The following is a 192,804-nucleotide window of genomic DNA, read 5'->3' on the forward strand; positions in this document are numbered from 1 at the left end:
GAGACGGCCGAGCTGGGCGCGCTGACCAAGCAGGCGATGACCGCGCTGCGCACGGCGTCCGGGGCGCACGGCTTCAACATCGGCATGAACCAGGGCTCGGTGGCCGGTGCCGGCATCGCGGCCCACCTCCACCAGCACATCGTCCCGCGCTGGGGCGGCGACACGAACTTCATGCCGGTGGTCGGCCACACCAGGGTGCTGCCGCAGCTCCTGGCGGACACCCGGAAGATGCTGGCGGAGGCCTGGCCGACGACCTGAGTCGCACGTGGGCGCGGCCTGAGCGAGCCCGTGCTTCGCTTCGACGGCCCGAGACGGTTCGGCCTCGCGCCGCCGGCCCGAGACCGCTCGTGCCGCGCGCCGACGGCTGGATCTACGCGTCGTAGGTGTCGGCCTTCTTCGGGGCGACGTCCTGGACGGCTCCGCTGAGGGACGACGCGCGGGAGACGAAGTTGTCGACGTCGACGTCGTGCTCCTTGAGCACCCTGAGCGTGGCCCGGTGCACCGCGCGCAGGATCGGTGCGGCGGCGCGCAGGGCGTCGTCGGCCATGAAGCGGTGCTTCCAGGGCTGGTCCGCCCAGGCGTGCCGCAGGCCGAAGGGCTCGGGCAGGCCTATGGAGCCGCCGAGCCACTTCAGCAGGGGCGGATACCAGCTGACCGTGGCCCGGGCGGCGAGCCGCACCACCTCGTCGGGCGTGATCAGCGGAAGCTTGACCGTCCGGGTCTCCCAGAAGCGGACGGTCTTGGCGACCTGCTTGCTGGGGGCCATCGGCTTGCCGCTGAACAGTTTGTTGACCGGGCCCAGGGCGTGTCCGGTGACCTCGATGCGCAGGGTCTCCTTGAGCACGGTCACGGAGATCATCATGGTGAGGATCAGATCGCCGTTCCACAGGTGGGCCCACTGCACGCCCAGGTAGTGCCGGTCGCCGACGTCGAACTGGTTGTTGTTGCAGATGTCCTCGACGGCCCTCGGCCTGACCCGGTACGCCTCGACGTCGGTCCCCTCGGGCCTGGTCACCGCCTTGGCGTTCTCGTCCACGTGCGTGGCGATCCAGTCCGACACCGTCGGGGCCGGGAAGCCGCCGGTCTTGAGCTGCTGGCGGTCCAGCACGCTCAACTCCTTGTTGATCTCCCGGATGACGGTCCAGCTGCGGAACTCGTGGATGCCCTTGATCGGGTCGGTCGGGATCATCTCCTCGGCGAGGTGCCAGGATCCCCAGCGGGTGCCCATGCCGAGTATGCCCTTGGGGCCGGCGTAGAAGATCGAGTTGGACTGCTGTTCGGCGCTGAGCCGGGCCAGGGACTGGCGCAGCTGTTCGGCCGCGGCCTGGTCGGGGCTGCTCGGGACCGCTTCGGGGACCTTGGCGCCGACGCTGCCGCCGGACAGCAGACCGTTCCAGCGTTCCCGCAGGTCCTGCGCGGTCTTCTCGCTGACCCACCTGGCGAGGAACCAGCCGGCCACCGGAGCCACGATGCAGCCGCGGGCGTACCACCCCGCGAGGCCGGTGAACGGCATCCGGACGAGGAAGATCACGGCGAGGGCGGCGACGCCGACCAGCAGGACGGTGCCGAGCCCGGAGAACCGCTTGTCGCCCGTCCTGCCCACGGTGGCCCGGATCTGGAAGACGAGCAGCCAGACCAGCAGGCCGGGCAGGAAGAGCACCCCGCACAGCAGCATGAGGCCGGTCAGCTTCTTGTCCCGCTCCCGGCGGATGCGGGTGGCCGCCAGGCAGTGCTCGACGACCATCTGCGGCTCGCTGCCGAAGGACTGGATGAGCGGCTTGCGGCCGACGCCCAGCATGCGGTCGATCACCGCGTGGGAGTACGCCTCGCCGAAGTTGGGGCGGAAGATCTTCGCCCAGCTGCGGCCCGCGTTGACCGTCGACTGGTGCCACTCGTTGTCGGCCTTCTTGATCTCCTCCATCGGGGTGTCCCGATAGGCCGCCGAGGCGAGGGCGAACGTGGGGCCCTGCCCCCCGCTGCCGGGCCGCGGCACCTGCGGCCCGAAGAAGTCCTCAAAGGTCATTCCCGCCCCCACTCGCCGCCGGTCTCGCTCCTGCGGCTTTCCCGACTTCCGTGCTCCGCACACCTGTTGATCAGGTCATCAGCGTATCCGCAGGCACCGACATTCGTCGGCGGACGGCCGAAGCCGCCCGCCGACACGGAGGGGAACGTTCCGCAAACGTCACCGGTGTGGCACCCGGGGCCGACCGGGACCAACTACGGGGCGCTGCCCGCCTCTTCGCGGACCCGTTCGGCGATCTGCTGCGGCATCGGCTCGTGTCGCGCGTACGAGCGGCTGAAGCGGGCCGTGCCGTGGGACAGGGAACGCAGATCGACGGCGTACCGTCCGATCTCGATCTCGGGCACCTCCGCCCGCACCAGCGTCCGTCCACCGCTGGTCTGTTCCGTGCCGAGGACCCGGCCGCGCCGCCCGGACAGGTCGCTCATCACCGCGCCCACGTAGTCGTCGCCGACCAGGACGGTCACCTCCGCCACCGGCTCCAGCAGATGGATCGCCGCGTCGGCCGCCGCCTCCCGCAGCGCCAGCGCACCGGCCGTCTGGAACGCGGCGTCGGAGGAGTCCACCGAGTGCGCCTTGCCGTCCAGCAGTGTGATCCGGATGTCGATGAGCTGATGCCCTGCGGCAACTCCCCTGCCGGCCTGGGCCCTTACGCCCTTCTCGACGGACGGGATGAACTGGCGCGGCACCGCCCCGCCGACCACCTTGTCCACGAACTCGATGCCCGAACCGCCGGGCAGCGGTTCCACCTCGATCTCGCAGATCGCGAACTGCCCGTGCCCGCCGGACTGTTTCACATGCCGGCCACGCCCCGCGGACCTGGCCGCGAACGTCTCCCGGAGGGAGACCTTGTGGGCCACCACGTCCACCTGGACGCCGTACCGGGTGCGCAGCCGTTCCAGAGCGACGTCGGCGTGTGCCTCGCCCAGGCACCACAGCACCACCTGGTGGGTGTCCTGGTTCTGCTCCAGGCGCATGGTCGGGTCCTCGGCGACCAGCCTGCCGAGCCCCTGGGAGAGCTTGTCCTCGTCCGCCTTGCTGTGCGCCTGGATGGCCAGCGGCAGCAGCGGGTCGGGCATCTCCCACGCCTCCATCAGCAGCGGGTCGTCCTTGGCCGAGAGGGTGTCCCCGGTCTCCGCGCGGCCGAGCTTCGCCACGCACGCGAGATCCCCGGCGATGCAGTGGGTCAGTGCCCGCTGGTGCTTGCCGAAGGGGGCCGACAGCGCGCCGATCCGCTCGTCGACGTCGTGATCCTCGTGGCCCCGGTCGGCGAGCCCGTGCCCGGAGACGTGCACGGTCTGGTCCGGGCGCAGCGTGCCCGAGAAGACCCGGACCAGCGAGATCCGGCCCACATACGGGTCGGACGACGTCTTCACGACCTCCGCGACCAGCGGCCCGTCCGGATCGCACAGTTTCAGCTCGCGCGGCCTGCCGTCGACCGTGGTGACCCTGGGCGCCGTGCGCTCCAGGGGGGTCGGGAAACCGCGGGTGACCAGTTCCAGGAGCTCGACCGTGCCGAGCCCCTGCCGGGCGCCCTCGGCCGCGGGGGCGGCGGCCAGGACCGGGAAGAACACCCCGCGCGCGACGGCCCGTTCCAGATCCTCGATCAGGGTCGTGACGTCGATCTGTTCGCCGCCGAGGTAGCGGTCCATGAGGGTCTCGTCCTCGCTCTCCGAGATGATCCCCTCGATCAGCCGGTTGCGGGCCTCCTCGATCAGCGGCAGCTGGTCCTCGTCCGGTTCGGACTCCTTGCGCTCCCCGGACGCGTACTCGAACAGCTGCTGCGAGAGCAGCCCGATCAGCCCGGTCACGGGCGCGTGCCCGTCCGGTGCCTGCGGGCCGCGCAGCGGCAGGTACAGGGGCAGTACGGCGTCGGGGTCGTCGCCGCCGAAGGCCTCCGCGCAGATCCGGGTCATCTCCTCGAAGTCCGCCCGCGCGGACTCCAGATGCGTGACGACGATCGCCCTCGGCATACCGACGGCCGCGCACTCCTCCCACACCATGCGCGTCGAGCCGTCCACCCCGTCCGAGGCGGAGACGACGAAGAGGGCCGCGTCCGCCGCGCGCAGACCGGCCCTCAGTTCTCCTACGAAGTCGGCGTATCCGGGGGTGTCGAGAAGGTTGATCCGGTACCCGTCCCAGTCGACCGGTACCAGGGAGAGCTGCACCGAGCGCTGCTGCCGGTGCTCGATCTCGTCGTAGTCGGAGACGGTGCCGCCGTCCTCCACCCGGCCCGCCCGGTTCACGGCCCCCGCGGTCAGCGCGAGGGCCTCCACCAATGTCGTCTTGCCCGATCCGCAGTGGCCGACCAGCACCACATTCCGTACGGACGCGGGTCGGTCGGCCGCTGTCGCCCTGCCGGCGGCTCCGGGGTGTGTGTTCGCCTTGTCGCCCATGGCCTTGCCTCCCGTGCACGGTGAGGTCACTGTGGGCGCGGACATACCGACCCGCGTGCGGTGGCGGCAACGGTGACGCCCGCGGTGTTCTTCGAGCTTTCCACTCCGGTCACGGTGCGTCCATACAGCGGACGCGATCCCGCCGTGACACCGGCCGACGGTGCCCGGCCGTCGCCCGGGCGCGCGCGTGGCTACGATGGGCCAGCCGGTGGCCAGCAGGGGCCGCTCGGCCACACCGACCCTCGGGAAGGCCATGCTGAACAAGTACGCGCGTGCATTCTTCACGCGTGTCCTCACACCGTTCGCCGCGTTTCTCATCCGGCGGGGCGTCAGCCCCGACACGGTGACGCTCATCGGCACCGCCGGTGTGGTCGCGGGCGCGCTGGTCTTCTATCCCATGGGCGAGTTCTTCTGGGGCACGATCGTCATCACGCTCTTCGTGTTCTCCGACCTCGTCGACGGAAACATGGCCCGCCAGCTCGGCCGCTCCAGCCGCTGGGGCGCCTTCCTGGACTCCACGCTCGACCGGGTCGCCGACAGCGCGGTCTTCGGCGGCTTCGCCCTCTGGTACGCGGGTGGCGGCGACGACATCGCCCTGTGCGCGGTCTCGATCTTCTGCCTGGCCAGCGGCCAGGTGGTGTCGTACACCAAGGCGCGAGGCGAGTCGATCGGCCTGCCGGTCGCCGTGAACGGGCTCGTCGAGCGCGCCGAGCGCCTGGTGATCTCGCTGGTCGCGGCCGGTCTCGCGGGGATGCACGCGTTCGGCGTCCCCGGCATCCAGTACCTGCTGCCCGTCGCGCTGTGGATCGTGGCCGTCGGCAGCCTGGTCACGCTGATCCAGCGGGTCGTCACGGTCCGCCGGGAGTCCGCCGAGGCGGAGGCCGCCCAGGAGCAGGAGACCCAGGAGACCCAGGAGACCCGGGGGAGCGAGGCGGCGAAGTGAGCGCCCAGGAGCGGGTCACCGACGCCTTGTACGGGCTCGGCTGGGGCGTGGTGAAGAAGCTGCCCGAGCCCGTCGCCGTCCGCCTCGGGCAGAGCATCGCCGACCTCGCCTGGAAGAAGCGCGGCAAGGGCGTCAGGCGCCTGGAGAGCAACTACGCGCGCGTGGTGCCGGACGCGAGCCCGCAGCGCCTCGCCGAGCTCTCGCGCGCCGGCATGCGCTCGTACCTGCGCTACTGGATGGAGTCCTTCCGGCTCCCCGCCTGGAGCGCGGAGCGGGTGAGGAACGGTTTCGACGCCAAGGACCTCCACCACCTCACCGACGGCCTCGCGGCCGGCAAGGGCGTCATCCTCGCGCTGCCGCACATGGCCAACTGGGACCTCGCCGGCGCCTGGGTCACCACCAAGCTGGAGACACCGTTCACCACGGTCGCCGAACGCCTCAAGCCGGAGACGCTGTACGACCGTTTCGTCGCCTACCGGGAGGGCCTGGGCATGGAGGTCCTCCCGCACAGTGGCGGCACCGCCTTCGGGACGCTCGCCAGGCGGCTGCGCGACGGCGGCCTGGTCTGCCTGGTCGCCGAACGGGACCTGTCGTCCTCGGGCGTCGAGGTCGAGTTCTTCGGCGAGACCACCCGGATCCCGGCCGGTCCGGCCCTGCTCGCACAGCAGACCGGCGCCCTGCTGCTGCCGGTGACGCTCTGGTACGACGACTCGCCCGTGATGCGCGGCCGGGTCCATCCCCCGGTCGAGGTCCCCGAGTCAGGTACCCGGGCCGAGAAGACGTCTGTCATGGCACAGGCGCTGGCCGATGCCTTCGCCACGGGGATCGCCGACCATCCGGAGGACTGGCACATGCTGCAGCGACTGTGGCTCAAGGATCTCGACCCCGCGCGCTCTCCCGACGGGGGGACCGCGTGAGGATCGGCATCGTCTGCCCCTACTCCTGGGACGTCCCGGGCGGGGTCCAGTTCCACATCCGCGATCTCGCCGAGTACTTCATCCGCCTCGGCCACGAGGTGTCCGTCCTCGCCCCGGCCGACGACGACACCCCGCTGCCGCCGTACGTCGTCTCGGCCGGCCGCGCGGTGCCGGTGCCGTACAACGGCTCGGTGGCCCGGCTCAACTTCGGCTTCCTGTCGGCGGCCCGGGTACGGCGCTGGCTGCACGACGGCGCGTTCGACGTCGTGCACATCCACGAACCGTCCTCGCCCTCCCTCGGCCTGCTGGCCTGCTGGGCCGCGCAGGGCCCGATCGTCGCCACCTTCCACACCTCCAACCCGCGCTCCCGGGCCATGATCGCCGCGTACTCGATCCTCCAGGCCGCCCTGGAGAAGATCAGCGCCCGGATCGCCGTGAGCGAGTACGCGCGGCGCACCCTCGTCGAACACCTCGGCGGCGACGCCGTCGTCATCCCGAACGGTGTCGACGTCGACTTCTTCGCCCGGGCCGAGCCCAAGGCCGAGTGGCAGGGCGACACGATCGGCTTCATGGGCCGCATCGACGAGCCCCGCAAGGGCCTGCCCGTACTGATGAAGGCCCTGCCGAAGATCCTCGCCGAGCGCCCGGGGACCCGGCTGCTGGTCGCCGGACGCGGCGACGAGGAGGAGGCGGTCGAGTCGCTGCCCGCCGAACTCCGCCCGCGCGTCGAGTTCCTCGGCATGGTCAGCGACGAGGACAAGGCCCGCTTCCTGCGCAGCGTGGATCTGTACGTCGCCCCCAACACCGGCGGCGAGAGCTTCGGCATCATCCTCGTCGAGGCGATGTCGGCCGGTGCCGCGGTGCTCGCCTCGGACCTGGACGCCTTCGCCCAGGTCCTCGACCAGGGCGCGGCCGGCGCGCTCTTCGCCAACGAGGACGCGGACGCCCTCGCCGAGACGGCCGTACGACTCCTCGGCGACCCGGAGAGACTGGCCGAACTACGCCGCCGCGGCAGCGCGCACGTACGGCGATTCGACTGGTCGACGGTCGGCGCGGACATCCTGTCCGTCTACGAGACGGTCACCTCCGGAACGGAGGCGGTCGCCGCCGCGGACGACGAGCGGACGACGGGGCTGCGGGCGAGACTGGGCCTGGCACGGGACTGAGGACCAAGGCTCGCGGGGACCGAGGGCCAGGGCTCGCAGGAACCGAGGCCAGGGCTCGCAGGGACCGAAGGGTCGGGCTCGCGGGGGACCGAGGTCTGCGGCTCGGGAGAGACCGAGGGCTCGGGTTCGAGGCGGCTGCGAGGACTGGGGCCTGCTGGGAGGCGGGGACTGTTCGGCGCCGGTCCGGACACTCCCAGCCCGTCCGGCGTTTGAGGACGAGGCCCTTTCAGGGCCGAAGCGGGGGTCCGGGGGCGGCAGCCCCCGGCAGCAGCACCCCCACCCACACTCCGCACGACACCCGGCCACCCCCAGCGGAGCGCACCGGTAGCCTTGCCGCCCGTGAGCCCAACCCTGATCTGGATCCTCGTCGCGCTGGTCGCGATCGGCCTCTACCTGAGCTGGACCGCCGGACGGCTCGACCGGCTGCACACCCGCATCGACGCCACCCGGGCCGGCCTCGACGCCCAACTCGTCCGCCGCGCCTCGGTGACCCTGGAACTGGCCACCTCCGGGGTGCTCGACCCGGCCGCCTCGATCGTCCTGTACGAGGCCGCGCACGCCGCCCGGCTGGCCGAGGAGGAGCACCGGGAGGTCGCCGAGAGCGAGCTGAGCCAGGCCCTGCGCGCCGTGTTCGCCGAGCCGCAGCAGGTGGAGGCCGTCCGGGAGGCGCCCGGGGGAGAGGAGGCCACCCGGGAACTGACCGAGGCGGTCCTCAGGGTCCCGATGGCCCGGCGCTTCCACAACGACGCGGTACGGGCGGCCCGCGCCCTGCGCAGGCACCGCAAGGTCCGCTGGTTCCGGCTGGCGGGACACGCGCCGTTCCCCCTCGCCTTCGAGATGGACGACGAGCCGCCGGCGGCACTCTCCGACCGCCAGGGGTAGGGCCGGTCCACCGGATCACGCCCCGTCCCGTTCCCGCTCGCGCGGGCCACTCGCCCGAGAACGATCCACCGCCTGTCCATTGGCCCTTGCAGTGGACTGGTCTCCTCCCGTTTCCTCGGTGCTGTAGAAACCCCTCTTTCACTTCAGCGAGGTCACCCGTGTCCAGCACGCTTTCCGACAACCAGGCTCCCGAGACCGGCACCGCCCGCGTGAAGCGCGGTATGGCGGAGCAGCTCAAGGGCGGCGTGATCATGGACGTCGTCACGCCGGAGCAGGCGAAGATCGCCGAGGACGCGGGCGCCGTCGCCGTCATGGCCCTGGAGCGCGTCCCGGCCGACATCCGCAAGGACGGCGGCGTGGCCCGCATGTCCGACCCGGACATGATCGAGGGGATCATCGAGGCCGTCTCCATCCCGGTCATGGCCAAGTCCCGCATCGGCCACTTCGTCGAGGCCCAGGTCCTGCAGTCCCTCGGCGTGGACTACATCGACGAGTCCGAGGTCCTCACCCCGGCCGACGAGGTCAACCACTCCGACAAGTGGGCGTTCACCACCCCCTTCGTCTGTGGTGCCACCAACCTGGGTGAGGCCCTGCGCCGCATCGCCGAGGGTGCCGCGATGATCCGCTCCAAGGGCGAGGCCGGCACCGGCAACGTCGTGGAGGCCGTCCGCCACCTGCGCCAGATCAAGAACGAGATCGCCCGCCTGCGCGGCTACGACCACAACGAGCTGTACGCCGCCGCCAAGGACCTGCGCGCCCCGTACGAGATCGTCAAGGAGGTCGCCGAACTCGGCAAGCTCCCGGTCGTGCTGTTCTCCGCCGGCGGTGTCGCCACCCCCGCCGACGCCGCGCTGATGCGCCAGCTCGGCGCCGAGGGCGTCTTCGTCGGTTCCGGCATCTTCAAGTCCGGCGACCCGGCCAAGCGCGCCGCCGCCATCGTGAAGGCGACCACTTTCTACGACGACCCGAAGATCATCGCGGACGCGTCCCGCAACCTGGGTGAGGCCATGGTCGGCATCAACTGCGACACCCTCCCCGAGTCCGAGCGCTACGCCAACCGCGGCTGGTAGGGGCACGGTACCGATGAACACCCCCGTCATAGGCGTCCTGGCCCTCCAGGGCGACGTACGGGAGCACCAGATCGCCCTGGCCGCGGCCGACGCCGTGGCCAGGCCGGTCCGGCGCCCCGAAGAGCTCGCCGAGATCGACGGTCTCGTCGTCCCCGGCGGCGAGTCCACCACCATCTCCAAACTGGCCGTCCTGTTCGGCATGATGGAGCCGCTCCGCGCGCGCGTGCGGGACGGCATGCCCGTCTACGGCACCTGCGCCGGCATGATCATGCTCGCCGACAAGATCCTCGACCCGCGCTCGGGCCAGGAGACGATCGGCGGCATCGACATGATCGTGCGCCGCAACGCCTTCGGACGTCAGAACGAGTCCTTCGAGGCGGCGGTCGACGTCCGGGGCATCGCGGGCGATCCTGTGGAGGGCGTGTTCATCCGCGCCCCCTGGGTCGAGTCCGTGGGCGCCGAGACCGAGGTGCTCGCCGAGCACGGCGGTCACATCGTCGCGGTCCGCCAGGGCAACGCGCTCGCCACGTCGTTCCACCCGGAACTGACCGGCGACCACCGCGTGCACTCCCTGTTCGTCGACATGGTGCGCGCCCGGGGGACAGCGGACTCCTTGTAGGATCTCTGGCGTTCGTATCTGGATGGGTTACGCGAAGGAGACAGGCAGATGTCCGGCCACTCTAAATGGGCTACGACGAAGCACAAGAAGGCCGTGATCGACGCCAAGCGCGGCAAGCTCTTCGCGAAGATGATCAAGAACATCGAGGTGGCCGCCCGGACGGGCGGTGCCGACGTGTCCGGGAACCCGACGCTGTTCGACGCCATCCAGAAGGCCAAGAAGAGCTCGGTCCCGAACAAGAACATCGACTCCGCGGTCAAGCGCGGTGCCGGTCTCGAAGCCGGTGGCGCCGACTACGAGACGATCATGTACGAGGGCTACGGCCCCAACGGCGTCGCGGTGCTCATCGAGTGCCTCACCGACAACCGCAACCGCGCCGCCTCCGACGTACGCGTCGCCATGACCCGCAACGGCGGCAACATGGCCGACCCGGGTTCCGTCTCCTACCTCTTCCACCGCAAGGGCGTCGTCATCGTCCCCAAGGGTGAGCTGGGCGAGGACGACGTCCTGGGTGCCGTCCTCGACGCGGGCGCCGAGGAGGTCAACGACCTGGGTGAGTCCTTCGAGGTCATCTCCGAGGCCACCGACCTGGTCGCGGTCCGCACCGCCCTCCAGGACGCCGGCATCGACTACGACTCCGCGGACGCCAACTTCGTCCCGACCATGCAGGTCGAGCTCGACGAGGACGGCGCCAGGAAGATCTTCAAGCTGATCGACGCGCTTGAGGACAGCGACGACGTGCAGAACGTCTTCGCCAACTTCGATGTCAGCGACGAGGTCATGGAGAAGGTCGACGCGTAACGCCGCCGCGGGCCGGGCGGGATTTCGGCGGGCCGATGGGACACGTCCCATCGGCCCGCCGCCGTTGTCGGTGGCAGCGGATAGCCTGGCGGAAGTCAAAGATCACTGATCGCGGACCGCGACCATCGGTCGAGGAACCACGGCGGTGCTCAGCCAGATCCGCGAGGGCGGCGGCGGTTCGGCCGCGAAGAGGGAGGGGCGCGTGCGCGTACTCGGGGTGGACCCCGGACTCACGCGGTGCGGTGTCGGTGTCGTCGAGGGAGTCGCGGGCCGACCGCTCACCATGCTCGGTGTCGGTGTCGTCCGGACGCCCGCGGACGCCGAGTTGGGGCAGCGCCTCGTCGCCGTCGAGCAGGGCATCGAACAGTGGCTGGACGAGCACCGGCCCGAATGCGTCGCCGTGGAGCGGGTGTTCAGCCAGCACAACGTCAGCACGGTGATGGGCACCGCCCAGGCCAGCGCCGTCGCCATGCTGTGCGCCGCCCGCCGCGGCATCCCCGTCGCGCTGCACACCCCGAGCGAGGTCAAGGCCGCGGTCACCGGCAGCGGCCGCGCCGACAAGGCCCAGGTCGGTGCCATGGTCACCCGGCTGCTGCGGCTCGACGCCCCGCCGAAACCCGCCGACGCCGCCGACGCCCTCGCGCTCGCCATCTGCCACATCTGGCGCGCCCCCGCCCAGAACCGACTCCAGCAGGCCGTCGCCCTGCACGCATCGAAAGGGCGTGGCGCATGATCGCCTTCGTCAGCGGCCCCGTCGCCGCCCTGGCCCCCGACTCCGCGGTGGTCGAGGTCGGCGGCATCGGCATCGCCGTCCAGTGCTCGCCGAACACGCTCTCCGGGCTGCGCATGGGTCAGCAGACCAAGCTCGCCACCTCCCTCGTGGTGCGCGAGGACTCCCTGACGCTGTACGGCTTCGCGGACGACGACGAACGCCAGACCTTCGAACTGCTCCAGACGGCCAGCGGAGTCGGTCCGCGGCTGGCCCAGGCCATGCTCGCCGTGCACAGCCCCGACACCCTGCGCCGAGCCGTCTCCACCGGCGACGAGAAGACCCTGATCGCCGTCCCCGGCATCGGCAAGAAGGGCGCCCAGAAGCTGCTGCTCGAACTGAAGGACCGGCTCGGCGAGCCCCTCGGCACCAGTGGCCCGGCGATCGGCAGGGCCGTCACCTCCGGCTGGCGCGACCAGCTGCACGCCGCCCTGATCGGCCTCGGCTACGCGACCCGCGAGGCCGACGAGGCAGTCGCCGCGGTCACCCCCCAGGCCGAGGCCGCCGAGGGCACCCCCCAGGTGGGCGCACTCCTGAAGGCCGCCCTGCAGACCCTGAACCGCGCCCGCTAGGAGAACGTCAGTGAACTGGGACGACACGACCGAAGAGACCGCCGCCGAGCGGCTCGTGGGCTCTGTCGCCGACCGCGAGGACCAGGCCGTCGAGGCCGCCTTGCGCCCCAAGGACCTGGGCGAGTTCATCGGCCAGGAGAAGGTCCGCGAACAGCTCGACCTCGTCCTGCGCGCCGCCCGCGCGCGAGGCGCCACCGCGGACCACGTACTGCTCTCCGGTGCCCCCGGCCTCGGCAAGACCACCCTGTCGATGATCATCGCGGCCGAGATGGAGGCCCCGATCCGCATCACCAGCGGCCCGGCCATCCAGCACGCCGGCGACCTCGCCGCGATCCTCTCCTCCCTCCAGGAGGGAGAGGTCCTCTTCCTCGACGAGATCCACCGCATGTCCCGGCCCGCCGAGGAGATGCTCTACATGGCGATGGAGGACTTCCGCGTCGACGTCATCGTCGGCAAGGGCCCCGGCGCCACCGCCATCCCGCTCGAACTGCCCCCCTTCACCCTGGTCGGCGCCACCACGCGCGCGGGTCTGCTGCCGCCCCCGCTGCGCGACCGCTTCGGCTTCACCGCGCACATGGAGTTCTACGAGCCGGCCGAGCTGGAGCGCGTCATCCACCGCTCGGCGAACCTGCTCGACGTGGAGATCGACACCGACGGCGCCGCCGAGGTCTCCGGCCGCTCCCGCGGCACGCCCCGGATCGCCAACCGCCTGCTGCGCCGCGTCCGCGACTACGCCCAGGTCAAGGCCGACGGCCTGATCACCCGGAGTATCGCCGAGGCCGCCCTCGCCGTGTACGAGGTCGACGCCCGGGGCCTGGACCGGCTCGACCGGGGGGTCCTGGAGGCACTGCTCAAGCTGTTCGGCGGCGGCCCGGTCGGACTGTCGACGCTCGCCGTGGCGGTGGGGGAGGAGCGCGAGACCGTGGAGGAGGTCGCCGAACCCTTCCTCGTCCGGGAGGGACTGCTCGCCCGGACCCCGCGCGGACGGGTCGCCACCCCGGCGGCGTGGGCACACCTCGGCCTCACCCCGCCCCGCTCCACGGGCACAGGAAACGGACAACAGGACCTGTTCGGGACGTGACGGCGTCGTCACGGCGAGCGCACTGGCCGGGTGAGGAACCCAGGTGCCATGCTGAGCGTTGTTCCCTGCGCGCGGACTCGCTTAGACTCCGCCGATGCCGCCTTTGTCGGCGGTGCACACCCCCAACCATCAGGCCGCTCACCATCGCGGTCACGTGAAGGAAGTACCGACCCGTGAGTCTCGTGACCCTCCTCCCGTTCATCGTGCTCATCGGGGCCATGTTCCTGATGACCCGCTCGGCCAAGAAGAAGCAGAACGCGGCCGCGCAGATGCGCAACGAAATGCAGCCCGGCAGTGGCATCCGCACCATCGGGGGCATGTATGCGACGGTCAAGGAGGTCAATGAGGACACGGTCCTCGTCGACGCCGGTCCGGGCATCGACCTGCTCTTCGCGAAGAACGCGATCGGTGCCGTCCTGTCCGACGACGAGTACAACCGCATCGTCCACGGCATCGAGCACGACCTGAAGTCCGACTCCGACGTCGTCCCGGACGACGCCTCCTCCCTCACCGAGACCGACGAGCCCGCTGACGACGCCGCCGCTTCCGACGACAAGTCCGTAGACCTCGGCAAGAAGGACACGGCCGAGGAGGCCGCCGAGCCCACCGCCGAGACCCCGGCCGACACCGAGGCCGCCGAGGCGAAGACGGACGCGGAGCCGAAGAAGACCGACGGCGAGTCCGACGCGAAGTAGTCGCGCTCCCGGGCGCGCGGGCGTGTCCGCGCGCTCCGGAACGTGCGCAGCTCGCACGGGATCCGACACCATGTGATGGCCGCTCGCCCGCAGATCCGGCGCGAGACGGCCCGAGAGGGAGTACGAGAAGGTGGCAGCACCTAAGAAGGGCCGGAGCGCGAGCGCCCAGAGCAGGCCGGGGCGCTCGCTGGTCCTGATCCTGATCGCCATCGTGGCGCTCACCGGGGGAATGTTCCTCTCCGGGCACACCACTCCGCGTCTCGGCATCGACCTTGCCGGTGGTACGAGCATCACGCTCCGGGCGGTTCCGGAGGCGGGCCAGGAATCCGCGATCAACAAGACCAACATGGACACCGCGGTCGACATCATGAACCGCCGTGTCAATGGTCTTGGTGTCTCGGAGGCCGAGGTTCAGACCCAGGGCAAAGCGAACATCATCGTCAACATCCCCAAGGGCACGAACTCCGAGGAGGCCCAGAAGCAGGTCGGCACCACCGCCAAGCTGTACTTCCGGCCGGTGGTCGCCACCGAGGTCTCGGGCGCGGCCGCCACGGCCAGCCCCTCGCCGAGCGCCTCCAGCAGCGCGTCGAGCGGTGACAAGGCCACGGACAAGGCGACCTCGTCGTCGTCTCCCTCCAGCTCCGGCACGCCGTCTGCGACCTCCACCTCGCAGGGCCGCGCGGTCACCGACGCCCTGAAGGCCGACGCCACCCCGTCGGCGAGCGCCTCGGCCTCCGCGAGCAGCAGCGCCTCCCCGTCCGCGAGCCCCTCCGCCGACGCGGCGACCAGCCAGCTTGAGGCCCAGTACACGGCCCTCGACTGCACGAACGCGAAGGCCCGTGCCAAGGCCGGTGACGGTGCCAAGCCCACCGACTCCACCGTGGCCTGCGGCCAGAACTCGCAGGGCCAGTGGCAGAAGTACGTCCTGGGCCCGGCCGAGGTCGACGGCACCGACGTGGACAAGGCGCAGGCCGTCCTCAACACCACGACCGGCGCCGGCTGGACCGTCACCATGGACTTCACCGACGGCGGCGCCAAGAAGTTCGCCGACATCACCGGCAAGCTGGCCCAGAACCAGTCCCCGCAGAACCAGTTCGCCATCGTCCTGGACGGCGACGTCGTCTCCGATCCGTACGTCAGCCAGGCGCTGACCGGCGGCAACGCGGAGATCTCCGGTAACTTCAACCAGGAGTCGGCCCAGAGCCTGTCGAACATGCTGTCGTACGGCGCCCTGCCGCTGACCTTCAAGGAGGACAGCGTCACCACGGTGACCGCCGCGCTCGGTGGCGAGCAGCTCAAGGCCGGTCTGATCGCCGGTGCGATCGGCCTCGCCCTGGTCGTCCTCTACCTGGTGGCCTACTACCGCGGCCTGGCGCTCATCGCCGTGGCCTCGCTGCTGGTCTCCGGCGCCCTCACCTACGTGATCATGGCGCTGCTCGGCCCGGCCATCGGCTTCGCGCTGAACCTCCCGGCGGTCTGTGGTGCCATCGTCGCGATCGGCATCACGGCGGACTCGTTCATCGTGTACTTCGAACGGGTCCGGGACGAGATCCGCGAGGGCCGTACGCTGCGGCCCGCCGTCGAGCGGGCCTGGCCGCGCGCCCGACGCACCATCCTGGTCTCCGACTTCGTGTCGTTCCTCGCCGCGGCGGTGCTGTTCATCGTCACCGTCGGCAAGGTCCAGGGCTTCGCGTTCACCCTCGGCCTGACCACGCTCCTCGACGTGGTGGTCGTCTTCCTGTTCACCAAGCCGCTGCTGACGATCATCGCGCGCAGCAAGTTCTTCTCCAACGGTCACAGCTGGTCCGGCCTCGATCCCAAGCGACTGGGTGCCAAGCCCCCGCTGCGTCGTACCCGCCGTCCCTCCGCCCCCGTCGAGACCAAGGAGGCGTGAGATGTCGAAGCTCGGCAACCTCGGCGCCCGACTGCACCGTGGCGAGGTCGGCTACGACTTCGTCGGCAACCGCAAGATCTGGTACGCCGTCTCGATCCTGATCACCATCACGGCCATCGTCGGCCTGGCGGTGCGCGGCCTCAACATGGGCATCGAGTTCCAGGGCGGCGCCGTCTTCACCACGCCGAAGACCACGAGCGTCTCGGTGTCCCAGGCCGAGACGTACGCGGAGGAGGCCTCCGGCCACGACGCGATCGTCCAGAAGCTCGGCGACGGCAGCCTGCGCATCCAGATCGCGGGCATCGACACCGACAAGTCGAACCAGATCAAGAAGGACCTCGCCCAGAATCTGAAGGTCGACAGCGAGAAGATCAACGCGGACCTGGTGGGCCCCAGTTGGGGTGACCAGGTCGCCGACAAGGCCTGGCAGGGCCTCGCGATCTTCCTGGTCCTGGTCGTGATCTATCTGGCGATCGCCTTCGAGTGGCGGATGGCCGTCGCCGCGTTCGTCGCGCTGATCCACGACATCACCATCACCGTCGGCATCTACGCCCTCGTCGGCTTCGAGGTCACGCCGGGCACGGTGATCGGTCTGCTGACCATTCTCGGTTACTCGCTCTACGACACGGTCGTCGTCTTCGACAGTCTCAAGGAGCAGACCAAGGACATCACCAAGCAGACCCGTTGGACCTACAGCGATGTCGCCAACCGCTCGATCAACAGCACGCTGGTCCGCTCGGTCAACACCACGGTGGTCGCGCTGCTGCCGGTCGGCGGTCTGCTGTTCATCGGTGGCGGTGTCCTCGGCGCCGGCATGCTGAACGACATCTCGCTGTCGCTGTTCGTCGGCCTCGCGGCCGGTGCGTACTCCTCGATCTTCATCGCCACGCCGCTCGTCGCCGACCTCAAGGAACTCGAGCCGCAGATGAAGGCGCTCAGGAAGCGTGTCCTCGCCAAGCGGGCGCAGGCCGCGGCCCAGGGCGAGCCCTCGGAGGCCGAGGTCATCGACGACGACTTCTACGACGGACCCGATGACGAAGGCGACGACGACTCCGCGCACGCGGTCGTCGGCCCGCGTCACCAGCCCGCGTCCCGCAACCGGGGCCGTGGCCGTCCGTCGGGGAAGCGCCGATGACCGAGCCGACCGACATCACGGAGCTGCTGCTCGGCAGGATCCGTGACGTGGCGGACTACCCGGAGCCGGGGGTGATGTTCAAGGACATCACCCCGCTCCTGGCGGACCCGGCGGCGTTCGCCGCGCTGACCGACGCGCTCGCCGGGATCGCCGAGCGCACCGGGGCCACGAAGATCGTCGGACTGGAGGCACGGGGCTTCATCCTCGGAGCCCCGGTCGCCGTCCGGGCCGGCCTCGGCTTCATCCCCGTGCGCAAGGCCGGCAAGCTCCCCGGAGCGACGCTCGGCCAGGCGTACGAGCTGGAGTACGGCTCCGCCGAGATCGAGGTGCACGCGGAGGACCTCTCGGAGGACGACCGCGTGCTGATCGTCGACGACGTGCTGGCCACCGGCGGCACCGCCGAGGCGTCGGTCCAGCTCATCAGGCGGGCGGGTGCCGAGGTCGCGGGCCTCGCCGTCCTGATGGAGCTGGGTTTCCTGGGTGGGCGCGCCCGCGTGGAGCCGGTGCTCGCCGGCGCCCCGCTGGAGTCGCTGCTCAAGGTCTGAGCACCGTACGGAACCCCTGCGCCAGGCGTGTGACGGCCGTACGACAGCCTGATGCCGCCCGCAGGACACCGCAGTGGCGGGCCCGGAGGAATCCGGTGCCCGCCTCTTGTGTTTCACCGGTGGACGGCTCTCACAGCGGCCTGAAGACGATCCCGGGGCGCGGGATCGCTACCATGGGGTCTCCGGAGCCTGAATGGGGGACCCGGATCGCGCACGAGGAGTCCTCTTGGCAGACGAGGCCCAGCACCTGACCGCCGCCAAGCCCGAGTCCGCCTCGGGACCCGCGGCGAAGCCGGCGCCGACCGCCGCGCCCGAGGTGAAGAACGACGCCCGCGGGCCGGTCGAACACACGCAGTCGGCGCCCGTCGACAAGTCGGCCGAGCAGACGCGTCCCAAGCCTGCCCCGGCGACGCGGGCCACGAACCCGCCGGCGGCCCGCCCCACCGCGGGCCAGCCCGCCCGCACCGGCTCCTCCAACCGCGTCCGCGCTCGCCTGGCCCGTCTCGGCGTGCAGCGCTCGAACCCGTACAACCCGGTCCTGGAGCCCTTGCTGCGGATAGTGCGCAGCAACGACCCGAAGATCGAGACCGCGACGCTCCGCCAGATCGAGCAGGCCTACCAGGTCGCCGAGCGCTGGCATCGCGGCCAGAAGCGCAAGAGCGGCGACCCGTACATCACGCACCCGCTCGCGGTGACCACGATCCTCGCCGAGCTGGGTATGGATCCGGCCACCCTGATGGCCGGGCTGCTGCATGACACCGTCGAGGACACCGAGTACGGCCTCGACCAGCTCCGCCGCGACTTCGGCGACTCGGTCGCCCTGCTCGTCGACGGCGTCACCAAGCTGGACAAGGTCAAGTTCGGCGAGGCCGCGCAGGCCGAGACGGTGCGCAAGATGGTCGTCGCCATGGCCAAGGACCCGCGCGTCCTGGTCATCAAGCTCGCCGACCGTCTGCACAACATGCGGACCATGCGCTACCTCAAGCGCGAGAAGCAGGAGAAGAAGGCCCGCGAGACGCTGGAGATCTACGCTCCGCTGGCGCACCGCCTGGGCATGAACACCATCAAGTGGGAACTGGAGGATCTCGCCTTCGCGATCCTCTACCCCAAGATGTACGACGAGATCGTCCGGCTGGTGGCCGAGCGGGCCCCCAAGCGTGACGAGTACCTGGCCATAGTGACCGACGAGGTCCAGGCCGACCTGCGGGCCGCCCGCATCAAGGCGACCGTCACCGGCCGCCCCAAGCACTACTACAGCGTCTACCAGAAGATGATCGTCCGCGGCCGTGACTTCGCGGAGATCTACGACCTGGTGGGCATCCGCGTCCTGGTGGACACCGTCCGCGACTGCTATGCGGCCCTGGGCACCGTCCACGCCCGCTGGAACCCGGTTCCGGGGCGGTTCAAGGACTACATCGCGATGCCCAAGTTCAACATGTACCAGTCGCTGCACACGACGGTCATCGGGCCCAACGGCAAGCCGGTCGAGCTCCAGATCCGTACGTTCGACATGCACCGCCGCGCCGAGTACGGCATCGCCGCGCACTGGAAGTACAAGCAGGAGGCCGTCGCCGGCACCTCCAAGGTCCGGTCGGACCAGCCGAGGACCACCGGCAAGGACGACCACCTCAACGACATGGCGTGGCTGCGCCAGCTCCTCGACTGGCAGAAGGAGACCGAGGACCCCGGCGAGTTCCTGGAGTCCCTGCGCTTCGACCTCTCGCGCAACGAGGTCTTCGTCTTCACGCCGAAGGGCGACGTGATAGCGCTGCCGGCCGGCGCCACGCCCGTGGACTTCTCGTACGCGGTGCACACCGAGGTGGGCCACCGCACGATAGGAGCACGGGTCAACGGACGTCTCGTCCCGCTGGAATCGACCCTGGACAACGGCGACCTGGTGGAGGTCTTCACCTCCAAGGCGGCCGGGGCCGGACCCTCCCGGGACTGGCTGAACTTCGTCAAGTCGCCGCGCGCCCGCAACAAGATCCGGGCCTGGTTCTCCAAGGAGCGGCGCGACGAGGCGATCGAGCAGGGCAAGGACGCCATCGTCCGCGCGATGCGCAAGCAGAACCTGCCGATCCAGCGCATCCTGACCGGCGACTCCCTGGTGACGCTCGCGCACGAGATGCGCTACCCGGACATCTCCGCGCTGTACGCGGCGATCGGCGAGGGGCACGTCTCCGCACAGAACGTCGTGCAGAAGCTCGTCCAGGCGCTCGGCGGCGAGGAGGCGGCCACCGAGGAGATCGACGAGTCGGTTCCGCCGTCCCGTGGCCGTGGCCGCAAGCGGCGCAGCAGCAACGACCCGGGCGTCGTGGTCAAGGGTGTCGACGACGTGTGGGTCAAGCTGGCCCGCTGTTGTACGCCGGTCCCCGGCGACCCGATCATCGGCTTCGTCACGCGTGGTAGTGGTGTATCGGTTCACCGCAACGACTGCGTCAACATCGAGTCACTGTCCCGAGAGCCCGAGCGCATCCTTGAGGTCGAGTGGGCGCCCACCCAGTCCTCGGTCTTCCTGGTCGCCATCCAGGTGGAGGCGCTGGACCGCTCCCGGCTCCTGTCGGACGTCACCCGTGTCCTGTCCGACCAGCACGTCAACATCCTCTCGGCGGCCGTGCAGACCTCCCGCGACCGGGTGGCGACCTCCCGCTTCACCTTCGAGATGGGCGACCCCAAGCACCTGGGACACGTCCTGAAGGCCGTCAGGGGCGTCGAGGGCGTCTACGACGTGTACCGGGTGACGTCGGCGCGCAGCAGGTAGCACCCGCGCACGGACACGAAGGAGGGGCTCCCGTACCGGCAAGGTACGGGAGCCCCTCCTTCGTCTCCGCTGGCGGCCGTCAGCCGCCGAACTCGTGCAGACCCTTCAGCGCCTGCTCCAGCAGGGCCTCACGGCCCTCCAGCTCCCGGGCGAGCTTGTCGGCGCGGGCGTTGTTGCCCTGGCCCCGCGCCTGCTCGATCTGGCCCCTCAGCTTGTCGACCGCCGCCTGGAGCTGACCGGTCAGTCCCTCGGCACGCGCGCGTGCCTCCGGGTTGGTCCGGCGCCACTCGGTCTCCTCGGCCTCCTGGAGGGCCCGCTCGACCGCGTGCATCCGGCCCTCGACCTTCGGCCGCGCGTCGCGCGGCACATGGCCGACGGCCTCCCAGCGCTCGTTGAGCGAACGGAACGCGGCACGCGCGCTCTTGAGGTCGCCGATCGGCAGGAGCTTCTCGGCCTCCTCGGCCAGCTCCTCCTTCAGCTTCAGGTTCTCGGTCTGCTCGGCGTCCCGCTCGGCGAAGACCGAGCTGCGGGCGGCGAAGAAGACGTCCTGGGCACCGCGGAAGCGGTTCCACAGGTCGTCCTCGTGCTCGCGCTGGGCGCGGCCCGCGGCCTTCCACTCGGCCATCAGATCGCGGTAGCGCGCGGCCGTGGGACCCCAGTCCGTGGAACCGGACAGTGCCTCGGCCTCGCCGACCAGGCGCTCCTTGGTGCGACGGGCGTCCTCACGCTGCGCGTCCAGCGACGCGAAGTGCGCCTTGCGACGCTTGGAGAACGCCGAGCGGGCATGCGAGAAGCGGTGCCACAGCTCGTCGTCGGACTTGCGGTCGAGGCGCGGCAGCCCCTTCCAGGTGTCCACCAGGGCCCGCAGCCGCTCACCGGCCGCCCGCCACTGGTCCGACTGCGCCAGCTCCTCCGCCTCGACGACCAGCGCCTCCTTGGAGTGACGGGCCTCGTCGGACTGCTTGGCGCGCTGCTGCTTGCGCTCCTCGCGACGCTTGTCGACGGTCTCCACGAGCTTGTCCAGCCGGACCCGGAGGGCGGCCAGGTCGCCGACCGCGTGGTGGGCGTCGACCTGCTCGCGAATGTGATCGATGGCGACCTGTGCGTCCTTGGCCGACAGGTCGGTCGTCTTCACTCGCTTTTCGAGGAGGCCGATCTCGACCACCAGGCCCTCGTACTTGCGCTCGAAGTAGGCCAGCGCCTCCTCGGGGGAGCCGGCCTGCCAGGAGCCGACGACCTGCTCGCCGTCGGCCGTACGCACGTACACGGTCCCCGTCTCGTCGACGCGGCCCCACGGGTCGCTGCTCACAGCGCCTCCTCCACATGATGCCTGCGAGGGGCGTCAGCGCCCCCGAGCATCGTCCACAGTTTCGTCACGGCCAACATAGGCGACCGGCGGGTTGCCTGTCCGCATCCCGCGCGACCGAAATTTCGCAGTTGGGGGTCAGGATTTGGTGACGGTTGCCTTGTTGATGACGACCGTTGCGTTCGGTGCTCCGTCGCCCGCTCCGGTGCTCTCTCCGGCGGCGGCGATCTTCTTCAGCACCGTCATCCCGGCCTTGGAAACCGTACCGAACGGGGTGTAACTGGGCGGCAGCTGGCTGTCCTGGTAGACGAGGAAGAACTGGCTGCCGCCGGTGTTCGCCTGACCGGTGTTCGCCATGGCGATCGTGCCGGCCGGGTAGATGTTGTTCTTGAGCGTCTTGTCCTTCAGGTTCTCGTCCGGGATCGTGTAGCCGGGGCCACCGCTGCCGGCGCCGGTCGGGTCGCCGCACTGCAGCACGTAGATGCCGTTGGTGGTGAGCCGGTGGCACTTGGTGTGGTCGAAGTAGCCCTTGCCGGCGAGGAAGTCGAACGAGTTCACGGTGTGCGGGGCCGCCGACGCCTTCAGTGCGATGTCTATGTCACCGCAGGTCGTCGCCAGGGTCATCGTGTACTTCGCCGACTTGTCGATGGTGACCGCCGGCTCCTTCTTCCAGGTCGCCGTCTTGATCTTGCCCGCGGCGGGCTTCTCGCACGGGTCCGGCGCCTTGCTGGGCGCCGTCGGGCTCGGGGTCGTCTCGGCGTTCGCGTTGGTCTTGTCGTCGTCCTTGAGGGCGCCGGTCGTGTACAGCGCCACACTGCAGATCACGACCACGCCGAGTACCGACGCGATCACCGAGTTGCGCATGCGCGCCTTGCGTCGCGCGTCCGTACGCCGCTGCTGCTGCCGCAAGAACTTCTCCCGCGCGAGCTGCCGCTTCCGCTGTTCCTGGGTGACCACCGGATTCTCTCCTCATGCGTCTCGTACGCCTGCTGGGACGCATGCGTCTAGTGAGCCGACCGCCTGCGTGTGCCCCGTACCGTATATGGGTTCGCTGAGGAATCGGCAGCGCCGGTAGGCTCTGACCACAGGCGCAGTCGCCGAGCAGTCCACCCGTATCGACACAAACGAAGGACGATCGTGCTCATTGCCGGGTTCCCCGCCGGTGCCTGGGGGACGAACTGTTATCTCGTCGCCCCCGCCGCCGGTGAGGAGTGCGTGATCATCGACCCGGGCCACCAGGCCGCCCAGGGAGTCGAGGAAGCGCTGAGGAAGCATCGGCTCAAGCCCGTCGCGGTCGTCCTCACCCACGGCCACATCGACCATGTGGCCTCGGTCGTCCCGGTGTGCGGCGCACACGACGTACCGGCCTGGATCCACCCCGAGGACCGGTACATGATGAGCGACCCCGAGAAGGCGCTCGGCCGTTCCCTCGGGATGCCGCTGATGGGCGAGCTGACCGTGGGGGAGCCGGACGACGTCAAGGAGCTCACCGACGGCGCGCGGCTCGCCCTCGCGGGACTGGAGTTCTCCGTCGCGCACGCGCCGGGCCATACGAAGGGGTCGGTGACGTTCCGGATGCCCGAGAACACGGAGATCCCCTCCGTGTTCTTCTCCGGGGATCTGCTCTTCGCCGGCTCCATCGGACGCACCGACCTGCCCGGCGGCTCCCACGCCGAGATCCTCGACTCGCTGGCCCGTGTGTGCCTGCCGCTCGACGACTCGACCGTGGTGCTGTCCGGCCACGGCCCCCAGACGACCATCGGCCAGGAGCGCGCCACCAACCCGTATCTGCGGGAGGTGGCCTCCGGCGGCCAGGGAGCCCAGGACGCTCCCCGACGAGGAATGTGACGAGAGACCTTCCGTGAGCACCTTTCAGGCCCCCAAGGGCACGTACGACCTGATCCCGCCGGACAGCGCCAAGTACCTGGCGGTCCGCGAGGCGATCGCCTCGCCCCTGCGCAACTCCGGCTACGGCTACATCGAGACGCCCGGCTTCGAGAACGTCGAACTGTTCGCGCGCGGTGTCGGCGAGTCCACCGACATCGTGACGAAGGAGATGTACGCCTTCGAGACCAAGGGCGGCGACCAGCTCGCCCTGCGCCCCGAGGGCACCGCCTCCGTGCTGCGCGCCGCCCTGGAGGCCAACCTCCACAAGGCGGGCAACCTCCCCGTCAAGCTCTGGTACTCCGGCTCGTACTACCGCTACGAGCGTCCCCAGAAGGGCCGTTACCGGCACTTCTCCCAGGTCGGCGCCGAGGCGATCGGTGCGGAGGACCCGGCGCTGGACGCCGAGTTGATCATCCTCGCCGACCAGGCGTACCGCTCGCTGGGCCTGCGCGACTTCCGGATCCTCCTCAACAGCCTGGGCGACAAGGAGTGCCGTCCGGTGTACCGGGCCGCGCTCCAGGACTTCCTGCACGGCCTGGACCTCGACGCGGAGACGCTGCGCCGCGCGGACATCAACCCGCTGCGCGTCCTCGACGACAAGCGCCCCGACGTCCAGAAGCAGCTGGCCGACGCCCCGTTGCTGCGCGACTACCTCTGCGACGCCTGCAAGGCGTACCACGAGGAGGTCCGTGAGCTGATCACGGCGGCGGGCGTCTCCTTCGAGGACGACCCGAAGCTGGTGCGCGGCCTGGACTACTACACCCGGACCACCTTCGAGTTCGTGCACGACGGTCTGGGCTCCCAGTCCGCGGTGGGCGGCGGCGGCCGTTACGACGGACTGTCCGAGATGATCGGCGGCCCCGCGCTGCCGTCCGTCGGGTGGGCGCTGGGTGTCGACCGCACGGTCCTCGCCCTGGAGGCGGAGGGAGTCGAACTCGAACTCCCCTCCTCCACCAGCGTCTTCGCGGTTCCGCTCGGCGAGGAGGCCCGACGTGTCCTCTTCGCGAAGGTCACCGAGCTGCGCAAGGTGGGGATCGCCGCGGACTTCTCCTACGGTGCCAAGGGGCTCAAGGGCGCCATGAAGAACGCCAACCGCAGCGGGGCCCGGTACACGCTCGTCGCCGGTGAACGTGACCTTGCCGAGGGGGTCGTCCAGCTCAAGGACATGGAGTCCGGTGAGCAGGCCGCGGTCGGGGTCAACGAGATCGTGGCGGAGCTGGAGTCGAGGCTGGGCTGAGAGGGGAGTGGGGTGGGCGTGGGGTGGTCGTCGCCCCCGCCGCCCCTTCCCGTCCCGTTCCTGGGGGCTGCCGCCCCCAGACCCCCGCTTCGGCCCCGAAAGGGCCTCGTCCTCAAACGCCGGACGGGCTGACGGCTGGGCCTCAGTCGAGTAGGCCGTCGGACGGGCTGAAGGTGGGGCCTCAGTCGAGTAGGCCGTGTCGCATCGCGCTCGTCACGGCCGCGGTTCTGTCGTCCACGTCCAACTTGCCGAAGGCTCGCAGGAGATGGGTCTTCACCGTGGACTCGCCGATGAACAACCGGCGTCCGATCTCCGCGTTGGTGCAGCCCTCCGCCACCAGGCGCAGTACCGCGGTCTCGCGCTCCGACAGCCGTGGCCGTTCCGGCTTCGTCCGCAGCCGGTCCACCAGACGGGCGGCCACCGACGGTGCCAACACCGTCTCGCCCCGCGCGGCGGCCCGTACGGCCTCGGCCAGTTCCGCGCGGGGCAGATCCTTCAGCAGATAGCCCGCGGCGCCGGCCTCGACCGCGCGCAGGATGTCACGGTCCGTCTCGTACGTGGTCAGGACGATGACCCGGCACGGCAGTCCGGACTCGCTCATCCGGACGATGGAGTCCACGCCCCCGCCACCGGGCATCCGCAGGTCCATCAGCACGATGTCGGGCCGCAACTGCGCGGTCAGGGCCTCCGCCTGCGGCCCGCTGGACGCGTCGGCGACCACCTCCAGGTCCGGTTCCGCGGACAGCATCGCCCGCAGCCCCTCCCGTACGACGGGATGGTCGTCGGCCAGGATGATCCGGATCACGATGAGCTCCTCGGGGACGGGACGGGCAGGCTGACGGTCACCGTCGTACCGCCGCCGGGGACGCTGCGCACCCGGGCCGTCCCGCCGACTTCCGTGGCCCGGGCCCGCAGCCCCGCCAGACCGTAGCCGCCGGTCGCGGCGCTCACCGCGGAAGGGTCGAAGCCACAGCCGTCGTCGCGGACGGACATGGTGAGGGCGTCCTCGGCGTACGCCACCGTGATGCCGACCACCGCCGAACTCCCCGCGTGCTTGCGGGCGTTGGCCAGCGCCTCCTGGCAGGCCCGCAGGGCGACCACCTCGGGGCCGGCGGGGAGGGCCCGTACGGGGCCGGTCACCTCCAGCGTCGCCTCGTGACGGGCGGCCAGCCTGCGCAGGGCGTCCGGCAGCGAGGCGTCGGCGAGGTCGGCGGGCGCGCCCCCGGCGACCAGGGCACGGGCCTCGGCGAGGTTCAGCCGGGCCGTCTCGTCCATCAGCGCGAGATGGCGGCGGGCCTGGGCCACGTCGTGGTCGAGCTCCGCCTCGACGGCCTGGACCAGCATCAGCAGACTGGTGAAGCCCTGCGCGAGCGTGTCGTGGATCTCCCTGGCCATCCGTTCCCGCTCGGCCAGGGCGCCGTGCGCGGTCGACAGCCGGGAGATCTCGTGGCGGCTCGCGTCCAGCTCGGCGATCAGGTCGGCTCGCTCCTGGCTCTGTTCGATGATCCGGATGATCCAGGTGCCGACGGCCACCGAGAAGACGAGGGTGACCACGGCGAACAGCCCGTTGAAGAAGACGTCCTGGTCGCTCGGCCACCACACCAGGGCCCAGCCGAGGACGGGCGCGAGATTGATGACGGCGATCACCATCAGCGCCCGCCGGATCCGCAACGACATGAAGCACTGCGGGACCAGCGCGAAGGTCATCAGCCGGGTCTCGCCCACCAGGATCGCCGACGGCAGGAACAGTGCCATCGCCGCCACGAGATAGCCCAGGGCCTGCCGTTCCTCGGGCGGATCGCCCCGCAGGATGGGCCGCCCCACCCACACGAAGAGCGGGATCAGGGGGACGAGCAGCGCCGCCGCGGTGACCCGGACCGGCCACCCCGGGTGCTCCGTGCCGAGCACGAACACCAGGGTGGCCAGCCAGATGAGCGCGAAGTACGTGTCCCAGATCCGGAACGACCGCGCCCAGGTGTAGGCGCCCACGACATCGTCCGGGCCGTCGGTCACCCCTCGCGCCGGTTCTTCCACCGGAAGGTCAGCAGACACAGCAGCAATCCTCCGACGCACCACGCCCCCAGCACCAGGGCGATCCGCCCGAACTCCCAGCCGCCGGTCTGCTCCAGCACCTGCGCCGACTCCGGCAGGAACACCCCGCGCAACCCCTGGCACATCCACTTCAGCGGGAACAGCGCGCCGATGTTCAGCATCCAGTCGGGGATGGTGTCGATCGCGATGTACACCCCGGAGATGAACTGCAGCACCAGGAACGGCAGGACGACCACGGAACTCGCGCTCTTGCCGGTCTTGGGGATCGAGCTGACCGCGATGCCGAGCAGCGCGCACGCCGTGAGCCCGAGGACGAAGATCCAGGCGAACGCGAACCACCGGCCCCCGTCCGAGGGCAGGTCGATGTCGTAGAAGGCCGTGCCGACGGCGAGCAGGATCGCCGTCTCCAGCAGACCGCTGACCAGAACCAGCCAGATCTTGCCGAGGAAGTACGACGCCGGAGGCATCGGCGTGCCGCGCAGCCGCCGCAGCACCCTCTCGTCCCGTTCGATCGCGATCGAGATGCCGAGGGACTGGAAACTCGTCGACATGATGCCGGCGGCCATCATCGCCGGGACGTACAGCTGCGAGGCGGTGATGCCGGCGTTCTGCACGTCGTCCCGGAAGATCGACGCGAACAGGAAGAGGAACACCACCGGGAAGGCGAAGGTGAACACCACCTGGTCGCGCTGCCGGAAGAACTGCCGGAGTTCCAGGACACCCCGCCGCAGGCCGAGGCCCCAGACACCGGGCAGCCGATCGGCGAGGGCGTCCGCCCGGGGTCGTACGGCGGTCGTGGTCATCGCGCGTCCTCCTGTCCGGTCAGCCGGAGGTAGATGTCCTCCAACGTGGGGCGGCTCACCCGCAGCCCCGGGATCTCGCCGTCGAAGCGCCGCATCAGCGCGGCGACCGTCCGGGTCGGTGTGTCGGTGCGCTCCGCGCGCGGGGTGCCGTCGGCGTCGGTCCACTCGACGGTGGTGCCGGTGCCGTGCCGCTCGCGCAGACCCGCCGGTTCGCCCTCGGCGACGACCCGTCCCCGGGCGACGATCGCCAGCCGGTCCGCGAGGGCCTCCGCCTCCTCCAGGTAGTGCGTGGTCAGCATGATGGTGGTGCCCTCGGCGGAGAGCTTGCGGATCAGATCCCAGAACTGCCGCCGGGCCGCCGGGTCGAAGCCGGTCGTCGGCTCGTCCAGGAGCAGCAGCTCGGGGCTGCCGATCACCCCGAGCGCCACGTCGAGCCGGCGCCGCTGCCCGCCGGAGAGCGCCTTGATCCGGCTGGCCGCCTTCGCCTCCAGACCGACCAGGCCGATGACCTCCTCCGGGTCCCGCGGCCTCGGGTAGTAGTGGGCGAAATGTCGCACGGTCTCGCGGACCGTCAACTCGGCGGGCGCGGATTCGTCCTGCCAGACGATTCCGACACGTGAGCGCCACGCGCGCGTGCCGTGCGCCGGATCAGCCCCCAGGACGGACACCTCGCCCGCGTCCCGGTTCCGGTTGCCCTGGAGGATCTCCACCGTCGTGCTCTTGCCGGCCCCGTTGGGTCCCAGCAGGCCGAAGACCTCACCCCGGCGGATTCCGAGATCGATCCCGTCGACCGCGGTCACGTCGCCGTACTGCTTGCGCAGCCCCCGTACGTCCACCGCGAGTTCGTTCGCGTGTGTTGTCATGCCGTCGAGCCTCGTCCGGAACCGAACGCTCCGGGACGACCGTGCGTACTTCCTTATGTCCACCGAACGGTGGACAGCGCCATGCGTGCGGCACAATGGCCCCTGCCCGAAGAAGGTCCAACTCTCAAGTGACGGAATCGGCGTGATGAGCAAGACCACAGTGAAGGACGTCTCCACCGACCCCGAGCCGGAGCGCGTCGCCGCCGAGCCGCGCACGGCGGGCGGCAGCCGAGCGTTCGCCCTGCTGCTGATCATCACCGGCGCCGCCGGGCTGCTCGCCGCGTGGGTCATCACGATCGACAAGTTCAAGCTGCTCGAAGCCAAGGTCGCGGGCACCAGCTTCACCCCCGGCTGCAGCCTGAACCCCGTCGTCTCCTGCGGCAGCGTCATGGAGAGCAAGCAGGCCGCGGCCTTCGGGTTCCCCAACCCGATGCTCGGCCTCGTCTGCTACGGCATCGTCATCGGCGTCGGCATGAGCCTGCTCGCCCGCGCCCGCTTCCCGCGCTGGTACTGGCTCACCTTCAACTTCGGCACGCTCTTCGGAGTGGCCTTCTGCACCTGGCTGCAGTTCCAGTCGCTGTACCGGATCAACGCCCTGTGCCTGTGGTGCTCCCTGGCATGGGTCGCCACGATCCTCATGTTCTGGTACGTGACGTCGTTCAACGTCCGCAACGACTTCCTGCCCGCCCCGCGCTGGCTGAAGAGCTTCTTCGGCGAGTTCACCTGGGTCATGCCGGTCCTGCACATCGGCATCATCGGCATGCTGATCCTGACCCGCTGGTGGGACTTCTGGACCAGCTGACCCCCCCGGTGCCGGGCCGCCCCACGGCTCGTCGGGGATTGTCAGTGGTGTGACATAGGGTTTTCGGTGTGGAGCCCGACCTGTTCACCGCCGCAGCCGAAGAACGCCAGGAGAAGGACCCGACCGGGAGCCCCCTGGCGGTCCGGATGCGCCCGCGCACCCTCGACGAGGTGGTGGGCCAGCAACACCTGCTGAAGCCCGGCTCGCCCCTGCGCCGACTGGTCGGCGAGGGCGCCGGCGGCCCCGCCGGACCCTCCTCGGTCATCCTCTGGGGCCCGCCCGGCACCGGCAAGACCACCCTGGCGTACGTCGTCTCCAAGGCCACCAACAAGCGCTTCGTGGAGCTGTCGGCGATCACCGCCGGCGTCAAGGAGGTCCGCGCGGTCATCGAGGGCGCCCGCCGTGCCACCGGGGGCTACGGCAAGGAGACCGTCCTCTTCCTCGACGAGATCCACCGCTTCAGCAAGGCCCAGCAGGACTCCCTGCTCCCGGCCGTCGAGAACCGCTGGGTGACCCTGATCGCGGCGACGACGGAGAACCCGTACTTCTCGGTGATCTCGCCGCTGCTGTCCCGCTCCCTCCTCCTCACCCTCGAACCGCTGACCGACGAGGACCTGCGGGGCCTGCTCCGCCGGGCCCTCACCGACGAGCGCGGCCTCAAGAGCGCCGTCACCCTCCCCGAGGACACCGAGGAACACTTCCTGCGGATCGCCGGCGGCGACGCCCGGCGCGCGCTGACCGCCCTGGAAGCCGCCGCCGGGGCCGCGCTCGACAAGGGCGACCCCGAGATCACCCTCCAGACCCTGGAGGAGACCGTCGACCGAGCCGCGGTGAAGTACGACCGGGACGGCGACCAGCACTACGACGTGGCCAGCGCCCTCATCAAGTCGATCCGCGGCTCCGACGTCGACGCGGCCCTGCACTACCTGGCCCGCATGATCGAGGCCGGCGAGGACCCCCGCTTCATCGCCCGCCGCCTGATGATCTCCGCCAGCGAGGACATCGGCCTCGCCGACCCGAACGCCCTGCCGATCGCGGTCGCCGCCGCCCAGGCCGTCGCCATGATCGGCTTCCCCGAGGCCGCCCTCACCCTCAGCCACGCCACCATCGCCCTGGCCCTGGCCCCGAAGTCGAACTCCGCGACGACCGCGATCGGCGCCGCCATGGAGGACGTACGCAAGGGCCATGCCGGCTCGGTGCCCATGCATCTGCGCGACGGGCACTACAAGGGCGCGGCCAAGCTCGGCCACGCGCAGGGCTACGTGTACCCGCACGACCTGCCCGAGGGCATCGCGGCCCAGCAGTACGCGCCGGAGGAACTGAAGGACCGGGAGTACTACGAGCCGACCCGGCACGGAGCCGAGGCACGCTACGCGGACGCGGTGGAGTGGACGAGGAAACACCTCGGTCGAGGGCGGTCCTGACCACCCTGTAGACTCCTTCAAGCGCTGCGTCCCGTGCCTGTCCCCTCGCAAGAGGTGCCAGGCGCCACCAGAACGGGACATGCAGCCGGAGCCCCCACCTCGCGTGGGGATTCCAGGAGCGTCGCGCACCGTCGAAGGTGTCGCGGGCAGCCCACCACCCTCCCGAATCTCCGGGAACGGTCGGTGGGCCACTCGCGTGCTGCACGTATGTGCCCAGACCAGGGAGCGGCTGCCTCAAAGGTCCGACCGACCGGACCCGCGGGGTTTCCCAGGCTGCGGATGCGACCTCCCTTAACTCTGGTGAGCCGAAATCCAGGAAAGAGAAAAAGACAGTGGCGAATCAGTCCCGCCCCAAGGTCAAGAAGTCGCGTGCCCTCGGCATCGCGCTGACCCCGAAGGCCGTCAAGTACTTCGAGGCCCGTCCCTACCCGCCGGGCGAGCACGGTCGTGGCCGCAAGCAGAACTCGGACTACAAGGTCCGTCTGCTGGAGAAGCAGCGTCTGCGCGCGCAGTACGACGTGTCCGAGCGCCAGCTCGTCCGCGCCTACGAGCGTGCCGCCAAGACGCAGGGCAAGACCGGTGAGGCGCTGGTCATCGAGCTGGAGCGTCGTCTCGACGCGCTGGTCCTGCGTTCGGGCATCGCCCGCACGATCTACCAGGCCCGCCAGATGGTCGTCCACGGTCACATCGAGGTCAACGGCGGCAAGGTCGACAAGCCGTCGTTCCGCGTCAAGCCCGACGACGTCGTGATGGTCCGCGAGCGCAGCCGCAGCAAGACGCTGTTCGAGGTCTCCCGCGCCGGTGGCTTCGCCCCCGACGGCGAGACCCCGCGCTACCTCCAGGTGAACCTCGGCGCCCTGGCGTTCCGCCTGGACCGCGAGCCGAACCGCAAGGAGATCCCGGTGATCTGCGACGAGCAGCTCGTCGTCGAGTACTACGCCCGCTGATCTCCAGCCGGACGCAGCACCACCTCAGCCCGTCGTCTCCCCACCCTGCCGGGTGGGCGAGGCGGCGGGTTCGTGTGTGTCCAGGCGCAGCGTCGCCGTCGCATGCCGCACCGGCCCGCGCGGCGCCGGCACCGCCTCCGGCGGACAGTCCCCGCTAGGCCCCAGCGCCCGCGCCACCGCCATGTCCCGGCCGAGCCCGGCGCCCCGCCGTACGCACTCCTCGTAGCGCTCGTCGCCCAACTGCTCCCGGGCGACGGCCTCGCACCGCTCGTGCGGCCCGTTGTAGTAGGCGGAGCCGAAGAGGGGCAGCCCCACCGACGGCCACATCGACGCGGCGGCACCCTGCAGCAGGGCCGCCTCCGCCGGATCGCCCTCCGTGGCCGTGACCAGCGCCAGCAGCTCGATCGTCAGCACCGAGCCGAGCAGGTCGTGGAAGGCATGGGCACCGGACAGGCACTCCGTCAGCAGATCGCGGGCACCCGCCGGATCGCCCTCGCACCAGGCCGCGTAGGCCAGGACATACAGTGCGTACGCCCGCGCCCAGCGCTCACCGTGGTCCTCGCAGACCTGACGGACGTCCTCGCACAGCCGCACCGCCTCCGCCAGATCGCCCTGGAACGCCCGGGTCATCGCCAGCTCCACCTGACCCATCAGCACATTGCTGTTGAGCTCGCCGATCTCCCGGTAGCGGTCCAGCGCCGAACGCAGCAGGGTCTCCGCGCGGGCCATGTCGTCGGTTACCAGGGCCAGACAGCCGGTGCGGTGCTCGGCGTACGCCACCGCCGTGGGGTTCCCGGTGCGCTCCGCCTCCTGGCGGCACTCGTGGAGCGCCGCCAGCGCGGGCACCCGGTCACCCTGGAGGACGGCCACATAGCCGAGCACCCACAGCGCCTTCAGCCGCGGCTGCTCGTGGTCCGACTCCAGCCCGACACTGCGCTCCAGCCAGTGCCGTCCCTCCGACAGCCGCCCGCAGCCGGCCCAGTGGAACCAGAGCGAGCCCGCCAGGTACTGGCCCAGATGGACCTCGTCCGGCTCGGACAGGCAGTACTCCAGGGCGCGGCGCAGGTTCGGCAGCTCCGCCTCGATCCGCGCGGCCACCTCGTGCTGGCGCGACGAGAACCAGTCCAGCTCGCACCAGGTGGCCAGGCCCAGATACCAGTCGCGGTGCCTGCGCCGCAGCCGCAGCCCGTCTCCCGTCGCCTCCAGCCAGTCGGCGCCGTACGCCCCGACCGTGTCCAGCATCCGATAGCGGACGCCCGTCGCGGTCTCCTCGCGGCCCACCACGGACTGGGCGAGCAACTCCGTCAGGACGTCCAGCACGTCCTCGGCGGCGAGACCGTCCCCGCCGCACACGTACTCGGCGGCCTCCAGGTCGAACCGTCCGGCGAACACCGACAGCCGCGACCACAGCAACCGCTCCTCGGGCGTGCACAGTTCATGGCTCCAGCCGATCGTCGTACGCAGTGCCTGATGCCGGGGGAGCGCGTCCCGCCCGCCGCCCGTCAGCAGCTGGAACCGGTCGTCGAGCCGTTCGAGGAGCTGCCCGGGGGACAGGGCCCGCAGCCGTCCCGCGGCCAGCTCGATCGCCAGCGGGATGCCGTCCAGCCGCCGGCACAGCTCCCGTACGTCAGGATCGTCCCGGAGCGCGAGCCCCAGCCGGTCCGCCCGCTCCAGGAACAGTTCCGCCGCCTCGTCCTCGCTCAGCGGGCCGAGCGTGAACACGCGCTCGCCCGCGACGGCCAGCGGCCTGCGGCCCACGGCGAGGATCCGCAGCCCCGGCACCCGGCGCAGCAGCTCCGCCACCAGCTCGGCGCACGCGTCCACCAGGTGCTCGAACCCGTCGAGGACCAGCAGGAGGCGGCGCCCCGCGAGCTGAGCGAGCAGGATCTCGCGCGGCGGCCGGGCGGTGTGATCCGTCAGACCGAGCGCCTCCACGACGGCGTGCTCGACGAACGCCGGATCGCGCACCGGCGCCAGCTCGACGCGCCACACACCGTCCCCGGCGGCGGACCGGGCGGCCCGCGCCGCCAGACGCGACTTGCCCACCCCGCCCACACCCGTGACGGTCACGAGCCGCGCGGTGTCGAGCGCCCCCGCCAGCGCGGCGAGTTCGGCCGTGCGGCCCACGAACGCGTCGGGCTCCAGGGGCAGATCGCCGTTCACCGGGGTGCCGGCGGGCTGAGGGATGCGCATAGGACACGGAGCGTACTGAACCGTATGCATTCCGTACAATCGCTGTGCGCGACCCGGCTGCGCGCGGGCCGTAATCCGGTTCGGACCCGGACCCCCGGCGCGATAGGCTCGTCGCACGACTTTTTCGATACGCAGGCATGTTTCAGGGAGCGGGTGCACACAGTGTCCGGTGGCGAGGTGGCCGGGATCCTGGTGGCCGTCTTCTGGGCGATCCTGGTGTCCTTCCTCGCCGTCGCACTGGCGAGGCTGGCCCAGACGCTCAGGGCGACCACCAAGCTCGTGGCGGACGTGACCGACCAGGCGGTCCCGCTGCTGGCCGAGGCCTCCACGGCGGTGCGCTCCGCGCAGACCCAGATCGAGCGGGTCGACTCGATCGCCTCGGACGTCCAGGAAGTCACGTCGAACGCGTCCGCGCTGTCGACCACCGTCGCCTCCACCTTCGGCGGCCCCCTGGTGAAGGTCGCCGCCTTCGGCTACGGCGTGCGCCGGGCCCTCGGGGGCGGCCGCAAGGACGACAGGCCCGCCAAGGAGCCCCGGCGTACCGTGATCGTCGGCCGCACGGTGTCTCGGCGGAACAAGCGGAGCACCCAAGGGAAAAGGGACTGAGAGCCAGCGATGTTCCGCCGTACCTTCTGGTTCAGCACGGGCGTCGCCGCCGGTGTCTGGGCCACCACCAAGGTCAACCGCAAGCTGAAGCAGCTGACCCCCGAGAACCTCGCCGCGACCGCGGCGAACAAGGCTCTTGAGGCAGGTCACCGCATCAAGGACCGCGCGGTGGGCTTCGCGCTCGACGTCCGTGAAGGCATGGTCCAGCGCGAGGCCGAGCTGGGGGAGGCGTTGGGGATCAACGAGAACCCCGAACTCCCCGCACCCCGGCGCTTCGCCGCCATCGAGAACCGCAGCAACCCGAAGTCCGTCGACAACGACAGGACGACGTACACGTACAACCGGAATGAGGACCACTGATGGAGTCGGCCGAGATTCGTCGCCGCTGGTTGAGCTTCTTCGAGGAACGCGGGCACACCGTCGTCCCTTCGGCGTCGCTCATCGCGGACGACCCGACTCTGCTCCTGGTCCCGGCCGGCATGGTGCCCTTCAAGCCCTACTTCCTGGGTGAGGTCAAGCCGCCGTTCGCCCGCGCCACCAGCGTGCAGAAGTGCGTGCGTACACCGGACATCGAAGAGGTCGGCAAGACCACCCGGCACGGCACGTTCTTCCAGATGTGCGGCAACTTCTCCTTCGGCGACTACTTCAAGGAAGGCGCCATCAAGTACGCCTGGGAGCTGCTCACCAGCCCCCAGGACAAGGGCGGTTACGGCCTGGAGCCGGAGAAGCTCTGGATCACGGTCTACAAGGACGACGACGAGGCCGAGCGCATCTGGCACGACGTCGTCGGCGTGCCCAAGGAGCGCATCCAGCGCCTCGGCATGAAGGACAACTACTGGTCCATGGGCGTTCCCGGCCCGTGCGGCCCCTGTTCCGAGATCAACTACGACCGCGGCCCCGAGTTCGGCGTCGAGGGCGGCCCCGCCGTCAACGACGAGCGGTACGTGGAGATCTGGAACCTCGTCTTCATGCAGTACGAGCGCGGCGAGGGCATCGGCAAGGACAACTTCGAGATCCTGGGCGACCTGCCGAGCCAGAACATCGACACGGGCCTCGGCATGGAGCGGCTCGCCATGATTCTGCAGGGCGTGCAGAACATGTACGAGATCGACACCTCCATGGCCGTCATCAAGAAGGCCACCGAGCTGACCGGTGTCGAGTACGGCGAAGCCCACGGCTCGGACGTCTCCCTGCGCGTGGTCACCGACCACATGCGCACCTCGGTGATGCTCATCGGCGACGGCGTGACCCCCGGCAACGAGGGCCGCGGCTACGTCCTGCGCCGCATCATGCGCCGCGCCATCCGCAACATGCGGCTGCTCGGGGCCGGCGGCCCGGTCGTCATGGACCTCATCGACACGGTCATCGCGATGATGGGCCAGCAGTACCCGGAGCTGGTCACCGACCGCGAGCGCATCGAGAAGGTCGCCGTCGCCGAGGAGAACGCCTTCCTCAAGACGCTCAAGGCCGGCACCAACATCCTCGACACCGCCGTCCTGGACACCAAGGCCTCCGGCGGCCAGGTCCTCGCCGGCGACAAGGCCTTCCTGCTCCACGACACCTGGGGCTTCCCGATCGACCTCACCCTGGAGATGGCCGCCGAACAGGGCCTCTCCGTGGACGAGGACGGCTTCCGGCGTCTGATGAAGGAGCAGCGGGAGCGCGCCAAGGCTGACGCCCAGGCCAAGAAGACCGGCCACGCCGGCACCGGCGCCTACCGCGAGATCGCCGACAAGGCCGGCGCCACCGACTTCATCGGCTACGCGGACACCGAGAGCGAGTCCACCATCGTCGGCATCCTCGTCGACGGCACCTCCTCCCCGGCCGCCACCGAGGGCGACGAGGTGGAGATCGTCCTCGACCGCACTCCCTTCTACGCCGAGGGCGGCGGCCAGATCGGCGACACCGGCCGCATCAAGGTGGAGTCCGGGGCCGTCATCGAGATCCGCGACTGCCAGAAGCCGGTGCCCGGGGTGTACGTCCACAAGGGCGTCGTCCAGTTCGGCGAGGTCACCGTCGGCGCCAAGGCCCTCGCCTCGATCGACTCCCGCCGTCGCACGGCCATCGCCCGCGCCCACTCGGCCACCCACCTCACCCACCAGGCCCTGCGCGACGCCCTCGGCCCGACGGCCGCCCAGGCCGGTTCGGAGAACCAGCCCGGCCGCTTCCGCTTCGACTTCGGTTCCCCCTCGGCCGTTCCCACGGCCGTGATGACCGACGTCGAGCAGAAGATCAACGAGGTGCTCGCCCGCGACCTGGACGTCCGCGCCGATGTCATGGGCATCGACGAGGCCAGGAAGCAGGGCGCCATCGCCGAGTTCGGCGAGAAGTACGGCGAGCGGGTCCGCGTCGTGACCATCGGCGACTTCTCCAAGGAGCTGTGCGGCGGCACGCACGTCCACAACACCTCCCAGCTCGGCCTGGTGAAGCTGCTCGGCGAGTCGTCGATCGGCTCGGGCGTACGCCGTATCGAGGCCCTCGTCGGCGTCGACGCCTACAACTTCCTCGCCCGGGAGCACACGGTCGTCGCCCAGCTCCAGGAACTGGTCAAGGGCCGGCCGGAGGAACTCCCGGAGAAGATCTCCGCCATGCTCGGCAAGCTGAAGGACGCCGAGAAGGAGATCGAGAAGTTCCGCGCCGAGAAGGTGCTCCAGGCCGCCGCCGGTCTCGTCGAGTCCGCCAAGGACGTCCACGGGATCGCCGTCGTCACCGGACAGGTCCCGGACGGCACGACCCCCGACGACCTGCGCAGGCTGGTCCTCGACGTGCGCGGTCGCATCCAGGGGGGCCGGGCCGCGGTGGTCGCCCTGTTCACGGTCAACAACGGCAAGCCGCTCACGGTCATCGCCACCAACGAGGCCGCCCGCGAGCGCGGCCTCAAGGCCGGCGACCTGGTCCGTACGGCCGCCAAGACCCTCGGTGGCGGCGGTGGCGGCAAGCCGGACGTCGCCCAGGGCGGTGGCCAGCACCCGGCCGCCGTCGGCGAGGCCGTCGAGGCCGTCGAGCGGCTCGTGGCGGACACCGCCAAGTGAGCGACGATGTTCGGGCGGGCGACGAGAGCCGGGGCATGCGCCGCGGCCGTCGCCTCGCCATCGATGTCGGGGACGCCCGGATCGGGGTCGCCTCGTGCGACCCCGACGGGATCCTCGCCACCCCGGTGGAGACGGTTCCCGGCCGGGACGTCCCCGCGGCTCACCGCCGGTTGCGTCAACTGGTCGAGGAGTACGAGCCGATCGAGGTCGTCGTCGGCCTCCCGCGCTCCCTCAAGGGGGGCGAGGGCCCGGCCGCGGTCAAGGTCCGCGGCTTCGCCCAGGAGCTCGCCCGGGGGATCGCACCCGTCCCGGTCCGCCTCCTGGACGAGCGGATGACGACGGTGACGGCCAGTCAGGGACTGCGCGCTTCCGGCGTGAAGTCGAAAAAGGGCAGATCGGTCATCGACCAGGCGGCGGCCGTGATCATTCTCCAGCAGGCGCTGGAATCCGAACGGGTGTCAGGTAAAGCTCCCGGCGAGGGCGTCGAAGTGGTCATCTGATCGCGATACGGTAACGTTCCGCGCGATGCGGAGGTGTTCGAACAGCCTCCGCACAGAGAGAGACGGAAACGGGAGCCGAGCCGAAAGCCACGCGCCCGCCGCCGCCTCGCGGCTCTAGGGGATCGATGACTGAGTATGGCCGGGGCCAAGGCTCCGAACCGTGGCATCCGGAGGACCCGTTGTACGGGGACGACGGATGGGGCGGACAGCAGGCCCCCACGGGCCAGCAGTCCCCCTACGGCGGCCAGCCGCAGCACTATCCGGAGCAGCCGCAGCAGCCGCAGTACGACAACGGCGGCTGGGGCGACGGCCAGCAGGCCGCATACGGTCAGGCGCAGCAGCACTACCAGCAGGAGTACGGCGAGCAGCAGTTCGATCCGCAGTACGGGCAGCAGCAGTACGACCCACAGCAGCAGGCGCAGCAACAGTACGACCAGCAGCAGGCCCTGGCTCAGCAGCAGGCCCAGCAGCAGTACGACCAGCAGCAGTACGACCAGCAGGCCCAGGCCCAGCAGCAGTACGACAACGGCGGCTGGGCCACCGGCACGCACACGCACGTCCAGTACACCGACCCGGCGGACCCGTACGGGCAGCAGGGCATGGCGTACGGCGAGCAGCAGCCCGACTACTACGGCACCCCGGACGCCTATCCGCCGCCGGAGCCACCCACCCGCCGACGCGCCGAACCCGAGCCGAAGCCCGACTGGGATCCCGGCCCCGACCAGGGTGAACACGCCTTCTTCGCGGGCGGCGGCGACGAAGACGAGGCTGACGACGACGAGCCCGGGGGCCGTGGCGGCCGGGGTGACCGCAAAGGCCGTGGGGGCAAGCCAAAGAAACGTCGCAGCGGATGCGCCTGTCTGGTGGTCCTCCTGGTGTTCGGTGGAGGACTCGGCGGCGTCACGTACTTCGGCTACCAGTTCTACAAGGATCGTTTCGGTGCGGCTCCGGACTTCGAGGGCGACGGCACCGGCACGACGGTGACCGTCGAGATCCCCAAGGGCGCGGGCGGCTACGAGATCGGCCGTCGGCTCAAGGAGGGTGGCGTCATCAAGAGCGTCGACGCCTTCGTCTCCGCGCAGGAGCAGAATCCCGACGGGAAGAAGATCCAGGCCGGCGCCTATCTCATGAAGAAGGAGATGTCTGCCGCCAGCGCCGTCGAGTTGATGCTCGACCCCAAGAGCCAGAACAATGTGCTGGTCAAGCCCGGCGAGCGCAATATCAGCGTCTACAAGGCGATCGACAAGCAGCTCGACCTGTCCTCCGGCAGCACCCGGAAGGTCGCCGACAAGAAATTCGCGAGCCTCGGACTGCCCGACTGGGCGAACGACAACGAGGACATCAAGGACCCGCTGGAGGGCTTCCTCTATCCCGGCACCTATGCCGCCGCCAAGGGCATGAAGCCCGAGACGGTTCTCAAGGAAATGGTGTCCCGGGCCACGAAGAAGTACGGCGAGTACGACCTCGACGCCAAGGCCGAGGCGCTGGATCTGGACAGTCCGCTGCAGGTCATCACGGTCGCCAGCCTCGTTCAGGCCGAGGGCAAGACCAGTGACGACTTCCGCAAGATGGCCGAGGTGGTCTACAACCGCCTCAAGTCCACCAACACCGAGACCAACCAGTTGCTGCAGTTCGACTCGACCTTCAACTACCTGCAGAACGAGAGCAACATCGACATCAGCGAGTCGGAGATCAACAGCAACCAGGACCCGTACAACACGTACACCCAGAAGGGTCTGCCGCCCGGTCCCATCGGAAACCCCGGTGACGAGGCGATGAAGGCGGCGCTGAATCCGACCGACGACGGCTGGCTCTACTTCGTGGCCACCGACGGGGTGAACAAGACCGAATTCGCGAAGACCTACGCGGCATTCGAAAAGCTCAAGGACAAGTTCAATGAGAGCTCGGGCAGCTGACGCCCGCCGGGCCGCGGTGCTCGGCAAGCCCATCGCCCACTCCCTCTCGCCGGTGCTGCACCGCGCCGCGTACGAGGAACTGGGCCTCACCGGGTGGTCGTACGACCGGTTCGAGCTCGACGAGGCCGCCCTGCCCGGCTTCTTCGCGGAACTCGGGCCGGAGTGGGCCGGACTGTCGCTGACCATGCCGCTCAAGCGGGCCGTCATCCCGCTGCTCGACGGGATCAGCGAGACGGCGGCCTCGGTCGACGCGGTCAACACGGTCGTGTGCACCGAGGACGGCCGCCGGGTCGGCGACAACACCGACATCCCCGGCATGGTCGCCGCCCTGCGCGAGCACGGCATCGAGCAGGTCGACTCGGCCGCCATCCTCGGCGCCGGTGCCACCGCCTCCTCCGCGCTCGCCGCACTGGCCCGCGTCTGCACCGGCGAGGTCGTCGCCTATGTGCGCAGCGAGGCCCGTGCCGCCGAGATGCGGGAGTGGGGCGAGCGGCTGGACGTCGAGGTCCGGACGGCGGACTGGGCCGACGCCGAACAGGCCCTGCGCGCACCGCTCGTCATCGCCACCACCCCGGCCGGGACGACCGACGTGCTCTCCTCTGCCGTACCGGAACGCCCTGCCACCCTCTTCGACGTGCTCTACGACCCGTGGCCCACCGCGCTCGCCGCCCGCTGGTCCGCGTACGGCGGCGCCGTCGTCAGCGGACTCGACCTGCTGGTGCACCAGGCGGTCCTCCAGGTCGAGCAGATGACGGGATGCTCCCCGGCCCCGCTGGCCGCCATGCGCAAGGCGGGAGAACAGGCGCTCGCGGCTCGCTGAGCCGCCGCTCGGCGGAGGGCGGGACGAGGGTGCGCCGTCCGTCCTGTGGACCGGAGGCCTGGGACGGGGCCCGGACGTGGGAGGATCGGGGGTGGCGGGCCAGGGCCGCGCACCTGGTCGGGCCGTCGCCGTACGCGAGGACGAGCGTACGAAGGGCAGTACCAGGGCGCGAGCACTGAGGAGCACCGTTGAGCAGGTTGCGCTGGCTGACCGCGGGGGAGTCCCACGGTCCCGCACTCGTGGCGACGCTGGAGGGTCTTCCCGCCGGCGTGCCGATCACCACGGAGATGGTGGCGGACCACCTGGCCCGGCGCCGCCTCGGCTATGGACGCGGTGCGCGCATGAAGTTCGAGCGTGACGAGATCACCTTCATCGGTGGTGTGCGGCACGGCCTCACCCTCGGCTCCCCGGTCGCGATCATGGTGGGTAACACCGAGTGGCCGAAGTGGGAACAGGTCATGGCGGCCGACCCGATCGACCCGGAGATCCTCGCGGGGCTGGCCCGTAACGCCCCGCTGACCCGCCCGCGTCCCGGTCACGCGGACCTCGCGGGCATGCAGAAGTACGGCTTCGACGAGGCCCGTCCGATCCTGGAGCGTGCCTCGGCGCGCGAGACGGCGGCCCGGGTGGCGCTGGGTGCGGTGGCCCGGTCGTACCTGAAGGAGACGGCCGGCATCGAGATCGTCTCGCACGTCGTCGAGCTGGCCGCGGCGAAGGCGCCCTACGGCGTCTACCCCCAGCCCTCCGACGTCGAGAAGCTGGACGCGGACCCGGTGCGCTGCCTGGACGCGGACGCGTCGAAGGCGATGGTCGCGGAGATCGACCAGGCCCACAAGGACGGCGACACCCTCGGTGGTGTGGTCGAGGTCCTGGCCTACGGCGTGCCGGTGGGCCTGGGCTCGCATGTGCACTGGGACCGGCGGCTGGACGCCCGGCTGGCCGCCGCGCTGATGGGGATCCAGGCGATCAAGGGGGTCGAGGTCGGTGACGGCTTCGACCTGGCGCGGGTGCCGGGCTCGAAGGCACACGACGAGATCATCGCCACCGACGAGGGCATCAGGCGGGCGACGGGCCGTTCCGGTGGCACCGAGGGCGGGTTGACCACGGGTGAGCTGCTGCGGGTGCGGGCGGCGATGAAGCCGATCGCGACCGTGCCGCGGGCCCTGCAGACGGTGGACGTGGCCACCGGTGAGGCCACGCAGGCCCATCACCAGCGCTCGGACGTGTGCGCGGTGCCGGCCGCCGGGATCGTCGCGGAGGCGATGGTCGCGCTGGTGCTGGCGGACGCGGTGGCGGAGAAGTTCGGCGGCGACAGCGTGGCCGAGACACACCGCAACGTCCTGTCGTACCTCGACAACCTGCCGGTCCGATGAGCGCGGTGCCGCTGGTCGTCCTCGTCGGGCCGATGGGCGTGGGCAAGTCGACGGTGGGCCAACTGCTCGCCGAGCGGCTCGGTGTCGGCTACCGCGACACCGACGACGACATCGTCGCCGAACAGGGCCGCAGCATCGCCGAGATCTTCGTCGACGAGGGCGAGCCGGTCTTCCGGGCGATCGAGAAGGCCGCCGTGCAGCGGGCGCTCGCCGGCCACGACGGAGTCCTCGCACTGGGCGGCGGCTCGATCCTGGACGAGGACACCCGCGCCCTGCTCGCCGAGCAACGCGTCGTCTACCTCTCCATGGACGTCGAGGAAGCGGTCAAGCGCACCGGTCTGAACGCCGCCCGGCCGCTCCTCGCGGTCAACCCGCGCAAGCAGTGGCGCGAGCTGATGGAGGCGCGGCGGCACCTGTACGAGCAGATCGCCACGGCCGTCGTCGCCACGGACGGCCGTACACCCGAAGAGGTCACCCAAGTCGCCCTGGACGCTTTGGAGTTGGCTGCAACCCCCGGGGGGCACCCCCCGGACCCCCGGCCGGAGGACGTAATGGCGAACCAGGTGACGAGGATCCAGGTCGGCGGTACCGCGGGCAGCGAGCCCTACGAGGTCCTGGTGGGCCGGCAACTCCTGGGCGAGCTGCCCGGGTTGATCGGCGACCGGGTCAAGCGGGTCGCGATCGTCCACCCCGAGGCACTGGCCGAGACCGGCGACGCGCTCCGCGCCGACCTCGCCGGACAGGGCTACGAGGTCGTCGCCATCCAGGTGCCGAACGCGGAGGAGGCCAAGACCTACGAGGTCGCCGCCTACTGCTGGAAGGCGCTCGGCCAGTCCGGCTTCACCCGGTCCGACGTCGTCGTCGGTGTCGGCGGCGGCGCCACCACGGACCTCGCCGGGTTCGTGGCCGCGACCTGGCTGCGCGGGGTGCGCTGGATCGCCGTCCCGACCACCGTGCTGGCCATGGTGGACGCGGCCGTCGGCGGCAAGACCGGCATCAACACCGCCGAGGGCAAGAACCTCGTCGGCGCCTTCCACCCGCCGGCCGGCGTCCTGTGCGACCTGGCCGCCCTCGACTCCCTCCCGGTCAACGACTACGTCTCCGGGCTCGCCGAGATCATCAAGGCGGGCTTCATCGCCGACCCGGCGATCCTGGAGCTCGTCGAGTCCGACCCTCAGGCCGCGCGCACCCCGGCCGGCCCGCACACCGCCGAGCTCATCGAGCGGTCCATCCGGGTCAAGGCCGAGGTCGTCTCCTCCGACCTCAAGGAATCGGGTCTCCGGGAGATCCTGAACTACGGCCACACGCTCGCGCACGCCATCGAGAAGAACGAGCGCTACCAGTGGCGGCACGGCGCCGCGGTCTCGGTCGGCATGCACTTCGCCGCCGAACTCGGCCGTCTCGCCGGCCGGTTGGACGACGCCACGGCCGACCGCCATCGCGCGGTCCTGGAATCCGTCGGGCTGCCGCTGCACTACCGCTACGACCAGTGGCCCAAGCTGCTGGAGACCATGAAGGTCGACAAGAAGTCCCGCGGCGACCTGTTGCGCTTCATCGTCCTGGACGGTCTGGCCAAACCCACCGTGCTGGAGGGCCCCGACCCGGCCGTCCTCCTCGCCGCGTACGGCGAAGTGGGCGAGTAAGTCCCCGGGTACGCCTTCCGCCCGATTCGCTTTGCGGGACCGGGCACTTCGCGCTGCTCCCGGCCGTTGCACCAAACGACGGCCGGGGGCGGTACCGTTCGGTAGCGAGGCGGGGTGGTCCCCCGCCGTCAGCGCCCCATCGCCTGTACGAGACGGAGTGGCACCGGATGCAGCACGCAGTGGGTTCTCCGCTGCCGCAGCCCCACCAGCCGGGGCACGGACCGGCCACCGGCTGGTCGCCGGCCGCACACCACCCGGGGTCGCACCACCCGGGCGCACACCAGGGGTCCGCCCCCGTGCCGCCCCCGCCACCCGCCCCCGCTCCGGGCTTCACCGGCGCGCCCCCGGCGCCCGTACCCCCCGCCCCGCAGCACGCCCCGGCTCCGCAGCACGCCGCGGCCCCGTCCGCGCCGGACACCACCGGTCATCTGCCGTTGCCGCCAGGCGCCCCCGTCGCCATGCCGAGCGCGCCGCCCGCGGCTTCCGCCGCCGACTCCGGCGGCACCACCCTGGCGGTCCTGCTCATCGGCCCGGCCGGCGCCGGCAAGACCAGCGTGGCCAAGTACTGGGCGGACCACCGCCGGGTTCCCACCGCCCACATCAGCCTCGACGACGTACGCGAGTGGGTCCGCTCCGGCTTCGCCGACCCGCAGTCCGGGTGGAACGACCACTCCGAGGCGCAGTACCGCCTCGCCCGCCGCACCTGCGGCTTCGCGGCCCGCAACTTCCTCGCCAACGGCATCTCCTGCATCCTCGACGACGCCGTCTTCCCCGACCGCCCGGTCGTCGGCCTCGGCGGCTGGAAGCGCCACGTGGGCCCGGGACTGCTCCCCGTGGTCCTGCTGCCGGGCCTGGAGATCGTCCTGGAGCGCAACGCCGAACGCTCCGGGAACCGCCGCCTCACCGACGAGGAGGTCGCCCGCATCCACGGCCGCATGGCGGGCTGGTACGGCTCCGGCCTCCCCATCATCGACAACTCCCAGCTCGACGTCCCCCAGACGGCCCGGATCCTGGACGACGTACTGGCACGATCCATAGCAAGCCCACCTCAGTGGTGAACGAGCGGGACTGAACCCACCCGACAGGCGTGCGGGGCTGTATCGATGTGCGGCTCCGCCGCGTGCGATCCGCCACGGCCCGGGGGACGGCACACAGGCGTCGCCGCACCCCGTCCCCCGAACGGCACCCTCCCAACCGGCACAATCCGGGCACGGCTCCTACGCTCGTGTCATGTCAGAGGTGTACGCCGCCCGCCGAACCCGCCTGAGGGACCGCTGCCACGCCGGCGGCAGCGCCTCCGCGCTCGTCTCCCGACCCGCCAACGTCCGCTACCTCGCGGGCGCCGCACCGCTCGGCGCCGTGCTGCTGCTCGGCAGCACCGAGGACCTGCTGCTGTGCCCCGGTCCGCCCGACGACCGCCCCGCGGACGGCCGGCCCGACGAGGCGCTGCGGGTACGGCGGCTGCCCGGCCCCGGCGACGCCGCCGTCGCGGCGGCCGGTCTCGCGGCGGCACAGGGCTCGGAGTCCCTCGCCGTCGAGGAACACCACCTCACCGTCGCCCGGCACCGCGCCATCCGCTCGGTGGTGCCCCGGCTGCGCCTGGCCGACCTGGGCGGCGGGGTCGAGCAGCTGCGGGTGGTGAAGGACGAGGAGGAGATCTCCTGCCTCAGGATCGGCGCCGAGATCGCCGACCAGGCCCTCGGGGAGCTGCTGGAGTCCATCCTCGTCGGCCGTACCGAACGCCACCTCGCCCTCGAACTGGAACGCCGGCTCGTCGACCACGGCGCCGACGGCCCGGCCTTCACGACCTCCGTCGGCACCGGCCCGAACTCCGGCAGGGACGGTCACCGGCCCACCGACCGGCGGGTCGAGGAGGGAGACTTCCTCTCTGTCTGCCTCGGCGCGACCTACCGCGGCTACCGGTGCGAGATCGGCCGCACCTTCGTCATCGGCACGTCCCCCGCGGACTGGCAGATCGAGTTGTACGACCTCGTCTTCGCCGCCCAGCGTGCCGGGCGGGAGAGCCTCGCACCCGGCGCCGCCTACCGCGATGTGGACCACGCGGCACGCCAGGTACTGGACTCCGCGGGGTACTCCGAAGGCCTTCCCGCCCTGACCGGGCACGGTGTGGGACTCGAAATCGACGAGGACCCGCAGTTGGCCCCCGCGGCCATGGGTAAACTGGACGCTTGCGTGCCGGTCACCGTCGAACCGGGGGTCCACCTCCCGGGCCGGGGCGGTGTCCGGATCGATGACACGCTCGTCGTCCGCCCCGAGGCGGACGGCGGCCCAGAGCTACTCACCATCACGACCAAGGAGCTGCTCGCCCTGTAGACAGGTGCGTGCGCCGGGGTCGTCCACGTCAGTCCAGGAGATTCCGCAACCGTGGCTTCCACGAACGACCTCAAGAACGGCCTGGTGCTCAAGCTCGACGGAGGCCAGCTGTGGTCCGTCGTCGAGTTCCAGCACGTCAAGCCCGGCAAGGGCCCGGCCTTCGTGCGCACCAAGCTGAAGAACGTGCTTTCCGGCAAGGTCGTCGACAAGACGTTCAACGCCGGCGTCAAGGTCGAGACGGCCACGATTGACAAGCGCGACATGCAGTTCTCGTACATGGACGGCGAGTACTTCGTCTTCATGGACATGCAGACCTACGACCAGCTCATGGTCGACCGCAAGGCCGTCGGCGACGCCGCCAACTTCCTGATCGAGGGCTTCACCGCCACCGTCGCGCAGCACGAGGGCGAGGTGCTCTTCGTCGAGCTGCCCGCCGCCGTCGAGCTCGTCATCCAGGAGACCGAGCCGGGCGTCCAGGGCGACCGGTCCACGGGTGGCACCAAGCCCGCCATCCTGGAGACCGGTCACCAGATCAACGTGCCGCTCTTCATCACCACCGGTGAGAAGATCAAGGTCGACACGCGGACGAGCGACTACCTCGGCCGGGTGAACAGCTAACCGTGGCTGCCCGCAACACGGCCCGCAAGCGCGCCTTCCAGATCCTCTTCGAGGGCGATCAACGCGGCGCGGACGTCCAGACGGTCCTCGCGGACTGGATCCGGCTCTCCCGGGAAGACACCCGGCAGCCGCCGGTGAGCGAGTACACGATGCAGCTGGTCGAGGGGTACGCCGCGCACGCGCGGCGTATCGACGAGCTCATCGCCCAGTACTCGGTCGGCTGGACCCTCGACCGGATGCCCGTCGTCGACCGCAACATCCTGCGCCTCGGCGCGTACGAGCTGATCTGGGCGGACGAGACGCCCGACGCGGTCGTGCTCGACGAGATGGTGCAGATCGCGAAGGAGTTCTCCACGGACGAGTCACCCGCGTTCGTGAACGGCCTGCTCGGCCGGTTCAAGGAGCTCAAGTCCTCGCTGCGCCGCGACGAGGCGTAGGGGACCGCGAGCGACGGTCGTCTGTCCGGCGCGACGAGGTACACGCGACGAGGCACAAGAGGACACCGTGCCAGAGGTACGTATTGCCAGAGGGCCCGCGGCCAAGATGCCGCGGGCCCTCTGGCATGTCCGGCGGGCGCCGGGGCGCTCGCGAGGGCGCGCGGGCGTTCCCGAGGGCGTCCGGGCGTTCCCGTGCCCCGGAACCCCTCCAGGCCCGCAGAAAGCCGCCGGGGTGGGCGGAACCGTGAAGTTCCGGCCACCCCGGCGGCACGTTTCTGCTGAAGCGGGAAGCGGGTCAGCCCTCCTCGTGGGAGGCCACCGCGCGGCGCGCGTCCGCGTCCAGGACGCCCCAGCTGATCAGCTGCTCGGTGAGGACCGAGGGCGACTGGTCGTAGATGACGGCGAGTGTGCGCAGGTCGTCCTGGCGGATCGAGAGCACCTTGCCGTTGTAGTCGCCGCGCTGGGACTGGATCGTGGCCGCGTAGCGCTGGAGGGGGCCTGCCTTCTCGGCGGGCACGTGGGCCAGCCGCTCCAGGTCCAGGACCAGCTTCGGCGGCGGCTCGGCGGCGCCACCGGGAGTGGTGCCCGGAAGCAGCTCCTGCACCGGAACCCCGTAGAAGTCCGCCAGCTCGGCGAGTCGCTGCACGGTCACGGCGCGGTCACCGCGCTCGTAGGACCCGACCACGACCGCCTTCCAGCGTCCCTGTGACTTCTCCTCGACACCGTGGAGGGAAAGGCCCTGCTGGGTGCGGATGGCCCGGAGCTTGGCCCCGAGCTGTTTGGCGTATTCGCTGGACATATGGCTCCCCGGACACTGTGTCGACGCGGCTGGCATGGGTTCCAGACCGCGCGGCTGGTAACTCACTGTGAGGTTACGCAGCGTTACTCTGCTGCGTCAAGCCGAATGGTCCGCACCGATGCTTCCGTGATATCCGTGGCCGGTTGGGCCAAGGGGGTGAACAGGGACGTCCCCGCGGCCTGCTACCGTGGATGGCGCAAATCCGACGTCCTTTAAGATCCGTCCCGTGAGGCGGAGAAGGAGGTCCGTTTCTCATGGACTCCCAAGCGTCCGATGCCAGGCCGGTACTCGAAGGCCCCGACATCGCACGGGTACTGACCCGCATCGCCCACGAGATCGTCGAGCGCGCCAAGGGCGCCGACGACGTGGTGCTGCTCGGCATTCCGACCCGGGGCGTGTTCCTCGCCCAGCGGCTCGCCGCCAAGCTCGAAGAGATCACCGACCTCAAGATCCCGGTCGGCTCGCTCGACATCACCATGTACCGCGACGACCTGCGTATGCACCCGCCGCGTGCGCTGGCCCGTACCGACATCCCCGGTGACGGCATCGACGGCAGACTGGTCGTCCTCGTCGACGACGTGCTCTTCTCCGGCCGCACCATCCGAGCCGCCCTCGACGCCCTGAACGACATCGGGCGCCCCCGCGCGGTCCAGCTCGCGGTCCTCGTCGACCGAGGCCACCGCGAACTGCCCATCCGCGCCGACTACGTCGGCAAGAACCTCCCCACGTCGTTGCGGGAGACGGTCAAGGTCCAGCTCGCCGAGGAGGACGGTCGCGACACGGTGCTGCTCGGTGTCAAGCAGACCGCTCCGGGCGCGCAGTAGCACCCAGTCGTACGCCCCTGGGTGCGCTCCCGCGCGCTCGTATGCCCGTATTCTCCTGAACTGCCTTACGGAGCCTGACAGATGCAGCGTCATCTCATCTCGGCCGCCGACCTCACCCGCGACGACGCCGTCCTGATCCTCGACACCGCCGAGGAGATGGCCCGGGTCGCCGACCGGCCGATCAAGAAACTGCCGACCCTGCGCGGCCGTACCGTCGTCAACCTCTTCTTCGAGGACTCGACCCGGACCCGGATCTCCTTCGAGGCCGCCGAGAAGCGGCTCTCCGCGGACGTCATCAACTTCTCCGCCAAGGGATCCAGCGTCTCCAAGGGGGAGTCCCTCAAGGACACCGCCCAGACGCTCGAAGCCATGGGCGTGGACGCCGTCGTCATCCGGCACGGCGCCTCCGGAGCGCCCTACCGGCTGGCCAACTCGGGCTGGATCGACGCGGCGGTCATCAACGCCGGCGACGGCACCCACCAGCACCCCACCCAGGCCCTGCTGGACGCCTTCACCATGCGCCGCCGGCTCGTCGGCCGGGACGCCGGCATCGGGCAGGACCTGACCGGCAAGCGGATCACGATCGTCGGTGACGTCCTGCACAGCCGGGTCGCCCGCTCCAACGTCGACCTGCTGCACACCCTCGGCGCCGAGGTCACCCTCGTCGCCCCGCCCACGCTGGTGCCGGTCGGCGTCGACAGCTGGCCCTGCGAGGTGTCGTACGACCTGGACAGCACGCTCCCGAAGTCCGACGCGGTGATGATGCTGCGCGTCCAGCGGGAGCGGATGAACGCGGCATTCTTCCCCACGGAGCGCGAGTACGCGCGCCGCTACGGCCTCGACGGCGAGCGGATGGCGCGGATGCCCGAGCACGCCATCGTCATGCACCCCGGTCCGATGGTCCGCGGCATGGAGATCACCGCCGAGGTCGCCGACTCCGAGCGCTGCACCGTCGTCGAGCAGGTCGCCAACGGCGTCTCGACCCGGATGGCCGTCCTGTACCTGCTGCTCGGGGGCAACGAGCCCGCCGTCTCCCCCCTTCGTACCGAGGAGAAGTAAGACAGATGAGCAAGATCCTGATCCGTGGTGCGAAGGTCCTCGGCGGCGAGCCGCAGGACGTGCTGATCGACGGCCGGACGATCGCCGAGGTGGGCGTCGGCCTGAGCGCCGAGGGCGCCGAGGTCGTCGAGGCCGGGGGCAAGGTGCTGCTGCCGGGACTCGTGGACCTGCACACCCATCTGCGCGAGCCCGGCCGCGAGGACTCCGAGACCGTCCTGACGGGCACCCGGGCCGCCGCCTCCGGTGGCTACACCGCCGTGTTCGCCATGGCCAACACCTTCCCCGTCGCCGACACCGCCGGTGTGGTCGAGCAGGTCTACCGGCTCGGCCAGCAGCACGGCTACTGCGACGTCCAGCCCATCGGCGCGGTCACCGTCGGCCTGGAGGGCAAGAAGCTCGCCGAGCTGGGCGCCATGCACGAGTCGGCCGCCGGGGTCACCGTCTTCTCCGACGACGGCAAGTGCGTCGACGACGCCGTGATCATGCGCCGGGCGCTGGAGTACGTGAAGGCCTTCGGCGGGGTCGTCGCCCAGCACGCGCAGGAACCGCGGCTGACCGAGGGCGCCCAGATGAACGAGGGTGTCGTCTCCGCGGAGCTCGGCCTCGGCGGCTGGCCCGCGGTCGCCGAGGAATCGATCATCGCCCGGGACGTCCTGCTCGCCGAGCACGTCGGCTCCCGCGTCCACATCTGCCACCTCTCGACCGCCGGCTCGGTGGAGATCGTGCGCTGGGCCAAGTCCCGGGGCATCGACGTCACCGCCGAGGTCACCCCGCACCACCTCCTCCTCACGGATGAGCTGGCGCGCACCTACAACCCCGTCTACAAGGTCAACCCGCCGCTGCGCACCGAGCGGGACGTGCTCGCCCTGCGCGAGGCGCTCGCCGACGGCACGATCGACATCGTCGCCACCGACCACGCCCCGCACCCGCACGAGGACAAGGACTGCGAGTGGGCGGCGGCCGCCATGGGCATGGTCGGCCTGGAGACCGCGCTGTCGGTGGTCCAGGACACGATGGTCGCCACGGGCCTGCTCGACTGGGCCGGGGTCGCCGACCGGATGTCCTTCAAGCCCGCCGAGATCGGACAGGCCGTCGGCCACGGCCGTCCCGTCTCGGCAGGTGAGCCCGCCAACCTCACCCTGGTCGACACGGAATACCGTGGGTCCGTGGACCCCGCGGGCTTCGCCTCCCGCAGCCGCAACACCCCCTACGAGGGTCGCGAGCTGCCGGGCCGTGTCACGCACACCTGGCTCCGGGGCAAGGCCACGCTCGTCGACGGGAAGCTCACGTGACACCACTGCATCTGACGTACCTGGCCGCCGAAGAGAAGTCGGCGGAGGTCACCGACTGGGCCGCCCGTGTCGGCTGGCTCGTCGGACTCGCCCTGTTCGTCGCGCTCGTCTACTGGCTGATGCGCGAGGGCTGGAAGTGGCGTGGCACGCTCCAGGGCGACCTGCCCGAGCTGCCCCTCGCACCGGACGAGCCGGGTGCGGCCAGACCGGCGGTGCTGTCGATGAGCGGCCGCTACCACGGCTCCACCACCGCCGGGCAGTGGCTCGACCGCATCGTGGCGCACGGCCTGGGCACCCGCAGCCGGGTCGAGCTCACGCTGACGGACGCCGGACTGGACGTCGTACGCCCCGGGGCGAGGGACTTCTTCGTCCCCGTCGAGGCGCTGCGCGAGGCCCGGCTCGACAAGGGCATCGCCGGCAAGGTGCTGACCGAGGGCGGGCTGCTCGTCGTCACCTGGTCGCACGGCGAGCGGCTGCTCGACTCCGGGTTCCGTTCCGACCGTGCGGCCGAACACACCGAGTGGGTCGCCGCCATCAACTCCATGATCGAAACAACCAGCAGGGAAGGCGCCGAACGATGACGACCTCCACCAAGGGAACCGCTTCCGACAAGAAGACGCTTCCCGCCGTACTCGTCCTGGAGGACGGCCGGATCTTCCGCGGCCGTGCCTACGGGGCCGTGGGGGTGACCTTCGGCGAGGCCGTCTTCTCCACCGGCATGACCGGCTACCAGGAGACGCTCACCGACCCGTCGTACCACCGCCAGGTCGTCGTGATGACCGCCCCGCACATCGGCAACACCGGCGTCAACGACGAGGACCCCGAGTCGAAGCGGATCTGGGTCGCCGGGTACGTCGTGCGCGACCCCGCGCGCGTGCCGTCCAACTGGCGCTCCCGCCGCTCGCTCGACGACGAGCTGCGCGAGCAGGGTGTCGTCGGGATCTCCGGCATCGACACCCGGGCCCTGACCCGCCACCTGCGCGAGCGCGGCGCCATGCGCGTCGGGATCTTCTCCGGCAGCGCGCTGCCGGACGACGACACCATGCTCACCGAGGTGCGCCGGGCCCCCGAGATGAAGGGCGCCGACCTCTCCGCGGAGGTCGCCACCAAGGAGACGTACATCGTCCCCGCGATCGGCGAGAAGAAGTTCACCGTCGCCGCCGTCGACCTCGGCATCAAGGGCATGACCCCGCACCGGATGGCCGAGCGCGGCATCGAGGTGCACGTGCTGCCCGCGACGGCGAGCGTCGAGGACGTGTACGCGGTCCGGCCCGACGGCGTGTTCTTCTCCAACGGCCCCGGCGACCCGGCCACCGCCGACCACCCGGTCGCCCTGATGCGGGCGGTCCTGGAGCGCGGCACCCCGCTCTTCGGCATCTGCTTCGGAAACCAGATCCTGGGGCGGGCGCTCGGCTTCGGCACGTACAAGCTGAAGTACGGCCACCGCGGCATCAACCAGCCCGTGCAGGACCGGACGACCGGCAAGGTGGAGATCACCGCGCACAACCACGGCTTCGCCGTCGACGCCCCGCTCGACCAGGTCTCCGAGACCCCCTTCGGCCGCGCCGAGGTCTCCCACGTGTGCCTGAACGACAACGTGGTGGAGGGGCTCCAGCTCCTGGACCGCCCGGCCTTCAGCGTCCAGTACCACCCCGAAGCGGCAGCCGGCCCGCACGACGCCGCCTACCTGTTCGACCGCTTCACGTCTTTGATGAACACCGTCCTGATGGAGGGCCAGCGTGCCTAAGCGCACCGATATCCAGTCCGTCCTGGTCATCGGCTCCGGCCCGATCGTCATCGGCCAGGCCGCCGAGTTCGACTACTCGGGCACCCAGGCGTGCCGCATCCTGCGCGCCGAGGGCATCCGGGTCATCCTCGTCAACTCCAACCCGGCGACGATCATGACCGACCCGGAGATCGCCGACGCCACCTACGTCGAGCCGATCACCCCGGAGTTCGTCGAGAAGATCATCGCCAAGGAGCGGCCGGACGCGCTGCTGCCCACCCTGGGCGGCCAGACGGCCCTGAACACCGCGATCTCCATGCACGAGCAGGGTGTGCTGGAGAAGTACGGTGTCGAGCTGATCGGCGCCAACGTCGAGGCGATCAACAAGGGCGAGGACCGCGACCTCTTCAAGGGCGTCGTCGAGGCCGTCCGCGCGAAGATCGGGCACGGAGAGTCCGCCCGTTCGGTCATCTGCCACTCCATGGACGACGTGATCGCAGGCGTCGAGACGCTCGGCGGATACCCCGTCGTCGTCCGGCCCTCCTTCACCATGGGCGGCGCCGGCTCCGGCTTCGCGCACGACGAGGAGGAGCTGCGCCGCATCGCCGGCCAGGGCCTCACGCTCTCCCCGACCACCGAGGTGCTCCTTGAGGAGTCCATCCTCGGCTGGAAGGAGTACGAGCTGGAGCTGATGCGCGACAAGAACGACAACGTCGTGGTCGTCTGCTCCATCGAGAACTTCGACCCCATGGGGGTGCACACCGGTGACTCGATCACCGTGGCGCCCTCGATGACACTGACCGACCGCGAGTACCAGCGCCTGCGTGACATCGGCATCGCGATCATCCGCGAGGTCGGTGTCGACACCGGCGGCTGCAACATCCAGTTCGCGGTCAACCCGGACGACGGCCGGATCATCGTCATCGAGATGAACCCGCGCGTGTCGCGCTCCTCGGCGCTCGCCTCCAAGGCGACCGGCTTCCCGATCGCCAAGATCGCCGCGAAGCTGGCCGTCGGCTACACGCTCGACGAGATCCCGAACGACATCACCGAGAAGACCCCGGCCTCCTTCGAGCCGACGCTCGACTACGTGGTCGTGAAGGCCCCGCGCTTCGCCTTCGAGAAGTTCCCCTCCGCCGACTCCACCCTCACCACGACCATGAAGTCGGTCGGCGAGGCCATGGCGATCGGCCGCAACTTCACCGAGGCCTTCCAGAAGGCACTGCGCTCGCTGGAGAAGAAGGGCAGCCAGTTCACGTTCGTGGGCGAGCCCGGCGACAAGGCCGAGCTGCTGCGCGAGTCCGTCCGGCCGACCGACGGGCGCATCAACACCGTCATGCAGGCCATCCGCGCGGGTGCCACCCCGGAGGAGGTCTTCGAGTTCACGAAGATCGACCCCTGGTTCGTCGACCAGCTCTTCCTCATCAAGGAGATCGCCGACGAGCTGACCGAGGCGCCGGAGCTGATCCCGGAGCTGCTCGCCGAGGCCAAGCGGCACGGCTTCTCCGACCAGCAGATCGGCGAGATCCGCGGGCTCCGCGAGGACGTCGTGCGCGAGGTACGGCACGCGCTGGGCGTACGCCCGGTGTACAAGACGGTCGACACCTGCGCCGCCGAGTTCGCCGCGAAGACGCCGTACTTCTACTCCTCCTACGACGAGGAGAACGAGGTCGCGCCCCGCGAGAAGCCGGCCGTCATCATCCTGGGCTCCGGCCCGAACCGCATCGGCCAGGGCATCGAGTTCGACTACTCGTGCGTCCACGCCTCCTTCGCGCTGAGCGACGCCGGGTACGAGACCGTGATGGTCAACTGCAACCCGGAGACCGTCTCGACGGACTACGACACCTCCGACCGCCTGTACTTCGAGCCGCTGACGCTGGAGGACGTGCTGGAGATCGTCCACGCCGAGTCGCTCGCCGGCCCGATCGCGGGCGTGATCGTCCAGCTCGGCGGCCAGACCCCGCTGGGCCTGGCGCAGGCGCTGAAGGACAACGGCGTGCCGGTCGTCGGCACACCCCCGGAGGCGATCCACGCCGCCGAGGACCGCGGCGCCTTCGGCCGGGTCCTCGCCGAGGCGGGCCTGCCGGCCCCCAAGCACGGCACCGCCACCACCTTCGCCGAGGCCAAGGCCATCGCCGACGAGATCGGCTACCCGGTCCTGGTACGGCCGTCGTACGTCCTCGGCGGGCGCGGCATGGAGATCGTCTACGACGAGACCCGGCTGTCGTCCTACATCGCCGAGTCGACCGAGATCAGCCCCTCCCGGCCGGTCCTGGTCGACCGCTTCCTCGACGACGCCATCGAGATCGACGTCGACGCGCTCTACGACGGCGAGGAGCTGTACCTCGGCGGCGTCATGGAGCACATCGAGGAGGCCGGCATCCACTCCGGCGACTCGGCGTGCGCGCTGCCCCCGATCACGCTCGGCGGCTTCGACATCAAGCGCCTGCGGGCCTCCACGGAGGCCATCGCCAAGGGCGTCGGCGTCCGCGGCCTGATCAACATCCAGTTCGCGATGGCCGGGGACATCCTCTACGTCCTCGAAGCCAACCCGCGGGCCTCCCGCACCGTCCCCTTCACCTCGAAGGCGACCGCGGTGCCGCTGGCGAAGGCCGCCGCCCGGATCTCCCTGGGCGCGACCGTCGCCGAACTCCGCGCGGAGGGCCTGCTCCCGGCCACCGGCGACGGCGGTGAACTGCCGTTCGACGCGCCGATCTCCGTCAAGGAGGCCGTCATGCCGTGGTCGCGCTTCCGCGACATCCACGGACGCGGCGTCGACACCGTCCTCGGCCCGGAGATGCGCTCCACCGGCGAGGTCATGGGCATCGACTCGGTCTTCGGCACGGCGTACGCCAAGTCGCAGGCCGGCGCCTACGGCCCGCTGCCCACCAAGGGCCGCGCCTTCATCTCGGTCGCCAACCGCGACAAGCGATCGATGATCTTCCCGGCGCGCGAACTGGTCGCCCACGGCTTCGAGTTGCTCGCCACCTCCGGCACGGCCGAGGTCCTCAAGCGCAACGGCATCAACGCCGTCATCGTGCGCAAGCAGTCCGAGGGCACCGGACCGAACGGTGAGAAGACCATCGTCCAGCTCATCCACGACGGCGAGGTCGACCTCATCGTCAACACGCCGTACGGCACCGGTGGCCGCCTCGACGGCTACGAGATCCGTACGGCGGCCGTCGCGCGGTCCGTCCCGTGCCTGACGACCGTCCAGGCGCTCGCCGCGGCCGTCCAGGGCATCGACGCCCTCAACCACGGTGACGTGGGCGTCCGTTCGCTCCAGGAACACGCGGAACACCTGACCGCGGCCCGCGACTAGCAGCCCTGAGGGGGACACCGGAAGGTGTCCCCCTCTTTGGCGAGGCTTTTCGTGAGGCTCTTTGTGAGGACACACAGATGTACAAGCAATTCTTCCGCCTGGTATTCACGCGGATGGACCCGGAGCGCGCCCACCACCTGGCCTTCCGCTGGATCAGGCTCGCCGTCCGCATCCCCGTCCTGCGGACCTTCGTCGCCGCCGCTCTCGCCCCCCGCCACGAGGAACTGCGCACCGAGGCCTTCGGGCTGCGGATGCACGGCCCTTTCGGACTCGCCGCCGGCTTCGACAAGAACGCCGTCGCCATCGACGGCATGTCGATGCTCGGCTTCGACCACGTCGAGATCGGCACGGTCACGGGAGAGGCGCAGCCCGGCAACCCCAGGAAGCGGTTGTTCCGCCTCGTGAAGGACCGCGCGCTGATCAACCGCATGGGCTTCAACAACGAGGGCTCCCTGGTCGTCGCCGCCCGCCTGGCCTCCCGTACGCCCGTCTTCAGGACGACCGTCGGCGTGAACATCGGCAAGACCAAGGTCGTCCCCGAGGAGGAGGCCGTCGGCGACTACGTGAAGTCGACCGAGCGCCTCGCGCCGTACGCCGACTACCTGGTCGTCAACGTGTCGTCGCCGAACACACCGGGGCTGCGCGACCTCCAGGCCACCGAGGCACTGCGCCCCCTGCTCAGCGCCGTCCGCGAGGCCGCCGACCGCACGGTCACCTCGCGCCGCGTCCCGCTCCTGGTGAAGATCGCCCCCGACCTGGCCGACGACGACGTCGACGCGGTCGCCGACCTGGCCGTCGAACTCGGCCTGGACGGGATCATCGCCACCAACACCACCATCGCGCGCGAGGGCCTCGGCCTGACCTCCGAACCCGGCCTGGTGAAGGAGACCGGGGGGCTGTCCGGGGCGCCCCTCAAGGCACGCTCCCTGGAGGTGCTGCGCCGCCTCTACGCGCGCGTGGGCGACCGGATCACCCTCGTGGGCGTCGGCGGCGTCGAGAACGCCGAGGACGCCTGGCAGCGCATCCTCGCGGGCGCCACCCTGGTCCAGGGCTACAGCGCCTTCATCTACGAAGGGCCCTTCTGGGGCCGTGCGATCCACAAGGGACTCGCCGCACGCCTGCGCACGAGCCCCTACGCCACCCTCGCCGACGCGGTCGGCGCCGACGTGAGGAGAACGGCATGACCGAGGCTTTCGGTGTACGCCTGCGCCGCGCCATGGACGAGCGCGGCCCGCTGTGCGTCGGGATCGACCCGCACGCCTCGCTGCTCGCCGAGTGGGGTCTGAACGACGACGTGGCCGGCCTGGAGCGGTTCAGCCGCACCGTCGTCGAGGCGATGGCCGACCGGGTCGCCGTGCTCAAGCCGCAGAGCGCCTTCTTCGAGCGTTTCGGATCGCGGGGTGTGGCCGTCCTGGAGAAGTCGGTCGCCGAGGCGCGGGCGGCCGGCGCGCTGGTCCTGATGGACGCCAAACGCGGCGACATCGGCTCGACCATGGCCGCGTACGCCGAGTCCTTCCTCCACAAGGACGCCCCGCTCTTCTCCGACGCGCTGACCGTCTCGCCCTACCTCGGCTACGGCTCGCTCAAGCCGGCCGTCGACCTGGCCCGGGAGCACGGCACGGGTCTGTTCGTGCTGGCGCTGACCTCCAACCCGGAGGGCGGCGAGGTCCAGCACGCCGTCCGCGAGGACGGCCGTGACGTCGGGGCGACGATGCTGGCCCACCTCGCGGCCGAGAACGCGGGAGAGGGGCCCCTGGGCTCCTTCGGGGCGGTCGTGGGCGCCACGCTGGGCGACCTGTCGTCGTACGACCTCGACATCGGCGGACCGCTCCTGGCGCCCGGGATCGGCGCGCAGGGGGCGACCCCGGCCGATCTGCCGGGAGTCTTCGGCGCGGCCACCCGCAACGTCGTGCCGAACGTCAGCCGGGGTGTGCTGCGGCACGGTCCCGACGTGGTCGCCCTGCGCGACGCCGCGGAACGCTTCGCGGAGGAGATCCGGGCCGCGGTGACGGTCGGCCGAGACCTCGGTGAGGGCCGTCCGCAGCTTTCGTGACCGCCGTGCGAGGCTTTCGTGACGGCGGTCTGAGGCTTTCGTGACGGTCGTCGCGGACGTTCCAGCAGGCCGGTCGTGACCTCCGACGAGTGCTTCGAAGCCGACTTGAGTCTGAATACATTCTCAAATCCAGGGCAATATGTCTGAAATGCCGGACCTGGCGCAGGCTGACCAGGACTTTTCCGCTGTTCTCGCTGACTCCGGCGGTCTTGGCCGCTAGTCTCCGACGAGTGGTGGCGCCTCCCGCGCTGGTAAAGCAGCGAGGGAGAACGGGCAAGCGTGTTGCTCGTAGCCACCCAGGTGTGGGGCGACTAGGTTCCTCACCGGTCCGTATCCGACAGTTCGACATCCGAGGTGACGTAGGCGTGGCTCTTCCGCCCCTTACCCCTGAACAGCGCGCAGCCGCGCTCGAAAAGGCCGCCGCGGCTCGCCGGGAGCGGGCCGAGGTCAAGAATCGACTCAAGCACTCCGGCGCCTCCCTGCATGAGGTCATCAAGCAGGGCCAGGAGAACGACGTCATCGGCAAGATGAAGGTCTCCGCGCTGCTTGAGTCGCTGCCCGGCGTGGGCAAGGTCCGCGCCAAGCAGATCATGGAGCGACTCGGCATCTCCGAGAGCCGCCGTGTGCGCGGCCTCGGTTCCAACCAGATCGCTTCCCTGGAGCGCGAGTTCGGCAGCACCGGCCCCTGAAACCCGGAACTCCGGGTGGAGGGAGTCCCGGGCACTCCGGGATTGCTGGAATAATCGCTGTATGGCTGCAACATTCCGGGGGACGACCCCCGAGCCCCCGGACGTACGTCCGCGGCTGACCGTGCTCTCCGGCCCCTCAGGGGTCGGCAAGAGCACGGTCGTCGCCCATATGCGCAAGGAACACCCCGAGGTCTGGCTCTCGGTGTCGGCGACGACCCGTAAGCCGCGCCCCGGGGAGAAGCACGGCGTCCACTATTTCTTCGTCACCGACGACGAGATGGACAAGCTGATCGCCAACGGTGAACTGCTGGAGTGGGCCGAGTTCGCGGGCAACCGCTACGGCACACCACGGCAGGCCGTGCTGGAGCACCTGGAGACCGGTGTGCCGGTCCTCCTGGAGATCGATCTCCAGGGCGCCCGGCAGGTCCGCGAGACCATGCCGGAGGCCCAGCTGGTGTTCCTGGCTCCTCCCTCCTGGGAGGAGCTCGTGCGCAGGCTCACCGGCCGGGGCACCGAGCCGCCCGAGGTGATCGAGCGCCGTCTTGAGGCGGCGAAGATCGAACTGGCGGCCGAGCCGGAGTTCGATGTGACCCTTGTCAACACCTCCGTCGAGGATGTAGCGCGTGAGCTGCTAGCCTTGATGGAAGTTGTGTGATCATGACTGATCTTTTCCCATCCATCGGAAGGTAGAGCGTGTCCTCTTCCATCTCCGCGCCCGAGGGCATCATCAACCCGCCGATCGACGAGCTCCTCGAGGCCACGGACTCGAAGTACAGCCTCGTCATCTACGCGGCCAAGCGGGCTCGCCAGATCAACGCGTACTACTCGCAGCTCGGCGAAGGCCTTCTCGAGTACGTCGGTCCGCTCGTGGACACCCACGTCCACGAGAAGCCGCTGTCGATCGCCCTGCGCGAGATCAACGCGGGTCTGCTGACGTCCGAGGCCGTCGAAGGCCCCGCGCAGTAGTATTTTCGGCTTTCAGTTGGCTTTTCCACAGGCCCGGCAGCGCGACTGCCGGGCCTGTGGTGTGTGATGGAGTCGTACGCCGGGAGCCGCGGTGTACGTGTTCCGAGGTGCGGGGAGAGACGGTGGACAAGCCGAAGGTCGTCCTGGGGGTCAGCGGTGGCATCGCCGCGTACAAGGCCTGTGAACTGCTGCGCAGACTGACCGAGTCCGGGCACGACGTCCGGGTCGTGCCGACCGCCTCCGCCCTGCACTTCGTCGGTGCCGCCACCTGGTCCGCCCTCTCCGGCCACCCGGTCTCCACCGAGGTCTGGGACGACGTCCACGAGGTGCCGCACGTCCGCATCGGCCAGCACGCCGACCTGGTCGTCGTCGCCCCGGCCACCGCCGACATGCTCGCCAAGGCCGCCCACGGCCTCGCCGACGACCTCCTCACCAACACCCTGCTCACCGCCCGCTGTCCGGTCGTCTTCGCGCCCGCGATGCACACCGAGATGTGGGAACACCCGGCCACCCGGGAGAACGTGGCGACGCTGCGCCGCCGGGGCGCCGTGGTCGTCGAACCGGCCGTGGGCCGCCTCACCGGCGTCGACACGGGCAAGGGCCGACTGCCCGATCCCGCCGAGATTTTCGAGGTCTGCCGCCGCGTCCTGGCCCGAGGTGTCACCGAACCCGACCTCACGGGGCGGCACGTCGTCGTCAGCGCCGGCGGCACCCGCGAGCCCCTCGACCCGGTCCGCTTCCTCGGCAACCGCTCCTCCGGCAAGCAGGGTTACGCCCTTGCCCGCACCGCCGCCGCCCGGGGCGCCCGGGTCACGCTGGTGGCGGCGCACACCGGCATGCCCGACCCGGCCGGCGTGGACGTCGTCCCGATCGGGACCGCCGTGCAGCTGCGCGAAGCGGTCCTGAAGGCCGCCGCGGACGCCGACGCCGTCGTCATGGCCGCCGCGGTGGCCGATTTCCGGCCGAAGGAGTACGCGACCGGGAAGATCAAGAAGAAGGACGGACAGGACCCGGAACCCGTCGTGCTCGTACGGAATCCGGACATCCTCGCGGAGATCTCGGCCGACCGCGCCCGCCCCGGCCAGGTGGTCGTCGGCTTCGCCGCCGAGACGGACGACGTACTCGCCAACGGCCGTACGAAGCTGCGCCGCAAGGGCTGCGACCTCCTCGTGGTGAACGAGGTGGGGGAGCGCAAGACCTTCGGCTCCGAGGAGAACGAGGCCGTGGTGCTGGGCGCCGACGGCAGCGAGACCCCGGTCCCGTACGGCCCGAAGGAAGCCCTGGCCGAAATCGTGTGGGACCTGGTGGCCGACCGCCTGACCTGAGTGTTCTCCTCGCTACAAGGTCGCCGAGACCCCGCAGATTGGGGCGTGGCGCCCCTGGCCAAGCCCGCCCGGGATTGGGCAGAATGCCCGTGCCGCAGGTCACAGCGCTCCCGAGTGGCGAGACAGGGGAGCAGGTGGCCGAGTGCGACCGATAAACTGTTCTCGGACGACGCCGGGCGCAGCCTCCGTCCCGTCCGCCAATGATCAGCCAGCAGCCGCTGCAACCTCAGGGAGCGTTGTGTCCCGTCGCCTGTTCACCTCGGAGTCTGTGACCGAGGGTCACCCCGACAAGATCGCTGACCAGATCAGCGACACCATTCTCGACGCGCTGCTCAAGGAGGACCCGACGTCCCGGGTCGCCGTCGAGACGCTGATCACGACCGGCCTGGTGCATGTGGCCGGTGAGGTCACGACCAAGGCCTACGCGCCGATCGCCCAGCTGGTGCGCGACAAGATCCTGGAGATCGGTTACGACTCCTCGAAGAAGGGCTTCGACGGCGCCTCCTGCGGTGTCTCGGTGTCCATCGGAGCGCAGTCCCCGGACATCGCCCAGGGCGTCGACACCGCCTACGAGTCCCGGGTGGAGGGTGACGAGGACGAGCTGGACCGTCAGGGCGCGGGCGACCAGGGCCTGATGTTCGGTTACGCGACCGACGAGACCCCCACCCTCATGCCGCTGCCGATCTTCCTGGCGCACCGCCTGTCGAGCCGGCTGTCCGAGGTCCGCAAGAACGGCACCATCCCCTACCTGCGGCCCGACGGCAAGACGCAGGTCACCATCGAGTACGACGGCGACAAGGCCGTCCGCCTCGACACCGTCGTGGTCTCCTCGCAGCACGCCAGCGACATCGACCTGGAGTCGCTGCTCGCCCCCGACATCCGCGAGTTCGTGGTGGAGCCGGAGCTGAAGGCGCTGCTCGACGAGGGCATCAAGCTGGACACCGAGAACTACCGTCTCCTGGTGAACCCGACCGGTCGCTTCGAGATCGGCGGCCCGATGGGTGACGCGGGCCTGACCGGCCGCAAGATCATCATCGACACGTACGGCGGCATGGCCCGTCACGGCGGCGGCGCCTTCTCGGGCAAGGACCCGTCCAAGGTGGACCGTTCGGCGGCGTACGCGATGCGCTGGGTCGCCAAGAACGTCGTCGCCGCGGGCCTGGCCACCCGCTGCGAGGTGCAGGTGGCGTACGCGATCGGCAAGGCCGAGCCGGTCGGCCTGTTCGTGGAGACCTTCGGCACCGCCAAGGTCGACACGGACCGCATCGAGAAGGCGATCGACGAGGTCTTCGACCTCCGCCCGGCCGCCATCATCCGCGACCTCGACCTGCTGCGCCCGATCTACGCGCAGACCGCGGCGTACGGTCACTTCGGCCGTGAACTCCCCGAGTTCACCTGGGAGAAGACCGACCGCGTGGACGCGCTGCGGAAGGCCGCGGGCCTGTAGGTACGCAGCCAAGTCCTGACGTTCGAGGCCCGGTCCCAGGTGGGACCGGGCCTCGAAGGTGTTCTGTCCTGGATGGCCATCGCCACCTGGCCGGCGACCGGCACGCAGTCGTCGTCGCCCGGCGCGGAACCCACCTTTCGCATGAACCCGGTGAACGGGTCGACCGGGTCGCGTTCCACCTTCGGTGGCAGGTCCCTTGGGGAGGGTGCCCGGTAGGAGATGCCGGAACGGCTCGGAGACCTGCTGGTGGTTCGCACGTCCAGGGCGTGGTGGACGAGCGGCGGGTCGTCGGCCGTGTTCGCCGTGGTGGGGCACGGCTTGAGGTACGACGGCGGGATCGTGCGGCCGGTGTGGTCCCGGGTGGGGTGGCCGCGTGGTCCGAGGTGGAGTGTGTGTCGTTGGCGTCGAGGGCCTTGGGCGGCGTCGGTTGTCAGTGCGGTTTGGTAAGAATGCAGGCGTGAGCAGCGAGGACGGGTCGGTGGGCGGCGGGGGAGAGGGTGCCCCGCCCGAGCAGCTTGCGCTCATTCGGGAGAGCGTGCGCAAGGCGAAGGAGCCGCGGGCCAAGCCGCGGACCTGGCGGGGGGCCGCGCTCGCCAAAGAACTGCCGGTCGCCCGGGTCCTCGTGGACAAGGGTGTGCTGCATCTCGACCGGTACTTCGACTACGCCGTGCCGGAGGAACTGGACGACGACGCGCAGCCCGGGGTGCGGGTGCGGGTCCGGTTCGGGGCCGGGCGGCATCGGGTGCGGGACGGGCGGCGTGAGGGCGGCGGGCTGATCGGCGGGTTCCTCGTCGAGCGGCTGGCCGAGTCCGACTACTCCGGGCCGCTGGCCGCGCTGGCGCAGGTCGTGTCGCCGGAGCCGGTGCTCGGCGAGGAGTTGCTGGGGCTGGCACGGGCCGTCGCCGACCGGTACGCCGGGAGCCTCGCCGACGTTCTTCAGCTCGCCGTGCCGCCGCGCAGCGCGCGGGCCGAGCAGCGACCGTCCCCGGAGCCGCTGCCACCGCCGAGCGCACCCGAGGCGGGGTCCTGGGGGCGGTACGAGCACGGGGCCGCGTTCGTGGAGGCGCTGGCGTCCGGGGCCGCTCCACGCGCCGTGTGGAACGCGTTGCCGGGGCCGCAGTGGAGCGAGGAACTCGCACGGGCCGTGGCCGCCACGCTGGCCTCCGGCCGCGGGGCACTGGCCGTGCTGCCGGACGGGCGCGCGGTCGCGCGGGTCGACGCCGCGCTGACGGCGTTGCTGGGGAAGGGGCGGCATGCCGTGCTCACCGCCGACGCCGGACCCGAGAAGCGGTACCGGGAGTGGCTGGCGGTGCGACGCGGCTCGGTACGGGCGGTGATCGGGACCAGGGCCGCCATGTTCGCCCCCGTGCAGGATCTCGGACTGGTCGCCATCTGGGAGGACGGCGACGACAGCCACAGCGAGCAGCACGCGCCCCAGCCGCACGCCCGCGAGGTGCTGTTGCTGCGTGCCGCGCAGGACAAGTGCGCTTTCCTGATGGGGAGTTGGAGCTGCACCGTCGAGGCGGCACAGCTCGTGGAGACCGGCTGGGCCCGGCCGCTGGTCGCCGGGCGGGAACAGGTCAGGAGCGCCGCGCCGCTCGTGCGGACCGTCGGTGACGGCGATCTCGCCCGCGACGAGGCCGCCCGCGCCGCCCGTCTGCCCACCCTTGCCTGGCAGACCGTCAGGGAGGGGCTGCGGCACGGACCGGTGCTCGTGCAGGTGCCGCGGCGGGGGTACGTGCCGCGGATGGCCTGCGCCAACTGCCGGGCGCCCGCGCGCTGTCGGCACTGCGCCGGGCCCCTGGAGGCACAGGAGTCCGGGGCCGCGCTGCGCTGCGGATGGTGCGGGCAGGACGAAGGCGCCTGGCACTGTCCGGAGTGCGGTGCGTTCCGGCTGCGGGCGCAGGTGGTCGGGGCGCGACGGACCGCCGAGGAGCTCGGGCGGGCGTTCCCGGCCGTGCCGGTGCGGACGTCCGGGCGCGAGCAGGTACTGGACACCGTGGCGTCGGCACCCGCGCTGGTGGTGAGCACTCCGGGGGCCGAGCCCGTCGCCGAGGGAGGGTACGCGGCCGCGCTCCTGCTGGACGGCTGGGCCATGCTCGGGCGGCCCGATCTGCGGGCCGGCGAGGACGCGTTGCGACGGTGGATCGCGGCGGCGGCGCTGGTACGGCCGCAGGGCGCGGGCGGCACCGTCGTGATCGTCGCCGAGCCCACGCTGCGGCCCGTACAGGCCCTTGTGCGGTGGGACCCGGTCGGCCATGCGGTGCGGGAACTCTCCGAGCGGGCCGAACTGGGCTTTCCGCCGGTGTCGCGGATGGCGGCCGTCTCGGCGCCCGCCCAGGCGCTCGCCGAGTTCCTGGGAGCGGTCGAACTGCCCCCGGAGGCAGAGGTGTTGGGGCCGGTGCCGGTACCCGTCACCGGCGCCGGGCGACCCCGACGGGTCGGCGCACCGCCTCCCGGCGAGCACTGGGAGCGGGCGCTGATCCGGGTGCCGCCGGGGACGGGGGCGGCGCTGGCGAACGCGTTGAAGGCCGCGCAGGCGGCACGGATGGCGCGTGCGGGCGGGGGTGGGGAGGCGGCGGTTCGGGTGCGGGTCGATCCGCCGGACATCGGCTGATCCGTCGCTGCCCCACCGGTGGCTTCCGTGCGCGGTGTTCCGGACGTCCGGGGTGTCCTGGGCACGCGAGGCCGCCCTCTGGGACACCCCTGCCGCACACCCCGTACACGCGGCCGCCCTCCCGGATGCGCCGGGAGGGCAGGGGGAAGTGAGGTGGGGCCGTGGAGCGGTGTCAGCCGTTGCGGGGGGCCGGGAAAACGGTCGGCCTGGCCTCGTCGCGGAGCGACGGGCTGCCTGCGGTCGGCTGGGTCGGCATCGAGCGGGCGGCGGGGACCGTGGGCACGGTGGAGACGCCGCCGCCCACGTTGACCGTGAGGGGGGCCGTGGTCTCCGGGGTCAGCTCGGGCTCGGTGGCCTGCGGGGCGGCGGCGCGGCGGGCGCCGTAGCGGCGGTGTACCGCCTGCTTGGTGACGCCGAGGGCGGAACCCACCGCGTCCCAAGAGAAGCCGAGCGAGCGGTCGAAGTCCACGGCGGCCGTGACCAGTGTCTCGACGCTGTCCCGCAGCTCCTGGGCGAGGCGGACCGTCGGGGCGGGGGCGCGTCCGTAGACGACGAAGCCCGTGGAGGGGCCGGAGCGGCGCGGGCGGTAGACGTTGCCGAGCTGGGCGGTGAGCGTGCGCAGTGCGTCCACCTGCCGGCGGACCCGCTCGATGTCCCGCACCAGCAAGTGCAGGCTGGCCCGAGCCTGGGCGTCGTGGGTTGCGTGGTCGGCCATGAACAAGCCTCTCGAACCGGCGATGAAAAGGAAGGGCCGCGCGATGTGCGGCCCGCTGTGGTCAACTCTTTCTTGACCAACGCGTGTGCGCTCCGCTGGTCACGCAGAGGGGGCGCACCGGCATATGCGTGCGCCTGTGGGTGGGGGTTTGCGCCTCGGCGTTCGGCCTCGGCCGGTCTCCCGCCCGCGCATCACCTGGTTCCCGGCGGCCGAGGGACGGGCCTCTCCCGTGGGGGTCGTCCGCCGTCGGCGGCTGCCTCGTCGCGGGCGGGAGGAACTTACCCCGCCCTCCGCCATAAACTTGTGTGTCGCCCGCACCGAACCCCGTCCGAGAGGCCCGAACCCACCCATGAAGCTCGTCTTCGCCGGTACCCCCGAGGTCGCCGTTCCCGCTCTGGACGCTCTGCTCGCCTCCGGGCGGCACGAGGTGGCCGCCGTCGTCACGCGGCCCGACGCGCCGGCCGGACGTGGGCGCCGGCTGGTCGCCTCTCCCGTCGCCGAGCGCGCCGAGGAGGCCGGGATCGAGGTGCTCAAGCCCGTCAAACCGCGCGACCCCGAGTTCCTGGAGCGGCTGCGCGAGATCGCGCCGGACTGCTGTCCCGTCGTCGCGTACGGCGCCCTGCTGCCCCGCGTCGCCCTCGACATCCCCGCCCACGGCTGGGTCAACCTGCACTTCTCGCTGCTGCCCGCCTGGCGCGGGGCGGCGCCGGTGCAGCACTCCATCATGGCGGGCGACGAGATCACCGGTGCCTCCACCTTCCTGATCGAGGAAGGGCTCGACTCCGGGCCCGTCTACGGCACGGTCACCGAGGAGATCCGGCCCACCGACACCAGCGGCGACCTGCTGACCCGGCTGGCCTTCGCGGGCTCCGGGCTGCTCGCCGCGACCATGGACGGGATCGCGGACGGCACGCTGAAGGCCGTACCGCAGCCCGTCGAGGGCATCACCCTCGCCCCGAAGATCACCGTCGAGGACGCGCGGACGGACTGGGCCACGCCGGCGCTGCGCGTCGACCGGGTGGTGCGCGGGTGCACTCCGGCGCCCGGCGCCTGGACCGTCTTCCGGGGCGAGCGGCTCAAGCTCATCCAGGTGCGGCCCGTGCCCGAGCGCACCGACCTGGCCCCCGGCACGCTCGCCGTCGGCAAGAACGACGTCCATGTGGGCACGGGGTCGTACGCCGTCGAGCTGCTGTGGGTGCAGGCGCAGGGCAAGAAGCCGATGAGGGCCGCCGACTGGGCGCGCGGGGTGCGCATCGCCGACGGCGAGACCCTCGGCACCCTCGACGCGTGAAGCGGGGGCCGCGGACTTACGCTTGGGGGATATCCACCTCTGAACCCGGAGCACCTTTTTCGTGAGCGACCAGCCCCGTCCGCCCCGCCCCAAGGGCAAGCCCTACCGTCGGCCCCAGAAGGACCCGGTCCGCTTTCTCGCCTTCGAGGCGCTGCGCGCCGTGGACGAGCGGGACGCGTACGCCAACCTCGTCCTGCCGCCGCTGCTGCGCAAGGCGCGGGAGAAGGGGGCGAAGGAGGGGCCCGAGAAGTTCGACGGGCGGGACGCGGCGCTGGCGACCGAGCTGGTGTACGGCACGCTGCGGCGGCAGGGAACGTACGACGCCGTCATCGCGGCCTGTGTCGACCGGCCGCTGCGCGAGGTCGACCCGCCGGTGCTCGACGTGCTCAGCCTCGGCGTGCACCAGCTGCTCGGGACGCGGATCCCCACCCACGCGGCCGTCTCCGCGTCCGTCGAACTCGCGCGGGTGGTGCTCGGTGACGGGCGGGCCAAGTTCGTCAACGCCGTGCTGCGCAAGGTCGCGCGGCACGACCTCGACGAGTGGATCGACAAGGTCGCGCCGCCCTACGACGACGACCCCGAGGACCATCTCTCCGTCGTGCACTCGCATCCCCGCTGGGTCGTCTCCGCGCTCTGGGACTCGCTCGGCGGCGGACGTGCCGGCATCGAGGAGCTGCTGGCGGCCGACAACGAGCGGCCCGAGGTGACCCTCGTCGCCCGGCCCGGACGGGTCACCACCGACGAACTGCTCCGGGAGGAGGCCGCGGTGGCGGGACGCTGGTCGCCGTACGCCGTGCGGCTGGCCGAGGGCGGCGAGCCCGGCGCCATCGAGGCCGTACGGGAGGGCCGGGCGGGCGTGCAGGACGAGGGCAGTCAGCTCGTCGCACTGGCCCTGGCCAACGTGCCGCTCGAAGGGCGGGACGAGAAGTGGCTCGACGGGTGTGCCGGGCCCGGCGGCAAGGCCGCGCTGCTCGCCGCCCTCGCCGCCGAACGCGGGGCCTTCCTGCTCGCCTCCGAGAAACTGCCGCACCGGGCCGGGCTCGTCGCCAAGACCCTCGCCGGCAACCCCGGGCCCTACCAGGTCATCGCGGCCGACGGGACCCGGCCGCCGTGGCGGCCCGGCTCCTTCGACCGAGTACTGATGGACGTGCCGTGCACCGGTCTCGGCGCGCTGCGGCGGCGGCCCGAGGCGCGCTGGCGCAGGCGGCCCGAGGACCTCGACGGGTTCGCACCGCTGCAGCGCGGACTCCTGCACTCCGCGCTGGACTCCGTGCGGGTCGGCGGGATCGTCGGCTACGCCACCTGCTCGCCGCACCTCGCCGAGACCCGGGCCGTCGTCGACGACGTGCTCAAGCAGCGCCCCGAGGCCGAACTCGTCGACGCCCGGCCGCTGTTGCCCGGTCTGCCGGACCTCGGCGAAGGGCCCGACGTACAGCTGTGGCCGCATCGGCACGGGACCGACGCCATGTATCTGGCGCTCCTGCGCCGGACCGCCTGACGCGCGGGAACGAGAAGGGGCGGGTCCGGCACCGAGAGTGCCGGACCCGCCCCTTCTGCCGTGCCGAGTCCCGGTCAGTCCGTGCCGAACTCCATTGCCGCGCGGTCCAGCAGCTCGTCGGCGTCGGAGACCTCGCCGCGGGAGGCGATGGCCTCGGCGCCGCCCTGGGGCATCTCCGGCATGCTGCCGATCAGACCGGTCGCGGCGGCCTGCGAGGCGCCGATGACGGGGCTGCCGGTGCCGATCAGGCCGAGGCCGACGTACTGCTCCAGCTTGGCGCGCGAGTCGGCGATGTCGAGGTTGCGCATGGTGAGCTGGCCGATCCGGTCCACCGGGCCGAACGCCGAGTCCTCGGTGCGCTCCATGGACAGCTTGTCCGGGTGGTAGCTGAACGCCGGGCCGGTGGTGTCGAGGAGCGAGTAGTCCTCACCGCGCCGCAGCCGCAGCGTCACCTCGCCGGTGACGGCCGCGCCGACCCAGCGCTGGAGCGACTCGCGGACCATCAGCGCCTGCGGGTCCAGCCAGCGGCCCTCGTACATCAGCCGGCCCAGGCGCCGGCCCTCGTTGTAGTACTGGGCGAGGGTGTCCTCGTTGTGGATCGCGTTGACCAGGCGCTCGTACGCGGCGTGCAGCAGGGCCATGCCGGGCGCCTCGTAGATGCCTCGGCTCTTGGCCTCGATGATCCGGTTCTCGATCTGGTCCGACATGCCCAGGCCGTGACGGCCGCCGATGGCGTTGGCCTCCATCACCAGGTCGACGGGCGAGGCGAACTCCTTGCCGTTGATCGTGACCGGGCGGCCCTGGTCGAAGCCGATCGTCACGTCCTCGGTGGCGATCTCGACCGACGGGTCCCAGAACCGTACGCCCATGATGGGCTCGACGGTCTCGACGCCGGTGTCCAGGTGCTCCAGGGTCTTGGCCTCGTGGGTGGCGCCCCAGATGTTGGCGTCGGTGGAGTACGCCTTCTCCGTGCTGTCCCGGTAGGGCAGGCCGTGGGCGAGCAGCCACTCCGACATTTCCTTGCGGCCGCCGAGCTCGGTCACGAAGTCCGCGTCCAGCCAGGGCTTGTAGATCCGCAGGTGCGGGTTGGCGAGCAGGCCGTAGCGGTAGAACCGCTCGATGTCGTTGCCCTTGAAGGTCGAGCCGTCGCCCCAGATCTGGACGTCGTCCTCCAGCATCGCCCGGACCAGCAGGGTGCCGGTGACGGCGCGGCCGAGGGGGGTCGTGTTGAAGTACGCGCGCCCGCCGGAGCGGATGTGGAACGCCCCGCAGGTGAGCGCGGCCAGGCCCTCCTCGACCAGGGCGGCGCGGCAGTCGACCAGGCGCGCGAGCTCGGCGCCGTAGGCCTGCGCGCGGCCGGGCACCGAGGCGATGTCGGGCTCGTCGTACTGGCCGATGTCGGCGGTGTAGGTGCACGGGACGGCGCCCTTGTCGCGCATCCACGCGACGGCGACCGAGGTGTCGAGCCCGCCGGAGAAGGCGATGCCGACGCGCTCGCCGGCGGGAAGGGAGGTGAGGACCTTGGACATAGGAAGAGTATGCATCATCACGCATGATCATGCAAAAAGCTTTCGGGTCCACCGCCGCCGGCGATGCCTCCCCTACGCCGGCGGCCCCGACCCGCTCACCTTCTCCGCCTCCGTCGAACCGCCCGTGCCGCCGTCCTCCCGGGCCAGCCGGTGCGGCCACCACACCTTCGGGCCCACGTCCAGGAACAGGGACGTCACCAGCACCGAGCGCACGATGAACGTGTCGAGCAGCACGCCGAGGGCGACCGCGAACCCGAGTTCGGCGAAGGCGACCATCGGGAGGGTGCCGAGGGCGGCGAAGGTGCCCGCGAGCACCAGGCCGGCGGAGGTGATGACCGCGCCGGTCGCGGCCAGGCCCGTCAGCGCGCCCTTGCGCGTGCCCTGGTGGCCCGCCTCCTCGCGGATCCGGGTGGTCAGGAAGATGTTGTAGTCGATGCCCAGGGCGACCAGGAAGACGAACACGAACAGGGGGAAGTCGGTGGACTCGCCCGCGTAGTCGAAGAGATACCGGAAGGCGAGCGCGCTGATGCCGAGCGCGGCGGCGAACGACAGGATCACCGTGCCGATGAGCAGCAGTGGGGCGATCAGCGCCCGCAGCAGCGCGCACAGGATCAGCAGCACGACGACCAGCACCAGCGGAATGATCAGGATGTTGTCGTGCGTGGTCGCCTTGTCCATGTCGAGCAGGGAGGCCGTTCCGCCGCCCACCTTGGCGTCGGCGTCCGGCACCGCGTGCACGGCGTCCCGGACCCGCTCCACGGTCCGCTTCGCGGCCTCGCTGTCGGCCGGGTCGGTCATGGTCGCCTCGAAGAGCACCTTGCCCTCGAAGGAGGCTTTGGTGCCCGGTGGCAGACCGAGCGACTCGGGGACGACACCCCGGGTGGCGGCCACCGCCTCGCGGACCTGCCGCGCCTGCGCCTGGTCGCCGACGACGACCAGGGGATCGCCGCTGCCCGCCGGGAAGTAGCGTGCCGAGACCTCCTGGCCGACGATCGAGTCCGGCTTCCCGGTGAACGCGTCCGCGTTGCCGATGCCCTCGGCGCGCAGCTGGATCAGACCCAGCGAACAGATCGCGAGGATCGCCGCGGTGACGCCCCAGACCATGCGGGGGCGGACGGCGATACGGCGGCCCATGCGGGCCCACAGACCCCGGTCGGCCGGGTTCTCGGTGCCCATGTGCGGGATCACCGGCCAGAAGATCCAGCGGCCGAAGATCACCAGCAGGGCGGGGAACAGCGTCATCATCGCCAGCAGGGCGACCGCGACACCGATGGCGGCCACCGGACCGAGACCGCGCGTCGAGTTCATCTCGGCGGCCAGCAGCACCAGCATGCTCAGGACGACGGTCGCGCCGGAGGCGAGGACCGCGGGGCCCGCGCGGTGCAGGGCCAGCGCCATCGCCTCGTGGCGGTCCTCGTGCCGGCGCAGCTCCTCCCGGTAACGGGCGACGAGCAGCAGGGCGTAGTCCGTCCCCGCGCCGAACACCAGGACCGTCAGGATGCCCGCGCTCTGGCCGTTCACCGTCAGGCCCGCGTGCTCCGCCAGCAGATAGATGAAGGCCTGCGAGGTGAACAGGGCGGCGACCACCGAGAGCAGCGGGACCACGATCAGGGTGGGACTGCGGTAGGTGAGGAGGAGCATCACGATGACGACGGCCATCGCCGAGATCAGCAGGGTCGAGTCGATGCCCTCGAAGGCCTCGGAGAAGTCGGCGGACGTACCGCCCGGACCGGTGAGGTGCACGGCGAGCCCGTCGCCGCCCTTGCCCACGATCTCCCGCATGGAGTCGACCGCGGGTCCGATCTCCTCCCAGCCCTTCTCGTCCATCGTGATCGGCACGAGGATCTGGGCGGCGCGCGGGTCGGTCGGCCGGTCGTAGACCGGGCCCCGGGTCTCGGCGCCGCGGACGCCGTGCGCGGTCAGCCGCTTGAGCTCGGCCCTGTCCTCGGCGATCCGCGTCCGGTCCCCGGCGGTGAGGCCGCCCTCGCGGGCGAACACCACGATCGCGGGGATCTGTTCGGGCCGGAAGTCCTCGGAGATCTCCAGGACCTGGGTCGACTCGGCGGAGCCCGGCAGCCAGGAGGCCGCGTCGTTGTCCTGGGCGTCGGCCAGCTTCGAGGCGAAGGGCGCCGTCAGGAACAGCACCACCAGCCACAGCACCAGCACCAGCCACTTGGCACGTCGTCCGCACACCAGATGTGCGATGCCTCGATTCCCGGTCATGGCCACCCCCGCAACCGCATATGGACCTGATCGGCCGCCCAGCATGGCACGCACGGCCCCCGCGCGACATCCGGTGAACGGCTCGGGTCCGGACCGGCGCGAACATTCGTGCCCGGACATGGCAGGCTTGGGTCATGGCCGCGCAGATCAACCCCAGCATCCTGTCCGCCGACTTCGCCCGCCTCGCGGACGAGGCGAAGGCGGTCGAGGGAGCCGACTGGCTTCATGTCGACGTCATGGACAACCATTTCGTCCCCAACCTCACCCTCGGGGTGCCGGTCGTAGAGTCGCTGGCCCGTGCGACGGACACGCCGCTGGACTGCCATCTGATGATCGAGGCCCCCGATCGGTGGGCGCCCCAGTACGTAGAGGCGGGGGCCTCTTCCGTCACCTTCCATGTCGAGGCGGCCGCCGCTCCGGTCCGGCTCGCCCGGGAGATCCGGGCCAAGGGCGCCCGCGCCTCCATGGCGCTGAGGCCCGCCACGCCCATCGAGCCGTACGAGGATCTGCTCCCCGAGCTCGACATGCTGCTGATCATGACGGTCGAGCCGGGCTTCGGCGGGCAGGCGTTTCTCGACATCATGCTCCCCAAGATTCGCCGCACCCGCGAGTTGATCAAGAAGCACGGCCTCGAACTCTGGCTCCAGGTCGACGGCGGAGTATCCGCTTCCACCATCGAGCGCTGCGCGGACGCGGGCGCCGACGTCTTCGTGGCCGGCTCGGCGGTCTACGGGGCATCGGACCCGGCCGAGGCGGTACGTGCACTGCGCACCCAGGCCGAGGGGGCGACCGCCAAGGCCAGCTGGGCGTGCGACCACTGAACCAAGGGAACGTGAACGGCTCTCATCCGGGCTGATCAAGTGCGCCGCATCTGCGAGGATGAACGGCGAATCCAGAATGTGAACAGCAGTGAGGAGAACGCCGTGTCGGGTATGTCGGCGGGCCGGTCAGCCATGCGGATGGGACCCGCAGAGCTGGTGCAGGCGGCGGCCATGGCCCGCCGCTTCTACCTGGAAGGGAAGTCCAAGATCCAGATCGCCGAGGAGTTCGGCGTCAGCCGCTTCAAGGTGGCCCGGGTCCTGGAAACCGCCCTGGAACGGGATCTCGTACGCATCGAGATCCGTGTGCCGGCCGAACTGGACGCCGAGCGCTCCGACGCGCTCCGTGCCCGGTACGGCCTTCGGCACGCCGTCGTGGTCGAGTCGCCGGCGGAGGCCCAGGACTCGCCCGACCCCGAGAACCTGGGCGAAGTGGCCGCCGACCTGCTCGGCGAACTCCTGAACGAAGGTGATGTGCTGGGACTGGCCTGGGGCCGGTCCACCATCCACATGGCGGCGGCCCTGGACCGGCTTCCGCCGTGCACGGTGGTGCAGTTGACGGGTGTGTACGACGCCGGGACCGCCGAGCGCGGCTCGGTGGAGGCGGTACGGCGGGCCGCGCAGGTGTCGGGCGGCGACGCCCACCCCATCTACGCGCCGATGCTGCTGCCGGACGTGGCCACCGCGGCCGCGCTGCGCAACCAGACGGGGATCGCCCGGGCCTTCGAGTACTTCGACAAGGTCACGGTCGCCTGTGTCTCCATCGGCTCCTGGGAGCCGGGCATCTCGACGGTGCACGACATGCTCAGCGACGAGGAGCGGGCGCACTACGCGTCCCTCGGTGTCGCCGCCGAGAGTTCCGCGCACCTCTTCGACGCCGAGGGCCGCCGGGTCGGGCGCGACCTGGGCGAGCGGTGCATCACCATGAAGGCCGATCAGCTCCGCCGGGTTCCCGAGGTCGTCGCCATCGCGGGCGGACAGCGCAAGGCGGCCGCGATCGACGCGGTGCTGCGGTCCGGGCTCGTCACCAGCCTGGTGACGGACACCTCCGCCGCGGACTACCTGATGACGGCGGGCTCGACGCCCAAGCCGGCGCTCAACCGGAGCGACCCCGACGGGATCTGACGCACCGTCCGTGCGGGGCGGTCGTGGTGGCCATACCGCCACGACCGCCCCGCACGTGGTCCACCCCACCGGTGATCGCCACCGGGCGATCACCACAACTCGTGCAGGGCGGTGCTGAGATGACGGAACTCGTGGTCACGCTGGACCTCGACGGGGTCACGGACAAGGCGGACCTGATGGACCGCTGCGCCCGTGCCCTGCAGCTGCCGGACTGGTTCGGGCGCAACTGGGACGCGCTGGCCGACAGCCTGTCCGACCACGCGGTGTGGCCCGAGGGGGCCGCCGAGCGTGGGCTGCTGATCGTCGTCCGGAACTGGCAGGCGTACGCGCAGGCCCGGCCGGGGGAGTGGGACGTGGCGCGGGGCGTGTTCTCGGAGGCGGCCGGACGTGAACCGCGGCTCACCGTGGCCGTGACGCTCGGCTGATCCGTGTCCGCGGTCCGTTCATCCGTACCCGCGGTCCGCTGATGAGCCATCAACTCTCCTCCGCGGATAGGCTCGTGCCGAATCCTGTCGGGTAGCGGGGCGAACGGGGCAGAGCGACGCATGGTGTACCAGATTCCGCCGGAGCCGGCCCACTTCGTGGACCGTGACGAGGTGCAGGAGCGGGTTCTTCGGGCCGTCGAGGAACAGCGCGACCGGCCGTCCGGCGCCCGCCCGCTGTGCTTCGCGCTGAGCGGACACGGCGGCACCGGCAAGACGGAGCTGGCCTTCCGGCTGGCCCGCGCGGTCGGGGAGCGTTACCCGGACGGTGTGCTGTACGTCGATCTCGACGACCTGCGGCGTGAGGACGGCGGCGTGGACGTCGCCGACGTCCTGGGCGACCTGCTGAGGGCCCTGAAGGCGGAGTGGATCGCGCCGGTCCTCAAGGAACGGGCGCGCCAGTACTGGTCGTTGACCCACGACAAGCGGCTCGTCGTCGTCATCGACAACGCCCGCTTCGGCACCGAGGCCGAACCACTCCTGCCCAACTCCGGGGACAGCCTGGTCGTCGTCACCAGCCACGGACCGCTCTACGACCTCCAGGCCGGAGCCGCCGTCGAACTGCCCCTGGATCCGCTGGCGGAGGACCACGCGCTGGACCTGCTGGAGCGGGTGACGCGCGATGCGCGCCTCGCGGCCGAGCCGGAGGAGACCCGCAGGCTGCTGCGGCTGTGCGCGGGGCTGCCCGCCGCGCTGCACGTGGCCGGCCACTGGCTGCGCCGCCATCCGCGGCGCCCGCTGCCTCGTCTGCTCGGCCCGCTCACGGCCGAACTGCACGACAGCGGCATCCCGATGGTGGAACGGGTGTGGGACGCGGCCTACCGCGGCCTGAGCGCCGAGGGTGCCCGGCTCTACCGGCTGCTCGCCGACTTCCCCGGCCCGTCCTTCACCTCGGCCGCCGTGGACGCGCTGCTCGGCCGGGGCGCCGACACCGCCGAGGACGCGCTGGACGAACTGCGCGGCGCCGGGCTGCTGGACGACAGGACCACGGAGGACGGTCGCGCGCGCCTGCCCGCGCTGCTGCGGGCCCACGCCCGGCGACGGGCCCGGGCCGACGGCGACGAGGCCGAACGGGGCGAGGCCCGACGGCGGATCGTCCACTGGTATCTGCGCCAGGCGCAGCGTGCCGACCTGCTCGCCGCGGGCCCCCGGCTCAAACTCGCCGCCGACGTGCCGCAGTTGCCCGGCACGCTCGACGTGCTGTTCGAGCGGGCCGGCGACGCTCCGCAGATCGCCAAGCGGCGGGCCTACCAGTGGCTGGAGGCCGAGCGGCACGCGCTGTTCGCCTGTGTCCGCATCGCCGACACGGCGGGCCTGGAGGGAGAGTGGGGCACCTACGAGGCGTGGGCGCTCTGCGAGCCCCTCTGGACCCACTTCCTGGATCATCCGCACTACGCCGACCACATCGACGCCTTCCGCGCGGGCGTGGCCGCCGGCCTGCGCGCCGGTGACGTCCGGGCCACCGTCCGGCTGCGCTGCCAGCTCGCCCGACCCCTGTGGGAGCAGGGGGAGTTGGAAACGGCGGACCGCGAACTGACCCAGGCGATGCGGACCGTGGAGGCCGCGTTCGGCGACTCCCCACAGGAGCGCAGACTCGCCGCGTCGGCCCGGGAGTTCCGCGGGATGCTCCGCGGGATGCGGGGGGACTGGGCGGGTGCGGCGACCGACTTCTCGGGGGCGCGCGCCGTGCACGAGGCGATCGGAAACGCGTACGGCGTCACGCTCCAGACCTACCGGCTGGGTGAAGCCCTCGCGCATGTGGGGGAGTGGGAGCGGGCGGCCGAGCTGCTGGAGCGGGCGCGGGCGGAGTTCGCGGACGGCGACCGGGTCCGGCTCACCTCGCGTGCGGAGTTCGCGCTGGGCGGGGTCCTGGCGCGGCTCGGCCGGGCGGACGAGGCACGGGCGTCCTACCTGGCCGCCCTGGCCGGAGCGCGCGGGCGGGGCGGCTCAAGGGACGAGACCCGGGTCCTGGACGCGCTCGCCGAGCTGGCCGAGGCGCAGGGCCGCGACACCGAGGCCGAGGAGCACCGGGCGGCCTCCCGGGCGGTCCGGGAGCGTTCCGGCCTGGAGTGACCTCGACACGGCGGCTCAGACGGACAGCGCGGTCTCGTCCGGGCTCGCGGGGGACAGCCGTACGGCGAAGGTGCGGGTGCCGATCGCGCAGGTGAGGGCCGTGGGCGCGGGGTCGAGGTCGGGCTCGGAGTCGGGCCGCTTCGCGACGAGCGCGGCGTGCACGGCGGAGAGCACCGCTGTCGGATCGGCGTACGCGAGCCCGTCCGCCTCCCGGCAGGGGGCGATGCGCACGGACAGCAGCGGACCCGAGCGGGTGCGGACCAGGCAGTGGGTGTCGGACACGACGACCGCGGCGGTTCGGCGTCCTCCGGGGTGGTCCGCGAGGACCCGGGTGGTCCAGTCGGCCGCCGTGCGCACCACCCCGACGCCGTGCGCGCCGGCCGGCCCCGTCCTGCCGTAGAGGAGGGCGGCACCCTGCGTGTGCCGCACGCTCGCGCTGCCCACCTCGGCCGCGAGGTGGTGGACGGGGGCCGTCGGCTCGAAGTGGGCGCAGTGGCGCGCCACTTGGACGAGCCCTCCGGCTCCGTGCCGGACGCGGACCGCGAAGGCGTACGGCGTGACGGGCGCCGGTGCCGGGTCGGGGAGCAGCCGGGGGACGACGGGCGCGGTGGGTGGCTCGACGCCGATGAGTGCGTACAGCTCCGCGCGCAGCCGCTCCAGGGCGTGGCCGCGCTCGGCGAACACGGAGTCGGTGAGGGCGCGTGTGCTGCCGGGGCGGTGTTCGCGTATCGCCGCGGCGATACCACCGGGGTCTTCACGGTCTACGCGGTCGTCGTGCTCGTCGGAGCGTTCGCGGGTGAGGGCGGTGAGTGCGGTGAGGCGCGGGGCGTGGCTCAGCAGGGTGGCCATGGGGCTGTCCGGGAGCAGCTCGGAGCCGCCGTCGTAGGCGGCGAGCACGGGGCGGTCGAGGGCCGCCGCGTAAAGGGCCGCCGAGCCGTGGTCGGTGATCACGGCGTCCGCGGCGATCATGACCGTGGCCCATTCCTCGTACGCCTGTGGGAGGAGGAGACCGGCGTCGCGCGCCGGGGCGAGGTGTTGTTCGAGTTCGAAGTCGCCCAGCCGGACGCGCTCGTTGGGGTGCAGGACCAGGGCGAGCTGGTACTCGTCGTGGGGCAGGGCGGCGGCCAGGTCGGCGGGGAGGGTGGGGCGGCGGCGGAGCAGGGATTCGCGCCCCCAGGTGGAGGCGAGCACGACCAGGGCACGGGTGCCGGTGCGCAGGGCGGTCCGGTAGCCGTCCCGTCGGCCGGCGGAGTCGAGGAGGCGTTCCAGGAGCGGGTCGCCGACGACCGCGGAGCGGGCTGCCGCCCGCGGGCTGACCAAGGACAGGCGGGACACCTGGCTGGGGTGGGCGAGCGCGTACAGGTCGGCGAGGGGGGTGCCGTCGGGCCGGAGCAGGTGGGCCGGGTCGAGTCCGGACGCGGAGTCGTCGGTGCCCTCGTCGGGGAGCGACTTGTTGAATCCGGCGCCGTGCGGGAGCAGGGCGCGGGGGCCGTGCAGGGCCTGGAGGTCGCCCTTGGGGCCGGCGGCGAGGACCAGTGCGAAGCGGCGGGCGGTGGCGTGGGCCCAGGGGAGGGTGTGTGCGCCGGCTCGTTCTATCGCGGTGAAGGCGTCTGCGGAGAAGTCGGAGCCGGGGACGAGGGTGAAGAAGCGGTCGAGACGGTGGTCACCCGCGAAGACCGGGAGTGTGTCGAGCAGCCGGTGCAGCGCGTTCTGCGAGCGGGCCGCGAAGAGAACCGCCCGTCGCCCGTCGCCCGTCGCCCGTCGCCCGTCGCCCGTCGCCCGTCGCCCGTCGCCCGTCGCCCGTCGCCCGTCGCCCGTCGCCCGTCGCCCGTCATGCAAGTGTTCGTCCAGTCTATGTGCCGTGTGCCTGCTGTGTTCGGAGTTTCCGCAGATCGGTGCCGGTGTGCCGGTCCGTCGCGGGCGGCGATGCGATGGTACCCGCGAGGGTGGCCGGTACCGGCGGCCGTCCCTGTCATGGGGCCATGCAGAATGCGCTGCATGAACGAGTGGCTCACTGTGCTGTCCGCGGCTGTCATCGGCGCCGGGTCCGCGCTCGTCGGCAGTCTGATCACGGGGCGTTCGACCCGCGCGGCCGGGGAACGGCAGGCGGCCGCCGCCGAGCACGCCATGCGGCTGACGCTCGACGAGCAGCGTGCGGCCCGGGTGCACGCCCAGCGCCGTACGGCCTACGTCGGGTTCCTGCAGGCGGCGAACGCGGTGATCGTCACCCGGCGGACGGGGGAGGGGCAGCCGGGTGACCGCCCGGACCTGGAGCGGGCCCACGGCGTCGTACTCCTGGAGGGCCCGGCGGGACCCGCCGACGCGGCGCAGGCACTGATGGAGCTGCTGCGCGGTCACCCGTCCCCCGGTGAACTCGACGCCGCCCGGAGGGAGTTCATCGAGGTGGCGCGGGGAACGTTGGAGAGGGGGACGGGAGTCTGGGGCGGTCCCGGGAGGGATGGCCTTGGAGGTTCCTCCTAAGGTGCCCCTGACCTGCCTGGACGATTCGTCCGGGCAGCGCGTTCCGGCCGACATGGGACAATGAGGTACGTGCTCTTCCCCCTGGCTGACCTGTCCGGGGGCCACCTCTGATCGACTGGGATGTGCAGCACGTGCGTTTCCTCAATGACATCCAGCCCCCGTACGACCTGACGTACGACGACGTGTTCATGGTGCCGAGCCGCAGCGCGGTCGGCTCGCGACAGGACGTCGACCTCGGCGCCCCGGACGGCACGGGCACCACCATCCCGCTGGTCGTCGCCAACATGACCGCCATCGCCGGGCGCCGCATGGCCGAGACGATGGCCCGGCGCGGCGGACTGGTCGTCATCCCGCAGGACATCCCGATCGAGGTCGTCACCGACGTCGTCTCCTGGGTGAAGAGCCGCCACCACGTCCTGGACACGCCGATCGTGCTGGCCCCGCACCAGACCGTCGCCGACGCCCTGGCCCTGCTGCCCAAGCGCGCCCACAACGCCGGTGTGGTCGTCGACGAGGAACGGCGGCCCGTCGGGGTCGTCACCGACCGGGACCTCACCGGCGTGGACCGCTTCACCCAGCTCGAAGTGGTCATGTCCAAGGACCTGCTGCTGCTCGACGCGGACATCGACCCGCGCGAGGCCTTCAACCGCCTCGACGCGGCCAACCGCCGCTACGCCCCCGCCGTCGACAAGGACGGCCGTCTCGCCGGCATCCTCACCCGCAAGGGCGCCCTGCGCGCCACGCTGTACACGCCGGCCGTGGACGCGCAGGGCCGGCTGCGGATCGCCGCCGCCGTCGGCATCAACGGCGATGTCGCGGGCAAGGCCAAGCAGCTCCTCGACGCGGGCGTCGACACCCTCGTCATCGACACCGCGCACGGCCACCAGGAGTCGATGATCAGCGCGATCAGGGTGGTGCGCGCCCTCGACCCGCGGGTGCCGATCGTGGCCGGCAACATCGTCGCCGCTCAGGGGGTGCGCGACCTCGTCGAGGCGGGCGCGGACATCATCAAGGTCGGTGTCGGACCCGGCGCGATGTGCACCACCCGCATGATGACCGGCGTCGGCCGGCCGCAGTTCTCCGCCGTCCTGGAGTGCGCCGCCGAGGCGAAGAAGTACGGCAAGCACGTGTGGGCCGACGGCGGTGTCCGCCACCCGCGCGATGTGGCCATGGCGCTCGCGGCCGGTGCGTCCAACGTGATGATCGGCTCCTGGTTCGCCGGTACCTACGAGTCGCCGGGCGACCTCCAGCAGGACGCCGACGGGCGCCTGTACAAGGAGTCGTTCGGCATGGCGTCCGCGCGGGCCGTGGCCAACCGCACGTCCGAGGAGTCGGCCTACGACCGCGCCCGCAAGGCGCTGTTCGAGGAGGGCATCTCCACCTCCCGCATGTACCTCGACCGGGCCCGCCCGGGCGTCGAGGACCTGATCGACGAGATCATCGCGGGCGTCCGCTCCTCCTGCACCTACGCCGGCGCCGGTTCCCTGGAGGAGTTCGCCGAGAAGGCCGTCGTCGGCATCCAGAGCGCGGCCGGCTACGCCGAGGGCAAGCCCCTGCACGCCAGCTGGAGCTGAGCGACTCCGAGCGGGGCGACTCCCTCGCGTACGGCCCCCGTTGGCCCACCCGCCGGGAAATTCGGGGGTCGTACGCAGGTCCGGCCGCGCGGCCGGATGCCCGGAGAGCAACGGACTGGGTGGAGGGTGCCCGAGAGGCTCCGCCGGGCCGACGCCTGCGTGTTCCGGGTCAAAGGCCTGCTCCGAGCCGCACGTACGCAACACCCCTGAGCCCCGCGCAACGAACACCCGCCCACCTCCGATGAACGCAACGAACTTGCGGAGACGCGCAAGGTTGCCGCATTACGACCGCGATGGCCCAGCTCGTAGGGTCATGCGCGGTACATGGCGTGGCGGGGACCCCGCTCGGTGGGTTCCCGCTCGCGCGGGGGTGCCGCCGGTCCCCGCCGCCCTCAAGGCAGCGACGAAGGAGTCAGCGCGTGCTCGACCAAGGCGCATCCCCGCAACAGCGCACCCGGAACGGGTCCTCGTCCCCGGGGCTCGGTGCGCGTCTGATGCGTCGCAAGCCGGTGGAACGCCTGGTCGCGGAGGGCGGCCAGGGCGAGGGCGGCAGTCTGCGCCGCTCCCTCGGCCTGTGGCAGCTGACCATGATCAGCATCGGTGCCACCCTCGGCACCGGCATCTTCGTCGTCCTCGGCGAGGCCGTCCCCAAGGCGGGCCCAGCCGTCACCCTGTCGTTCGTGATCGCCGGCCTCACCGCGCTCTTCTCGGCCCTGTCCTACGCCGAACTCGCGGGCACCATCCCGGTCGCCGGCTCCTCGTACTCGTACGCGTACGCGACCATGGGCGAACTGGTCGCGTGGATCTGCGGCTGGTGTCTGGTCCTGGAGTACGGCGTCTCGGTGGCCGCCGTCGCCGTCGGCTGGGGCGAGTACCTGAACGAACTGCTCGACGGGACCATCGGCGTCACCCTCCCCGCCGCGCTGTCCGCCCCGCCCGGCGACGGCGGTGTCTTCAACCTGCCGGCGCTGATCGTCGTCCTGCTGGCGATGGCGTTCCTGCTGGGCGGCGCGAAGGAGTCCGCGCGCGCCAACACCGTCATGGTCGTCGTGAAGATCGCCGCGCTGGTCCTGTTCTGCGCGATCGGCGTCCAGGGCTTCCGCTCCGGGAACTACGAGAACTTCATGCCGCTCGGCATGGCCGGGGTCAGCGCGGCCGGGGCGACGCTCTTCTTCTCGTACATCGGCTTCGACGCCGCCTCCACCGCCGGCGAGGAGGCGAAGAACGCACAGCGCGACCTGCCCCGCGCGATCATGCTCTCGCTGGTCATCGTGACCGCGCTGTACGTCCTGGTGGCGGCCGTCGCGGTCGGTGCGAAGCCCTGGCAGCGGTTCACCGACTCCGAGGCCGCGCTCGCCCAGATCATGCGCGAGGTCACCGGGCAGACCTTCTGGGGCACGCTGCTGGCCTTCTGCGCGGTCATCGCCATCGCGAGCGTCGTCCTGACCGTCCTCTACGGCCAGACCCGCATCCTCTTCGCGATGTCCCGGGACGGGCTCATGCCCAAGGTGTTCGGCCGTGTCCACCCCAGGACCGGCGCGCCGCGCGCCAACACGGTGATCGTGTCCCTGTTCTGCGGGGTGCTGGCCGCCGCCGTGCCGCTCGGTCAGCTCGCCGACGCCACCAGCATCGGCACCCTCTTCGCCTTCGCGCTGGTCAACATCGCGGTTGTGCTGCTGCGCCGGACCCGTCCGGAGATGCCCCGTACCTTCCGGGTGCCGTTGTCACCGGTCCTGCCCGCCGTGGGCCTCGCCCTGTGCCTCTGGATGATGGGCAGCCTGTCGGCCGTCACCTGGGTGGTCTTCGGGGTCTGGATGGCCGTCGGGCTCGTGTTCTACTTCGTATACGGCCATCGCCGCTCCCGTCTTGCCCCACCTGAAGCGAAGTGAACCACCCGCAGTGCTGAACGAACTCGACGAACGCATCGTGCACGCCCTCGCCGAGGACGCCCGACGTTCCTTCGCGGACATCGGGCAACTGGTCGGCCTGTCCGCGCCCGCCGTGAAGCGGCGCGTGGACCGGCTGCGTGCCACCGGGGCCATCACCGGCTTCACCGTGCGGGTGGACCCGTCGGCCCTCGGCTGGGAGACCGAGGGGTTCGTCGAGATCTACTGCCGGCACAACACCTCGCCGGACACCATCCGACGAGGCCTGGAGCGCTACCAGGAGGTCGTCGCCGCCTCGACCGTCACCGGTGACGCGGACGCCGTCGTCCAGGTCTTCGCCGCCGACATGCGGCACTTCGAACGGGTCCTGGAACGGATCGCCGGGGAGCCCTTCGTGGAGCGGACCAAGTCGGTCCTGGTCCTGTCGCCGCTGCTGCGCCGCTTCTCCTCGGGCTCACCCACCTAGCACCTCACGCCGGCCGCTCGCCTCCGTCCGGTGTCGGACGCCCGCCAGCAGCCGTCGTACGCCGACCGCGTGCCCGCCCGTGCCGATGACGAGCAGCCGGTAGAGGGCGCCGAGCGGGCCGGGGAACCTGGCCCGGGTCTCGGCCCGCAGCCGGGTGCGTCCCGGGCCGGCCCGGTCCAGGCGGAAGACCAGGGCGTACGTCGAGAAGTGATGGCGTCCGGTCAGGACCAGCTCCCGGCCCGGGGCCACGGAGACCACCCGGAAGCCGGGCAGTGTCGAGCCCCCGCCGAGCGGCCGGGGCCCGGCCGCGGTGCGGTCGGCGCAGCCGACCAGGCGCGCGTACCCCGCCGACCGGGCGCTCGCGAACGAGTCGTCCAGCGCCTCGCCCAGTCCGCGCCAGACGGCGTCGGCCTCCGCCCCGATCTCCGTGGTGTGCTCGTCGACGTGGGGCAGGTCGGTGACCTTCATGGAAGGCTCCTTCAGTCGGCCGGTTTACGGGCGAGCGCGTTGTTCCCGATCGAGTTGTGCACGCTGAAGCTGACAGCGTCCGAGCGGTAGCGGTCGTCCGACCACTCCACCGGGCGCCCCTCGCGGGTCGTCGTCACCCGGCGCACCCGCAGCAGCGGGCCGGTCCGGCGGATGCCCAGCAGTTCGGCGTCCCGGGCGCCCGCCGCCACCGCGTCGATGACGTGCTCACCGTAGGCGAAGACCAGGCCGGTGTCGTCGAGGAGGCGCTGGGTGACGGAGGGGCAGTCCGGCTCGATCGGCTCGACGGCCGGGGCGATCCAGCCGGCGTACACGGTCCGCTCCAGGAGGACCGGCTCGCCGTCCAGGCCGCGCACCCGCAGGACGTGCAACACCCTGGCCTTTTCGCGTAGTTGGAGGCGCACCGCGTCCTCGGCGGTCGCCGCCCGGTACTCCTGGGCGACCACCCGGCCCGATGCCTCGCGGCCCATCGCGCGGGCCCACTGGGCGAAGCTGCGCAGTTCCGTGAAGCTCTGGTTGCGGCGGCTGGCCAGGACCATGCGGCGGGCACCCTGGCGGGAGCCGATGAGGCCCTCGGCGGTGAGCGCCGCGACGGCCTGGCGGACGGTGCCGCGCGAGACGCCGTAGTGGGCCGCGAGCTCGGTCTCGGCGGGCAGCAGACTGCCGACGGTGTACTCCTCGCGGGCGATCGCCCGGCGCAGCTCGTCGGCGATCTCCTCGTGTCGCGCCGCCATACGTCCCCTCTGTTCCGGTTGCTGTGCACAGCGTGACCAGCGTAATCGAGTTCCGTCGGCGGTCGGGAGCCGTCGCAGATGTCCAGGAACTGGAGGGCCGGAGTTTCGCCAGTGTTTACGAGCGCGACACCGGGGGAGGGCGTACTGAGGCCAACTTGTTCAGACAAGTTCTCTCCGCCTGAGTGTCTTCGTCTGATCGTCTCCGCCCGATCGTCCCCGTTCGATCGTCGTTCTCTCTGCCTGGCTCCTGCACCCTCGCGCGTCCCCTGGAGAAGTCGTGACCGTGTCCCTGCCGAGAACAGCCGTCCGCGGCGGCGCCCTCGCCGTCGTCGCCGCCCTCGCCCTGAGCGCCTGTGGCGCCGCCCCCGACAATGCGTCGAGCACCACCGACGGCAAGAGCGCCGCCACCGCCACCTCCGCCGCCGACTTCGGCGGTCTCGCCGCCCTGGTGAAGGCGGCGAAGAAGGAGGGCACGCTCAACGCCATCGCGCTGCCCCGCGACTGGGCCAACTACGGTGCCCTCATCGACGGCTTCGAGAAGAAGTACGGCATCAAGATCGAGGTCGAGAACCCGGACGGCTCCAGCCAGGACGAGATCAACGCCGTGACGTCGAGGAAGGGCCAGGGCCGCGCCCCCGACGTCCTCGACCTGGGCAGCTCCTTCGCGCTCAGCGCCGCCCAGCAGGGGCTGCTCGCGCCCTACAAGGTGGCGGCCTTCGCCGACATCCCGCAGGAGCAGAAGGACGCGAAGGGCCTCTGGTACAACGACTACGGCGGCTACATCTCCATCGGCTGCGACGCCAAGCGGGTCACGACCTGTCCCACCACCTTCAAGGACCTGCTCAAGCCCCAGTACAAGGGGCAGGTCGCCCTCAACGGCAACCCCACCAAGTCCGGCTCCGCCTTCGGCGGCGTCTACGCGGCGGCCCTCGCGAGCGGCGGTTCCTTCGACGACATCCAGCCCGGCCTGGACTTCTTCGCCAAGCTCAAGAAGAACGGCAACTACACGCCCGTCGAGTCCACCCCGGCCACCGTCGAGAAGGGCGAGACGCCGATCAGCATCGACTGGGACTACCTCAACGCCGGCTACGCCGACGAGTTCACGTCCAAGGGCGTCGACTGGAAGGTCGCGGTGCCGACCGACGGCCAGTTCTCCCAGTACTACTCCCAGGCCGTCAACAAGGACGCCCCGCACCCGGCGGCGGCCCGCCTGTGGCAGGAGTACCTCTACAGCGCCGAGGGCCAGAACCTGTGGCTCAAGGGGTACGCCCGCCCGGCCCTGATGACCGCCATGGAGAAGGCCGGCACCCTCGACAAGACGGCCGCGGCCAGGCTGCCCGAGGTCTCCGGAACGCCCTCCTTCCCGAGCGAGGAGCAGCAGGCCAAGGCCAAGACGGTCCTCGGGCAGGGCTGGGCCGAGGCCGTCTCCGGATGACGGCCACGCTCACCCACGTCGACACGGCGACCGCCGCTCCGGTGAAGCGGCGGCGCCCTGCCCTCGGCTGGCTCGCGGTGGTTCCGCTCCTCGCCTTCACCGCGGTCTCCTTCGGGCTGCCCGCGCTGGCGATGCTCGACGGCGCGTTCACGGCCAAGGACCCGGCGTCCGGGGCGACTTCGTACACAACCGGGAATCTGACGGCCTCGCTCCAGGGGGCGTATCTGACGGCCCTGGTCGGGAGTGTGAAGCTGTCCGCCGTGACCGCGCTGCTGGGGGCGCTCTTCGGGCTGCCGCTCGCGCAGGCCGTCGTGACCTCCCGCTTCCGCGCGCTGCGCGAGGCCGTGCTCACCGCGTCCGGGGTCCTCGCCAACTTCGGCGGTGTCCCGCTGGCCTTCGCCTTCGTGGCCACGCTCGGCAACGCCGGTGTGCTGACCCGGTACTTCGGCCTCGCCGACAAGGGCTGGGACCTCTACAGCTTCTGGGGCCTGGTGATCGTCTACCTGTACTTCCTCGTCCCGCTGATGGTGCTCACCATCACGCCGGCCCTGGAGGGGCTGCGCACCCAGTGGCGCGAGGCCGCACGCAACAACGGCGCCACCTCCGCCCAGTACTGGCGGCACGTCGCCCTGCCCGTGCTGCTGCCGTCGATCCTCGGCGGGCTGGTCCTCCTCTTCGGCAGCGCCTTCGCCGCGTACGCCACCGCGGCGGCCATGGTGGGCAGTTCGGTGCCGCTGGTCACCCTGCAGATCGCCGACGCCATCTCCGGCAACGTCCTGGTCGGCCAGGAGAACGTGGCGCTCGCCCTGAGCCTCGACATGGTCCTCGTCGCCGGGCTGGTCATGGCGGTGTACCTGCCCCTGCAACGACGGAGCGCGCGATGGCTCGCCTGAACCTGTGGCGGTGGGGCGTCTTCGGCCTCGCCGGTCTGTACTTCCTGGTGCCCCTGGCCGCCTCCGTGATCTTCACGGTCGACGTGCCCGGGGAGGGCGTCACCTTCGACGCCTACACGCAGATCGTCTCCGCCGACGGGTTCGTCTCCAGTCTGCTGCTGTCACTGGAACTCGCCGTCGCGACGATCGCGGTCGTCCTGCTGCTGATGGTGCCCGCGATGGTCGCGCTCAGGCTGGGCGCGCCCCGGCTGCGACCGGTCGTCGAGATCGTCTGCCAACTCCCGCTGGTGGTCCCGCCGATCGCCTTCGTGGCCGGTCTCTCCACGGTCCTGAGGTGGGGGCCCGAGCACCTGTCGCGGACCCCGCTGTTCCAGACGTTCGTGGCCATCCAGAACCCGGACTTCCCGTTCGTGCTCGTCCTCGCGTACGTCGTGATGGCCCTGCCGTTCGTGCACCGGGCGCTGGACGCGGGCCTCCGGGCCGTCGACGTGCCCACCCTCGTCGAGGCCGCCCGCAGCCTCGGCGCGTCCTGGCCGCAGGCGCTCGTCCGGGCCGTGCTGCCCAATCTGCGCGGCGCACTGCTGAACGCCTCCTTCCTCACCCTGGCCCTGGTCCTCGGCGAGTTCACCGTGGCACAGCTGCTCGGCTTCCAGCCGTTCGCCGTGTGGATCTACAGCATCGGCGGATCGCAGGCCCAGCTGTCCGTCGCCGTGTCCGTGCTCAGCCTGTTCGTCACCTGGGCCCTGCTCCTCGCGCTCGCCGGTGTCGGCGGGCGTACCCGTACCGCATCCCGGGGTGAATCATGACCGTCCTCGAAAAGACAGCGACGAAGGCAGCGACCGTCGAGTTCCGGGGCCTGCGACGGGAGTTCGGTACGACCGTCGCCCTGGACGGCCTCGATCTCACGGTCCGGCCGGGTGAACTCCTCGCCCTGCTCGGTCCGTCGGGCTGCGGCAAGACCACCGCGCTGCGCATGCTCGCCGGGTTCGAACACCCCGACTCCGGCGAGGTGCTGGTCGACGGCGAGGACGTCACCCGCGTTCCGGCCCACCGCCGCGACGCCGGGATGGTCTTCCAGTCGTACAGCCTCTTTCCGCATCTGAACGCGCTCGACAACGTGGCCTTCGGGCTGCGGATGCGCAAGGTGCGCACGGCCGAACGGCGGTCGCGGGCCGCCGAGTTGCTGGAGCTGGTCGGCCTCGCCGACAAGGGCGGGCAGTTCCCGCACCAGCTCTCCGGCGGCCAGCAGCAGCGCGTCGCCCTGGCCCGCGCCCTCGCCCTGCGCCCGCGGGTCCTGCTCCTGGACGAACCGCTGTCCGCGCTGGACGCCAAGGTGCGGCTCACGCTCCGCGAGGAGATCCGGCGGCTCCAGCAGGAACTCGGCATCACCACGCTGTTCGTCACCCACGACCAGGAGGAGGCCCTGTCCATGGCGGACCGGGTCGCCGTGATGCATGCCGGCCGGCTCGAACAGTGCGCGGCCCCCGCCGAGTTGTACGGCCGTCCCGCCACCGCCTTCGTCGCCGAGTTCGTGGGCACGATGAGCCGCGTGCCGGGCCGGCTCTCCCAGGGTGTCGTCGAGGTGCTGGGGCAGCGGCTGCCGGTCGACGGACAGGCGCCGCCGGTGGCCGAGGTCGATGTGCTGGTGCGGCCGGAGGCCGTGCGGGTGCGGGCCGACGACGACGGGGACGCGCGGGTGGTCGCCACCGCGTTCCTCGGCGCCGCCACCCGCGTCACCGTACGGCTCCCCGACGGCACGGAGGTGAAGGCCGACCTGCCCACCCACGAGGCCACCACCCTCGGCGCCGGTGCCGCGGTGAGCGTGTCGCTGCCGGAGCGCCCGGTGCTGGTGGCGGAACGCGCCCACTGACACCGGACCTGCCCGCCCCTCTTCCCCCTCCACGACCCCCACACCCCCCCCACGAAAGAGAGAACCGTGTCTCGACCCGCCCTCCAGGCCGTCCTGTTCGACATGGACGGCACGCTCGTCGACACCGAGCGGCTGTGGTGGGAGGCCGTGGAGCGCGTCGCCGGCCGGGCCCTGACCGAGGCGGACCAGCCGGAGGTGCTCGGCCGTCCGGTCGAGCACACCGCCGCCTGGCTGGCCGCGGCCACCGGCACCCCGGTCGCGGGCCTCGCCACCGCCCTCCACCGGGAGTTCGCGGACCGGGTGCGCACCGGCATCGTGCCGCGCCCCGGCGCGCTCGACCTGCTCGACGCCCTGGCCCACGAGGGCGTCCCCACCGCCCTGGTCACCGCGTCCCCCCGGGCGGTCGCCGACACCGTACTGGCGGCGCTCGGCGCGAGCCGCTTCGCGGTCTCCGTCACCGCCGACGACACCGAGCACACCAAGCCCGCCCCCGACCCCTACCTCGCCGCCTGCCGCGCCCTCGGAGTCGACCCGGGCGCCTGCGTGGCCGTCGAGGACACGGAGACCGGCGTCACCTCCGCCGAGGCGGCCGGCTGCGCGGTGCTCGCGGTGCCCTCCCTCGCCCCGATAGAGGCGGCGCCCGGCCGGACCGTCCAGGCCAGCCTGGAGGGCGTCACCGTCCCGCGCCTGCGCTCCCTGCTGCCCCACCGGCTCCGTGTCATGACCTGGAACCTCTGGTACGGCGGCACCAAGGTCCGCGATCACCGGGCGAAGCAGCTCAAGGTCATCACGGAGACCGACGTGGACGTGGTCGGTCTCCAGGAGACGTACGGCACCGCCGCCCAGGAACTCGCCGACGCCCTCGGCTGGCACCACCACCGGGCCGGGGAGAACCTCGGCGTCATCAGCCGCCACCCGATCACGGCCGCCCTCGGCGACCCGGACGTGGGCTTCTACGGCGCTACGGGCGCCCGCATCCGGGTGGGAGACGGCGCCGAGGTCGACGTATGGACGGCCCACCTGGACTACTCGCCGTACGGCCCCTACGAAGCCGCCTTCGACGGACTCCCTGCCGCCGGTCTGGTCGCCCACGAGGAGGTCAGGCTCGCGCAGATCGGGGACGCCCTGGACCGGATCGGCGACGCCGTCCCGGCCGTCCTCGTCGGCGACTTCAACAGCCCCTCCCACCTGGACCGGCCCGAGGTCGCCTGGCCGGTGACGAGGGCGGCCGAAGAGGCGGGCTTCCGCGACTCCTACCGGGAGGCGCACCCCGACCCCGTCCGGGACCCGGGCCACACCTGGTCGCCGGTGCACGCCGAGCACGAGGACGGCAGCGGCCGCCCGGAACCGCAGGACCGGATCGACTTCGTCCTCCACCGGGGCCTCGGCGTGCTCGACTCCCGGACCTACGTCAGCGGCGTCCCCCGGCCCTGGCCGGACGTCGAGGACAACGACTGGCCGTCCGACCACGCGGCCGTGATCACCACATTCTCCCTGGGCCGAGCGCCCGCGGACGACTAACATCGGTCCCATGACCTGGCGACATTGATCCACCAGCCGTGCCTCCCGAGGGCCGCCTCGGACGCCGTACCCCCGGTGTCCGACACATCCCTACGGGAAGGCCCCATGACTCTCTCACCTGCGCGTACGCCCGAGAAGACCGGCGTACGGCGGATCACGAGCACGCTGTACGGCTACGCGTTCCTCGACGAGTTCGTCCTGCTCTACCCGGTGTACGCGCTGCTGTTCAGCGACACCGGTCTGTCCCTCTGGCAGATCTCCTCCCTGTTCGCCCTCTGGTCGATCACCGGCGTGCTCCTGGAGGTCCCCTCCGGCGCCTGGGCCGACGCCGTGTCCCGGCGGACCCTGCTGTGGCTGGCCCCGCTGCTCACCGCGACCGGCTTCGCCCTGTGGGTGACCGTGCCGTCGTACGGCGCCTTCGCGCTCGGCTTCGTCCTGTGGGGCGCCGGGGGAGCGCTCGGCTCCGGCGCGCTGGAGGCGCTGGTCTACGACGAACTGGACCGGCTCGGCGCCGCCGACCGGTACGCGCGGGTCCTGGGCCGGGCCCGGGCGGCGGGCCTGATCGCGGTGATGGCCGCGATGGCCCTCGCCGGACCGGTGTTCGCGCTGGGCGGCTACCCGGCCGTGGGCGCGGCGAGCGTGCTGGCCTGCCTGATGGCCGCGGCGACGGCGACCCGCTTCCCGGAACACCGGATGCCGAAGGCGGCCGGGGACGACGGCTGGGCGGCGTCCCTGCGGGCCGGACTGGCGGCGGCCCGCGAGGACCGTGCGGTGCGTGGGGCCCTGCTGCTGGTGCCGGCCGTCGCCGCGGTGTGGGGCGCGCTCGACGAGTACACCCCGCTCCTGATCCGCGACACCGGTGTGGCGGACCGGACGGTGCCCTGGCTCCTCCTGCTGGTCTGGGCCCTCGTCACGGCCGGCAGCCTGCTCGCCGGACCTGCCGAACGCCTCGGTACGACCGGGCTCGCGGTGTTGCTCGCGGGCGGCGCGCTCGCCCTCGCCGTGGGCGCCTCGGCCCGGACCCCGGCCGGGATCGCCCTGGTGGGCCTCGCCTTCGGCTGCTTCCAGCTCGCGGAGGTACTCGCCGACGTCCGGCTCCAGCACCGCATCGACAGCACCGGCCGGGCCACCCTGACCTCGGTCGCGAGCCTGGGCACCGAGCTGGTCACGGTCGCCGTGTTCGGCACCTACGCGCTGCTCGGCACGGCGGCCGCACACGGCACGGTCTTCGCGGTCCTGGCCGTCCCGTACCTGCTGACGGCACTGGTCCTGGTCGCCGGAAGGAGGGGAGCCGGGGCACCAAGGTGACGTCTCCGGTGCCCTTCGTACAGGCCGGCCCGGCCGACGCAACGAATCGTCGCCGGACGGCTTTGGCACGCAACGAACAGCTCACCGGCGCGCAACACCTCCTCCTTGTCCGCCCGAGCCCGCCGCCCGTACCGTCTACATGGCCCCCACAACCACTCTGCCGCCCCGCTTCAGCCCGGTGAGGAACCCCGCATGCGCACCGCCCTGCTCCAGAGCTCCGGCCGCCCCGGCTCCGCCGTCGAGAACCTCAAGGTCCTCGACGAGGCCGCGGGCCGGGCCGCCGCCGCGGGCGCCGCGCTGCTGGCCGCGCCCGAGATGTTCCTCACCGGATACGCGATCGGCGACGACATCGGCCGCCTCGCCGAGCCCGCCGACGGAGAGGCCGCCGGCGCGGTCGCCGAGATCGCCTCCCGGCACGGCGTCGCGGTCGCCTACGGCTACCCCGAGCGGGGCGGCGACGCGGTGTACAACTCCGCCCAGCTGATCTCCGCCGACGGCACCCGCCTCGCCAACTACCGCAAGACCCACCTCTTCGGCTGCTTCGAGCGCGACCACTTCACGCCGGGCGAGCAGGCGGTCGTCCAGGCCGACCTCGACGGTCTGCGGGTCGGCCTGATGATCTGCTACGACGTCGAGTTCCCGGAGAACGTCCGCGCCCACGCCCTCGCCGGCACCGACCTCCTTCTGGTGCCGACCGCGCAGATGCACCCGTTCCAGTTCGTCGCCGAGTCGGTCGTGCCGGTGCGGGCCTTCGAGAACCAGATGTACGTCGCGTACGTCAACCGGGTCGGCCAGGAGGGCGAGTTCGACTTCGTCGGGCTCTCCGCCCTCGCCGGTCCCGACGGGATCGCCCGCGCCCGCGCCGGACGCGGGGAGGAGCTGGTGTTCGCCGACGCCGACCCCGCCCTGCTCGCCGCCTCCCGCGAGGCGAACCCGTATCTCACGGACCGCCGCCCCGGCCTCTACGGGTCCCTGGTCTGACCCCCTGATCTTCTGTTCTTCCGTGTCGCAAGGAGTCCGTACCCCATGACGTCCACCGTGCCCAACGCCGTCGAGCACGCAGACGAGCAGCAGCCGCCCATCACCATGTTCGGCCCGGACTTCCCCTACGCGTACGACGACTTCCTCGCCCACCCGGCCGGGCTCGGCCAGATCCCCGCGACCGAGCACGGCACCGAGGTCGCGGTGATCGGCGGCGGACTGTCCGGCATCGTGGCCGCGTACGAACTGATGAAGATGGGCCTCAAGCCCGTCGTCTACGAGGCCGACCGGATCGGCGGCCGGCTGCGCACCGTGGGCTTCGACGGATGCGACCCCTCCCTCACCGCCGAGATGGGCGCCATGCGCTTCCCGCCCTCCTCCACGGCCCTCCAGCACTACATCGACCTCGTCGACCTGACGACCCGGCCCTTCCCCAACCCCCTCGCCGACGTGACCCCTTCGACCGTCGTCGACCTCAAGGGCGAGTCCCACTACGCCGAGACCGTCGACGACCTGCCCCAGGTCTACCGGGACGTCGCCGCCGCGTGGAACGCCTGCCTCGAAGAGGGCGCCGACTTCTCCGACATGAACCAGGCGATGCGCGAGCGGGACGTGCCGCGCATCCGGGAGATCTGGGCGAAGCTCGTCGAGAAACTCGACAACCAGACCTTCTACGGCTTCCTCTGCGACTCCGCGTCCTTCCGGTCCTTCAGGCACCGGGAGATCTTCGGCCAGGTCGGCTTCGGCACCGGCGGCTGGGACACCGACTTCCCCAACTCCATCCTGGAGATCCTCCGCGTCGTCTACACCGAGGCCGACGACCACCACCGGGGCATCGTCGGCGGCTCCCAGCAGCTGCCGCTGCGCCTGTGGGAGCGTGAGCCGGCGAAGATCGTCCACTGGGCCCTGGGCACCTCGCTGGCGGCCCTCCACGAGGGCGGCGAACCCCGCCCGGCCGTGACCCGGCTGCACCGCACCGCGGGCAACGGGATCACCGTGACGGACGCGGCCGGCGACATCCGCACCTACCCGGCGGCGATCTTCACCGCCCAGTCCTGGATGCTGCTGTCGAAGATCGACTGCGACGACTCGCTCTTCCCGATCGACCACTGGACGGCGATCGAGCGGACCCACTACATGGAGTCCAGCAAGCTCTTCGTGCCCGTCGACCGGCCGTTCTGGCTCGACAAGGCCGTCGACGACAGGGGAAACCCGACCGGCCGGGACGTCATGTCGATGACCCTCACCGACCGCATGACCCGCGGCACCTACCTCCTCGACGACGGCCCCGACCGGCCCGCCGTCATCTGCCTCTCCTACACCTGGTGCGACGACAGCCTCAAGTGGCTGCCGCTGTCCGCGAACGAGCGGATGGAGGTCATGCTGAAGTCGCTCGGCGAGATCTATCCCCAGGTCGACATCAGGAAGCACGTCATCGGCAACCCGGTGACGGTCTCCTGGGAGAACGAGCCCTACTTCATGGGCGCCTTCAAGGCCAACCTCCCCGGCCACTACCGCTACCAGCGGCGGCTGTTCACCCACTTCATGCAGGACCGGCTGCCCGAGGACAAGCGGGGCGTCTTCCTCGCCGGCGACGACATCTCCTGGACGGCCGGCTGGGCCGAGGGCGCCGTCCAGACCGCGCTGAACGCGGTGTGGGGCGTCATGCACCACTTCGGCGGCACGACCGACACGACGAACCCCGGCCCGGGCGACGTGTACGACGAGATCGCGCCGGTGGAACTCCCGGAGGACTGAACCGGCGCGTACGACCTCGGCCGGCTCCCGGCGTTCCCTGCCGCGATCTCTCTGCGGGAGCAGGTGCTCGACGAGCTGGTCACCACGTGTCGACCTCGATTCTTCTGACGGCTGACGGCCGACGGTGATGTCGCGAGCGGCCGGCCGCTCGATCTGCCGCTGACACCCGAAGGCCCGCAACGGCAAGCCTCCCTGTGTGACGTGGATCACGGCGACGGGAAAACCTGTTGCCCGGGCCGGGCGTCTAGCAGGTGTGAGATCAGTCAGAGCAGCGCTGCACGAGGTGGACGAGGAGCGCCTCGTCCGGCTGGTGGCAAAGGGCGACCGTGCCGCGTTCGAGGAGCTGTACCGGCGTACGTCGCCGTGGATGGCGGTGCGGCTGCGCCGCCGGTGTGTGGACGAGCAGATTGTCGCGGAGGTCATGCAGGAGACCTACCTGGCGGTGTGGCGCGCGGCGGGCGCGTTCGCCGGGAGCGCTGTCGGGGGGACGGCCATCGGTTGGCTGTGGACGATCGCTGCACGCCGTCTGGTCGACGCGTTCCGGCGCAGGGCTCACCACGCGGAGCCGCCGCCGGCCGCCGCCGCCCCCGACGTGGCACCCGCCGCCGAGGAGTTGGCGCTCGCGGAGACCGTCGGCGGTGACGTCGGGGACGCGTTGCGGTGCCTCGCGCCGGAGCTGCGACAGGTACTGCAGTCGATGGTGCTCGACGGGCTGTCGGTCCGGGAGACCGCGGTCCTGCTCGGGCTGCCCGAGGGCACGGTCAAGACCCGGGCCCGCCGGGCCCGTATCGAGATGCGGAGGGCGCTGGCATGAGTATCGAACACGCATCGAAGCGGATCATCGAGGGATATGTGCGCGGCGGCGCGGACCTCTCCGCCGACGAGGTGTGGGCCGTGGAGGCGCACCTGGAGATGTGCCGGCCGTGCCGTGACCGGTTGTCCGCCGCGGTCGGTGCCGGGGTGCCCGCCGTGGCGCGGCTCGTCGACACCGTGTGGTCCGGCCTCGAACCCCAACTCGCGGTCACCGCGACGATGCCGCGCCGACGGCGCTGGTCGGCGCGGCTGTCGAGGTGGATGACCCCCGCGATGGTGCCCTGGCTGGCCATGGCCGTGGGCATGACGCTGCTGGCCCCGCTGCTCGACCTGGCCTACACCGGCTCCGGCGAGGTGTCGTTGGTGCTGCTGCTCGCGCCGGTCCTGCCGGTGCTCGGCGTCGCGGCGTCCTGGTCGCGCGGTCTGGACCCGGCCTACGAGCTGACGGCCTCGGTGCCCAGGAGCGGGCTCCATCTGGTGCTGCGGCGCACCGCGGCCGTGCTCGGTGTGGTGGTCCCCGCGCTGCTGGTCGGCGGCTGGGCGACCGGAGTGATGGTGGTGCAGTGGCTGCTGCCCTGTCTGGCCTTCACCTCGACGACCCTGGCGCTCGGCGGTGTCGTCGGTGTGACCCGCGCCGCCTTCGTGCTGGCCGCCGTGTGGGCCGGTGTCGTCGTGGCGCCGACCCTGGCCACCAGCCGTACGACCTTCGCCCTGCAGACGGGCGGCCTGCCCGCGTGGGGGCTGATCCTCGTGGTCGGCATCGGCGTCGTGATGGCCCGCAGAGGCGCGTACACCGTGCTGGGGGCTCATCGATGACCATCGGAAAGAACATGGGAAAGGAACGCCACATGACGTCCGCCGTGAGCGCGGCCGACATCGCACCGACGGCCTACGCCTGGGAGATCCAGGCCACCGGGCTGAAGGTCAGGGTCGGCAGGAAACGGATGGCCGTCGACGGCCTCGACCTCTCGCTGGGCGTCGGCGTCCACGGACTCCTCGGCCCCAACGGGGCGGGCAAGACCACCCTCATCCGGACGCTGGCCACCGTGCTGCGCCCCACCGGGGGCAGCCTGGAACTGCTCGGCGAGACCGTGGGCGGCATGGGCCAGCACCGTGCGGTGCGCCGCCGAATCGGCTATCTGCCACAGGAGTTCGGCTACTACAAGCGCTTCACGGTGCGCGAGTTCGTCGAGTACATGGCGTGGCTCAAGGAGGTGCCCAAAGCGAGCATCCCCGCGGCGGTGCAACGCGCCGTGGAAAGGGTGGGGTTGGCGGACCGCGCCGACGACAGGATGAAGGCCCTGTCGGGCGGCATGGTGCGCAGGGTCGGTATCGCCCAGGCCATCGTCAACGACCCGACGATCCTGCTCCTCGACGAGCCGACGGTGGGCCTGGATCCGGCGCAGCGGCTGCGCTTCCGAGAGCTGCTGCAGGAGTTGGGTACGGACACCTGCGTGCTCGTCTCGACCCATCTGGTGGAGGACGTCGCCGCCGCCTGCACCGACGTGGTGCTCTTCGCCGAGGGGCGGCTGGTCTTCAAGGGGCCTCCGGACGAGCTGGCCTCGGTGGGCGGCCCGGAGCATGTCGGTGACAGCCCGCTCGAACGCGGCTACTCGGCCCTGCTGCTCAACCCCGATCAGGCAAGGGGGACTTGGTGAACGGCCGTGTTCTGCGTATCGAGTTGAGGCGTTCGGTCGCCCCGTGGGCCGGCGTCGTGGTCCTGGTACCGGCGCTGGCGTTCCTGTACCTGCTGAGTGGCGCCTGGTGGAGTGGCACCACGGCGTGGACGGCCCAGTGGACACCGCTGGCCCTGTGGACCCGCTCCCTGTTGTTCTACCTGTGGCCGCTCGCCGTGGGGCTCGGGGCGCTGCAGGGACTGCGCGATCACCGCTCGAAGATGTCCGAGCTGCTGACGAGCACGTCGCGGCCTGCCCGGCACCGCGCGGCCGTCCTGGCGGGCGCGACGGCGATCACGTTGGCCTCGGCTTTCATGTTCCTCGTCCTCGTGGGTGGGGTCCAGGTACTCGCCCACACGGAGTACACGCACCTCGGGTGGCTGCCGATCTCGCTGGTGGGGGTGCTGTTCCTCGTCGCGGGGGCCGTCCTCGGCATGGGGGCCGCGAGGGCCCTGCCGTCCCCGCTCACCCCGCCCGCGCTGGCCATGGGCGCCATCGTGTTCACAGCCCTCATGCACATGTCGCTGGGCCGGACGCAGACGGACACGGTGGACGGGTTCACGAGCACGGAACCGAACCGGGTCTCGCTGCTGTCACCGACGGTGGAAGACGCACGCGAGGCGTTCGTCACGCTCTCCGCCTCCGTGCACGTCGGGCAGACGATCTGGCTGCTCGGCATGGCCGCGACCGGCTTCGCGCTGCTCGTCGCCGCGACCCCGCGGGCCCGACTGACCGCCCTGACGCCCGTCCTGGCGGGTGCGGCGATCGCCCTGCTCGTCCTCCCCGCCGACGCGCGCCGGATGTACGTCGTCGATGAGGCCGCCGCCGAGCTGGTGTGCGAGGGCCCGGTGTGCGTGACGACGACGCAGCAGGCGCGACTCGCGGACCTGGCGGGTCCCGGCAAGGAGGCGCTGCGGCTGCTGCACGGTGCCCTGGGCGATCAGGCGCCGGCCTCGATCCGGGAGAACACCGCCGTACTGCCGGAGGGCTCCACGCCGCAGTGGTCCCGCAAGACCGTGCTCCTCGACTTCGACGACGACATCGTCGCCGCCGCGAAGGGGCAGGAGCTGACCCGGGCCCTGATCGCCAAAGGCATGGTGCCAGGGTGCACCCCCGTCGGCTGGAGCGGCTTCGGGGGAGACGAATACGCGCAGACCGTCGCGGTGGGCTGGGTCCTCGGGGACCTCAAGCCGCTCCGCGGCACGCCGGCAAGTCTGCGCCCCGAGGTCGAATCCCAGACCCGCCCGGTGTGGAAGAAGCTCAAGGCGCTTCCCCGGTCCGCGCAGCTCTCGCGGATCAAGGCGATGCGCGCCGCCGCGCTCTCCTGCGAGGGCGACCCGTTCGATGTGCTGTCCGGCGGTGCGTCCCGGTGAGATGGGTGGTGTTGTACGCGCGTTCGCGTCAGGTACCCGCGTCGCTCGCCGCGATGCTGATCGGCGCGGTGGCGGTGTGGGCACTCACCCGGGACGGCAGCTCGGGGCCCGGTGATCCGAAGCTGCCCGCGCTCATCCTCACCACGGGAGCGATGGCAGCCTCGGTCGGGCTCGGCGGGCAGGACCTCGCGCTGGACCGGACGGCCGCGATCCGCTGGATGCCCCGCAGAGCGGCGCACGTGCTGCTCGCCGGCGCGGCCGTCGCCGCGGCACTGCTGACCGTGCAGACCATGGGCGCGTCCATGGCCACCACCGCGTTCGTCGTCCGGGACAGCGCGGGCCTGATGGGACTGGTCGCCCTCGGCGCGGCGCTCTCGGGCGGCCAGTACGCCTGGACGCTGCCGTTCGCCTGGCTCTCGTTCGTTTTCTTCGCCCCGCCCCCGACGAATGCGCCGACGCACGTGGCGATGTGGATGCTGCTGCCTCCCGGCACGACAGCGGCCACCTGGACAGCCCTGGTCCTTACGGTCGTCGGCACCACGGCGTACGCCGTCGCGGGTCCGAGGCGGTAGCCGGACCCCGGGACCCCGGACCGGGAGACCGCCGGGCCGCGTCGGCAGGCCGATCGCGGCGATGCCGCGGTCGGTGGCCGCGTACACGCGCCGGCCGTCGGCCACCGGCCGGTGCTCCGGCAGGAGCCACGTCTTGCCGTGTCGCCGTCGGGGGCGTCGGCGCGGATGCGGTGCGGGCGGGTGCCCGGAGCACACCGTGGCCGCACGGGTGGGGGGCACCGTCGAGGAGATCCGGCGTCCGTACAGCCACCTCCTCAAGGACCACGGCGAGACGCACGGGGCCCTCGCCACCGGCCTGACGGCGCGGCCGAAGCCGGCCGTCGCCCGGTGATCAGGACGAGTGCCCACAGCGGCCCGTGGGTGGCCACCTTCGTGGCGACGCTCGTAGCCGCGAGGTCCGGTTCGAACGGGTACGGATCGAGGTTCGGCCAAGCCCCTGATCCGGGAAATGGGCCCCTGAGCAGCATGGTCCCTGGCCAGGGACCATGGGCGGCGGACGAGCCGGGCCGTACGCCGGATTCAGTCCGGCAGGGGCGTGAGCAGCATGCGCCCGGCGAAGCCCACCGCCCCGTCCAGGCGCTCGGTGAACTCCTCGGCTACGTCGGGGAGTCGGCGCAGCACCCACAGGGCCCGCGCGGCGGTCCAGGTGGCGTCCCGGGCCCGGTCCAGACTCCAGGAGCCGAGCAGGTGAGTGAGCGGGTCGGCGATCTGGAGGAGATCGGGGCCCGGCATCAGCTCTTCGCGGATGCGCTCCTCCAGCGAGACGAGGAGATCACCCACGCGGTCGAACTCGTCCTCCACGTCCGCGGGTTCGCAGCCGAGCGTACGACAGGTGTCCACGACGGCGAGCGCCAGGTCGTGCCCGATGTGCGCGTTGATGCCCGCGAGCGCGAACTGCAGCGGTCGTACGCCGGGATGGCGGCGGAACTGGAACAGGGGCCGCCAGCAGGCCGGTGGGCGCCGGTCCTCGGCCCCCGCCTCGACGACGTCCAGATAGCGCTCCGCGAACCGCACGTCCAGCGCGATCGCCGCCCGCGCGTCCCCGAACCGCCCGCTGTCGATACGCCGGTCGACGGCCTCGGTGACGGCGAGGTAGACGCGGTTGAACACCCCGAGTCCGTCGCGCGCCGGGAGGGTCGTATCGAGCGCACGCATACGGGAGATGACTCTGTCCACGGAAGTGGTGACCGGGTCGAGGACAGTGGTGACCCGTTCGGCAGGAGTGGTGGTGACTTGTTCGCATTGCACCATGGGGGCAGAGTCGCAGCTTTAGGCTGACCCGGGTACCGGCGGGCCCGACGCTTCCCCAGAACGGGGGAACGCGCCCGCCGTTGGGGGAGAGCAAGAGTGGCCCTGAGGCAGAGCATGAGGGGGAGCCGCATCGTGTCAGGCCTACGAGCGCAGCGCCTGGCCGGGCGCCGGGCCGAGCGCAGGCGGACCGCGGGGCGGGTCGCGATGGTGGCGGCGGCCTCCGTGGTGGTGGCGATAGGCACCGCGGCCGGGATGCTGTCCGCACTCGACGACCGGCCCGACGCCGACGAGGCGAGGCCCGAGGTGACCAGTTCGCCGTACCTGGCGCCGCTGCCCGCCGTACCGCCGTCGTCCGCCTCGGCCGGCCCGAGCGCGTCTGGCTCGCCGTCGCCCAAGAAGAAGGCGAGCCCGTCGGCCTCGCCGACGAGGACCGGGAAGCGGGCGGGGCGGACGGCCGCCGCGGCGTCCACCCGGCTCTACCGGCACCCCGAGTCGCAGGTCCTCGAATGGGTCCGCGCCCACGACGGCGACCCGTTCCACGAGGTCATCGCGTCCCGCATCGCCGACCGGCCCGCGGCGATCTGGTTCGCCGACTTCACGCCGTCGACCATCACCTCCCGGGTGCGCGCGGTCACTTCGGGCGGCAGCGGGCAGGGCCGGGTGCCCGTCGTCGTGCCGTACGCCATCCCGGGTCGGGACTGCGGCGGCGCCTCACAGGGCGGTGCCCCCGACCTCGACGCGTACGACGCCTGGATCGACGCCTTCGCCGCCGGGCTGGGCTCCGGGGAGGTCATCGTGATCCTGGAGCCGGACTCGGTCGCCCAGACCGAGTGCCTCTCCGCGGGCGACCGCGACCGCCGCTTCGCCTCGTTGGCGCGGGCGGGCCGCGTCCTGAAGGCCGCCAACCCGAGGGCGCGGGTCTACTTCGACGCCGGGCACTCCGGCTGGAACTCCGCCGCCAAGCAGGCCGGCTGGCTGCGGCAGGCCGGCGCGGCCTCGGCCGCCTCCTCGGACGGCGTCTTCAGCAACGTCTCCAACTTCCACCGCACGGCCGACGAGATCGCCTACGACCGACAGGTCCTCGACGCCCTCGGCGGCCCGGCGAGCCTCGGCGCCGTCATCGACACCAGCCGCAACGGCAACGGCGCCCCGACGGACGGCGAGTGGTGCGACCCGTCCGGCCGCAAGCTCGGCCGGGCCCCGACCCTGGCCACCGGGGAGTCCCGGATCGACGGCTATCTGTGGGTGAAACTGCCGGGGGAGTCGGACGGCTGCAAGGGCGCGCCGGGGACGTTCACACCGTCGTACGCCTACGAGTTGGCCCGCTGAGAGACCTCGGGCGGATCATTGTGGCCGGTCACCCGGGCCCTCTGCCTTCTCGTCGTACGACGACGTCCCCTCGTCGAGCAGCGGCTGCTGCGTCCTGAGGTGGGGCGGCGCGAACGCGCGCAGCGCGTGGTAGCCGATGACGACGACGAGGGTGCCGAGGGCGATACCGCTCAGCGAGAAGGTGTCGGTGAACTCCAGGGTGACGTTGCCGACGCCGATGATGATGCCCGCCGCGGCCGGCACCAGGTTGAGCGGATTGCGCAGGTCCACCTCGGCGTTGATCCAGATCTGGGCGCCGAGCAGGCCGATCATGCCGTACAGGATGACGGTGATCCCGCCGAGGACACCGCCGGGGATCGCGGCCACGACCGCGCCGAACTTCGGGCACAGGCCGAAGAGGAGCGCGAAGCCGGCGGCGGCCCAGTACGCGGCCGTGGAGTAGACGCGGGTCGCGGCCATCACGCCGATGTTCTCGGAGTAGGTGGTGTTGGGCGGGCCGCCGACCGCGGTCGACAGCACGGAGCCGATGCCGTCGGCGGAGATCGCCGTACCGAGCCTGTCGTCCAGCGGGTCGCCGGTCATCTCGCCGACCGCCTTGACGTGCCCGGCGTTCTCCGCGACCAGGGCGATGACGACGGGCAGCGCGACCAGGATCGCCGACCACTCGAAGGACGGGCCGTGGAAGCTCGGCAGGCCGACCCAGTCGGCCCGGCCGACGGCCGACAGGTCCAGCCGCCAGTGGTCGGTGAGCCTGCCGCTCGCGTCGACCGAGTGGATCCGCCCGAAGATCCGGTCGAGGGCCCAGGAGAGGCCGTATCCGAAGACCAGACCGAGGAAGATCGCGATCCGGGACCAGAAACCACGCAGGCAGACGACCGCCAACGCGGTGAACGCCATCACCAGCAGTGCCGTCCACTGGTCCTGCGGCCAGTACGTCGAGGCGGTGACGGGCGCGAGGTTGAAGCCGATCAGCATCACCACCGCGCCGGTCACGATGGGCGGCATCGCGGCATGGATGATCCGCGCCCCGAAGCGCTGGACGGCGACCCCGACCAGGAACAGGGCGACGCCGACGACGAGGACCGCGCCGGTGACCGTGGCGCTCGAACCGCCGTCCGCCCGGATGACCGCGGCGACGCCCACGAAGGAGAGCGAACAGCCCAGGTAGCTGGGCACCCGGCCGCGGGTGGCCAGCAGGAAGATCACGGTCGCGACGCCCGACATCATGATCGCGAGGTTCGGGTCCAGGCCCATCAGGACCGGCGCCACGAACGACGCCCCGAACATGGCCACCACGTGCTGGGCGCCGAGCCCGGCGGTGCGGGGCCAGGAGAGCCGTTCGTCGGGGCGGACCACCGCTCCGGGCGCCGGCGTGCGTCCGTCGCCGTGCAGTTTCCAGCGGACGCCAAGATCCATGGTGCGGTTTCGCTTTCGTCGTGCGTGCGGGTGTCCGCATCATTCTCACGCGAAAGCGGAGGGTGATCGACCGCTTGGGGCGTCGGGCGGCGGCGGGTCTCAGGGGCGCGGGTCGGGCACGGACGCGGCCTGCCGGTCGAGCTTCGGCCGGTCGCGGTCGGCCGCGCGCAGCACGCCCGCGAAGACCACGAGCCCGAACGCCAGGATCGTCACCAGCCCGAACGACACCGTCAGACTGGTCGCCTGGGCGATGCCGCCGATCGCGCTCGGCGCGATCAGCCCCGAGGTGTACGTGATGGTCGCGACCCCGGCGATGGCCAGGCTCGGGTTCGACCCGCTGCGGCCCGCCGCGGCGAAGCACAGCGGTACGACCACGGCGATGCCCAGTCCCATCAGGGCGAACCCGCTCATCGCGACGGCCGGACGGTCCGCGACGACGACGAGCAGTCCACCGGCGGCGGCGAGGACCCCGCCCACACGCACCGTGCGCACGGAGCCGTACCGGTCCACCACCTTGTCGCCCACGAGCCGGGCGATGGCCATGGTGAGCGTGAAGCCCGTGGTGCACGCGGCGGCCAGCCCCGCCGAGCTCTCCAGTTGTTCGCGCAGGTACACCGCCGACCAGTCCAGGCTCGCGCCCTCCGCGAACACCGCGCAGAAGCCGACCGCGCCGATGAGGAGCGCCGACCGGGGCGGCAGCGCGAAGCGGGGCGGCGGTTCCTCGTCCTGGGCGGGCTGCAGGTCCAGCACCCAGGTGCACGAGGCGACCCCGACCAGGGTCAGGACCCCGGCCGCCAGCACGTGGTGCAGCCGGGCGTCCGCGCCCAGATGTGCGGCGAGCGTGCCGGCCGCCGAGCCGATCAGGGCACCCGCGCTCCACAGTCCGTGCAGGCCGGACATGATCGACCGGCCCAGCCGGTTCTCGATCTCGACGCCGAGCGCGTTCATCGCCACGTCCGCCATGCCCGCCGTCGCGCCGTAGACGAACAGGGCCAGGCAGAGGGTGAGGAGGTTCGGGGCCAGGGAGGGCAGGACGAGGGACAGGGTCCACAGGGCGATCAGGCCGCGCAGGGCGTTCCGGGCCCCGAAGCGGTGGGTGACGCTGCCCGCCAGCGGCATCGCGAGGGACGCGCCGAGGGCGGGGAAGGCCAGGGCGAGCCCCAACTGCCCCGCACTCACGGCGGCATGGTCCTGGATCCACGGCACCCGGGTCGCGAACGATCCGGTGACGGCCCCGTGCACGGCGAACACGGCGGCCACGGCGTACCGGGCCCGCCGCACCTCGCGTCCGTCGTAGACCACTTCACTCATTCTCGGACCCCTCCCAGGTTTTCGGTCTCCGCTCGCGAGGCCGTAAACTATCAGGGACCCTGCCTGATAGATAGCGGGATATCCGGCCCCGGTGGATCCGTCCGGCCGGTCGGGGCGCAGGGACATGACGGTGCCCGAGCGGCGCCGCCGATCTGGAAGGATCCCGGCATGCCCGCATCCCCGAGCACCGCCCGGGCCATCAACGACCGAGTCGCCCTGCGTCTGCTCCAGCAGGAAGGCCCGTTGACGGCAGGGCGGTTGAAACAGCTCACCGGCCTGTCCCGGCCGACCGTCGCCGACCTCGTCGAACGCCTCGCCGCCTCCGGTCTGATCGCGGTGGTCGGGGAGTCCGGCGAGCAGCGGCGCGGCCCGAACGCCAAGCTGTACGGGATCGTCGCCGACCGCGCCCACCTGGCGGCGCTGGACGTCCGCACCGAGAGCGTCGCCGTCCTCGTCTCCGACCTCCTCGGCCGGGTCCTCGCCGAGGCGTCCGTGCCGATCGGCGACGACACGGGCACCCGGTCCGCGGTCGAGCAGGCCGTCACCCTCGTCGAGCACGTGACGAAGGAGGCCGGCGCCGACCGGCTGCACACCCTCGGCATCGGCGCACCCGGCCTGATCGACCCCGCGGGCGGCGGACTCCGCGACTCCTCGGGCCTGCCCGCATGGCACCGGCAACTGGTGGCCGCGCTCCAGGACCGCTTTCCCCGGGCCCGGGTGAGCGTCGAGAACGAGACCAACCTCGCCGCCCTCGCCGAGCAGCGCGACGGCGCCGCCCGCGACCGGGACACCTTCGCGCTGCTCTGGCTCGGCATGGGTATCGGCGCCGCGCTCGTCCTCGACGGAACACTCCGCCGCGGGGCCTCCGGCGGGGCCGGCGAGATCGGCTTCCTGCCGGTGCCGGGCACGACGGGCCTGCCCTCGGCGACCGACTGCGACGGAGGCTTCCACTCCCTCGCGGGGGCCGCGGCGGTGGCCGCACTCGCGGCGGAGCACGGCGTGACGGCGACACCTGCGGCACATGAGCCGCAGGCCGCGGCGCTGGTGAGGGTGGCGGTGGCGGTGGCGTCGGGTGGGGCGGGGGCGACGAGGGAGGAGGGGGTGACCAGGGAGGAATCCGACGGCAGCCCGGTCACGTCGTCCGACGCCGGCCCTGCCACGTCGTCCGACGCCGGCTCCGCCACGTCCTCCGACGCCGACCCGGTCACGCCCTCCGAGGGTGGCCCCGCCGCATCTCCCCCCAACCCGGCCGCCGCCGCCCGCTTCCTGGACGCCCTCGCCGACCGCGTCGCCCTCGGTGCCGCCGCCGTCATCGCCGTACTGGATCCCGGCTGTGTGGTGCTGGCCGGAGAGATCGGCCGGGCGGGTGGCGACGCCCTGGCCCGCCGTGTCCAGGACCGGCTCGCCCGGCTGTCCCCCCTGCCCACCGAGGTGCGGCCCAGTGCCCTCGGCGGGGGCGCGGTACTGCGCGGGGCGCTGCTCACGGCGCGGGACCAGGCGCAGGACGACCTGTTCGCGCCCCCGGAATCCCGCTGACCACACCCTCGCCCCGGCCCCACAGGAGGAGCCCGATCCGCCTCACCCCCGGCACGAGGAGCCTGAGCCGTTTGCCCCTGCTCCGGACGGGGAGCCGGGTCGTCTGACCCCGCTCTGGACGGGTAGCCCGGACCGTCTGCCCTCTCCGCATGAGGATCCTGAACCGGCTGATCCGGACCCCGCCACAGGAGCCCGGACCGTCTGCCCTCTCCGCATGAGGATCCTGAACAGGCTGATCCGGACCCCGCCACAGGAGCCCGGACCGTCTGCCCCCGCCCCGTCCCCGCACCGGGAGCAGCCCGGACCGGCTAACCCAGCACCCGCCCCCGCCCCCGCCCCAGATACTCCTCGAACGTCCCCTTCCCCACGGCCCGCCCCGGTGTCAGATGTCCGCCCGCCCGGAACTCCCGGTACGCCCGGCCCGCCAGCGGCACGTTCAGCACCGCACGCCTGCGCCCCGTCGCCTTGAGGTAGGTCCGGGCCAGTGAGTCGAACGTCCTGACCTCGGGGCCGCCCATGTCCGCGACCCGCCCCGCGGGTGTGCCCGCCGCCAACTCGGCCAGCCGGTCGGCGACTTCGGCCACCTCGATCGGCTGGTCCGAGACCCCCGCGGGCAGCGGCAGCACCGGCGACCGGGACAGGATCCCGAACAGCCGCGCGAGCAGATCGTGGAACTGGGTGGTGCGCAGCACGGTCCAGCCGAGCCCCGACTCCTCGATCAGCCGCTCCACGGCGAGCTTGGTCCGGTAGTAGCCGAACGGCACCCGGTCCACGCCGACGATCGAGATGTAGACCAGGTGATCCACCCCTGCCCGCCGCGCGGCCTCGATCAGGTGCCCGGCCGCCTTCTCGTCACCGCCGCTCGTCGTGGTCGCGCAGTGCACGATCGTGTCCACGCCCGCCACCGCCGTGTCCAGGCCCGCCCCGCCTTCCCGCAGGTCGACGGCGTACGGCTGCGCGTGCCTGCTCAGCGCCCGCACCTCGTGCCCGTCCGCGCGCAGCCGCTCGGCGACGAGCCGGCCGAGCGTTCCGGTACCGCCGGTCACCAGGATCGTGCTCATGTTCTTCAGCCCCTCGGGACGCCGGGCGCTCCCGGACGGAGCGCCCCTCGTCAGCTGAGACCGGGCGGCCCCACGAAATGTGACAGCCCGCCGCCCCCTGCCTACGGCCGCCCGAGCTGACGGCGTACGAACGCCAGCTTCCGCGGGTTCAGAACGGCCCGCACCCGCGCGATCACCCCGTCCCGTTCCTCGAACACGGCCACCGCGACGAGCGCGTCCCCCGCCCATGCGGTCACCGCGTCCTCGCCGTTGATCTCGGCCGCCGTGAACTCCAGACCCGTTCCGAACCGTTCGAACGCGCCCACCGCGAACCGGACGACCTTCTCCCTGCCCTCGATCGGCCGCCGGGCCGTGCCGACCTCGCCGCCGCCGTCGCTCCACCAGATCGCGTCGGCCGCGAGCAGCTTCTCCAGGCCGGCCAGGTCGCCCTCCCGGGCCGCCGCGACGAAGGACGCGACGAGCTGCTCCCGCCGCTTCGGCTCGGGTGCGAAACGGGACCGCGGCTCGCCCACCCGCCGCGCCGCCCGGCGGTACAGCTGACGGGAGTTGGCCTCGGTGAGGTCGAGGACGTCGGCGATCTCCCGGTGCCCGTACGCGAACGCCTCGCGCAGCACGTACACGGCCCGCTCGACCGGGCTCAGCCGCTCCAGCAGGAGCAGCATCGCCATCGACACCGCGTCCCGCCGCTCGGCCGACTCCAGAGGGTCGAGGGTGCCGTCGGAGGTGAGGACCGGCTCCGGCAGCCATGGCCCGACGTACTGCTCGCGGCGGGCCCGGGCCGAGGTCAGGCGGTTGAGGCAGAGGTTGGTGACGACCTTGGCGAGCCAGGCCGCGGGGTGCTCGATGCCGGCGCGGTCGGTGCCGTCGAAGCGCAGATACGCGTCCTGGACGGTGTCCTCGGCCTCCTCCGCGGAGCCCAGCATGCGGTAGGCGAGGCCGAACAGGCGGGGGCGGTGACGTTCGAACTCGTCGGCGGGCGCGCTCGTCATGCGCCCAGCCTGCCAGAGGGCGGACATGAGAGGCCCGGCGGCGGGCAAGGGCCGTCGTCACCGCCGCCGGACCGGTCTACGGGTCCCGAAAGGACTAGACCAAAGAGTGTCAGCAGGAGGGCCGGGTTGAGAAGTCCACGAACATCACCTGTGAGCCAGCCCACACCGTTCGCCCGTATGGGGGTCGATCAGGCGTGGCACACTGGCTCTGTACCAGAAGCAGCGCACTCCGGGGTCGGTGAAAGTCCGAACCGGCGGTTACAGTCCGCGACCCGGTCACTTCCAGTGGCCGGTTGACCAGGTGAAATTCCTGGACCGACGGTTAAAGTCCGGATGGGAGGCAGTGCGCGGCGGGCGGGCATTCGTGCGCGCCGCCGTACCGGTTCGTCGTCGAGGCGAGCCCTGTCCGGCGTCGCCCCCGGTGTCCCTGCTCGTACGTTTGTCGTCATCGACAGCCCCCGGAGTCCGTGCCCGAAGAGGCAGGGAGGACCCGGGAAGTGTTCACCGGAATCGTCGAAGAGCTGGGCGAGATCACCGCCGTCGAGAACCTCGGCGACGCGTGTCGCTTCCGATTGCGCGGCCCCGTCGTCACCGAAGGCGCGAAGCACGGCGACTCCATCGCGGTCAACGGCGTGTGCCTGACCGTCGTCGACCACGAGGGCGACTGGTTCACGGCCGACGTGATGGCCGAGACCCTGAACCGCTCCAGCCTCGGCGCTCTCGCCGTCGGCTCCCGCGTCAACCTCGAACGCCCCATGGCCCTCGGTGCCCGCCTCGGCGGCCACATCGTGCAGGGCCATGTCGACGGCACCGGCGAGGTGCTGGAGCGCAAGCCGTCCGAGAACTGGGAGATCGTGAAGATCTCCCTCCCCGCGGACCTCACGCGCTATGTCGTCGAGAAGGGCTCCATCACCGTCGACGGCATCAGCCTCACCGTCGTCGACGCGGGCCCGGACCACTTCACCGTGAGCCTCATCCCCACCACGCTCGCCCTGACCACGCTCGGCCACAAGCAGCCCGGCGACCCGGTCAACCTTGAGGTCGACGTCATCGCCAAGTACGTCGAGCGGCTGATGGGCAGTCAGGGGGCCACGCGGTGAACCGGCTGAACTCCGAGGCGTTCGTCCTCCTCGACCAGCACATCCTCTGGTCGGACATGGTCGGCAACATCTTCGGCCTCATCGGCCTCGCTCTCGGCTGGCGCCGGTCCATCTGGAGCTGGCCCGTCCAGTTCGTCTCCGGCCTCATCCTGTTCGGCGCCTTCTTCGGCCACCTCACCGGCAGCGCCGGCAAGCAGGCCGTCGTGATGGTCGTCGCCCTGTACGGCTGGTGGCAGTGGAACCGCGGCAAGGAGGGCTCCGGGGACGGCCACATCACCCCGCGGTTCGCCACCTGGCGCGAGCGCGCGGCGATGGCCGGCGCCGCCGCCGTCGGCACGGTCGCCGTCGCCCTCCTCTTCAAGGCCTACCCGACCCTGTCCTGGGACCCCTGGCCGGACGCGTACATCTTCGTCGGCACCGTCGTCGCCATGTACGCGCAGGCCCGCGGCATGGTCGAGTTCTGGTTCGCCTGGCTCCTGGTCGACCTGGTCGGCGTCCCGCTGAACTTCGCCAACGGCTACGCCTTCTCCGGCTTCGTCTACGTCATCTACGGCGCACTCGTCCTGTGGGGCATGCGCGACTGGTGGCTGCGCTCCCGCGAGGGTGCGCGGCCCGCTCTGGAAGGAGCGCCGGCATGAGCGCTGCACCGATCCTGTACAGCACCGACGGCTTCGAGGACTTCGCTCTCGACCCGATCGAGCAGGCCATCGCGGACATCGCGGCCGGCCGCCCGATCGTGGTCGTCGACGACGAGGACCGGGAGAACGAGGGCGACCTCGTCGTCGCCGCGGAGAAGGCGACCCCCGAGATCGTCGCCTTCATGATGAGCGAGTGCCGCGGCCTGATCTGCGCCCCCATGGAGGGCGACGAACTGGAGCGCCTCAGGCTCCCGCAGATGGTCGACGACAACACCGAGTCGATGAAGACCGCGTTCACCGTCTCCGTGGACGCCTCCGCCGCCCACGGAGTGAGCACCGGCATCTCGGCCTCCGACCGCGCGACCACGCTCCAGCTCCTCGCGAGCGGCGTGGCCGGGGCCGACGACTTCGTCCGCCCCGGCCACGTCTTCCCGCTCCGCGCCCAGCCCGGCGGCGTGCTGGTGCGCAACGGCCACACCGAGGCCGCCGTCGACCTCGCCCGCCTCGCGGGCCTGCGCCCGGCCGGCGCGATCGTCGAGATCGCCGGCGAGGACGGCCGCATGCTGCGGCTGCCCGAGCTGATCCCCTTCGCCCGCAAGCACGGCCTGACGATCATCTCCATCGAGGACCTGATCGCCTACCGCCGCGGCTCGGAGCCCACCGTCCGCCGCGAGGCCGAGACCCGCCTGCCCACCGTGCACGGCACCTTCACCGCGTACGGCTACCGCTCCACCGTCGACGGCGTCGAGCACGTCGCCCTCGTCCACGGCGAGATCGGCGACGGCGAGGACGTCCTGGTCCGCGTCCACTCCGAATGCCTCACCGGCGACGTCTTCGGCTCCGCGCGCTGCGACTGCGGCCCCCAGCTGGACGCCTCCCTCAAGCGCATCCAGGACGAGGGCAGGGGAGTGGTGGTCTACCTGCGCGGCCACGAGGGGCGCGGCATCGGCCTGCTGTCCAAGCTGCGCGCCTACGAGCTCCAGGAACAGGGCCACGACACCCTCGACGCCAACCTGGAACTCGGCCTGCCCGCCGACGCCCGGGACTACGGCGCCGGCGCGCAGATCCTCCAGGACCTCGGCGTGCGCAGCCTGCGCCTGATGACCAACAACCCGGACAAGACCGACGCGCTGGTCCGCCACGGCCTCAAGGTCAACGGCCGCGAGCCGATGCCGATACAGGCGGGCGAGCACAACCTCCGCTACCTGCGCACCAAGCGGGACCGGATGGGCCACGACCTGCCCTGGCTGGACACGGCCCCCGTGTCCACCTGCGGCAACCAGTAAGCCCCGTAAGCACAGACAACGAGGAGACGTAGGAACGTGAGCGGCAAGGGTGCACCCGAACTGTCCGTACGCAACGTCGGAGACCTGCGGGTCGCCGTCATCGCGGCACAGTGGCACGAGAAGGTGATGGACGGCCTGGTGGACGGCGCCCTGCGCGCCCTGCACGACCTCGGGATCGACGAGCCGACCCTCCTGAGGGTCCCCGGCAGCTGGGAGCTCCCGGTCGTCGCCAAGGTCCTCGCGGGCCGCGGCTACGACGCGATCGTCGCCCTCGGTGTCGTCATCCGCGGCGGCACCCCCCACTTCGAGTACGTGTGCCAGGGCGTCACCCAGGGACTCACCCAGGTCTCCGTCGACACCGGTGTCCCCATCGGCATGGGCGTCCTGACCTGCGACACCGAGGAGCAGGCCCTGGACCGGGCCGGCATCGAGGGCTCCAACGAGGACAAGGGCCACGAGGCGGTGACGGCCGCGGTGGCCACCGCGGCCACCCTCCGCTCAGTATCTGAACCCTGGAGGTGAGCCCCGCGCACTTGCGCATAGGCTGAGCACCATCATGTCCAATAAGACGTTCGAGGAGCTCTTCACCGAGCTCCAGCAGAAGGCCGCCACGGGCGACCCCGCCACCTCCCGCACCGCAGAGCTGGTCGGCAAGGGCGTCCATGCCATCGGCAAGAAGGTCGTCGAGGAAGCCGCCGAAGTCTGGATGGCCGCCGAGTACGAGGGCAAGGAAGCGGCTGCCGAGGAGATCTCGCAGCTGCTGTACCACGTCCAGGTGATGATGGTCGCCCGGGGAATCTCCCTGGACGACGTCTACGCCCACCTCTGAGCCGTCCCCGCACCCCAGCACCGTACGCACGAACAAAGGAAGCCGACCTCATGCTGCGCATCGCCGTCCCCAACAAGGGTTCCCTGTCAGGCCCTGCGGCGGAGATGCTGCATGAGGCCGGCTACCAGCAGCGCCGCGAGGCCAAGGAGCTGCGGATCGTCGACCCGACGAACGAGGTCGAGTTCTTCTACCTCCGCCCCCGTGACATCGCGATCTACGTCTCCTCCGGCAAGCTCGACATCGGCATCACCGGCCGCGACCTGCTCATCGACTCAGGCGCCAGCGCGGAGACCATCCTCCCGCTCGGCTTCGCCCGCTCCACCTTCCGCTTCGCCGGCAAGCCCGGCACGGCCACCGGCCTCGCGGACCTCGCCGGCAAGACGGTGGCCACCTCGTACGAGGGCATCGTCGCCAAGCACCTCGCCGACCACGGCATCGACGCCTCCGTCGTCCACCTGGACGGCGCCGTCGAGACCGCCATCGAACTCGGCGTCGCCGAGGTCATCGCCGACGTCGTCGAGACCGGCACCTCGCTGCGCAACGCGGGCCTCGAAGTCTTCGGCGAGCCGATCATGAAGTCCGAGGCCGTCGTCATCCGCCGCGTCGGAGCCGAGTCCACAGGGGACGCCGAGCCCAAGGTGCAGCAGTTCCTGCGCCGCCTCCAGGGCGTCCTGGTGGCCCGGACCTACGTGATGATGGACTACGACTGCCGGGTCGAGCAGCTGGAGAAGGCCGTGGCGCTGACGCCGGGCCTGGAGTCCCCGACCGTCTCCCCGCTGCACAACGAGGGCTGGGTCGCCGTCCGCGCGATGGTCCCCTCCAAGGAAGCCCAGCGGATCATGGACGACCTGTACGAGATCGGCGCGCGGGCCATCCTCACGACGGCCATCCACGCCTGCCGTCTCTGAGGGGCCCAGCCACAGTGTCCGAACTCCCCGCTCTCCCCGTCACGTTCCGGCCCGGACGCACCCGTGCCGTCCTGCTCACCGCCGGTGTCGCGATCTTCGTGGTCATCACGACGGTCGCGATGCTGCTGGAGCAGCTCAGCCCCGGCGAGCGCCTGAGCTTCGTCCTCACCGGCGCGCTCCTGTTCGGCGTGCTGCTCATGCTCGCGAGGCCGAAGGTCGTCGCCGACGAGTCCGGCGTCACCGTGGTCAACATCGCCAGCCGACGCCGACTGGACTGGGCCGAGATCATCCAGGTGAACCTCCGGGCCGGCGACCCGTGGGTGTTCCTCAACCTCAGCGACGGCACCAGCCTGCCCGCGCTCGGCATCCAGCCGGGCATCGCCAAGCAGCAGGCCATCGCCGACGCGCGCACCCTGCGAGCGCTCGCCGAGGCCCGCTCCACGGCCCGCCTCGAGGAAGATCAGGGCTGACTCAGGGCCTTCCACCCTGCCGCACGGGGCCATGTCTTGATTAATCTGTTGGCGGAGGCGTTTATTCGCTGCGCCTCCGCCCCTGCGCGCCACCCGGCGCCCAGGGGTTCCTGCTACGCGAGGAGTGACCCTCTCCGGCGATGGACGGATCGTCCTGTAGTACCTGCGCCGCCCCCTGCCGACATACCGCGGACCCGTTCCGTGCGTACGCGGAGGCGGCGGCATCATGACCACCCCCCTGCTGCTCCTCGGAGCGGCGTTCCTCCTGATTCTCGCCAACGGATTCTTCGTCGCGGCCGAGTTCGGCCTGGTGACGGTCGAGGCGACGGACGCCGAGAAGGCCGCCGCCGAGGGCGACCGACGGGCCCGTACGGTCGTCGAATCCCTCAAGGAGCTGTCCTTCCAGCTCTCCGGCACCCAGCTCGGCATCACCATCACCTCCCTCGTCGTCGGCATGCTCGCCGAACCGGCGCTCGCGGAGCTGCTGAGCGGCCCCGTGACCGCGACCGGCGTCCCCGAGGGAGCCGTCTCCGGAGTCGCCGTGGTCATCGGCATGCTGCTGGCCTCGGCCGTGCAGATGGTGATCGGCGAACTGGTGCCCAAGAACTGGGCGGTCTCCAAGCCGATGCAGGTCGCGCGCTTCGTCGCCGGCCCGCAGCACGCCTTCGCCCGCCTGTTCCACCCGGTGATCGCCGGGCTGAACGCGGTCGCCAACCGTCTCGTCCGCGCGATGGGCATCGAGCCCACCGACGAGCTGGCCTCCGCCCGCACCCCCGGTGAACTCGTCTCCCTGGCCCGGCACTCCGCGCAGGCCGGCGCCCTGGAACAGGACACCGCGGACCTCTTCGTACGGACGCTGTCGCTCGCCGAACTGACCGCGCAGCACGTCATGACCCCGCGCGTGAGGGTCAGCGCCCTGCAGTCGTCCGCGACCGCCGAGGACGTGGTCAACCTGACCCGCGCCACCGGCCTGTCCCGCTTCCCCGTCTACCGCGAGAAGATCGACGAGATCGTCGGCATGGTCCACCTCAAGGACGCCCTGGCCGTACCCGCGGCCGACCGGCTGCGCACCCCGGTGGGGCGCATCGCGCGCCCGGCGCTGCTCGTGCCCGAGACCCTGCCGGTGCAGCCCCTGCTCGCGCAGCTGCGCAACGAACAGCCCATAGCCGTCGTCGTCGACGAGTACGGCGGCACGGCCGGAGTCGTCACGCTGGAGGACATCGTCGAGGAGCTCGTCGGCGAGGTCCGCGACGAGCACGACGGACACGACCTGCCCGAACTCGCCGCCGCCCCCGCGGAGGACGGCAGGCCCGCCTGGGAGGCCGACGGCAGCTGCCGTGTCGACATCCTCCAGCGCATAGGCCTGAACGTGCCCGAGGGGCCGTACGAGACCGTCGCCGGTCTGGTGGCCGACCTTCTCGGCCGTATCCCGGCCGTCGGTGACCGGGCCGAACTGCCCGGCTGGCGGCTGTCGGTGCGTCAGGTCGGGCACTACCGCGCCGAGCGGGTCCGCCTGGTGCGGACGGCGCCCGTCGCGGAGACCGGCCGAGGGGCCGGCGTCGCCGTGGTGGAGGCCGCCCGATGAGCGTGCTCCAACTTCTGTTCGCCGCGCTGCTCGTGCTCGCCAACGGCTTCTTCGTGGGCGCCGAGTTCGCCCTCGTCTCGGTGCGCCGCAGCCAGATCGAACCGCTCGGCACCGCCCGGGCCCGGCAGGTCCTGCACGGCCTGGAGCGGTTGCCGCAGATGATGGCCGCCGCGCAGTTCGGCATCACCGTCTGCTCGCTGACCCTGGGCGCGGTCGCCGAACCGACCGTCGCACAGCTCCTTGAGCCGCTCTTCGAGTGGATCCACCTGCCGCACGGCATGATCCACCCGCTGGAGTACGTCATCGCGCTCGCCGCGGTGATCTTCTTCCACCTCGTCATCGGCGAGATGGTCCCGAAGAACCTCGCGATGGCGGCCCCGGAGAAGGTCGCGCTGTGGCTCAGCCCCGGCCTGGTCGCCTTCGCCCGCGTCTGCAGGCCGATCACCGTCGCCCTCGGCGCCTGCGCCCAGGGCATCCTGCGGCTCTTCCACGTCGAGCCCAAGGACGAGGTCGAGGCCGTCTTCACCAGCGAACAGCTCAACCGTCTGGTGGAGGACTCGGGACAGGCCGGCCTGCTCGGCCCGGAAGAGCAGGAGCGACTGGAGGACGCCCTGGAACTGGGCTCCCGCCCGGTCACGGACGTGCTCCTGACCCGCGAGTCCCTGGTGACGGTCAGCCCCTCGGTCACCCCGGGCCAGATCGTCGAACTCACCGGCCACACCGGCTACTCCCGGTTCCCCGTGGCGGCCGGGAAGGGTGCTTTCATGGGCTACCTGCACGTGAAGGACGTCCTCGACCTGGAGGAGTCCGAGCGTGCGGTGCCGCAACAGGTGTGGCGCCCGATGACGACCCTGCGCTCCGACCTCCCGCTCGACGACGCGCTCACGGTGATGCGCCGTGCCGCCACGCACCTGGCCCAGGTGGCCGACGCGTCCGGCAGGGTCCTGGGCCTCGTCGCGCTGGAGGACGTCCTGGAACTCCTGGTGGGCGAGGTCCGGGACCCGGCCCACCGCGAGGTCCCGGAGGTACGGGTGGCGGAGCCGCGGACCAGCGGAGCGCCGGAGGAGGCACTGGCGAGCTAGGGCGCGCTGCCGCTGCGGTCGACTGCGCCGCAGCGGCAGCCGCCCCGGCCGCGGGCGGTCGTGCAGGTGGGGCGGCCCGGGTGGGCGCGGCGGCACCTCGCGAGAGCGAGTGAGGGTCGACCCACCCGACGTGAGCCCCGGCGGGCCGCGCCTACATCGGCGACGGATCCTGCGGCGCCCGTCCCGACAGCACCTCTCCGTACGCCTGCATCAGATCCGGCAACCGCAGAGTCGACAAGTCGTCCCGTGTCAGCATCCCGGGATATGTGGACAGCCGCAGATCGCGGTACGCGCAGCTCTTCTCGTACAGCGTCCGCACGAACCGCCCGTTCCCCAGCTCGTCGATCCACCCCTGGTCGACCACGTGACCGGCGATGGACCGCAGCTCGTCCAGGGCCTCCTCGTCCCACGCGTCACCGTTCTCGGTGGCCAACACCTCACCGATGGAGGTGAGTTCGAGGGGACGGTAGGACGGGAAGTCGACGCGGGTCGTGAAGCGCGAGGACAGCCCCGGGTTGGCGGAGAGCAGACGGTCCATGCCCTCCGGATAGCCGGCCAGGATCACCACGAGGTGGTCGCGGTTGTCCTCGGCCCGCTTCAGCAGCACCTGGAGCGCCTCGTCGCCGTACGCGTCGCCCTTGCCGTAACCGGAGTTGGACAGCGAGTACGCCTCGTCGACGAAGAGCACACCGCCGAGCGCGGAGTCGATGAGCTCGTTGGCCTTCACGGCGGTCTGGCCGAGGTACTCGCCCACCAGGTCGGCCCGTTGGGCCTCCACGAGATGGTCGCCGCCGAGGAGCCCGAGGGCGTAGAAGACGCGGCCGAGGATGCGGGCCACGGTGGTCTTGCCGGTGCCGGAAGGGCCGGAGAAGACGAAGTGTCGCTTGGGCGGCTGGACCGGAAGGCCCTGCCCGGCCCGCAGCCGGGCCATGTTCAACTGCGCGGACAGCGCCTTGACCTGGCGCTTCACCGGTTCGAGGCCCACCATGCGCTCAAGTTCGGCGAGTGCTTCCTCAAGTAATCCCGGGTCGGTGGGCCCGGCGGGCAGCGAGGGCGCGGGCAGGGACTTCTCGCGCACCGCCGGGTCGGAGGCCGACGGCAGCGGACCGGAGGGTGCCGGGCCGGGCTCGGTGAACTTGAGGTCGCGGCCGTCGCCGCCGAAGAGCGGGTCGAGTCCGTCGGGGCCGTCCACCATGTCCTGCCCGGCCCCGGCGAGCATGATCGCGGCGAGGTCGGCGGAGTCGTCGTACCCGTCGCCCTCGGAGATCGCGGCGAGCCGCGCCGAGGTGTCCATGAAGGCCGGGTCGACGCGGTGCACGGCCCGGTACAGGGGGAGGGCGGCGGCGCTGCGGCCGGTGCCCTCGTGGGCCCGGGCCAGCCAGTAGCGCAGTTCCTTGCGCTGCGGCTGCTCGCTGCGGCAGCGCATCAGGGCCGACGACAGCAGCGGTTCGGCCTGGCCGTACATCTCCAGACGGACCCGGGCCATCCCGCCGAACAGGCCCGCCTCTATGCCCAGCATGGCGTCGTTGATCAGCGGCTCGGTGTGCCGGACGAGTTGTTCCCAGTCCTTGACGAGATAGGCGCGGCAGGCGTGCAGGAAGCGGACCTGGTGGTCGGCGTCCACCGGTGGCAGGCCGGCGAGGGCCCGGTCCAGTTCCGGGACGTGCCGGCCGTCCAGCCAGTGCGAGGCGTGGGCGAGGAGCAGGTCGCGCGGGCTCTCCAGCACGGGCTGCACCCACCAGCCCAGCCAGTACCAGGAGTTGAGGTTGCGCCGGTGCCGGGCGCGCTGTTCGCCGAAGCGGTCGCGGTGCCGGAACATCCTCAGCAGCGCGGTCGTCGTGTCCACGCGCAGCGCGTGCAGTCCGAGCCAGCCGTCGGCCATCCCGGGATCGATCCGCACCGCGGCGCGGAACTCCTCCTCCGCCTGCGGATAGGCGCCCATCGTGTAGGCGTCCACACCTCGCAGCCAGGCGAGGTCGGCCGGGGCCTCGGGGCCCTGCGTGCCGAAGTCCATCACGTCCCCCACAAACCGTGCCCCCGTTTGGATGGCCGGCGGGCCGGTGCCCGTCGACCGCCTTGGTCCAACCGCTGTGCCGCGGACCGGAGTTGTGACGGTGCGCAGACCAGCCGTCCGTAGGTCGCACCGAGGGCATCGTACCTGCGGTGGTGTCGCCCGCCGTAGGGTGCCGCACGGGCCGTTTGACGAGGTGGGAGCACAGGGGCGCACACACGCATGGTGACCGAGGGTGAGCGAATCGTGCCTCGCGACAGCCGAAAAAGGGGGCTGGGGGCAGAACGAAGCCCCCGATCACGGGGGAACAACCGGGGGCTTCGCGACTCTGGGCGGCTACGAATGGCCGCGCATTGAGAACGTAAGTCCTGTACGGCCCCTCGGTCAAGCCGAGTTGGAGCACTCCGGGAAGTTCTCCCGCAAGGGTCTTCACAAGTTCAGCACACTGCGGATGGTCCGTCACCGTGTGTGACATTCTGGTCCGGTCCAAAGGTCCCGGCAGGTCCCTCAAACACCTCGTATCCCTCCCGGCACTGCCGTACCAGGAGGTCGGCGAAGGGCCGGGAGGGGTCGTCGGCGAAGTGCCGTCGCTCCGCCGGGACCCAGCCGTCCCAGAAGTCCCGCTGTTCCGCCCCGTCCCGCGCGCGGCCCCGTGCCCACGCCGCCTCGCTCGGCAGCTCCATCCACAGCAGGTGGGCCAGATGCGGACGCAGTGCCCGGCGGCCCGCCCCGACACCCTCGACGAGGACCACGGGAGCCGGCGGCAGCGCGCGCGGCGGCCCGAAGTCGCGGGAGTGCCAGTCGTAGGGGGTGTAGTGGGCGCTCTCGCCGCGGCCGAGCGGTTCGATCACCTGGGACAGCAGCCGCGCGGACCAGCCGAACAGCTCCTCGTGGCTGGCGATGTCGTCGATCCGCAGTACCGGCGCGCCGCCCAGCTCCCGGGCCAACCGCCCGGCGAACGTGGACTTCCCGGAGCCGGCGTGCCCGTCGACGCCGACGAGGCGGACGGGGCCGCAGGAGGGGGGCAGCCGGCGGAGCCGGGAGGCGAGGTCGCGGATGGCCGTTCCTCGGGGAGCAGGAGCGTGATCAGGGGTTCCGCCGTGCAGTCTAGGTCGGCCGGGTCGCTTCAGTGGACGAGACCAATATTGCCGGGCGTGGCATGGCCCGAAGTGCTGGCAGGAGCATGCCGCCTGTTCCATAGTTGGCGCACAGCCAAGCAGTGGACCTGCGCCGACTCGTACACCTGGGGGTCACTCCGCCCATGAGCAGAGCCGAACAGCCGTCCCGTAGAACCGTCCTGGCCGCCGCGGTCGCCGCCGCCGTGGCGGGTGCCGCGGGCCCGGCGTCCGCCGACACCGCGAGCAGTGCCGTGACCGACGCCGCCGACCCCGCCCGGCGTGCGGCCCGCCCGGTCGACAACCGTTTCTGGACCACGTACGCCGACTGGCGCGGCGGCGCCGCCAAGGGCACCCGGGCCGTCGCCGGTGCCCGACCGGGCCTCGCGATCGGCACCCCGGCCGGCACCGCCGACTACACCGACCCGCACACCGGCACGACGGCCGCCTGGGAGTACGGGACCTGGATGTCTCCCGTCCACCGCCTCGCCGTCCCCGCCACCGAGGTCATCGCCTCCTGGAACGCGCGCACCCCGGCCGGCACCTGGCTCCAGGTCGAGCTGAAGGGCACGTACTCCGACGGCACGAACACGCCCTGGTACGTGATGGGCCGCTGGGCGGCCGGCGACCAGGACATCAAGCGGACCTCGGTCGACGACCAGAGCGACGGCAGGAGCAGCATCTGGACGGACACCTTCGCGATCGACGACCCGGCCACGGGGCTGCGCCTGGTGTCGTACCGCCTCAGGCTCACGCTCTACCGCAAGCCCGGCACGAAGGCCACGCCCACGGTCTGGCGGCTCGGTGCGATGGGCTCCGACGTCCCCGACCGCTTCACCGTCCCGGCCTCCGCCCCCGGCCTCGCCCAGGAGCTGACCGTCCCGCGCTACTCGCAGGAGATCCACGTCGGCCAGTACCCCGAGTACGACAACGGCGGCGAAGCCTGGTGCAGCCCCACCTCCTCGCAGATGATCATCGAGTACTGGGGCGGCCGGCTCACCGCCGACCAACTGGCCTGGGTCGACCCGTCGTACGCCGACCCGCAGGTCTGCCACGCGGCCCGTTACACCTTTGACCACCAGTACGAGGGCTGTGGCAACTGGCCCTTCAACGCCGCCTACGCGGCCACCTTCAAGGGCCTCCAGGGCGTGGTCACCCGGCTCGGCTCGCTGTCCGACCTGGAGACGCTGATCGCGGCCGGCATCCCGGCCATCACGTCCCAGTCGTTCCTCAAGGAGGAGCTGACGGGGGCGGGTTACGGCACCTCCGGGCACCTGATGACCGTGATCGGCTTCACGGCGACCGGTGACGTGATCGCCAACGACCCGGCCTCGCCGAGCAACGACGCCGTGCGGCGCGTCTACCAGCGGCGCGAGTGGGAGAACATCTGGCTCAGGACCAAGCGGTACAACGCGGCCGGCAAGGTCGTCTCCGGCACCGGAGGCGTCTGCTACCTGTACTTCCCGGCGCTGCCGACCCCGCGCCAGCGCAAGGCGCTCGCGGCGGTGGGCGTGCGCTGAACCGGCCTGTGAACGGCCTCCGGCGCGCCGGAGGTCGTTCGCGTGTGACCAAGCTCTCTGCCGCAAAAGCCACCACCGGTGGCAAGGTGGACAGACTGGTGGGGGGAGTCCACCCGTACGTCCGACCTCAGCGAGAAGCCATGACCGCACACTCAGCCATCGCCGCCCGCACCCGCACCGGCGGCCCCCGGGAAGACGGCCCGAAGATCGCCGAACACGTCATGGGCTGGACCCTCGTCGTGGTGATCGCGATGCTCGTCACCCAGCTCGGTCTGCTGTGACCTGACGCATAACCGACCTGACATACTGCGGTGGTCCCGCCGCCCGTCGAGACCAGGGTCGAGATTGAATATCAGTCAGCAGCGTGACGCGGCCCGTCCCCGGGCGCGCGGCACCGAGCGCTCGGTAGCGCGTCGAGCCGAACTCATCGCCATCGGGCGGAAGTTGTTCGCCGACACGTCCTACGACGCGCTCTCGATGGACGACATCGCCCGCCAGGCGCATGTCGCCAAAGGGCTGATCTACTACTACTTCCAGTCCAAGCGCGGCTACTACCTGGCGATCATCCAGGACTCCGTCGCCGACCTGGTCACCTACGCGGCGAGCGGCCTCGAACTGGAACCGGTGGACCGGGTCCACCGCACCGTCGACAGCTATCTGCGCTACGCCGAGCACAACCAGGCCGCGTACCGCACGATCGTCAGCGGCGGCGTCGGCTTCGACGCCGAGGTGCACGCCATCCGGGACGGGGTGCGCGAGGCCATCGTCGCCACCATCGCCGAAGGGGCCTACGGCCGTACCGACATCGCCCCGCTGGCCCGGATGGCCCTGCTCGCCTGGCTGTGCAGCGTCGAGGGTGCCGCCCTCGACTGGATCGACCGCCCCCACCTGTCCCGCGAGACGATGCGCGAACTCCTGGTGAAGACCCTCGGCGGCTCGATGCGCGCCATCGAGGAGATGGACCCCGCGTACCGCACCCCGGCGCCGGCCCGCCGAGACGACGGCTGACAACGGCGGGCAACAGCCGACGACTTGGGGCGGAGGCTCGTGGTTCCCCGCCCCAAGTCCGCTGAACGACCGGCTAGTTGATCGCCCTGATCAGCTCACCGCCCGAGGTGTCCCCGCTCAGCTCCCAGAAGAACGTGCCGCCCAGCCCCTGCTGGTTCTTGTACGCCATCTTCGTCCCGATGGTCGCGGGGGTGTCGTAACTCCACCAGTCGCTCCCGCACTTGGCGTATGCCGTACCGGCGACGGTCCCCGTCGCCGGGCACTTCGTCCGCAGCACCTTGTAGTCCTCGATGCCCTGCTCGTACGTCCCGGCGGCCGGGCCCGTCGCGGTGCCGCCCGGCGCCGACTGGGTGACGCCGGTCCAGCCGCGGCCGTAGAAACCGATGCCCAGCAGGAGCTTGGCCGCGGGGATGCCGAGGCCCTTGAGCTTCGCGATGGTCGCCGAGGTGTGGTACCCCGCCTGCGGGATGCCGGAGTACGAGTTCAGCGGCGAGTGCGGGGCCGTCGGGCCGGTCGCGGCCCAGGCGCCGAAGTAGTCGTACGTCATCGGGTTGTACCAGTCGACGTACTGCGCCGCGCCCGCGTAGTCGGCGGCGTCGATCTTGCCGCCGGGGGTGGCGTCGGCGGTGATCGCCGCGGTGACCAGGTTGCCGGTGCCGAACGTGGCCCGCAGCGCCGACATCAGGTTCCTGAACGCGGGTTTCCCGCTGGTGTCACAGGTGGCGCCGCAGGCGTTCGGGTACTCCCAGTCGATGTCGATGCCGTCGAAGACGTCGGCCCACCGGGAGTTCTCGACCAGGTCGTAGCAGGACCGGGCGAACGCGGCCGGGTTCTTCGCGGCCTCGCCGAAGCCGCTCGACCAGGTCCAACCGCCGAAGGACCACAGGACCTTGAGGCCCGGGTGCTTCTTCTTCAGCTCGCGCAGCTGGTTGAAGTTGCCGCGCAGCGGCTGGTCCCAGGTGTCGGCGACGCCGTCCACGGACTCGGCGGCGGTGTAGGTGCGTTCGGTCGCCGCGTAGGCGTCGCCCATCGCGCACTTGCCGCCGGTGACGTTGCCGAAGGCGTAGTTGATGTGGGTGAGCTTCGCCGCCGAGCCGGAGGTCTCGATGTTCTTGACGAAGTACTTGCGGTCATAGGTGCCCCACTCGGTGAAGTAGCCGAGCACCTTGGAGCCGGCGGCCTTCGGGGCGGAGGGGGCCGCGGTGGCGGTCGCGGTGCCCGCGCCGGCGAGCAGTCCGGCGCCGAGCACGACGGCGCACGCGGCGGAGACCAGTGCTCGGAAACGCGAACGGGGACGGTGGGGTATGTGCATCGGTGTCTCCTCGTGGGGGGAGGGGTGCCGACGCCTATTGGCATGAACGCGGTAAGGCGTCGCGGCCGAAACAGTAGGAGGACTAGACCAGTACGTCAATGGTTCGGACCAATTTCGAGGTGGCGGATCCCGCGGCCCTGACCTTCCTGGAGCGGCGGCCCGGAACTTCCCGAAGTGAGCGGTCGTTAACTGGTGACTGGATGCCGCCGATCGGGCATACTCACAGCGCAGAGCCGCTGGTCAGCAGCTTCCGTGACCCGGGAGTGCGAGCATCGGCCGCACTCAGTGAGACCCGGCGGAGCCGCCCCCACCACGGGCGCCTTTGCCCGTGCCCGACCAGGGAGGAGAGCGTCGCCATGCCCGACCGCGCCCCGCAGCCGGTGGACCGGCAACTGCCCACGGACGAGGCCCGGGATCTGATCTCGCTCGTCCGCGACATCGCGCAGCACGAGATCGCCCCGAAGGCGGCCGAGGAGGAGGACGCCGGCCGCTTCCCGCGCGAGATCTTCACCCTGCTCTCCGCGTCCGGACTGCTCGGCCTGCCGTACGACTCCGAGTACGGCGGCGGCGACCAGCCCTACGAGGTCTACCTCCAGGTCCTCGAAGAACTCGCCGCGGCCCGCCTCACCGTCGGCCTCGGCGTCAGCGTGCACACCCTGGCCTCCTACGCGCTCGCCGCCTACGGCACCAAGGAGCAGCAGGTCGAGCACCTGCCCGCGATGCTCGGCGGCGGCCTGCTCGGCGCGTACTGCCTCTCGGAACCGTCCTCCGGCTCGGACGCGGCCTCACTGCGCACGAAGGCGGTGCGCGACGGCGAGGACTGGGTGATCACCGGAACCAAGGCGTGGATCACGCACGGCGGCATCGCCGACTTCTGCACGGTCATGGCCCGTACCGGCGAGGAGGGCCCGCGCGGGATCACGGCCTTCCTGGTGCCCGGTGACGCGGCGGGCCTCAGCGGCGCGGCGCCGGAGAAGAAGATGGGCATGAAGGGATCGCCGACCGCGCAGGTCCACTTCGACGGCGTGCGGGTCGGTGCCGGCCGGCGCATCGGCGAGGAGGGACAGGGCTTCGCCATCGCGCTGGCCGCGCTGGACTCGGGCCGGCTCGGCATCGCGGCCTGCGCCGTCGGCCTGGCCCAGGCGGCGCTGGACGAGGCGGTGGCGTACGCGACCGGGCGGCGGCAGTTCGGGCGGCCCATCACCGACTTCCAGGGGCTGCGCTTCATGCTCGCCGACATGGCGACCCAGATCGAGGCCGGCCGGGCGCTGTACCTGGCGGCGGCACGGCTGCGCGACGCGGGCCGGCCGTTCGCCAAACAGGCGGCCATGGCCAAACTGCACTGCACCGACACGGCGATGAAGGTGACCGTCGACGCCGTCCAGATCCTCGGCGGATACGGCTACACCGCCGACTTCCCGGCCGAGCGGTACATGCGCGAGGCCAAGGTGCTGCAGATCGTCGAGGGCACCAACCAGATCCAGCGGATGGTCATCGCCCGTCACCTAGCGGGTCCCGAGACCCGCTGAACTGACCCGACGTCACCTGGGGCGCCGCCAGCCGGACCCACTCCGGGTCGTGGCGCCCCGGCAGAGTGCGGCCCCGGGCAGCCCAAGTGCGCATCAGATCACGGTAGATGGGCGGGTCCGGCACCTGGGGCGGCGCGAGCGGAACCGATTCTGTGGAGCCGAGAACGGGAGCGGGAACGTACACCCGTCGCTGACGCCCGGTCGTGGAAGTGGTGGGGGTCATGCCGGGGCAACGCGGAGGGCGTCGCACGGTCACCGGTCCCGGGAATCGTGCGTGAGTTCACGGACGTCGGGGAGCGAGGACCGCCTCGGCCGAAGCCGCTCGCAGCCGCCTGACCCGACGTCACCCCGCAGCGGCACACACCGAGCCGCGCCACGGCATCCTGGAGCCGTGGCGCGGCTCGGTCACGGGGTGGGTGCGAGGCCGCTCAGGCGGCCTGGCGGCGCAGGACGGGCACCCGGATGGGGCGCGAGCTCGGCCCGCCGACGTGCGAGAAAGGCTGTGTCCTCCAGTCGAGCCCCTGAGGGAGAGTCAACAGGAGGGCGGTGTCCTGCTCCTGAGGCTCGGCCGACTCGTCGGCCGACCGCGCGTCGGAGGCCTCGCGGCCGGTGCCGGCGCAGACGGTGAGCCCGAACGGATTCCAGGGCGAGGCGCACAGCGCGTGCTCCGGCAGCACCTCCTCGTCCGCCAGCAGGGCGATGGGCTGAGCGCAGTCCGGGCAGATCACCCGGTACATCTCGAAGCTGTCGTAGGCGTCGAGATCGTCGTCGAGTTCGTCGGGTTCGACGCCCTCCGGCTCGGGCTCGACAACCAGCTGCGGCCGCTTGGGTGCGGTACGACCAGGGCGCTGAAGACTCTGCATATCGGGTTCTCCCCCTCGGGCTGGGCCGTGAAGGCACTGCGGCCTCGACCACAGCAAGCACTTCCCGCCCCGTCTCGGCGGTAATCACGGGAGCATCACGGAGCCTGTCCGGGAGGTGTGGTGTTCGTCACATGCCATCCGCAGATGCCCACGGCGGCCGATTTGTCCCCCCGGCAGGGTCGCGGGCCGCCTCCCGCCACATCACGAACCGGGCATGACCTGCGCCGCTCAGGTATCGGAGGAGATCAGCCGCACGGTAGGTTCTTGCGCCATGGAGGAGCTCGACCGACAAATCGTGCAGCTGCTCGTCAAGGACGGGCGGATGAGCTACACAGACCTGGGCAAGGCCACCGGCCTGTCCACGTCGGCCGTGCACCAGCGGGTGCGCCGGCTGGAACAGCGGGGCGTCATCCGCGGCTATGCCGCGGTGGTCGACCCGGAGGCCGTCGGGCTGCCCCTGACCGCGTTCATCTCGGTGAAGCCGTTCGACCCCAGCGCCCCCGACGACATCGCGGAGCGCCTCTCCGGCGTGCCCGAGATCGAGGCCTGCCACAGCGTCGCCGGCGACGAGAACTACATCCTCAAGGTGCGCGTCTCGACCCCGCACGAGCTGGAAGAGCTGCTGGCCCGGCTCAGGACGCTGGCGGGGGTCTCGACCCGGACCACGGTGGTGCTCTCCACGCCCTACGAGGCACGCCCACCGCGGATCTGACCGACCTGGGTGCCGGACGGTTCGCGGCAGGCGCGAAACTGTCCCTCATGAGTGAACGCACCGCCGAACCGACCACCGTCCTCCTGCGCCGCGGAGAGGTCCACAGCCCCGCCGACCCGTTCGCGACGGCGATGGTCGTGGAGCGCGGCCATGTCGCCTGGGTCGGCTCCGAAGGAGCGGCCGACGCGTTCGCGGACGGCGTCGACGACGTGATCGACCTGGACGGCGCCCTGGTCACCCCCGCCTTCACCGACGCGCACGTGCACACCACGTCCACCGGCCTGGCCCTCACGGGCCTCGACCTGTCCGACGCGCCCTCCCTGGACGCCGCCCTCGCCCGCGTACGGGACTTCGCCGCCGCCCGCCCGGACGACCGCGTCCTCCTCGGCCACGGCTGGGATGCCGCCCGCTGGCCCGGGGGGCGCCCGCCGACCCGCGCCGAACTCGACGCCGCGACCGGCGGACGCCCGCTGTACCTCAGCCGGATCGACGTCCACTCGGCGGTCGTCACGACGGCCCTGCTGGCCCTCACACCCGGCCTCGACGCCCCCGACGCGCCCCTGACGGCCGACGCCCACCACGCCGTGCGCGCCGCCGCCCTGGGCGCCGTGACGCCGGCCCAGCGCGCCGAGGCCCAGCGCACCGCCCTCGCCCACGCCGCCTCCCTGGGCATCGGCACCGTCCACGAGTGCGCCGGCCCCGAGATCTCCTCCGAGGACGACTTCATCGGCCTGCTCCGGCTCGCGGCCGAGGCGACCGGCCCGCGCGTGGTGGGCTACTGGGCGGACCAGGACGTCGACAAGGCGCGCGCGCTGGGCGCGGTCGGCGCGGCCGGCGACCTGTTCGTCGACGGCGCCCTCGGCTCGCACACCGCCTGTCTGCACCAGCCGTACACCGACGCCGGCCACACCGGCACCTCCTACCTGGACGCGGCGGCTGTCGCCGCGCACGTCACGGCGTGCACCGAAGCGGGCCTCCAGGCGGGCTTCCACGCCATCGGGGACGCCGCCGTGACCGCCGTCGTCGAGGGCGTGCGCGCCGCCGCCGAGAAGCTCGGCCTCGCCCGGGTACGGGCCGCCCGGCATCGCGTCGAGCACGCCGAGATGCTCACCCCGGAGACGATCGCGGCCTTCGCCGAGTTCGCCCTGACGGCGTCCGTCCAGCCCGCCTTCGACGCGCTGTGGGGCGGCGAGGACGGCATGTACGCCCAGCGCCTCGGCGCGGAGCGGGCGCGCACCCTGAACCCCTTCGCGGCCCTGCTGAGGGCCGGCGTCCCGCTCGCCTTCGGCTCCGACAGCCCGGTCACCCCCCTCGACCCGTGGGGCACGGTCCGCGCGGCGGCCTTCCACCGCACCCCCGAGCACCGCGTCTCGGTGCGCGCCGCGTTCACCGCGCACACGCGGGGCGGCTGGCGGGCGGTCGGACGCGACGACGCGGGCGTCCTGGTGCCGGGCGCACCCGCGGACTACGCCGTGTGGCGCACCGACGCCCTCGTCGTCCAGGCGCCTGACGACCGGGTCGCCCGCTGGTCGACCGACCCCCGCTCCGGCACCCCCGGTCTGCCCGACCTGACCCCGGGCCACGACCTGCCCGTCTGCCTGCGCACCGTGGTGGGCGGACGAACGGTGTTCGTACGGCCGGGCGAGTGATCTACCGGGGTGGCGCACGGCCGATCGGTCGTCACCACGCCGTCGCGCGACCTGCGCATCCTCCCCGCTGACCAGGGCTTTGACGGAATACGCGCAGCTCAAGCGGCTGTTGACAGCCGACGGCAGCGTGCCGGTAGGTTCGGCCGAGTCCACCACCGGACGCCCGACCGGGGAATGTCCGCGCACTCGCCGCCGCGCCGCTGGGTCAGGGACGGTGTGCCGCACCGGGGCACCGCCACTGGGAGCCAGGCTCAGCGCCCGCGCCACGGCGAGGGAACGTTCCGGCCGGTCGGGGAGGTGTGACCCGGGTGGGGCCCGGACGTTCAGTAGACAACGGCTTTCGGTCGACCCGCAGCCAGCGGGCCCCAGGTCGGCCCGAAGGGCGCCGGGCCCCCATCCGCAGCACGCACAGCCCTTGACACGGTACGCACGGTTTCCGAGGAGCGCGCTCTTACCCCGCTTTTGTGTAAACGACACCACCATACTTACGTCCTGTCACGTCATCGCAGGCGGCGGCCACTATGGTGGACCTCTGCGTACGGACTTGAAGGGGCAGTAGTGAACGACGGCGACGGGACCCTCGCGGCACAGGACCGGGGGAGGCGGTTCGGCCCGCTCGGTACCGCACTGGTGATCATTCCGACCTACAACGAGGCGGAGAACATCAAGGCGATCGTCGGTCGCGTGCGCAAGGCCGTTCCCGACGCGCACGTCCTGGTGGCCGACGACAACAGCCCGGACGGCACCGGCAAGCTCGCCGACGAACTGACGGTCGACGACGACCACGTCCAGGTACTGCACCGCAAGGGCAAGGAAGGCCTCGGCGCCGCCTACCTCGCGGGCTTCCGCTGGGGCCTGGAGAACGGCTACGGCGTCCTCATCGAGATGGACGCCGACGGCTCCCACCAGCCCGAGGAACTGCCCCGTCTGCTGACCGCCCTCAAGGGCGCCGACCTGGTCCTCGGCTCCCGCTGGGTCCCCGGCGGCCGGGTCGTGAACTGGCCCAGATCCCGGGAGTACATCTCCCGAGGCGGCAGCCTCTACTCCCGCGTCGCCCTGGACCTGCCGCTGCGCGACATCACCGGCGGCTACCGCGCCTTCCGCCGCGAGACCCTCGAAGGCCTCGGCCTCGAAGAGGTCTCCTCCCAGGGCTACTGCTTCCAGGTCGACCTGGCCCGCAGAGCGGTCAAGGCCGGCTATCACGTCGTCGAGGTGCCCATCACCTTCGTCGAGCGCGAGCACGGCGACTCCAAGATGAGCCGCGACATCCTCGTGGAGGCCCTGTGGCGGGTCACGACGTGGGGCGTGGGCGAGCGGGTCGGCAGGATCGTGGGCCGGGACAAGCCCTCACGGCCGTAGTCGGGACCGGCCCTCACAGCCGCGGTACGGGGATCTCACAGCCTCCGGTGATCGTTCCCTTATCCCGTGCTGAGCCGGGTCCAGGCACACTGGACGTATGACGACTGGCGCTCCGACTCCCACACACCCCGTCCGGCCCCGGCGCTCCCGGCTGCGTACGTTTCTGCCGCTGGGTGTCGCCGCCTGGCTGGTGCTGGAGATCTGGCTGCTGACCGTGGTCGCCGGCGCGACCAGCGTGATCGTGGTCTTCCTGCTGCTGGTGGCCGGCCTGCTGTTCGGCTCGGTGGTCATCAAGCGGGCGGGCCGACGAGCCTTCCAGAACCTGAACGAGGCCTTGCAGCGGGGCGGAGCCCCCTCCGCCTCGTCGAGCGGTGGCGGCAACGGCCTGATGATGCTGGGCGGCCTGCTCCTGATGCTCCCCGGCCTGATCTCCGACGCGGTCGGCCTGCTCCTGCTGATCCCGCCGGTCCAGAAGGCCCTCGGCCGGTACGCGGAGCGCACGGTCGACCGCAAGCTCCGCGAGGCCGCCCAGGGCGGCCTGGGCGGCGCCTTCCAGCAGGCCCGTATACACCGCCCGGACGGCAAGGTCGTCCCGGGCGAGGTCATCAGGGACGAGCCGGGGAACCCCGGCCCGCAGGACCGGCGGCCGCCGCTGACGCACTGAGCCGTTCGGCCCTGCCGGGTGCCCCGCCGGACCTTCGGCGGGGCACCCGGCTTTTCGTGCCCCGACCGGTCCCTTGCCCCGACGGGCCCCGCGACCCCGCCCGTCCCCGTGACCGGGCGGGCGGTTCGGCCGCGTGGGTGACAAAAAACCGCGGGCGCCGCACGTGAGATCACGTACGGCGCCCGCGGTTTTTTGTGTGTGTTGTTTGTCCGCCCAGACCCCGGAGGGGCTACGCCGACTTCCGGCTGTCTCGCGGATGGACCGCGATGTTCATTGCGCCGGAGCGCAGAACAGCCAGGCGCTCTTCGAGGACCTCTTCGAGTTCCTCGCGAGTGCGCCGTTCCATCAGCATGTCCCAATGCGTACGCGCGGGCTTGGCCTTCTTTTCCTCAGGGCCGTCGCCGTCAACGAGGAGTGCTTGGGCCCCGCAGACCTTGCACTCCCACTCCGGCGGGATCTCCGCCTCGACCGAGAAGGGCATCTCGAATCGATGCCCCTTCTCGCATGCGTACTCCACGGCCTGGCGCGGGGCCAGGTCGATGCCGCGGTCCGTCTCGTAGCTGGTCACCACGAGGCGCGTGCCGCGAAGAGCTCGCTCACTCATGAATCGTGCCTCCCGGGCTTGTCGCCCACAGGACAGGTGTCGCTGTCGTCGTCATCCGGTCAACGTCCGGTCGGCGGTAAAGATTCCCGTTCCGGGTTCCGTTCCGGGTCATGCGTCGCCGTCGTAGCTGCCCCTTGTTGTACCCACCAGTGCCCGGTTTGTCACATCTGCTGGCAGATGTGACACAGCGTTTCGGCATCTTTGACGCGCAGTAACGGTACGCCTGGCAGGCCAAACGCGTACACTACAGCGCTTTCGCCTTGAACGCTAAATCCTCTCGGGAACGGGATTGCCCGCGTCGGAGATCGCCCGGCGCACCGGAACCCGTGCCAGCAGCAGGAACCCGACGACGAAGAAGATCACCAGCGAGATGATCGCGTCCCGATAGCTTCCGGTCACCTGGTAGGTGATCCCGAACAGCAGCGGGCCCAGCCAGCTCATGCCCCGGTCGCTCATCTCGTACGCCGAGAAGTACTCGGCCTCCTTGCCGGGCGGCACGAGGTGCGAGAACAGCGAGCGGGACAGGGCCTGACTGCCGCCGAGGACCAGTCCGATGCCGGCGGCCAGCACGAAGAACCACACGGGTGCCCCCGCGGGCAGGAAGTAGCCGGCGCCCAGGGTCACCGTCCAGGCGACCAGCGAGCCCAGGATGGTGCGTTTGGCGCCGTAGACCCGGGCCAGTCGGCCCATACCCAGCGCTCCCGCCACCGCCAGCACCTGGACCAGCAGCACGGCCCCGATGAGGGTCGACTGCCCGAGGCCGAGTTCCTCGGAGCCGTAGACCGACGCCTGGGAGATCACGGTCTGGATGCCGTCGTTGTAGACGAGATAGGCCAGCAGGAAGGCGAGGGTCAGCGGGTGGCGGCGCATGTCGCGGACGGTCGCGGCGAGCTGGCGGAAGCCGGGGGCCGTGCTCTCCCCGACGGCCTTCGCCCCGGGACGGCGATCACGCAGGCGGCGGAGTGGAATGAGGGCGAAGGCGCCCCACCACAGGCCCGCGGACGCCAGACAGATACGGACCGCGGCGCTCTCCGAGAGACCGAAGGACTCGTGACCGGTGTAGAGGACGAGATTCGCCACCAGGACCAGGGCGCCCGCCGCGTATCCGAAGGCCCAGCCCCGGGAGGAGACGGCGTCGCGCTCCTCGGGCGGGGCGATCTGGGGCAGGTAGGAGTTGTAGAGCATCATCGCGACGGACTGTGCCGCGTTGGCGACGATCAGCAGCGCGCCGCCGAGCAGATAGCGGTCGCCGTCGAGGAGGAACATGGCCGTCGTCGCCGCGGCCCCGGTGTAGGCGGCGGTGGCGAGGAGCGGCTTCTTGCGGCCGGTGCGGTCGGCGGCGGCGCCGACCAGGGGCATCACCAGGACCGCCACGATCACCGACAGGGACACCGAGTAGGCGAAGAACGACCCGGCGCGCACCGGGATGCCCAGGGGGTGCACGAAACCGTCCGCGTCCGCCGCCGACTTGGCGACCGACGTCAGATAGGGGCCGAGGAAGACGGTGAGCACGCTCGTCGAGTAGACGGAACAGGCCCAGTCGTAGAAGTACCAGCCACGCTGTTCGCGCCGCCGTTCGGCGGCCTCGTCCGCCGAGCCCGCCCGCACGGTGTCGGTGCCCACCCGTGCCCTCGCTTCCCCGTGAAGGTGCGCGGGCCGGGAGAGGGGAGGGTCAGACCCAGATGCCCCGCTCCTCCATGACCTTGCGCAGTGTGTCGATGTGATCGGTCATGATGCCATCGACTCCCAGGTCCAGGAGGCGGTGCATGCGGTCCGGTTCGTTCACCGTCCACACGTGCACCTGGAGCCCGAACGCGTGGGCGGTGCGCAGGAAGCGCCGGTCGACCACCTGGATGCCCGACTGGACCTCGGGCACCTGTGCGGCGACCGCGGAGCGGCGTACGGCCGCGGGCAGGCCCCAGGAGCGCAGCCTGAGGTTGAGGACGCCCCGGGTGCCGTACGACGTCGCCAGGCGCGGCCCGGCCAGTCGCTGGGCGCGGACCACCCGCGCCTCGGCGAACGAGCCGACGCAGATCCGGTCCCAGGAGCCGGTGCGCTCGATCAGCTCCAGCAGGGGCAGCAGCGCGGGCTCTGTCTTGACGTCGACGTTCCAGCGCACCTCGGGGAAGGTCTCCAGCAACTCCTCGAAGAGGGGCACCGGCTCCTTGCCCCCCACGCGCGCGTGCCGTACGTCCTTCCACGGCAGGTCCGCTATCCGGCCCGCCCCGTCGGTGACCCGGTCCAGGGTGTTGTCGTGGAAGGCGACGAGCCGGCCGTCCGAGGTGGCGTGGACGTCGGTCTCCAGATAGCGGTAGCCCGCCTCGGTCGCGCGCCGGAACTGCAGCGTGGTGTTCTCCAGGCCGTCCGCCGCCCCGCCGCGGTGGGCGAAGGCGATCGGGCCGGGATGGTCGAGGTAGGGGTGGCGTATCCGCGGGGTCACGGACGCAGTATCGCCTGCTGAGGTCGCCCGCCGGCAACGACCGGGCTGCCGCCGGACACCGACGGGACGGCGAACACCCGCAGGAAGAACTGGGTGAGCGGGCCGATCGTCACCGTGTAGAGCAGGGTGCCGACGCCGATGGTGCCGCCCAGGGCGAACCCGGTGACGACGACCGCGACCTCGACCGCCGTCCGCATCAGGCGGATCGAGCGGCCGGTGCGCCGGTGCAGACCGGTCATCAGGCCGTCGCGCGGACCGGGCCCGAAGCGGGCGGCGATGTAGAGACCGGTGGCCGCGCCGTTCAGCACGATCCCGGCCAGCAGCAGCGGAACGCGTACGGCGAGGCCGTGCGCCTCGGGGGCCACGGCGAGCGTGGCGTCCATGGCGAGGCCGACCACGAAGACGTTGGAGACCGTGCCCAGCCCGGGGCGCTGGCGCAGCGGGATCCACAGCAGCAGCACGGCCGCGCCCACGATGATCGACACGACGCCGATCGTCAGGCCGGTGAGTTCGGCGAGCCCCTGATGGAGGACGTTCCACGGCTCCAGACCCAGGCCCGCCTCGACGAGGAGCGCCGAACTCGCCCCGTACAGCGCGAGACCGACGTACAGCTGGATCAACCGGCGCCCGGGACGGCTCGGGCTTTTCGTGGGCAAGGGGTCCTCCTGTGTGGTGGTAGTGGCCTGACGCATGACACCCTGTGGCTCGGGTGGAGACCTCATCCATGGCCAATTCGGGGAAGGTGGACTGATTTCCATGGCGACGTGGACCTCGGCGATGGGGGCCGCGCAGCTAGCGCGGCTGCTCAACTCCCAGCAGGACCGCCCGGCCGGGCCGGGGACGCGGCGTCCGCCCGCCTACCGCGCGCTGGCCGACGGCATCCGGTTGCTGGTCCTGGAGGGCAGGGTGCCGGTCGCCGCCCGGCTGCCCGCCGAGCGCGAGCTCGCCCTGTCCCTGTCCGTCAGCCGCACCACGGTCGCGGCGGCGTACGAGGCCCTGCGCGCGGAGGGGTTCCTGGAGTCCCGGCGCGGCGCCGGCAGCTGGACGGCGGTGCCGGCCGGTAACCCGCTGCCCGCGCGCGGGCTCGAACCCCTGCCCCCCGAGGCGCTCGGTTCGGTGATCGACCTCGGCTGCGCGGCGCTGCCCGCGCCCGAGCCGTGGCTCACCCGGGCCGTGCAGGGCGCGCTGGAGGAGCTGCCGCCGTACGCCCACACACACGGCGACTACCCGGCCGGGCTGCCCGCCCTGCGCGCGATGATCGCCGAGCGCTACACCGCGCGCGGGATCCCGACGATGCCCGAGCAGATCATGGTGACGACCGGTGCGATGGGCGCGATCGACGCCATCTGCCATCTGTTCGCCGGGCGCGGCGAGCGGATCGCCGTGGAGTCGCCCTCGTACGCCAACATCCTGCAGTTGATGCGGGAGGCGGGCGCCCGGCTGGTGCCCGTCGCCATGGCGGAGGGGCTGACCGGCTGGGACATGGACCGCTGGCGGCAGGTCCTGCGGGACGCCGCGCCCCGGATCGCCTACGTCGTCGCCGACTTCCACAACCCGACCGGCGCGCTCGCCGACGAGGACCAGCGGCGGCGGCTCGTGGAGGCGGCCCGGTCGGCGGGGACCGTGCTGGTCGCCGACGAGACGATGAGCGAACTGTGGCTGGACCCGGACGTCGAGATGCCGCGGCCCGTGTGCGCCTTCGACCCGGCCGGATCGACGGTCGTCACCGTCGGGTCGGCCAGCAAGGCGTTCTGGGCGGGCATGCGCATCGGGTGGGTGCGGGCGGCACCGGACGTCATCCGCAGCCTGGTCGCCGCGCGGGCCTACGCCGACCTCGGCACACCGGTGCTGGAACAGCTGGCGGTGAACTGGCTGTTCAGCACGGGCGGCTGGGCCAAGGCCGTGGACGTACGCCGTGACCAGGCGCGCGGCAACCGGGACGCGCTGGTGGCCGCCGTACGCAGGGAACTGCCGGACTGGGAGTTCGAGGTGCCCCGGGGCGGGCTCACGCTGTGGGTGCGCACGGGCGGGCTGTCCGGGTCGCGGCTCGCGGAGATGGGGGAGCGGGTGGGCGTACGGGTCCCGTCCGGTCCGCGGTTCGGGGTCGACGGGGCCTTCGAGGGGTATGTGCGGCTGCCGTTCACCGTGGGCGGCGCGGTGGCGGAGGAGGCGGCGGCGCGGCTGGCCGCGGCGGCGCGGCTCGTGGAGAGCGGCGGGGCCGGGGGCGGTGAGGCGCCTCGCACCTTCGTGGCGTGAGGGTGCGTCCGGGGCGCGAGCCGCCTCGTCCGTCGTCGGTGTGATCCGTCGCGCGGCTGCTACGAGGTCTCCGCCACCACGGCGTCCGTCGGCGCCGCCGCCGTTGCGGTCCCCGCCGCGGTCGGTGCGGCGACCGGCACCGCGTCCGGCAGCCGCGTCCCGTCCGCCGGTGTGGTGCGCGGCGGCAGCAGTGCGAGGACCGCCTGGCGGTCGGTGTCGCTGGTCGCGTCGTCGTAGGGGTCCGGCGTGGACGGGACCTGGAGCCGGTGGACCGGGCCCGTGCCCAGGCGGGCGTAGCCGCGGCCGGGCGGCACCTGGGCGACCGGTGTCGTGTGCGGGTGGGCGCCGAGGATTGCCTCCAGCTGGTCGGCCGTGGCCGGGCCCAGCACGACCCGCGCGCGGGTGTGCTGGCGTACGGCGTCGCTCAGGGCGTCCGCGCTGTCGAACTGGTCGGCCACCACCACCGTCACGTGGGCCGCGCGGCCGTGCCGGAGCGGAACCTGGAGCAGGGTCTGCGGGTCCGGGCGGCCGTCCGCCGCGGCCACGTGGGCGAAGGCGCTCGGGCGGTCCAGGAGGATCCACAGGGGGCGTTTGGTGTCGTCCGGCGGGGGGTGCCCCGCTTGGCGGGCACGGTTGAGGGCGATCAGTCTGCGCTCGGTCTCCGCGGTCGCCCACTCCAGGCTCGCCAGGGCCCCGGCCAGCCCGCACTCGACCGCGAGGACGCCGTCCCGGCCGGTCAGGCACGCGTACTCACCGGTGCCGCCGCCCTCGACGATCACGAGGTCGGCGTACTGGAGGGCCTGCAGTGCGATGGAGCGCAGCAGGGTGGAGGTGCCGCTGCCCGGCTGGCCCATGACCAGGAGGTGCGGCTCCGTGGAGCGGATGCCCGTGCGCCAGACGACCGGCGGGACGTCGCGCTGTTCCGCGCCGTGGGTGAGGGGGAGGGTGCGCCTGACCTGGGTCGGGTCCGTGAAGCCGAGCACCGTTTCGCCGGGGGACGTGACGAAACGCTGTGCGGCGATGTCGGTGGACAGAGGGGCCAGGACCGTGACCGTGAGCTGGTTGCCCTCCTCGTCCCAGGCGAAGTGGTATTCGCGACCGCGGCCCGACTTGGCGTGCAGCAACTGCTCGATCCGGCCGCGGGACGCGGCCTCGCCGTCGGTGAAGTACGCCGGGTAGCGGATCAGTAGGTGCGTGATCCGGCCGGTGCCGTCGAAGTCGTACGCGGGGAAGGCCTTCTCCCACTCGCCGCCGTGCGCGTACAGCGGGGCCGGGTCCTCGGCGGCCGAGAAGTACGGCACCAGCGCCTCGTACAGCGACTGGAGGCGCTCCGTCTGCGACTCGTCCGGACCGTCGGGTTCCGGCTCCCTGCGGTCCCGGCCCTGCCAGGCTGCCGCCGTCATCAGGGTGATGACGGCGAGCAGCGGGCCGTACGGCACGAGCGCCACGACCAGGACCACCGACGCCACCAGGAAGAGCAGCGGCCCGCGCCTGTCCTTGGGGGTGTCGGCCCACTTGCGCCGCCCGGCCGAGGCCAGCCGGCGCAGACCGCGGGTGATCGTGATCAGTGGGTGGAGAACGTCGGTGGCGCTGTCGGCCGCCGTCCGGGCCAGATCCCGGCTCCGGGCGATCTGTGCGCTGCCTGTGCTCAGAATGCGGGGGAGGGGGCGCCGAGCCACTGCTGTCTCCTGAAGGTGCGTACGGACAGGGGCGTCAGAACTTGATTCCGCCGAGGAGGCTCGCCAGGCTCTCGCCGCCGGCCTTGATGCTCGGGGCGATGGCCGTGCTGGCCATGTAGAAGCCGAAGAGCGCGGCCACCAGGGCGTGGGAGGCCTTGAGGCCGTCCTTCTTGAAGAAGAGGAAGACGATGATGCCGAGAAGGACGACGCCTGAGATGGACAGGATCATTGGGGGTCTCCTGGTTCGTGGGGACAGTCACCATGAGTACTTCCAGGATCACAGGATGTATCCATACGATAAAAGGTGCAACAGGGTGAATTTCCCTTGATTTCGCCCGGGTGGGGGAGTGCTCTTGGTCCGGTTGAGCTGGGCTCTTGCGTCCGACCGGGTCTGCGGTGATCTTTACCTCCGGCACTTCGGGTCATGTGCCGCGCGAGCCAGTACCCTGGCGATTCACCTGAACGGTTGTACTGAGAGGCGGACCCGCCGATGACTGAAGCCCCCGACCCCGAGGTCGTGGAGCTGGCGACCAAGATCTTCGATCTGGCCCGGCAGGGGCAGACCGAGGCGCTCGTGGCGTATGTCGACGCGGGTGTTCCGGCCAACCTCACCAATGACCGCGGCGACTCCCTGGTGATGCTCGCCGCCTACCACGGCCATGCCGACGCCGTCCGTGCCCTGCTCGCCCGGGGGGCCGAGGGCGACCGGATCAACGACCGCGGTCAGACCCCGCTCGCCGGAGCCGTCTTCAAGGGTGAGGAAGACGTCATCAAGGCACTGCTGGAGGGCGGGGCCGACCCCGCGGCGGGGACGCCGTCGGCCGTCGACACCGCCCGGATGTTCGGCAAGACCCATCTGCTCGAACTGTTCGGCGCACACTGACACGCCCGCCCTGACCAGGGCGGACACGAAAAACGGGGGAGGCGGTAACAGGCCGCCGGAATTTCGGTCGCGGCAGATGGAACTGCCGAGTCATCATGACGTCGTGATTCACGGACGCGATGGCTGGGCAGGTGATGCCGCACCGCGCGGACCGTGATGCGGTCCGCATGGGCCACCGACGAGAGGCAGAGGAAGATGGCTTACAGCAAGCAGGAAACGGCGGGCGCCCCGACGTGTTGTCACGCGGCCAGGTAATGCAGGATCCCGGTTGCGTCGACGCTTGATGTGAGGCTGTTTCCCATGTTCGATCCGGTCATAGCGCCCAGCGGCACGCTGCTCGGCCTGCTTCAGCGGGGCCGCGGCGACGGCACACTGCACGCGCTCACCGCACCACGGCCCGAAGCGCTCGCGGCACTGAACCACTGTGTGCTGCGCGATCCCCGCCACGACTGGCAGGTGGAGAACCGCTCCCTCTACTACGCCCGCCTCTACCTCGACCTGAACGGCGAGCTGGACGAGATCGAGGCGCACCTCTTCGACGTCGAGGACGTCTTCGACACCGAGGAGTCCCGCACCGGGCTCACCCTCGCCGTCCTCGGCCACCTCGCCTCCTACGGCAGGCGGGACGCGCTCGAACTGCTGCGCAGGTACGCCGCCTCGGGCACCAACTGGGCCTGGGCCCTGGACGAACTCGCGCTGCGCGACGACGACGCCGGACTGCGCGCCCTCGCGGCGCCCGTCCTGGCGCGCTTCGCGACCGACACCGAGGGCGAGTCCGAACTGGCCGCCGCCGTACGCGACGCCTTCGAGCCCCGCCCCTGGCGGCTGTGGGCCGACGATCCGCGCGAATCCATCGCCACGCGGGTGCGTGCCGCCCACGAGGCCGGTTGCTTCGACCGCTGGCAGCGCCAGATGCGCCCCACCGGACCCCGTCCGGGGTGGAGCGTGCAGGCCGTCTTCGAATGGGCGCAGCAAGGTGTCGAACGCGGCGCCGCGCTCCATGTGCCCGCCGCCCGCTGCCTCACGGCCGTCGCCGGCCCCGAGGACCGGCCGGAGATCCTCCGGGCCGCCAAGGACGGCACGGAGGGCGCCCGGTGCACCGCCCTGCGCTATCTCGCCGACAGCAATGACCGGGACGCCCTCGAACTGATCGAGGTGGCCGTGGTCACCGGCCCGGTGGCCGTGGTGGAGGCCGCCGTGGACGCTTTCGAACGTATGCAGAGTGTCGCCGCCGTCGACCGGGCGCGCGGCTGGGCCCGACGGCCCGATCCGCTCGGCGCGGCCGCCGGACGCATGCTCGCCTGCCGGGGCGGCGCCAAGGACAGCGAACTCGTCCTCGCGGCGCTCAGGGAGGCCGTCCGGGGCGAGGGCCCCGACGCACCGACCCTGTGGACGCTCGTCGACGGCACCGGACGGCTGGGCATCGCCTGCGCGGCCCCCGTCCTGCGGCACGTCTACCGGGAGACCGCCTCGTCCCATCTGCGCGGCCGGGCCGCCCGCGCCCTGGCCGCCACCGACCCCTCCTTCGCCACCGGCTTCGCCGTCGAGTGCCTGTGGGACTGCGAGGAGACCACCCGCGAGATCGCCGCCCGGCACGCCGAGACCGGTGACGCCCGGGTCGTGGAGCGACTGCGCCGCCTGGCCGCCGATCCCGCCGAGGAGGCCGAGGTCCAGACGGCCGTACGCAGCCGGATCGGACCGGACGCGACCGCCATGTGACGGCGCCTGGGGGAACCCGCCCGGCGGGTACGGGGGAGCCCCTTCCGGCGCGTTCGCGAGGGGCCGTCGAGGACCCGCCGAGGCGCTTGTCGCGGGCGCCGGGTGAACTCGGGGCGACCCACGGGGCGGCCCGACGTGGACGCGGTCCGACCTGCTCGGGTGCGCCGCGCAACGCTCACGGGACGTTCGTCGTTCAGAAAGATCCACTTTGACGCGTCCACGTCCAGCGCGGCGAGAACACCCTTATGCGTGTAGTCATCGTGACCGAATCCTTTCCCCCCGATGTGAACGGCGTGGCCCACTGCGCGCTCCAGACCGCCCGGCACCTCGTCGATCGCGGTCATGCCCCCCTTGTCGTCGCACCGGCTCCCGCTCCCGGACACCAGGCCGCCGCCTCGCCGGCGCCGTGCCCCGTCGTCCACGTTCCCTCCCTTCCGCTCCCCGGCTATCCCCAGGTCCGCGTCGCCCTCCCCAGCCGACGCCTCGCCGCGGCACTCGTCGCGCACCGCCCCGACGTCGTCCACCTGGCCAGTCCCTTCGTCCTCGGCGTCCGCGGCATGGCCGCCGCCGCCCGGCTCGGCATCCCGGCCGTGGCCGTCTACCAGACCGACCTCGCGGGATACGCCCGCACCTACATGGGCGCCGGCGAGGCCGCCGCCTGGCGGCGCATCCGCTCCGTCCACGCGGCGGCCGACCTCACCCTCGCCCCGTCCAGCGCGTCCCTGCACGACCTGGAGGCCCACCACGTGCCCCGGCTGCGGCTGTGGCAGCGGGGCGTGGACACCGCCCGCTTCCGCCCCGAACTGCGGGACGAGACGCTGCGCCGCGAGCTCGCCCCGAACGGTGAGCTGATCGTCGGCTACGTCGGCCGGCTCGCCCCCGAGAAGCACGTCGAGCTACTGGCCGGAGCCTGCGGTCTCCCCGGCGTCCGCGTGGTCGTGGTGGGCGACGGGCCGAGCCTGCCGAGCCTCACCGAGGCGTTGCCGGGCGCGGTCTTCCTCGGCCGCCGCACGGGCGACGAACTCGCCCGGATCTTCGCCTCCTTCGACGTCTTCGCGCACACCGGCCCCTTCGAGACCTTCTGCCAGACCGTGCAGGAGGCCATGGCGAGCGGCGTGCCCGTCGTCGCGCCCGCCGTCGGCGGACCGCTGGACCTGGTCGCCCCCGGGCGCACCGGACTCCTGGTCCCGCCGAACGACCCCGACGCCGTCAGGGACGCCGTGTGGTCCCTGGCCGGCGACCCCGGGCTGCGCGCCGCGTTCGGCGCTGCCGCGCGGGCCACCGTCGAGGCACGCACCTGGGCGGCCGTCGGCGACCAGTTGATCGGGCACTACGGCGACGTACTCGCCGCGCGTCGCCGGACGGCGGTGGCGGCATGAGCGGGCAGTCCCTGCGCATCGTGCGGCTGGCGAACTTCGTGGCACCGGCCTCCGGCGGGCTGCGCACCGCGCTGCGCGAACTCGGCAGGGGCTTCAAGGCGGCCGGACACGAGCCGGTGCTCATCGTGCCCGGTGAACGGGTGGGCGACCGGGAGACCGAGCAGGGCCGGGTGATCACCCTGCCCGGGCCGCTGCTCCCCGGCACGGGCGGATACCGCGTGCTCACCGACAAGCGGCGCGTGGCACGGCTCCTGGAGGAACTGGCCCCCGACCGGCTGGAGGTCTCCGACCGTACGACGCTCCGGTGGACCGGCAAGTGGGCGCGGCGCGCCCGGATCCCCGCCGTGATGGTCTCCCACGAGACCGCCGACGGTGTGCTGCGCACCTGGGGAATCCCGGAGGGCGCCGCCCGGCGCACAGCCGACGCCCTCAACGTCCGTACGGCACACACCTACGCGCGCGTGGTGTGCACCACGGAGTTCGCCGAGCGGGAGTTCGTGCGCATCGGGGCGCGCAACGTCGTCCGGGCGCCCCTCGGCGTCGACCTGGAGCAGCGGCATCCCGCCCTGCGCGACCCCGGACTGCGGGCCCGGCACGCGCGCGGGGACGAGGCGCTGCTCGTGATGTGCTCCCGGCTGTCCGTGGAGAAGCGGCCGGGAACCGCGCTGGAGACCCTGGAGGCGCTCCTGAGGCGCGGACGGCGGGCCGTGCTGGTGGTGGCCGGGGACGGCCCGCTGCGACCGCGCCTCGAACAGCGGGCGCGGGAGCGGGGGCTGCCGGTGACGTTCCTCGGGCATGTCGCCGACCGCGCCGTGCTCGGCGCGCTCCAGGCGTCGGCCGACGTGTGCCTGGCACCGGGTCCCGCCGAGACGTTCGGGCTGGCCGCACTGGAGGCGATGGCCTGTGGCACCCCCGTCGTGGCCAGCGCCTCGTCCGCCCTCTCTGAGGTGATCGGCTCCGCCGGGGCCGTCGCGGCCGACGCGGGAGATGCCTTCGCGGACGCCGTGGAGATGCTCCTCGAACGGTCCGTGGAGGAGCGGCGCGGGGGTGCACGCGCGCGTGCGGAGTGTTTTGGCTGGGACACGGCGGTCGGCGCATTCCTCGACGCTCACGATGCGGCGGTGTCCGTTCCGTCCCCCTCGACCGCTATATCCGGCTCATCCGGTTCGTCGGTGCGGCCCTTCATGCCCGGGGGCGTGACATGAGGCCGGTGCGGTTCGTGGCGCTGGGCGACTCGCTGACCGAGGGAGTGGGCGATCCCGTCGGTGACGGGTGGCGCGGCTGGGCCGCGCTGCTCGCCGGCGGGATCGGCGAAGGGCCCGCCGGGTCCGTGGGGTCGGTGGAGTCCGTGGAGTTCACGAACCTCGCGGTGAGCGGGGCGCAGACCCGGGACGTGCTGGAGAGGCAGTTGCCCACCGCGCGGGCGCTGCGGCCCGACCTCGCGTCCGTCGTCATCGGCGTCAACGACACCCTGCGCTGCACCTTCGACATCCAGGCCGTCGCCGCGCGCCTCGACACCGTGTATTCGGCCCTCACCGAGCAGGGCGCGGTCCTGCTCACGGCCTGTCTGCCGGACCCCGGCGCGATGCTCGGGCTGCCGGGTGCCCTGGCCCGTCCGCTGGCCCGGCGACAGCGAGCCGTCAACGCCGTCGTGCACGCGCTGTCCGAGCGGTACGGGGCCGTGCATCTGCACGCCTCCGAGGGCGCCTGGCTCATGGACCGTGCCCTGTGGAGCGCGGACCGGCTGCACCCTGGGGAGCGTGGGCACCGGCAACTGGCCCTGCGTTTCCACGCGCTGCTGGCGGAGGCCGGTCTCGCCACCGGGACCGCGCCCTCGCCCGAGCCCGGGTTCCCGGTGTCGACCAGGTCGGCGAGCCTGTGGTGGCTGGCCACCGCGGGGACGGGCTGGGTGGCCCGGCGGTGTACCGACCTGCTGCCGCAGCTCCTGACGCTCGCCGCCGACGAACTGCGCCACCGCGTGCGCGGGACGAGCGCCCGGCTCGATCTGCGGGCCTCGGCGGCGGTGTCGGCGGCGCTCGCGGCCCTGTCGGCGGCGGAGCGACAGCCGGACGCCGCGTAGGAGTTCACACCGGACGTCACACAGGAGCTCGCCGTCCTACGGCATGGTGCTGCACCGCCTCGCGGCAGGGGTGTCCCACCGGCCTGTGCCAGGGGGTGCCTCACCACCTCGCGGCAGGGGCGTTCCAGCGCCCTGCGATGGGCCCTTCAACGGCGGCGCACGGCCACGAAACGCACCGGCGTGCCCGGTGCCGCCTGGGCGGCGGCCGGGAGGTCGGCCGTGCGGACGACCGCGATCACCGGATAGCCCCCGGTGGTCGGGTGGTCGGCGAGGAAGACCACCGGCCGGCCGTCGGGCGGTACCTGGACGGCTCCCAGCACCATGCCCTCGCTGGGGAGCTCACCGGGCCGGGCCCGCTCCAGGGCGGGGCCCTCCGTGCGCAGCCCGATGCGGTTGCTCGCGGACGCCACCCGGTACGTGCGGGACGTGAAGACCCGGACGGCCTCCGGGGTGAACCAGTCCTCGCGCGGCCCCGGCGTCACCCGCAGGACGAGTTCGGCCGGGGGCGCCGGCTGCGGGGCGAAGTCCACGCGCGCGTGCGGCGATCCGGGGCTCCCCAGGGGCAGCACCGCGCCGTCCGTGAGCGGCGGCGGGCCGAGCCCGGAGAGAAGGTCCGTGGAACGGCTGCCGAGCACCGCCTCCACGGCGACGCCGCCGGAGACGGCCACATAGCCACGTACTCCGGAGAGGGCCGGTCCGACCTCCAGGAGCGCGCCCCCGGGAACCGCCACCGGCGTGCCCCAGGCGACCGGGCGCCCGTCCACCGTCACTCGGCAGGGGGCCCCGGTCACGGCCACGGTGACCGTCGAACGGGGCCGTACCGCGCAGCCGTTGAGGGTGGTCTCCAGGACGGCCGCCTCGGGACGATTGCCGACCAGCCGGTTGGCGAGGGCCGCCGCCGGGCCGTCCAGGGCGCCCGAGTGGGGGACCCCCAGGTGGGCGTGCCCGGGGCGGCCCCGGTCCTGGACGGTGGTGAGTGCTCCGGCGCGTACGACGGACAGCGCGCGGTCCGTCATTCCGCTCCCGTCGGCGGGGCCACCGGGACGAAGCGCACCCGCGTGCCCGGCGACAGCAGCGCGGCCGGCACGCGCGCGTGGTCCCACAGGGCGGCGTCCGTGGTGCCGATCAGCTGCCAGCCGCCCGGCGACGCACGCGGGTACACGCCCGTGTACGGGCCCGCCAAGCCCACCGAGCCCGCCGGGACGGCCGTCCGCGGAGTGGCCCGGCGCGGGACGTCGTAGCGCGCCGGGAGACCGGCCAGATAGCCGAAGCCGGGGGCGAAGCCGCAGAAGGCGACGCGGAACTCGGTGCTCGCGTGGATCCGGGCCACCTCCTGTGCCGAGACACCCCAGTGTGCGGCCACGTCCGCCAGGTCGGGGCCGTCGTAGCGCACCCGGAGCTCGACCACGTCGCCCGCGCGCGGGGGTGCGGGCGGGACCTCGGAGGCGGTCAGTTCGGACGCCAGGCGTCCCGGGTCGGCGAGGCCGTCGAGGAGGACCGTGCGGGCCGCCGGGACGATCTCGCGGACCGACAGGGAGCCCTCGGCGCGGCGGCGCAGCAACTCCGCGTGCAGGGCCTGGGCCTCGTCGCCCGAGGCCACCTCCAGGAGCAGGGCACTGTCGCCGACGGGCAGCGCCCTCATACGAAGGCCTCCACCCGCACGCCCGACGTCTCCAGTCCCTGCCGGACCCGGCGGGCCAGCTCCACCGCGCCCGGCGTGTCCCCGTGCAGGCACAAGGAACGCGCGCGCACCTCGATGCGGGCCCCGGAGTACGAGGTGACCGTGGCGTGCCGCGCCAGGTCCAGCGAGCGCTCCACGACCGCTGCCGGATCGGTGAGCACCGCGCCGTCCAGACCGCGCGGGACGAGCGTGCCCTCATCGGTGTACGCGCGGTCCGCGAACGCCTCCGTGACGCCCGGCAGGCCCGCCTCCCGGGCCAGGTCCAGCAGACGCGAGCCGGGCAGCCCGAGGACGGACAGTCCGACGTCCGCCAGGAGCACGCCCTCGACGACCGCGCCGGCCTGTTCCGTGTCGTGCACGACACGGTGGTAGAGCGCGCCGTGCGGCTTGACGTACGACACACGCGTGCCCGCCGCGCGGGCGAACACCTCCAGGGCGCCGATCTGGTAGGCCACCTCGGCCGCCAGTTCGGCGGACGGCACGTCCATCGCGCGCCGCCCGAACCCCGCCAGGTCCCGGTAGGAGACCTGGGCGCCGATCCGCACCCCGCGCGCGGCTGCCAGCTCGCACACCCGCCGCATGGTGGCCGCGTCCCCGGCGTGGAAGCCGCACGCCACGTTGGCGCTGGTGACGACGGTGAGCAGTTGCTCGTCGTCGGTCAGCCGCCAGCGGCCGAAGCCCTCGCCGAGATCGGCGTTCAGGTCGATCGAGGTCATGGATCCTCGCCACTCCTTCTCCGGCCCCTTGTCAGGCCACGCGGTACTGCTCGTCGCGGGCGTCGGTCAGGAACATCTGGCCCGGCGCGTGGGTGATGGCGAACGGCGGGCGCGAGGCGGTCACCGCCGCCTGCGGGGTCACTCCGCAGGCCCAGAACACCGGGATGTCGTCCGGAGCGAGGTCCACCGGGTCGCCGAAGTCCGGGCTCCCGAGGTCGTCGATGCCCAGCGCCGAGGGATCGCCGCAGTGTACGGGGCTGCCGTGCACCGCCGGGAGCAGACTGCTCTCCCGGATGGCGGCCGCCAGGTGCTCCGGAGGCACCGGGCGCATCGACACCACCAGCGGGCCGTGCAGCCGGCCCGCCGGACGGCACTGGCGCCCGGTCACGTACATCGGGACGTTGCGGCCCTGCTCGATGTGACGGATCGGGACGCCCGCCCCGGACAGCGCCCACTCGAAGGTGAAGCTGCAGCCGATCAGGAACGACACCAGGTCCCCGCGCCAGTGGGCGCGCACATCGGTCGGCTCGTCCACCAGCTCGCCGTCCCGCCACACCCGGTAGCGCGGCAGATCGGTGCGCAGGTCGGCGCCGTCCGCGAGGACGGTGCTCCAGGAACCGGCGTCCGTGACGTCGAGCACCGGGCAGGGCTTGGGGTTGCGCTGGCAGAACAGCAGCATGTCGTACGCCCAGTCGGCGGGCACCGAGATCAGGTTGACCTGGGTGTGGCCCGCCGCGACCCCGGCGGTGGGGCCCGCGAGCCCCGCGCGGAATCGGGTCCGGGCGTCCCTCGGGCTCCACGCGTGCGCGTGCTCGTCGACGAGGGTCAGAGGCTGGTCGTTCGTCACGGCCCGAGGGCGGTCTTCCGTGCGGTTCACGCCAGTTCCTTTCCACGCGTCTCCGGGAGGCCCAGCAGGGCCAGGGCTGCCAGGCCGTAGCCGATCGCGCCGAAAACCAGCGCGCCGCCCACACCCCAACTGTCGGCCAGGAAGCCGACCGTGGTCGGGAAGACGGCGCCCACCGCGCGTCCGGTGTTGTACGTGAAGCCCTGGCCCGTGCCGCGCACCGCCGTCGGGTACAGCTCGCTCAGGTAGGAACCGAAGCCGCTGAAGATCGCCGACATGCAGAAGCCGAGCGGGAAACCGAGTACCAGGAGGAGGGTGTTGGCGCCGTCCGGGATGTTCGCGTACGCCAGGATGCACACGGCCGACAGCAGCGCGAAGAGCCAGATGTTGCGCCGGCGGCCCAGCCGGTCGGTGAGGTAGCCGCCGGTGAGATAGCCGAGGAACGCGCCGGAGATCAGGAACGTCAGGTAGCCGCCGGTGCCGACGACCGACAGGCCGCGCTCGGTCTTGAGATACGTCGGCACCCAGGTGGCGAGGGTGTAGTAACCGCCCTGGACGCCGGTGGAGAGCAGGACCGCGAAGAGTGTGACGCGCAGCAGGCCGGGTTTGAAGATCGCCGCGAACGAGCCCTTCCCGGTGTGCTGTTCCCGTACGGCGATGGCCTCGGGCGCGTCCTGCACACGGCGCCGCATCCAGATCACCAGGAGCGCGGGCAGCGCCCCGGTCCAGAACATGATCCGCCAGGCAAGGTCGTCGCCGGCGAACGAGAAGACCACCGTGTACATGATCGCGGCGAGCGCCCAGCCCACCGCCCAGGAGCTCTGGATCGCGCCGAGCGTACGGCCCCGGTGCTTGGCGCTCGCGTACTCGGCGACCAGGATCGCGCCGACCGCCCACTCGCCGCCGAAGCCGAGGCCCTGGAGGGCGCGGAAGACCAGCAGGGTCTCGTAGTTGGGCGCGAAACCGCAGGCGACCGTGAAGACCGCGTAGGTGATCACCGTGATCATCAGCGCCTTGACCCGGCCTATCCGGTCCGCCAGGACGCCCGCCAGGGCGCCGCCGATCGCGGAGACCACCAGGGTGACGGTGGTGAAGAGGCCGGTCTGGCCGCTGTCCAGGCCGAAGTAGGCGGCCAGCGCGACCATGCTCAGCGGCAGGGTGAAGTAGTCGTAGGAGTCCAGGGCGTAGCCGCCGAACGCGCCGGCGAAGGCGCGGCGGCCCCGCGGTCCGAGGGCGCGCAGCCAGCCCAGCGCCCCGTCGTCGCCGAGGCGTTCGTCGGTCCCGGGCTGTGCCTCGGTGGTCAGGGCCTGCGGTGGAGGGGTCGTGCTCATGGGGCACCTCGCAGAGGGAGGACGGAGGGTGCGTGGGGTCTGAGCCGTGCCGTGCGGAAGCAGTGCCGTCGTCGAGCGGGGGCGACGCCGTTCGTAGCAAGGTAGAGGATCGTTGAACGATCCTTCAATACCTATGTTGTTTCGTTCTTGTATCTGCGATTGAATTCCGGGCATGGCAGAGCAGCTGGCGGGACTGGCCGACGACCGCGCACTCCTGGGCCGCACCAGCACGGCCGAACGGGTCTCGGACATCCTCAGAAGCCGTATCGCCGAAGGGTTCTTCCCACCCGGCACCCGGCTGTCGGAGGACAGCATCGGCGGTGCGCTCGGGGTCTCCCGCAACACGCTGCGCGAGGCGTTCCGGCTGCTCACGCACGAACGCCTGCTCGTCCACGAGCTGAACCGGGGCGTCTTCGTCCGCGTGCTGACCGTGGAGGACGTCGAGGACATCTACCGCACCCGCGGCCTCGTCGAGTGCGCGGTCGTCCGAGGGCTCGGTAAGCCCCCGTACTCGCTGGAGGGCCTTGCGGAGGCCGTGGCGGAAGGGCAGCGGGCGGCGCGTGAAGGTGACTGGAAAGCGCTGGGTACGGCCAACATCCACTTCCACCGGGAACTGGTCGCGCTCGCCGGCAGCGAGCGCACCAGTGAGCTGATGACCAGCGTCTTCGCCGAACTGCGCCTCGCCTTCCACGTGGTGGACGACCCGCGCCGGCTGCACGAGCCCTATCTCGCGCGCAACCAGCGGATCCTCCAGGCGCTGCAGGCCGGGGACAAGGACGAGGCCGAGAAACTGCTCGCGGTGTACCTCGCGGACTCACTGGAGCGCGTGGTCGAGGTGTACCGGCGCCGGGTCGGTGAGGACGGGACGGGTGCCGTCTGAGGCCGTCGTCCCCGCGTGACGGCCGTCGCATCTGCGTCGTTTGGGTCGTTGTCAGACCGAGGACCTAGTCTGTGCACCGTGACTTCGCCTGCATCGACGGACAGCGTTCCGCCCCAGCTCAGCGCGGGGCCGCGCCCCGCACCGGGACCGGCCGCCGACGAGGGACTGGCGCGGCGGCTGCGCGCGCTCGCCTGCACCGCCCCCCTGCACGACCTCGACACCCGCAAGGCCAACCTCGCGGGCGAGTACTCGGTGTACGGCATGGCGGAAGTCGCCCTCGCGGCCATCGACCTGGTCACCCTGAACATGGACTTCGACACCGGCGCGGACCACGACCAGATAGTCGCCAGGCTCATCCCGCGCATCGCCGCCCAGGCCCCGCAGCGGCCCGTCGCCGAGCACGAACGGGTGGCGCGCTGGGTCCTGGAGAACCTGATCAACGTCGGCAGCGTGGACCGCGGTTTCCGCGCGGTCTACGGCACCTTCGCGCCGGACGGCACCTATGTGCGCCGGGACTACGACTTCAAGCTGATCGAGGAAGTGCCGGGACCGGGCGGGTCCGTCTACCTCCGCACGACGGACGAGGCGGTCAACGTCCTGGTCGGCGCCCTCGACACCGACGTCACCAGCGCGCAGATCGCCGCCGAGGTCAAGCTGGAGGTGCTGATCAGCCGAGGCCGTCTCGCCGACGCCCAGCTCGCCGCCGAGCAGGCCCGGTACCGCACGGTCCAGTACTCGGAGACCCTGCGCCGCGCACTGGACGCGACCCGGCGCAACGTCCGGGCCGTCGACTGGCTCACCACCGTGCCTGACATGATCGCCGAGGCCCTCGACCACGTCGCCGACCGGTACCGCCACGAGAACGCGATCCTCACCAACATCCGCAAGGCCCGCGACGAGTCCGAGGACCCGGAGCAGAAGCGGCGCGCCGCCGAGCTGGTGGACATCGTGAAGGACTGCATCCGCCGCCACACGCAGTTGCAGTCCCGGCTCCTGGAGGCCGGGCCGCTGTTCCGTGCCGAGCAGGACCGACAGGCCTTCGCCACCCCCATGACCACGTCGGGGACCGACCTGTACGGACATCTGCTCGCACCGGCCCTGCCGCTGCCCCTGGAGCAGGCGGTCCGGGTCACCGACGCGTTCTTCGCCCGCGGGACGGGGCTGCGTACGCCGGTGTCGGTGCGGGTGGGCGACCTCGTCGACATACTGCTGACGCCGCCGACGGAGCGGGAGCACCTGGGCGCGGAGATGCCGGAGCCGGATCTCATCGCGACGCCGGACGACAGCCGGTTCAGCGAGGGGCAGTTGGCCGCGGCGATGGAGCTGCTGGATCTGCCGGCGGACGCACCACGGCGGTTGTCGGGCCTGCTGGCCGAGGCGCGCGGGCAGGACGCGGAGTTGCCCTATCTGGTGGCCCTGTTGGCCGTTCACGCGGCCAGCCCGCCGGTGGGGACCGCCTATCGGCAGGGAGAGGAGAAGCTGTTGTTCGCCGTGGACGACGGGACGGAACTGGACGATCCGGAGTTCGGCGGGGCGGATCTGATCGTCGGCATGGCTCTTCTGGACGCGGCGGGTATGGCCGCGGGCAGGACGGAGGCCGCGTGATGTCCTCTCTCGGCCGCGGGCCGGCGGTGGCCGGCCGCGCCCACACGGCCAAGCCGCAGATGTCACAGCCCCACGCCCCCGGGTGGGCGAACCGCCCCTGTGCCCTCAAGTCCAAGGAGTCGCAGTCGTGACCGAGCACGTCGAGTGGAGTGAGCCGGAGGCTGCCGCCGCGCCCGTGGCCGCCGCCGTCACCCCCGCCGACGCCGCCGACGCGGCCCGGCTGGTGGCCTTCGGGCTGCAGCCCAAGTTGCAGCCCGCCCGCGATCAGGAGTACACGGAGCTGCTGCGGCGCTACCGCGAGGATCCGGCGTTCGCGCGGCTGGCCGACGCCGTGGCCGCCGGGCTCGGGCTGGTCGTGCTGGAGGTGTCCCCGCGCGCGGGGATGGCCGTGACCGCCGCCGAGGACTCGGTGTTCGCCGTGCGGATGGGGGACTACGCGCGCCGGACGTCCGCCGACGGCGGAGACCGGTTCCTGCACGGACTGGCCCATCTCGCCGTCGCCGCGATGGCGTTTCCGCGCCCGGAGGACCTCGCCGACGACGGCTACATCGGGCGGGTCTCGGTCAACGGCGTCGACGCGTTCGTCCGGCAGGCCTGCCGGCGGCTGGAGGAGCGTGCCGACGAGCAGGGCGAGAACACCGACCCGGCGACCGACGCGCCCGGCCTTGAGGCCGCCTGGCGGATCTGGGTCAGACGCAGCGCGACCGGCGCCACCAAGGACGCGCGCAGGCTCGCCGGTTCGACGACCGGCATCGTCGGCAAGGCCGTCGCCTTCCTCACCGACTCCGGGTTCCTCCAGCGGACCGGGGACGACGGCGGCGGTACCTACCGGACCACGGCTCGTTACCAGCTCCAGGTGCGCGACATGGCCGGCGCCGCCGCGATGGCCGAGCTGCTGGAGCTGGGCGTCGTCCCCGTCACCGACGGGACGCCGACCCTGCTGCCCGCCGAGGACACCGACGACCTGGAGCTGGCGGCCGACGCCGGACTGCCGTTCCACGCGCCGTCGCCGTCCTGAACCCGCCCCGCCCCGAACGTTCCTGTTCTGACCTCCCGCCACCCGAACCTTCCGACCTGAACTTCCCCGACCTGCCGAAGACTTACGAGAGTCCGCCATGTACGAGCTGTCCCGGGTCCGTCTCTACTCCATCGGGCCCGCCGGTGCGCGCTACGCCGACACCGTGCTTGACCTGCGCGGTGTGGGCGAGCCCGTGCCCGACCCCGCGCCCACCCAGGCGGAGTTCTTCGAGGAGGAGCCGGTCGGCCCGCCGCGCCGGCCGGCCCCCGCCGGTGTGCTCTTCCTGGAGAACGGCGGCGGCAAGTCCGTCCTGCTCAAGCTGATCTTCTCCGTGATGCTCCCCGGGCACCGCAACACCCTCGGCGGCGCCAGCTCCGGTGTGCTGCGCAAGTTCCTGCTCGCCGACGACTGCGGTCACGTGGCGCTGGAATGGCAGCACGTGCTGACCGGCGAGTGCGTCGTCGTCGGCAAGGTGAGCGAGTGGCGGGGGCGTCAGGTCTCCAACGACCCGCGGAAGTTCGCCGAGGCCTGGTACTCCTTCCGCCCCGGTCCCGGGCTGAGCCTGGACAGCCTGCCCGTCGCCGAGTCCACCGCCGTGCGGGCCTTCGTCGAGGGTCAGTCGGGCGCGCAGGGCCGCCGCCGGACCATGAAGGGCTTCCGGGACGCCATCACCGAGGCCGGCAAGGCGTATCCGCATCTGGAGGTCCACTGGGAGGAGATCCACGACCGGTGGATCGAGCACCTCGGCGACCTCGGCCTCGACCCCGAACTCTTCCGCTACCAGCGGGAGATGAACGCCGACGAGGGTGAGGCGGCCGGCCTCTTCGCGGTCAAGAAGGACTCCGACTTCACCGACCTGCTGCTGCGCGCGGTGACCGACACCCGCGACACCGACGGACTCGCCGACCTGGTCAGCGGCTTCGGCAACAAGCTGGGGCGGCGGGCCGAGCTGATCGCCGAACGGGACTTCACCGCCGGGTCGGTCGACCTGCTCGGCCGGATCGTCGAGGCCACCGAGGGCCGCTCCCGCGCGCGGGACATCCACGCCGGGGCCGAACGCCGTACCAGGAACCTGGCACGCCGGCTGTCGGCCCGCGGGGCCAGGGAACGGGTACGGGCCACCGACCTCGCCCAGCGGGTCACGGCCGCCGCGTCCTCCGTCACGCACACCGAGTCGGCCCGGGACCGCAGTGCGCTGATCGCCGCCGAACTCGCCTACCGGCACGCCTCGCTGGCGCTCGCCGCCACCGAGAAGTCGGCCGCCGCGCAGAAACGCGAACTTGCCGACGCGCGCACCCTGCACTCCGCCTGGCAGGCCGCCGAGGCCGTGCTGCGGCACCGCGCCGCCGCCGACCGGGTCGCCCGCGTGGCCGCCGCGATCCAGGAGGCCGAACGGGACGCGGCCCCCGCCCTCGCCGCCCGGTCCCGGGCCGCCGTCGACCTCGTCCGCGCGCTGCACGCCGCCGCGGACGGCGCCGAGAACCTCGCCAACGAGGAGGAGGAGCGTTCCGGAGCCCTCCAGGAGGTCAGCGACTCGGCCCACCGCGACTCCACCTCCGCCGCCACCGAGGCCCAGCGCGCCCGCAGCGAGGTCGGACATCTGCGCCAGCGCCTGTCCGAGGTCGAGCAGGAGACCGCCGAGGCGGTGCGCGCGGGCTGGCTCGACGACAGCGCGCCCGACGCCGACCCCGCGCGCGCGGCCCTCGCCGCCAGCGACGCCGAGAAGGCGGCCGTAGCGGCCTGGGACAGCGCACGGGAGGCCTCCCAGCGCGCCGCCGAGCACGCGCGCGAGGCGGCGGCGGAGGGGTCCCGCGCGGAGCTGACCGCGGCCCGCGCGGAGGACGCGGCGACGGCCGCCGAGCGGTCCTTCGAGGCCGAACGCCGCCTCGCCGAGGCCCTGGCGGCCGAGGAGCGGCTGGCCGAGCTGCTGAGCCTGACCGGCAGTGACACGCGCTCCGGCGCGGTCCCGCAGCCCCGGCAGGACACCGACGACGTCGATCACGGGGCCCTCACCCCCGAGGACCTCGACCGCTTCGCCGACGAGCTGCGCGAACTGCTGGACGACGCCGTCTCCGCCGCCGAACGTCAGCTCTTCGAACTGCGCACGGCCGCCGCCGACGACTCCCGCATCCTCGGTGCCCTCGGCGACGGCGGACTGCTGCCGCCCGGCCCGGACGTGCTGGCCACCGTCGAGTTCCTCGGCGAGCAGGGCATCCCCGCCCTGCCCGGCTGGCGCTATCTCGCGCAGGCCGTCGACCCCACCGACCACGCGCGCGTGCTGGCCGCCCGGCCCGAGCTGGTCGACGGCGTGATCATCACCGACCCCGCCACCCACGCCCGGGCCCGCCAGGCGCTGAGCGACGCCGCCCTGCTGCCGCGGTCCGCCGTGGCGGTCGGCACGGCGGCCGCGCTGCTCGCGCCGACGCCGGCCGCGGACGCGGGCGACGGGGACGTCTTCCTCGTACCGCCGAACCCGGCCATGCACGACGAGCACGCCGCCGACGAGGAGCGGCAGACGCTGCGCGCGCGGGCCACCGAGCGGGACGAGGAGATCCGGGCGCTCGCGGCGCGCCTCGGCAAGGACCGGGAACTCGCCGCCCGACTCTCCTCCTGGCGCACCGGCTGTCCGGCCGGCCGGCTCGTCGAGCTGGGCCAAGCCGCCCGTGACACGCGGGCCTTCGCCGAGGAGTCCGAGGCGGAACTCACCGAGGCGCGGACCGTGCGCGCCGAGGCCGACGAGGCCGCAGCCGAGGCCGCCCAGGTCCGGGACGAGCGGCAGGAGAGCGCCCAGAAGGCGCGGCGCGCCGCAGACGCCCTCGCCGGGCTCGCCTTCCGGCTGCGGGAGCGAGCCGGCTGGCAGGTCAAGCTGCGCGAACTCGCCGACGAGGCCACCGAGTCCGAGGCCCGCGCCCAGACCTGCCTGGACCGGGCCCGCGCCGCCGACGAGGACCGGCGTGCCACCCAGCGCGCCGCCGACGACGCCCGCCGCACCGCACGGGCACTGCGTGCCGAGCGCGCCGAGATCGCGGGCGCCCCCGACGACGTACCGGAGAACGGCACCACGGACCCGAGGGCGTCCCTGCCCGCACTCCGGGAGGCCTATCGGGCCGCCTCCCAGCTGTACGAGAAGGTCGGCGTCGGCGCCGATCTGCGGGCCGAGCAGGCGCGGGCCGAGAGCGACGAGAGCGCGGCGCGCGCCGACCTGGACCGGCTGAGCAACAAGGTCCGCACGCGCGCGGAGCAGCTGCTCCAGTCACCCGACGGCTCGGACGGCCCGTCCCGGCAGGCCGCCGTCGCCCGCGCCGATGAGCTGGTCCAGCTCCTGGAGACCCGGATGTCCCAGGCGAGCGAGCAGCTCGGGCGGCTGCGCGGCGAGGCCGAGCGGCACGCGCCCGAGGAGGGCGAGACGCACACCGAGCTGCCCGCGGACCAGCAGCCGCGCGACGCCGAGCACGCCCAGGCGCTGCTGCGCACCGCCACCGCCGAACTCGCCTCGCGCACCGAGGCGTTGAGCCTGTCCCGGGAGGCGCACGCCGAACTGCTCGACTCCCACCGGGCCGCCGAGGACGCGGCCGGCGGCTTCGACGAGATCGCCGCCATGCTCCGCGACCTGCTGCGCGAGCACACCCCGGAGGAGGAGCGGGAGGAGTCCGAGGCGTACCCCGGCAGCCCGGAGGAGGCCCGGCAGTCCGCCGCCGAGGCCCGCAGGTCCCTGCGCGGCTGCGCCGCCGACCTGTCGGCCGCCGAGTCCGCCGTGCGCGAGGCGAGCGACATCCTCGTCCGGCACGCCAACTCCACCCGCTACGAACAGGTCCGCACCCCCGCCCGGCAGCAGATCCGCGAACTGCCGGCCTCCTCGCTGCCCGAGCACGCCCAGCGGTGGGCCGACGCCTTCGCGCCCCGACTCCGCGTCCTCACCGACGAGTTGGCGCAGCTGGAGCGGAACCGGGACTCGATCGTGGACCGGCTGCGCGGGCTCGTCGAGTCGGCGCTCGCCACCCTGCGGTCCGCGCAGCGGCTGTCCCGGCTGCCGGAAGGCCTCGGGGAGTGGTCCGGGCAGGAGTTCCTGCGGATCCGCTTCGAGGAGCCCGACCAGGCCGTCCTCACCGAGCGGCTCGGCGAGGTCGTCGACGAGGCGACCCGGGCGGCCGTGAAGAAGAACTCCGACCTGCGGCGGGACGGCATGTCCCTGCTGCTGCGGGGAGTCGGGGCCGCCCTGCAGCCCAAGGGGATCGCCGTCGAGATCCTCAAGCCGGACGCCGTGCTGCGCGCGGAGCGGGTGCCCGTCGGGCAGATGGGTGACGTGTTCTCCGGCGGCCAGCTGCTCACCGCGGCCATCGCCCTGTACTGCACGATGGCCGCCCTGCGGTCGAACGACCGGGGCCGCGACAAGCACCGGCACGCCGGCACGCTCTTCCTCGACAACCCGATCGGGCGGGCCAACGCGACCTATCTGCTGGAGCTGCAGCGGGCCGTGTCGGACGCGCTCGGTGTCCAACTGCTCTACACCACGGGCCTGTTCGACACGACCGCGCTCGCCGAGTTCCCGCTGGTCATCCGGTTGCGCAACGACGCGGATCTGCGCGCCGGGTTGAAGTACATCAGCGTGGAGGAGCATCTCCGGCCGGGGCTGCCGGAGGCTCCCGCCGGGGATGCGACGCACAGTGAGATCACCGCGACGCGGATGTTCAAGCGACCTGCGCCGAGCGCTCCGTAGGGCTACGGTCGCGGGGAACCGCGGGCCCGTCGTGGCTTGTCGCGCCCATGTGGCGGAGCCGCCCTTGTTGCAGCCCCGCGCCCCTCAGGGGCGTCTACGCGTCCTCCTTCAACAGGTCCGCGCACTTCTCGCCGATCATCATGGTCGTGATGCACGGGTTGACGGTGACGAGGTTCGGCATGGCGGACCCGTCGGCGACCCTCAGTCCCTCGATCCCCTTGACCCGCAGCCGTGCGTCGAGCGGGGCCGAGGGGTCGTCGTCCGCGCCCATCTTCACGGTGCAGGACGGGTGGTAGACGGTGTTGTGGGTCTTGTGGATGTAGTCGAGCAGTTCGTCGTCGGTCCGCACGTCCGGTCCGGGAGCCAGTTCGGCGCCCGCCCAGCCGCTGAGCGCGGGCTGCTCGGCGATCCGACGGGCCAGCTTGAGGCCGTACGTCATCACCCGCGCGTCGTGCTCGTGGGTGAAGTACCGCGGGTCCACCTTCGGCTTGTCCCGGTAGTCCCGGGTCCGCAGCCGCACCGTTCCCCGTGACTTCGCCCGGGTCACGTTCGGGGTGAGGCAGAACGCGTTCTCCGAGGTGGGGTAGCCCCAGCGGGCCGTGTTCATGTCGAAAGGCACCGACCCGTAGTGGAACATCAGGTCGGGACGGTCCAGGCCCTCCTCGGTGTCGTAGAAGATGCCCGCCTCCCACCACTGGCTGGACGTGGTGGTCATGGGCTGCGCGGCGTCCCACATGATGACGCCCTCGGGGTGGTCCTGGAGGTTCTCGCCGACGCCCGCCGAGTCGACCACGACCTCGACGCCCACCTCGCGCAGCTGCGCGGCCGGTCCGATGCCGGAGAGCATCAGCAGCTTCGGGGTGTCGATCGCCCCGCACGAGACGACGACCTCCCGGCGGGCCCGTACCGTCCGGGTGTGGATCAGGTCCGGGTCCAGGTACTCGGCGCCCACACAGCGCCGGCCGTCGAGCACGAGCTTCTTGGCCCGTACGCCCGTCCGCACCTCCAGGTTCGGCCGCTTGCCCATGATCGGGTGGAGGTAGGCGACCGAGGACGACTGGCGGGTGTTGTTCTCGTCGGAGTTGATCTGGAACCAGTTGGCGCCCCGGACCACCGTGGTGCCCGTGTTGAAGGGCGTCGTCGGGATCCCCGCCTGCGCACAGGCCTCCAGCAGGGCCGTACCGCACGGGTCGTCGCTCTTGAGCGTGCGCAGCTTCACCGGGCCGGTGCGGCCGTGGTGCTCACCGGGGGCGTCGTTGTTCTCCAGCCGCCGGTAGAGCGGGAAGAGGTCGGCGGCGCTCCACCCCGTACAGCCCCCGGCGGCCCAGTCGTCGAGGTCCTCGGCCGGGGCCCAGAAGGCGATACAGGAGTTGTGCGACGAACAGCCGCCCAGCACCCTCGCCCGGGCGTGCCGCATGAAGCTGTTGCCGCTGGCCTGCGGCTCGACCGGGTAGTCCCAGTCGTAGCCCGACTCCAACAGGCCCATCCAGCGGTCCAGTTTGAGGACGTCGTCGTCGCCGACGTCGCTCGGTCCCGCCTCCAGCACGCACACCGTGACGGAGGGGTCCTCGGAGAGCCGGGCCGCCACCACGTTGCCCGCGGTGCCGCCGCCGACCACGACGTAGTCGAACTCATCGGTGTTCATGAGTGGTGACCTCCTTGTAGGCCGACTCGTAGGCCGGCTTGTGCGCCGGCTCCCAGGCCGACGGAGCCGGACGGGTCGCCGGCTCCGTGGCCGTGTCTCACTCGGCCGCCGGGGTCGCGAAGGGAGCGGCCGGCGGGGTCGGGTCCTCGAACTTGTGGTCGGCGAGCACGCCGGTCCGGTGCCGTTGGATGAACCAGTAGTAGGCGAAGCCGCCGCCCCCGATGATCCCCACGAACAGGACGGCACCCCATTGCAGGTACCAGTGGAACGGCGCGGTGGCGTTGTAGACCGCGGCCCGCGGCCAGAGCAGGTTGATCGCCATCGCCGTGCCCCACACCACGGCGCCGATGTTGACGAGCAGTCCCCAGCGCCCGAGCGAGAACTTGCCGTCGCCGGCCGGCTGCCACCTCCCGCGCAGCCGCGCGACCAGCATCGGCACGGTGACGCCGAGGTAGGCGAGGTAGATCATGATGATGCCGATGCTGGTGACGACGGTGAAGATCTGCGGCTGACGAATGTTGACCACCAGGATCGCCAGCGCCAGGACCCCGATGATCACGGTCGGCAGCACCGGCGTCTGGTAGCGCGGGTGGCACTTGGCCAGCTTCGCGGACGCGGGCAGGTTGTTGTCCCGGGCCATCGCGAACGCCAGCCGGATGGCCGCCGTGTGGACCGCGAGCGCGCACACGGTGACCGCGATGAACACGCACCACAGCATCGCCTTGCCGGCCGTCGGGCCGAGCACGTTGAGCACGACGTACTGCAGCCCGTCCGTGGACAGCTTGTCGCCCTTCAGGCTGGAGACGCTCATCAGCGCCAGCAGCAGGATCAGACCGCCGAGGACGAACGAGGCGACGATCGCCCGGAGGATGGCGCGCGGCGCGTTGCGGGTCGGGTCGAGGGACTCCTCGCCCAGCGAGGCCGCGGTGTCGAAGCCGTACATGACGTACGCCGAGGCCAGCGACGCCACCAGGAAGGCGCCCAGATACCCGTTGCCGTAGGCCGACCCGGTGCCGTTCGTCTCCATGACCACCTGCGGACCGCGGGTGATGTGGACGGCGAACAGGATGATCAGGACGACGGTGGCGATCAGCTCGATGAACACGCCCGCCGTGTTGATCCTCGCCATCAACTTGACGCCGAAGGCGTTCACCACCGTGGTGAACAGGATCAACACCGCGGCCAGGACGACCGCGTTGGTCGCCACGTCGTACTTGCCGGTGCCGTCACCCACGAACTGGAAGAACGACGAGATCTGCGGCAGCGTCAACTGGTAGGCCAGCGCCACCGCCGCGATCGACACGACCGAGGCGATCAGCATCATCCAGCCGGCCAGCCAGCCCAGGTGCGGATTGCCGATCTTCTTCGACCAGTTGTAGACCGAGCCCGCGACGGGGTAGCGGGCGGCCAGCTCCGCGAAACACAGGGCGACCATGAACTGGCCGACGAAGACCATCGGCCACGACCACCAGTAGGCGGGGCCGCCGCTCGCGTAGCCGAAGTAGAACAGCTGGAAGGTTCCGGTCAGGATCGAGATGTAGCTGATTCCGGCGGCGAAGGTGTGGAAGTTGCCGAGGGTGCGTTTGAGTTCGGGCCGGTATCCGAACTCGGTGAGCTCGGAGTCGTCGTTGTTCTTCTTCTGTGGGCCTGTCGGTTGCTCGGTGGTCGTCATGAGCGGACTCCTGGTGGGCCGGAGGAGGGGAGCGGCTCGGCGCGGGTGCCGGGATCAATGAGGGGGGTTGTACATGGGGGGCGTGTGCGGGGTGTTACGCGGGGGTTAGTTGAACCAACCCTGCGGTGTCGGGGCCGTGTTGCGCCAGATGTGCTTCGTCTCGCGATACTCGGCGAGGCCCGCCGGACCGAGTTCGCGCCCGAAGCCCGACTGCTTGAAACCGCCCCATTCCGCCTGCGGCACATAGGGGTGGTAGTCGTTGATCCAGACCGTGCCGAGCCGCAGTCGCCCCACGACCCGGGCCGCCCTGGCCTCGTCGCTCGTCCAGACGGCACCGGCCAGGCCGTAGATCGTGTCGTTCGCGAGGCGCACCGCCTCGTCCTCGCCGGTGAAGCGCTCGACGGTGAGGACGGGGCCGAAGGACTCGTCCTGGACCACCGACATCCCGGCGGCGCACTCGTCCAGCACGGTCGGCGGATAGTAGAAGCCGTCGTCGAGGCCCGGCCCGGACGGCCGCGCGCCCCCACAGCGCAGCACCGCCCCCTCCGCCAGCCCCTTGGCGACGTACTCCTCGACCTTCGTACGGTGCGCCGCCGAGATCAGCGGGCCGGTCTGCGCCCGCTCGTCGAACGGCCCGCCCAGCCGGATCCGCCGCGCCCGGCGGACGACCTCGTCCACGAACCGGTCGTGCAGGGAGTCCTCGACCAGCAGCCGCGCACCCGCCGAGCAGACCTGCCCGGAGTGCAGGAACACGGCGGTCAGCGCCATGTCCACGGCCGTCTCGAAGTCCGCGTCGGCGAAGACGATGTTGGGGTTCTTGCCGCCCAGCTCCAGCGCGACCTTCTTCACCGTCGCGGCCGCGGCCACCATCAGACGGCGACCGGTCTGCAGGCCACCGGTGAACGAGACGAGGTCCACGTCCGGGTGGTCGCCCAGCGGAGCGCCGGCCTCCGGACCGGCGCCGAGGATCAGGTTGCCGGCCCCCGCGGGCAGCCCGGCCTCCTCCAGGAGACGCATGAGGTGGATCGCCGTGTGCGGGGTCAGCTCGCTCGGCTTGAGGACGAAGGTGTTGCCGGCGGCTATCGCCGGGGCGACCTTCCAGGCCGTCTGCAGGAGCGGATAGTTCCACGGTGTGATCAGCGCGCAGACGCCGACCGGTTCGTACACCACCCGGCTGTCGACGCCCTCCGTGCCGGTGTCGACGACTCTGCCGGTCTCGCTCGCCACCAGCCGCCCGAAGTAGCGGAAGCAGTTCGCGATGTCGTCGATGTCGTACTCGCTCTCGACGAGCCGCTTGCCCGTGTCCAGGGACTCGGCGCGGGCGAGCGCGGCCTTGTCCCGCACGAGCAGGTCGGCGACCCGCAGCAGCAGGTCACCGCGGTCGTTCGGGGAGGTGCGCGGCCACGGCCCCTCGTCGAAGGCTCGGCGGGCGGCGGCGATCGCCTCCACCGTGTCCTTGCCGCCCGCCTCGTCCACGACCCCCACCAGGGAGCCGTCGGCGGGGCAGCGGATCTCGCGTGTGCGCTCGTCGACCGCACTGCGCCACGTGCCGTCAATGAACAGGTCCGGCATGACCGCCTCCCAGCTTCTCCACGAGCCACTCGTGGAAGATCCCGATGTGGTGCTCGTTGGGGACCAGCACACCACCCTTGCGGTAGGCGCGCGACGCCATCGCGGGCTGCGTCCGTTCACAGGCCTCGAAGTCCTGCTCGTTCACCCGGTGGAAAAGCTCCACCGACTTCGACAGGTCCGCCCCGGACTCCACCACCTGCGGCGCGTAGAGCCAGTCGCACTCGACGACCGTGCGGTCCTCGGCCATCGGGAACATGCGGTGCAGGATCACATGGTCCGGGACGAGATTGATGAACACCGTCGGCTTCACCGTAATGGCGTAGTAGCGGCGGTCCTGGTCCTCGGAGACCGAGGGCAGCCTGGCGAAGCCCTCGCTGCCGTCGACCGTGAAGCCCCTGACCTCCTCGCCGAACTCGGCGCCGTGCCCCACGTAGTACTGGGCCGCGTAGCCGTCGGCGAACTCCGGCAGCACGTCGGTGAGCTCGGGGTGGATCGTCGCGCAGTGGTAGCACTCCATGAAGTTCTCGACGATCAGCTTCCAGTTCGCCTTCACGTCGTAGACGATCCGCCGGCCCAGGGCGAGGTTCTCGGTGCCGTAGTGGTCGATGGCGGCCACGTCGCCGAGCCGCTCCACGGCGGCGTGCACGACCGTCTCCTCGAAGGAGGGCGGTTCGTCGGCGAGGCACACCCAGACGTAGCCGAGCCACTCACGCAGTGACACCTTGATCAGTCCGTACTCGACCCGGTCGACGTCCGGCATCCTGATCAGGTTGGGTGCGGCGATCAACCGGCCGTCGAGGTCGTACGTCCATGCGTGGTACGGGCACTGGAGGGTGCGGCGGACCTCGCCGGACTCCTCCGTGCACAGCCGGGCCCCGCGGTGCCGGCAGACGTTGAGGAAGGCACGCAGCTCGCCCTTGCGGCCGCGGGTGACGAGGACGTTCTCGCGGCCGACCTGGACGGTGCGGAAGGCGCCCGGTGCGGCCAGGTCGGCGCTGCGGACGGCACAGAACCACATCGACTCGAACAGGTGTTCCTGTTCTTGGCGGAAGATCTCCGGGTCGGTGTAGTAGTCGCCGGGGAGGGTGGCGATCAGGCTGGGGGGGAGCGGCCCGGGGGAGCTCGGGCCGGCGTCGGGCGGGGCCGCGGAGACGGGAGCCTCGGGGGCGGACGTCTCGGGGGCGGGGGTCGTCGTCACGGGCGGGCTCCTCAGACGGGCGCGGCGGCGAGGCGGGCGGGGTCGAACAGACCGATCGGGTGCTCGGTGGTGCCGGTCAGGGCGAGGTCGGCGAGGATCTCCCCGACGACCGGCACGAACTTGAAGCCGTGCCCGGAGAAACCGCAGGCCACGGTGACCGACTCCGGATGCGCGGGATGCCGGGCGATCACGAAGTGCTCGTCCGGGCTGTTGGAGTACATGCAGGTCGCGGCCTTGACGAAGGTGCCGGGGAGATCCGGCACGCAGCCCGTCAGATGCTCGGCCATCGCCTTGATCTCGTCGTCGTGGACCGTGCGGTCGATGGTCTCGGGGGTGGTGAATCCGCCCCTGCGGAAGAAGGCGACCTTGGCGCCGAGGTCGGGGCCGTCGATGGACGGGAACCCGTAGATCTGGACGCCGGCCGCGTCCTCCCAGATGTAGATCGGGTGGTTCTCGGGGAGGAAGGGCCGGACACCGCCGACCGGCTGGAACCAGTACATGACCTGCCGCTCGACCGTGAACGGCACGCCGAGGTCGTCGAGCAGCCGCGGTGCCCACGCGCCCGGGCAGATCACCAGCTGGGAGGCGGTGTAGGTGTCCTCGGCCGTATGGACGCGCACCCCGTCCCGGTACGGCTCCCAGCGGGTCATGGGCTCTTCGAAGTGCAGGTCGGCACCCTGCCGGGTGGCGAGCTGGAGGTGTGCGGCGACGGTGTTCTCGGGCCGCAGCAGCCCGGCCCTCTTCTCGAACAGCGCCACCTCGTCGTCCTTGGGCGCCAGTGTCGGGAAGCGGCGGCGGATCTCCTTCGCGTCCAGCATCTCGTGCGGCAGATCCCACTGCCGGGCGGAGAGCAGCGAGCCGGAGACGGTCCGGGAGTCGGGGTGGCCGACCATCACACCGCCGGGGAGGATCGCGATCTCGCGGCCGGTGGCCCGCTCCAGATCCGCGTACAGCTCGTAGGCGCGCAGCAGGAGCGGTACGTATGCCGGGTCCTCGAAGTACGACTGCCGGGTGATCCGTGAACCGCCGTGGCTGGAGCCGCGGTTGTGGACCGGGCCGAACTTCTCCAGTCCCAGCACGCGGGCGCCGCGCGCGGACAGGTGGTGGGCGGCGGCGCTGCCCATGCCGCCGAGTCCGATGACGATCACGTCGTAGGTGGGGGGCATCGCGTGCCTCCTTCAGGTGCGTCGGTGCTCATCCGGGTGCGTCGGTGCTCGTCAGCGGCGGATGCGGGTCATCTTCGGGTCGAAGAGGGGTTCCTCGGCGACGGTCGCCGGGACCTTCTCGCCGAAGTACTCGATGTGCACGCCGGCGCCGGTGGCCAGGCCGGCCGGCAGCCAGGCGTACGCGATGCAGCGGCCGAGCGTGTAGCCGTACGAGGCGCTGGTCACGTATCCGGCCGGGGTGCCGTCGACGTACACCGGCTCCTTGCCGAGGACCACGGCGGCGGGGTCGTCGAGGAGCAGGGGCGTGAGCCGGCGGGTGAGGGGAGCGTCCGTGAGCGCCTCGCGCCCCAGGAACTCCTTGTCCGTGCGGACCGCGAAGCCGACGCCCGCCTCGTACGGGGTGTGCTCGTCGGTCATGTCGGTGCCCCAGGCCCGGTACCCCTTCTCCAGGCGCAGGGAGTTGAAGGCCGAGCGGCCGGCCGCGATCACACCGAGGTCCCGGCCGGCCTCCCAGAGCGTGTCCCACAGGCGCAGGCCGAGGTCGGCGCTCGTGTACAGCTCCCAGCCGAGCTCGCCGACGTACGACAGGCGCATCGCCGTCACCGGGACCTGCCCGAGGTAGGTCTCCCTGGCGCGGAAGTAGCCGAAGGCCTCGTGCGAGAAGTCGTCGCGGGTCAGCGGCTGGACGAGGTCGCGGGCGAGCGGGCCCCAGACGCCGACGCAGCAGGTGCCGGAGGTGATGTCCCTGATCTGTACGTCGTCGGGGGCGTGCCGGGTGAGCCAGTCGAGGTCGGCGGGGGAGTTGGCGCCGACCTGGAAACGGTCGGGGGCAAGGCGGGCGACGGTGAGGTCGGAGCGGACGCCGCCCTGCTCGTCGAGCAGCAGGGTGTAGGTGACCGCGCCGGGCTTCTTGCGGAGGTTGTTGGTGGTCATGCGGTGCAGGAAGTCGAGGGCTCCGGGGCCGGTGACCTCCAGGCGCCGCAAGGGGGTCATGTCGTAGAGGGCGACCTTCTCGCGGGTCGCCTTCGCCTCGGCGGCGGCGACGGGGGACCAGAAGCGGGCCGACCAGGCGTCCCGCTCGGGGAGGCGCAGGCTCTCGGCGAGGGAGGCGTTCGCCTCGTACCAGTGCGGGCGCTCCCAGCCGCCGCCCTCCAGGAAGTACGCGCCGAGCTCCTGCTGACGGGCGTAGAAGGGGCTGACGCGCAGCGGACGCGGCTGCTCCATCGGCTGGAGCGGGTGAAGGACGTCGTACACCTCGACGAACTGCTGTGAACCGCGTTCACGGACGTACGAGGGTGAACGCTGTGCCTCCTCGAAACGGGTGAGGTCGCACTCGTGCAGATCGAGGGAGGGCCTTCCGTCGACCATCCACTCGGCGACGGCCCTCGCCACACCGGCGGAGTGGGTGACCCACACGGCCTCGGCCAGCCAGAAGCCGCGCAGCCGCCGTGACTCGCCGAGCACCGGCATGCCGTCCGGGGTGAAGGAGAAGACACCGTTGAAGCCGGCCTCGATCTCGGCGTCCCGCAGGGCCGGGACCAGCCACCGGCAGTCCTCCCAGCTCGGCGCCCAGTCCTCCTCGGTGAAGGGGAACGAGGAGGGCATGTCCAGGTCCTGCGCGCGGGCCTCGTCGTACGGCAGGACCGCGAACGGGTCGACGGGCAGGGGTTTGTGGGCGTAGGAGCCGATGCCGATGCGGTCGGTGTGCTCGCGGAAGTAGAGGTCACGGTCCTGGAAGCGGAGGATCGGCATGGAGGCCTCCGTCGTGGCCCCGCTCAGCTCGGGCAGCGGCTTCGTCCTCGCGTACTGGTGGGCGAGCGGCTGCAGGGGGACGTCGATCCCGGCCATCCGGCCGATGACCGGGCCCCAGAACCCGGCCGCGGAGACGACGTGGTCGGCGGGGAAGGTGCCTCGGTCGGTGACCACGGCGGTGATCCGGCCGTCCTCCTGCTCGATCCCGGTGACCGTGTGGCGCTCCAGGAAACGCGCGCCCCGCTCGGTGGCCCGTTCCAGCTGGGCGCGGGAGGCGAGCAGCGCGCGGGCGAGGCCGTCGTCGGGGGTGTGGAAGCCGCCGAGCACTACGGACTCGTCCAGGAGCGGCCACAGTTCCTTGCAGCGGGCCGTGTCGACGACCTCGCCGCGGATGCCCCAGGCGGCGGCGTACCCGGCCCTGCGGTGCAGTTCGGCCAGACGCTCCGGGGTGGTGGCCAGCTCCAGGCCGCCGACCTGGTCGAAGCAGGGGACGCCGGCCACGTCCAGCGAGAGGAACTTCTCGACCGTGTATTTCGCGAACGCGGCGAGCGTCTTGGACGGGCTGGTCTGGAAGACCAGGCCCGGCGCGTGCGAGGTGGAGCCGCCGGGTGCGGGCAGCGGCCCCTGTTCGAGGACGGTGACGTCGGTCCAGCCGCGGGCGGTCAGCTCGTCGGCGAGGGAGCAGCCGACGATGCCGGCGCCGATGACGACGACGCGGGGGCCGTGGGCGCTGTGGGGACGGATTTCGGGCGTGCTGGACATGCCCCTCCTTGCCGGGGACGGGGGTGAACGCGCAGGGGAGGGTGCGCGGTGTCTTCAGGCGCCGGGGACGTTCGAGCGCTCGGCGGCGATCGTCGTGTCCCGGCCGTGCCCGGTGCGGACGATGGTGTCGCCGGGCAGTGTGAGCAGCCGGTCGCGCAGGGACGCCTCGATGGTGGGGCGGTCCGAGTAGGAGCGGCCGGTGGCGCCGGGGCCGCCGTGGAAGAGGGTGTCCCCGGTGAAGACGGTGTTCAGGGAGGGCGCGTACAGCGAGCAACTGCCCCAGGTGTGCCCGGGGGTGTGGATGACGTGGACCGCTGTGCCGGCGACGGTGAGGATCCGGCCGTCGGTCAGCTCGCCGTCCGGTTTGCGGCCGGGGTGGGTGTGCGACCACAGCTCGTGGTCGCCGGCGTGGAGCAGGACCGGTGCCCCGGTGCGGACGGAGAGCTCAGCCGCCGCGTCGACGTGGTCGTCGTGGGCGTGGGTGCAGGCGATGGCGGTGACATGCCGGCCCGCGACCGCCTGGTGGATGGCGTGGGCGTCGTGGGCCGCATCGACGATCAGCACCTGCTCGTCGTCGCCGACCAGCCAGACGTTGTTGTCGACGTCGAAGGTCTCGCCGTCGAGACTGAAGGTGCCCCGCGTGACGACCCGGTCCACGCGTACGGCCGTCTCGGTGCCCTGCCCGCCCTCCTTCCCGGTGCCCGTCCCGGCGTCCTTCCCCGGGCCCTTGCCGGTGCTCACAGCACCACCACCGAGCGCAGCACCTCACCGCGGTGCATCTTGGCGAAGGCCTCCTCGACCTGGTCGAGCGCGATGGTCTCGCTGACGAAGGCGTTGAGGTCCAGCAGGCCGTACAGGTACTGGTCGATCAGGAACGGGAAGTCGCGGCTCGGCAGACAGTCGCCGTACCAGGACGACTTGATGGCGCCGCCGCGCGAGAAGACGTCGATCAGCGGGAGCTCCACCCTCATCTCCGGGGAGGGGACGCCGACCTGGATCAGCAGGCCCGCGTGGTCACGCATGTAGAAGGCCTGCTGGAACGTCTCCGGGCGGCCCACGGCGTCGATGGCGATGTCCACGCCGTGGCCGTCGGTGAGGGCGCGGACCGCCTCGACCGGGTCGGTGCCCCGGGAGTTGACGGTGTGTGTGGCGCCGAACCTCTCCGCCTGGTCGAGCTTCTTGTCGTCGATGTCCACGGCGATGACCTTCATGGCGCCGTTCAGACAGGCGCCCGCGATGGCCGCGTTGCCGACGCCGCCGCAGCCGATGACGGCGACCGAGTCGCCGCGGCCGACGTTGCCGGTGTTGACCGCCGCGCCGTACCCCGCCATCACACCGCAGCCGATGAGACCCGCGGCCTCGGGCCGGGCCGCGGGGTCGACCTTCACCGCCTGACCCGCCGCGACCAGGGTCTTCTCGGCGAAGGCGCCGATGCCCAGCGCGTTGCTGAGCGGGGTGCCGTCCAGCAGGGTCATGGGCTGGACGGCGTTGCGGGAGTCGAAGCAGTACCAGGGGCGGCCCCGGCGACAGGAACGGCAGGAACCGCAGGGTGCGCGCCATGCCAGCACCACGTAGTCGCCCGGTTCGAGGTCGGTGACACCGTCGCCGATCGCCTCGATCGTGCCGGCGGCCTCATGGCCCAGCAGAAACGGGAAGTCGTCGTTGATCGCGCCTTCGCGGTAGTGCAGATCCGTGTGGCAGACCCCGCACGCCTGCACGGTGACGAGCACCTCTCCGGGACCCGGGTCGGGGACGACGATCGTCTGCACCTCGACGGGTGCACCCTTCTTCACAGCAACTACGGCACGGACCTCGTGTGGCACGACCTAGCTCCTCTGCTGTTGCGCAATGCACGATGGGTTGCGCGATGAGGAACATACTGAGAACGCCATCCAGTGGCCGTCAAGAGGTGCGAGTTAACCCTTGGCAAAAGGAACCTGTGGGACGAAATCTGCCGGACACACGACGGCGCGGGACCAGGGATTTCCCGGTCCCGCGCGGTGCGGGGCGTGCCGCCGGGTGCGCCGCGGGAAGTACCGCCGGGCGCGCCGCGATTACGTCAGAAGCCGTATCCCATCCGCCGCGACAGCTCCGCACCGGCCGCCACCGTGCGCTTGGCGAGCTCCGGCAACCGGTCGCTGTTCATGCGGTACACCGGCCCCGAGACGCTGATCGCGGCGATCACCTTGCCGTCGTGCGAGCGGACCGGGGCCGCCGCGGCCGCCAGACCCAGCTCCAGTTCCTCCATGGTGGTGCCGTAGCCCTGCTCCACCACGGCCTCCAGTTCGCCCCTCAGCACGGAGGCGCCGGTGATGGTCCGTTCGGTGAAGCGCGGCAGGGAGCGTGCCAGCAGGCCCTCGCGCAGGGTGGGCGACATGTGGGCGAGCAGTACCTTGCCGCTGGAGGTGGCGTGCAGCGGGGTGCGTCGGCCCAGCCAGTTCTGCGCCGTCACGGACGCGGTGCCGCGGGCCTGCATGATGTTGACCGCCCCGTCGTCGTCCAGGACCGCGATGTTGACCGTCTCGCCCAGTTCGTCGGCCAGTTCCCGGCAGATCGGGACGCCCTCCTGGGAGACGTCGAGCCGTACCGCCGCCGCCCCCGCCAGGCGCAGCACGCCGGCGCCGAGGTAGTACTTCCCGCGGTCCTTGGCCTGCGCCACCAGACCACGGTTCTCCAGGACGCCGAGCAGCCGGAACGCGGTGGACTTGTGCACCTCCAGCTCCTCGGCGATCTCCGTGACGCCCGCCTCGCCGTGCCGCGCGAGGATCTCCAGCACGCTCACGGCCCGGTCCACCGACTGGACGGCGCTGGCAGTTCCTCTGCCGTTCTTCTCCGGATTCGCGGCCTTCTCCTCGCTACCGTCGGACTGCTTCTGCGTGCGGGTCATGGCTCAACTCTCACCACCTGTGGGCCCGGTTCGGACCACATCTGCGGGAAACCCTTGACGTGACGGTCGTCCCGCCCGGATTCTGTTGCGCATAGCGCTTGCTAGTGCGCCATACGAAACATCATGTTACCGAAGCGTCCGGCGCCCGGAAGGGGGCCGAACAGCACGAATCGGTTCCGCACTCCCTTGCTTCCGGACCAACGACGGTCCGCACTCCCTGAACGAACTGGACCACACAGGTCCGGACCGAGTGTCCCGGACCGAGAGGGGGGCCCGTGATTCCCGTCTGCCGCCTCGAAGACCTCCCCGAGGGCGAGTCCTTCCGTATCGAGACGACTCCACCCGTCGCCGTGTTCCGCACCGAGGACGGCGAGCTGTACGCCATCGACGACACCTGCACCCACCAGGACGCCTCCCTCTCGGAGGGCTGGCTGGAGGGCTGCCTGGTCGAATGCCCACTGCACGCGGCTTCATTCGATCTCCGCAGCGGACAGCCGACCTGCCTCCCGGCCCGGCGGGCCGTCCGCACCCACCGCGTCAGCGTCGAGGACGGAATGATCCACGTCCACCTGGCCGCGGAGGAGGGCACTGCCGCATGAGGACCGTGACCATCGTCGGAGCCTCCCTGTCCGGCCTGTACGCGGCCCGGGAACTGCGTGCCCAGGGCTTCGACGGGCGCCTGGTGATCGTGGGCGACGAACCCCACCACCCCTACGACCGGCCGCCCCTGTCCAAGGACTTCCTCACCGGACGCGCGGACGAGGACCGACTCGCCCTCACGGACGCCGAGGAGACCACCGGCCTCGACGCCGAGTGGCTGCTCGGCCAGCGGGCCCGCGGCCTCGACGCCCGAGGCCGGACCGTGCTCCTCGACGACGGCCGCACGGTGTCCACCGACGGCGTCGTCATCGCCACCGGCGCCTCGGCGCGCCGCCTTCCGGGCTCCCGCCTCGCCGGGGTGCACACCCTGCGCACCCTCGACGACGCGCGTGCCCTGCGCGACGAACTCGGCGCCGGCCCGCGCCGGGTCGTCGTCATCGGCGGCGGATTCATCGGCGCCGAAACCGCCTCCTCCTGCGTCTCGCTCGGTCACACCGTCACCGTCGTGGAGGCCGCTCCGCTGCCGCTGGTGCCCCAACTCGGCGCCGAGATGGCCGCCGTGTGCGCCGCACTGCACCGGCGGGGCGGCGCGGAGCTGGTCACGGGCATCGGCGTGGCCGCACTGCGCGGCGCGGACACCGTCACCGGCGTCGAACTCTCCGACGGCCGTGTCCTGCCCGCCGAGACGGTGATCGTCGGCATCGGCGCCACCCCCAACACCTCCTGGCTGACCGGCTCGACACTCGCCCTGCACGACGGTGTGCTCTGCGACGACGGCTGCGTCACCGCCCTGCCCCAGGTGGTCGCCGTCGGCGATGTCGCCCGCGTACGAGGCACCCGCGCCGAACACTGGACGTCCGCGACGGAACAGCCCCGGGTCGCCGTGGCCAACCTGCTCGCCGGCCGCACGCTGGAGACCACGGGCTCGCTGCCGTACTTCTGGTCGGACCAGTACGGGGCACGGATCCAGTTCGCCGGCCGCCGTCAGGACGGGGACCGGGTCCGCATCGCCGAGGGTGAACTCACCGACGGAGCACCGGCCGAGGGCGGCTTCCTCGCCCTGTACGAGCGGGACGGCCATGCCACCGCGGTCCTCTCCGTGGACCGGCCGCGGCCCTTCATGAAGGTGCGACGGGAACTCGTACGCGGCGGTACGCGGGGAGGGGGCAGGGCGCAACCCGCCGCCCTCTGAACGCCACCGGTCCGGACATCACCGGTCCGGACACCACGACTTGGGGCGTCACCGGACTCCCCGGGGTGTCACCGGTCCGGACGCCGCGAGCGGTGTACCGGACCGGTTCCCCGGAGTTCCCGGGAGGCGGGTCCTCAGGGGTGGGAGAGCTGCCCCGTGCCACCCTGACGGCGTATCCGCTCCTGCGCCCGCTCGGTGCTCCGGGCCTGTCGCCGTGCCCTGCGCCGCTCGCGCCGCAGGGCACGCGCGGTGCTGCTCGGCATCGAGACCACGCCGTGCCGCTGGTTCCACACCTGGCGGGTCACCCAGACGTCCAGGGCGCCCCAGGTGGCCACCACGGTGCTGGCCACGCTGCTGAGCACCATCGGGAACGCCAGCCAGGAACCCGCCATGGTGCACAGGAAGGCCACCATCGCCTGGATCATTGTCACGGCGATGATCAGCACCGCCCGCACCGCCGATGTCCGTACCGGATCGGGCAGCCGGCGACGCCGCGCGGGCTCCTCGATCCACAGCGGCCGGTATCCGGACTCTTCCCGTTCCGCCCGTTCCGCCCGAGCCGCACCGCTCCTGAAGTCCTCGGCACGCTCCACGGGCTCGGCCGCGCGCTCTCGTGCCGCCGTCCCGCCCCCGTGCCTCGGAATGTCGTGATCCGGCGCCCCGGGGTCCCGCTGCGCCGTCAACTGCGCCACCCCGCCGTCCGGCAGCGTCTCTTGTCGCTGCGCCGTCCCCATCACTGTGTCACTCCCCACCGCCAGCAGACCGCGTGCTCCGTGTCCGAAGACCCGGCTCCCCACTGGTTGCCCGGCTTGCGCTGTTTTACGCCGCCCGGGTGCGGGATGCGCCACCTGTGGCCGGTTCCGCACCCGACTCCCATGAAGAATGACGAACGAGTGCCACCCAAGATTCCCAACGAACGCAAAATTCCAGCCAACTGGGCCGACGAGTCTGTCGTGCCGGTTTCGGGTGTGGCCAGAGAAAGACAGGAGGCAATCTCCTGCAATGAGCGGACAACTCGGCATGTCTCGCCCTCGGCGCGGAAGTTCAGCTTCCGGACGGGTCTTCGAGTTGGCCACCCGTCAGTAGTAGGCTCGCGCCGTTTGTTGACGCACATCTGTACCCCTGCCGGTGATGGGGTCGAGCTGGGGGAGGCCATGCGCTTTCGCGGGAAGTCGATCCGCCGGAAGATCGTGGCGCTGCTCCTCGTGCCGCTGGTGTCCCTGATCGCGATCTGGGGCTTCGCCACGGTGCTCACGGGCCGGGAAGTCGCCCAGTTGTTCCACGTGTCGTCCATCGTCGAGAAGGTCGGCTACCCGACCGAGGACGTCGTCCGCGTCCTGCAGCAGGAACGCAGGCAGACCCTCGTCTACCTCGCCGACCCCCGGGCGTCCGACGCGCTCTACGCGCTGCGCACCACCCGCAGCGCCACCGACGACGCCATCGTCAAGGTGCGCACGAACGCGAAGGACCCGGACGTCCGTGACGGCATGGACACCGACGACGACGAACACCTCACCACCGTCCTGGACGCGTTCGACGGCATCGACTCCCTGCGCCGCAGCGTCGAGGAGGGCACCGTCACCAGGACCCAGGCCCTGGACCTCTACAACCACCTCGTCGACCCCTGTTACGCCCTGCTGGCCTCCCTCGACGGCGTCGACAGCGTGGAACTCGACAAGCAGGCCCGGGCCCTGGTGAACATCACCCGGGCCCGCGAGCTGCTCTCCCGCGAGGACGCCCTGCTGGGATCCGCCCTGGTCGTCGGGAAGCTCTCCCGCGACGAGATCCGCGACGTCTCCGATCTCGCCGCCCAGCGCACCCTGATGTACGACATCAGCCTGCCGGTGCTGCCCGCGACGGAGCGCGAACGCTACGAACGCTTCTGGAAGAACGCCGCCACCGCCCCGCTGCGGTCGGCGGAACAGGCCGTCATCTCCGCCGATCCCGGCAAGGCCCCCGGTGCGGTGAGCGCCAAGAGCTGGGACGCCGCCGCGGGCAGTGTCCTCGACGAGCTGGCCACGCTCAACGACCAGGCCGGCGACCGCTATCAGGACCGCGTCCGCCCCGACGCCATGAGCGTCATCCTCAAGGCGGCCGTCGCCGGGGTCCTCGGCTTCGCCGCCCTGCTCTTCTCGCTGATCCTGTCCGTACGCGTCGGCCGCACCCTCATCCGCGACCTGCGCCAACTGCGCCTGGACGCCCACGAGGCCTCCGGCGTACGGCTGCCCAGCGTGATGCGCCGCCTGTCGGTGGGCGAGCAGGTCGACGTGGAGACAGAGGTCCCGCGCCTGGAGTACGACAGGAACGAGATCGGCGAGGTCGGCCAGGCCCTCAACACCCTGCAACGCGCCGCTGTCGAGGCCGCCGTCAAGCAGGCCGAACTCCGGGCCGGCGTCTCCGAGGTCTTCGTGAACCTCGCCCGCCGCAGCCAGGTCCTCCTGCACAAGCAGCTCACCCTGCTCGACGCCATGGAGCGGCGCACCGAGGACACCGACGAACTCGCCGACCTCTTCCGCCTCGACCACCTCACCACCCGGATGCGCCGGCATGCCGAAGGCCTGGTGATCCTCTCCGGCGCCGCGCCCTCCCGGCAGTGGCGCAAACCCGTCCAGCTCATGGACGTCGTACGCGCCGCCGTCGCCGAGGTCGAGGACTACGAGCGCATCGAGGTCCGCAGGCTGCCCCGGGTCGCCGTCACCGGCCCGGCCGTCGCCGACCTCACCCACCTCGTCGCCGAACTCCTGGAGAACGCCACGGTGTTCTCCCCGCCGCACACCGCCGTGCAGGTCGTGGGTGAACGCGTCGCCAACGGCTTCACCCTGGAGATCCACGACCGCGGCCTCGGCATGGCCGCCGACGCCCTCCTGGACTCCAACCTCCGGCTCGCCGAGACCCCGGAGTTCGAACTGTCCGACACCGACCGGCTGGGCCTGTTCGTGGTCAGCCGGCTCGCCCAGCGGCAGCACGTCCGGGTCTCCCTCCAGCCGTCCCCGTACGGCGGCACCACGGCCGTCGTCCTCATCCCGGACACCCTGCTGACGGACGACGTCCCGGACACCAACGGCATCGGCTTCCGCCTCGACCGGCCCCGCCCCGCCAAGGAGGCCGAACTGGAGGAGGCCCGCCGCGCCTCGCTCTCCCAGACGCCTCTGCAGCTGCCCGGCCTGCCGGCCGCCCTCCTCGACGGACCGGTCGAACTGGAGGCCCCGGTCGACCTGGACGCCCTCGGTGACTTCCCGGGTGCCCTGGACGACGCGGACAGCGAAGGCGGGGGACTGTTCCGCCCGCGCCGCTCCCTCACCCATGAGGACGAGGAGACGCTCGCCCGGCAGGGCGAACCGCCGCACCAGGGCGCCGAGTCGCGCGACGTGGACCGGTCCGACGATCCCGACGCGCCCGTCTCGCTGCCCCGCCGCCGGACGCCCAAGCTGGTCAGCTCCCACGGACGACCGGTGACCGAGCAGCGCGGGCGGCGCGAGGAGGCGGACGACGAGCCTCCTACGGGCCCGAGCCGTACGCGTCCCCAGTCGGCCGCACCGCTGGGCCCGGCCCCGCTGCCCGCCCGCCGCCGCGGTACGGGACCGGCCCGCCGTGGCACCGGCGTCGCCGACCGCCTCGACGAGCAGCGCACCGAGTCCCCGACCGCGTCGGGCCGCGGACCGGGCGACCAGCACACCGGTTCCGGCCCCGGCCGCGGACACGTCGACCAGCCCGACACCCCTGCCCTCCCCATGCGCACCCGGCGCGCCGAGATCACGGCGAACGGCCCGGGCGCGCCCACCGGCCGCCCCGGCACGTCGCCCCAGGCGGGCGGCGCCTCGGGGCCCGGTTCCCACTCCGGCCCGGCGGCGCAGGAGCCGTCCGGCTCCGGTACGACCGCGCTGCCCCGGCGCGTACGCCAGGCCAACCTGGCCCCGCAGCTGAAGCAGAGCCCCGCACGGCGCACCGACGACACGGCGCAGCCGGTCGAGCGGGACGCCGACGAGGTACGCAGCCGGATGGCCTCGCTCCAGCGCGGCTGGCAGCGCGGCCGCGAGGAGAACGCCGAGGGCGACGACGTCCACAGCGGCACAGCACCACACGGAACGACAAAGGGGGACGGTCGATGACCGCACCGCAGGCGACCGGCCACACCGGGGGCGACAGGAACGGCGAGCTCAACTGGCTCCTCGACGACCTCGTGGAACGCGTCGCGAGCATCCGCAAGGCCCTCGTGCTCTCCGGCGACGGCCTTCCGACGGGCGTGTCCCAGGACCTGACCCGGGAGGACAGCGAGCACCTGGCCGCCGTCGCGTCCGGGTTTCACAGCCTCGCCAAGGGTGTGGGCCGCCACTTCGAGGCGGGCAACGTCCGCCAGACGGTGGTCGAACTCGACGACGCCTTCCTGTTCGTCACGGCCGCCGGCGACGGCAGCTGCCTCGCCGTCCTCTCGGACGCGGACTCGGACGTCGGCCTGGTGGCGTACGAGATGACCCTCTTGGTGAAGCGGGTCGGTGTGCATCTGGGCGCCGCTCCGCGCACCGATCTGCCTCAGGGCGGGTAGTGGGATGACATGAGCACAGACGGTCAGGGAAGAAGTCACTGGTTCGACGACGAGGCCGGACCGGTCGTGCGTCCGTACGCCATGACGCGCGGGCGCACGAGCAGTGCGGGCCAGCACCGCCTGGACCTCATCGCGGTGGTCGTCACCGAACCCCAGGCGGACGACCCGGAGGGCGACCACACGCTGTCCCCGGAACATGTGGACATCGTCGGCCTGTGCCGTGACACCCCGCAGTCGGTCGCCGAACTCGCGGCTGAACTCGACCTGCCCATCGGTGTGGTGCGTGTCCTCGTGGGCGATCTCGTGTCCGGGGAGTTCGTCCACGTCAACCGGCCGGTGCCGCCTGCCGAACTGCCGGACGAGAGCATTCTGCGGGATGTGATCAACGGCCTCAGGGCGTTGTGACCGACCGTCCGTCCACGAGGGAGGCGCTTGCGTGAGCGCCTCCCTCGCGCCTTCCCGGACGGCCTCGGGGAACGGGAACCGCACACTCCGCACCACCCGCGCTCCCGGTCTCGGCCACCGGTACGGACCGGGCGCCGTACCAGCCCTGCCGATATGATCTGACCGATCGTCGACGACCGTCCGCGGCACGTCCCCCACCCGCCCGCGGACACACTGCCGAGCAGGACGATCGGGGAGACGGACGTGAGCACGGGCCGACAGTTCCGGGAAACGCTGCACGAGCGGGTCGTCGAGGTCGACGCCCCGCGCGCCGTCGCCACCGTCGCCGACGCGGTGAAGCCGAGGCACTCGGCATCCGCCGACCCGTCTCCCCATCGAAACCCCCGACGGCGGAGGCCACGGCCCTCCGTCGCCCGACCCCCATCAAGCAGGAGAAGAGATCGATGATCTTCGGGCGTTCTGAGCGCGGCAAGCCCCCGGTCGAGCCCGTCACGTTCAAGATCCTGGTGGCCGGCGGATTCGGCGTGGGCAAGACCACCCTCGTCGGCGCGGTCAGCGAGATCAGGCCGCTGCGTACCGAGGAGTTGCTCACCGAGGCCGGACGGCCGGTCGACGACACGAGCGGTGTGGAGGGCAAGCACACCACCACCGTGGCGATGGACTTCGGCCGCATCACCCTGCGCGAGGACCTGGTGCTGTACCTCTTCGGCACGCCCGGCCAGGAGCGGTTCTGGTTCATGTGGGACGAGCTCTCCGAGGGGGCCATCGGGGCGGTCGTCCTCGCCGACACCCGCCGCCTGGAGGACTCCTTCGCGGCCGTCGACTACTTCGAGCGGCGCTCCATACCCTTCGTCGTCGGCGTCAACTGCTTCGACGGATCGGCCCGCTACCCGACCGAAGACGTACGCATGGCCCTCGACCTGGACGAGGGGGTACCGCTGCTGCTCTGCGACGCCCGCGACCGGGAGTCCGTCAAGGAGGTCCTCATCGGCGTGGTCCAGCACGCGATGGCGTACGTCGCGGAGCGCCGCCAGGCCGTCACCGGCTGACCTGACACGGGCGCGGCCCGTACCCCCGCCGACCGGGGTACGGGCCGCTGTCCTTGGATGCGACGCCCGCGCGTGGAGGCCTGGTTGTCGGCCTCGTCGGCGTTATCGACCACGCGCGCGGGGAGTTCAGTTCTCGCCGTCCTCCAGCCAGCCGAAGCTCTTCTCCACGGCCTTGCGCCAGTTGTGGTACTCGCGGTCGCGCGCCGACGCCTCCATGGAGGGCGTCCACTCGACGTCCTTCTGCCAGTGCGTCTTCAGCTCGTCCAGGTCGTTCCACACACCGGTGGCCAGCCCCGCCGCGTACGCGGCGCCCAGGCAGGTCGTCTCGGACACCTTGGGCCGGATCACCGGCACCCCGAGCACATCCGCCTGATGCTGCATGAGCAGGTTGTTCTTCGTCATGCCACCGTCCACCTTCAGGGTGGTGATCTGCACCCCGGAGTCCTGGAACATGGCGTCCACGACCTCCCGCGTCTGCCAGCTCGTCGCCTCCAGCACCGCGCGCGCGAGATGCGCCTTGGTGACGTACCGGGTGAGCCCGGTGACGACACCGCGCGCGTCGGAACGCCAGTACGGGGCGTACAGACCGGAGAACGCCGGCACGATGTACGCGCCGCCGTTGTCCTCGACGCTCGCCGCCAGGGGCTCGATCTCGTCGGCGGTGCGGATGATGCCGAGCTGGTCCCGGAACCACTGAACGAGCGCGCCCGTTATGGCGATCGAACCCTCCAGGCAGTACACGGGCGCCTCACTGCCGATCTTGTAGCCCATGGTCGTCAGCAGCCCGTTCTTCGACGGCACCGGCCGGTTGCCGGTGTTGAGCAGCAGGAAGCTACCGGTGCCGTACGTGTTCTTCGCCGTGCCCACGTCGTAGCAGGCCTGTCCGAACACCGCCGCCTGCTGGTCGCCCAGCGCGGAGGCGACGGGCACCCCCGCGAGCTGGCCGACCGCCGTGCCGTACACCTCGGCGGACGACCTGATCTCGGGCAGGACGGCCTCGGGCACGTTCATCGCGGACAGGATGGACGGGTCCCACTGGAGGGTCTCCAGGTTCATCAGCATGGTCCGCCCGGCGTTGGTCACGTCGGTGACGTGCTGTCCGCCGTCCGTGCCGCCGGTGAGGTTCCAGATCAGCCAGGAGTCGATGGTGCCGAAGGCGATCTCGCCGTGCTCGGCACGTGCCCTGAGGCCGGGCACGTTGTCGAGCAGCCAGGCGGCCTTCGGTCCGGAGAAGTAGCTGGCCAGGGGCAGCCCGGTCTGCTCCCGGAACCGGTCCTGGCCGTCCGAGCCGCCGAGTTGGTTGCACAGCGTGGCCGTCCGCGTGTCCTGCCACACGATCGCGTTGTGGACGGGCTTGCCGGTCGCGCGGTCCCACAGGACCGTGGTCTCGCGCTGGTTGGTGATCCCGAGCGCACTGAGCTGGTCGGCGCGCAGACCGGCCTTGGCGACGGCGCCGGCCACCACGGCCTGCACCTTGGACCAGATCTCGGTGGCGTCGTGCTCCACCCAGCCCGGCTTGGGGAAGATCTGGCGGTGTTCGCGCTGGTCGACGGCGACGATCGCGCCGTCGTGGTCGAAGATGATGCAGCGGCTGGAGGTGGTGCCCTGGTCGATTGCGGCGACGTACTTGTCGGCGTTGTCCGTCATGGCTACCCCTTGGGCTGGGTTCAGAAAAGGCTGCTCGAAGCTGCGTGGATCTGTGTGGAGCCGCGTGGAGCCGCTCAGAAGGCCGCGTTGTAGATGAGGCCCGCGAGCGCTCCGCCGAGCAGCGGGCCGACGACCGGGATCCAGGCGTAACTCCAGTCGGAGGTGCCCTTGTTCGGGATCGGCAGGAAGGTGTGCACGATCCGCGGAGCGAGGTCGCGCGCCGGGTTGATGGCATAGCCGGTCGGTCCGCCGAGGGAGAGTCCGATGCCGACGACCAGCAGCGAGACGATCAGCACCAGGGTCCCGGACTCGCCGAGCCCCGTGGTCAGCCCGAAGGCCAGGATCGGCAGGACGAGCGCGACCGTCGCGATGATCTCCGTGATCAGGTTGGCGACCGGGTTCCGGATCTCCGGGATGGTGGAGAAGATGCCGAGCGTCGCCAGCGGCTCCTCGGCCGTGCCCTCCGTGGTGCCGGTCTCCCGGACATTGGCCTGGAACTGGGCGAAGTACGTGAGATAGCACAGGACGGCGCCGAGCATGGCGCCCACCATCTGGCCCAGCACATAGACCCAGACCTTGCCCCACTCACCGGTGTCGACGGCGATTCCGAGGGTGACGGCCGGGTTGAGATGTCCGCCGGAGAGAGGTGCGGCGGTGTACGCGCCCGCCATCACCCCGAATCCCCAGCCGAACGCGATCACGATCCACCCCGAGGCGCGTGCCTTGGAATATCTCAGGGTGACGGCGGCGCAGACGCCGGCGCCGAACAGGATCAGGATCGCGGTACCGATGACCTCGCCGAGGAAGATGTCTCCGTTGCTCATGGCGGCTCCTAGGCCCTGGGCCCGGGACGATCGGCCCCGGTCCTCCGTGCAGGGTGCGGTTCCCTTGGCGAACTGCCGAGGCCAGGGAGAGTCCCGCACCCCGCCCGGCGTCCGCGACGCGCGTGCCGTAGCAGTCGAATCGCCCATGGGGGTACGGGCCTCGGCCAGGCCGGGCCCACGCGGCGCAGTGCCTGAATACGCCGAGTATGTACGGCGATGTCGACTGACACCGGAAGTGTTCACCGGTGTCCAGGGAGCGTCAAGGTCGCCGACGGGAACGGTTGAGGGCCATGGGCCGATCGCCTGGACGCGGCCTGCCCTCCGGGCCGGGGAGCGGCGCAAGGGGACGCCTGGGCTTCGCCGACGCCCTGAGAAGGCCGTGGCCAAGCATCAAGCCCGCGGGACTGCCACAGTCCGCCCTGAGCCCCTCAGGCGCCCTGCCCGGCCCGTCTGTGCCGGTGCCGGTGCCGGCGCACGCGCCTGCGCCTACGGCCTTGGCCCCGGCCCGATGCCCACGGTGGCCTGAGCGAGTGGGGGTCCGTCCAGCCGTCCGTCCATCCAGACAGCCGGGCCGGCCCCCGCCCACACCGCCCGCACGCGCGCCGACGCACGCCCAGACGCAGTTCAGGAGACGTTCACGCAGCATTCCGGGCCGGTCACGCAGCGGACGGGAAAGTCCTTGCGCCCCTGCCCACTTCGCGGCCCGTCCCGGCTGCGAGGGCCGGCCTTTCACCGCACCGCGATCACCGCCGCCCCGTGCCCGAACAGCCCCTGGTTCGCCGTGATCCCCACGCGCGCGTCCGCGACCTGCCGATCGCCCGCGGCCCCTCTCAACTGCCAGGTGACCTCGCAGACCTGGGCTATCGCCTGGGCCGGAACGGCCTCTCCGAAGGAGGCGAGCCCGCCGCTGGTGTTGACCGGTATGCGACCGCCGAGCGTCGTCGCACCCTCCCTCAGCAGCTTCGCCCCCTCGCCCTCCCCGCACAGCCCCAGGTCCTCGTACCACTGCAACTCCAGCGCGGTGGACAGGTCGTACACCTCGGCGAGGGAGAGATCCTCGGGCCCGATGCCCGCCTCCTCGTAGGCGGCCCGCGCGATGGACGCCCGGAACGTCCCGCCGGCGGGGTCCACGCCCGCCGCCGAGTCCGTCGCGATGTCCGGCAGGTCCAGGACGGTGGTGGGGTAGCGCGGCGTCACCGTGGAGACCGCGCGGATCCGCACCGGGTCCACCGCCCCGTGCCGGCGCGCGAACTCCATGCTGGACAGCACCACGGCGGCTCCGCCGTCGGAGGTCGCGCAGATGTCGAGGAGCCGCAGCGGATCGGCGACCACGGCGGAGGCGGCGACCTCCTCGGCGGTGACCCGCCTGCGGTAGCGGGCGTACGGATTCAACGCCCCCACAGCGGCGTTCTTCACCTTGACCTGTGCGAAGTCCTCCGTGGTGTCCCCGTGCACGGCCATCCGGCGACGGGCGTACAGCCCGAAGTAGGTGGGGTTGGTCGCGCCGAGCACCCGGAACCGCAGCCAGTCCGGATCATCGGGCCGGTCTCCGCCCGCGGGCCGGAAGAACCCCTTCGGCGCGGCGTCGGCACCGACCACGAGCACCACGTCGGCGAGGCCCGAAAGGATCTGCGCCCGCGCGGTGTTGACGGCCTGGGCGCCCGACGCACATGCCGCGTACACGCTCGCGACCCGTGCGCCCTGCCAACCGAGCGCCTTGGCGAACGTGGCCCCGGCCACATAGCCGGGATAGCCGCCACGCACGGTGTCGGCGCCGACGATCGAGCCGATCTCCCGCCAGTCCAGCCCGGCATCGGCGAGCGCCGCGCGGGCCGCCACCACTCCGTACTCGACGAAACCGCGCCCCCACTTGCCCCAGGGGTGCATGCCCGCGCCGAGCACCGCCACCTCACCTGTCACGCCGTCACCCCCGTAGGCCGCCACTGCCAGGTCGTCCAGATCGCCTCCGCGTCCTCATGGAGCACGCCGGGAACGACCTCCACCTCCATGCCCACCGCCAGATCGGCGACGGTGACCCCGGGAACGGCCTGTCCCAGAACCACCATCCGTTCTGCCTCCAGCTCCACAGCGATCAACGCGCACGGCTCCCACGGAAGTTCCGGATTCGTCACATAGGGTGACGGCGGTCGATAGCGGCTGTCGGTGTACGACCAGACGCGTCCGTGCCGGGAGAGGGGTAGCTCCTCCAGGTCGCCGCCGGGACAGCCCGGATTGCGGCAGTGCGCGTCCTCGCGGGGGAAGAAGACGGAGGCGCAGGCCCGGCAGCGGGTGCCGAGCAGTCTGAAGTCGTCCCCCTCGCCGGTGAACCACCCGGCGACCACAGGTGTAGGTGTACGTGACAAAGTCCCTCCCCAACACCGGATCTGACGGAACGTCAGAAGTGTGGCACGGGTGACGTCACATGGGCAGAGGCCGTCGCCCACCGTGCCCCTCAGGGCCGAGTCGGTGTTCGTAGGGGGCCAACCGCATGCGATCGCTTCCCTCGCGGAACACACTGCTGATAGATGCAGGAGACATGACACGACTCACGAGCGCGGTACGCGGCCTTGTCACCGTGTGCGCCGCCCTGCTGACCGTCACCACCGCGACCGCCACCGCCCGCGCGCACTCCGGGCCCAAAGCACCGTCGGACTTCGTGGCCCTCGCAACCGTGGACCCGACGATCATCCAGGAGATGCGCTACTTCACCCCGCACAACTTCGTCGGCGAGCCCGTCGACGGCTACCGGCAGCCGATCTGCATCCTCACCCGCCCCGCCGCCGAGGCACTCCGTCAGGCACAGACCGAACTCCTGCCGCAGGGCTACACCCTCAAGGTCTACGACTGCTATCGGCCGCAGCGCGCCGTGGACCACTTCGTGCGCTGGGCCGAGGATCTCGACGACCAGGCCATGAAGGGCGAGTTCTACCCGGACGTCGACAAGACCCGTCTGTTCGAGGACGGTTACATCGCCGAGAAATCCGGCCACAGCCGCGGTTCGACGATGGACCTCACCATCGTGAGGCGGCCCGCACAGCCGACCAGGCCGTATGTGCCGGGAGAGCCACTGGTGCCCTGCTACGCACCCCAGAGCGAGCGTTTCCCGGACAACTCCGTCGACATGGGAACCGGCTTCGACTGCTTCGACACGCTCTCGCACACCCTCGATCCGCGTATCGAGGGCGAACAGCGGGCCAACCGGCTGCTGCTGAAGGGCACCCTGGAGAACCTGGGCTTCGTGAACCTCGCCGAGGAGTGGTGGCACTACACCTACAAGCCCGAGCCCTACCCGGACACCTACTTCGACTTCCCGGTGTCCGCGAAGTCGCTCACCAAGGGCCGGTGAATCCCGGCCGACCGTAAGGGGCCACCTCCGGAAGACGCCCTTCCATTGATCGGATACAGTCCGCCGCGTGTCCGAAACTCAGTACTCAACCCCCAACTCCGCACCCGGCTCACACTGTTCGGCCTGTGGAGCTCTCTACGGAGAGGGCGTCTCCGGCTGGCCTCGCACCTGCCCGGCCTGCAACACCGTCGCCTACCGCAATCCGCTCCCCGTCGCGGTGGCACTCCAGCCGGTGTACGACACACAGGGCACCGCCCTCGTGGTCATCACCCGAACCATCGCCCCCGCGCGCGGCGGCATCGCCCTGCCCGGCGGCTACATCGACGACCGTGAGGACTGGCGGCACGCCCTCGTCCGTGAGCTCAAGGAGGAGACCGGCATCGACGCGGCGAGCCGCGACGTACGGCTCGTCGACGCGCTGAGCTCGAACGACGGGCACCTCCTGCTGCTCGGCGTCCTGCCGGAACGTCCGGCCGACGACCTCCCGGCCTCGGAGGCCACGGACGAGACCCAGGGCTGGCATCTCCTGCGCAGGCCGGAGGAGCTCGCCTTCCCCCTGCACACACTGGCCGCGCGGGCCTGGTTCGAGGGCCGGTACGCCTGACCTCAGCCCGTCCCCGACCCCCGTACGCGCACCGGGTGGGGCGGCTCGCCGACGCCGTCCTCACCCTCCCGCTCGACCACCACCCGCGCGCCCTCCCAACGGGCGACATAGCGCTCGATCTCCGGCTCGTTCCACCCCTCGCCCGCGTCCGGCACCACCAGCCCGCCCCCGGTACGTCCCCGGGCGGGCGCCCAGACCTCCAACTCCAGCCCGCCGTCGTCACCACGCACGGGGATGACGGCGCCCGCCCGCGCCAGGACGGGGATCCGGGACAGCGGGGCGTCGACGAGGACCTGCGCCGGCCCCTCGTACGCCCGCCCGGTCGCCGTGTCGTACCAGCGCCCCCGAGGCAACTGCACCGCCCGCCGGTCCGCGCCAGGACCGAGCACGGGCGCCACCAGCAGCGCGTCACCCAGCAGAAACGCGTCCTCACAGGCCCGCAGCGCGCGGTCCTCCGGCGCCGACCACCACAAGGGACGCACATAAGGCGCCCCCGTACGCCGGGCCAGATGCGCCAGCGTCACGAAATAGGGCAGCAGCCGCCGACGTTCGACGAGCGCCACGCGCGCGTGCTCCAGCACCTCGTCGCCGAACTCCCACGGTTCCCCGCACCCGGCCCGCGGACTCGCCTGCGTGCGGAAGAACGGCAGGTACGAGCCCAGTTGGAGCCACCGCAGATACAACTCCGGGGACGGACTCCCGTCGAAACCGCCCACATCCGGCCCCGAGTACGGCACCCCGCACAACCCCAGCCCCATGACCAGCGACAGGGACGCCCGCAGCCCGGGCCAGCCCGTGGCGACCTCGCCGGACCACGTCCCGCCGTACCGCTGCATCCCCGCCCAGCCGGAGCGGGAGAAGACGAAGGGGCGATCCCCGGGAGCCAGTTCGCGCAGTCCCTCGTGAGCCGCCTGCGCCATGCACAACGCGTACACGTTGTGCGCCTCGCGATGATCCCCGCCCCGCCCTTCCAGGGAGTGCCTGGCCGACCGCGGCAGCGTCGACTCCCCGAAGGCGGCGAACGACGTCGGCTCGTTCATGTCGTGCCAGAAGCCCGAGAACCCCTGCGCGAGCCGCTCCTGATAGAGGCGCCCCCACCACTGACGCACACGCGCGCGGGTGAAGTCCGGATACACGGCCTCGCCGGGCCGGACGAGACCCCGCACGAGTCGCCCGGCGGCGTCCCGCACGAACGCGTCCTCGGCCGTCCCGCTGTCGAACACGGCGTTGCCCGGCTCCGCCCTGACCGCGGGACCGACGACCGACACCAGCCGGATCCCGTCCCGCCCCAACTCCTCGGCCAGCACCGGCAGCTTGGGGAAGTGGTCCTCGTCGACGGTGAACACCCGGTGCGCGTCCTGGTGGCCGACGTCCAGATGCACCGCGTCGAGCGGCAGAGAGCGTTCCTGGTAGCCCGCCACGACGCGCCGCACCTCCTCCTCACCGCCGAAGCCCCCGTGCGCGTGATGGTGCCCCAGCGCCCACGCCGGCGGCAGGGCCGGTGCCCCGGTGAGCGAGGCCCAGCCGAGCAGCACGCGCGCGGGCGTGCCCACTATCACCCAGCAGCGCAGCGGCCCGCCCTCCAACCGCAGTTCGCACGCGCCGGCCCGGTCATGGCCGGACCCGGCGCCCTCCTCGCCCTCCCGAAGGGTGACCTTGCCGTCCCACGAGGTGTCGTGGAAGACCAGGTGCGTGGCCGCGTCGGCCACCACCAACTGCACCGGCATCGTGAGATACAGCGGGTCGTCGTCGGGCCCGAAGGGCCGCCCCGGATCGGTGTTCCACAGGCGGTACGTCCCGTCACGCAGCCGGGGACCCGAAGCCCGCCCGCCGAGCCCGAAGAACCGCGCGTCCGCGGCCACTTCCGAGCGCTGCATCCAGCGTGCCTGCCCGCCCCCGACCGGCTCCCACCACCGGGGCGGCAGATCCCGGCGCAGGGTCACTCCGCCCGGCGTGAGCACCTCGATGGCGCCGTGCCGTGAGACGGCGACCGTCACCCGCTCGGCCACGACCCGCCAGCCGCCGTCCTTGTCCGGCTCCAGCACCGCCCGGGGGTCCGGCTCCCAGCGGCCCCCGAGCGCGTACGACGGCTCCGGACCCGCCCCGTCCCAGCCCCAGAACACCGCCCCGTGCACGGTGACGGTGATCCGCAGCTCGGAGCGGGCGAACCGGACGACACCGCCCCCGGGCCCGGGCTCCACCTCCCGCACCGGTCCGGGCACCCGAGCCCGCTCCGCTCCCCGGGGCGGCAGCCCGGAGGCGTCGACACGCCTCCTGCGCCACGCGGCCCGCACGGTACGCAACCCCTGGGCCGCCCCCGCCGAACCGACTGACTTCACCGAACGCACCAGGCCACGACCGTCCATGCTGCTCAGCCTGCCATTGACCGATCCGCACAGGCGTGTCGTTCAACTTCCGTTCACCCGTGTTGGGACCACATCTTCACGACACGGACTATGTGGGGCACACCCTGGTGCAGGAATTGATCACATGGCATCGTCCATGTCAGCCGCGCCACGCGCACACCCACGCCCGTGCGCGGACGACGCACACGACGCGCACAGTCCGGGAGCCGCCCCATGTCGACCGTGAACCCCCAGCCGCTCTGGCAGCCCGATCCGGAACGCATCGCCCAGGCACAGATCACCAGGTTCCAGTCCTGGGCGGCCGAACACCACGGTGCCCCCTCCGAGGGCGGCTACCCCGCACTGCACCGCTGGTCCGTCGACGAACTGGACGCGTTCTGGACCGCCGTGACCCAGTGGTTCGACGTACGGTTCTCGGCGCCCTACGCGCGCGTACTCGGCGACCGCTCCATGCCTGGCACCCCATGGTTCCCCGGAGCGACCCTCAACTACGCCGAGCACGCCCTGCGCGCCGCCGCGACCCGCGCGGACGAACCGGCCCTCCTGCACGTCGACGAGGCCCACGAGCCACGCCCCGTGACCTGGGCCGAACTACGCCGCCAGGTCGGTTCCCTGGCCGCCGAGCTGCGCGCCCTCGGAGTCCGTCCCGGAGACCGCGTCAGCGGCTATCTCCCCAACATCCCGCAGGCCGTCGTCGCCCTCCTGGCCACCGCCGCCGTGGGGGGCGTCTGGACATCCTGTGCCCCCGACTTCGGCGCCCGCAGCGTCCTCGACCGCTTCCAGCAGGTCGAACCGGTGGTCCTGTTCACCGTCGACGGCTACCGCTACGGCGGCAAGGAACACGACCGCCGCGACACGGTCGCCGAACTGCGCCGTGAACTCCCCACGCTGCGCGCCGTCGTCCACATCCCCCTGCTCGGCACCGAGGTCCCCGAAGGCGCCCTCCCCTGGTCGGCCCTCACGACGGCCGACACGGAACCCGTCTTCGAGCAGGTGCCCTTCGACCACCCCCTGTGGGTGCTCTACTCCTCGGGCACCACCGGCCTCCCCAAGGCCATCGTGCAGTCCCAGGGCGGCATCCTCGTGGAGCACCTCAAGCAACTCGGCCTGCACTGCGACCTGGGACCCGAGGACCGCTTCTTCTGGTACACGTCCACCGGCTGGATGATGTGGAACTTCCTCGTCTCCGGGCTCCTCACGGGCACCACCGTCGTTCTCTACGACGGCAGCCCCGGCTACCCCGACACGGGCGCCCAGTGGCGGATCGCCGAACGCACCCGGGCCACGCTCTACGGCACCTCGGCCGCCTATGTCATGGCCTGCCGCAAGGCCGGTGTGCACCCCGGCCGCGACCACGACCTCTCCAAGGTGCGGTGCGTCGCCACCACCGGCTCGCCCCTGCCGCCCGACGGCTTCCGCTGGCTGCACGACGAGGTGCACGACGACCTGTGGATCGCCTCCGTCAGCGGCGGCACGGACGTCTGCTCCTGCTTCGCGGGAGCCGTACCGACCCTCCCCGTGTACATCGGAGAGCTCCAGGCACCCGGCCTCGGCACCGACCTGCAGTCCTGGGACCCGAGCGGCAGGCCCCTGGTCGACGAGGTCGGCGAACTCGTCGTCACCAACCCCATGCCGTCCATGCCGATCCGCTTCTGGAACGACCCGGACGGCAGCCGCTACCACGACAGCTACTTCGACACCTATCCCGGAGTGTGGCGCCACGGCGACTGGATCACCGTCACCTCACGCGGCTCGGTCGTCATCCACGGCCGCTCCGACTCGACACTCAACCGCCAAGGCGTACGCATGGGTTCGGCGGACATCTACGAAGCCGTCGAACGACTCCCCGAGATCAGGGAATCACTCGTCATCGGCGTCGAACAGTCCGACGGCGGCTACTGGATGCCCCTCTTCGTGCACCTGGCCCCCGGAGCCGTCCTCGACGAGAGCCTCCTGGCCCGGATCAGACAGACCATCCGCGAACAGCTCTCCCCCCGCCACGTCCCCGACGAGGTCATCGAGGTGCCCGCCATCCCGCACACCCTCACCGGCAAGCGCATCGAAGTGCCCGTGAAACGCCTGCTCCAGGGCACCCCCTTGGAGAAGGCCGTCAACCCGGGCTCCATCGACAACCTCGACCTGCTCCACTTCTACGAGGACCTGGCCCGCAAGCGCGCCTGACCCAAGCCCCGCAACGGCCGCTCAACCCCCGTAGGTGGCCTCGGACTCACCGAGTACGACAGCGAAGTCCGAGGCCAGCCCCGCCGCGTCGGCCGGCTCCAATTCGGCCACCGAGATCCGCACCGCCGGACCGGACGCCAGCCGGAACCGCGCACCCGCCGCCACCCACCAGCCGTACGACCGCAGCCCGTTCATCACCGCCGACTCGTCCCGCACGGGCACCCAGAGGTTCATCCCGCTCGCGGCATGAGCCTGGACACCCCGCGCCGCGAGCTCCCGAAGCAGGGCCGTCCGACGCAGCGCGTACGTCTCCTGCGCACGCGCCACCAACGCGCGCGTGCCGTCGTCCGTCATCAGCCCGTGGACGGTGTCCTGGAGCAGATGGCTGACCCAGCCGGAGGTCAGCAGCAGCCGCCCGTCGTGCCGGGCGAGCGAGGTCGGGTCACAGGCCGCCGCCGCCCATCGCAGATCGGTCCCCAGGAACTTGCTCACCGTCCGCACATGCACCCAGCGTGCGAGCCCGCTCCCCGTGAGCGTCCGCAGGGGGGCGTGAGCGACCGCGGACGCGTGGTCGTTCTCCACGACCAGCACCTCGGGCCCCTCCCGGAGCACCTCGACGAGCGCGTCCCGGCGCACCGCCGAGAAGCAGCCGCCGTACGGATTCTGCGCCCGCGGACTGCACACCACCGCACGCACACCCGCGCGCAGCGCCTCCCGCAGCGCGTCGGGCCGGATGCCCTCGTCGTCCACGGCCACGGGAACAATACGCAGCCCCAAGGCCGTGACCAGGTCCAGCAGATGGTGGTATCCGGGATCCTCCATGGCCACCGGGTCGCCGGGCCGCAACTCCACCGACAACAGCCGTCCGATCAGATCCAGCGCCCCGTGCGCGAAGGTCACGTGCTCGACGGGGATGCCGTCGGGACCCAACCAGTCGCGCACGCCGTCCTCCAGCCGCGCCAGGCGCGGTGTCGCACGATGCGAACGGGCGCCGGGGGAGAGGCGGGAGGGCGGCACCAGGCTGGGGAGCAGTGCCGGATCGGGGTGTCCGCCGGACAGGTCCCGCAGCCCTTCCGGGACTCTGGGCGGACGCCGTGACGCGACGGCCGGAGCGGGCGCCACCGCCGTGCCACCGCGACCGCGCGTCACCACGATCCCGCGCTGCCGCAGCTCCTTGTAGGCCGTGGCGACCGTCCCCGCACTCACCCCCAGTTCGTCCGCGAGCCGCCGGACCGGGGGCAGCGCCACGCCCGGGCCGAGAGCCCCCTCCGCCACACCCCGCTCGATCGACCCGGCAATCCCCTTGGCCGTCGTACCACTGATCCCATATTGTGTTGCCACGTTGCCAAGTATGTATCAGTACATAACTGGAGAGCAAGGGGGAGCAGTGCATCCGATACGCCGCGCAGCCGCCTGGTCGAAGGACGTTCCGGGTGGACGCGACGGAAACAGAATGCTCGTCGTGGCCCTCGTAGACCGCGTCGGCAGCGGGCTGTGGACCTCGGTGGCCGTCCTGTACTTCACCTTCGTATCCGGCCTGTCCCTCACCGAGGTCGGCACACTCGTCGCCGTCGCCGGCGCGATCGGCATCGCGGGCGCACCACTCGGCGGCCGCATCGCCGACCGGCTCCCGATCACCCGCGTCCTGCCGGCCGTCCAACTGCTGCGGGCGACGGCCTCCTTCGCACTGCTCACCACGGACCACTTCGCCCTGCTCCTCGCCTTCTCGGCCGTCGGCAGCCTCGGCGACCGCGCCGCCAACGTCCTCACCAGGCTCTACTCCACCCGCATCGCAGGACCGGACCGCGTCCGCTACCAGGCCGTCCAGCGAACCGTCGCCAACGCCGGCTGGGCCCTCGGCGGCCTCATCGCCGCCGCCGCGCTCGCCGTCGACACCACCACCGCCTACCAGTGGCTCCTCGCGGGCGACGCCCTGACCTTCATCGCCTCCGCACTCCTCACCCTGCGCTGCGGAGAACCCCCGTCCCCCTCCCGCACGGTCGCCACCTCGAAGAGCCCGGGCCCTCGAACCCGACCGGCCAACCCCTGGCGCGACCGTCACTACCTCGCCTACGTCGCCACCGAGACCGTCCTCTTCCTCGACGACGCCGTCTTCAAAATCGGCCTGCCCCTGTGGATCGCGCACGCGAGCAACGCACCCCACGGCCTCGCACCCATGCTCCTCGTCCTCAACAACGTCATGGTGGTCGCCCTCCAGGTCCCCCTGGCCCGCTACGGCACCACCACCGCAGCCGCCCGCACCCTCCTCCTCCCGCTCTCCGCCGCCTTCGCCCTCGGCGGCATCGCCATGACGCTCTCCGCCGGCGGCGGCCCCGTCACCGCCACACTGCTCCTCACCGCCTCGGCCATCGCCTTCACCCTGGCCGAGATGCTGCACGCCACCGTCTCCTGGGAACTCTCCGTCGCCCTCGCCCCCGAGACCGCCCAGGGCGCCTACCTCGGCGTCCACGGCCTCGCCCAGTCCGCACAGCGCAGCCTCGGACCACTCGCCGTCACCGCGGCCATCGCCACCGGCCCGCTCGGCTGGACCGCTTTCGGCGCCACCATCGCCCTGACCTGCATAGTCCAGCACCGACTGGTCCGCGACCGCCTCGCACCGACGCCGTTGTCAGTGCCGCCGATTACTGTGAGTGAGCATTGATCGACCGTTCACAGGGGGAACCATGGCGCACACCGACCACCAGACCATGCGACGCGTCCTGCGCCGCGAAATCGCCGGCACCATCGGCCTGCTCACCGACGAACACGACTTCCGCGCCATGAAGCGCTACCGCAGCTTCACCTTCGACGACCACACGGCCTATCTGGGCCAGGTCGAGAGCATCCTCAAAACCCGCGCCGCACAAGGCAGCCACACCACGGTCGCCCTCTTCGACCCACAGGAGTACGCCGAGTTCTGCACGGACGCGGGCCTCGACCCCGACATCCAGTCCAGCCGCACCCGCTTCACCGCGGAACTCGCGACCACAGGCCCGACCATCCCCTACGACGGCCAGGCCCTCGCCGACCTCGTACCGGCCCTCGTCGACGAAGCCGTCCGACAGGCCACCTGGGAGTACGCGAGCACCCTCCTGGCCCGCCTCGGCGCCTGCGCCTCCTGCGGCGAGGACATCGGTCGAGCGGCCTTCGTCCGCGCCTCCCACCTGCTCGTCCGCATCCTCGAAACGGCCCGGCGCGGAGACCGCCACCTCGTCTGCAGCGTCACAGGCACCCCGGAAACCGTGATGTCCGTGCTCCACACAGAGGAAGACACCGACGGATCCACCCACCTCGACGAGGCCGAAGCCCTTGAATTCACCACCGTCCTGGCCCTCGGCCTGGCCACCGAGAGCCCTGGCGGTCTGGTCATGCGCACCAGCACCCCCGACACCCCGGACCGCATCTACGGCTGGCGCCTGCGCGGAGAAGGCCTCGAACCCCTCACCGCAGGCGAGGTCTTCGACGCCTACTGCACGGACATCGACTCCGGTGATCTGATCTCGCCGGAATCGGACGTCGACTACTGCGCACCGCCCGACCTCGGCGACACCGGCCGGACACCCGGACACCACCACTGAACGCGGGAGGGGCTCCCCACCCGCAGGTGGAGCGCCCCTCACAGCACCGTCGTCGGCCGACCGGCCCGGCACCTACTCGCCGGACAGCACCGCCTGAGCCGCGTTACGCGCTTCCTCGGCACTGTCCGTGGCCCGAGCGGCCGCCGCGGCCCGCTCGCACTGCGCCAGCGTGTACTTCGCCAACGTCGACCGGACATAGGGAATCGAAGCCGCACCCATGGAAAGGGAGGTGACACCGAGACCGGTCAACACACAGGCGAGCAACGGGTCGGACGCGGCCTCGCCGCAGACACCACAGCTCTTGCCCTCGGCCTTCGCCGCCTCGGCGGACAGCGCGACCAGGTCGAGCAGCGCGGGCTGCCACGGATCCTGCAGACGCGACACCGCCCCCACCTGACGGTCCGCCGCGAAGGCGTACTGCGCGAGGTCGTTGGTCCCCAGGGACAGGAACTCGACCTCCTGCAGAATCGAGCGCGCCCGCAGCGCGGCCGACGGGATCTCCACCATCGCCCCGAACTTAGCCCGCAGCCCTGCCTCACGGCACGCGTCGGCGAACGCCTTCGCGTCCGCACGGTCCGCCACCATCGGGGCCATGACCTCAAGGTAGACCGGCAGCCCCTCGGCCGCCTTGGCCAGCGCCGTCAGCTGCGTGCGCAGCACGTCGGGATGGTCGAGCAACGACCGCAGACCCCGCACGCCCAAAGCCGGGTTCGGCTCGTCGGCCGGCGTGAGGAAGTCCAACGGCTTGTCCGCACCGGCGTCCAGCACCCGCACCACGACACGACCCTCGGGGAACGCCTCGAGAACCTGACGATAGGCGTCGACCTGCTTCTCCTCCGAGGGAGCGTTCTTGCTGTCGTCGAGGAAGAGGAACTCGGTACGGAACAGTCCGACACCCTCGGCCCCGGCCTCGACGGCTGCCGGCACATCGGCCGGGCCGCCGATGTTGGCCAGCAGGGGCACCTTGTGACCGTCGGAGGTGACACCCGGCCCGGTGGTGGCGGCCAGCGCCGCCCTGCGCTCGGCGGCCTGCGCCTCCAACTGCGCCCTCCGCTCCGCCCCGGGATTCACGAAGATCTCGCCGGTGCTTCCGTCCACGGCGATCATCGTGCCCTCGGCCAACTCACTCGCGCCGGGCAGAGCGACGACGGCCGGTACCCCGAGCGCACGAGCCAGGATCGCACTGTGGCTGGTCGGCCCGCCCTCCTCGGTGACGAACCCGAGCACGAGCGTCGGATCCAGCAGCGCGGTGTCGGCCGGCGCGAGGTCCCGAGCGATGAGCACGTACGGCTCGTCGCTGTCGGGGACACCCGGCATCGGCACCCCGAGCAGGCGGGCGACGATACGATTCCGCACGTCATCAAGGTCGGCCACCCGACCGGCCAGGTACTCACCGGCACCGGCCAGCAGTTCGCGGTACGCGGCGAAGGCGTCGTACACCGCACGCTCGGCCGTGCCCCCGACGGCGATACGGCGTTCCACATCCGCCATCAGCTCGGGGTCCTGGGCCATCATGGCCTGCGCCTCAAGCACCGCCTGGGCTTCGCCCCCGGCGAGATTGCCGCGCGCCATCAGGTCGGCCGCCACAGCCTCGACGGCCTTGCGCGCGCGCCCCTGTTCACGTTCCGCGTCCTCCGCCGGAATCTGCTTGGCGGGCGGTTCCAGAACCGCTGTTCCCATGTGCCGAACCTCGCCGATCGCCACACCGTGGCTCACGCCGACGCCTCGCAGCGTTGTCTCCATCTCACCCGTCTCCGATAATGCGGCGGGTCCCGCCGCCGCGGTGGTTGTCCCTACTGGCCGTCATACGACGGCGCCGGCGTTACTGCCAGAGGAAGAGACTGTCGCCGGATTTCACGTCGCCGTCCTCACGCAGTTCGGTGAGCGCCTCGGCCGTGGCCTCAAGTGCGACGACCGGGCATACCGGAGACTTGCCGGCCGCCTCGACCGCCGCCGGGTTCCAACGCACCACGCTCTGACCGCGCGTGACGGTGTCGCCCTTGTTCACGAGCAGTTCGAAGCCCTGACCGTTGAGCTGCACCGTGTCGATGCCCAGATGAGTGAGCACACCGTGCCCTTGATCGTCGACGACGACGAAGGCGTGGGGGTGGAGCGAGACGATGACTCCGTCCACGGGCGCAACAGCCTCGGAAGGCTCACGTACGGGGTCGATGGCCGTACCGGGGCCAACCATGGCCCCGGAGAAGACCGGATCGGGGACTGCGGCCAGTCCGATGGCGCGTCCGGCGAGCGGGGACGACACGGTGGTCATGGGAAGCCTCCCAGGGGTGGAGATCTATAGGTGCCGTCACTGTCTGTCCCGGACGGACGGCGCACTGTTTCAGCAGCGTATGTCACATGTAGTACCGGTTCCGCACGAGAGCTTACGGATTAGTGGTCTAGACCACAAGCCCAGTCGATTTGCACCCGTCTCGCGGCCCCGTGTACAGTCGTACTCCTGCTCAGGGCTGAGCGACGCACTCGTGTGTCCTTGCCTGGCAGTACCCAACTTGTCAGATCCTATCTCGGGGTCATCTTCTGCATGCCTGCAGGACGGTGGTCAGGGGGCCGGAAAAACACTGATAGAGTTTGGAACACCGAAGGGAAGCGCCCGGAGGAAAGCCTGAGAGAGTCTCTCGGGTGAGTACAAAGGAAGCGTCCGTTCCTTGAGAACTCAACAGCGTGCCAAAA

166 protein-coding genes and 1 riboswitch (1 of these 167 running past the window's edge) are annotated in these 192,804 nt (G+C 71.5%); of the genes, 111 read left to right on the forward strand and 55 right to left on the reverse strand.

Translation table 11 applies throughout. The annotated features are described in order from the left end of the window. A protein-coding gene (locus tag ACZ5VD_RS29090; RefSeq protein WP_468552230.1) for an HIT family protein crosses the window boundary here: on the forward strand, positions 1–258 show its end. 303 nt of this gene lie to the left of the window's left edge; 258 of the gene's 561 nt are visible here — the last part of the coding sequence; its start codon lies off the left edge, out of view; its stop codon occupies positions 256–258. A 112-nt stretch (positions 259–370) separates the two neighbouring features. On the opposite strand, the gene ACZ5VD_RS29095 is transcribed toward ACZ5VD_RS29090, so the two are convergent. Next, positions 371–2,023, reverse strand: a complete 1,653-nt coding sequence (locus tag ACZ5VD_RS29095) for a hypothetical protein (protein WP_468552229.1) — start codon at positions 2,021–2,023, stop codon at positions 371–373. A gap of 194 nt (positions 2,024–2,217) precedes the next feature. Then, the gene (locus ACZ5VD_RS29100; RefSeq protein WP_468552228.1) at positions 2,218–4,416 is read right to left on the reverse strand and encodes an elongation factor G-like protein EF-G2; all 2,199 of its coding nucleotides are present in this window, start codon (positions 4,414–4,416) and stop codon (positions 2,218–2,220) included. 196 nt (positions 4,417–4,612) lie between these two features. Here ACZ5VD_RS29100 and pgsA point away from each other — a divergent pair, with 196 nt between their 5' ends. The 15 genes from pgsA (at position 4,613) to ACZ5VD_RS29175 (ending at position 20,266) form a co-directional block, all read left to right on the forward strand. Further along, a complete protein-coding gene (gene pgsA / locus ACZ5VD_RS29105; protein WP_468683839.1) occupies positions 4,613–5,359 on the forward strand; it encodes a phosphatidylinositol phosphate synthase in 747 nt (248 codons plus the stop codon). Continuing rightward, the gene (locus tag ACZ5VD_RS29110; protein ID WP_468683771.1) at positions 5,356–6,276 is read left to right on the forward strand and encodes a phosphatidylinositol mannoside acyltransferase; all 921 of its coding nucleotides are present in this window, start codon (positions 5,356–5,358) and stop codon (positions 6,274–6,276) included. The genes pgsA and ACZ5VD_RS29110 overlap by 4 nt, the downstream gene beginning before the upstream one ends. Further along, positions 6,273–7,442 (forward strand): glycosyltransferase family 4 protein, encoded by a 1,170-nt coding sequence (locus ACZ5VD_RS29115; protein WP_468552226.1) that lies wholly within the window; start codon positions 6,273–6,275, stop codon positions 7,440–7,442. Before ACZ5VD_RS29110 ends, ACZ5VD_RS29115 begins: the two co-directional genes overlap by 4 nt. A 339-nt stretch (positions 7,443–7,781) precedes the next feature. After that, positions 7,782–8,324, forward strand: coding sequence for a LemA family protein (locus ACZ5VD_RS29120; RefSeq protein ID WP_468552225.1), 543 nt, complete (start codon positions 7,782–7,784; stop codon positions 8,322–8,324). Between the two features lie 158 nt (positions 8,325–8,482). After that, positions 8,483–9,394 (forward strand): pyridoxal 5'-phosphate synthase lyase subunit PdxS, encoded by a 912-nt coding sequence (gene pdxS / locus ACZ5VD_RS29125; RefSeq protein WP_468552224.1) that lies wholly within the window; start codon positions 8,483–8,485, stop codon positions 9,392–9,394. Between the two features lie 13 nt (positions 9,395–9,407). Beyond that, positions 9,408–10,013 (forward strand): pyridoxal 5'-phosphate synthase glutaminase subunit PdxT, encoded by a 606-nt coding sequence (gene pdxT, locus ACZ5VD_RS29130; RefSeq protein ID WP_468552223.1) that lies wholly within the window; start codon positions 9,408–9,410, stop codon positions 10,011–10,013. A 48-nt stretch (positions 10,014–10,061) separates the two neighbouring features. After that, entirely contained in the window at positions 10,062–10,814 is a 753-nt protein-coding gene (locus ACZ5VD_RS29135) for a YebC/PmpR family DNA-binding transcriptional regulator (protein WP_328684492.1), read from the forward strand. A 202-nt stretch (positions 10,815–11,016) separates the two neighbouring features. Continuing rightward, positions 11,017–11,547 (forward strand): crossover junction endodeoxyribonuclease RuvC, encoded by a 531-nt coding sequence (gene ruvC / locus ACZ5VD_RS29140; protein WP_468552358.1) that lies wholly within the window; start codon positions 11,017–11,019, stop codon positions 11,545–11,547. Then, on the forward strand, positions 11,544–12,155 hold the full coding sequence (gene ruvA / locus ACZ5VD_RS29145; RefSeq protein WP_468552222.1) for a Holliday junction branch migration protein RuvA: 612 nt from the start codon (positions 11,544–11,546) through the stop codon (positions 12,153–12,155). The genes ruvC and ruvA overlap by 4 nt, the downstream gene beginning before the upstream one ends. A gap of 10 nt (positions 12,156–12,165) precedes the next feature. Further along, positions 12,166–13,236, forward strand: a complete 1,071-nt coding sequence (gene ruvB, locus ACZ5VD_RS29150; protein WP_468683772.1) for a Holliday junction branch migration DNA helicase RuvB — start codon at positions 12,166–12,168, stop codon at positions 13,234–13,236. Between the two features lie 173 nt (positions 13,237–13,409). Continuing rightward, a complete protein-coding gene (gene yajC / locus ACZ5VD_RS29155; protein ID WP_468552220.1) occupies positions 13,410–13,931 on the forward strand; it encodes a preprotein translocase subunit YajC in 522 nt (173 codons plus the stop codon). 130 nt (positions 13,932–14,061) lie between these two features. Further along, a complete protein-coding gene (secD, locus tag ACZ5VD_RS29160; protein ID WP_468552219.1) occupies positions 14,062–15,825 on the forward strand; it encodes a protein translocase subunit SecD in 1,764 nt (587 codons plus the stop codon). 1 nt (position 15,826) lies between these two features. After that, the gene (secF, locus tag ACZ5VD_RS29165; RefSeq protein ID WP_468552218.1) at positions 15,827–16,960 is read left to right on the forward strand and encodes a protein translocase subunit SecF; all 1,134 of its coding nucleotides are present in this window, start codon (positions 15,827–15,829) and stop codon (positions 16,958–16,960) included. Further along, complete coding sequence (locus ACZ5VD_RS29170; protein ID WP_468552217.1) at positions 16,957–17,505, forward strand: adenine phosphoribosyltransferase; 549 nt, start codon at positions 16,957–16,959, stop codon at positions 17,503–17,505. Before secF ends, ACZ5VD_RS29170 begins: the two co-directional genes overlap by 4 nt. A 226-nt stretch (positions 17,506–17,731) precedes the next feature. Next, positions 17,732–20,266, forward strand: a complete 2,535-nt coding sequence (locus tag ACZ5VD_RS29175; RefSeq protein ID WP_468552216.1) for a RelA/SpoT family protein — start codon at positions 17,732–17,734, stop codon at positions 20,264–20,266. Positions 20,267–20,345: 79 nt separating this feature from the next. On the opposite strand, the gene ACZ5VD_RS29180 is transcribed toward ACZ5VD_RS29175, so the two are convergent. Both ACZ5VD_RS29180 and ACZ5VD_RS29185 read right to left on the reverse strand, forming a co-directional pair. Further along, a complete protein-coding gene (locus ACZ5VD_RS29180) occupies positions 20,346–21,575 on the reverse strand; it encodes a DUF349 domain-containing protein (RefSeq protein ID WP_468552215.1) in 1,230 nt (409 codons plus the stop codon). Positions 21,576–21,710: 135 nt separating this feature from the next. Then, positions 21,711–22,529, reverse strand: a complete 819-nt coding sequence (locus tag ACZ5VD_RS29185; RefSeq protein ID WP_468552214.1) for a peptidylprolyl isomerase — start codon at positions 22,527–22,529, stop codon at positions 21,711–21,713. A 180-nt stretch (positions 22,530–22,709) separates the two neighbouring features. Here ACZ5VD_RS29185 and ACZ5VD_RS29190 point away from each other — a divergent pair, with 180 nt between their 5' ends. Then, entirely contained in the window at positions 22,710–23,420 is a 711-nt protein-coding gene (locus ACZ5VD_RS29190) for an MBL fold metallo-hydrolase (RefSeq protein WP_468552213.1), read from the forward strand. 13 nt (positions 23,421–23,433) lie between these two features. Beyond that, positions 23,434–24,696: a histidine--tRNA ligase gene (hisS, locus tag ACZ5VD_RS29195; RefSeq protein WP_468683773.1), complete on the forward strand. Its 1,263-nt coding sequence runs from the start codon at positions 23,434–23,436 to the stop codon at positions 24,694–24,696. A 181-nt stretch (positions 24,697–24,877) separates the two neighbouring features. On the opposite strand, the gene ACZ5VD_RS29200 is transcribed toward hisS, so the two are convergent. From ACZ5VD_RS29200 to ACZ5VD_RS29215, 4 genes are read right to left on the reverse strand one after another with little or no spacing between them, the layout of a single operon-like run. Beyond that, a complete protein-coding gene (locus tag ACZ5VD_RS29200) occupies positions 24,878–25,501 on the reverse strand; it encodes a response regulator (RefSeq protein WP_468552211.1) in 624 nt (207 codons plus the stop codon). Continuing rightward, positions 25,498–26,748 carry a sensor histidine kinase gene (locus ACZ5VD_RS29205; RefSeq protein WP_468552210.1) on the reverse strand — a complete coding sequence of 417 codons (1,251 nt, stop codon included), beginning with the start codon at positions 26,746–26,748 and terminating at the stop codon, positions 25,498–25,500. Before ACZ5VD_RS29205 ends, ACZ5VD_RS29200 begins: the two co-directional genes overlap by 4 nt. Continuing rightward, entirely contained in the window at positions 26,706–27,551 is an 846-nt protein-coding gene (locus ACZ5VD_RS29210) for an ABC transporter permease (protein ID WP_468552209.1), read from the reverse strand. The genes ACZ5VD_RS29205 and ACZ5VD_RS29210 overlap by 43 nt, the downstream gene beginning before the upstream one ends. Further along, a complete protein-coding gene (locus ACZ5VD_RS29215; RefSeq protein WP_468552208.1) occupies positions 27,548–28,414 on the reverse strand; it encodes an ABC transporter ATP-binding protein in 867 nt (288 codons plus the stop codon). The genes ACZ5VD_RS29210 and ACZ5VD_RS29215 overlap by 4 nt, the downstream gene beginning before the upstream one ends. 145 nt (positions 28,415–28,559) lie before the next feature. Between ACZ5VD_RS29215 and ACZ5VD_RS29220 the strand changes: the two genes are divergently transcribed. The 3 genes from ACZ5VD_RS29220 to rpsD all read left to right on the forward strand — a co-directional run bounded on the left by ACZ5VD_RS29220 (position 28,560) and on the right by rpsD (position 31,587). Then, positions 28,560–29,216 (forward strand): vitamin K epoxide reductase family protein, encoded by a 657-nt coding sequence (locus tag ACZ5VD_RS29220; protein ID WP_468552207.1) that lies wholly within the window; start codon positions 28,560–28,562, stop codon positions 29,214–29,216. Positions 29,217–29,284: 68 nt separating this feature from the next. Next, a complete protein-coding gene (locus ACZ5VD_RS29225; RefSeq protein WP_468683774.1) occupies positions 29,285–30,640 on the forward strand; it encodes a replication-associated recombination protein A in 1,356 nt (451 codons plus the stop codon). Between the two features lie 332 nt (positions 30,641–30,972). After that, a complete protein-coding gene (rpsD, locus tag ACZ5VD_RS29230) occupies positions 30,973–31,587 on the forward strand; it encodes a 30S ribosomal protein S4 (RefSeq protein ID WP_468552205.1) in 615 nt (204 codons plus the stop codon). A gap of 24 nt (positions 31,588–31,611) precedes the next feature. Here the strand turns inward: rpsD and ACZ5VD_RS29235 are convergent, their stop codons facing one another. Continuing rightward, complete coding sequence (locus ACZ5VD_RS29235; protein WP_468683775.1) at positions 31,612–33,780, reverse strand: ATP-binding protein; 2,169 nt, start codon at positions 33,778–33,780, stop codon at positions 31,612–31,614. Positions 33,781–33,933: 153 nt separating this feature from the next. On the opposite strand from ACZ5VD_RS29235, the gene ACZ5VD_RS29240 reads away from it, so the two are divergent. The 12 genes from ACZ5VD_RS29240 (at position 33,934) to nusB (ending at position 47,059) form a co-directional block, all read left to right on the forward strand. Next, complete coding sequence (locus ACZ5VD_RS29240) at positions 33,934–34,386, forward strand: DUF948 domain-containing protein (RefSeq protein ID WP_468552203.1); 453 nt, start codon at positions 33,934–33,936, stop codon at positions 34,384–34,386. 9 nt (positions 34,387–34,395) lie between these two features. Continuing rightward, positions 34,396–34,746: a hypothetical protein gene (locus ACZ5VD_RS29245; protein ID WP_468552202.1), complete on the forward strand. Its 351-nt coding sequence runs from the start codon at positions 34,396–34,398 to the stop codon at positions 34,744–34,746. Beyond that, positions 34,746–37,418, forward strand: a complete 2,673-nt coding sequence (gene alaS, locus ACZ5VD_RS29250; protein WP_468552201.1) for an alanine--tRNA ligase — start codon at positions 34,746–34,748, stop codon at positions 37,416–37,418. Before ACZ5VD_RS29245 ends, alaS begins: the two co-directional genes overlap by 1 nt. A 35-nt stretch (positions 37,419–37,453) precedes the next feature. Next, a complete protein-coding gene (gene ruvX, locus ACZ5VD_RS29255) occupies positions 37,454–37,918 on the forward strand; it encodes a Holliday junction resolvase RuvX (RefSeq protein WP_468552357.1) in 465 nt (154 codons plus the stop codon). Positions 37,919–38,043: 125 nt separating this feature from the next. After that, on the forward strand, positions 38,044–39,834 hold the full coding sequence (gene mltG, locus ACZ5VD_RS29260; RefSeq protein WP_468683777.1) for an endolytic transglycosylase MltG: 1,791 nt from the start codon (positions 38,044–38,046) through the stop codon (positions 39,832–39,834). Then, a complete protein-coding gene (locus tag ACZ5VD_RS29265) occupies positions 39,815–40,654 on the forward strand; it encodes a shikimate dehydrogenase (RefSeq protein ID WP_468683778.1) in 840 nt (279 codons plus the stop codon). The genes mltG and ACZ5VD_RS29265 overlap by 20 nt, the downstream gene beginning before the upstream one ends. 188 nt (positions 40,655–40,842) lie before the next feature. Continuing rightward, positions 40,843–42,027, forward strand: coding sequence for a chorismate synthase (gene aroC, locus ACZ5VD_RS29270; RefSeq protein WP_468552198.1), 1,185 nt, complete (start codon positions 40,843–40,845; stop codon positions 42,025–42,027). After that, positions 42,024–43,670 (forward strand): 3-dehydroquinate synthase, encoded by a 1,647-nt coding sequence (gene aroB / locus ACZ5VD_RS29275; protein ID WP_468552197.1) that lies wholly within the window; start codon positions 42,024–42,026, stop codon positions 43,668–43,670. The genes aroC and aroB overlap by 4 nt, the downstream gene beginning before the upstream one ends. 167 nt (positions 43,671–43,837) lie before the next feature. Next, positions 43,838–44,728 (forward strand): Pro-rich N-terminal domain-containing protein, encoded by an 891-nt coding sequence (locus tag ACZ5VD_RS29280; RefSeq protein WP_468683779.1) that lies wholly within the window; start codon positions 43,838–43,840, stop codon positions 44,726–44,728. 172 nt (positions 44,729–44,900) lie between these two features. Further along, positions 44,901–46,004, forward strand: coding sequence for an aminopeptidase P family protein (locus ACZ5VD_RS29285; protein WP_468683780.1), 1,104 nt, complete (start codon positions 44,901–44,903; stop codon positions 46,002–46,004). Positions 46,005–46,055: 51 nt separating this feature from the next. Then, positions 46,056–46,622, forward strand: a complete 567-nt coding sequence (efp, locus tag ACZ5VD_RS29290; RefSeq protein ID WP_468552194.1) for an elongation factor P — start codon at positions 46,056–46,058, stop codon at positions 46,620–46,622. A gap of 2 nt (positions 46,623–46,624) precedes the next feature. After that, a complete protein-coding gene (gene nusB, locus ACZ5VD_RS29295; RefSeq protein ID WP_468552193.1) occupies positions 46,625–47,059 on the forward strand; it encodes a transcription antitermination factor NusB in 435 nt (144 codons plus the stop codon). 295 nt (positions 47,060–47,354) lie between these two features. Here nusB and bldD read toward each other — a convergent pair whose 3' ends face one another. Beyond that, positions 47,355–47,858 carry a transcriptional regulator BldD gene (gene bldD / locus ACZ5VD_RS29300; RefSeq protein WP_095754441.1) on the reverse strand — a complete coding sequence of 168 codons (504 nt, stop codon included), beginning with the start codon at positions 47,856–47,858 and terminating at the stop codon, positions 47,355–47,357. A gap of 254 nt (positions 47,859–48,112) precedes the next feature. Between bldD and pyrR the strand changes: the two genes are divergently transcribed. From pyrR to ACZ5VD_RS29370, 14 genes are all read left to right on the forward strand, one after another. Beyond that, positions 48,113–48,682, forward strand: a complete 570-nt coding sequence (gene pyrR / locus ACZ5VD_RS29305; RefSeq protein WP_468555025.1) for a bifunctional pyr operon transcriptional regulator/uracil phosphoribosyltransferase PyrR — start codon at positions 48,113–48,115, stop codon at positions 48,680–48,682. Positions 48,683–48,763: 81 nt separating this feature from the next. Beyond that, positions 48,764–49,741 (forward strand): aspartate carbamoyltransferase catalytic subunit, encoded by a 978-nt coding sequence (locus ACZ5VD_RS29310; protein WP_468555024.1) that lies wholly within the window; start codon positions 48,764–48,766, stop codon positions 49,739–49,741. Between the two features lie 5 nt (positions 49,742–49,746). Continuing rightward, entirely contained in the window at positions 49,747–51,033 is a 1,287-nt protein-coding gene (locus ACZ5VD_RS29315; RefSeq protein ID WP_468555023.1) for a dihydroorotase, read from the forward strand. Next, on the forward strand, positions 51,030–51,614 hold the full coding sequence (locus ACZ5VD_RS29320; RefSeq protein WP_468555022.1) for a PH-like domain-containing protein: 585 nt from the start codon (positions 51,030–51,032) through the stop codon (positions 51,612–51,614). The genes ACZ5VD_RS29315 and ACZ5VD_RS29320 overlap by 4 nt, the downstream gene beginning before the upstream one ends. Further along, positions 51,611–52,780: a glutamine-hydrolyzing carbamoyl-phosphate synthase small subunit gene (carA, locus tag ACZ5VD_RS29325; RefSeq protein WP_468555021.1), complete on the forward strand. Its 1,170-nt coding sequence runs from the start codon at positions 51,611–51,613 to the stop codon at positions 52,778–52,780. The genes ACZ5VD_RS29320 and carA overlap by 4 nt, the downstream gene beginning before the upstream one ends. Further along, entirely contained in the window at positions 52,773–56,081 is a 3,309-nt protein-coding gene (carB, locus tag ACZ5VD_RS29330; RefSeq protein ID WP_468555020.1) for a carbamoyl-phosphate synthase large subunit, read from the forward strand. The genes carA and carB overlap by 8 nt, the downstream gene beginning before the upstream one ends. Before the next feature lie 77 nt (positions 56,082–56,158). Beyond that, positions 56,159–57,265 carry a quinone-dependent dihydroorotate dehydrogenase gene (locus ACZ5VD_RS29335; RefSeq protein ID WP_468555019.1) on the forward strand — a complete coding sequence of 369 codons (1,107 nt, stop codon included), beginning with the start codon at positions 56,159–56,161 and terminating at the stop codon, positions 57,263–57,265. Next, positions 57,262–58,134 carry an orotidine-5'-phosphate decarboxylase gene (gene pyrF, locus ACZ5VD_RS29340; RefSeq protein WP_468555018.1) on the forward strand — a complete coding sequence of 291 codons (873 nt, stop codon included), beginning with the start codon at positions 57,262–57,264 and terminating at the stop codon, positions 58,132–58,134. Before ACZ5VD_RS29335 ends, pyrF begins: the two co-directional genes overlap by 4 nt. A 365-nt stretch (positions 58,135–58,499) precedes the next feature. After that, complete coding sequence (locus tag ACZ5VD_RS29345; RefSeq protein ID WP_046704738.1) at positions 58,500–58,823, forward strand: integration host factor; 324 nt, start codon at positions 58,500–58,502, stop codon at positions 58,821–58,823. A 61-nt stretch (positions 58,824–58,884) separates the two neighbouring features. Beyond that, positions 58,885–59,478, forward strand: a complete 594-nt coding sequence (gmk, locus tag ACZ5VD_RS29350) for a guanylate kinase (protein ID WP_468555017.1) — start codon at positions 58,885–58,887, stop codon at positions 59,476–59,478. Between the two features lie 38 nt (positions 59,479–59,516). Continuing rightward, positions 59,517–59,789, forward strand: a complete 273-nt coding sequence (gene rpoZ / locus ACZ5VD_RS29355) for a DNA-directed RNA polymerase subunit omega (protein ID WP_003988945.1) — start codon at positions 59,517–59,519, stop codon at positions 59,787–59,789. A gap of 122 nt (positions 59,790–59,911) precedes the next feature. Next, on the forward strand, positions 59,912–61,114 hold the full coding sequence (coaBC, locus tag ACZ5VD_RS29360; RefSeq protein ID WP_468555016.1) for a bifunctional phosphopantothenoylcysteine decarboxylase/phosphopantothenate--cysteine ligase CoaBC: 1,203 nt from the start codon (positions 59,912–59,914) through the stop codon (positions 61,112–61,114). A gap of 238 nt (positions 61,115–61,352) precedes the next feature. Then, positions 61,353–62,561: a methionine adenosyltransferase gene (metK, locus tag ACZ5VD_RS29365; protein WP_468555015.1), complete on the forward strand. Its 1,209-nt coding sequence runs from the start codon at positions 61,353–61,355 to the stop codon at positions 62,559–62,561. 457 nt (positions 62,562–63,018) lie between these two features. Further along, entirely contained in the window at positions 63,019–65,178 is a 2,160-nt protein-coding gene (locus ACZ5VD_RS29370) for a primosomal protein N' (protein ID WP_468683781.1), read from the forward strand. 172 nt (positions 65,179–65,350) lie between these two features. On the opposite strand, the gene ACZ5VD_RS29375 is transcribed toward ACZ5VD_RS29370, so the two are convergent. Continuing rightward, positions 65,351–65,893, reverse strand: a complete 543-nt coding sequence (locus ACZ5VD_RS29375; RefSeq protein ID WP_468683782.1) for a hypothetical protein — start codon at positions 65,891–65,893, stop codon at positions 65,351–65,353. A 349-nt stretch (positions 65,894–66,242) separates the two neighbouring features. Between ACZ5VD_RS29375 and fmt the strand changes: the two genes are divergently transcribed. After that, positions 66,243–67,184 (forward strand): methionyl-tRNA formyltransferase, encoded by a 942-nt coding sequence (fmt, locus tag ACZ5VD_RS29380; protein WP_468555008.1) that lies wholly within the window; start codon positions 66,243–66,245, stop codon positions 67,182–67,184. Between the two features lie 61 nt (positions 67,185–67,245). Continuing rightward, positions 67,246–68,682, forward strand: coding sequence for an RsmB/NOP family class I SAM-dependent RNA methyltransferase (locus ACZ5VD_RS29385; RefSeq protein WP_468555007.1), 1,437 nt, complete (start codon positions 67,246–67,248; stop codon positions 68,680–68,682). A 74-nt stretch (positions 68,683–68,756) separates the two neighbouring features. On the opposite strand, the gene argG is transcribed toward ACZ5VD_RS29385, so the two are convergent. Further along, on the reverse strand, positions 68,757–70,211 hold the full coding sequence (gene argG / locus ACZ5VD_RS29390; protein WP_468555006.1) for an argininosuccinate synthase: 1,455 nt from the start codon (positions 70,209–70,211) through the stop codon (positions 68,757–68,759). A 72-nt stretch (positions 70,212–70,283) separates the two neighbouring features. Continuing rightward, positions 70,284–72,434, reverse strand: coding sequence for an MMPL family transporter (locus ACZ5VD_RS29395; protein WP_468683783.1), 2,151 nt, complete (start codon positions 72,432–72,434; stop codon positions 70,284–70,286). Positions 72,435–72,568: 134 nt separating this feature from the next. Between ACZ5VD_RS29395 and rpe the strand changes: the two genes are divergently transcribed. The 4 genes from rpe to ACZ5VD_RS29415 all read left to right on the forward strand — a co-directional run bounded on the left by rpe (position 72,569) and on the right by ACZ5VD_RS29415 (position 76,932). Continuing rightward, on the forward strand, positions 72,569–73,255 hold the full coding sequence (gene rpe, locus ACZ5VD_RS29400; protein ID WP_468555004.1) for a ribulose-phosphate 3-epimerase: 687 nt from the start codon (positions 72,569–72,571) through the stop codon (positions 73,253–73,255). Positions 73,256–73,333: 78 nt separating this feature from the next. Continuing rightward, positions 73,334–74,377, forward strand: coding sequence for a sugar-binding transcriptional regulator (locus tag ACZ5VD_RS29405; RefSeq protein ID WP_468555003.1), 1,044 nt, complete (start codon positions 73,334–73,336; stop codon positions 74,375–74,377). Between the two features lie 119 nt (positions 74,378–74,496). Beyond that, positions 74,497–74,802, forward strand: a complete 306-nt coding sequence (locus ACZ5VD_RS29410; protein WP_468683785.1) for a barstar family protein — start codon at positions 74,497–74,499, stop codon at positions 74,800–74,802. A gap of 120 nt (positions 74,803–74,922) precedes the next feature. Next, positions 74,923–76,932 (forward strand): hypothetical protein, encoded by a 2,010-nt coding sequence (locus ACZ5VD_RS29415; protein WP_468683786.1) that lies wholly within the window; start codon positions 74,923–74,925, stop codon positions 76,930–76,932. Positions 76,933–76,947: 15 nt separating this feature from the next. On the opposite strand, the gene ACZ5VD_RS29420 is transcribed toward ACZ5VD_RS29415, so the two are convergent. Further along, a complete protein-coding gene (locus ACZ5VD_RS29420) occupies positions 76,948–78,771 on the reverse strand; it encodes a translation initiation factor 2 (RefSeq protein WP_468683787.1) in 1,824 nt (607 codons plus the stop codon). Positions 78,772–78,930: 159 nt separating this feature from the next. On the opposite strand from ACZ5VD_RS29420, the gene ACZ5VD_RS29425 reads away from it, so the two are divergent. The 4 genes from ACZ5VD_RS29425 to ACZ5VD_RS29440 all read left to right on the forward strand — a co-directional run bounded on the left by ACZ5VD_RS29425 (position 78,931) and on the right by ACZ5VD_RS29440 (position 83,339). Then, a complete protein-coding gene (locus ACZ5VD_RS29425; RefSeq protein WP_468683788.1) occupies positions 78,931–79,413 on the forward strand; it encodes a hypothetical protein in 483 nt (160 codons plus the stop codon). Positions 79,414–79,544: 131 nt separating this feature from the next. Then, positions 79,545–80,987, forward strand: coding sequence for a GuaB1 family IMP dehydrogenase-related protein (locus ACZ5VD_RS29430; RefSeq protein ID WP_468553417.1), 1,443 nt, complete (start codon positions 79,545–79,547; stop codon positions 80,985–80,987). Positions 80,988–81,406: 419 nt separating this feature from the next. Then, entirely contained in the window at positions 81,407–82,876 is a 1,470-nt protein-coding gene (locus ACZ5VD_RS29435; protein ID WP_468553415.1) for an amino acid permease, read from the forward strand. Positions 82,877–82,886: 10 nt separating this feature from the next. Beyond that, the gene (locus ACZ5VD_RS29440) at positions 82,887–83,339 is read left to right on the forward strand and encodes an Lrp/AsnC family transcriptional regulator (RefSeq protein WP_019059706.1); all 453 of its coding nucleotides are present in this window, start codon (positions 82,887–82,889) and stop codon (positions 83,337–83,339) included. Here ACZ5VD_RS29440 and ACZ5VD_RS29445 read toward each other — a convergent pair. Together ACZ5VD_RS29445 and ACZ5VD_RS29450 are read right to left on the reverse strand one after the other, a co-directional pair. Then, the gene (locus ACZ5VD_RS29445; RefSeq protein ID WP_468683789.1) at positions 83,328–83,807 is read right to left on the reverse strand and encodes a hypothetical protein; all 480 of its coding nucleotides are present in this window, start codon (positions 83,805–83,807) and stop codon (positions 83,328–83,330) included. The two genes, ACZ5VD_RS29440 and ACZ5VD_RS29445, sit on opposite strands and share 12 nt — an antisense overlap. Positions 83,808–83,818: 11 nt before the next feature. Further along, positions 83,819–84,559, reverse strand: a complete 741-nt coding sequence (locus ACZ5VD_RS29450) for a GntR family transcriptional regulator (protein WP_468683790.1) — start codon at positions 84,557–84,559, stop codon at positions 83,819–83,821. Positions 84,560–84,836: 277 nt separating this feature from the next. Here ACZ5VD_RS29450 and ACZ5VD_RS29455 point away from each other — a divergent pair, with 277 nt between their 5' ends. From ACZ5VD_RS29455 to ACZ5VD_RS29520, 14 genes are all read left to right on the forward strand, one after another. Continuing rightward, on the forward strand, positions 84,837–85,994 hold the full coding sequence (locus tag ACZ5VD_RS29455) for an ABC transporter substrate-binding protein (RefSeq protein ID WP_468553412.1): 1,158 nt from the start codon (positions 84,837–84,839) through the stop codon (positions 85,992–85,994). Beyond that, entirely contained in the window at positions 85,991–86,887 is an 897-nt protein-coding gene (locus tag ACZ5VD_RS29460; RefSeq protein ID WP_468683791.1) for an ABC transporter permease, read from the forward strand. Before ACZ5VD_RS29455 ends, ACZ5VD_RS29460 begins: the two co-directional genes overlap by 4 nt. After that, positions 86,875–87,693 (forward strand): ABC transporter permease, encoded by an 819-nt coding sequence (locus tag ACZ5VD_RS29465; protein ID WP_468553410.1) that lies wholly within the window; start codon positions 86,875–86,877, stop codon positions 87,691–87,693. Before ACZ5VD_RS29460 ends, ACZ5VD_RS29465 begins: the two co-directional genes overlap by 13 nt. Further along, positions 87,690–88,757 (forward strand): ABC transporter ATP-binding protein, encoded by a 1,068-nt coding sequence (locus ACZ5VD_RS29470; protein WP_468683792.1) that lies wholly within the window; start codon positions 87,690–87,692, stop codon positions 88,755–88,757. Before ACZ5VD_RS29465 ends, ACZ5VD_RS29470 begins: the two co-directional genes overlap by 4 nt. A 66-nt stretch (positions 88,758–88,823) precedes the next feature. Then, complete coding sequence (locus tag ACZ5VD_RS29475; RefSeq protein ID WP_468683793.1) at positions 88,824–90,278, forward strand: HAD-IA family hydrolase; 1,455 nt, start codon at positions 88,824–88,826, stop codon at positions 90,276–90,278. A 105-nt stretch (positions 90,279–90,383) separates the two neighbouring features. Next, positions 90,384–91,586, forward strand: a complete 1,203-nt coding sequence (locus tag ACZ5VD_RS29480) for an MFS transporter (protein WP_468553407.1) — start codon at positions 90,384–90,386, stop codon at positions 91,584–91,586. Between the two features lie 192 nt (positions 91,587–91,778). Next, positions 91,779–92,567, forward strand: coding sequence for a carbon-nitrogen hydrolase family protein (locus ACZ5VD_RS29485; protein WP_468683794.1), 789 nt, complete (start codon positions 91,779–91,781; stop codon positions 92,565–92,567). A gap of 45 nt (positions 92,568–92,612) precedes the next feature. Continuing rightward, positions 92,613–94,325 carry a flavin monoamine oxidase family protein gene (locus ACZ5VD_RS29490; RefSeq protein ID WP_468683796.1) on the forward strand — a complete coding sequence of 571 codons (1,713 nt, stop codon included), beginning with the start codon at positions 92,613–92,615 and terminating at the stop codon, positions 94,323–94,325. A 253-nt stretch (positions 94,326–94,578) separates the two neighbouring features. Next, on the forward strand, positions 94,579–95,139 hold the full coding sequence (locus tag ACZ5VD_RS29495; protein WP_468553404.1) for an RNA polymerase sigma factor: 561 nt from the start codon (positions 94,579–94,581) through the stop codon (positions 95,137–95,139). Beyond that, positions 95,136–95,954: a zf-HC2 domain-containing protein gene (locus ACZ5VD_RS29500; RefSeq protein ID WP_468553403.1), complete on the forward strand. Its 819-nt coding sequence runs from the start codon at positions 95,136–95,138 to the stop codon at positions 95,952–95,954. The genes ACZ5VD_RS29495 and ACZ5VD_RS29500 overlap by 4 nt, the downstream gene beginning before the upstream one ends. Before the next feature lie 32 nt (positions 95,955–95,986). Beyond that, positions 95,987–96,796, forward strand: coding sequence for an ABC transporter ATP-binding protein (locus ACZ5VD_RS29505; RefSeq protein ID WP_468683798.1), 810 nt, complete (start codon positions 95,987–95,989; stop codon positions 96,794–96,796). After that, positions 96,793–98,187: a hypothetical protein gene (locus ACZ5VD_RS29510; RefSeq protein ID WP_468683799.1), complete on the forward strand. Its 1,395-nt coding sequence runs from the start codon at positions 96,793–96,795 to the stop codon at positions 98,185–98,187. The genes ACZ5VD_RS29505 and ACZ5VD_RS29510 overlap by 4 nt, the downstream gene beginning before the upstream one ends. Continuing rightward, positions 98,184–98,759 (forward strand): hypothetical protein, encoded by a 576-nt coding sequence (locus tag ACZ5VD_RS29515; RefSeq protein WP_468683800.1) that lies wholly within the window; start codon positions 98,184–98,186, stop codon positions 98,757–98,759. The genes ACZ5VD_RS29510 and ACZ5VD_RS29515 overlap by 4 nt, the downstream gene beginning before the upstream one ends. A 196-nt stretch (positions 98,760–98,955) precedes the next feature. Beyond that, complete coding sequence (locus ACZ5VD_RS29520; RefSeq protein ID WP_468683801.1) at positions 98,956–99,090, forward strand: hypothetical protein; 135 nt, start codon at positions 98,956–98,958, stop codon at positions 99,088–99,090. A 188-nt stretch (positions 99,091–99,278) separates the two neighbouring features. Here the strand turns inward: ACZ5VD_RS29520 and ACZ5VD_RS29525 are convergent, their stop codons facing one another. Continuing rightward, the gene (locus tag ACZ5VD_RS29525; RefSeq protein WP_468553398.1) at positions 99,279–100,010 is read right to left on the reverse strand and encodes a DUF5995 family protein; all 732 of its coding nucleotides are present in this window, start codon (positions 100,008–100,010) and stop codon (positions 99,279–99,281) included. A gap of 204 nt (positions 100,011–100,214) precedes the next feature. On the opposite strand from ACZ5VD_RS29525, the gene ACZ5VD_RS29530 reads away from it, so the two are divergent. Beyond that, positions 100,215–101,339: a glycoside hydrolase family 6 protein gene (locus ACZ5VD_RS29530; protein ID WP_468553425.1), complete on the forward strand. Its 1,125-nt coding sequence runs from the start codon at positions 100,215–100,217 to the stop codon at positions 101,337–101,339. A gap of 15 nt (positions 101,340–101,354) precedes the next feature. Here the strand turns inward: ACZ5VD_RS29530 and ACZ5VD_RS29535 are convergent, their stop codons facing one another. Beyond that, a complete protein-coding gene (locus ACZ5VD_RS29535) occupies positions 101,355–102,755 on the reverse strand; it encodes a uracil-xanthine permease family protein (protein WP_468683803.1) in 1,401 nt (466 codons plus the stop codon). Positions 102,756–102,854: 99 nt separating this feature from the next. Continuing rightward, positions 102,855–104,066, reverse strand: coding sequence for an MFS transporter (locus tag ACZ5VD_RS29540; protein WP_468553396.1), 1,212 nt, complete (start codon positions 104,064–104,066; stop codon positions 102,855–102,857). 168 nt (positions 104,067–104,234) lie between these two features. Here ACZ5VD_RS29540 and ACZ5VD_RS29545 point away from each other — a divergent pair, with 168 nt between their 5' ends. Continuing rightward, positions 104,235–105,602, forward strand: coding sequence for an ROK family transcriptional regulator (locus ACZ5VD_RS29545; RefSeq protein ID WP_468553395.1), 1,368 nt, complete (start codon positions 104,235–104,237; stop codon positions 105,600–105,602). A 308-nt stretch (positions 105,603–105,910) separates the two neighbouring features. On the opposite strand, the gene ACZ5VD_RS29550 is transcribed toward ACZ5VD_RS29545, so the two are convergent. After that, on the reverse strand, positions 105,911–106,663 hold the full coding sequence (locus tag ACZ5VD_RS29550) for an SDR family oxidoreductase (protein ID WP_468683805.1): 753 nt from the start codon (positions 106,661–106,663) through the stop codon (positions 105,911–105,913). Between the two features lie 101 nt (positions 106,664–106,764). Next, positions 106,765–107,652: an RNA polymerase sigma-70 factor gene (locus ACZ5VD_RS29555; RefSeq protein WP_468553393.1), complete on the reverse strand. Its 888-nt coding sequence runs from the start codon at positions 107,650–107,652 to the stop codon at positions 106,765–106,767. 220 nt (positions 107,653–107,872) lie between these two features. Further along, positions 107,873–108,003, forward strand: a riboswitch (FMN riboswitch). Between the two features lie 146 nt (positions 108,004–108,149). Between ACZ5VD_RS29555 and ACZ5VD_RS29560 the strand changes: the two genes are divergently transcribed. From ACZ5VD_RS29560 to ACZ5VD_RS29600, 9 genes are all read left to right on the forward strand, one after another. Then, positions 108,150–108,752, forward strand: coding sequence for a riboflavin synthase (locus ACZ5VD_RS29560; protein ID WP_468553392.1), 603 nt, complete (start codon positions 108,150–108,152; stop codon positions 108,750–108,752). Then, a complete protein-coding gene (locus ACZ5VD_RS29565; RefSeq protein WP_468553391.1) occupies positions 108,749–109,390 on the forward strand; it encodes a nicotinamide mononucleotide transporter family protein in 642 nt (213 codons plus the stop codon). Before ACZ5VD_RS29560 ends, ACZ5VD_RS29565 begins: the two co-directional genes overlap by 4 nt. Continuing rightward, on the forward strand, positions 109,387–110,676 hold the full coding sequence (locus ACZ5VD_RS29570; RefSeq protein ID WP_468553390.1) for a bifunctional 3,4-dihydroxy-2-butanone-4-phosphate synthase/GTP cyclohydrolase II: 1,290 nt from the start codon (positions 109,387–109,389) through the stop codon (positions 110,674–110,676). The genes ACZ5VD_RS29565 and ACZ5VD_RS29570 overlap by 4 nt, the downstream gene beginning before the upstream one ends. 36 nt (positions 110,677–110,712) lie before the next feature. Further along, a complete protein-coding gene (gene ribH, locus ACZ5VD_RS29575) occupies positions 110,713–111,198 on the forward strand; it encodes a 6,7-dimethyl-8-ribityllumazine synthase (protein ID WP_086764975.1) in 486 nt (161 codons plus the stop codon). Positions 111,199–111,232: 34 nt separating this feature from the next. Beyond that, positions 111,233–111,505: a phosphoribosyl-ATP diphosphatase gene (locus tag ACZ5VD_RS29580; RefSeq protein ID WP_018534786.1), complete on the forward strand. Its 273-nt coding sequence runs from the start codon at positions 111,233–111,235 to the stop codon at positions 111,503–111,505. 50 nt (positions 111,506–111,555) lie between these two features. Continuing rightward, entirely contained in the window at positions 111,556–112,413 is an 858-nt protein-coding gene (gene hisG / locus ACZ5VD_RS29585) for an ATP phosphoribosyltransferase (protein ID WP_468553389.1), read from the forward strand. A 14-nt stretch (positions 112,414–112,427) separates the two neighbouring features. Next, positions 112,428–112,883, forward strand: a complete 456-nt coding sequence (locus tag ACZ5VD_RS29590) for a PH domain-containing protein (protein ID WP_468553388.1) — start codon at positions 112,428–112,430, stop codon at positions 112,881–112,883. Between the two features lie 226 nt (positions 112,884–113,109). Continuing rightward, positions 113,110–114,468 (forward strand): hemolysin family protein, encoded by a 1,359-nt coding sequence (locus ACZ5VD_RS29595; RefSeq protein ID WP_468683806.1) that lies wholly within the window; start codon positions 113,110–113,112, stop codon positions 114,466–114,468. Continuing rightward, complete coding sequence (locus ACZ5VD_RS29600; RefSeq protein WP_468683807.1) at positions 114,465–115,550, forward strand: hemolysin family protein; 1,086 nt, start codon at positions 114,465–114,467, stop codon at positions 115,548–115,550. The genes ACZ5VD_RS29595 and ACZ5VD_RS29600 overlap by 4 nt, the downstream gene beginning before the upstream one ends. Before the next feature lie 151 nt (positions 115,551–115,701). On the opposite strand, the gene ACZ5VD_RS29605 is transcribed toward ACZ5VD_RS29600, so the two are convergent. Beyond that, positions 115,702–117,564, reverse strand: coding sequence for an AAA family ATPase (locus ACZ5VD_RS29605; protein WP_468553385.1), 1,863 nt, complete (start codon positions 117,562–117,564; stop codon positions 115,702–115,704). Between the two features lie 434 nt (positions 117,565–117,998). Continuing rightward, entirely contained in the window at positions 117,999–118,619 is a 621-nt protein-coding gene (locus tag ACZ5VD_RS29610) for a uridine kinase family protein (RefSeq protein WP_468683840.1), read from the reverse strand. Positions 118,620–118,822: 203 nt separating this feature from the next. Between ACZ5VD_RS29610 and ACZ5VD_RS29615 the strand changes: the two genes are divergently transcribed. From ACZ5VD_RS29615 to ACZ5VD_RS29625, 3 genes are all read left to right on the forward strand, one after another. Then, the gene (locus tag ACZ5VD_RS29615; protein ID WP_468553384.1) at positions 118,823–120,196 is read left to right on the forward strand and encodes a peptidase C39 family protein; all 1,374 of its coding nucleotides are present in this window, start codon (positions 118,823–118,825) and stop codon (positions 120,194–120,196) included. Positions 120,197–120,336: 140 nt separating this feature from the next. After that, positions 120,337–120,477 carry an SCO1431 family membrane protein gene (locus ACZ5VD_RS29620; protein ID WP_468553383.1) on the forward strand — a complete coding sequence of 47 codons (141 nt, stop codon included), beginning with the start codon at positions 120,337–120,339 and terminating at the stop codon, positions 120,475–120,477. Positions 120,478–120,541: 64 nt separating this feature from the next. Next, complete coding sequence (locus tag ACZ5VD_RS29625) at positions 120,542–121,204, forward strand: TetR/AcrR family transcriptional regulator (RefSeq protein ID WP_468553382.1); 663 nt, start codon at positions 120,542–120,544, stop codon at positions 121,202–121,204. Positions 121,205–121,277: 73 nt separating this feature from the next. Here the strand turns inward: ACZ5VD_RS29625 and ACZ5VD_RS29630 are convergent, their stop codons facing one another. Then, positions 121,278–122,516: a glycoside hydrolase family 18 protein gene (locus tag ACZ5VD_RS29630; protein WP_468553381.1), complete on the reverse strand. Its 1,239-nt coding sequence runs from the start codon at positions 122,514–122,516 to the stop codon at positions 121,278–121,280. Between the two features lie 356 nt (positions 122,517–122,872). Here ACZ5VD_RS29630 and ACZ5VD_RS29635 point away from each other — a divergent pair, with 356 nt between their 5' ends. Further along, the gene (locus ACZ5VD_RS29635) at positions 122,873–124,045 is read left to right on the forward strand and encodes an acyl-CoA dehydrogenase family protein (protein WP_468553380.1); all 1,173 of its coding nucleotides are present in this window, start codon (positions 122,873–122,875) and stop codon (positions 124,043–124,045) included. Here the strand turns inward: ACZ5VD_RS29635 and ACZ5VD_RS29640 are convergent. After that, complete coding sequence (locus ACZ5VD_RS29640) at positions 124,008–124,268, reverse strand: hypothetical protein (RefSeq protein WP_468553379.1); 261 nt, start codon at positions 124,266–124,268, stop codon at positions 124,008–124,010. The genes ACZ5VD_RS29635 and ACZ5VD_RS29640 overlap by 38 nt on opposite strands. Positions 124,269–124,473: 205 nt before the next feature. Further along, the gene (locus tag ACZ5VD_RS29645; RefSeq protein ID WP_468553378.1) at positions 124,474–124,908 is read right to left on the reverse strand and encodes a hypothetical protein; all 435 of its coding nucleotides are present in this window, start codon (positions 124,906–124,908) and stop codon (positions 124,474–124,476) included. 271 nt (positions 124,909–125,179) lie between these two features. Here ACZ5VD_RS29645 and ACZ5VD_RS29650 point away from each other — a divergent pair, with 271 nt between their 5' ends. The 4 genes from ACZ5VD_RS29650 to fxsA all read left to right on the forward strand — a co-directional run bounded on the left by ACZ5VD_RS29650 (position 125,180) and on the right by fxsA (position 129,292). Continuing rightward, positions 125,180–125,620, forward strand: coding sequence for an Lrp/AsnC family transcriptional regulator (locus ACZ5VD_RS29650; RefSeq protein WP_067025789.1), 441 nt, complete (start codon positions 125,180–125,182; stop codon positions 125,618–125,620). Positions 125,621–125,667: 47 nt separating this feature from the next. Then, on the forward strand, positions 125,668–127,269 hold the full coding sequence (locus ACZ5VD_RS29655) for an amidohydrolase (protein WP_468683809.1): 1,602 nt from the start codon (positions 125,668–125,670) through the stop codon (positions 127,267–127,269). 558 nt (positions 127,270–127,827) lie between these two features. After that, a complete protein-coding gene (locus ACZ5VD_RS29660; protein WP_468553376.1) occupies positions 127,828–128,628 on the forward strand; it encodes a polyprenol monophosphomannose synthase in 801 nt (266 codons plus the stop codon). A gap of 97 nt (positions 128,629–128,725) precedes the next feature. Further along, positions 128,726–129,292, forward strand: coding sequence for an FxsA family membrane protein (gene fxsA / locus ACZ5VD_RS29665; protein WP_468553375.1), 567 nt, complete (start codon positions 128,726–128,728; stop codon positions 129,290–129,292). 229 nt (positions 129,293–129,521) lie between these two features. On the opposite strand, the gene ACZ5VD_RS29670 is transcribed toward fxsA, so the two are convergent. The 4 genes from ACZ5VD_RS29670 to yczE form a co-directional block, all read right to left on the reverse strand. Further along, positions 129,522–129,896, reverse strand: a complete 375-nt coding sequence (locus tag ACZ5VD_RS29670; protein WP_003977404.1) for an RNA polymerase-binding protein RbpA — start codon at positions 129,894–129,896, stop codon at positions 129,522–129,524. 267 nt (positions 129,897–130,163) lie between these two features. Beyond that, positions 130,164–131,519 carry an MFS transporter gene (locus ACZ5VD_RS29675; RefSeq protein WP_468683810.1) on the reverse strand — a complete coding sequence of 452 codons (1,356 nt, stop codon included), beginning with the start codon at positions 131,517–131,519 and terminating at the stop codon, positions 130,164–130,166. A 49-nt stretch (positions 131,520–131,568) separates the two neighbouring features. Further along, positions 131,569–132,336: a glycerophosphodiester phosphodiesterase gene (locus tag ACZ5VD_RS29680; RefSeq protein ID WP_468683812.1), complete on the reverse strand. Its 768-nt coding sequence runs from the start codon at positions 132,334–132,336 to the stop codon at positions 131,569–131,571. After that, a complete protein-coding gene (yczE, locus tag ACZ5VD_RS29685; RefSeq protein WP_468683813.1) occupies positions 132,333–133,028 on the reverse strand; it encodes a membrane protein YczE in 696 nt (231 codons plus the stop codon). The genes ACZ5VD_RS29680 and yczE overlap by 4 nt, the downstream gene beginning before the upstream one ends. A 64-nt stretch (positions 133,029–133,092) precedes the next feature. On the opposite strand from yczE, the gene ACZ5VD_RS29690 reads away from it, so the two are divergent. Then, the gene (locus ACZ5VD_RS29690) at positions 133,093–134,592 is read left to right on the forward strand and encodes an SCO1417 family PLP biosynthesis transcription factor (protein ID WP_468553371.1); all 1,500 of its coding nucleotides are present in this window, start codon (positions 133,093–133,095) and stop codon (positions 134,590–134,592) included. A gap of 59 nt (positions 134,593–134,651) precedes the next feature. On the opposite strand, the gene ACZ5VD_RS29695 is transcribed toward ACZ5VD_RS29690, so the two are convergent. Together ACZ5VD_RS29695 and ACZ5VD_RS29700 are read right to left on the reverse strand one after the other, a co-directional pair. Further along, a complete protein-coding gene (locus ACZ5VD_RS29695) occupies positions 134,652–136,271 on the reverse strand; it encodes a hypothetical protein (RefSeq protein WP_468683815.1) in 1,620 nt (539 codons plus the stop codon). 34 nt (positions 136,272–136,305) lie between these two features. Further along, on the reverse strand, positions 136,306–136,500 hold the full coding sequence (locus ACZ5VD_RS29700) for a hypothetical protein (RefSeq protein ID WP_010357990.1): 195 nt from the start codon (positions 136,498–136,500) through the stop codon (positions 136,306–136,308). Positions 136,501–136,761: 261 nt separating this feature from the next. Between ACZ5VD_RS29700 and ACZ5VD_RS29705 the strand changes: the two genes are divergently transcribed. From ACZ5VD_RS29705 to ACZ5VD_RS29725, 5 genes are all read left to right on the forward strand, one after another. Beyond that, on the forward strand, positions 136,762–137,154 hold the full coding sequence (locus ACZ5VD_RS29705; protein ID WP_468553369.1) for an ankyrin repeat domain-containing protein: 393 nt from the start codon (positions 136,762–136,764) through the stop codon (positions 137,152–137,154). 300 nt (positions 137,155–137,454) lie between these two features. Continuing rightward, complete coding sequence (locus ACZ5VD_RS29710) at positions 137,455–138,873, forward strand: HEAT repeat domain-containing protein (RefSeq protein WP_468553368.1); 1,419 nt, start codon at positions 137,455–137,457, stop codon at positions 138,871–138,873. A gap of 245 nt (positions 138,874–139,118) precedes the next feature. After that, complete coding sequence (locus ACZ5VD_RS29715; protein ID WP_468553367.1) at positions 139,119–140,252, forward strand: glycosyltransferase family 4 protein; 1,134 nt, start codon at positions 139,119–139,121, stop codon at positions 140,250–140,252. Continuing rightward, positions 140,249–141,457: a glycosyltransferase gene (locus tag ACZ5VD_RS29720; protein ID WP_468683816.1), complete on the forward strand. Its 1,209-nt coding sequence runs from the start codon at positions 140,249–140,251 to the stop codon at positions 141,455–141,457. The genes ACZ5VD_RS29715 and ACZ5VD_RS29720 overlap by 4 nt, the downstream gene beginning before the upstream one ends. Then, entirely contained in the window at positions 141,454–142,332 is an 879-nt protein-coding gene (locus ACZ5VD_RS29725) for an SGNH/GDSL hydrolase family protein (RefSeq protein WP_468553365.1), read from the forward strand. Before ACZ5VD_RS29720 ends, ACZ5VD_RS29725 begins: the two co-directional genes overlap by 4 nt. A gap of 146 nt (positions 142,333–142,478) precedes the next feature. Here ACZ5VD_RS29725 and ACZ5VD_RS29730 read toward each other — a convergent pair whose 3' ends face one another. From ACZ5VD_RS29730 to ACZ5VD_RS29750, 5 genes are read right to left on the reverse strand one after another with little or no spacing between them, the layout of a single operon-like run. Then, entirely contained in the window at positions 142,479–143,348 is an 870-nt protein-coding gene (locus tag ACZ5VD_RS29730; protein ID WP_468553364.1) for a 5-oxoprolinase subunit C family protein, read from the reverse strand. After that, positions 143,345–143,974, reverse strand: coding sequence for a 5-oxoprolinase subunit PxpB (gene pxpB, locus ACZ5VD_RS29735; protein ID WP_468683818.1), 630 nt, complete (start codon positions 143,972–143,974; stop codon positions 143,345–143,347). Before pxpB ends, ACZ5VD_RS29730 begins: the two co-directional genes overlap by 4 nt. Beyond that, positions 143,971–144,729, reverse strand: a complete 759-nt coding sequence (locus ACZ5VD_RS29740) for a LamB/YcsF family protein (RefSeq protein ID WP_468683819.1) — start codon at positions 144,727–144,729, stop codon at positions 143,971–143,973. Before ACZ5VD_RS29740 ends, pxpB begins: the two co-directional genes overlap by 4 nt. 31 nt (positions 144,730–144,760) lie before the next feature. Continuing rightward, positions 144,761–145,606, reverse strand: coding sequence for a putative hydro-lyase (locus tag ACZ5VD_RS29745; RefSeq protein ID WP_468553361.1), 846 nt, complete (start codon positions 145,604–145,606; stop codon positions 144,761–144,763). Continuing rightward, on the reverse strand, positions 145,603–146,904 hold the full coding sequence (locus ACZ5VD_RS29750) for an MFS transporter (protein WP_468683820.1): 1,302 nt from the start codon (positions 146,902–146,904) through the stop codon (positions 145,603–145,605). Before ACZ5VD_RS29750 ends, ACZ5VD_RS29745 begins: the two co-directional genes overlap by 4 nt. 172 nt (positions 146,905–147,076) lie before the next feature. Between ACZ5VD_RS29750 and ACZ5VD_RS29755 the strand changes: the two genes are divergently transcribed. From ACZ5VD_RS29755 to ACZ5VD_RS29770, 4 genes are all read left to right on the forward strand, one after another. Further along, positions 147,077–147,784, forward strand: a complete 708-nt coding sequence (locus ACZ5VD_RS29755) for a GntR family transcriptional regulator (RefSeq protein WP_468553359.1) — start codon at positions 147,077–147,079, stop codon at positions 147,782–147,784. Between the two features lie 78 nt (positions 147,785–147,862). Continuing rightward, on the forward strand, positions 147,863–149,389 hold the full coding sequence (locus ACZ5VD_RS29760) for a hypothetical protein (protein ID WP_468683821.1): 1,527 nt from the start codon (positions 147,863–147,865) through the stop codon (positions 149,387–149,389). Positions 149,390–149,516: 127 nt separating this feature from the next. Then, positions 149,517–150,407, forward strand: coding sequence for a hypothetical protein (locus tag ACZ5VD_RS29765; protein ID WP_468553357.1), 891 nt, complete (start codon positions 149,517–149,519; stop codon positions 150,405–150,407). A 97-nt stretch (positions 150,408–150,504) separates the two neighbouring features. Further along, positions 150,505–155,124: a coiled-coil domain-containing protein gene (locus ACZ5VD_RS29770; protein WP_468683822.1), complete on the forward strand. Its 4,620-nt coding sequence runs from the start codon at positions 150,505–150,507 to the stop codon at positions 155,122–155,124. 94 nt (positions 155,125–155,218) lie between these two features. Here the strand turns inward: ACZ5VD_RS29770 and ACZ5VD_RS29775 are convergent, their stop codons facing one another. From ACZ5VD_RS29775 to ACZ5VD_RS29815, 9 genes are all read right to left on the reverse strand, one after another. Next, positions 155,219–156,769 carry a GMC family oxidoreductase gene (locus tag ACZ5VD_RS29775; protein WP_468553355.1) on the reverse strand — a complete coding sequence of 517 codons (1,551 nt, stop codon included), beginning with the start codon at positions 156,767–156,769 and terminating at the stop codon, positions 155,219–155,221. A gap of 97 nt (positions 156,770–156,866) precedes the next feature. Further along, positions 156,867–158,441, reverse strand: a complete 1,575-nt coding sequence (locus ACZ5VD_RS29780; RefSeq protein ID WP_468553354.1) for an APC family permease — start codon at positions 158,439–158,441, stop codon at positions 156,867–156,869. Between the two features lie 105 nt (positions 158,442–158,546). Further along, positions 158,547–160,013 (reverse strand): aldehyde dehydrogenase family protein, encoded by a 1,467-nt coding sequence (locus ACZ5VD_RS29785; RefSeq protein ID WP_468553353.1) that lies wholly within the window; start codon positions 160,011–160,013, stop codon positions 158,547–158,549. Next, the gene (locus ACZ5VD_RS29790; RefSeq protein WP_468683841.1) at positions 159,994–161,109 is read right to left on the reverse strand and encodes an aromatic ring-hydroxylating oxygenase subunit alpha; all 1,116 of its coding nucleotides are present in this window, start codon (positions 161,107–161,109) and stop codon (positions 159,994–159,996) included. The genes ACZ5VD_RS29785 and ACZ5VD_RS29790 overlap by 20 nt, the downstream gene beginning before the upstream one ends. A gap of 113 nt (positions 161,110–161,222) precedes the next feature. Further along, entirely contained in the window at positions 161,223–162,377 is a 1,155-nt protein-coding gene (gene solA / locus ACZ5VD_RS29795) for an N-methyl-L-tryptophan oxidase (protein ID WP_468553352.1), read from the reverse strand. 51 nt (positions 162,378–162,428) lie between these two features. Continuing rightward, entirely contained in the window at positions 162,429–164,891 is a 2,463-nt protein-coding gene (locus tag ACZ5VD_RS29800; RefSeq protein WP_468683824.1) for a GcvT family protein, read from the reverse strand. Positions 164,892–164,945: 54 nt separating this feature from the next. Beyond that, positions 164,946–165,548 carry an MBL fold metallo-hydrolase gene (locus tag ACZ5VD_RS29805; protein ID WP_468553422.1) on the reverse strand — a complete coding sequence of 201 codons (603 nt, stop codon included), beginning with the start codon at positions 165,546–165,548 and terminating at the stop codon, positions 164,946–164,948. An 80-nt stretch (positions 165,549–165,628) separates the two neighbouring features. After that, complete coding sequence (locus ACZ5VD_RS29810) at positions 165,629–166,714, reverse strand: S-(hydroxymethyl)mycothiol dehydrogenase (RefSeq protein ID WP_468553350.1); 1,086 nt, start codon at positions 166,712–166,714, stop codon at positions 165,629–165,631. 236 nt (positions 166,715–166,950) lie between these two features. Then, complete coding sequence (locus ACZ5VD_RS29815; protein ID WP_468553349.1) at positions 166,951–167,778, reverse strand: IclR family transcriptional regulator; 828 nt, start codon at positions 167,776–167,778, stop codon at positions 166,951–166,953. Positions 167,779–168,053: 275 nt separating this feature from the next. Between ACZ5VD_RS29815 and ACZ5VD_RS29820 the strand changes: the two genes are divergently transcribed. Both ACZ5VD_RS29820 and ACZ5VD_RS29825 read left to right on the forward strand, forming a co-directional pair. Then, positions 168,054–168,377, forward strand: coding sequence for a bifunctional 3-phenylpropionate/cinnamic acid dioxygenase ferredoxin subunit (locus tag ACZ5VD_RS29820; protein WP_468553348.1), 324 nt, complete (start codon positions 168,054–168,056; stop codon positions 168,375–168,377). Then, the gene (locus ACZ5VD_RS29825; protein ID WP_468683826.1) at positions 168,374–169,570 is read left to right on the forward strand and encodes an NAD(P)/FAD-dependent oxidoreductase; all 1,197 of its coding nucleotides are present in this window, start codon (positions 168,374–168,376) and stop codon (positions 169,568–169,570) included. The genes ACZ5VD_RS29820 and ACZ5VD_RS29825 overlap by 4 nt, the downstream gene beginning before the upstream one ends. A gap of 134 nt (positions 169,571–169,704) precedes the next feature. Here ACZ5VD_RS29825 and ACZ5VD_RS29830 read toward each other — a convergent pair whose 3' ends face one another. After that, a complete protein-coding gene (locus ACZ5VD_RS29830; RefSeq protein WP_468553346.1) occupies positions 169,705–170,304 on the reverse strand; it encodes a hypothetical protein in 600 nt (199 codons plus the stop codon). Positions 170,305–170,724: 420 nt separating this feature from the next. Between ACZ5VD_RS29830 and ACZ5VD_RS29835 the strand changes: the two genes are divergently transcribed. The 4 genes from ACZ5VD_RS29835 to ACZ5VD_RS29850 all read left to right on the forward strand — a co-directional run bounded on the left by ACZ5VD_RS29835 (position 170,725) and on the right by ACZ5VD_RS29850 (position 175,567). Further along, positions 170,725–173,679, forward strand: a complete 2,955-nt coding sequence (locus ACZ5VD_RS29835) for a nitrate- and nitrite sensing domain-containing protein (protein ID WP_468683828.1) — start codon at positions 170,725–170,727, stop codon at positions 173,677–173,679. Next, on the forward strand, positions 173,676–174,113 hold the full coding sequence (locus ACZ5VD_RS29840) for a roadblock/LC7 domain-containing protein (RefSeq protein WP_468553344.1): 438 nt from the start codon (positions 173,676–173,678) through the stop codon (positions 174,111–174,113). Before ACZ5VD_RS29835 ends, ACZ5VD_RS29840 begins: the two co-directional genes overlap by 4 nt. 9 nt (positions 174,114–174,122) lie before the next feature. Further along, positions 174,123–174,518 carry a DUF742 domain-containing protein gene (locus ACZ5VD_RS29845; RefSeq protein WP_468553343.1) on the forward strand — a complete coding sequence of 132 codons (396 nt, stop codon included), beginning with the start codon at positions 174,123–174,125 and terminating at the stop codon, positions 174,516–174,518. A gap of 443 nt (positions 174,519–174,961) precedes the next feature. Continuing rightward, complete coding sequence (locus tag ACZ5VD_RS29850; RefSeq protein ID WP_468553342.1) at positions 174,962–175,567, forward strand: GTP-binding protein; 606 nt, start codon at positions 174,962–174,964, stop codon at positions 175,565–175,567. Between the two features lie 126 nt (positions 175,568–175,693). Here ACZ5VD_RS29850 and glpK read toward each other — a convergent pair whose 3' ends face one another. The 4 genes from glpK to ACZ5VD_RS29870 form a co-directional block, all read right to left on the reverse strand. Continuing rightward, positions 175,694–177,214: a glycerol kinase GlpK gene (gene glpK, locus ACZ5VD_RS29855; protein WP_468683829.1), complete on the reverse strand. Its 1,521-nt coding sequence runs from the start codon at positions 177,212–177,214 to the stop codon at positions 175,694–175,696. A gap of 74 nt (positions 177,215–177,288) precedes the next feature. Continuing rightward, positions 177,289–178,038: an MIP/aquaporin family protein gene (locus ACZ5VD_RS29860; protein WP_468553340.1), complete on the reverse strand. Its 750-nt coding sequence runs from the start codon at positions 178,036–178,038 to the stop codon at positions 177,289–177,291. Positions 178,039–178,767: 729 nt separating this feature from the next. After that, the gene (locus ACZ5VD_RS29865; RefSeq protein ID WP_468683830.1) at positions 178,768–179,958 is read right to left on the reverse strand and encodes a lipid-transfer protein; all 1,191 of its coding nucleotides are present in this window, start codon (positions 179,956–179,958) and stop codon (positions 178,768–178,770) included. After that, positions 179,955–180,380, reverse strand: coding sequence for a Zn-ribbon domain-containing OB-fold protein (locus ACZ5VD_RS29870; RefSeq protein WP_468683842.1), 426 nt, complete (start codon positions 180,378–180,380; stop codon positions 179,955–179,957). The genes ACZ5VD_RS29865 and ACZ5VD_RS29870 overlap by 4 nt, the downstream gene beginning before the upstream one ends. A 194-nt stretch (positions 180,381–180,574) precedes the next feature. Between ACZ5VD_RS29870 and ACZ5VD_RS29875 the strand changes: the two genes are divergently transcribed. Both ACZ5VD_RS29875 and ACZ5VD_RS29880 read left to right on the forward strand, forming a co-directional pair. Further along, on the forward strand, positions 180,575–181,384 hold the full coding sequence (locus tag ACZ5VD_RS29875; RefSeq protein WP_468553337.1) for a M15 family metallopeptidase: 810 nt from the start codon (positions 180,575–180,577) through the stop codon (positions 181,382–181,384). Positions 181,385–181,451: 67 nt separating this feature from the next. After that, positions 181,452–181,988, forward strand: a complete 537-nt coding sequence (locus ACZ5VD_RS29880) for an NUDIX domain-containing protein (RefSeq protein ID WP_468553336.1) — start codon at positions 181,452–181,454, stop codon at positions 181,986–181,988. Between the two features lie 2 nt (positions 181,989–181,990). On the opposite strand, the gene ACZ5VD_RS29885 is transcribed toward ACZ5VD_RS29880, so the two are convergent. After that, positions 181,991–184,354 (reverse strand): glycoside hydrolase family 31 protein, encoded by a 2,364-nt coding sequence (locus tag ACZ5VD_RS29885; RefSeq protein WP_468553335.1) that lies wholly within the window; start codon positions 184,352–184,354, stop codon positions 181,991–181,993. Positions 184,355–184,567: 213 nt separating this feature from the next. Here ACZ5VD_RS29885 and ACZ5VD_RS29890 point away from each other — a divergent pair, with 213 nt between their 5' ends. Then, positions 184,568–186,535, forward strand: a complete 1,968-nt coding sequence (locus ACZ5VD_RS29890) for an acetoacetate--CoA ligase (RefSeq protein WP_468683831.1) — start codon at positions 184,568–184,570, stop codon at positions 186,533–186,535. Positions 186,536–186,556: 21 nt separating this feature from the next. On the opposite strand, the gene ACZ5VD_RS29895 is transcribed toward ACZ5VD_RS29890, so the two are convergent. Further along, positions 186,557–187,876: an aminotransferase class I/II-fold pyridoxal phosphate-dependent enzyme gene (locus tag ACZ5VD_RS29895; protein WP_468683832.1), complete on the reverse strand. Its 1,320-nt coding sequence runs from the start codon at positions 187,874–187,876 to the stop codon at positions 186,557–186,559. A gap of 112 nt (positions 187,877–187,988) precedes the next feature. Between ACZ5VD_RS29895 and ACZ5VD_RS29900 the strand changes: the two genes are divergently transcribed. Both ACZ5VD_RS29900 and ACZ5VD_RS29905 read left to right on the forward strand, forming a co-directional pair. Continuing rightward, positions 187,989–189,197 carry an MFS transporter gene (locus ACZ5VD_RS29900; protein ID WP_468683834.1) on the forward strand — a complete coding sequence of 403 codons (1,209 nt, stop codon included), beginning with the start codon at positions 187,989–187,991 and terminating at the stop codon, positions 189,195–189,197. Between the two features lie 22 nt (positions 189,198–189,219). Next, on the forward strand, positions 189,220–190,113 hold the full coding sequence (locus ACZ5VD_RS29905) for a hypothetical protein (RefSeq protein WP_468683836.1): 894 nt from the start codon (positions 189,220–189,222) through the stop codon (positions 190,111–190,113). 72 nt (positions 190,114–190,185) lie between these two features. Here ACZ5VD_RS29905 and ptsP read toward each other — a convergent pair whose 3' ends face one another. Together ptsP and ACZ5VD_RS29915 are read right to left on the reverse strand one after the other, a co-directional pair. Then, positions 190,186–191,856 (reverse strand): phosphoenolpyruvate--protein phosphotransferase, encoded by a 1,671-nt coding sequence (ptsP, locus tag ACZ5VD_RS29910; RefSeq protein WP_468553330.1) that lies wholly within the window; start codon positions 191,854–191,856, stop codon positions 190,186–190,188. A gap of 79 nt (positions 191,857–191,935) precedes the next feature. Then, on the reverse strand, positions 191,936–192,385 hold the full coding sequence (locus ACZ5VD_RS29915) for a PTS sugar transporter subunit IIA (protein ID WP_468683837.1): 450 nt from the start codon (positions 192,383–192,385) through the stop codon (positions 191,936–191,938). Positions 192,386–192,804: the final 419 nt, after the last annotated feature.

The organism is Streptomyces sp. NPDC032822 (genome assembly GCF_055578825.1).

Bases quoted from the DNA above. Each gene is read 5' to 3' on its own strand.
- ACZ5VD_RS29715 (WP_468553367.1), top strand. From the start codon at position 139,119: ATGCGTGTAGTCATCGTGACCGAATCCTTTCCCCCCGATGTGAACGGC.
- ACZ5VD_RS29650 (WP_067025789.1), top strand. From the start codon at position 125,180: ATGGAGGAGCTCGACCGACAAATCGTGCAGCTGCTCGTCAAGGACGGG.
- glpK (WP_468683829.1), bottom strand. From the start codon at position 177,214: ATGACGGACAACGCCGACAAGTACGTCGCCGCAATCGACCAGGGCACC.
- ACZ5VD_RS29710 (WP_468553368.1), top strand. From the start codon at position 137,455: ATGTTCGATCCGGTCATAGCGCCCAGCGGCACGCTGCTCGGCCTGCTT.
- carA (WP_468555021.1), top strand. From the start codon at position 51,611: ATGACGACCTCCACCAAGGGAACCGCTTCCGACAAGAAGACGCTTCCC.
- ACZ5VD_RS29580 (WP_018534786.1), top strand. From the start codon at position 111,233: ATGTCCAATAAGACGTTCGAGGAGCTCTTCACCGAGCTCCAGCAGAAG.
- ACZ5VD_RS29095 (WP_468552229.1), bottom strand. From the start codon at position 2,023: ATGACCTTTGAGGACTTCTTCGGGCCGCAGGTGCCGCGGCCCGGCAGC.
- ACZ5VD_RS29100 (WP_468552228.1), bottom strand. From the start codon at position 4,416: ATGGGCGACAAGGCGAACACACACCCCGGAGCCGCCGGCAGGGCGACA.
- ACZ5VD_RS29335 (WP_468555019.1), top strand. From the start codon at position 56,159: ATGTACAAGCAATTCTTCCGCCTGGTATTCACGCGGATGGACCCGGAG.
- ACZ5VD_RS29690 (WP_468553371.1), top strand. From the start codon at position 133,093: ATGGCGACGTGGACCTCGGCGATGGGGGCCGCGCAGCTAGCGCGGCTG.
- ACZ5VD_RS29740 (WP_468683819.1), bottom strand. From the start codon at position 144,729: ATGACCTCGATCGACCTGAACGCCGATCTCGGCGAGGGCTTCGGCCGC.
- ACZ5VD_RS29235 (WP_468683775.1), bottom strand. From the start codon at position 33,780: ATGCGCATCCCTCAGCCCGCCGGCACCCCGGTGAACGGCGATCTGCCC.
- ACZ5VD_RS29885 (WP_468553335.1), bottom strand. From the start codon at position 184,354: ATGGACGGTCGTGGCCTGGTGCGTTCGGTGAAGTCAGTCGGTTCGGCG.
- ruvX (WP_468552357.1), top strand. From the start codon at position 37,454: ATGCGCCGCGGCCGTCGCCTCGCCATCGATGTCGGGGACGCCCGGATC.
- ACZ5VD_RS29550 (WP_468683805.1), bottom strand. From the start codon at position 106,663: ATGAGCACGATCCTGGTGACCGGCGGTACCGGAACGCTCGGCCGGCTC.
- alaS (WP_468552201.1), top strand. From the start codon at position 34,746: ATGGAGTCGGCCGAGATTCGTCGCCGCTGGTTGAGCTTCTTCGAGGAA.
- ACZ5VD_RS29315 (WP_468555023.1), top strand. From the start codon at position 49,747: ATGAGCAAGATCCTGATCCGTGGTGCGAAGGTCCTCGGCGGCGAGCCG.
- ACZ5VD_RS29630 (WP_468553381.1), bottom strand. From the start codon at position 122,516: ATGCACATACCCCACCGTCCCCGTTCGCGTTTCCGAGCACTGGTCTCC.
- ACZ5VD_RS29215 (WP_468552208.1), bottom strand. From the start codon at position 28,414: ATGACAACACACGCGAACGAACTCGCGGTGGACGTACGGGGGCTGCGC.
- ACZ5VD_RS29775 (WP_468553355.1), bottom strand. From the start codon at position 156,769: ATGAACACCGATGAGTTCGACTACGTCGTGGTCGGCGGCGGCACCGCG.
- ACZ5VD_RS29310 (WP_468555024.1), top strand. From the start codon at position 48,764: ATGCAGCGTCATCTCATCTCGGCCGCCGACCTCACCCGCGACGACGCC.
- ACZ5VD_RS29655 (WP_468683809.1), top strand. From the start codon at position 125,668: ATGAGTGAACGCACCGCCGAACCGACCACCGTCCTCCTGCGCCGCGGA.
- ACZ5VD_RS29835 (WP_468683828.1), top strand. From the start codon at position 170,725: ATGCGCTTTCGCGGGAAGTCGATCCGCCGGAAGATCGTGGCGCTGCTC.
- ACZ5VD_RS29265 (WP_468683778.1), top strand. From the start codon at position 39,815: ATGAGAGCTCGGGCAGCTGACGCCCGCCGGGCCGCGGTGCTCGGCAAG.
- ACZ5VD_RS29815 (WP_468553349.1), bottom strand. From the start codon at position 167,778: ATGACCCGCACGCAGAAGCAGTCCGACGGTAGCGAGGAGAAGGCCGCG.
- pyrF (WP_468555018.1), top strand. From the start codon at position 57,262: ATGACCGAGGCTTTCGGTGTACGCCTGCGCCGCGCCATGGACGAGCGC.
- ACZ5VD_RS29500 (WP_468553403.1), top strand. From the start codon at position 95,136: ATGAGTATCGAACACGCATCGAAGCGGATCATCGAGGGATATGTGCGC.
- ACZ5VD_RS29860 (WP_468553340.1), bottom strand. From the start codon at position 178,038: ATGAGCAACGGAGACATCTTCCTCGGCGAGGTCATCGGTACCGCGATC.
- fxsA (WP_468553375.1), top strand. From the start codon at position 128,726: ATGACGACTGGCGCTCCGACTCCCACACACCCCGTCCGGCCCCGGCGC.
- ACZ5VD_RS29635 (WP_468553380.1), top strand. From the start codon at position 122,873: ATGCCCGACCGCGCCCCGCAGCCGGTGGACCGGCAACTGCCCACGGAC.
- ACZ5VD_RS29505 (WP_468683798.1), top strand. From the start codon at position 95,987: ATGACGTCCGCCGTGAGCGCGGCCGACATCGCACCGACGGCCTACGCC.
- ACZ5VD_RS29750 (WP_468683820.1), bottom strand. From the start codon at position 146,904: ATGAGCACGACCCCTCCACCGCAGGCCCTGACCACCGAGGCACAGCCC.
- ACZ5VD_RS29460 (WP_468683791.1), top strand. From the start codon at position 85,991: ATGACGGCCACGCTCACCCACGTCGACACGGCGACCGCCGCTCCGGTG.
- ACZ5VD_RS29830 (WP_468553346.1), bottom strand. From the start codon at position 170,304: ATGGGGACGGCGCAGCGACAAGAGACGCTGCCGGACGGCGGGGTGGCG.
- ACZ5VD_RS29875 (WP_468553337.1), top strand. From the start codon at position 180,575: ATGACACGACTCACGAGCGCGGTACGCGGCCTTGTCACCGTGTGCGCC.
- ACZ5VD_RS29555 (WP_468553393.1), bottom strand. From the start codon at position 107,652: ATGACGAGCGCGCCCGCCGACGAGTTCGAACGTCACCGCCCCCGCCTG.
- ACZ5VD_RS29545 (WP_468553395.1), top strand. From the start codon at position 104,235: ATGCCCGCATCCCCGAGCACCGCCCGGGCCATCAACGACCGAGTCGCC.
- secF (WP_468552218.1), top strand. From the start codon at position 15,827: ATGTCGAAGCTCGGCAACCTCGGCGCCCGACTGCACCGTGGCGAGGTC.
- ACZ5VD_RS29890 (WP_468683831.1), top strand. From the start codon at position 184,568: ATGTCGACCGTGAACCCCCAGCCGCTCTGGCAGCCCGATCCGGAACGC.
- ACZ5VD_RS29720 (WP_468683816.1), top strand. From the start codon at position 140,249: ATGAGCGGGCAGTCCCTGCGCATCGTGCGGCTGGCGAACTTCGTGGCA.
- ACZ5VD_RS29595 (WP_468683806.1), top strand. From the start codon at position 113,110: ATGACCACCCCCCTGCTGCTCCTCGGAGCGGCGTTCCTCCTGATTCTC.
- ACZ5VD_RS29605 (WP_468553385.1), bottom strand. From the start codon at position 117,564: ATGGACTTCGGCACGCAGGGCCCCGAGGCCCCGGCCGACCTCGCCTGG.
- ACZ5VD_RS29700 (WP_010357990.1), bottom strand. From the start codon at position 136,500: ATGATCCTGTCCATCTCAGGCGTCGTCCTTCTCGGCATCATCGTCTTC.
- ACZ5VD_RS29785 (WP_468553353.1), bottom strand. From the start codon at position 160,013: ATGCCGGACCTGTTCATTGACGGCACGTGGCGCAGTGCGGTCGACGAG.
- ACZ5VD_RS29900 (WP_468683834.1), top strand. From the start codon at position 187,989: ATGCTCGTCGTGGCCCTCGTAGACCGCGTCGGCAGCGGGCTGTGGACC.
- pdxT (WP_468552223.1), top strand. From the start codon at position 9,408: ATGAACACCCCCGTCATAGGCGTCCTGGCCCTCCAGGGCGACGTACGG.
- ACZ5VD_RS29535 (WP_468683803.1), bottom strand. From the start codon at position 102,755: ATGGATCTTGGCGTCCGCTGGAAACTGCACGGCGACGGACGCACGCCG.
- ACZ5VD_RS29620 (WP_468553383.1), top strand. From the start codon at position 120,337: ATGACCGCACACTCAGCCATCGCCGCCCGCACCCGCACCGGCGGCCCC.
- ACZ5VD_RS29600 (WP_468683807.1), top strand. From the start codon at position 114,465: ATGAGCGTGCTCCAACTTCTGTTCGCCGCGCTGCTCGTGCTCGCCAAC.
- ACZ5VD_RS29670 (WP_003977404.1), bottom strand. From the start codon at position 129,896: ATGAGTGAGCGAGCTCTTCGCGGCACGCGCCTCGTGGTGACCAGCTAC.
- ACZ5VD_RS29245 (WP_468552202.1), top strand. From the start codon at position 34,396: ATGTTCCGCCGTACCTTCTGGTTCAGCACGGGCGTCGCCGCCGGTGTC.
- ACZ5VD_RS29825 (WP_468683826.1), top strand. From the start codon at position 168,374: ATGAGGACCGTGACCATCGTCGGAGCCTCCCTGTCCGGCCTGTACGCG.
- yczE (WP_468683813.1), bottom strand. From the start codon at position 133,028: ATGCGTCAGGCCACTACCACCACACAGGAGGACCCCTTGCCCACGAAA.
- fmt (WP_468555008.1), top strand. From the start codon at position 66,243: ATGAAGCTCGTCTTCGCCGGTACCCCCGAGGTCGCCGTTCCCGCTCTG.
- ACZ5VD_RS29730 (WP_468553364.1), bottom strand. From the start codon at position 143,348: ATGACGGACCGCGCGCTGTCCGTCGTACGCGCCGGAGCACTCACCACC.
- ACZ5VD_RS29540 (WP_468553396.1), bottom strand. From the start codon at position 104,066: ATGAGTGAAGTGGTCTACGACGGACGCGAGGTGCGGCGGGCCCGGTAC.
- argG (WP_468555006.1), bottom strand. From the start codon at position 70,211: ATGTCCAAGGTCCTCACCTCCCTTCCCGCCGGCGAGCGCGTCGGCATC.
- ACZ5VD_RS29780 (WP_468553354.1), bottom strand. From the start codon at position 158,441: ATGACGACCACCGAGCAACCGACAGGCCCACAGAAGAAGAACAACGAC.
- ACZ5VD_RS29615 (WP_468553384.1), top strand. From the start codon at position 118,823: ATGAGCAGAGCCGAACAGCCGTCCCGTAGAACCGTCCTGGCCGCCGCG.
- ACZ5VD_RS29640 (WP_468553379.1), bottom strand. From the start codon at position 124,268: ATGACCCCCACCACTTCCACGACCGGGCGTCAGCGACGGGTGTACGTT.
- ACZ5VD_RS29850 (WP_468553342.1), top strand. From the start codon at position 174,962: ATGATCTTCGGGCGTTCTGAGCGCGGCAAGCCCCCGGTCGAGCCCGTC.
- ACZ5VD_RS29800 (WP_468683824.1), bottom strand. From the start codon at position 164,891: ATGTCCAGCACGCCCGAAATCCGTCCCCACAGCGCCCACGGCCCCCGC.
- ACZ5VD_RS29280 (WP_468683779.1), top strand. From the start codon at position 43,838: ATGCAGCACGCAGTGGGTTCTCCGCTGCCGCAGCCCCACCAGCCGGGG.
- ACZ5VD_RS29445 (WP_468683789.1), bottom strand. From the start codon at position 83,807: ATGAAGGTCACCGACCTGCCCCACGTCGACGAGCACACCACGGAGATC.
- bldD (WP_095754441.1), bottom strand. From the start codon at position 47,858: ATGTCCAGCGAATACGCCAAACAGCTCGGGGCCAAGCTCCGGGCCATC.
- ACZ5VD_RS29570 (WP_468553390.1), top strand. From the start codon at position 109,387: ATGAGCGCTGCACCGATCCTGTACAGCACCGACGGCTTCGAGGACTTC.
- ACZ5VD_RS29905 (WP_468683836.1), top strand. From the start codon at position 189,220: ATGGCGCACACCGACCACCAGACCATGCGACGCGTCCTGCGCCGCGAA.
- solA (WP_468553352.1), bottom strand. From the start codon at position 162,377: ATGCCCCCCACCTACGACGTGATCGTCATCGGACTCGGCGGCATGGGC.
- ACZ5VD_RS29645 (WP_468553378.1), bottom strand. From the start codon at position 124,908: ATGCAGAGTCTTCAGCGCCCTGGTCGTACCGCACCCAAGCGGCCGCAG.
- ACZ5VD_RS29755 (WP_468553359.1), top strand. From the start codon at position 147,077: ATGGCAGAGCAGCTGGCGGGACTGGCCGACGACCGCGCACTCCTGGGC.
- mltG (WP_468683777.1), top strand. From the start codon at position 38,044: ATGACTGAGTATGGCCGGGGCCAAGGCTCCGAACCGTGGCATCCGGAG.
- ACZ5VD_RS29845 (WP_468553343.1), top strand. From the start codon at position 174,123: ATGAGCACAGACGGTCAGGGAAGAAGTCACTGGTTCGACGACGAGGCC.
- pyrR (WP_468555025.1), top strand. From the start codon at position 48,113: ATGGACTCCCAAGCGTCCGATGCCAGGCCGGTACTCGAAGGCCCCGAC.
- ACZ5VD_RS29220 (WP_468552207.1), top strand. From the start codon at position 28,560: ATGAGCAAGACCACAGTGAAGGACGTCTCCACCGACCCCGAGCCGGAG.
- ACZ5VD_RS29530 (WP_468553425.1), top strand. From the start codon at position 100,215: ATGGTGGCGGCGGCCTCCGTGGTGGTGGCGATAGGCACCGCGGCCGGG.
- ACZ5VD_RS29375 (WP_468683782.1), bottom strand. From the start codon at position 65,893: ATGGCCGACCACGCAACCCACGACGCCCAGGCTCGGGCCAGCCTGCAC.
- ACZ5VD_RS29210 (WP_468552209.1), bottom strand. From the start codon at position 27,551: ATGACCACGACCGCCGTACGACCCCGGGCGGACGCCCTCGCCGATCGG.
- ACZ5VD_RS29450 (WP_468683790.1), bottom strand. From the start codon at position 84,559: ATGGCGGCGCGACACGAGGAGATCGCCGACGAGCTGCGCCGGGCGATC.
- ruvA (WP_468552222.1), top strand. From the start codon at position 11,544: ATGATCGCCTTCGTCAGCGGCCCCGTCGCCGCCCTGGCCCCCGACTCC.
- ACZ5VD_RS29170 (WP_468552217.1), top strand. From the start codon at position 16,957: ATGACCGAGCCGACCGACATCACGGAGCTGCTGCTCGGCAGGATCCGT.
- ACZ5VD_RS29705 (WP_468553369.1), top strand. From the start codon at position 136,762: ATGACTGAAGCCCCCGACCCCGAGGTCGTGGAGCTGGCGACCAAGATC.
- ACZ5VD_RS29135 (WP_328684492.1), top strand. From the start codon at position 10,062: ATGTCCGGCCACTCTAAATGGGCTACGACGAAGCACAAGAAGGCCGTG.
- pgsA (WP_468683839.1), top strand. From the start codon at position 4,613: ATGGGCCAGCCGGTGGCCAGCAGGGGCCGCTCGGCCACACCGACCCTC.
- ACZ5VD_RS29490 (WP_468683796.1), top strand. From the start codon at position 92,613: ATGACGTCCACCGTGCCCAACGCCGTCGAGCACGCAGACGAGCAGCAG.
- pxpB (WP_468683818.1), bottom strand. From the start codon at position 143,974: ATGAGGGCGCTGCCCGTCGGCGACAGTGCCCTGCTCCTGGAGGTGGCC.
- hisG (WP_468553389.1), top strand. From the start codon at position 111,556: ATGCTGCGCATCGCCGTCCCCAACAAGGGTTCCCTGTCAGGCCCTGCG.
- ACZ5VD_RS29485 (WP_468683794.1), top strand. From the start codon at position 91,779: ATGCGCACCGCCCTGCTCCAGAGCTCCGGCCGCCCCGGCTCCGCCGTC.
- ACZ5VD_RS29915 (WP_468683837.1), bottom strand. From the start codon at position 192,385: ATGACCACCGTGTCGTCCCCGCTCGCCGGACGCGCCATCGGACTGGCC.
- ACZ5VD_RS29770 (WP_468683822.1), top strand. From the start codon at position 150,505: ATGTACGAGCTGTCCCGGGTCCGTCTCTACTCCATCGGGCCCGCCGGT.
- ACZ5VD_RS29525 (WP_468553398.1), bottom strand. From the start codon at position 100,010: ATGGTGCAATGCGAACAAGTCACCACCACTCCTGCCGAACGGGTCACC.
- ACZ5VD_RS29415 (WP_468683786.1), top strand. From the start codon at position 74,923: ATGGTGTACCAGATTCCGCCGGAGCCGGCCCACTTCGTGGACCGTGAC.
- ACZ5VD_RS29840 (WP_468553344.1), top strand. From the start codon at position 173,676: ATGACCGCACCGCAGGCGACCGGCCACACCGGGGGCGACAGGAACGGC.
- ACZ5VD_RS29410 (WP_468683785.1), top strand. From the start codon at position 74,497: ATGACGGAACTCGTGGTCACGCTGGACCTCGACGGGGTCACGGACAAG.
- ACZ5VD_RS29725 (WP_468553365.1), top strand. From the start codon at position 141,454: ATGAGGCCGGTGCGGTTCGTGGCGCTGGGCGACTCGCTGACCGAGGGA.
- ACZ5VD_RS29425 (WP_468683788.1), top strand. From the start codon at position 78,931: ATGAACGAGTGGCTCACTGTGCTGTCCGCGGCTGTCATCGGCGCCGGG.
- aroB (WP_468552197.1), top strand. From the start codon at position 42,024: ATGAGCGCGGTGCCGCTGGTCGTCCTCGTCGGGCCGATGGGCGTGGGC.
- ACZ5VD_RS29465 (WP_468553410.1), top strand. From the start codon at position 86,875: ATGGCTCGCCTGAACCTGTGGCGGTGGGGCGTCTTCGGCCTCGCCGGT.
- ptsP (WP_468553330.1), bottom strand. From the start codon at position 191,856: ATGGAGACAACGCTGCGAGGCGTCGGCGTGAGCCACGGTGTGGCGATC.
- rpe (WP_468555004.1), top strand. From the start codon at position 72,569: ATGGCCGCGCAGATCAACCCCAGCATCCTGTCCGCCGACTTCGCCCGC.
- ACZ5VD_RS29395 (WP_468683783.1), bottom strand. From the start codon at position 72,434: ATGACCGGGAATCGAGGCATCGCACATCTGGTGTGCGGACGACGTGCC.
- ACZ5VD_RS29285 (WP_468683780.1), top strand. From the start codon at position 44,901: ATGTCAGAGGTGTACGCCGCCCGCCGAACCCGCCTGAGGGACCGCTGC.
- ACZ5VD_RS29470 (WP_468683792.1), top strand. From the start codon at position 87,690: ATGACCGTCCTCGAAAAGACAGCGACGAAGGCAGCGACCGTCGAGTTC.
- gmk (WP_468555017.1), top strand. From the start codon at position 58,885: ATGGCTGCAACATTCCGGGGGACGACCCCCGAGCCCCCGGACGTACGT.
- ACZ5VD_RS29480 (WP_468553407.1), top strand. From the start codon at position 90,384: ATGACTCTCTCACCTGCGCGTACGCCCGAGAAGACCGGCGTACGGCGG.